The sequence below is a fragment of the Stappia indica genome (genome assembly GCF_020177335.1).
In the GTDB taxonomy this organism is placed as follows: Bacteria; Pseudomonadota; Alphaproteobacteria; order Rhizobiales; family Stappiaceae; genus Stappia; species Stappia indica_B.
In genome coordinates this window covers 57,672-288,357 of the sequence record NZ_JAIVMG010000001.1, presented here as the reverse complement: position 1 = coordinate 288,357, position 230,686 = coordinate 57,672, and the positions used below count along the sequence as shown (strand labels likewise).

Below are 230,686 nucleotides of genomic sequence, written 5' to 3'. Positions count from 1 at the left end.
TCCGACCAGGCAATCGCCCGTGCGATGGCCTTGCGTTCTTCCCGCGCCGATGCCTTGCCCCTGGCCAGGATGGCACGCAGGGTCCGCAGATCCTTTTCCGTGAACTGCACCGGCGTCTTCCGGGCGCAACCGAAGGCATGGCACACATAAATCCGGCTTTCACCGCGCGGCATCACCCCATCATGCGCCGCGTACCAACTGCCCGCGTGCCCGTTCACCTGGCCGCTGCACCCTGCGGCGACAAACAGGCTCAGCACCAGCGCCGGCATTGCCCTGATCAGTCCTTGATGTCTCATTCTTCCTCACGATCATTCCTCAGGTGTTATCTCCTGTTTCGTTGCCTCTGACCAGCCGACGCGCTACATCCCTCGCAGAACCGCCACGCGCAGGGCGGAGCGCAGACCACGACCGCGCTCCACCGCCGCGATGGCCCCTTCCCTCATCCGCGCAAAGCGAAGGATCTCATGACGATGCAGCCTGTTCATGTTATCGGCGGCGGGCTCGCCGGTTCGGAAGCCGCCTGGCAACTCGCCCGGCGCGGCATTCCGGTGGTGCTGCACGAAATGCGCCCCGTGAAGGGCACGGCCGCGCACAAGACCGAGGACCTGGCCGAGCTGGTCTGCTCCAACTCCTTCCGCTCCGACGATGCCGATCACAACGCGGTCGGGCTGCTGCATGACGAGCTGCGCCGGTCCGGATCGCTGATCATGTCCTGCGCCGACGACCATCAGGTGCCCGCCGGCGGGGCGCTCGCCGTCGACCGGGACGGGTTTGCCGCAGCCGTCAGCGCAACCCTTGCCGCCCACCCGCTGATCACCATCGAGCGCGAAGAGATCACCACCCTGCCGCCGGAGGACTGGGACAGCGTCATCATCGCCACCGGCCCGCTGACCTCGCCGGCGCTTTCGGAAGCGGTGCTGCAGGCGACGGGCGAGGACGCCCTGGCCTTCTTCGATGCCATCGCGCCGATCATCCATTTCGATTCCATCGACTTCGACACCGCCTGGTTCCAATCGCGCTACGACAAGGTCGGCCCAGGCGGCACCGGCAAGGACTACATCAACTGCCCGATGGACAAGGCTCAATACGATGCCTTCATCGATGCCCTGATTGAGGGCCCCAAGGCGGATTTCAAGGAGTGGGAGACCAACACCCCCTATTTCGATGGTTGCCTGCCGATCGAGGTGATGGCCGAACGCGGCCGGGAAACCCTACGGCATGGCCCGATGAAGCCGATGGGCCTGACCAACGCCCACAAGCCTGACGAAAAGCCCTATGCGGTGGTCCAGCTCCGGCAGGACAACGCCCTTGGCACGCTCTACAACATGGTCGGCTTCCAGACCAAGCTGAAGCACGGGGCGCAGCTTGAGATCTTCCGCATGATCCCGGGCCTTGAAGACGCGGTGTTCGCCCGCCTCGGCGGCCTGCACCGCAACACCTTCCTCAACTCGCCAAAGCTGCTCGACGGCACCTTGCGCCTGAAGGCACGTCCCGCCCTGCGCTTTGCCGGCCAGATCACCGGCTGCGAAGGCTATGTGGAATCGGCCAGCATCGGCTGCCTCACCGGCCTGTTCGCCGCCAGCGAGCGGCTCGGCCACACCCTGCCGCCGCCGCCGCCGACCAGCGCCATGGGGGCGCTGCTCGGTCACATCACCGGCGGGCATATCCTGCGCGACGAACCCGGTCCGGGCTCGTTCCAGCCGATGAACGTCAACTTCGGCCTGTTCCCGCCCATCGAGACACCGAAGGCCGACGCCGAGGGCCGGCGCTACAAGGGCAAGGAAAAATCCAAGGCCAAGAAAGCCGCGCTGACCCGGCGTGGTCGTGCCGATTTCGCCGAGTGGATGACAGCGCATGTGCCGCCAGCCACAGCAGACTAAGCACCGCGCGCATCCGCACACCGCATGAAAAAAGCCCGCCGCGAGTACAAATCGCGGCGGGCTTTGTCATTCAGGGGCCGGAGGTACCGGAGTTCAAGCCACCGGAGCGGCGGCCTCCTTCGGCTGCTGGGACAGGTCACCGCCCGCCGGCTGGACCTGGTCCTTGACCTCGATCTCCGGCAAGCCGCCATCACGCCCCAGATAGGTGACATTGGACGGGAAGGCAAAGTCCGAACCATTCGCCTGAACGATGCGGCCAACCTCGAACAGTAGCTCCTGCTGGATCGCCATGAACTGATTGCGGTCGGAGGTCCCGATCAGGGTGTAGATGCTCACATCCAGCGAATAGTCGCCATAAGCCACGAAGGTGACACGCAGCACCACCTGATCCAATACCTTCGGGTGCTCCACCATATAGTCCCGGATCTGCTCGATGATCCGCTCCATTGCCTCCGGGCTGGTCTCGTAGCGCAGGCCAATCGTGTGCATGAACAGCGACCTGTCGCGCCGGCTCATGTTGACGATCTTGAACTTCGCCAGATCCGAATTCGACACCGTGATCAGCGAGCGGTCGAGCGCGCGGATCCGGGTCGAGCGAATACCGATGGCCTCGACCGTGCCGGACATGCCCTCGAATTCGCAGTACTCGCCAACCCGGACCATGCGGTCGGCGTAGAGGATGATGCCGCCGATCAGGTTCTCCAGGGTCGGCTGGGCGGCAAGGGCCACCGCCAGACCACCGACACCGAGACCGGCGATAACACCATAGATCGGAATGCCGATCCGCGTTGCCCCATAGCCCATGACGACCACTGACAGCGTAAAGCCGAAGGCGCGGAACGCCGTGCGCAGCAGACTGGAATCCAGGCTTTCGGCTGACACCGCCGGGTTCTTCATCACCCAGCTCGCGATCAGCTCGATCGTCTGGTAAATCAGCCAGGCCATCGTGGTCCACATCAGCACCGTGGTCACGGTGCTGATCACAACCATCGGAGCCCCGGTGATGTTGACTTCCTGTTCGACCAGATAGCGGAACGAGGCCAAGGTCCCCATGAACAGAAGCGGGAACTGAAGCCGGCGCATCTGGCGACGGAAGTCGGAGGTCGGCACCGCGCGCCACCGGTTCCAGCGATGGACCAGCATCAGAAGCGTGACCGCCATCACGCTCAGAAGCGCAAGCGCGATCCACTGCCAGTAAGTCTGCGACATGAACTCCGTGCGCAACCAGGGCGGACCGGCCAGGATCAGATCGTACCAGCGCGGCGCAACGAGATTGCCCGGCGTGTAGATATAGTACTTGTAGAGGTCGAGGCCTGTATCCGAGCGGGCGGGAAACTGCTTGATCAACTCGTAATTGTCAGCAATACGGTCCACCGTTTCCCGCGTGACGAGATAGCTTCCCTTGCCCTCCGACGCCGCGAATTCGATGTCCGTACCGGGGATCGTCCAACGGTCCGGCAAACTATCGCGATTCTTGTGATAGTCGAACGACCCCGCGCTCTCTCCCGGAACCGTGCTCAGCTTGGGCAGATGAATTCGGTCGAGGATCTCCTGAAACTGCAGAACGATCTCGATGCTGGCGCTCTCGCGCGCGGTCTCGGCAATATCGCCAAGGTCGAAAATTTGGGACGCCTTGGCGATCAGCAGCCGGACAAGCGCGAGATCCCGTTCCTGTTCCTCGGAAAGCCGCGGCTCTTTGCTCTCCTGGAAGTCTTTGGCCACCCGCATCCAGATGCTCGAGGCCTCGCGCATGATCGCAAGATAGCTGCCAAGCGCGGCGCGCGGGCTAGACGTGTCCGGCGGAACGATCGGATAGTCGCGCAGATAGCTTTGGATGTCGATCTTGGTGACCGTGCCAGCCGGCTCGGCCGCTTCCAGCGACGAATCGTCAGCCGCGCCCACCACCTGTCCGATCGGCTGAACCGCCACCTCCGGTTCTTGCTGAGCGCTAGCCCCAGACACAAGCGGCCCGGGGAAGGCGACCAAACCAAGCGCCAACCAGCCAGCGGCCAGAATACCACCCAATGATGCAGCCAGCGATCGCCCCTGCTTCCTCATGTCCACCACCCGCAATATCTCCAATCGCATTCGGAAACTCAGCAATAGCGCGGAATGTTGAAGACCCGGTTACGCAGATGGCACCTTTTACGCGAAGGCGCGCGCAGGCTCAGACGCGCTTGCCCGCCCGTCGCCAGGACCGCCACAATATCCACTGTCGGCGCAGACGTGACAGCTCCGGAGGTTTGGCGAACAGATCGAAATCCTGATGTGCCATCCGCTCCAGCAACGGCTCGACCAGGCAGACCGGCAGAAACGCCGGGACCACCGCCGCGGGCAACCCGTCAATCCGTGCCCGGGTTCTGGCAAGATGCGAATGGGCAATGCCGGCCAACTCGCGCAACGCCGCCTTCAGCGCCGGGGTGCACTCCCCACGAAACACCGTTTCCCGATCGACCCCATGAGCATCGAGAAGATCGGCGGGCAGATAGAGTTGCCGCCGCGCCGAATGCCAGGGCAAGGCACGCATCAAGCCGGTCAGCGCATAGGCGACGCCCGCATGGCCGGAAATCTCAGCGGTATCAGGGTCCGTCCCCTTGGAAAGAACAATCGCGGCAAGCTGGATCAGCGCTGACGACGTCTCGCCGGCATACCCTTCCAGATCGCCGAGACAGGGCATCGGATCGTCGTAAAGATCGAAGATGCGTGCATCGATCAAGTTGAGGAACGCTTCAAGCGGCAGATGATAGGTCTCGATGGTGCGCCGGATGGCTCCAGCCACCGGATGCTGGTCGGCATCGCCGCCCGCGGGGGCCTGCAAGGCATCGCGCCACCATTGCAGCCGGATTTCCCCGGGCATCGGATCGGACACGATCTCCCGCGCCCGCGCAACCTCCATGTTGAAGGCATAAAGCGCCGCCAGACCGCCCCGCTCCGCTTCCGGAGCGAAGAGCAGTGACAGGTATCGGTCGAAGTCATGCTGGCGCACGAGCGCCAGACAGTGCTCGTCGCCAGGGGATTGCTCAGCGCTCATGGGACGACACCTAGGGCTCCACGCGCCTCAGTCCACGGCCAACAGGACCGTGGCAACGGCACGATCCTCCGACAGAAGAACATTGTAGGTGCGCACCGCCGCGCCGGTGGACATGGGATCGGAGCGAATACCAGCGTCCCGCAGCGCGGCCTTGAGATCCGCCGGGATCGGCACCAGCGTCTCACCCGTGCCCACCAACAGCACCTCGATGTCCCCTGCTTCCTGGAACACCCGCTCAAGCGCGGCGACATCGATATCGGCGACCGCCCGCGCATCCCAGCCGTAGATCCCACTTGGAACGCAGAGGATCGAACCGCGGTGCGACATTTCCGCGAAACGGAACCCGCCGTCACCATAGGCGTCGATCGGAACCCGTCCCGGAAAATGGGCATCACGGATCACGATGCCTTCGCCGCGCTTTGCCATCGTTGTCTCCCGGCGCCGCCTCTCCGGCGACGCGCCATCCTCAGGCCGAGGCAGCCTTGTTGTCTTCGCCCGGCGCATCGCCGGCGTCGCTGTCCGGTCCCGTCACGGCGGACGGGCGCAGCTTGAGCACGATCAGCATCGGCGCTGCCAGGAAGATCGAGGAATAGGTGCCGATCACCACGCCGAAGATCATCGCCAGCGTGAAGGAGCGAATCACCTCGCCGCCAAAGCTGTAGAGAGCCAGCAGCGCCAGCAAGGTGGTGACCGAAGTCATCACGGTCCGGGACAGCATTTCGTTGATCGAGCGGTCGAGCAGCTCCGGCAGCGGCATTTTCTTGTAACGCCGGAGATTCTCGCGGATTCGGTCATAGACCACCACCGTATCGTTCAGCGAATACCCGATGATGGTCAGCACCGCCGCGATACTCGACAGAGAGAACTCAAGCTGCAGCACCACGAACAGGCCGATGGTGATGATGATGTCGTTCACCGTGGTGATGATCGCGCCGATGGCGAAATGCCACTCGAAGCGGAACCAGATGTAGAACAGGATCACCAGCAGCGAGGCGACCACCGCGATGGTACCGGCCTGGGCCAGTTCGCCGGACACACGCGGGCCGACAACCTCGACCCGCCGGAATTCGACGCTCTCGCCAAAGGCCTCGCGCACCAGCGATACCACCGACTGCTGTGCCAGTTCGCCGCCATCGGGCTGCTGCACCCGCACCAGCACCTCATCCGGCGCACCGAACTGCTGCACCTGCACATCGCCCAGATCGAGCGTGCCGAGCTGGGTGCGGATGCCGGAGATATCGGCGGGCGATTCCATCGTCTTCATCTCGAAGACCGTGCCGCCCTTGAAGTCGATGCCGAAATTCAGCCCGACGGAAAAGAACAGACCGATCGATGCCAGAATGAGCACGATGGTGAGCGGATAGGAGATGGTCCTGAGCCGCATGAAGCGGATCTGGGTGTTGTCCGGGATGAGTCTGAGTAGCATGTCCTGGGTCCCCGGCGGTCAGATCGGCAAGCGGCTTGGGCGCTGCCAGCGCACCCAAAGGGCGACAAGAAGCCGCGAGAAGGTAAAGGCGGAAAACACGGTGGTGAAGATACCGATCGCCAGCGTCACCGCAAAGCCGCGGATCGGTCCCGACCCGAGCTGGAACAGGATCAGAGCCGCGATCAGCGTCGTGATATTGGCATCCAGGATCGTCCCCAATGCCCGCGAATACCCGGCGTCGATCGCGCTGATGGCCGAACGGCCGGCGCGCGCTTCCTCACGAATACGCTCGAAGATCAGCACATTGGCGTCCACCGCCATGCCGATGGTCAGGACGATACCGGCAATGCCCGGCAAGGTCAGCGTCGCCTGAAGCGTGGTCAGGGCTCCGAAGATCATCAGGATGTTGGCCAGAAGCGCCAGATCGGCAATCACGCCGAAGCGGCCATAGGCCAGAATCATGAAGACAATCACCAGCGCCGCGCCGATCAGCGAGGCGATACGGCCGGCATCGACCGAATCCTGTCCGAGCCCCGGACCGATGGAGCGTTCCTCGATCACCGTCAGCTTGGCCGGCAGCGCGCCCGCGCGCAGGAGCACCGCCAGGTCATTGGCGCTTTCAACCGTGAAGCTGCCGGAGATCTGCCCCGAACCGCCGGTGATCGGCTCGCGGATCACCGGAGCGGAAATCACCTCATTGTCGAGCACGATGGCGAACGGGCGTCCGACATTGCGCTGGGTCACCACGGAGAAGGTCCGCGCGCCGGAGGTATTGAAGCGGAAGTTCACCACCGGTTCGTTGGTGCGCTGATCGAAGGAGACCTGCGCATCCACCAGATCCTCACCGGACAGAAGCGGAGCTTCTTCCAGCAGGTAGGGAATCGGCGGATCGTCGGCGGAATACGTCACCACAGAGCCGACGGGCGGACGCGACTGCATCGCCTGTTCCGGGCTCATCGACTGATCGACCATATGGAAGGTCAACTGCGCGGTCTGGCCCACCAGTTCCTTCAGCCGCTGCGGATCGCCCTCACCCGGCGCTTCCACCAGGATGCGGTCCTCGCCCTGCCGCTGGATGCTCGGCTCCGTGGTGCCGAATTCGTCAAGACGCAGCCGGATCACCTCGATCGACTGCTGAACGATCGAGCTGATACGCTGCGACAGCCCCTGCTCGGAGTAGGCGAAACGGACCAACCCGTCTTCCGACACGGTCATGTCGAATTCATCGACCGCCTGCCCGCCAAAGAGATTGGCAACCAGCGGATTCTTCAACTCCGCCAGTCGCTTTTCCGCTTCGGCCAGCCGGTCCAGGTCGCGAATACGCACCTGCGCGCCATTTCCCTGCACGCCGAGACCGGTATAGCCAATGCGCGGATCCTCGCGCAGCGTCTGCCGGATATCGCCGACCAGCGTCTTCAGCCGCTTGGCGACGTAGTCCTTGCGGTCGATCTCATAAAGCAGATAGGCCCCGCCCTGCAGATCGAGGCCAAGCACGACCTGACGCTTGGGCAGCCAGTCCGGCCAGGCCTTCAGCGTGTCCGAGGAGAAGAAGTTCGGCAGGGTCGTCACCAACCCGGCGAGGACGACGAGGACGATCAGGCTGATCTTCCAGCGTGCAAAGTAGAGCATGGCGTGGCCGTTTCTGGTTTCCCCGCGTCGCCCGGAGTGGCGGCGTGCGGCGGGGAGCGTCTATCCGTGGCGGCGTGTCAGCCGTTGTCCTTGACCGGCTCCGTCTTGGAGCGGACTTCCTGGATCATGCTGCGCACCGTGCGCACCTTCATGCCCTCGGCGACCTCGATCTGCACTTCCGTCTCGTCGACCACCTTGGAGATCTTGCCGATCAGGCCACCGGCCGTCACCACCGTGTCGCCGCGGCGCAGATTGGCGACCATTTCCTGGTGCTGCTTCATGCGCTGACGCTGCGGGCGGATGATCAGGAAATACATGATCACGAAGATCAGGACGAACGGCAGGATCGACATCAGCATTTCCTGCGTGCCGGCACCACCGACACCTTGCGCATAGGCAGGCGAAATCAGCATCTTCAATTCTCCTCGGCCGGCGGGTCGGAATCGCACGACAACGCGTGTTCAGGACCCGGCACGGCAACTGAACCTCAAGTGGCGCGGACTATACAAGCCATACACGGGTTTGCAAGACGAACCGGACAGGATCCGCACTGGCGAACCGCGCCATCTTTCGAGCGTGCCGGCGAACGTGCTACAGGACACGGAAGCACGGGCATGACCCTTGCTCAGTCTTTCCCTTCCACATGGCAACATCGCGACGGCATCATGGACAGCGCACAGCAACAGGCATCCGAACTCAAGCACCTCGTCGCCCGCCTCGACATGCTGCTCGACCTCGTGGGGCGCGCAGTACCCCCCGCCCCCCGCACGCCGGACTTCACCAGGGCCGATGCCTTCGTCTGGCACCCCTCACCGGAAGAGCTGGAACCGGTGGAGCGGGTCAACCGGGTCGAGATCGACCTGCTTCAGGGCGTCGACCGGGCCCGCGATCTCCTCCTTGAAAACACCCGCCGCTTCGCCGAGGGATTCGCCGCCAACAACGTGCTTCTGTGGGGCGCGCGCGGCATGGGCAAATCCTCGCTGGTCAAGGCCGCCCATGCGGCCGTCAACGCGCAATTCGCTGCCCGGGACTCAGAGGAGCGGCTGAAGCTGATCGAGATCCACCGCGAGGACATCGAAAGCCTGCCGGCCCTGATGAAGCATCTGAAGGCCGCGCCGCACCGGGCGATCATCTTCTGCGACGATCTCAGCTTCGACGGCGACGATGCGTCCTACAAATCGCTGAAGGCGGCGCTGGAAGGCGGCATCGAAGGTCGGCCGGAAAGCGTCCTGTTCTACGCCACCTCCAACCGGCGCCACCTTTTGCCACGCGACATGATCGAGAACGAGCGCTCCACCGCGATCAATCCGGGCGAGGCCGTCGAGGAAAAGGTTTCGCTCTCCGACCGCTTCGGCCTGTGGCTCGGCTTCCACAAATGCAGCCAGGACGACTATCTGGCGATGGTGACGGCCTATGCCGCGCACTTCGATCTGGGCGTGGCTGAGGACACCTTGCGGGCAGAAGCGCTGGAATGGGCCACCACGCGCGGCAGCCGCTCCGGCCGGGTCGCCTTCCAGTTCATCCAGGACCTGGCCGGCCGGCTGGAGCGCCGGCTCGGCTAGGGTATGAACCGGTTGCGCAAACCATTCCTATGCGCCGCCCTCCTTCTCGGCGCCGTCCTGCTGGTGACAATCCTGGTCGCACTCCCGGGACTGTCCGATTTCGACCTCGCCGATCATGATCAACGGGAGTTGAACTTCACGACGCCGCAGGCGCGTCTTACCGGGACATTGGTCCGGCCCAAGGGCCGGCCTGCCACCACGGTCGCCATCCTCGTGCATGGCGATGGCGCGCAGGACCGTTTTTCAGATGGCGGCTATCTGCCGCTGATGAACGCCCTGCTGGAAGCTGACATCGCCGTCTACTCCTGGGACAAACCGGGCATCGGAGACAGTTCTGGCAACTGGCTCGATCAATCCATGGAGGATCGGGCCAACGAAGCACTGGCCGCCCTAGAAGCGGTCGCCGCCGAGACCGGATCGATCCCGATCGGCTTTCTCGGCTTTTCGCAAGCGGGCTGGGTGCTCCCGGATGCCGTCCGGCGCAGCGACAAGGCCGCGTTCGTCGTTCTGGTCGGCGCAGCGATCAACTGGCGTCGGCACGGCATGTATTACACCAGCCGTCGCCTGGAGGCGGAAGGCCTGGACGCTGCCGAAATCGCCGCGACAGTGGCCGCGCGGCAGACCCGGGACGACCTGTTGTTCTCGTCGCAGAGCGTGGAAGCGGGCACCTCCCCGCCCGATGGCATGTCTGCGGAGCGCTTCTCCTTCATTGTCCGCAACCGAGATGCCGACGCGACCGCTCATATCAGTGAGATCCGGCTGCCGCTGCTGGCTCTGTATGGCGCTGAAGACCTCAATGTGGATCCCCGCGCCAACGCAGCCCTCTATCGGCAGGCCATCGAGTCCGGGCACCAGAAAAGCCGCGTGACCGTCTTTCCAGGCGCAACGCACGGGCTGCTGCGCGCCTCGCTGTTCAATTATCAGCTACCATCGCAGATGCCTGCGCTCACGAAGGCCGCCTTCGTCGCGCTCGGGCGCCGCGCTTATGCGCCTGGAGCGCTGCAATACCTGTCGGACTGGATCAATGACGTCACCCGGGAAGGCGAGCGCCAGCGGCCTGAAGCAGCCGGGCTCCTGCCATCTTCAGAAGACGGTGGTTATTGCGGCGGCTTGCGCCGGGGCGTCACCGCGCCGTCGCCAAGCGGCTTGGCCGTTCCGGCCAGCGGATCGTTGGCATCCCCGCCCGCCTGAATCGGCGGACCGCTGTAACCTTCCGGCGGCGCCACATTGGAGGTCTGCTTGCAGTCGGTGAGCCAGACGTCATAAACGGCGTGCTCAACCGCATGGAGCCCCGGGCTGGCCGCGAACATCCAGCCGGTGAAGATCCGCCGCACCTCGCTGCTCAGAGTGATCTCGTCCACCTCGACGAAGGCCGTCGTCTGCGGCGTCTCGGTCTGGGGCCGGGTGTTGCACTGGCGCGGCGTGACCTGCAGCGCACCGAACTGCACGGTCTCCCCCACATAGACGTCGAACGTGATGATCCGACCGGTGATCTTGTCGAGGCCGGAGAACACCGCAACCGGGTTCTCGATCTTCTCCGCCCGCGCGCCCTGCACAGGAAGAGCAACAGCAGCCAGCGCCGAAAGTCCGGCAATCAGAAACCGGGGGGGGCGGGATCGCCTCGCAAGCGGTCGCGGCATTCGCATCATATCCTTGTCCCGTTCACCTTCCGGCCAGATGATTCTGGCCGGAAGGTCTTGATTGAATACCGGAAAAACGGCGCTTTCAGGAAATCAGGCCAGATCTTCCAGACGCCGGCGCGCATCCTCGACCCGCTCGCGCAGCACCAGGTACTCCGAGCGTTTTTCCTTCTCCGCCTCGACGATCTCTTCCGGCGCCTTGGCGAGGAACCCGGCATTGCCCAGCTTCTTGTCGATCCGGGCGATTTCCGTTTCGAGGCGCGAATGCTCCTTGGTCAGCCGCGCGGCCTCCGCTTCCAGGTCGATGATGTCGGCGAGCGGCAGGCACACAGTCGCCTCACCGCTGACGAGTTGCACCGCACCGCGCGGCGCCGCATCGGCAAAGGTCACGTTTTCCGCCCGCGCCAGCCGCAGGATCAGCGCTTCATGCGCCAGCACCTGGGCGCGCGTGTTTTCATTGGCCCCGGTGATCACCAGCGGCACCTTGGCGCCGGCCGGAACGTTCATCTCCGCCCGGATCGAGCGGATCGACGAAATCAGATCGACCAGCCAGTTGATCTCCGCCGCCGCCTTGGCATCGCCGCCAAACGACACCGGCCAGCGGGTGTGCACCAGCAGCGACGCCCGGGCCGCCTCCGGCTCCCCTTCGACCGTGCGTGCCCACAGCTCCTCGGTCATGAACGGCATGAACGGATGCAGCAGCTTGAGGATCTCATCCAGCACCCAGGCCGCGGTTGCCCGCGTCTCCGCCTGCGCCTCCGCATCGCCATCGGTGAAGATCGGCTTGGCGAACTCAAGGTACCAGTCGCAATAGGTGTTCCAGACGAAACGGTAGGCCGCGCCCGCCGCATCGTTGAAGCGGAAGCCTTCCAGCGCCTCGGTCACGGCGGTGATGCACCGGCCGGTCTCCGTCACGATCCAGCGGTTGACGGTCTCGCGCACCGTCGCCGGCTCGAAGCCCTTCGGCCGAGCCCCGCCGTTCATTTCCACGAAACGTGCGGCGTTCCACAGCTTGGTGACGAAGTTGCGGTAGCCCGCGACCCGGCCCGTCGCCAGCTTGATATCCCGCCCCTGGGCCGCCATCGCCGCCAGAGTGAAGCGCAATGCATCCGCGCCATACTCGTCGGCCAGGGCCAGCGGATCGATGACATTGCCCTTGGACTTGGACATCTTCTGCCCTTTCTCGTCCCGGACGAGGGCATGGATGTAGACCGTGTTGAAGGGCTCGGTCTTCATGTAGTGGTTGCCCATCATCATCATCCGGGCAACCCAGAAGAAGATGATGTCAAAGCCGGTGATCAACACGCTGGTCGGATAGTAGTTGGCCAGCTCCGGCGTCTTGTCCGGCCAGCCAAGCGTGGAGAACGGCCACAGGGCGGACGAGAACCAGGTGTCGAGAACATCCTCGTCGCGGTAAAGCGCGATGGTGGCTTCGCCGTCGGCGCCGGCGGCCTCCCAGCGGCCAAGCGCCGCTTCCATCTCGACCACCTCGACCGGCTTGCCATAATGGCCGGTTGCCGCCGCGACGGCCTCCTCTTCGGTCTTTTCAACAAAGATCTTGCCGTCCGGCCCGTACCAGGCGGGAATGCGATGGCCCCACCAGAGCTGGCGCGAGACGCACCAGGGCTGGATGTTCTCCATCCACTCGTAATAGGTCTTGTCCCAGCTTGGCGGCACGAAATTGGTGCGGCCTTCGCGCACACTGGCAATCGCCGGCTGCGCCAGCGTCTTGGCATCCACATACCACTGATCGGTCAACAGCGGCTCGATCGGCACGCCGCCGCGATCTCCATGCGGCACCATGTGCAGATGATCCTCGATGCGGTCGAGCCGGCCGGCCTCTTCCATCATCGCAACCAGACGCTTGCGCACATCGAACCGGTCGCAGCCATCGAAAGCAGCGATGGTGGCGCGCAGCTCCTCGCTCTGCGGAACATCGGCGAGGAACGCCTCGTTCTCCGCCAGAACCACCCGCGCTTCCCGATCGAGAACCGAGATCATGGCAAGGTCATGCCGGCGGCCGACCTCGAAGTCGTTGAAATCATGGGCCGGGGTGATCTTCACCGCCCCCGATCCGGCCTCCGGATCCGCATAGTCATCGGCCACGATGGGAATGCGCCGGCCGACCAGCGGCAGAATGACATGCTTGCCGATCAGCCCACGATAGCGCGGATCCTCCGGGTTCACCGCAACCGCGGTGTCACCGAGCATGGTCTCCGGACGGGTGGTCGCAACCGTGATGTAATCGCGGGTCTCGAACTCCGTCGCGTTGCCGTCTTCATCCCAGGCGACCGGCGCCTCGAAGGTCTCGCCGCCTTCCAGCGGATAGCGGAAGTGCCACAGATTGCCCTTGATCTCGACCTGCTCGACCTCCAGGTCGGAAATTGCCGTCAGGAGCTTCGGGTCCCAGTTCACAAGGCGCTTGTCCTTGTAGATGAGACCTTCGCGATACAGTGAGACGAACACCTCCAGGACCGCCCGCGACAGGCCTTCATCCATGGTGAAGCGCTCACGCGACCAATCGCAGGATGCCCCCAGCCGTTTCAGCTGGTTGAGGATCATCCCGCCGGATTCATCTTTCCACTCCCACACCCGCTTGACGAAAGCCTCGCGCCCCATGTCGCGCCGGCCCGGTTCCTTTCGTTCCGCAAGCTGCCGCTCGACCACCATCTGCGTGGCGATGCCGGCATGGTCCATGCCCGGCTGCCACAGCACATCGCGCCCGCGCATCCGCTCGAACCGCACCAGAATGTCCTGGAGCGTGTTGTTCAGGGCATGTCCCATATGCAGCGAGCCGGTCACATTGGGTGGCGGAATGACGATCGAATAGGACGCAGCCCCCGGCTCCGCGCCCGCCCCCGCCTTGAAGGCATCGGCCACGTCCCAGGCTTCGGAAATCCGCGGCTCAACCGCGGCAGCGTCATATGTCTTGTCGAGCATGGATTTTTCTCAGGATGTGTGTGTCTCAAGGGTGGTAATCGGAGGGGCGACGCCAAGTCAACCGGGACCAGCATTCTCGTCCGCGGCGCACGCCGACCCTGAAACGCAAAACGCCGCCCGGAAGGGCGGCGCACGGTAGGTCTGAAAGGGATGGCCGCCCGGTCAACGTCCCCTGGATACGCGCTCGATTTCCTGGCGTACGAGCCGCTCCACCAGCGGCGGCAGATTGTCGTCCAGCCAGGATTTCAGCATTGGGCGCAGCATGTCCTTCACCAGGTCCTCAAGCGTACGGGCGTTGTTGGTCAGGATGGTTCCAGCCAGATTATTGAATGCGTTGTGGACCGCCTCGTTGGTCGCCGGCGACAGCAACTCATCCGCCGCCCCGTTCATCTTCGGGGCTTCCGTCTTCGCAGGCCCGGCTTCGGGCGCAGGCGCTGTGGCCGCCTCGACCGGCTCGTCGACAAAAGCGACATCGCCAACCGCATCGCCCTCCACATCAAGGCCGTCGACCATATCGAAGTCGTCGATCTCCTCGCTCGCTTCGACGGCGAGATCTTCGGTCAGCTCAAGGACATCGTCCTCGGCCTCGTCCTCCGCCGCCACGGCGACCGGCTCATCGATATCCGCATCCCCATCGGAATCGAACAGCTTGTCGAGATCGTCCTGGGACATTTCCGTGCTGTCCCCGGCCATCGCTGCCGCCATGTCATCCTCGCCCCCGGCCGCCTCGCCTTCTGGCGTCGTTTCTTCATCGGAGATGATCCGGCGAATGGAGGCCAGAATCTCTTCCATTGAAGGCTCCTGCGCCTGATTGGCATTGGCCATGACGATCCCCAAATCCCTAACGTTACATCCATCGGCAGCGCGATCATCGGCAGCGCGATGCCGGCGCCTCGCCAGATCGTACGGCGACCGTTCGGATCCACCCCTACCGGTTTTGCATCAACCGGAAGGTCCCACGACCGACCGTCCGACTCACCTTTGAGCAATATAGCGCGTTCCTGCACGCAGCGGAAAGCCGGCACCCATATCGAATCTCGCCATTCGAAGCTGTCAAGGGCAGGAAATCTCACAAATCGACCGGCGACGCCCCTCAGGCACCGCCGGCCGATTGAATTTCCGTCCGTGCGCCCGTGAAACCGGGGTTACCGACCGTCCGGTGTCGTCAGCCCGTACCAGCTGTTGCGCACCTTCTTGTAATGCGCTGTCGAATCATACTGGGCAACTGCGAGACCGAGACGATCAGCCGTCAGCGCCCCGACGGTCGACAGCAATCCGAAGGCGGCCACCGCCCGGTTGCGCTGTGCCGTCACCAGGCTGACGCGGCTGTTGACCAGTTCGAACTGGGCATTCAGGACATCAAGCGTCGTCCGCTGACCGACCCGCTGCTCCTCGATCACCCCCTCCAGGGCGAGTTGGTTGGCCGCGACCGCGTCCCGTGCCGCCGCGATCGAGGCCACGGCCGCCTGATACTGCCCCCAGGCGGAGACAATGCTGGCGCGCACCTGATCCCGGGCCACATCCACCTGGATGCGCGTCTGGCCGAGGTCTTCCTTTGCCTGCCGGACCTGCGAGGATACCGCGCCGCCCTGATAGATCGGAATGGACACCCGACCGAAGATGCTGGCCGAATCGACCGTGTCGAGGGTCGAGGAGGTCGGCGGGCTCCACTGCCGCTGCAGGTTACCTTCAAGGGTGACTGTCGGCAGAAGCTCGCCCTCGGCGGTCTTCACGCCGAAGACCGCGGCATCCACCAGATGCTGCGCCGACAGGATCGACGGATGCTGTGCCGCGCCCGTGGCCATCGCCTTGTCCAGCGACTTGGGCAGCATGCCGTAGACATTGGTCCGGGCGGAAAGCTTCTTCGGATCGCTGCCGACGACCTGCCGGTAGACAGCCCGGCTGGTATTGACGTTGGCCAGGGCCAGGTTGAGGTCCGACTGCGCTTCCGAGTAGCGGGCCCGCGCCTGGGACACGTCGGTGCGCGTCCCTTCGCCGACCTCGAACCGGTCATTCGCAGCCCGCACCTGCTCGGCCAGGAAGCTGAGGTTGCTGCGTCGCAAGGAGACAATCGCAGTATTGCCGATCACATCCATATAAGCGGTTGCAGCGTCGAACAGCACCGCTTGCTCGGTCGCCCTCAGGCTTTCCCGCTCCGCCCGAACCACCGCTTCGGCCTGCCGAGTCGTGTTGACCGTGCGAAATCCGCGAAACAGCGCCTGAGTGACCGAAATACCCGCAATTGCCGTGTTCCGGTAAGAGTCCCGTCCGGGAGAATTCCGATTGTACTGAGCACCGACATCAAAGCGGCCAAAGATCTGCGGACGCCAGCCGGACAATGCTTGCGGCACCGATTCGTCAACGGATCGCAGGGCGGCACGCGCGGCATTGATCGTCGGATTATCGGAGTAAGCCTGCGCAAGCGCCTCCCCGACCGATTGCGCACCGGCCCCGGAAGGGGCAAGGGCGGCGGCCGTCAGCGCGACCCCGACGAGCAAGGAATGACACAGCTTCACGTTGCGCACCTCTGTTCAAATTTGTCCGACGCGAAGGCCTTCCGCGCCCGGCCAGCCTGGCGAGCGCCTCGACCAACCGTCTCCGCCTACCCGGCACCACGGAGACCAGTCTCCGGAAACAGGCATGACAACATATGGATCCACCTGCGAGCCTGACCGCCTGCCCACGCAAAGACACGCCGCAGACATGAGAATCCCACTTCGGACACAATTTCACCGGCGTTACTGTGACCTTGAAGTTGCAGCGAAACAACCTGCGAATGGCGCGTTTCGGTCACATTGGTGAGCAGCTGCGTCCTTCAGGCAACACTTGGAGTATCGTTTCTGCAAATTAAAACGTCCGGCGCCTAGCGATGGAGGCCATCGCCGGGCGCCGGACGCGAAAAGACCAGGTCACGCTTCGTCCCTGCAGCGGCACTATGAGCTTCGCCGAAGGTTTTATTAGAAAACGAAAGCCTTCGGCCGCGCGAAGCCGGGAAGCAGATGAGCGGAGGCATTGAACGCGAACCGCCCCGAGACCACATCGCCCGAGCGGGTGTAAAGCTTGACGACGGCCGCGCCGCCCTGCCCCTCGATCACGACGAGCCGCCCGCCGTCCTTCAACTGAGCGGTCAGCGTCTCGGGCAGGTCTTCCACGGCACCGTCGACAAGGATCACATCATAGGGCCCCTCGGCGGCCCCACCGGTGGCAAGCGCTCCGTCCAGGATCGCCGCGTTTTCGATCCCCAGTTCGACCAGCAGCGCCGAAGCGGCCTCCGCCGTCGGCGCATCCTCTTCCAGCCCGACCACGGAGCCGGCGAGACGGGACAGGACGGCCACGCTGTAGCCGGTGGCGCATCCCACGCTCAGCACAACATCGTTCTCGGAGATGTCAGCCAGCTGCACCATCTTGGCAAAGACATGCGGCTTCATCAGGTAGCGCGTCGCGCCCTCGCCCGAAACGGCGATATCCTGATCGCTATAGGCAATGCAGCGCTTCGACGCGGGCACGAACCGCTCCCGCGGAATCGCCTCCATTGCATCGAGCACCCGCAGGTCCGTGACATCATTGGTCCGCAGCTGATTGTCCACCATATGGGTGCGGGCCTGATCGAAGTCGCCCATTGCGTGCCTCTTCGTTTTGCTGGTGTGTCGCTTGGGGTTCCTTACCCATGTCCGCCACTGCTGACAAGCGCTGTCGCATGTCTGGCGACAATCTTCGACACTCCGCGGACGAGCCAACCTCCTTTATCGCCTGCGCGCGCAGCACCCCGAAGGCGCCGGGCCACCTGCACGCGCACCCAGGGGGAAACCCGGCTTGCTTGCCAAGCTCCCGCAACGCGAACCCCAGCGCTTCGGTCCTCCGACTGCCCGTCACCGTTTCTTCCACCCTGAGGCGGTATAACGCTCAAATCACGCGCACTGCGCTAATTTGAACAATTGATTTGTATTTCTTGATTTATCCGCTCATCCCCCACTCCAGCCATCTGGGGACAGCCACGGACAGGGGACTGGGCATTGCCAAATCGGCAGGAGGGTATTGCATGATTTTCGGTGATCCGCATGAAGGCCAGCAGTCCGACTTGGGCTGGTCCGTCGATTGGCGCTTCGACCAATTAATGCAAAAGCTCAGACGTTTCGATCTGATGATATTCGCTCAGATGGTGGCCCAGCAGCAGTTCGGCGATCCAAGCCTTGAGAACTTGACCGAGAATCAGAAACAGGTTCTGATTGACGGGTGCCGGAAGGCCATCGTCGAGGCCAGTCTGCAGGAGAATGACTCCGCTTGAATGGATTTGTGCAGCCCTACGCGCTGGCCCAGCTCGAACGCGGCCACAGCGACGACGTTACGGTCTCTCTTTACCGTATGTGGCTGAACAACAAAGGTAAATTCAATCGAGAGTTGCTAGGACTCTCGTCACACCTCCTCCTGCTATCCTGTCGAGCCGCTCCCGGCGACAGCCCGCAGATTCTGTTTTCCGGCACCCATACCCTTGCCACCAACATCTACGGCAACGAGTGGGCCACCGGCGAAGAGGATATGCGCGGCCGCATCAATACGGAGTTCCGGGCGCTGGTCTCCGGTGGATATCATGCGGTGATCGACGATCGCGAGCCGCAGTACGAACTGATTTCGGCCGACCTGCCCTTGCCCCAGGGGCAAACCATCCAGGTCCGCTACGAGCGTCTGCTTTTGCCCTGGCGAACCAGCGCCGGTGTCCGGCAACTGGTTTGCCGCACCTCGCCTATAGAAATCCTTCTGAAATTAAACGGATCATCCTGCTTCCGGCCCGTGCTGAATTACCGACTATGGCCAGATCATTATCAATCTCGACGGGCCCGCTTTCCCACAGGATCGCGTGGCGGTGCTCCTCACTGAAGCCCCAGCGGGAGTGCAACCCGGCCTCAATGTGGCGCGGACGCATCCAGCTATAAAGATAGTCTGGATCAAATAGATTGAACGCCAGAACCTGAGCCATTCGGCACAAGGTGGTCGACAGGTGCTTGCCGCGCCAACCGGTTGAAACGAACAACTCGCCCATATAGGCGATCCGACCGAAGATCTCATCGGAGAACAGATCTTCCTGCGGCTTGACTCGCACCGGCCCGCCATCCACGCCCCGATAGCATCGCCCCCAATATTCCTCCAGATGTTGGGTAAGGCTCTGACTTCCAAGGTCATTCAGCCGCACGGCGATGACGCCGACAATCTCGTGGGCCGCAGTGTCGACTGTCAGCCAGAACGCCTCCTTTGGGGAGTAGGTGTTCAGCGCTGGCGAAAAATGCTCCAGAAGGGGCCCCTTGGACTGTTGCGGCGCGCGTCGTTTCTGCTCGATCAGCCGCGCATTCAGCTCCCTGAAATCACGACCAAGTACCGGCTGCACCCCCGCACTGTTCAGGGAACTCTCAAGCCGAGCAAAGGCGCGAAAATCAGCAATCGGATTTCGTTCTTTTCGCATGATCTACCCCCAAAATTACGGCGCAGAAACAGACATGCTTAAAATTTTAAGAATGTACACCTTGAATGATGCAGGAAATACAAAATAGGAAAAAATGAAACTCGCAAATTGAAGTATATAAAAAATCAGAACGCAGAGGAGGACACCCAAGTGAAGCCAAAGCGACTCAATCGACCATCTTAGCATTGCGATAAATACAACCAAAACGACAAAAATTGACGACTTGCAATCAAGTTAAATCCGTACTCCCTTTGTCCGCGACCGGACGGAACGGCAAGTATTCCACTGGGTCCGCACCCCAGGTGGAAATTCGTCCTGAGGGAATCGTCACCACTGTCTTTGGGGCTTCGGATGACCTATTCACCAATCCTCGGTTCACGCGCGGATGTCGCACAAGGCCCGCTTGTCCTCAGCCGTACGGCCCTTTTCGAGATCTGGAGACGCAAGGGCGTGAGGCCTGAGCCAGATGCCGACCACTATGCCGGCGTCCGCTATACCTATCCTGCGCATCTCGCCGCGACGCTCGCTCCTTATGCCGACAGTGCCGCCCGGCGACAGATCCGCGCACACGCGCTCTACATCGCCGGCAGTCGCCTGTTTTCGTCGGTCGACCCGATCGTGCGCAAGGTACAAGCGGAACTGGGAGCGGCCGCCCTTGGCGTCAATGCCATCGCGGACGCGCCGGCCGCTGCCACATGGCCGGCAGCAACCGAATAGCGGTTGCCCCGACCGTCAGGGACCTGGCTCGGCCTGACCATTGGCCGCCCGAGTCGGCGACCTGCCCGCGCGGAATCAACCGCTGGGTGGGCGAAACGGAAAGTCGTCGAGTGTCAGGCCGGAATGAACCAACAACCAGTAAACGCCGGCGAACACGGCGCTGGCGAGAACCGTCGTCAGCAGCGCCTTCCTGATCAGGTTCGGCCGGCTGGGCGCACTCGGATCGGATCCAGGCACCACTGCCCCCTCCTCTTCCTGCGTCACCACCCCAATGGGCAGGACGATGAAAAGGATCACCCACCAGAGAATGAAAAAGATCGCAATCGACGAGATAATGGACACGGGCGGAACGCTCTTTCTGTCTGCTCAACTCAGGACAGCGGGCGCTGTCAGGCGACTCAGACCTGTTCGAGTTCAACGAGCGTGCCGTTGAAGTCCTTCGGATGCAGAAACAGGATCGGCTTGCCATGAGCGCCGATCTTCGGCTCGCCGGAGCCGAGCACACGCGCTCCTTTTGCCTTCAGCTGATCGCGCGCGGCGTAGATATCCTCCACCTCATAGCAGATATGATGAATGCCGCCGGCGGGATTGCGCTCCAGGAAGGTGGCGATCGGCGAGGTTTCGTCCAGCGGCTCCAACAACTCGATCTTGGTGTTGGGCAACTCGACGAACACCACGGTCACCCCGTGATCAGGCTCGCGTTGCGGCGGCGACACCTGGGCGCCCAGTGTATCGCGATACATCTCACTGGCCGCCGCCAGATCCGGCACCGCGATAGCAACGTGATTCAAGCGTCCGATCATCGTCAAAGTCTCCCGCTACCAGCAGCTCCTTCAGCGAAGGTCAGTCCGCAGGAAAGAGCCATACCTCTTTGATTCATAGACAGGTTCCCAAAAACGCACAGTTTTCGGGAACCCATCCCAGCCAAATAACACGTCCCACCGGTGCCATGCAGCCGGGCACCCGGCCGCCACACCCGGCATGTGCTAGACCCGCATCACCAGCGCCTGCGTCAACGGCTTCTTGCCCCAGCACTCGCGAACGGCTGCCCGGGCCGCGCGGCGCGCCGCCTCCGCGACCAGCCCGTCATCCTTGCGTCGGTTCTTCGGAATGCTTTCCAGCGCGTCGATCACCTCGTCGATGACGATATCTTCCATGTCATCGCCCTCTTCGTCCACCTCCGGCAGACCGAACAGCGCCACCTGGGGTTCGCCAACCAGCGCGCCCTTGGCGTCGACCACGACCGACACCACCACCGATCCGGCAAAGGACAGCTTCCGCCGTTCATTGACGCCGGTTTCCTCCGGATCGCCCAGCAACAGGCCATCCTTGACCAGAATTCCGCAGGCGATCTCGTCCAGCCGCTTCAGCTTACCCGGAGCCAACCGCACGATGTCACCATTGCGGGCAATCAGCGTATCGGCAATGCCATGAGCCCGCGCCAGATCGCGCTGCGCCCGCAGGTGCATCGCTTCGCCATGCGCCGGGATCAGCGCCTGCGGCTGGAGCAGATCGTAAAGCCGGGTCAATTCGCCCCGACGGGGGTGCCCGGACACATGCACCAGCGCCTCCCGGTCGGTGACGATCTCCACGCGGGCCTCGGCCAGCTTGTTGATGATCGCATTCACCGCCTTTTCGTTGCCAGGGATCGTGCGCGAGGAAAACACCACCATATCGCCGCGTGACAGCGCGACATTGCGATGATCGCCCGCCGCAATCCGCGCCAGCGCGGCCCGCTCCTCGCCCTGGCTGCCAGTGACCAGCAACACCACCTTCTCCGGTGGCAGGTAGCCATAAGCGTCTTCCGACAGGAAGGCCGGGAGATCATCCAGATAGCCGAGTTCTCCGGCCACATCGATCACCCGATGCATCGAGCGGCCCATCACCACCACATCGCGCTCGCAGGCCTTCGCCGCCAGGGCGATGGAGCGAATCCGCGCCACATTCGAAGCAAAAGTGGCAATCGCCACCCGGCGCTTGGCGCCGCGAATGACATTGGCCAGCTCGGCGGCGACATCCGCCTCGCTCGGGCTGACGCCATCGCGCACCGCATTGGTGGAATCGCAGATCAGCGCGGTGACCCCCTCCCGGCCGATCTCCGCCAGCCGGTCGATGTCGATCGGCTTGCCGACGCCCGGCGTCGGGTCGATCTTCCAGTCGCCGGAATGCACCACGGTACCCGCCGGCGTGCGGATTGCCAGGGCGCAAGGCTCGGGAATGGAATGGGACATGGCCACCAGTTCCACCTCGAAGGGACCGAGCGCGATACGCCCGCCCTGCTCCACCACATGCACCGGCATCTCCGGCGCGCCCGGCTCACTCTCGCGCTTGGCCGCCAGAAGCCCGGCGGTGAACGGCGTCATGTACAGCGGCGCCTGCAGCCTGGGCCACAGATGCACCAGAGCGCCATAGTGGTCTTCATGGGCATGGGTGATGACAATGCCTTCCAGCCGCCCGCGCTGCTCTTCAATGAAGCTGGTATCAGGCACAACCACATCGACACCGGGCAGGTCGGGTCCGGCGAAGGTCACGCCACAGTCGACCATCAGCCAGCGGCGATCATGTTCGGGACCATAGCCATAAAGGGCCATGTTCATACCGATCTCGCCAAGCCCGCCAAGTGCGACGAACACGAGCTCTTTCTCGCTCGTCATAAAGGAACTCCTGTCTGGCCGCCGCAGCGACCCGTCTCTGATTCAAGATGCGGGAAGAAAACGTCTCCCGCGGAAATAATTCGGTTTGCACCATCCTCGCCGCGCAGCAGCAGCCGGCCTTCGTCGTCAAGTCCGACGAACACGCCTTCAAGCTCCCGGTCGGAAAGCCGCACCCGGATCGGGCGGCCGATACCGGTTGCCCGCGCGCGCCAGTCATTCAGCACGGCGGAAAATGGCTCACGCCGCCAGCGTTCAAGCTGGGTCGCCATCGCCTGGTTCAACGCCCGGTAAGCTGTCTCCGGCAGGACCGGATAGCCAAGCCCCGCGAGATCCGCCGTTGGATAGCCGGGCAGGTCCGGATGATGGGCAAGATTGAGCCCGAAACCGCAAACCACCGCCCGGCGCCCGTCAGGCCCGGTCGACGCCTCGATCAGAATACCGGAAATCTTCCGCCCACCGATGAGCAAATCATTAGGCCATTTGAGCTGAGCGAGATGATAGGTGGAACACATATGGTCCACCGCATGAGCAAGCGCAAGCGCGGCGATGATCGGCAATTGCGCCAGCCGCTCCGGTGGCGCCGGATCGATCAACAACAGCGACGCGTAAAGGTTGCCCGGTTCGGACACCCAGGCACGCGCCCGGCGTCCCCGCCCGGCGGTCTGCCGCCGGGCAACAATCCAGAGATTGCCCTCGTCCCCATTTGCGGCGGCTTCAAGCGCCACCGCGTTGGTCGAGGAGACATCCGAAAAGGCGGCGACCCGAAAGCCGTCCGCCTCCGGATGCGCGCGCCCGTCGAAAATCAGGGCGCTCAGAACAGCGTCCCGGCGGCCGCGCCGGCCAGTTCAACCACCGGCCCGGCGAAGACGATGAACAGCAGCACGAAGGCTGTCGACAGCCCAAGGGTGAACTTCAGCTCCGCCGGCATCGGCAGGAACGCCGGTGCGGGCTCGTCGAAGAACATCACCTTGATGATCCGCAGGTAGTAGTAAGCGCCCACCACCGAGGTCAGCACACCGATGACAGCCAGCGGATAAAGCCCGGCCTCAACCGCCGCCAGGAACACGTAGAACTTGGCGAAGAAGCCGACGAACGGCGGGATACCGGCCAGCGAGAACATGATCACAGCCAGCAGCACAGCCATCGGCAGGTTGGTCCGCGACAGGCCGGCCAGATCGGAGATGTCCTCGACCATGCCTTCCTTGCGCCGCATCGACAGGATGCAGGCAAACGCGCCAAGGGTCATCGCCAGATAGGCGGTCATGTAAATCATGACGCCTTCGACACCCTGCTGCGACCCGGCAGCCAGGCCAACCAGCGCAAATCCCATGTGACCGATGGAGGAATAGGCCATCAGCCGCTTGATGTTGCGCTGACCGATCGCGGCGAAGGCACCGAGCGCCATCGACGCGATGGAGATGAAGACGATGATCTGCTGCCAGTCACGGGTCACCGGCTCGAAGGCGTCGAACACGATCCGCACCAGCATGCCCATGGCGGCGATCTTCGGCGCGGCCGCGAAGAATGCGGTCACCGGCGTCGGCGCACCCTCATAGACATCCGGCGCCCACATGTGGAACGGCACGGCGGAAATCTTGAAGGCAATACCGGCGAGGATGAACACCAGGCCGAACACGAGACCGATGGAAGCACCGCCTTCATGGGTCAGCGCCGTGGCAATCGGGCCGAACCCGGTCTGACCGGTGAAGCCATAGACCAGCGACATGCCATAGAGCAGCATGCCGGAGGAGACCGCACCGAGCACGAAGTACTTGAGGCCCGCCTCGGTCGAGCGCGTGCTGTCCCGGTTGAACGCGGCGATCACGTAAAGGGCGAGCGACTGCAGTTCGAGCCCGAGGTACAGCGTGATCATGTCGTTCGCCGACAGCATCATCAGCATGCCGAGCGTCGCCAGCAGGATCAGCACCGGATATTCGAAGCGCTCGAAATTGGCATTCCGGGCATAGGCCACCGACATGGCGATGGCAAAGCCCGAGCCGATCAGCGTCAGCACCTTCAGGTAGCGGGCGAACCCGTCCAGCACGAAGGCGCCGTCGAAGGTCGTCTCGTTGACGATGCCGAACTCCACCGGCAGCAGCAGCGGCAACGCCGCCACCGCAAGAACCGCCACCGCCAGCGCGGTGACATAGGGCGTGATCCGCCGCTCGCCGAACACGCCGAGCATCAGGAGAAACAGCGCACCTGCCGCCAGAAGCAGCTCCGGCAGTGCCGGCATCAGGTCCGGGAGTTGAGTATAAGCTTGCATGGCGTCTTTTCTCGTCCTCGGCAGCGTCAGTGCGCCAACATGGCGGTCTGTTGCGCCGCCTCGAGCGCGGCGTGGTAATTGGCGAGAAGGGCATCCACCGATGCAGCCGTGACGTCAAACACGGGCGCGGGGTAGAAGCCGAAGAAGATGGTGAGAATGATCAAGGGCACCAGGATCACCCGCTCACGGACGCTGAGATCCATGATCGACTTCAGGCTCTCCTTGTCCAGCGCGCCGAACACCACCCGCTTGTACAGGTACAGGGCATAGGCGGCCGAGAAGATCACCCCGAGCGTGGCCATCAGCGCCACCCAGGTGTTGACCTGGAACGCGCCCATCAGCGTCAGGAACTCGCCGACAAAGCCGCTGGTGCCCGGAAGGCCCACATTCGCCATGGTGAAGATCATGAACGCGACCGCGTAGAACGGCATCCGGTTCACCAGACCGCCATAGGCGGAGATGTCGCGGGTGTGCATCCGGTCGTAGATCACGCCGACGCAAAGGAACAGCGCGCCGGAGACGATGCCGTGCGACAGCATCTGAAACAGCGCACCCTGCACCCCCTGCTCGGTCATCGTGAAGATGCCCATGGTCACGTAGCCCATGTGAGCGACGGAGGAATAGGCGATCAGCTTCTTGATGTCTTCCTGCGCCAGCGCCACCAGCGAGGTGTAGACGATGGCCACGACCGAAAGGGTGAAGATGAACGGGGCGAACATGTCGCTGGCCAGCGGGAACATCGGCAGCGAGAACCGCAGGAAGCCATAGCCACCCATCTTCAGCAGGATCGCCGCCAGGATCACCGAACCGGCGGTCGGCGCCTCCACGTGGGCATCCGGCAGCCAGGTATGCACCGGCCACATCGGCATCTTCACCGCGAAGCTGGCGAAGAAGGCCAGCCACAGCCAGGTCTGCATGCCGGCCGGGAAGTTATGCGCCATCAGCGTCGGAATATCCGTCGTGCCGGCGTCCCAGTACATCGCCATCAGCGCGATCAGCATCAGCACCGATCCGAGCAGCGTGTAGAGGAAGAACTTGTAGCTGGCATACACCCGCCGCTTGCCACCCCACACACCGATGATCAGGAACATCGGAATGAGGCCCGCCTCGAAGAACACATAGAACATCACCAGATCGAGCGCGCAGAACACGCCGATCATCAGCGTTTCCAGCACGAGGAAGGCGATCATGTATTCCTTCACCCGGTTCTGGATGCTGTTCCAGCTCGCCAGGATGCAGAAGGGCATCAGGAAGGTGGTGAGGATGACGAACAGCATGGAGATGCCATCGACACCCATGCGGTAGCCGATGCTGCCGCCGAGCCAGGCTTCACTTTCCTCGAACTGGAAGCCCGGGTTCTGCGGGTCGAACCCGCCCCAGATGAACAGCGAGATCGCGAAGGTGAAGACGGTGGTGATCAGGGCCACCCGCCGCATGTTGTCCTTGGCGCCATCGTCATCGCCGCGAACCAGCAGGATGAAGAAGACACCGACCAGAGGCAGGAAGGTGGTGATGGAAAGAAGCGGCCAGTTGCTCATCAGTGAGCGCCCCCGACGGAGAACATGGACCAGGTGACCAGCGCGGCAACGCCGATCAGCATGGCAAAGGCATAGTGATAAAGGTAGCCGGTCTGAAGACGGACAACCCAGCTGGTGACATTCTGCACGCGGGCGGCAACGCCGTCCGGCCCCATCCCGTCGATGATCGCGCCATCGCCCTTCTTCCAGAGCTGGCGGCCGATCCACATGGCGGGCCGCACGAAGATCGCGTCATACAGCTCGTCGAAGTACCACTTGTTGAGCAGGAACTGGTAGAGCCCGTCATGCCGCTCGGCCAGCCGCCGCGGAATGTCCGGCGAGCGGATGTAGAAGATCCACGCCACGATGAAACCGCCAAGCATCATCACGAACGGCGAGGCCTTCACCCACAGCGGAACTTCATGGATGGCATGGAGGATGTGGTTCTCAGCGGAGGTGAACAGTGCCCCCTTCCAGAAGGCCTCATATCCCTCGCCCATGAACACTCCAGCGAAGATCAGACCGGCGAACAGAGCGCCCGCAGCCAGGATCATCAGCGGCACGGTCATCACCAGCGGGCTTTCATGCACGTGCTTCATCACGTCCACCGAGGCGCGCGGCTTGCCATGGAAGGTCATGAACGCCAGACGCCAGGAGTAGAAGGACGTCAGCGCGGCGGCCACGACCGTCAGCCAGAAGCCATAATGGGCAAAGGCGTTGTGGCCCACATAGGCGGCCTCGATGATGCCGTCCTTGGAGAAGAACCCGGCGGTCAGCGGGAAACCGGTCAGCGCCAGCGTGCCGATGATCATCATCCAGTAGGTGATCGGAATATGCTTCCTGAGGCCACCCATCTTGCGCATGTCCTGCTCGTCGGACACGGCGTGAATCACCGAGCCGGCACCGAGGAACAAGAGCGCCTTGAAGAAGGCGTGGGTGAACAGGTGGAAGACGGCGATCGAGTAGGCCCCGACGCCAAGCGCCACGAACATGTAGCCGAGCTGCGAACAGGTCGAATAAGCGATCACCCGCTTGATGTCGTTCTGCACCAGGCCGACCGTCGCGGCGAAGAACGCCGTGGTCGCGCCGAAGAAGGTGACGACGGTCAGCGCATCCGGCGACAGCTCGAACAGCGGCGACATGCGCGCCACCATGAACACGCCGGCGGTGACCATCGTCGCCGCGTGGATCAGCGCGGAGACCGGCGTCGGGCCTTCCATCGCGTCCGGCAGCCAGGTGTGCAGCAGGAACTGCGCCGACTTGCCCATGGCACCCATGAACAGCAGCAGACAGATGGCGGTGAGTGCGCCCTGCTGGGTCAGTTCGTAGCCGAGGAAGTTCAACACCACAGCCGGTTCTGCTTCCACGAACCCCTTCGCGTTGGCGAAGATCGTGTCGTAGTCGGTGGAGGTGAACAGGTAGAAAATGCCGAAGATGCCGAGCAGGAAGCCGAAGTCACCGACACGGTTGACGACGAAGGCCTTCATCGCCGCCGCATTGGCGGACGGCTTCTTGTACCAGAAGCCGATCAGCAGGTAGGAGGCAAGGCCGACGCCTTCCCAGCCGAAGAACATCTGCAGCAGGTTGTCCGACGTCACCAGCATCAGCATGGCGAAGGTGAACAGCGACAGATAAGCGAAAAACCGGGGCCGGTCCGGATCGTGATGCATGTAGCCAATGGAATAGACATGCACCAGCGCCGAGACGGTGTTGACCACCACCAGCATCACCGCCGTAAGCGTGTCGACCCGAATGGTCCAATCGACGCTCAGCGGTCCGGATTCCATCCAGCGGAACACGGTTTCGCGCACCACGGCGCCATCGCCGTAACCGATGGTGAGGAAGGCCACCCAGGACAGCACGGCGGCGATGATCAGGAACCCGGAGGTCACATATTCACTGGCCTTGGCCCCGATGGCCCGGCCAAACAGCCCCGCGATCAGAAAGCCGATCAGCGGAAGAAAGACGATAGCCTGGTACATCGCGCCCTCAGCCCTTCATCATGTTGATGTCTTCAACCGCGATGGAACCACGGTTGCGGTAGAACACGACCAGAATGGCAAGTCCGATCGCCGCTTCGGCAGCCGCCACGGTGAGGACCAGCAACGCGAACACCTGGCCGACCAGATCGCCGAGGAAGGAGGAGAAGGCCACCAGGTTGATGTTCACCGCCAGCATCAACAGCTCGACCGACATCAGGATGATGATCACGTTCTTCCGGTTCAGGAAGATCCCGAAGATTCCGATCGTGAACAAGATCGCGGCGACCGACAGGTAGTGTGACAGACCGATTTCCATGGGCGCCTCGCAATGCTCCCCAACATGACCAGCCCCGTTCGATCGACCCGGCTGGGCCCCGAACGGACGACTGCTTTCAAACTCGACGAAGGTCCCGGCCTGCCGGAAGCGGTGACCGATGACCCTTGATGACCCTCAACGTGCCGGCTCAGCCGCCGGCACGGTAACCTCAGGCGGGAACCGTCAGATCCCCTTGCCCGTCTCGACCTTGCGCACCTCGACCGCCGCCTCGCGGGTCCGGCCGACCTGCGTCGCGATATTCTGGCGTTTGACCCCAGGCTTGTGCCGCAGCGTCAGCACGATCGACCCGATCATCGCCACCAGAAGCACCAAGCCGGCCATCTGGAAGAACAGGATGTAGCGGGTGTAAATCAGCTCGCCGAGCGCGCGGATATTCGACACATCCGCCGCAGCCGGCGCGGGCGCGGGCAAGGTTCCGGCGAGATCGGGCGAAATCACCCAGGCGCCAAGACCGAGCAGCAGCTCCACCAGAAGCACGATGCCGACCAACGCGCCAACCGGCAGATACTGGAGGAAGCCCTGCCGCAGCTCGACGAAGTCCACATCCAGCATCATCACCACGAACAGGAACAGCACCATCACCGCGCCGACGTAGACGACGACGAGCAGCATGGCGAGGAACTCCGCGCCAATCAGGATGAACAGTCCCGCCGCGTTGAAGAACGCGAGGATCAGAAACAGCACCGAATGCACCGGATTGCGCGCAGCGATCACCATGAAGGCGGATGCCACGGCAATCGCCGCGAAGAGGTAGAAAAAGACGGCTTGCAGAACCATGTCTCGGATTGCCCCCGTCACCGTGTTGAGTGGCGCCGTGCCGCCAGCAGGACGGCTTGTGTCTTAGACCAGCGGCGATGCGACGTCCACTCCCAGCGCCTTAGCGATAAGGCGCGTCCATGGCGATATTGTTTGCGATTTCCCGCTCCCAACGGTCTCCGTTGGCGAGCAGCTTTTCCTTGTCGTAGTAGAGTTCTTCGCGCGTTTCCGTCGCGAATTCGAAGTTCGGCCCTTCGACGATGGCATCCACCGGGCAGGCTTCCTGACAGAAGCCGCAGTAGATGCACTTGACCATGTCAATGTCGTAACGGGTCGTACGCCGCGTTCCGTCATTGCGGCGCGGGCCGGCTTCGATGGTGATGGCCTGTGCCGGGCAGATCGCCTCGCACAGTTTACAGGCGATGCAGCGTTCCTCACCGTTCGGATATCGCCGCAGCGCGTGCTCACCCCGGAAGCGTGGCGACACCGGCCCCTTTTCGAAGGGGTAGTTGATCGTCGGCTTCGGCTTGAAGAAGTACCGCATCGCCAGGAAGAAGGCGGAGACGAACTCCTTCAGAAAGAGCGATTTGGCAGCCTGTTGCAGTGCCATATCATCAAGCCTCGTTCTTTCGTGTCCCCTCAGCCCACCAGCGAGTGGGCCGCAAGATAACCAATCACCGGAAACCCGATGAGCGTGAGTGCCAGCAAAAGCCACCGCAAGGGCGCTTCATATCGGGCGAGCCATCCCTTGCGGCCCGCCCCCTGGCTGTTTTTCTCGGCGGCGCCCCTGAGGACACCCACCATGATCTTGTAGTCGATCCACCCGATATAGAGCCCGAGGGCCGCGCCGATCAGTCCGGCGATCGAAATCGACATGTTCGCTCCTGCGTCTCCGCTTGCCTCAGGGCGCCCAGCCGGTCGCCATCAGCACCGCGGCAACGACGAACACCATCGCCAGCGACAGCGGCAGGAACACCTTCCAGCCCAGGCGCATCAGCTGGTCGTAGCGGTAGCGCGGGACCATCGCCTTGACCATCGCGAACATGAAGAACACCAGCAGCGACTTCAGCAGGAACCAGACAATGCCCGGCACCCAGGTGAACGGTGCCACATCCACCGGCGGCAGCCAGCCACCCATGAACAGGATGGTCGTCAGCGAGCACATCAGCGCGATCGACACATACTCGCCCAACATGAACATCATGTACGGGGTCGAGCCGTATTCGACCATGAAGCCGGCAACCAGCTCCGATTCCGCTTCCGCCAGATCGAACGGAGGACGGTTGGTTTCCGCCAGCGCCGAAATGAAGAAGATCACGAACATCGGGAACAGCGGCAGCCAGTACCAGTTCAGGAAGGTCAGGAACGGCAGGCCGATGGCCGATGCCAGTCCGGTTTCCTGAGCCCGCACGATCTCGCTGAGATTGAGCGACCCGGCACACAGCAGCACCGTAACGATCACGAAGCCGATGGACACCTCATAGGAGACCATCTGCGCCGCCGACCGCAGGGCCGAAAGGAACGGGTACTTGGAGTTGGATGCCCAACCGCCGATGATGATGCCGTAAACGCCAAGCGAGGAAATCGCCAGGATGAACAGGATGCCGACATTGATGTCGGCGATCACCCAGCCGTCCGCCACCGGGATCACCGCCCAGCCGGCGAGCGCCAACGTCACGGTCACCAGCGGCGCCAGCAGGAACAGCGCCTTGTTCGATCCGGCCGGGATCACCGGCTCCTTCAGCACGAACTTCAGAAGGTCGGCGAAGGACTGCAAGAGCCCCCAGGGGCCGACCACGTTCGGGCCGCGCCGGATCTGCACCGCCGCCCAGATCTTGCGATCCGCGTAAAGGATGTAAGCCACGATCACCAAGAGCACGACGAGCAGAAGAACGCTCTGTGCCAGCATGATGACGAAGGGGAAAAGATAATCCGCCCAGAGGTCCGCCATGATTGTCCCCGTTTACTCCGCGGCTTCTGCCGTGCGGGCCTTGGCGAGGGCCGAACATTCGGCCATCGTCGCGGAGGCTCGCGCGATCGGATTGGTCAGATAGAAATCGGCCACTGCATTGCAGAATGCGGCGCCATCGGCCGTCCCGCCAAGCGCCGCCGCATTGGCAACCCCCTCAAGGCCGGCCGCCGGAATGCTGTCGATCTCCGCCATGGCGGGATAGGCCGCATAGAGCGCCGCCCGCAACTCGCCCAGCGAATCGTAGCCAAGCTGTGCGCCCAGCTGCGCCGACAGCGCCCGCAGGATCGCCCAGTCCTCGCGCGCTTCGCCCGGCGGGAAGCCGGCTCGTTCGCCGAGCTGCACCCGCCCCTCGGTGTTCACCCAGGTGCCGGACTTTTCGGTGTAGGTCGCTCCGGGCAGGATCACGTCGGCGCGGTGCGCCCCACGATCGCCATGGGTGCCCTGGTAGACCACGAAGGCCCCGTCCGGCACATTGATCTCATCGACGCCGAGCAGGAACATGACGTCAAGCGCGCCCGGCTCCAGCATCGCACCGGTCGACAGACCGCCCTCGCCCGGCACGAAGCCGACATCGAGCGCGCCAACCTGCGCCGCTTCCGTGTGCAGGATATTGAAGCCGTTCCAGTCCTCGCGCACCGCGCCGACCGCCTGGGCGACCTTGGCCGCCAGCGCCAACACCGCAGCGCCATCGACGCGGTTCAACGCGCCCTGACCGACGATTACCATCGGCCGTTCGGCCTTGGCCGGCATGTGGTCGGCAAGCTTGGCCAAGCTGTCCGGACCGGCGCCGAGGTAGGCATAAGGATAGGTCAGATCGGCCTCTTCGCCGATCACGCCGATATGCACGCCACCCATCGCATAACGCTTGCGGATCCGGGCGTTCAGCACCGGCGCTTCCTTGCGCGGGTTGGTGCCGATCAGGAGGATCGCATCCGCCTCCTCGATCCCGGCGACCGTGGAGTTGAACACGTAGCTCGCCCGGCCGAGCGCGGGATCAAGCGGCGAATTCGGATAGCGGCAGTCGGTATTCTTGACCCCGAGACCCTCCATCAACTGCTTGAGCGCGAAGGTCTCCTCAACGCTGGTGAGCTGACCGACCAGCGCGCCGATGCGCTCCGGCTTGGTTGCCTTCACCTTCTCCGCGATCCGCGCGAACGCTTCGCCCCAGCTCACCGGGGTCAGCTTGCCGTCGACGCGGGCATACGGCCGGTCGAGCCGCTGGGTCTTGAGACCGTCCCAGATGTAGCGGGTCTTGTCGGAGATCCACTCTTCGTTCACCGCCTCGTTCAGCCGGGGTAGAACGCGCATCACCTCGCGGCCACGGGTGTCCACCCGGATCGCGGAACCGAGCGCATCCATCACGTCGATGGTCTCGGTCTTCTTCAGCTCCCAAGGCCGCGCCTTGAAGGCGTAGGGCTTGTGGGTCAGCGCGCCAACCGGGCACAGGTCCACCACATTGCCCTGCATTTCGGAGGACAGCGCGTTTTCCAGGTAGGAGGTGATCTCCGCATCCTCACCACGGCCGATCAGGCCGAGGTCGGCGACGCCGCACACCTCGGTCGTGAACCGCACGCAGCGGGTGCAGTGGATGCAGCGGGTCATGATCGTCTTGACCAGCGGCCCGATGTACTTGTCCTCGACCGCGCGCTTGTTCTCGCCGTAACGCGAGGCATCGACACCATAGGCCATCGCCTGGTCCTGAAGATCGCACTCGCCGCCCTGATCGCAGATCGGGCAATCCAGCGGATGGTTGATCAGCAGGAACTCCATGACGCCTTCGCGGGCCTTCTTGACCATCGGCGTCTTGGTGAAGATTTCCGGCGCCTCGCCATTGGGGCCCGGACGCAAGTCGCGCACGTTCATGGCGCAAGAGGCCGTCGGCTTCGGCGGCCCACCCTTGACCTCGACCAGGCACATGCGGCAGTTGCCGGCGATCGACAGCCGGTCATGAAAACAGAAACGCGGCACCTCGGCGCCAGCCGCCTCGCACGCCTGCAACAGCGTGTACTCCGGCGGGACCTCGACTTCCTTACCGTCGACGAAGATGACCCTGGTCATGCGTTGCTGCCCTCGCGGCTTGAATTCCGTTCCCGTCCGGCGCCGGGAAATTCCGTCATTGCGATCCGGTTGCCCGTCATGGCCCTACTCCGCCGCCATGGACGAAGCCGGAGCCCGGCGCTTGGCCGTGAACTCGTCGATACGTGCTTCGATCACCGGCCGGAAGTTCTTGATCAACCCCTGGATCGGCCATGCGGCCGCATCTCCAAGCGCACAGATCGTATGCCCTTCCACCTGCTTGGTGACATCGAACAGCATGTCGATTTCCTCGCGGGAGGCATTGCCCTCGACCATGCGTTCCATCACCCGCCACATCCAGCCCGTGCCCTCGCGGCATGGGGTGCACTGGCCGCAGCTCTCATGCTTGTAGAAGTAGGACAGCCGGGCAATCGCCTTGATGATGTCCGTGGAGCGATCCATCACGATCACCGCCGCGGTGCCAAGGCCAGAGCCTTGCGCCTTCAGACTGTCGAAGTCCATGCCGCAATCGATGATGTTCTCGGCGCTCACGCACGGCACGGAGGATCCGCCCGGGATCACTGCCAACAGGTTGTCCCAGCCACCGCGAATGCCGCCGCAATGCTTGTCGATCAGCTCGCGGAAGGAGATACCCATCTCCTCTTCCACCGTGCAGGGCGTGTTCACATGGCCGGACACGCAGAACAGCTTCGTACCGGTGTTGCCCGGCTTGCCGAGCCCGGCGAACCAGGCACCGCCGCGACGCAGGATCGTCGGCGCGACCGCGATGGATTCCACGTTGTTGACCGTGGTCGGGCAACCGTAGAGGCCGACATTCGCCGGGAACGGCGGCTTCAGCCGCGGCTGGCCCTTCTTGCCCTCAAGGCTTTCCAGCAGCGCGGTTTCCTCGCCGCAGATATAGGCGCCGGCGCCATGATGGACATAAATGTCGAAATCATAGCCGTTCTTGTTGTTCTTGCCGATCAGCCCGGCCTCATAGGCCTGGTCGATCGCCGCCTGCAGGCGCTCGCGCTCGCGGATGAACTCACCGCGCACATAGATGTAGGCGGCAATGGCTCCCATCGCGAAACCGGCGACAAGACAGCCTTCGACGAGCGTGTGCGGGTCGTGCCGCAGGATCTCGCGATCCTTGCAGGTGCCCGGCTCGGATTCGTCGGCGTTGACCACCAGATAGGCTGGCCGGCCATCGGATTCCTTGGGCATGAACGACCACTTCAGGCCGGTCGGGAAGCCCGCCCCGCCACGGCCGCGAAGGCCGGAGGTCTTCATTTCCTCGATGATCCAGTCGCGCCCCTTTTCGAGCAGCGCCTTGGTGCCATCCCACTGACCGCGCTTGCGCGCGCCTTCAAGGCCCCAATCGTGCAGCCCGTAGATGTTGGTAAAGATCCGGTCCTGGTCCGTCAGCATCCCTCGACCTCCCCTTAGCTCTTGCTCGAGGGCACGTCGCCCGTGTCGACGCGCCTGGAGAATTCGGTCTCGCCGCCGCTGGCAAGAAGCTTTGCCTGCTCGACCCACTCTTCGCGGTCGATCCGGCCCTTGAAGCTCAGCCGCGTGTCGACCCAGGCCTTGTTTTCCGCGTCCCAGCCGGCGATCTGATCGAAATGATAGACGCCCAGCTCGTTGAGGAGCTCCTCGATCTTCGGACCGACACCCTTGATCCGCTTCAGATCATCGGCGCCGTCACCGCGCGGTGCGGCCAGAAGCTCCGGCTCGCGCTCGGGCTGGTCACCGGCCGGCGACAGATCCAGACTTGCCTGCGCAGCCGGCTTCGCCGCTGCGGGGGCCGCAGCCTTCGCCGTGGAGACACCCGGAACGCCGTTGTAATCATGGCCGCCGTGATTGATCGACGGTCCGGCGAAGACATGGGACGCAGGCTCGGAGCCAGCCACCACATGCGGACAGGGATCCCCGCCCTTGGTGTCGTCCTTGATGTCCTCAAGCGACGTCACGCCACCTTCGGGGGCGGAAAACCGCCGCCCGTTCTGCGGACCCGGCGTTACCTCACGCCCGGCGGCGATGTCGTCGATCAGCGCTTCCAAGCTCTCCGGCGTCAGATCCTCATAGGTATCCTTGAAGATCTGGATCATCGGCGCGTTGACACAGGCACCGAGGCACTCGACCTCTTCCCAGGAGAAATCGCCATCTTCCGACAGCTCATGCGCATGGGCTGCGATCTTGCTCTTGCAGACCTTGATCAGGTCCTCCGCGCCGCGCAGCTGGCAGGGCGTGGTGCCGCAGACCTGGATATGCGCCTTCTTGCCCACCGGAGCGAGCTGGAACATGGTGTAGAAGGTCGCGACCTCCAGCACCCGGATATGCGGCATCGACAGCATATCCGCCACATAGCGGATCGCCGGCTCCGGCAACCATCCTGCGTGCTGCTCCTGCGCCCGCCACAGCAGCGGAATCACCGCGGAGGCGTGGCGGCCTTCCGGGTAGCGGGAGATCACTTTCTGTGCCCAGTCCAGATTGTCCGCCGTGAAGGCGAAGCTTTCGGGCTGCTCGGGGTGAAGGCGACGAACGGCCATTACCGGTCAACCTCTCCAAAGACGATATCGAGGGAACCGAGGACCGCCGACACGTCGGCCAGCATATGCCCGCGGCACAGGAAATCCATCGCTTGCAGATGCGCGTAACCCGGCGCCTTGATCTTGCAGCGATAGGGCTTGTTGCTTCCGTCGGAAACGAGATAGACGCCAAACTCGCCCTTGGGCGCCTCGACGGCGGCATACACCTCGCCTTCCGGAACCCGGTAGCCTTCGGTGTAAAGCTTGAAGTGATGGATCAACGCTTCCATAGACCGTTTCATCTCGCCGCGCTTCGGCGGGACGATCTTGCCGTCCATCGACGACACCGGCCCCTTCTCCACCGTCAGCTTCTCCAGGCACTGCTTCATCAGCCGCACCGACTGGCGCATCTCGTCCATGCGGATCAGGTATCGGTCGTAGCAATCGCCGTTCTTGCCGATGGGGATGTCGAAATCCAGCTCCGAATAGCACTCGTAGGGCTGCGACTTGCGCAGATCCCACGGCGCGCCGGACCCGCGCACCATCACGCCGGAGAACCCGCGTGCCCAGGCGTCTTCCAGCGAGACAACCCCGATATCGACGTTGCGCTGCTGGAAGATGCGGTTGCCGGTCAACAGCCCCTCGATGTCATCAAGGGTCTTGAGGAACGGATCGCAGAAATCCCAGATGTCGTCGAGCAGGTCATTCGGCAGGTCCTGATGCACGCCGCCCGGACGCACGAAGGCCGCATGCATGCGCGCACCGCAGGCCCGCTCATAGAACACCATCAACTCTTCGCGCGGCTCGAAACCCCAGAGCGGCGGCGTCAGCGCACCGACATCGAGCGCCTGGGTGGTCACGTTGAGCAGATGCGACAAGAGCCGGCCGATCTCGGAATAAAGCACCCGGATCAACTGCCCGCGCTTGGGCACCTCGACGCCGATCAGCTTCTCGACCGCCAGCGCGAAGGCATGTTCCTGGTTCATCGGCGCGACATAGTCGAGCCGGTCGAAATAGGGCACCGCCTGCAGGTAGGTCTTGTGCTCGATCAGCTTCTCGGTGCCGCGATGCAACAGACCGATATGCGGATCGACACGGGTCACAACCTCGCCGTCGAGCTCCAGCACCAGACGCAAAACGCCATGTGCCGCAGGGTGCTGCGGGCCAAAGTTGATATTGAAGTTACGGACCTGAGCCTCAGCCATGTTGAGGATCCTGGTTGGGCGCGAAGAGAGCAAACACCTCTGCGCCAGTCAGTTTTTGGGTCGAATTGGCAAACGAATAGGCGTCTGGCTTTTCGTCGATGAAGATCTCGGTCGTGAACGCGAAGGACGCGGGATCGTCGAACGCCGGGGCCGCGACGGAAATGTGCGATCCGTCGCGCATGCGCCACATCAGCGACGAGCCACAGTTCTTGCAGAACACGCGCTCGCCGTAGTCGGAGGAGCCATAGACACCGACCGCCGCCGGATCTTCGAACTCCACGTCCTTGCATTCCACCGCCATGAAGGCACCGCCACTCCAGCGCCGGCACATCGAACAGTGGCACACAGCCATCTCACGGGCTGTCGGCTCCGCGGAAAAGCGAACGGCACCGCACAGACAACCGCACTGAAGCCTCTCGTCAGCCATAGCCTCGCCCCCTCAGCTCGCCTTCTCGTCGCCCGGCAGCACGTAATCCGTACCCTCCCAAGGCGACATGAAATCGAAATCGCGGAACTCCTGAGTGAGGCGAACCGGCTGATAGACGACCCGCTTCTTCTCGTCGTCGTAGCGCACTTCGACATAACCGGTGAGCGGGAAGTCCTTGCGCAGCGGGAAACCGTCGAAGCCGTAATCGGTCAGGATCCGCCGAAGATCGGGGTGCCCGGAGAACAGCACGCCATACATGTCGTAGGTTTCGCGCTCGAACCACTCCGCCCCGGCAAAGACATCGACGATCGAGGGCACCGGCGTGTCCTCATCCGTGCGCACCTTCACCCGGATCCTGAGGTTCTGCTTCGGCGACAGGAAGTGGTAGACCACCTCGAAGCGCTTCTCGCGCGCCGGATAGTCCACACCGCACAGATCCGTCAGGTTGACGAACTGGCAGCTCCCGTCGTCGCGCAGGAACCGGACCACGGAGACGATCTCGGAGGCGCGCGCCTCAACGTTCAGTTCCCCGTGGGCCACCGTGTAGCCATCGATGGCGTCTCCGAGGGTTGCTTGAATGTGATCACCAAGTTCAGCGAGCGTTTCGTCCATAGCCGTGATCCGTATGCCGGGAGGGTGTCCAGCGATCGTTCCGTGAAAGCCGGCCGATCAGCGCTCGATCGTACCGGTTCTGCGTATCTTCTTCTGCAACAGCAGCACGCCGTAAAGCAGCGCCTCAGCCGTCGGCGGGCAACCCGGAACATAGATGTCCACGGGCACCACCCGATCGCAGCCCCGCACGACCGAGTAGGAATAGTGATAGTATCCGCCGCCATTGGCGCAGGAGCCCATCGAGATGACATAGCGCGGCTCTGGCATCTGGTCATAGACCTTGCGCAGCGCCGGAGCCATCTTGTTGGTCAGCGTACCGGCAACGATCATCACATCGGACTGGCGCGGTGAGGCGCGCGGGGCAAAGCCGAACCGCTCCGCGTCGTAACGCGGCATCGACATCTGCATCATTTCCACGGCGCAGCAGGCCAGACCGAAGGTCATCCACATCAGAGAGCCGGTACGGGCCCACTGGATCAGATTGTCGGTCGCGGTGACGACGAAGCCCTTGTCGGCCAACTCGTCGTTGATTTCCAGAAAGAACGGATCATTCGCCCCAACCGGCTTGCCGGTGTTCGGATCGATGATTCCCTTTGGAGCCTGGGCCACGAGCGGCTCGCCCGATGTCAGTCCCATTCCAGCGCCCCCTTCTTCCATTCGTAGATAAAGCCGATCGTCAACACACCGAGAAACGCCATCATCGACCAGAAGCCGTACCAGCCGAGATCACCGAACGCGACCGCCCAGGGAAACAGGAAGGCCACTTCGAGATCGAAGATGATGAACAGCAGCGACACCAGATAGAAGCGGATGTCGAACTTCATGCGCGCATCATCGAAGGCGTTGAACCCGCACTCATAGGCGGACAGCTTTTCCGAATCGGGATTCTTGTAGGCGAGAATGAACGGCGAGATCAGGAGTGCAAGGCCGATGACCAGCGACACCCCGAGGAAAACGAGGATCGGCACATACTCTCTCAGCAGCTCTTCCATGGTCCATCTTGTCCTTGCGCCAAGCCCCGAACCGCCGCGCGGCGACCGTTCGTCCCGCGTCTCGCGGCCCAGCCTGTTTCAGGCGATCATTCGGCGCGAGCGTCACTGCGGCGCGTCAGCCGAACTCATGGGGGCACGCTTAGCCCACGCTTCCCGGCAACGCAAGCCCAACAAGGTGCTAATCCCGCGCGCGATATCGCAACTGCGAAAACAAGTTGTCGCAGCGCCCCGCTTCGGCGCGGCCCGCTGCGGACACACCACGCCCCCTGTTCACGCACCGCAGCGGAACCGGAAAGGACTCACCGGGCAGCAACACCCGCACGCGAAACAGGAAAAGGCCCTTGCGGGCCATCCTGTTCGCATCGAACTGTAAGGATAGACGTCTTGGGACCGTTCGGCGAGTGGCGCGAGTGACGGGGCTCGAACCCGCGACCTCCGGCGTGACAGGCCGGCACTCTAACCAACTGAGCTACACCCGCTCGCCTCATCCGCATGTCGCGGACCGGTCTCCTTCTCCAGGTGAGTGGCGCGAGTGACGGGGCTCGAACCCGCGACCTCCGGCGTGACAGGCCGGCACTCTAACCAACTGAGCTACACCCGCTCACCTCGGGGCGACCAACTGGCCGCCGGGAGTGGCGGTGATGTACGGCGACCGGCCGAACAAGTCAAGCGCTTCAAACCGACCTTCATGACGTTTCCATGGCAATTGGCAGTTTCTCGCCGCAGGAACTCCCAATCCTGCCGCACGCGCTTGTGGAAAACAACCCGCGCGACGCCGCCGGCACTTTTAGGGGATTCGCCCCTCGCCGCACTCGCAGAACAAAAAACGGACCGTCAGTCGCCTGGCGGTCCGTTTGCGTACAAAGTTCCATTCCGCCACACGGCGACCCCTGACGCCCCGTTAAAGGCGCGCCAGATACTGCATCGGATCGACGGGCTTGTTCCCGCGCCGCAGCTCGAAATGCAGTTGCGGCTGGGTCACGGACCCGGTCGACCCGGCCTTGGCGACAACCGCCCCCCGACGGATGGAATCGCCCCGCTTCACCAGCAATTCGCTGTTATGCGCATAGGCCGACACCCAACCATCATCGTGACGGATCAGCACCAGGTTGCCATAGCCCTTCAGCTCATTGCCGGCATAGATCACGGTGCCATCGTCGACCGCCTTGATGTCCGCCCCCTCGGGAACGGCAAGATTGATTCCGTCATTGCGCGTACCGCCCGGCTTGGAGCCGAACTCGGAGATGATTCGACCGCGCACCGGCCAGCGGAACCGACGCACACTGTCATCCGTTTCCGGCCGCGACACCTCGATCGGCTTGGTCGGTGCGGCATCGACGGGCTTTGACGGCTTGACCGCGGCAGCCGTGGCCGGCGTCACCGCCGCCGTGCGGATACTATTCGTCGCGCGCTTGGCAGGCTTGCTCTTGGGAAACGCCTGGAGCGTTGCCGCTGGCACGGTCTGGGCGGTGGAGGCCACCTGCACCGTGGCCGACGGCTTGGCACTGGGACGCGGCACCGCCGCAAGCGCGCCGCCGGAGCGGGCACTTCCCGGAATGGACCCGGTCACGCTCGGGGCCGGACCAGCCGGAGGCAAGCGCACCGGCGCCGACGCCGTCGCAGCCGGCCGTGTCGCCCCGGTGGAGCGGGCGCCATAGACATAGGTCGGAATCACCACCTGCTGACCGGCCGCGAAGCGGCCATTGGGCGGCACATTGTTGATCTCCGCCAGAACGTACTGGGGAATTCCGTAGCGCCGGGCCATCGACGACACCGAGTCGCCCGAACGGGCGCTCACCTGAGTCGCCCCGGCCGTGGTCCAGCCACGCACGGTTCGAGGGGACACGGTCGCGGCGTCCACCGCCGGCGCCGGCGCGGTTGCGACCGGGCGGGACGTCGCCACCACCTGTCCGGTGTTCGTACGCGGAACCGGCTTTGGCGCCACGCGCGCCTGTTGATGGGAGCCGCTGGAGGAAGACACCGACGGGATCGAGCCCGTTGCCATGTCGCGATTGGATGACGTAGCTGGCGGCAGAGCCGCCCGTGTCACCGGCTGCGTCTTCGCAGGCCCGGCCACCACGTCATCGAAACTGGGTTGGCTCGCCGACCCGCTCATCAAAAGAGCGCGCTGGTTGTCGGTATTGCCGGTGAAGATCGGCTCCTCGAAGCGCTCGACACCGCCGCTGCACCCCGCCGCCAGGGCGGCAAACACCACCACCAGCGCCGTCCTGGACAGCAATCGCGAAGAAATTCTGGAAACCTGATTTGACATGGCGCTACTCGGACCCAAACACCTGAAGTCTCTTGTCCCGATTAAAGCTCGGTAAGGTTGACAAAGACTTAAGTCTGGGGAAAAGCGCCATCTGCCCCGAGGTTCGCGGCGCCGCTACGACCAGCATTCACTGTGCGAATGGCCTGTATCAACGCGGCCGTTTTCCGCTGGGTCAGGCGGCGCACAACACGGCCATCAGCACCACGCCGGCGTCACCATCATGGTAAACGCCGGGCGCAGAGCCGAAGCACGTCTTGATCGCGGGAAACTTTTCTGCTTACGACGAATCGGCAGCACGAACACTATTAGAGACGGGAGGCAACGCCCTCGACCAGGGGCACGAACCGTACCTCCTGCAAGGCCCGGGTGACCATGGTCGCCCCCTTCTTCTCCGCCAGCGTCAGAACCTGGACGCCCCCTTTCGGGCCAACCGGCATGATCAGTTTTCCACCATCGGCCAGCTGATCCAACAGCGCGGGCGGGATTTCCGGCCCCGCCGCCGTCACGATGATCCGGTCGAACGGCGCCTTCTCCGGCAGGCCTTCGAGACCATCCCCATGATGAACCGTCACCGACGCAATCTTGAGGGTCGAAAGCCGCTCGCGGGCAAGGTCGGCAAGGGTGCGGTAGCGCTCGATACTGTGCACCTCCCGGCTCAGATGCCCCAGCACCGCCGCCTGGTAACCCGACCCGGTTCCGACCTCCAGCACCTTGTGTTCAGGCGCAATGTCGAGCGCGGCGGTCATCCACGCCACCACGGTCGGCTGGGAAATGGTCTGGCCGCACTCGATCGGCAAGGCCGTATCGGTGTGAGCGTGCTTTTGCAGCGCGGCGGAGAGGAACAGGCGGCGAGGTACCCGCTCGATGGCCGACAGCACCCGGTTGTCGCGAATGCCGCCGGAGCGCAGCCGCAACGTCAGAGCGGCAATTGCCTCCCGATCCGCCTCCTCTTGCGGGGAAGGGGTCGCCGCCGGCCCCTCGCCGGCATTGTCCTTGTCGAAATCGCCCACGTCATGTCCTCCCTGATCGCGCGGCCATCCCTCAAGGGGCGCTCTGGCCGCGCGACCGGCTCGCTAATCAGCCAACCAGGGCCGACAGATCGGCGAGCACGTCATGTGCGGTCAGATCGAGCTTCAGCGGTGTCACGGAAATGTTGCCGCGCGCCAGCGCCGCCAGGTCGGTATCCTCCGGCGGCGTCTCTTCGCCGCTGCGGAAGCCAAGCCAGAAATAGGGAACGCCGCGCCCGTCCTTGCGCGCATCCAGCGCCAGCTCGCTGACCTTGCGCTTGCCCTGACGGGTCACCGCCACCTCACCCACCGCGTCGGGCTCGCAGGCGGGGAAGTTGAGGTTGAGCAAGGTATCGGGCGGGAAGGAGAAATTCAGCAGCCGGTCAATCAGCGCCGGCGCATGGGCCACCGCCGTATCATAGTTCGGCCGCTCGCCGGGCGCCCAGTTATAGGCCTGCGACAGGGCCATGGAGCGAATGCCCATCAAGGTGCCTTCCATCGCCCCGGCGATGGTGCCCGAATAGGTCACGTCATCGGCTGCGTTCTGGCCCCGGTTCACCCCGGACAGGATCAGGTCCGGCCGGTCCGGCATCACCTCACGCACGCCCATGATGACGCAATCGGTCGGCGTGCCGCGCACCGAAAAGCGCCGGTCGCCCAGCTTGCGGAAGCGCAACGGGTCATGCAGCGTCAGCGAATGGGCAACGCCGCTCTGGTCGGTTTCCGGCGCCACGATCCACACATCGTCGGACAGCTCGCGGGCAATCTTCTCCAGGGCGACCAGGCCATCCGCCTCGATCCCGTCGTCGTTGGTCAACAGAATGCGCATCATTCGCCCCCGATCTTTTCCAGTCCGCCCATGTAGGGGCGCAGCGCGTCCGGGACGATCACACCGCCATCCTCGCATTGATAGTTTTCAAGCACGGCGATCAGCGCCCGCCCGACGGCAATGCCCGAGCCGTTCAGCGTATGCACGAACTTCAGCCCCTTCTCGCCCTCGCTGCGATAGCGGGCGTTCATGCGCCGCGCCTGGAAATCGCCGCAGACCGAACAGCTCGAAATTTCCCGATACGCATTCTGACCCGGCAGCCAGACCTCGATGTCATAGGTCTTGCGCGCGGCAAAGCCCATATCGCCTGCCGACAGGGTCATCACCCGATACGGCAGCTCCAGCCGCTGAAGCACCGTCTCGGCGCAGCCCACCATCCGCTCAAGCTCATCGAGCGACGAATCCGGCGTGGTGACCGATACCAGCTCGCACTTCCAGAACTGGTGCTGACGCAGCATGCCGCGTACATCGCGCCCGGCCGAACCGGCCTCCGAGCGGAAACAGGGGGTCAGCGCCGTCACCCGGATCGGCAGCGCCGCTTCATCGAGGCTCGCGCCAGCAACCATGTTGGTCAGCGGCACCTCGGCGGTCGGGATCAACCAGCGGTCATCGGTGGTTCGGAACAGGTCCTCGGAAAACTTCGGAAGCTGGGAGGTGCCATAGAGCGCTTCGTCACGCACCAGCAGCGGCGGCGAGACTTCCGTATAGCCGTGCTCACCGGTCTGCAGATCCATCATGAACTGACCGAGGGCGCGTTCCAGCCGGGCGATCTGCCCCTTGAGAAGCACGAAGCGCGATCCGGACATCACCGCAGCGGTCTCGAAGGCCATGCCCTCGGCGCCGGCGGCGATATCGAAATGTTCCTTGGCCTCAAAGGCGAACTCTCTCGGCGTGCCGACCCGGCGCAGCTCCACATTGGCGCTTTCGTCGAGCCCCTCGGGCACGTCGTCATGCGGCATGTTCGGCAACTCGCTCAAGGCGCGCGTCAGCTCGGCGGTGAGCTCGCGCTCTGCTTCCTCGCCCTCATGCAGCGCCGACTTGAGCTTGGCAACTTCCTCGATCAGCGCGCGGGCACGCTCCTCATCGCCGGACGCCTTTGCCTTGCCGATATCCTTGGAGGCGGCGTTACGCCGTTCCTGCGCCTGCTGCAGCGAGGCGATGTGCTCCCGCCGCCGGTCGTCGAGCGCGATCAGCCGTGCGGCCTGCGGCTCCAGCCCCCGCCGCGCCATCGCGCGGTCAAACGCCGCGTCATTGTCGCGGATCCACTTGATATCAAACATGCAACAACCCCGGGATTGGCCATGACGGCCATTATACGCACCGGCCCGAAACCCGAACCGGTGCCGTACAGATCTTGCCAGCGGAGGTGGAAACGGCGGACCGGCCCGATTGCCGGGGCCGATCAGTCTTCCGCTTCGGCGGCTTCCCGTTCGGCGCGTTTCTTCTCCACCAGCCTGACGCAGATGATGGACACTTCGTAGAGAAGCAGGGTGGGGAGCGCAAGACCGATCTGGCTGATCGGATCGGGCGGCGTCAGGATCGCCGCCATGACAAAACCGATGACGATGGCGTATTTCCGCTTCGCCCGCAGCCCCTCGGCGGAGACGATCCCGACCCGGCCAAGCAGGGTCAGCAGCACCGGCAGCTGGAACACCAGGCCAAAGGCGAAGATCAGCGTCATGATCAGGCCGAGATACTCGCTGACCCGGGCGATCAACTGCACCTTGGTCTGACCATCGACGCCATCCTGTTCCATGGACAGGAAGAAGCCCATGGCCATCGGCATGACCAGGAAAAACACCAGGCAGGCACCGATGACGAACAGGATCGGCGTCGCCACCAGGAACGGCAGGAAAGCACCGCGCTCATGCTTGTAGAGCCCCGGCGCCACGAACATGTAGATCTGCGAGGCAATCACCGGAAAGGCAATGAACAGGGCGCCGAAAAACGCCAGTTTCAACTGGGTGAAGAACCATTCCTGCGGCGCGGTATAGATCATCTCCACCGGATGCCCGGCGGCTCGCTCATAAGGAATGACGAGGATGTTGTAGATGTCCTGCGCAAAGTAGAAACAGACGACGAAGGCAACCAGGATCGCGATCACCGTGCGCAACAACCGTTGGCGCAGCTCGATCAGGTGCTCGATCAACGGCGCCTTGGAGGATTCGATGTCTTCCTGTGTCATGCCTTGGAATCACCCGCCGCCTTCGGTTGCTCGCCTGCCGGCTCGCTCTGGACCGCCGCCTTGTCGCCTGGGGCGACCGGTGCCGGCGGCACCTCCGCCGCCGATGCGGAGGCGCTGGCGGCAGCCTCTGCCTTGGCCTTCCTGGCGGCTTTCCTCTTGGTGTCTTCCTCGATCGTGCGCTTCAGATCGCCGAGCGGATCGAGGTTGCCCACCTTCTCCACCTCCGCCTTCATATCCGCGATATCGGCCTGCTGCTCCGCCTCCCGAAGCGCATCGTTGAAGGTCGACTGAAACTCGTTCGCCATACGCCGTACCTTGCCCAGGGTCTGGCCAAAGGTGCGCAACATGCGAGGCAGGTCCTTGGGTCCGACGACCAGAACCATGACGACGGCGACAACAAGCAGTTCCGTCCAGCCGATATCGAACATGAGCGTCCGTTTTCCGCGGTAAGAAGGTCGTGAAGGCGAAGCGTGGTCACTCCGGATCGCAGCAAGGGGCGTCGCCCGCGCGCGCGAAACCGGTCACGCTGGATGAGTCAGCCCGCGCTGTTCAGCCGGCCTTCGTCTTGTCCTCGGACTTGGTCATCGTGACCGCGTCGTCGGCCTTGTGATCGATGGTCTTCGCCGTCTCGGCCGGCGCATCGTCATCTTCATTGAGCCCCTTCTTGAAGCTCTTGATTCCCTTGGCCACGTCTCCCATCAACTCGGAGATCTTGCCGCGCCCGAACAGCAGAACAACGATCACCGCAATGATCAGGATCTGCCAAACACTGATACCCATACGCCCAACTCCTCGGTCTGTCCGGTGCCCGCGCTCCGGCGCGGCACTATTGCAACAAAGCGCAAGCAATCGCAACAGAAGCCTTGCGCTTCTTCGGCGTCAAACTGCGATACTCATCGACTGTCAGCTATCGTCATCCTGTCGGGCAAAGGCGAGCACGTCCCGCTCGTCCAGTCGCACCCCGACATCCATGCCCACGGCAAAGCGGCCGCCATCGCGAATCCGCGCCTTGATCGGCAGGTCGAGCCCTTCGACCGCGACATCGACCAGATCCACCTCGCCAATGAAGCGCCGGCGCAGGACGCGCCCCGCGCGCCCCTCGCCCGGTTCCCCGAGAATAACACCTTGCGGCCGAACACACACGTCCAGCGCATCACCGGGAGAAATTCCGGGCGCGGCGAACCGGCCGAAGGCGGTCTCCACCTCGCCGGTGCCGGCGACCGCATCGATCTCGTTGAGCTCGGAAAAGAACCGAGCGACGAACATGTCCGCCGGATGATTGTAAAGATCGTCCGCGCCGCCGAGCTGTACCAGCCGCCCTTTTCGCATCAGGGCAATCCGGTCGCCCATGCGCATCGCCTCTTCCGGATCATGCGTGACCAGCACGCAGGTCGCCCGGGTTTCGCGCAGCACCGACAGGGTTTCGTCGCGCACGGCATCGCGCAGGCGCCGGTCGAGCCCGGAGAACGGCTCGTCCATCAGGAGAACGCCGGGGCGCGGGGCAATGGCCCGGGCCAGCGCCACCCGCTGCTGCTCGCCGCCCGACAGGGCATGAGGATAGTCGTCCGCGTAGTCGGCGAGTCCGACCCGGGTCAACGCCACCACGGCTTCGTGCCGGGCCTCGCTCTTCGCCAGATGGGTAAGACCGAAAGCAACATTGTCGGCGATGGTCAGATGCGGAAACAGCGCGTAGTCCTGGAACATCAACCCAACGCCGCGCTTTTCCGGCGGCAGGAAGCAGTTCGGGCCGGCCACCTCGCGTTCGTTGATGAGCACCCGCCCCGCGCTCTGCCGTTCCACGCCGGCGGCAATCCGCAGCAACGTCGTCTTGCCGCAGCCGGAATGACCGAGCAGGCACAGCACCTCGCCCGGCTCCACCGCCAGCGTGACATCGCGCACCGCCGCCAGCCCGGCATAGTCGTGACTGACATGCTCGAAGGTCAGACGCGCGGCGATCGTCGCGGCGGCGGTCCCCCGCACGCCCCAGCGCTTCGCCGGCACGAGAGTGCGATCATCCGGTTTGGTCATCACGGTCATCTAGCGGTCCATCGCCCTCAAGAGGAAGTTCGTACATATGCTCATCGTCGATCGGATCCTCTTCCTCGCGAAGATCCGGCGAATCATCCGGGGACGGCACCTGGAACCCGGCCGGAATGGCACTGTCGAGCAGCCCTGTCCCCTTCAGCTCTTCAAGCCCCGGCAGATCGCCCACCGAGGTGAGCATGAAATGCTCCAGAAACTCCGCGGTCGTGCCATAGGTCACGGGCCGTCCCGGCGTGCGCCGCCGGCCGCGCATGCGGATCCATCCGGTCTCCAGCAGCACGTCCAGCGTCCCCTTGGACGTGGACACGCCGCGAATTTCCTCGATCTCCGCCCGGGTCACCGGTTGGTGATAGGCGATGATGGCGAGGGTTTCCAGCGCCGCGCGCGACAGCTTGCGTTCTTCCACCTGCTCCCGATGCAGCAGATAGGCCAGGTCCTCGGCGGTGCGAAACCCCCAGCGGCCCTCGACCTCCACCACATTGACCCCGCGCGTGGCATAGATCCCCTGCAGTTCCTTCACCAGCGACCGCACATTGATGCCGCGCGGCAGGCGCGCGCGAATCTCGTCCAGACTCAAGAGTTCGCTGGAGGCGAACAGCAGCGCCTCGATCATTCGCAACGCCCCGCGCCGGTCGGCACCGAGATCGCGCGCGCTTGCCTCGTCATCTATCCGCTGGGACGCGCCTTCCACGTCAATCCTCGTCTTGTTCGGGCCCGGTGACGGGCTTCAGGTCCTGTGGACGGCGCCGCAGATAAAGCGGAGCGAACGGCCCGCTCTGGCGCAGTTCGATTTCGCCTTCACGCACCAGTTCCAGACTGGCGGAAAAGGTGCTGGCCAGCACCGTGCTGGCCTGCTCCCGATCCCGCTGAATGTAGCGCATCAGATAAGCATCGAGCGGCGCCCAGTCCACCGTTGATCCCAACAGGCGGGTCAAGAGGTCGCGGGCCTCCTGCAGCGACCAGACCGTGCGCCGGCGCACATGCACCGACGTGACCGAGCTGCGCTGACGCTGCGCCGCGTAGCCGGTGAGAAGGTCGTAGAGCGATGCGCTCCAGCGGCTGTGCCGCTCGATGGAAACGGTTTCCGGCCGCCCCCGGGCAAACACGTCGCGGCCAAGCCGGTTGCGGCTCATCAGCTTCGCGGCCGCGTCCCGCATTGCTTCCAGCCGGCGCAGGCGAAAGGCCAGCGCGGCGGCCATTTCCTCACCACTCAGCGCATCCTCATCCTTCTGCTCGGGAATCAGGAGCCGTGATTTCAGATAGGCAAGCCACGCCGCCATCACCAGATAGTCGGCGGCCAGCTCCAACCGCAGGCGCCGCGCCTCGGCCACGAACTCCAGATACTGTTCGACAAGGGCCAGGATCGAGATCCGCGCGAGGTCCACCTTCTGCTTGCGCGCCAGCGTCAACAGAAGGTCGAGCGGTCCCTCAAAGCCTTCCACGTCGACGACAAGCGCGGGATCGGTGCTGGCCCGGTCTTCCCGAGCCTCCGTTTGCGTCATGCCATCCAGAAAGGAGTCCTGCACTGGCACCTCCCCTGCCCGGCACGTTTCGAGTACCAGACCCATGCCAGCCCATCCTAGATCATCATGCGAAAAACCGGAATCGCATAAACCGCCCCGGCAGTCTGCGGCTCAGGCCCCTTGCGGCTGCGCGCCGACGCGGTCCAGCAGGGCGTCGAACTCGGCCCGCAGCGCCACAAGATCGACAGAGGCTTCCGGCACCCGGCGCGCGGCAAGCGCCGCGTCCGCCCGCTCCGCCGCCCGGCCGGCAAGTACCGGGCTGTTGGCGGCAACCGCCCGCATCTCGGCGAAATCGCCATTGCAGTGCAGGGCCATGTCGCAGCCGGCGGCAAACAGATCGCGAATGCGCCCGCCCATGTCCCCGCCGAGCGCCTTCATCGACACATCATCGCTCATCAACAACCCGTCAAAGCCGATGTCCCGGCGGATGACCCTGTCGATGATGATGGGCGACCGGGTGGCGCAGCGCTCCGGATCAAGCGCGGAGTAGACCACATGCGCGGTCATGGCCATCGGCAGATCCCGAAGCCGGCGGAAGGGCTCGAAGTCCAGGGCGGAGAGATCCTCGGCCGAGGCATCGACCACCGGAAGCTCCAGATGGCTGTCGACCCGGGCCCGCCCATGCCCGGGAATGTGTTTCACGACAGGCAAGACGCCCGCTGCCGCCAATCCGTCCGACAACGCCCGGCCAATCTCGGCGATCGCCTCCACCGTGTGCCCATAGGCGCGGTCGCCGATGGCATCGCTGGTCTCAGGCGTGGGCAGATCGACAATCGGCAGGCAATCGACGGTGATACCGAGCTCGGCAAGATCGGCGCCCATCAGCCGCCCACCGAGCCAGGCCGCCCGGCATCCGGCCGGCCGGTCCTGGTCGAAGAGCTTGCCATAAACGGCACCGGCCGGATAATCCGGCCAGTGTGGCGGCCGCAGCCGGCGCACCCGGCCGCCTTCCTGATCGATCAGGACAGGCGCATCCGCCGCACCGACACATTCCCGAAAGTCGGCGACCAGATCGCGGATCTGCTGTGGCGCCTCGCAATTGCGGCCAAACAGGATGAGCCCCCACGGGCGCTCATCCGCCAGGAACGAACGCTCGCAAGGGCTCAACTGCGAACCGGCGCAGCCGGTGATGAAGGCCTTGGACATTCCCGGCTCAGTTCCGGCGCACAAAGCAATCGCCGCCCGCCGCCTTCAGCCGCTCGCACAGCGAGATGGCATCGTCACGCGAGCCGGCCGGGATGCGCACCCGGTAGAAGGTTCCCCGGTCGCCGAGATCCGCCTTCTCGATGACAGGCGTCACGCCGCCAAGCACCGATCCATAGCGGCGTTGCAGGTCATCGAAAGCCGTCTGTGCCTGCGCCTGCGAGCGCTGCGAGGAGACCTGCACCACATAGGCTCCGGCGGGAATCGAGCCGCTGGCGGTGGCCGCCGGAGCGGCCGGGCGCGCGGCGCCCCCACTGGCGGTCAGATCCATCGGCGCGGTCCCGGACGTGCTGGGCGCTGAGGCGACCTGGCGCGTCGCCGGCGGTGGTGTCGCCGCTGCGGCGATCCGCTCGATATCGATCGGCTTGCCGCGCGGCACATTCCCGGGCGCGGGCTGTGCTGCCCCCCCGGCTTCGGCGGTCGCCGTCGGCGCTGTCGTGGTCTCGGCGGGCATCGGAGCCGGCGTCGCGGTCCCGGCAGCCCCCGAGGGTTCGCCGCTCACAGGAGCGGGCGCCCCGGCTCCGGGCAGGATGATCGGACGTGTCGCCACACGAGTCGGCTCATCCACGCCGCCACGTGAGGTGGCAGGCGTCGTCGTGGCCGGTCTTGCGGTCGGTTCATCGGCCGAGATGATGGTCCCATCCGGGCTCACCACCACGGTGCGCACCCGGCGCGGTCCCGAGGGCACCTCGACATCGCCCGACTGCGATCCGGTAGCGGTCGGAGCCGGCGGAAGCGAGGCGACCGGCGTTTCCTCAGTCTCAAGCAACTGCTCGCCACGCGGCGTTTCGATCCCGCCAACCCGATCGTAGATCAGCTTGCTCTGCCCGGCAGAAGCCGGGCTTTCCGGTTCCGGAAAGGTTTTCATCGGGCCGGTCTGCGCCGCAATCACCGGCGGGGGCCCAGAGAGCGCGTCATCGCCGCCAATGTTCAGCAAGGTAAAGGCACCGCCGCCGACCACGACCACCCCAAGCACGGCGGCAGCCGCATAAAGGCCGCGCCGGGAGGTTTTCTCCGGCACCGCCGCTTGTTCGGTTGCCGAATGGGGCGGCAGAACGCCATGGCCGCCAAGCTGCGGATCGCCCTCGCGCATGGCTTGAGCCACCGCGTCAAGGTCATAACCTTCCGGCGGAGGCGGCGCCTCGCTGTCCGGATCGAAATACGCCGCCTCGCGCGGTGCAGGCTCGGCCGCACGCAGATGATCGAAGGCACGCGGTGCGGGCGCACGCCCTTGCGTCGCGGCGGCAACACCGGCAACGCCAACGGCGGCCCCAGCACCCCAGTCGGACGACTCGGCCTCACTCTGGCCCGGGTGGTCACCGGGGAGCTCCGGCTCCTCGAGAAAGATATCGTCGAGCCGATCCCCATCAAACGGCTCCGGCTCCGGCTCGAACTCCGCCGCGCGCTGACCCGTGTTCACGTAAAGCGCGCTCATCAACCCATCTTCAAGGGACGCCGAAAGATCGTCGGAAAGACCGCTCGGTTGCCGAACGGGATCGGCAGCGACCTCAGGCTCGCTCTCAAGCGCCTGGAGCTGATCTCCAAGATGGGCTTCGGCCTCCCAGATCGCGTCCCCACTCCAATGGGCGTCCGGCTGCGCCCCCCCAACTTCGGGGGCGCGCTCGACCGGCACCACCGGATCGCCATAGGCGTCTTGCGCGTAGATATCCTCATCGCGCGGCGCGGCGGCAGCATAAGGGTCCACCGGCGCATAGGGGTCGACCTGGTATGGGTCGACATGCTGAGGCGCCTCCTCGGCATAAGGCTCTTCCGCATAGACTTGCGGCGCGGCGGCATAGCCCTGCGGCTCTGCGGCGTAGCTGTCCTCCGCATAGGCGCGCGGAGCGTAGGGATCAACGTCCGCGGCGGGAAGCTCCCCCTCCACCCAATCATCACCGACCGGCGCTTCATGATAGGCGCCGCCGGCCTCCACCGGCGCGTAGGGGTCCGGCTCGACGGCATAGGGATCGCGGGACGTCTCGTCTTGCAGCGGATACGGCTCTTCCCCGATCGGCTCGGCGCCATGCGACGGCGTCACCGACTGGAATTGCGCATTTCCCTCACTGACGATCCGCGCCAACTCGACGAGCGGATCTTCCTCGAAAGGTGCGAAATCGTCATCCGCTCGCTGTCGTCCGTCGCGATTGTCCCCGCCATTGACCGAAAAGTTCGAACGATTGGGCATGATGCTGATGGCTTTCCCGCTTGTCTGTACCGGCCTCCCGCACGCGCCTACGGCATCTGCGCGAAAACCGCCCGCCGTTACCGCATCTCCTCGGGCGCGTCGACGCCCAGGATGGACAAGCCTGACGCGAGAACCTCGGAGACCGCCTGTACCAATCCAAGACGGGCCAATGTTGTTTGTCGATCTTCAGTGTTAATAAAGCGTAATTGCGGCAAATCCTTGCCTCTATTCCAGTGGGAATGCAGGGCGCTCGCCAGTTCGTGCAGGTAGAAGGCGACCCGGTGCGGCTCATGTGCTTCCGCCGCGCTGTCCACCAGACGGGGCCATGCCGCCAGACGGGCAATGATCTCACGCTCGCCCGAATCGTCCAGAAGACCGAAATCGGCCTCACGCAGCGCGGCAACCGACTGATCCATATCGGTCAATTCCTGAGCTGCCTGACGAAGCACCGAACGACACCGGGCGTGACCGTACTGAACGTAGAAAACCGGGTTATCCTTGGACTGCTCGGTGACTTTCTTGAAGTCGAAGTCCAGCGGTGCGTCGTTCTTGCGATACACCATCATGAACCGCACCGGATCGCGCCCGACCTCCTCGACCACATCGCGCAGGGTGACGAAATCGCCGGAGCGCTTCGACATGCGCACCGGCTCGCCGCCACGGAACAGCTTCACAAGCTGGCACAGGCGGACGATCACCTTGGCATCGTCGTTGGAAATCGCCCGGCCGACCGCCTCCAGCCGCTTGACGTAGCCACCATGGTCGGCACCGAGGATGAAGATCATCTCCTTGAAGCCACGGCGGAACTTGGACCGGAAATAGGCAACATCCGCCGCGAAATAGGTGTAGGAGCCATCGGATTTCAAGAGCGGCCGATCGATGTCGTCGCCATAGGCGGTGGCACGGAACAGGGTCTGCTCCCGGTCTTCCCAATCCTCCGGCAACTGCCCCTTGGGCGGCGGCAAGGTGCCCTCATAGACCAGATCGCGCGCCCGCAGCTCCTCGATCATCTCTTCGATCTGGGACGGCTTGCCGTCAACGCCCTCATGCAGCGTGCGCTCGGAGAAGAACTCCTCGTGATGCACGTTGAGCAGGGCGAGATCGGCGCGGATCAGATCGAGCATTGCGGCGATCGTCGCGTCCTTGACCAGCGGCAGCCACGCCTCCTCGGCCATGCCCTTCAGCCGTTCGCCGTATTCGGCGGCGAGCGCCTTGCCCACCGGCACCAGATAATCGCCCGGATAGAGCCCCTCCGGGATCTCGCCGATGTCCTCGCCAAGCGCTTCGCGGTAGCGCAGGAAGGCCGAACGGGCCAGCACATCCACCTGGGCACCGGCATCGTTGATGTAGTATTCGCGGGTCACGTCATAGCCGGCGAAGTCCAGCAGCGAGGCCAGCGCATCGCCGACCACCGCGCCCCGGCAATGACCCACATGCATCGGCCCGGTCGGATTCGCCGAGACGTATTCCACATTCACCTTCAGCCCGCCGCCAAGGTCGGAGCGGCCAAAGTCCCGCCCCTGTTCCAGCACCGCGCGCATCACCTTCGTCCAGACTTCCGGCACCAGACGCATGTTGATGAAGCCGGGTCCGGCGACGGAGGCCTCGGCGACATCAGTGTCGCGCAACAACAGCTCCACCAGCCCCTCGGCCAAAGCGCGCGGGTTGGTCTTCAGCGGCTTGGCCAGAACCATCGCCGCATTGGTCGCCAGGTCCCCGTGCGCCGGGTCTCGCGGCGGTTCGACCACGATGCGCTCAAGCGCCTCCGGCGCCACTTCGCCATTCGGGTAGAGGTCAAGGACGGCGGCACGGACACGGCCGGTGAATTCGCTGAAGATATTCATCGCTGGCTTCTTTCGACATTCCCGGGCGGACACCTCGGCGTGGGGGCACGCGGGCAGTCCCTGGAAATCGGTGGAGAAATCGGAAAGGCGGACTAGCCCAAATCCGGAGTGTGGTCAAACAGGCGCCGATGCTCGTCCATCGCGAACCGGTCGGTCATGCCGGCGATGAAGTCGCAGACCCGGCGGGCGCGCCGGTCGGCGGCGGCGCCGTCCAGGCCCCGGCGCCATTCCTCGGGCATCAGCGCCGGATCGGCGAAATAGGCCTCGAACAGCTCGCGGGTGACCTGCGACACCTTCCGCCGCACCGCCAGAACATCCGGGTGCCGGTAGAGATTGGCGAACAGGAAGGCCTTCACCTCCCCTTCGGCCCGGGCCATTTCGGCGGAAAACGCCACCAACGGACCCGATCCGGCGCGCACATCCTCCACGGAGGCTGGTGCGGCCGCCGCGATCCGCGCCACCGCCTCGCGGATCACATCCTCCACCATGCGGGTGATCGACCGGCGCACGATCTCATGGATGCGGCGCGGCTCCTCCAGATCCGGATAGCGCGCGTCGACCTCATCCAGAATGCTGGCAAAGAAAGGCACCTCGCGGATCTGCTCGATACTGAGCAGCCCCGCCCGCAAGCCATCGTCAAGGTCGTGAGCATCATAGGCGATATCGTCGGCGATCGCCGCGGCCTGCGCTTCCGCGCTCGGCCAGGTGTCGAGCCTCAGGTCCTGACGCTCCGAATGGGCGCGAATGGCGAACGGCAACTCACTGCCGGCGAACTTGCCGAGCGGTGTACCATCCGGCCCGACCAGCGGACCATTGTGCTTGACCAGCCCCTCCAGGGTTTCCCAGCTAAGGTTGAGCCCGTCGAACTCGGCGTAGCGCCGCTCCAGGCTGGTGACCACCCGCAGCGACTGGGCATTGTGGTCGAACCCGCCATAGGGTTCCATGCAGGCATCCATCACATCCTCCCCCTCATGCCCGAACGGCGTGTGGCCAAGGTCGTGGGCGAGCGCCAGGCATTCGGCAAGGTCCTCATCGAGGCGCAGTGCCCGGGCGAGCGAGCGGGCGATCTGCGACACCTCGATGGTGTGGGTGAGCCGCGTGCGGAAGTGATCGCCCTCATGATAGACGAAGACCTGGGTCTTGTGCTTGAGCCGGCGAAAGGCGGTGGAATGAATGATCCGGTCCCGATCGCGCTGAAACGGCGTGCGCGTGGGGCTTTCCGGTTCGGGAAAAAGGCGTCCGTGGCTCTTGTCCGGATTTGTGGCAAAGGGCGCGCGCGGCTGTGCGCCATATCCAAGCGGTGCGGTCATCAAGCCTCTCCGATGCGGTGTCCCGTTGCACCGAACGGACGGTGCAAGTGTTGACGCTTGCTCGCTGTGTTCATACCTATCTGATAACGTCTTGCACAGACCAGCTTCGGGCCGGGTGCCGGTTTTCTTGCAGGCCGCACCGCCGCCAGCCGGCGATGCCGACGCACCGGACCGCCTGCCAACACGGACACGAGCGAAAGCCATGACCAGCCAAGTGACGGAAACCAGCCAGGAGGGCGTGTCGCTGAGCGACAGCGCCGCACGGCGCATCGCCAAGATTCTCTCCGCCGAACCGGACGGCACCTGCCTGCGCATCAGCGTGGAAGGCGGCGGGTGCTCCGGCTTCCAGTACAAGTACGATCTGGTGCGCGAGCGCGAGGCCGACGATCTGGTACTGGAAAAGGACGGCGCCACCGTTCTCATCGACCCGATTTCAGTGCAATACATGGCCGGATCGGTCGTCGATTATGTCGATGACATCATGGGCCAGTCGTTTCAGATCCAGAACCCGCTCGCGGCCGCCGGCTGCGGTTGCGGCACCAGCTTCTCGATCTGACGTTTTCCCCAACCACGCGAAAGAGGACCGCCGTGAAAATCGCGACCTGGAACATCAACGGCGTCAAGGCGCGACACGACACGGCTCTGGCCTGGCTGAAGGAGGCAGCGCCCGATATCGCCTGTCTTCAGGAGATCAAATCCGTCGACGAGGCGTTTCCCGCCGCCGCCTTCGAAGAGCTTGGCTACAACGTGGTGACCCACGGCCAGAAGGGGTTCAACGGCGTTGCGCTTCTCAGCAAGTCGCCGCTTGAGGACATCACCCGGGGCCTTCCGGGCGAAGATGAGGACGTTCAGGCCCGCTACATCGAGGCGGTCACCGGCACCGCGCAAGGAGTGGTTCGCGTCGGCTGCCTCTACCTGCCGAACGGCAATCCGGTCGACACCGAAAAATTCCCCTACAAGCTGCGCTGGATGGACCGGCTGCGCCAGCACGTGGCGGAGCGGCTGACGCTGGAAGAGCCGTTCGTGCTACTCGGCGACTACAACGTCATTCCCGAGCCGCGCGATGCCCGCAATCCCGACGCCTGGGTCGGCGATGCGCTGTTCCGCCCCGAAAGCCGCCAGTCGTTTCGCGCCCTGTGTGCCCTTGGCCTGACCGACGCGGTCCGCGCCGCCAATCAGGCCGATGATGTCTACACCTTCTGGGACTACCAGGCCGGCGCCTGGCAGAAGAACAACGGCATCCGCATCGACCACGTGCTGCTCTCGCCCGAGGCCTGCGACCGGCTGGAAGGCGTTGGCATCGACGCCCATGTGCGCGGCTGGGAAAAGCCCTCCGATCATGTGCCCGTCTGGGTGGAGCTGGCGGCATGAGCCCGGAGCAGCGGGCGCGTCTCGCGGCCCTCGACACCCCCGCCCTGCTGCTCGATGAAACCCGCCTTGTCGAGAATCTGACACGGATGGCGAAACGGGCCGCCGCCGATGGCATCCCCTTGCGGCCGCATCTGAAAACGGCCAAATCCATCGATGTCGCCCGGCTCGCCGCCGACCTCGGCGCCGACCGCTGGACGGTTTCCACCTTGCGCGAGGCGGAATATTTCGCCGCGCATGGTCTCAGCGACATGCTCTATACCCTGTCGATCGTGCCGGCCAAGCTGGAGCGGGTGATGGCGCTCAACCGGGCCGGCGCCGATGTCGCCGTCTGCCTCGACACCCCGGAAGGCGCCGCCGCCATCGCCGCCGTGGCGCTCGATGGGCCGCCGCTACGGGTGTTCCTCGAAATCGACGTGGACAGCCACCGCACCGGATTGCGGCCGGGCGAGACCCGGCTGATCGAAACCGCGGAGCGCATCGCCGCCGCCCCGCGCCTGTCACTGGCCGGTGTGATGGCCCATGGCGGCGAAAGCTACGGCTCGCGCTCGCGGGCGGAAATCGAGGCCATGGCGGAGCAGGAGCGCTCCATCGCCGTCGCCGCCGCCGAAGCCCTGCGCGCCGAGGCCATCGCCTGCCCGCTGGTGAGCATCGGCTCGACGCCGACCGCCTGCTTCAGCCGATCACGCGAGGGCGTCAGCGAGTTGCGCGCCGGCGTCTACATGTTTCAGGATGTCTTCCAGGCCAATCTGGGGGTCTGCACGCTCGACGACATCGCCGCCAGCGTGCTGACCACGGTGGTGAGCGCCGCGCCGCATCTCAACCGGCTGATCATCGATGCCGGCGGCCTCGCCCTGTCCAAGGATCGCTCCTGCGCCAGTCAGGACAACGATTGCGGCTACGGCTTCCTCAGCGACGAAGACGGCCGGTGGATCGAGAATCTCCATGTCGCGGGGGTCAGCCAGGAGCATGGCTATGTCACCACCCGGGATGGCGCGCCGCTCCCCTTCGCCGATTTTCCCATCGGCAGCCGGCTGCGGGTCCTGCCGAACCATGCCTGCATGACGGCCGCCGCCTATGACCGGTACATGGTGCTGACCGCCAATGGCGGCACCGACGACTGGCAGCGGATCAACGGCTGGGAACCCTATCCCTGATCCTTGTCACCGCACTCAACTGACGCAGCGGCCGGATTGTGCTATCGTGGCGCATGGCGAAACGATGGCGACCCTATTGCGTGCTGACCGCATGGACGCTGCTGCTGTTTCTGTTGGAAAGCGGCACGGCGATGGCGGCCGAGTGCAGTTGCCGGTATTTCGGCCAATCCTACAAGCTTGGCGACACGGTGTGCCTGCGCGGGCCAAATGGCCTGCGGCTTGCCCGATGCGCCATGAACCTGAACAACACCTCCTGGCAGCCGCTCGACCGCCAGTGCCCGCTGAGCGCGGTAACGCCGCCCTCTCCTGCATCGCATCCCGCGCCGCACCCGGCGGTGCCTGACGCTCTCCGGCTTGGCGAGCGGAAGGCCGGCTAGCGGATCAGCGGCCGTCGGCCACCGCCACATGATTGCTGGCGATCCAGTTCTCGGCAAGCATCGTCGCCCGGCGACGGACGGGCTCGGACGCCAAGCCAAAGCAGCGTTCCTGGGTTTCGGCAACCCAGGCCGCTTTCGGCCCGACCGCACGCTTGCGCGCAATCGTCAGCCACATCAGCCCGGAGGTCTGAGCGTCCGTTCCCCGAAAATCGGAATTGAACAGCAATTCACCAAGCCGGGCCTGTGCCGCCACATGGCCCTTGCGCGCCGCAAGCTTCAGCCAGCGGGCGGCCATGCGCGGATCGCGGTCGCTTTCATCGAGATACAGGATGCCCAGATGATACTGGGCGTCAGCATCGCCGAAATAGGACGCGGCATAGGTGAAGATTTCCCGCGCGCGGCCGACATTCGGGCGGATCGCGCTGTCATTGATGCCGGTGAGGTAATAGGAGCCCAATTCGACGAAGGCGCTGGCTATGAAGGGCGCGCGCGGCGAAGAAGGGCTGTCGTCGGCGTAATTGGAGGCAATCTGACGGAAGTACTCGAATGCCTTGATGTCGTCTTCCTGGACGCCGTCGCCCTTGGCATACATCCGCCCGAGCTTCCAGGCGGCAAGGGGATGCCCCTTCTCGGCGGCGAAGCGCAAGGAATCAAGCGCCCGCTCCTTCTCGCCCGCATAGTAGAATCGCGTGCCGGCACGCAGCGCCTCCAGAGGGGAGACATCCCCCTTCGGCACGGTCTCCAGCACCGCCGTCGCTCCATTCTCCGACGGACGCCCATCAAGCGCCGCCGCCGGACCGGCACACGCCAGTCCGAGCAGGAGAGAAGCCACCATACCTGAACCAGTGATCCGCATTCCCTGACCGCCTCGCGCGTTCACCCGATCCGTTTCGGCACCTGCCGGTTCGCTCGAATGAAACGCGATCCTTCTTCTTTTTCGCCAGCCTGTGCCCTGGAACTCTCCGCCCAGGACAGTCTGTCTGGCATTGCCGTTCGTCCACCCCCAATGAACCGGCCACCTCGTTTTATGTAGCCTCAGTTGTAACCCACCAACTTGGCAACAGTTTGGCCTCATCCGTCCTTCATCATGCAAGATCCAACCTCTTGCGATATCGTGGCTTTCGCCCGCCACAACGCTGCACGTCGCGGCACAGGCGCCACTCCGCCGGCCTTGCCGCCACACCGCCGCCACATCCCCCCGAGCGATGCGGATGACGGTGCGGGTCCGAGCTGCGCCACGCCTCAACGGAAACGATCCAAAGATGGCCGAAACGCGGCGCCAGCGCTTGCGGGCGATCATAGCCGATAGAGAAGCAACATGGTGTGACCCGTTCGACACAACACAGGGGCCGCGCCACTCAGGCGACGGCATTGCATTTATGGCGGTCGTCGCAGCGGATCTGGCGCGCCCCTGCCCGGCCTTCAGGCACCGCCGCCGCGCAATCGCACCTCCGCCCTATCCGGAGATCACCAGCACCAGGGCATTGACAAGCAGAACCCCGGCCATGAAAAGGTCAGCTTCACGCGGTAGCTGTCTTGGCGTAAATCGTCTCATGGGACCTCCTGTTGCCCACGCGAACCGACACGTTGGCCGGCTTCTCCGTTGCCCTCGACGATAGGCCCGAACCGGTTGAAAAACGGTTCCCGCGACCGGACGCACCGGCACGGCTTTGCCGAAACGCCACGCTCTTGGCAGAATCGGCCATGATTCGGCGCAACGCTCTGACGCGCACGCTTCTTGACGGGACAAATAATGACAGTGAACGACGACCTGTTTGATGCCAAAGGCGACAGCGCACCCGCACCCAGTGCGCCGAACCGGTCGGAGACGGAGACCGCCGTCTCTACCGCGCCCGCCCGGCGCCGCCGTCAGCCCGCGCAAGGCTTTTCCGCAGATACGGAATACACCGCCGAACACATCGAGGTTCTGGAAGGGCTGGAGCCCGTCCGGCGCCGTCCGGGCATGTATATCGGCGGCACCGACGAACGCGCCCTGCATCACCTCTTCGCCGAAGTCATCGACAACTCGATGGACGAGGCGGTCGCCGGCCATGCGAGCTGGATCGAAGTCAACCTGACCGCCGACGGTTTTCTGTCCGTGGCCGACAACGGGCGCGGCATTCCCGTCGACCCGCACCCCAAGCATCGCGACAAATCCGCGCTTGAGGTGATCATGACGACGCTGCACGCCGGCGGCAAATTCGACAGCAAGGTCTACGAGACCTCCGGCGGCCTGCATGGCGTCGGCGTCTCGGTGGTCAATGCCCTGTCGGAGGAACTCGTCGTCGAGGTCGCCCGGGCGCGCAAGCTCTATCGTCAGACCTTCCGCCGCGGCCAGCCCGATGGCCCGCTCGAATGCGTCGGCGATGTGCAGAACCGGCGCGGCACCCTCGTCCGCTTCCGTCCCGATCCGGAAATTTTCGGCAAGGGCGCGACCTTCAAGGCCGACTGGCTGTTCAAGATGGCCCGCTCCAAGGCCTATCTGTTCTCCGGCGTGGAAATCCGCTGGCGCTGCGCGCCGGAGCTGGTCACCGGCAAGGATGAGGTGACCGCCGAGGCGGTGTTCCATTTCCCCGGGGGCTTGCGCGACTACCTCGGCGACGCGCTGGGTAAGGAACGCAGGGTCATCGACGACACCTTCGCCGGCCGCACCGCCGAGACCGGCCGCCATGGCGCGGTCGAATGGGCCGTCACCTGGTTCGCCGGAGACGGTTTCGTCAACTCCTACTGTAACACCGTGCCAACCCCGGAGGGCGGCACCCACGAGACCGGCCTTCGCTACGCGCTTCTGCGCGGGCTGAAGGCCTATGGCGAGCTGTCGGGCAACAAGAAGGCGGCAATCATCACCGGTGACGACATCCTCACCTCCGCCGGAGCGATGCTGTCGGTGTTCATCCGCGAGCCGGAATTCGTTGGCCAGACTAAGGACAAGCTTTCCACCACCGAGGCCACCCGGATCGTCGAGAATGCGGTGCGCGATGCCTTCGACCACTGGCTGACCGCCTCGCCCAACCAGGCCAACAAGCTGCTGGAATGGGTGATCGAGCGCGCCGACGAGCGGCTGCGCCGCCGCCAGGAGAAGGACGTGGCCCGCAAGACGGCGGTCCGCAAGCTACGCCTGCCGGGCAAGCTGGCCGATTGCTCATCCAACCAGGCGACCGGATCGGAGCTGTTCATCGTCGAGGGCGATTCCGCCGGCGGCTCGGCCAAACAGGCGCGCAACCGCGCCAATCAGGCAATCCTGCCCTTGCGCGGCAAGATCCTCAACGTGGCCAGCGCCGGTCGGGACAAGCTCGTTGCCAACCAGCAGCTTGCCGACCTCATCCAGGCGCTGGGCTGCGGCACCCGCAGCGCTTACCGCGACGGCGACCTTCGCTACGAACGCATCATCATCATGACCGACGCCGACGTGGACGGCGCCCATATCGCCTCCCTGCTGATCACGTTCTTCTATCGGGAAATGCCGGAGCTGATCCGCAACGGGCACCTGTTCCTCGCCGCGCCGCCGCTCTACCGCCTGACCCAGGGGGGCAAGACCGTGTACGCTCGCGACGACGCCCACAAGGACGCCTTGCTGGCGAGCGAATTCAAGGCAAATGCCAAGGTCGATATCGGGCGCTTCAAGGGGCTTGGCGAAATGCTGCCGGCCCAGCTCAAGGAAACAACGATGGACCCGACCAAGCGCAGCCTGCTGCGGGTCGACATCGAGCTTGCGGAAGACAGCCTGACCCGCACCACTGTCGAGCGGCTGATGGGCAACAAACCTGAAGCCCGTTTCGCCTTCATTCAGGAAAACGCCGAATTCGCCGAAGGATTGGACATATGATACGGGCCCTGCGGGCCCCGCATTAGTTGAAGTCGAAGCCGAACGGGAGACGCACCTTTGCAGACAACCCGTGGGATCCCTCCGCAGTCGCGAGAGGCACAACCATGCTGAGGACGCTCTACCAGACAGTCGATCGCCGGCGACGGCCGCTCCGCGATCATCACTATCTTGTGCTACCCGCACTCGGCCTCGCCTATGGGCGCTGCCCGAACGCAGCAAGCGACGGCATTCGTCAGGCCATGGCGACCCTCGCCCGAACCTTCGGCGAGGCGACGTCCAATGCCCAGTCAGAGCATCCGGCCGCCCAGGCGCAGCATGCCGGCTACGCCACCGGCACGCTCTCCTCCTGGGTCGAAGGCATGACACTGCTCTCCGCCCGGGAGTTGACCCTCAGGCATCCCGATGCCCTGATCTTCAGCGCCGTACGCGACCCGCTGGCCCGCTTGGCCGCCTGCTACCTGCGCCAGTATGGCGCCGGCCGCACGCCGCCGGTCTCAAGCAGTTTCCTCGGCTTCCGCCCCCAAATGAGCTTTGCCCAGTTCGCCCTGCAGGTCTGCGCCATCAACGACCGGAAAAGCGCCAACGCCTACCGCAGCCAGACGGCCATCCTCAGACACAACCGCACCTTGTTGCCGCGCCATTTCATCCGTTTCGAAAGCCCGGAGCCGGATTGGCAGGCCTTGCGCGAGAAGGCCCGCCAGATCTGCGGCATCGACATCGGCACCCTGCCCGCATGTCAGGATGCCAACGAAGCGGAGGTTCGCAAACTCCTCACGGAGATCGGTCCGGACGTGCGCGACGCAGTGCGCAAACGCTACCGCCGAGACTATCAGGTCCTTTACGCGCAGAGCTGACCCAGCCGCCGGCGGGCGACTGCGCCCTTGCCTCCATGGGGTCCCGCCGGGCATCGTGCCCAGACACGGAAAGAGGAGACCGGCCCATGACACCCAGGCTCACCCACATCGCCGCAGCAGCCCTTTGCGCAGCGCTCTGGCTGGCCGGCGCCGCATTCTCCATCCCGGCGCTTGCCGACAGCGATCCGGTCGCGGCGCTGGTGCGCAGCCTGCCCGCCGAGGTGCGGTCCCTGCGACGCCTCGACGGCCCGGCGGACAGCGGCACCGGCTTCATCTTGATCCGCGGGGCGACGCGCGACCGCCTGTTCGTGCGAAATACCAAGGGGAGCTCCACGCCCGTTATCGTTGAAATCGCGGAGGTCTCAGCGCTGGATGGCCACATCGCCGACCTGCGCAGCGAAGCGGACGCCCACGGCGTTGTCGCTTTCGTCGACGTTGTGACCGCCAGCCATGAGGAAACCACATACGAGCTATTCCTCGAAAAGGAGGATCCGGCAGCGTACTTGTTTCAGCCGGCAAGTAACTGACCGGCTCGCGGCGCCGCCTTATCGAGCGCCAGCGCCACCTGATCGAGCGAATGTCTTGCGCATTTAGCATGCGGCCCCATCGATCATTGACATTTTCTATTTGAACTGTAGTGTGCGCGCTCAGTGGCCGGGATCTGAGAGACAGATCGGATCACGGCGAGGATTTCTGTCATAACATCAAGGTCATATGTCCTTTTCCTCACTTGGACTGAGCGAAAAAGTGCTCGCCGCCGTGGAAGCCGCCGGCTACACCGAACCCACTGCCATTCAGGCGGGAGCGATCCCTCACGTGCTCGAACGGCGGGATGTTCTCGGGTTGGCGCAAACGGGGACCGGCAAGACCGCGTCCTTCACGCTGCCAATGCTGACGCTTCTGGAAAAGGGGCGCGCCCGTGCCCGGATGCCGCGCACCCTCATCCTGGAACCGACACGCGAGCTCGCAGCCCAGGTTGAAGAGAATTTCAACAAGTATGGCGTCAATCACAAACTGAACGTCGCCCTTTTGATCGGCGGAACCTCCTTCGGCGACCAGGACCGCAAGCTCGATCGCGGCGTCGATGTGCTGATCGCCACGCCGGGCCGCCTGCTTGACCACACCGAGCGCGGCAAGTTGCTGCTGCAGGGCGTCGACATTCTCGTGATTGACGAAGCCGACCGCATGCTCGACATGGGCTTCATTCCGGACATCGAGCGGATCTGCAAACTGATCCCGATGACCCGCCAGACCCTGTTCTTCTCCGCGACCATGCCGCCGGAGATCCAGCGGCTTGTCGATACGTTCCTGCACAATCCTGCCCGCATCGAGGTGGCGCGGACCTCCTCGACTGCCGACACCGTGTCGCAGCACGTGATTGCCTCCGGCGGCAAGGATTTCGACAAGCGCGCCACGCTGCGCAAGCTGATCGACCAGGCGGAAGATCTGAAGAACGCGATCGTCTTCTGCAACCGCAAGCGCGATGTGCAGACCGTGTTCCGCTCCCTGCAGCGGCATGAGTATTCCGTCGGCGCCCTGCATGGCGACATGGATCAGCGCTCGCGCATGGCAACGCTCGATCAGTTCCGCAAGGGCGATCTGGCCCTGTTGATCGCCAGCGATGTGGCCGCACGCGGCCTCGACATCCCCGACGTCAGCCATGTGTTCAACTACGATGTGCCGACCCATGCGGAGGACTACGTTCATCGCATCGGCCGGACCGGCCGCGCCGGACGCAGCGGCTCGGCGGTGTCGATCGTCACCGGAAGCGACGCCAAGTACCTGACGGCCATCGAAAAGCTGATCGAACGCTCCCTCCCCTGGATTGACGAGCCGGTGGATTTCGAGGCGGCGGCAGCGGAAAGCAAGGGCCGCCGGCGGGGCGGGGCGGGGCGCAGCTCCACCGAAAAATCCGCAGATGCGGAGCAAGGCAGCGAAAGGCCAACAACGCGCGGACGTAGCGCCGCCAAGGACCGGGTCCCGGCGAAAGACGAAGCCGGCGCACGCCCGCCACGGCCGCGGCGCGAGACCAAATCCTCGGACCAGCCGCAGCAAGCCCAGAGCAAGGCTGCACCGGCGCCCAAACGCAAGCGCGGCGGTTCCCAGAAAGGTGAGGAGCGAGTGATCGGCCTCGGTGATCACGTTCCCGCATTCCTGTTGCGCGATCCGCGCCCGAAGAAAGCTGGCTGAATAGACCGCCAGGATGTGAAGGCGGGCCAGGTTCTTTTGCCCGCCTCAACAATCCGCCGAAGGCCCCCTCCTCCCCTTGGGTGATTCTTCCAGAAAACGCAGCTGAATAATTCAAAACAACTTTAACGCGGCCTTAAACCTTGCTAGTCATGATTAGCATAGGATGTTGATCAGATTCGGGTTTATTGTTTTTTCCCGATATGACGCGTAGGAACCTCTATGGCCCAGGAAGACGACCACAAGCGGACGATCGTCTATGGTGAATCTGCGCTAAAGTACATCCGCAAGAACACTCTGCCTGCATACCCGCGCTTCTACGAGCTTTGGTACACGTATGCTGCGGGCTTCAACCATTCACTTAATCGCGCCGTCAACGAACTAGCTGGATCGAGTGACGGGATTACGAGTGACAAGCTTCAGAACATCTACAACAGTTTTTTGTCACCAAACAAGCTCGGCGACCGGATCGATGAAGTCGGAGAGAAGATTTCCGACGAGATTCGCGACATGGTCGATCTTCTGGCCCAGAGCACGGCCAAGATCGACACTTATGGCCAGTCGCTCACAGGCGCTCAGGCGCAACTGGAAGCACTGCCTGGTCCGGAGCAGCTGAAGAAACTCATCGCGCATCTACTGCAAGCGACCCGGGATACGGCGCAGTCCAACAAGACGTTGCATTTGCAACTGGTGGAGTCACGCAAGCAGATCGAGGACCTTCAGGAAAGCCTTGAAGCCATCCGGTATGAGTCGCTGACGGATGAATTGACCACCCTCAGCAATCGCAAGCATTTCGACCACACCATCGAACGCATGGTGAAGGATGCGGAAGCATCGCAAGAGCCGCTCTCGCTGCTATTGACCGATATCGATCATTTCAAGAAATTCAACGATACCTATGGTCATCAGACCGGCGATCAGGTGTTGCGTCTTGTCGCCCTGGCGGTCAAGCAGAACGTCAAGGGACACGACATTGCTTGCCGCTATGGTGGAGAGGAATTCGCAATCCTGCTGCCGCACACCTCCCTGCGCCAGGCGGTAACAGTCGCCGAACACATTCGCCGCGCCGTGCTCTCCAAGGAACTTGTCAAGCGTTCCACCGGCGAGAATCTCGGGCGGATCACCATTTCCATCGGTGTCTCCACCTTCCGCGCCAAGGACACCTCGCAGACGATCATTTCCCGCGCCGATACCGCGCTTTACGCGGCAAAGGCCGCTGGTCGCAATCTGGTGCGCAGCGAAGCCGACCCCGACGTGGTCGGCGACATGCAGGTCGCCTGAAAGCCGCCCCCGGGAGAGGCGTCTCCCGGTTGCAGCCATCGACGAAAATTCATGCGTGGAGTTTCCGCGACGATTTCCCTGACGAGCGGAAGGCAATGTTCGAAGGCAATGCGCCGTGTCGCCACCTTGCGCGACCGGTTGCAGTCGGCCGCCGCTTGCTTACCTTTGCTGGGAACTCACATCGGCCAACTCTTCGGCGCTGGCGGGCTTCAGCGAAACGGATTCGCCACAGCCGCAGGCGGAGACCTCGTTGGGATTGCGGAATACGAAGCCTGAACGAAACTTCGTCACCTCATGATCCATCTCGGTGCCCAGCAGGAACAGAACGGCCGACGGGTCTACGAAAATCTTGACGCCCTTGTCGTCGATCACGTCATCGCCGGGGCGCGCTTCTTCCACCAGGCTCATGTCGTATTCCATGCCGGCGCAGCCGCCTTTTTTGATGCCGACACGCAGCCCGAGCACCGGCTTGTCGGCATTCTCGACAATTTCGCGCACCCGCTCCGCGGCTGCGTCGGTCAATGTCAGCACCTGAAACCTGGAAGCCATGGCTCTGAATTCCCGCACTTGATTGGTCGGAAACGCCGCACGGGCCCCACTGCACCTGGCAGATGGAAGAAACCCGCGCGGCTCCGCGTCACTTTAGAATATAGGATGAGGCGCCGATCAGTACCAGTTGAGCGCGACCTTGGCCTCTTCCGACATGCGCTCCGGGGTCCAGGGCGGATCGAACACCATCGTCACATTGACCGGTCCGACGCCAGCGACCGCGCCCACCGCGTCCGCCACCCAACCCGGCATTTCGCCGGCCACCGGACAGCCCGGCGCGGTCAGCGTCATGTCGATCTCCACCGAGCGGTCATCCTCGATGTCGACCTTGTAGATCAGGCCCAGCTCGTAGATGTCGCAAGGGATCTCCGGATCGTAGACCGTCTTCAACGCGCCGACGATGTCCTCGGTGATCTGCTGCAACTCGTCGGCGGAAAACGCGCTTCCCTTTGCCGCGATTTCCGCCTGCCGGTCGCTGTCCGCGCCGGCCGTCATGTTGTCGCTCATTCTGCCCTCACGCGAAGAAGTCATGTGCCTTTTGCAGAGCCTCGACCAGCCGGTCGATTTCCTCCACCGTGTTATAGAGGCCGAAGCTCGCCCGGCAGGTGGAGGTGACGCCATAGCGCGCGAGCAGCGGCTGGGCGCAATGGGTTCCGGCCCGCACCGCCACGCCTTCCCGGTCGATCACCATCGACACGTCATGGGCGTGCACGCCGCGCATCTCGAAGGAGACGATAGCTCCCTTGCCCGGCGCCTCGCCGAAGATGCGGATCGAGTTGATCTGCTTCAGCCGCTCATGAGCATAGGCGCTCAACCGCGCCTCATGCGCGGCGATGCGGTCACGGCCGATGCCATCCATATAGTCGAGCGCCGCCGCCAGTCCGATCGCCTGAACGATGGGCGGAGTGCCCGCCTCGAAGCGATGCGGCGGGTGATTGTAGGTCACCCGGTCCTCGCTCACGTCCTCGATCATCTCGCCGCCGCCGTTGAACGGGCGCATCGCCTCCAGCAATTCCTTGCGCCCCCAGAGCGCGCCGATGCCGGTCGGCCCATACACCTTGTGGCCGGTGAAGACGAAGAAATCGCAGCCGAGATCCTGCACATCGACGGGCATGTGCACCGCCGACTGGCTGCCATCCACCAGCACGGGAATGCCGCGCTCGTGCGCCAGCGCACAGACTTCCTTGATCGGCACCACCGTGCCCAGCACGTTCGACATCTGTGTGATGGCGACCAGCTTGGTGCGGTCGGTGAGCGCTTCGGCAAAGGCGTCCAGATCGAACGAGCCGTCCTCGCGCACATAGACCCAGCGCAGCTTCGCGCCCTTGCGTTCCCGCAGAAAATGCCAGGGCACGATATTGGAGTGATGCTCCATGATCGACAGGACGATCTCGTCGCCTTCGCCGATGTTGTCCGCGCCGAAACTGTCCGCGACCAGATTGATCGCTTCCGTGGTCGAGCGGGTGAAGATCACCTCATCGACCGACGGCGCGTTCAGGAAGCGGCGCACGGTCTCGCGCGCCGCCTCGAACTTCTCCGTCGCCAGATTGGACAGATAGTGCAACCCGCGATGAACGTTGGAGTATTCGTTCGAATAAGCATTCGACACCGCATCGATCACCGCCTGCGGTTTCTGGGCGGAGGCGCCATTGTCGAGATAGACGAGCGGCTTGCCGTAGACCTCGCGCGACAGGATCGGGAAATCCCGCCGCACCGCCATCACGTCATAGGCCGCGTCCGCCGCCTGGCCGGAATTCGCGATGATCGCCATGCTCTACTCCTTTGCGGACAGCCAGCTGCGAATCCGCTCCTCGAATGCCTCGACGACCACTTCGTCGCCGATCTCCTCCACCGCTTCCGACAGGAAGGCGAGCACCAGCAGGGTCCGGGCTTCCGCTTCCGGAATGCCGCGCGCCCGCAGGTAGAACAGAAGATCCTCGTCGATCTGGCCGCTGGTCGCGCCATGAGCGCACTGCACGTCGTCGGCGAAGATCTCCAGCTCCGGCTTCAGCGCCATATCCGCATGCTCCGACAGGAGCAGCGACTGGGTCATCATCTGGCCATCGGTCTTCTGCGCATGCGGGCGAACGATGATCTTGCCCTGGAACACACCCTTGGCGTCGTCATCGACCACGGTCTTGAACAGCTCACGGCTGTCGCAATGGGGCACCGCATGATCGACGACGAGGGTCTGGTCCACATGCTGGCCACCGCGCACCATGGTGATGCCCAGAAGATCCGCCCGCGCGTTTTCGCCGGCGAAGCGGACGAAGGACTGATGCCGGGCAAATCCGGCACCGATCCCGGCACCGATCAGCTTGACCGCGCTGTCTTCGGCCTGGGTCACCAATGCCGTGCCCACATGGGTCGTGCCGGCCGCTTCGGTCTGCAGCCGCGCCGCCACCAGTTTCGCGCCGGAGGCAACCCGGAAGTCACTCACAGAATTGGCAAAACTGCCCTCGGTTCCGCCGACGAAGGTCTCCAGAAGAGTGACCTCGCTACCGGCGCCGGCCTTGACCACGACCCGTTCCGCCGTGCTCACAGGCGCATCGCCCGACAGTGCGTGAACGATTTCCACCGGCTTCGACAGGCGAGCCTTGTCCGCGATCGTCAGCACCAGGCCATCGGCACAGAAGATTGCGTTGAGGCCAACCGCCGCATTGTCGGCGGCAATCTCCGGCACCTCGAAAAGCTCGGCGCCCTCGTCGGCCAGGGCCTCGGCCAGCGGACGAACGACCGCTCCCTCGGCGGCCAATGCCGTCAGGTCCGACAGACCGGCGTGAAACTGACCATCGACAATCACCAGCCGATACCGGTCAACGGCGCCGTAAACATCGCCGGCAGCAGCGAGGATGGCGGCAGCCGCCGTGTCATCGCGCCGTGCGGCAAACCCGGGGACGGACTTCAGCCGGTTGCGCAGATCGGAGTACTTCCAGTCCTCGACCCGGCGATGCGGCAACCCGTTCTGGCGGAAGGCGGCAAAGGCCGCCTCGCGGGAGCGGGACACGTCAGTGGCGCCGGGAAGATCCTGGTGCAGCTTGTCGAACAACTCGGCAATTTCGGTTTCGGCATGGGTCTCCATGCCGCGCGGTTCCATGTTCATCGCATCATTCCCCGCTGTCACGCCGCGGCGCCGACGAACTCGGCGTAGCCGTTCTTCTCCAGCTCAAGCGCCAGCTCCTTGCCACCGGTCTTGACGATGCGGCCCTTGGACAGGACATGCACCACGTCCGGCACGATATGATCGAGCAGCCGCTGGTAGTGGGTGATGACGATGGAGGAGCGCTCCGGGCTCCGCAGCTTGTTGACCCCGTCGGCAACCACCCGCAACGCATCGATATCGAGGCCGGAGTCGGTCTCGTCGAGCACGCAAAGGGACGGTTCCAGCAGCGCCATCTGCAGGATTTCCGCACGCTTCTTCTCGCCGCCGGAGAAGCCGACATTGAGCGGGCGCTTCAGCATGTCCATGGTGACCTGCAGCTCGCCGGCCTTGTCCTTCACGCGGCGCATGAATTCCGGCGTCGACAGCTCTTCCTCGCCCCGCGCCTTGCGCTGTGCATTCATCGCCGTCTTCAGGAACGTCATGGTGGCGACGCCCGGAATCTCGATCGGGTACTGGAACGCAAGGAACACGCCGGCGCTCGCCCGCTCTTCCGGCGCCATCTCAAGGATGCTCTCGCCGTTGAACAGGATGTCGCCCTCGGTGACCTCATAGTCTTCCTTGCCGGCAAGGATGTAGGAGAGGGTCGATTTGCCAGAGCCATTCGGGCCCATGATCGCATGGACCTCGCCCGGCTTCACGGTCAGGTCGATGCCGCGCAGGATCTCGGCGCCATCGTCGGCGATGCGGGCGTGCAGGTTCTTGATTTCAAGCATTGGGTCAGTTCCGTGATTTGGGTGTCGAACAGGCGGTGCGGCGGGCTTAGCCCACCGACCCCTCGAGCGAGATCGAGATCAGCTTCTGGGCCTCGACGGCAAACTCCATCGGAAGCTGCTGGATCACATCCTTGACGAAGCCGTTGACGATCAGGGCAACCGCCTCCTCGCCGGACAGACCGCGCTGCTGGCAATAGAACATCTGATCGTCGGAGATCTTCGAGGTGGTCGCCTCGTGCTCGAACACCGCTGTCGCGTTCTTCGATTCGATGTAGGGCACCGTATGCGCACCGCAGTCCTGCCCGATCAGCAGGCTGTCGCACTGGGTGAAGTTGCGCGCGTTCGATGCCTTGCGATGGGCGGATACCAGCCCACGATAGGTGTTCTGCGAGCGTCCGGCGGAAATGCCCTTGGAGATGATGCGGCTGGAGGTGTTCTTGCCCAGATGCATCATCTTGGTGCCGCTGTCGATCTGCTGGCAGCCGTTCGACACGGCAATCGAGTAGAACTCACCGCGCGAATTGTCGCCGCGCAGGATGCAGGACGGGTACTTCCAGGTGATCGCCGACCCGGTTTCCACCTGGGTCCAGGAGATCTTGGAGTTCTTGCCCCGGCAATCGCCGCGCTTGGTGACGAAGTTGTAGATGCCGCCCTTGCCCTCGGAATCACCGGGGTACCAGTTCTGCACCGTCGAGTACTTGATCTCCGCGTCATCCAGCGCGATCAGCTCGACCACCGCCGCATGAAGCTGGTTTTCGTCGCGCTGCGGCGCCGTGCAGCCTTCCAGATAGGAGACATAGGCGCCCTTGTCGGCGATGATCAGCGTGCGCTCGAACTGGCCGGTGTTCTGCTCGTTGATGCGGAAGTAGGTGGACAGCTCCATCGGGCAGCGCACGCCCTCCGGCACGTAGACGAAGGAGCCGTCGGTAAAGACCGCCGAGTTCAGCGTCGCGTAGAAATTGTCCGTGACCGGAACCACCGTGCCCAGGTACTTGCGCACCAGCTCCGGATGCTCGCGCATCGCCTCGGAAATCGAGCAGAAGATGACGCCGGCCTTCTTCAGCTCTTCCTTGAAGGTCGTGACCACCGACACGCTGTCGAACACCGCATCCACCGCGACCCGGTTCTTCGGCTCGACACCGGCGAGGATTTCCTGCTCGCGCAGCGGGATACCCAGCTTCTCGTAGGTCTCCAGCAGCTCCGGATCGACCTCGTCGAGGCTCTTCGGACCGGCGGCCGTCTTCGGCGCGGAATAGTAATAGATGTCATTGAAGTCGATGGGCGGATACTCGACCCGGGCCCAGGTCGGCTCGGTCATGGTCAACCAGCGACGATAGGCATCCAGCCGCCATTCCAGCATCCATTCCGGCTCGTCCTTCTTGGCCGAGATGAAGCGGATGATGTCCTCGTTCAGCCCTTTCGGCGCCTTGTCGGACTCAATGTCGGTGAAGAAACCGTACTTGTACTGGTCGACGTCGATCGACCGGACGCGGTCGATCGTCTCCTGAACTGCAGGCATTCGTGTCTCCATCCACTGCGGTGTCAAGGACCGCGGGTTGTCACACCTTGTCCGGGACGCCCATCGGTGCCCCGTCCATTGAAAGTGGCGGCTCCATCAGGCGGCGCGACCTGCGCCCGCCTCCCGGATCCGCCGGGAAATCCGCTGCCAGGCAGCGAGAAACGTTTCAATCTCCGCAGCCGTGGTCTCCGCCCCCAGGCTGATGCGGATCGCGCAGCGCGCCAGATCCCGGGGCACCCCCATCGCCAGCAGCACCGGCGATGCCGACACCTTGCCGCTGGAACAGGCAGACCCGGAAGAGACCGCAATCCCCTCCATGTCGAGGGCGATCAGTGCCGTTTCAGCGGCAACACCCGGCACGGCGAAGCAACAGGTGTTCGGCAGCCGCGCCACATCCGCGCCAAACCGGATCGTGTCGTTCCATATATGGCAAAGACCCCGCTCCAGACCATCCCGGAGACGCGTAATTTCGTCGCAAGCGTCAAGCTCGCCAAGCGCCGCATCCGCCGCAACGCCAAATCCGGCGATGGCAAGGGTGTTTTCCGTACCGGCCCGGCGCCAGCCTTCCTGCCCGCCGCCGCGCAGAAGCGGTCGCGGACCGGTCTGTTCATCGCGCAGCACCAGCGCCCCCGCCCCCTGCGGCCCGCCGATCTTGTGCGCCGACAGCGCCATCGACGCCGCGCCCCAGGCCGTCATATCGAGCGAAATCCGCCCGGCGGCCTGCACCGCATCCACGTGCAAGAGACAGTCGCTGCCCGCCAGCGCCTCACCAATCCGCTCCAGCGGCTGCAAGACGCCGGTCTCGTTATTGGCGGCCATGACGCTGACAAGCGGAAGTTCGCCATCTTCCTGGAGATAGGCGAGACGCCGCGCCAATGCGCCAACGTCCACACGCCCAGACGCATCCACCGGGATCGTCTCGATCGCCTCTGCCGGGAACCGGCCACCCGACGTAACGGATGGATGCTCGGTCGCCCCGACCAGAAGACGGGTGAACCTGCGCTCCACACCGTCCAGCTTCCAGTCAGGAGACAACGCGGTAACGTTTGCCTCGGTAGCGCCGGAGGTGAAGGTAACGTGTTGCGCAGGCATGCCGGCCAGCCGGCCAACCGCCGCACGGGCGCTCTCGATGCGCGCCCGGGCGACCCGCCCGGGACCATGCACGGAAGAGGCATTGCCCCGCTCGGCAAGCAACTCGCGAACGGCATCGACCACGCAAGCACGCATCGGCGCGCTTGCATTGTAGTCGAGATAGATCGCCGTCTTCGCCGCCATCACCTGTTCCGACCCCTGCCCGTCCTTTATCTACCATCAATTCCGATGATCGAGGCGGCCCGGCCTCACCTTTCCGCCATGCAATCCTTGCAATTCTTCGTGGAGATCGGGATAAGACATCCCTATATATCACGAAGACCCATTCTTATGGGGCGATCCACGGAACCTTACGGGACGAGCAAATGCATCGCGCCGCCGAGTTTCGAACGATTCTAAAGAAGGTTCTATGAACTGGGCGCGGACGAGTCAAGGCAAGCCTACGCGAAACTGCTTATGCGCAGAACGCGACGCATGGGCCCATCACGACACTCCCCGCTCAACCAAGCAATGAAGGCCTCGCCTTAACGCTCAGTTTCAAAACTGGTTTTCGTGGACAGATGTCGGCCTTCCGCATGGTGGGCCGGAGAATAAGAAGGAAGCTAACCCCCATGCACGAGGTGGTCCATGCCTGAAGTGATTTTCAATGGTCCGGCCGGCCGGATCGAAGGCCGATTTCAGCCGGCGAAATCGCGAACGGCGCCCATCGCCCTGATCCTGCATCTGCATCCGCAGTTTGGCGGGACGATGAACAACCAGATCGTCTATCAGCTCTACTACATGTTCGCGAAGCGCGGCTTCGCGGTGCTGCGCTTCAACTTCCGGGGCGTCGGCCGCAGTCAGGGCACATTCGATCACGGCCAGGGCGAATTGTCGGATGCCGCCGCCGCGCTCGACTGGGTGCAGAGCGTGCACCCGGATGCGCGCGCCTGCTGGATCGCCGGCTTCTCCTTCGGCGCCTGGATCGGCATGCAGCTCCTGATGCGCCGCCCGGAGGTGGAAGGCTTCATCTCCGCCGCGCCGCCGGCGAACCTGCACGACTTCTCCTTCCTCGCCCCTTGCCCGTCTTCCGGGCTGATCATCCATGGCGATGCGGACAAGGTCGTGCCCCCCAAGGATGTCCAGAATCTCGTCGACAAGCTGAAGACGCAGAAGGGAATCGTCATCGATCAGAAGACGATTCCCGGCGCCAACCACTTCTTCGAGAACCACATGGACACCTTGATGGAGGAATGCGGCTCCTATCTGGACCGCAGGCTCGGCGTGACGACGGAAGTCGCCTGATCCAAAGGCCCCTCATCACCGATCGCGTAAAAGGCCCGCTCAAGCGGGCCTTTTTCATGCCCGCCCCGCGCGCGCCGACCTTTTTCGCCAAACCGCACGGGCCAAAAAGAAAGGCCCGCTTGCGGCGGGCCTTACATCCAATTCTCACAGAGCGGGAAGCCCTCGCCTCCCGGACGGCGCAAGGCGCCTCAGTTGCCCGGCGTCCAGGCTTCGTAGTCGCCGGTCACCTCGGGGCGCTTGCTCGTCGCCAGGATCGAGCCCTTCGGGCGGTAGGCAGCGGCCGTGCCGGTCATGTTGGGACGATGCGGCGCCTGCCAGTCCCGCGCGGTGTAGCTCTCCTCGGTCGGCGGCGTGTCAACACGGTGGTGCATCCAGCCGTGCCAGCCCGGGGGAATCATCGAGGCCTCGGCCAGATCCTTGTAGATCACCCAGCGCTTCTTGCCGCCGCGCTCGCGATAGTAGCTATTGCCGAACTCGTCCTGACCGACGAATTCACCCTTGCGCCACGTGAAGAAACGGGTACCCCAGGTGGCGCTGTTCCACCAGGTGAAGAACTGAAGAAGCAGGGTTTTCATCTGATCGAGGGTTCCGGTTTGATGACGCGCCGGTTCGCCGCGCCGGGAATGCCATTTTTCGGGACCGGGCACCCGTCAGGCGCGCGCAGGCCGAAATTCGGCGCGACTATGCCCCGACGGCCGCCCGATGTCCAGCCATCCGATGGCGGCAGTCCCCGGCCGGGTTGCGACCGATGCGCCCGCCCCTACGCTCGACCAGGCCCGCTCTGCGCAGTGGCCTGGTCGCCCAGTGCCTTAGAAGGAGCGGGCCTTGCCACATCGAGGGCAACACCGCTGCGCGCATCCACCAGCGCCGCCAGCGGCTCCGGTGCCGGCAATCGCGGGGCGCGCGACAGCGCCCCATCGCGCGCGCCGGCGGCGGACGGTCGGTCCTTGCCCAGGTCCACCACCTTGCTCGCCCCCATCTGCCGCCATTTCCGCGCCTTGGCATCCAGGCTGGCCGCCACCCCGTCGATGACGTAGCGGCCGTCTTCGGCAAACACCAGCGGCCGTGGATCATGCAGGGTCCAGATCAGCCGCTCATATAGAGAGGCCGGCGACAGCGGCTTGACCAGGATGTTCTGCGCCCCCGCACGCAGCACCCTGTCGATCAGCGTGCGAGTCCCATGAGCTGTGACAAAAATAATTGGCAAGAAGCAGAGAGGCGCCAACCGGCGCTGGCGCATGAGGCGCAGCAGACCCAGGCCCGACATCGGCTTCATGCGCCAATCGGTGATGACCAGGTTCGGCGGATCGATCCGCATGACATCCAGCGCCGCTTGCGCCGAATCGAACGTGCGCACCCGGCGAACGCGAAAGCTCAGCAGAATCGACCGAAGAATGGTCTGCATCGGCTTGGAATCGTCAACGACGACCACATCGAGGTCGGTGATATCGAGCCCATAGGCATAGTGCCGTGTCATCCGCGCCACCGCATCATCCCGCGCACAACCTGCGCAAGCACCATGAAAACATACACGCCCTACAATTCATTTGCCCCGCAGCAGGCAATTCTTCGCGAGTTTTCTTAAAAATTGATGTGGCCCGATGGTACCATGCGCTGCCGGATATGATTCTGGCCCTCTCGGCGGACTGGAAATCCTCGCCATCAACGGCGCTGAGGGCGTGGCGGCCCTCTGCACGGCAAAGCGCGCCCCCCCTGCATCCCGCCGCAAACCTTCGCGGCGACAAGCCTGACGGGGTGGGACGCGGCGGATACGGGCCTGCGCCGGGCTGGGCAACGGCACCGTGAGCGCGACGCGAGGGCACTGTTTTTTTCGGCCAATCCTCGTTATCCACATGCGCAGCTCCACACACCCACTAGACATTGTGGATCATTCTTGCAGCCCCCCCAATAGCTAGCTCTCAGCGCTTGACGCTGGCGGACGATTCACCCTACCTTCGAAGCGTCAGGAACATCGTAACAAGGTTGGGGCAGACGCCCCGCGTCCTCTTCATCGGGAAGCCGGATCAGTGTGCCCGTCACGAACGCAAACCGTTCGCGGCGAAGGCGTTTCCGCGTCTTGATGCATCGATATATCGTGACAAGAATCACACGATGCACTATATTTAGTGTTCATCCACATAGACGGAAGTCGCGCGGCCTGCGCGAAAGACAAACAACAGGGTAGTGATCAGCGACCCTCCCGTGCCTGCGGCGCGGGCAGGATCGTGGCGGTCTGGCCGTCACTGCCGACATGCGGGTTCACCGCGATCGCTCACGACTGGCCGGGCGGGTCAGATGCACGTAAAGGGGCTCCAGGATGAAGATCGAACGGCGTTACACCAAGGATGGGCAGTCGCCCTACGCCGAGATCGCGTTTCGCAACGCGACGAGCGAAATCCGCAATCCGGATGGCTCCATCGTCTTCCGTCTGGAGAACATCGAGGTGCCGGCGCAGTTCTCGCAGGTCGCCTCCGACATTCTGGCGCAGAAATATTTCCGCAAGGCTGGCGTCCCGGCCAAGCTGAAGCCGGTTGAGGAGAACACGGTTCCCTCCTGGCTGTGGCGGCACCAGGCCGATCTCGACGCGCTGGAAGCTCTGCCCGAGGACGAGCGCTACGGCTCGGAGATGGATGCCCGCCAGGTGTTCGACCGTCTGGCCGGAACCTGGACCTATTGGGGCTGGAAGGGCGGCTATTTCGACAGCGAAGCCGATGCCCAGGCGTTTTACGACGAGCTGCGCTACATGCTGGCGACCCAGAAGGTGGCGCCGAACAGCCCGCAATGGTTCAACACCGGCCTGCACTGGGCCTATGGCATCGACGGTCCGAGCCAGGGGCATTTCTACGTCGACTTCCAGACCGGCGAGCTGACCCGCTCGGCCACCGCCTATGAGCACCCCCAGCCCCACGCCTGTTTCATCCAGTCGGTCGAGGACGATCTCGTCAACGACAACGGCATCATGGACCTGTGGGTACGCGAAGCGCGGCTGTTCAAATACGGCTCCGGCACCGGCTCCAACTTCTCCCGCGTGCGCGGCGAAGGTGAAAAGCTCTCCGGCGGCGGCAAGTCCTCCGGCCTGATGAGCTTCCTGAAGATCGGCGACCGCGCCGCCGGCGCCATCAAGTCCGGCGGCACCACCCGCCGCGCCGCCAAGATGGTGGTGGTCGACATCGACCATCCGGACGTCGAGGACTACGTGAACTGGAAGGTGCGCGAGGAACAGAAGGTCGCGGCCCTCGTCACGGGCTCGAAGATCTGCCAGAAGCACCTCACCGCGATCATGCGCGCCTGCGTCAATTGCGAAGGCACGGACGGCGATTGCTTCGACCCGGCTAAGAACCCGGCCTTGAAGCGGGAAATCCGCGCCGCCAAGAAGATGATGGTGCCGGAGAATTACATCCAGCGCGTCATCCAGTTCGCGCGCCAGGGCTTCACCAGGATCGAATTCCCGACCTACAACACCGACTGGGATTCCGAAGCCTACCTCACCGTTTCCGGCCAGAACTCCAACAACTCGGTGCGGGTCACCGACGGTTTCCTCACCGCCGTGCTGGAAGATGGCGAATGGGACCTGACCGCCCGCAAGGACGGCCGCGTTACCAAGACGCTGAAGGCGCGTGAGCTGTGGGAGCAGATCGGCTACGCCGCCTGGGCCTCCGCCGATCCGGGGATCCAGTACCACACCACCATCAACGACTGGCACACCTGCCCGGCCTCCGGCGAGATCCGCGCCTCCAACCCGTGCTCGGAATACATGTTCCTCGATGACACGGCCTGCAACCTGGCGTCGCTGAACCTGCTGCAGTTCCGCCAGGATGACCGGTCGGTCGACATCGACAGCTACGAGCACGCCGTGCGGCTGTGGACCATCGTGCTGGAAGTGTCCGTGCTGATGGCCCAGTTCCCGTCGAAGGAGATCGCCGAGCGGTCCTACCGCTACCGCACCCTCGGCCTTGGCTATGCCAACATCGGTGGCCTGCTGATGACCTCCGGTATTCCCTACGATTCCCCCGAGGGCCGCGCCATCTGCGGTGCGCTCTCGGCGATTATGACCGGCGTGTCCTATGCCACCAGCGCCGAAATGGCCGGCGAACTCGGTGCCTTCCCCGGCTATGCCGACAATGCCGAGCACATGCTGCGGGTGATGCGCAACCACCGCCGTGCCGCCTATGGCGAAACGGACGGCTACGAGGCGCTGAACACCACGCCGGTGCCGCTCGATCACGCCTCCTGCCCCGACGCCGCCCTGGTGGAGCGGGCACAGGCGGCCTGGGACCGGGCGCTGGAGCTTGGCGAACAGCACGGCTACCGCAACGCCCAGGCAACGGTGATCGCCCCCACCGGCACGATCGGCCTGGTGATGGACTGCGACACCACCGGCATCGAGCCCGATTTCGCACTGGTGAAGTTCAAGAAGCTGGCCGGCGGCGGCTACTTCAAGATCATCAACCGCGCGGTTCCGGAAGCCTTGTCCGCGCTTGGCTATTCGGAAAGCGAGATCGCCGAGATCGAGGCCTATGCGGTCGGTCACGGCACCCTCGACCAGGCACCGGCGATCAACCCGGGCACCCTGCGGGCCAAGGGCTTTGACGATGAGGCACTTGAAAAGGTCAAGGGCGCGCTGAAGTCGGCCTTCGACATCAAGTTCGTCTTCAACCGCTGGACCCTTGGCGAAGCGTTCCTGACCGGTGCGCTGAACGTGCCGGCGGACAAGCTCGACGACGTGGATTTCGACCTGCTGTCGTTCCTTGGCTATTCCAAGGCCGATATCGAGGCGGCAAACACCCATGTCTGCGGCGCGATGACGCTGGAGGGCGCTCCCTTCCTCAAGGAAGAGCATTATCCGGTGTTTGATTGCGCCAACCCGTGCGGACGCATCGGCAAGCGTTTCCTGTCGGTGGAAAGCCACATCCGCATGATGGCGGCGGCGCAGCCGTTCATTTCCGGCGCGATCTCCAAGACGATCAACATGCCGAACGACGCGACGGTGGCCGACTGCACCGAAGCCTACATGCTGTCCTGGCGCCTGGCGCTGAAGGCCAATGCGCTGTACCGCGATGGTTCCAAGCTGTCGCAGCCGCTGAATTCGCAGCTTCTGGCCGATGATGCGGACGATGAGGAGGATGCGGTCGAGACGCTGATGGCCCAGCCGCAGGCGGCCCGCGCGGAAAAGATCGCCGAGAAGATCGTCGAGCGGATCGTCGAACGGGTGGTGGAACGGCCGGTGCGCGAGCGCGAGAAGATGCCGGACCGGCGCAAGGGCTACACCCAGAAGGCGCGCGTTGGCGGTCACAAGGTGTATCTCACCACCGGCGAATACCGCGATGGCCGGCTGGGCGAGATTTTCATCGACATGCACAAGGAAGGCGCCGCCTTCCGCTCGCTTATGAACAACTTCGCCATCGCCATTTCTCTCGGCCTGCAATACGGCGTGCCGCTGGAGGAATATGTCGACGCCTTCACCTTCACACGCTTCGAACCGGCGGGCATGGTGCAGGGCAACGAGGCGATCAAGAACGCGACCTCGATCCTTGACTACATCTTCCGCGAGTTGGCGGTCTCCTATCTCGACCGTCACGATCTGGCGCATGTGCCGCCGGAGGCCATCGGCAGCACGGTGATCAGTTCCGGCCAGAACGAGACCCGCAGCAGCGATGGCGCCCATGACGGCGTCGTCTCCAAGGGTCTGGTGCGTGGCCAGACCGAGCGCTTCCGCCTGGTCAGCAATCCGGACGAGCCGGCCGGCGCGCTTGGCGGCGCACAGACCACCGGCACCAGCGGCGGAAGCGCCAAGGCCGGCACGCCGATTCAGGCGCGCGCGGGCGGTCTTGCCACCGCCTTCAAGCGGGACGTGGCGGCGGAAGAAGCACCCGAGGCCGAGGTCGGCACGGCGACCCCTGCCCCCGCCAATCAGGCGCAGCAGATCGCTCAGGCCCGGATGAAGGGCTACGAGGGGGAAAGCTGTGCCGAATGCGGCAATTTCACCATGGTGCGCAACGGCACCTGCCTGAAATGTGACACCTGCGGCTCCACCAGCGGCTGCAGCTAAGCCGCCCACCGGCTTGTTGTTGTCCCGAGTCGCATAGGATGGCCAATTTAGGCCAATAAGCGGCTCAAACGGCCCTGAAACGAAAGAACCCGCCCATCGGAGACGATCGGGCGGGTTTTCTCATTCCAAATTCAATGAGGTTCCCTCAACCTCCCCCTCACCTGCGCCTCGACGAACTGAAAGACCTGGACCATCGCGTTCGTATCGAGCGCGCAGTAGTCCAAGAGCGCCTTTTGAAGCTTGGCCCACTTGTCTAGGCTTCAGACCCATAAAATACCTATGCAAATCATTTGATTTCTGATTCAAACTCCTGAGCAGGGGCTTGGTGATGTCTGATCGGTATTTCTGGCTTAGCGAAGAGCAGTTTTTGAGGTTGCGACCGTTGTTGCCGACCAATACGCGGGACAAGGCCCGTGTCGATGACCGGCGGGTGATCAGCGGCATCATTCATGTCTTGAAGTCTGGTGGTCGCTGGGTCGATGCGCCGGACGTCTATGGCCCCAGGAAACCCCTTTACAACCGCTTCGTCCGCTGGTCCGAAAAGGGTGCCTGGACCAGGATATTCGACACGCTGTCCCAAACCGGTGATCCGGCGCTTGAAGTGATGATCGACAGAACGGCTGTTCGGGCGCATCGGGTTGCCCATGGTGACAAAGGGGGGCTCAAGCCCATGCCCTGGGCCGAGCTCGTGGTGGTCCGGAAACCAAAATCCACGCCCTGAGCGACAACAAAGGCCGGCCAATCGCCTTTCATCTCACCGGTGCCAATATCTCCGACTTCACCGGAGCAGAGGCTCTTTTGCCGCTGGCTCCGGAAAAAGGAGTACTGCATGGCGACAAGGGCTATGACAGTGACCGTATCCGCAGGACCATAGAGGCGCGAGGATCTCTGCCAAACATCCCATCGCGGAAAGCATGGAAATGGAAAAGCTGTTTCTCGCCATACCCTTACAAGGGGAAAAACGTCATCGAACGGATGTTCGGCAGGTTCAAGGAGTTTCGCAGGATCGCAACGCCAACAACTTTCTGTCGGCCATCTGCCTCGCGGCAACAGTCTGCTACTGGTTATGAGTCTGAAGCCTAGTAAGCAACGCTTGGCAGCCAGAGAGCGATCTGTGGAAATAGCCCTACTGCCAGCAGTCCGGTCAACTGCAGGATCACAAAAGGTACGACGCCGCGATAGATCTGGCGGGTTGTCACGTTGGCTGGCGCGACGCTTTTCACATAGAACAGCGCCATGCCCACCGGCGGTGTCAGGAACGAAGTCTGCAGACAGATCGCCAGCAGAATCGCGACCCAGACCGGGTCATAACCGAGCGAAACGATCACCGGCACGGTCAACGGAGCAACGATCAGGATGATTTCCATCCAGTCGAGCACGAAACCGAGCGCGAAGACCGTTGCCAGAACCAGCATCAGGATTGACAGGCGGGACCAGCCCAGCCCAGTGAGCAGTTCTTCGACAAGCGCATCACCGCCATATCCGCGCAACACCACCGAGAAACAGGTCGCGCCGAAGATGATTCCAAACAGAAAGGCAACGGTTTTTGCGGTCGCGATGCAGGCTTCGTAGAGAACTCCCGGCGTCAGTGTCCGGTTCGCCAGGCAGATCAGCGTTGCTCCCAGTGCACCCAGCCCCGAGGCTTCGGTCGGGGAGGCAATGCCGAAGAAAATCGACCCTAGCACCAGCACCATCAGAACCATCGGCGGAAACAGTGCGGCAATGACGTCCCTTAAGGCGGCAAGGTCAAACTTTCCGGCATCGGGTGACGGTGGTGCCTTGTGCGGCTGCAACAACGAGACGGTGACCAGATAGGCAACGTATAGCGTTGCCAGCAGGACGCCGGGAAATACTGCGGCCATGAACAGGTCGCCGACAGAAAGCCGTAACTGGTCGCCCATGACGATCAGCATGATCGAGGGAGGGATCAGGATGCCCAGGCAGCCTGAGGCTGCCACGGTGCCCAGTCCGAGAGGCATGTCGTAACCCGCCTTTCGCAGCGCCGGCAATGCGACCGTCGCCAGCAGAACCACGGATGCGCCGATAATCCCGGTGGATGCGGCCAGGATGACCCCGATCACCACGACAGAAATCCCAAGACTTCCGGGTGTCCGGCCAAGGCTGCGCGCCATTGCATCGAGCAGGCGCTCGGCCACGCCCGACCGGTCGAGCATGAATCCTAAGAATACGAACAGTGCCATCGGGATCAACGAGTAATTGGTCAGCGCGCTGAAGATCCGGTCATTGGCAAAGCCGATGAAATTGACCCCCGCAAAGACGTCTATGCCGAGATATGGGAGAACTTCGCCAAGCAGGGCAAACAGAACGCCCACTCCGCCGAGCACGAAGGCCACGGGAAAGCCGGCGAACAGGCCGATGGCAAAGGTGGCGAACATCGCCAGAACCAGCAGAGCATCTGTTGTCACTTCCGGTCTCCTGATGCATTGGCCCTGATGATCTGCACCGCCCGTATCAGCGAAGCGAGTGACTGTGCCGCCAGTAGCGCAAACCCTGAAAAAAGTAACAATCTGACCAGATAACGTGCAGGTAGCCCGCTGGGCATCGGCGATCCTTCCCCGATCTTCCAGGAATAGGCAAAGCTGTTCCAGCTGAACCACATGATGCCAATGGTGAAGGGCAGCAGCAAAAGCATGATGCCGATCACTTCGACCCATGCCTTGCGGGTAGCGCTCCACCCGTCTCGCAGCACATCGACGCGCACGTGGGCGTCATGTCGGTAGGCGTAGCCAAGGCAGAGCATGATGGTCACGGCATTGAGATGCCATTGCAGTTCTTCCAGCTCTACTAGGCCGAGACCAAACCCATAGCGCAGCACCACATTTCCGACCACCACAAGGATCAGAAGGGGTAGAAAAAGCGCTCCGATGATGCCCGCGGCCTCGGTGACCCGTTCAATGGAACGAGGCAGCCAATCCAGAATTTTATCCATCAGCCGCCCCTTTCGTCTTTACTTCTGAACAGCAGCCCAGCTTGTGGCACTGTCGCGGTAGGCTTGGAGCGAATTCCAGGCACGAGCGAAGTTTTCATCCTTTGCCGACTGTTCCTGCATCACTTCTTCGGTCGCAGTCTGGAAGCCAGCCAGAACCTCTGCGGGAAACTGACGGATTTCGACCCCATTGGCCTTAAACGCATCAATGGCTTCAGCATTTTCCACATACGTCGATGTCAGACCCCACAGCATCGTTTCGCGACAGGTCAGCTCGATTAGGTTCTGCTGACCCTCCGACATCGAATGCCACTTGGCCTTGTTGATGATCAGTTCGTTGATCGCGGCAGGTTGATGCCAGCCCGGCAGGTAGTAGTTCTTGACGATCTGGTCGAAGCCGATCTGCTTGTCGATGGTGGGCATCGAGAATTCGGTACCGTCGATGACACCGCGTTCAAGGTTGGGGAAAATGTCTCCACCCGACAACAGGACAACGGAGACGCCCATCTTTTTCATCACCTCCCCGGCCAGGCCGGCGAAACGCAGCTTGAGACCCTTGAGGTCTTCAACACTGCTGATCTCTGTCTTGTACCAACCGCCGGCTTCCTGGGCCATCAGGCCGCAAGGAACCGTAACGACACCCTGCTCGGCGTAGATTTCACGCCAGATATCAAGTCCACCGCCATTGTAGATCCAGCCGACATATCCCATCGCGTCGGGACCAAAGGGCACGCCGCCAAACAGTTGAACGGCCGGGAACTTACCCGCGACATAGAGCGGTGACGTGTAACCCGCATCGAGCGTGCCGTTGCGCACTGCATCGAAGATTTCCAGCGACGGCACCAGCGCACCGGCGTTCATCAAACGGACCTTGATCTGGCCGCCGGAGGCCTCGTTGATCGCGTCGGCGAAGTGCTTTGCATCTCGCCCGCTTGCCGGCAACGTCAGCGGCCAGGCGCTCTGTACAGTCAGGCTGGCAGTATCGGCTTGCGCTGTGCCGACAAACGTGGCGCCCAACGCTGCAGCGACCCCGAGCGCCAGGCTCCGCAAAAGTGATGACCTCATTGTTTCAACTCCTCCGACTTGAAAATGACCCCGCCTTCAATCACCAGAAAACAGAATGCTCCTCACTCCAGACCAGCAATATAACATAAATCGTGCTTTAAAAAGGCTATTTTTTAACAAAAAATACATCTAATGTGCCGGGGAATTGGGAGGTTCAAAACATGCGATCAGTCTTTATCTCGGGCGTGGCAGGCGGCTTTGGCGGCGCAATCGCTGCGGCACTGGCCGCTGATGGCATGGCCATATTCGGATCGGACACACATGCGAGCGAAGAGATCTGCCGCACGGACGTCACCGATGAGGCTCAGGTCAAGGCGGCGTTCGATCAGGCGGAAGCCCTGAACGGCCCGGTGTCTGTTCTTGTGACCTGTGCCGGTATCATGCCTTCGGGCACAGAGTCGGTGCGAATTCCAGACATGACGGTCGAGGAATGGGACAGTGTTTTTGCTGTTAACACCCGTGGCACCTTCTTGTGCCTGCGCGAATTCCTGCGCCGCCGCGAGCAAGCCCCCCTGCACGGGGCAACGGCTGTGCTGATGTCTTCGGCCGCGGCACAACTGGGCGGATACCGCGGCAGTGCATCCTACGTGGCATCAAAGGCAGCTTTGTTGGGTCTCACCAAGATAGCTGCCCGCGAAGGTGCGGCCTATGGCGTGACGGTCAACTGCGTGGCCGCTGGACCTGTGAGAACCCCGATGCTGGAGGCTGCCACAACACCGGAAAGTGTCGCGGCGCTGTCCGCACGGATCCCTCTGGGCAAGATAGGAACCACCGATGATATCGCCGCAGCCGTGCTCTATCTGGTCAGCCCCGGTGCGCGCTGGGTCACCGGGACCACCATGGATGTCAACGGGGGCTATCGCATGCAATGAAGGGCCATGTTGTCGATGCGAAAAGTGCAATCGGGATGCTTGGCAACCGGTCAGTCCTGATCGTGGCGCAACAGCAGGTCGCCGGACTGATCATATATTCCGGTCATCACGTGCATCAGCGCGACCATGTTTTCAAGATCGAACGCGTCTTGAGGCAATTGCTTGAAAAGCCGCAGAAGCGTTTCCCGGCGCTTCTTCTTGTAGGCGAGAACAACCGCCTTTCCGGATTCGGAAATTACGTAGTTCGTTGTCTTGCGCGAGGTGCCACGCTTTTCGATCAGCTCAATCTGCAACAGCTTCTTCAGTCCGTATTGAAGATTGGGAAGGTCATCCCGATGCAGAAGGCGGCTGATGTCCATCAGGCCCTTGGCGGTGTCATTCATTTCCACCGCATGCAGGATCGAGGTTTCCGACCCGCTGAGGCCGAGATCGCTGACCGCCGCAAAACAATCACGCCGCCAGCGCGAGAACGCAGAGCCGAGATGCCACAGAGCATATTCAAATCCGGCGAGGATTTCTTCGTCCGAGCGTTTCGGTGTCTGTGTCGACATGATCGGGCCCTCCATTCAAAAACCAACATGGCGATACCAGAATATGGATGAAGAACAAGTCACCCCGTCGTTTGAAGGCAGGTTCATGGACTGTCGGAGCGTTGCCGGGCTGCTGAAACAGCAGGCTGTGGCCTTTGCTGATCATGACATGCTCGTGCTTCCTCAATCGGTGCAGGCGCTGTGGCCCGCCGAACCTGCCTGCCTGCGCTACGCCGAGATGCAGGCCGCCGTCGGCAGCCTGTCGGAACAGTATGTAGCGGCCGGATACGGTGCCGGCGACCGCATTGCGCTGCTTCTGGAAAACCGGCCCGCGCATTTCCTGCACTGGTTGGCGCTGAATGCGATTGCGGCAAGTGTTGTCCCTGTAAACCCGCAGGCCAGCGCCGACGAACTGAGCTATCTTTTGTCTCACAGCGAGGCTCGCCTTTTGGTGCGCTTGCCCGATTATGCTGCCCGCACCGACACGGTTGCGGCAGAACTGAATCTTGCCTGCTGCGCCCCGGACGATAGCATCCCGCCGCGCGCAATGGCCAATCAGCCAGGTGTGCCAGCCCTGCATTCCGAATGCGCGCTGATCTACACCTCCGGCACCACCGGAAGACCCAAGGGTTGCATCCTTTCAAACCGGTATTTCCTGAACTGGGCCGATTGGTACAGCAGCCAGGATGGATTGATCGCATTGCGTCCGGGTCAGGAACGGTTGCTGACCCCGCTGCCCACCTTCCATGTCAACGCGATGGGGCACTCCTTCATGGGGATGCTGTCATGCGGCGGCGCGCAGATCATCGTCGACCGGTTCCATCCGCGTAGCTGGTGGCAGGATGCCGTCCAGACTGAAGCCACCTGTTTCCATTACCTCGGCGTGATGCCGGCAATACTGCACGAGCTGCCCGAAACCGAGTTCGAACATAGCCATCAAATGCGCTTTGGGCTCGGCGGCGGCGTACATCCCGATCATCATGCCAGATTCGAAAAACGCTTCGGCGTTCCCTTGCTGGAAGGCTGGGCCATGACTGAAACCGGTGGCGCTGGAACCTTGTGCGATACAACCGAGCCACGCCATGTCGGACAACGCTGCATCGGCCGGCCAGACCGGCCTGGCCCGCCTTTGGAAGTACGACTGGTCGGCGACGATGGTGTAGAGGTTGCAGAAAGAGAGGCTGGCGAGTTGCTGTTGCGGGCCCCCGGACCGGATCCGCGGCTTGGCTTTTTCAGTGGCTATCTGAAGGACGAGGCCGCGACCGAGGCGGCCTGGAGCGGCGGATGGCTGCATACCGGCGACGTGGTGCGGCAGGACGAAAGCGGCGCGCTGTTTTTTGTCGAGCGCAAGAAGAACATCATTCGGCGATCTGGCGAGAACATCGCCGCAGCCGAGGTCGAGGCGGCCATCGCGTCGCTGCCGGAAGTGTCGGCAATTGCCGTAGTGGCGACAGATGATCCTCTGCGGGAGCAGGAAGTGCTGGCGGTGGTGGTGCCAACCGACAGCCAACAGGCCGCGGAGCAACTGGCGGATCGCATATTTGCCTATTGCGCAGTACATCTCGCCTATTTCAAGGTGCCCGGTTACATCGCTTTCGTTAGTGCCCTACCCACCACATCCACACAGAAAGTCCAGAAGGCGTCACTGAAGCCACTGGCAGACGATCCGTTCAGTGCTGACGCATGCTTCGACCTGCGCGACCGCAAAAAAGCCTTGCGGCAGGCGCCAGCATGAGCGCACGCGGCTATGACGATATCGTTCTGACGGTTCCGGTATCGGTCCCCTATCAGCGGTATTCCAACGACAGCGCTGCGGCCTTCTTTGCTCGGGCACTGCGCGGGCTGCTCGGTGGAGCCGGCATCGCCAAGGACCGGGTTGACGGCGTGTGCATCTCCAGTTTCACCCTGACGCCCGACAGCGGCATTGGACTGGCCCATGCCCTCGGCCTGGAGCTGGGTTGGCTAGACTCGATATTCCTAGGCGGTGCCAGCGCGATTGCCGCAATTAGACGGGCGGCTGCGGCGGTGCAAGGTGGAGACGCCACGATCGTGGCCTGCATGGGGGCCGACACCAATACGCCAACCGGTTTCCGCGAGAACACGGCCCGGTTTTCACAAGCTTCACAGGACGCGGTCTACCCCTACGGGGCCGGTGGCCCGAACCAGAGCTTTGCCTTCCTGACCGATCACTATATGCGCCGCTACGGCGCTCGCGCCGAGGATTTCGGCCGCCTTTGCATTGCCCAACGTCGCAACGGTCTCAACAATCCCCGCGCCATGATCCGCAAGGAACTGACGATGGATGCCTATCTGACAGCGCGCCCGATTGCCGGGCCACTACGCCTGTTCGATTGCGTCATGCCCTGCGCCGGCGCCGAGGCGTTTCTGGTGATGCGCCGGCAAGAGGCAGAGCGGCTGGACCTAGCCCATTGCGTCCTTCTTGCCTCCTCCGAGCGCCACAACAGCTTTCCGGATGATCCGGTGCAGGACAGGGCCGGATGGGCGCTGGATGCCGATCGCCTGTTTGCAACAGCTAGGATTGAAAGAACCGGGATCGACTGCTTTCAGACCTATGACGACTATCCGGTGATCAGCTTCCTGCAACTCGAGGATTTTGGCTTCTGCGAAAAGGGAGCTGCTGCCGGATTTGTCGCGTCGCACGACTTGGGCTTCGGCGGAGACTTTCCGGTCAACACCGGAGGCGGGCAATTGTCTTCAGGACAGGCAGGCTTTGCCGGCGGCTTCCTCGGCGTCACCGAAACACTGCGCCAGTTGACCGGGACTGCCGAGGGTCATCAGGTTCCAGACGCGAGCATCGGACTGGTGTCCGGCTTCGGCATGATCGTCTACGATCGCGGTTTGAGCTGTGGCGCCGCAATTCTGGCGGCGGCACGATGAAGCGCATCTTCGCCATTCCGCCCCGCCTGAGAAGCCGCGCCGCACTTGGCATGACCGGTCCTGCCGCCATTGGTCGCTTTGCGCTTCAGGTCTGCGATGATTGCTCCACCGTGCAATACCCACCACAGGAGTTCTGCCGGCAATGCCTCTCCTCCGCTCTGGTCTGGCGTGAGCAGACCCGTCAAGCCGCAGTGCTGGCCGAAGCCTCGGTCTATCACAGTCTCGAACCGGCTTTTTCTGGCCCGACTGCTCCGCACACGGGGCTGGTCAGGCACAATTCTGGCGTGGTCCTCGTGGCGTTTCTTAAGGACAACTGCTGCGTCGGCAATACAGTCCATCTGTCTTACGTTTTTGCGCCCGGCGGCAGCGTCGTGGTGCAGGCGGCCCCTCCCGCCGCTGACAAGGAAAAGGTCTCCGCCATGACCATAACGCCCCGTCCGCTTGCCGGGCTGAATTGTTACCTGACAGACAGTGAAAACCCGCTCGGGCAGGCCTGCAAGTCCGCTTTGCTGGATGCAGGTGCAGCAAATGTCTGGGGCCCCAGTTCACGAGAGGCGGATGACAGTAAGGTAGAGCTGGTTGTTGAAACCAACTGGTATGCCGACACCTATGGGGGCACCTCTTTGGGGCAACGCATGGAGGCACATCTGGAATTGGCAGAGCGCTTTACGCCTATTCTGCCAGACCGAAAGTGCACTTGGGTTTTTGCTCTCTCCTTCGCTGCGCTGTCGGCTTACCCCGACCAGCCGCGACATTCGGCTCAGATGGCAGCAGCACAAGCTCTGGCGATTTCCCTGCGCGCAAAGCTATTGAATCAAGGAGCGAGGCTGGTTGTGGCCTATCCGGCGAAGCTTGATATTGAAGAGCACCAATCCATTGAGGGAAGCACGCTTTCCTGGCCCAGCCTTGCTTCCGCTCTGGTCACTGCGCTTCAAAATGGTCACGAAGACGTTTACCCCGATCCGCAATCCCGCCTCTGGCTGGAGCGCCTGACAAAGGATCGGAAAGCGCTGGAACGGGAAATGGCGATGTCTCCCGCGCCCTAGGCCGCGTTGACAAAAGAGGAGAACCAGAGCCTCACGGCAGCAAGGCATAGGAAGCCGAGGAAGGATCTGGCGGTTTTATCGTAGCGGGTGGCGATGCGGCGGAACTGTTTGATCCGGTTGAACATGCGCTCGATGCGGTTGCGGTCCTTGTAGGCGCGCTAGTCGCATTTCGCAGGTGTCCTGCGGTTCGACCTGGGCGGTATGACCTGGGCGGTATGACCGGCAGGATACCCTGAAGAAACAGCGCTTCGCGGATAGTGTCGCCGTCATATCCCTTGTCGGCCAGCATCAGGCGCGGTCTGCCAACCGGCATTTCCAGCAGGGGCTTGAAGGCGTTATCGTCGGAAGCCACTCCGCCAGTCAGGGCGAAGCCAAGAGGGCACCCCTGACCGTCTGAACGGGCGTGGATCTTGCTCGTAAAGCGGCCGCGGCTGCGACCAAAGCCCTCCTTGTGAGTCCCCCTTTTGCGCCGGCTGCCTGGCAATGCCCCCTGACGGATGTGCTATCGACCATGTGCTGCCAATCCTCGGTCAGCCCCATCTCGACAAGCGTTTCCAGAAGAGCAAGGGGCCTGTCTGTTCACGAAGAAGCTGGAACCCGGTCGGTTCATCTGGCCGTCGGCCGCGGACGGGACGGTATCCGACAAACCGGCAGCAAGCCAACCTGAGTCCTGATCGGCAAACGGCGCCCCAACGCTCACCGACGCTCAAGTTCTGGCCTTCTCGAACGCGCTCCAGGCTTCCTCGAAGCGGGCAAAGTCGAACCCGGGCGCGCGCGCTGCATCGAGCACGATCCGCTCGGTGGCGAGCAGCTTGTCTATTGCCGCTTCCAGCACCGGGATCACCGCCTCGGGAATTGCGACCGCGCCATGGCGGTCGGCGTGGATCAGGGCGCCCGGCCGAATCGTCAACCCGTGAACGGTCACCGGAATGTCGATCTCCGTGACATGCACGAAGCCGTGGCTGACGCCCACCGATCCGGCAACGACGGGAAACCCCTCCGGCAGGTCCCCCAGATCGCGCATCACGCCATTGGTCAACGCGCCGGCAAGACCGAAACCCTTGTGAACGGTGGTATTGATCTCGCCCCAATAGGCACCGATGCAGTTCGGATAATCGACGTCCTCGATCACCGCGACGGCTGGCATCGCCCCTTCGGCCATATAGCGATAATAGGCCATGCGGCGCTCACGCACGACCTCGGGCGCCTCCTGCGAAGGCGCCAGCGCCGCGATGCGGGCCGTGCGCGCAAAGCCCACCATGGGAGGCGCATCCGGCGCAGAAGACAGCATCGTGCCGCGCGTGAAGTCATTGAACCCGCGTTTGCCCTGCGCCACTTCGATGGCGTTGCAAACCGTGGGCGTATCGACACGCCGCAGCACATCCAGAAGCGAAGAAGACAAATTGCTCATGCTGCATCCTCCAGCCAGCGAACAAGGGCCGCTGTCGTCGTTTCGGGCTGTTCGAGAGTGGGCAGATGCCCCGCCCCCTCGATGATTTCAAACGTGCTCTGTGGCATCAGATCGTGCAGCAAATGATGCCGGGACAGCGGACACAACCGGTCGTGCCGTCCGCACAGAACCAGCGCCGGACCGGAATAGGCCCGCAAGGTCTCGGTCTGGTCACGCCGGTCGCGTAACGCCTTCGACTGCGCGGCGAAGACCCCGGGGCCGAGATCGCGCGCCATCTCCAGACACAGTGCGGCAATGCCCTTCGGATCAGTGGCGTCATGCAGATAGTTCGGGATCATCACATCGCGCATGACGGCGTCGAGACCACCCGCCCGAACCGCCTCGATCTGCGGCCCGCGCCGCGCCTTGACCTCTTCCACTTCCGCCAACGGATTGGTGTCGAGCAGCGCCAGCCGCGCCACCCTCTCCGGCGCCTGGCGAACGAGTTCCATGGCGAGAATGCCGCCCATGGACAGGCCCGCCAGCGCGAAACGCGGCGGCGCACAGGCGAGAATGTCGCCGGCCAGTCCGGCCATCGTGTCACACCCGGCAACGGGCATGGTCATCACTGGAATACGTCCGGACAATGTGGTGATCTGCGGCGCGAAAAGACGCGCGTCGCACATCATGCCGGGCAACAGAACAAGGGGCGTCATGAGACCTCCATTGGGCTGGCAGCGGCCACGCGGCGAAACCGCCGCCGCGTTGCGCACATGGCCGTCAGCCGACCCAGGTCGATCCAGCCGGGTCATCCGTGGCAGTGACACGGTAAAGGCTCGCCTCCCCCGTCATCGAGGGCGCGATGGCATGGATCTCACCTGGATTGAGCAGACAGGTGTCGCCGGGATTGAGCACGGTCTCGCCGCCCTCATGACGCAGCTTCCAGTGCCCCCGCACGGGCATAAGGACGGTGTGTTTGTCACGCGCCGCCATCTCGTCGGCGACCGATCCGCGCGTCAGGAACTCGACCTCGAACCCGGGCCGGTCCTTCAGGAGCGCATCGGGGCCGATCACCCGGGCCGGCTTGTCGGCGGCAAGAGCCATCAGGTCCCAGTAGCGCGCCACGTAGTCGCGCACGACCCTTTCCACCGGCACTTCCGGAAAGGCCTTCAGCTCTTCTTCGCTCAGGAGCGGCATCGGCGCCACACCTTCCGGCAGGGTCTCGCCCTTCTTGCTGTCGTAGAGCATGCCATTGTTGCCCAGAACGAGGCCATGCGCGCGCGCTTCCTCGATCACCTGCGGTGCCCAGGTCACGCCACCGCCGGCATCGTCGCCCCCCAGGATCGCCATGATCATTCCATAGTCTGTTCCGACATTCTCGAACCCGCGGAAAATCCCGGTGGGGATGTTGAAGATATCGCCTTCCTCGGCAATGAACTCACCGGCAGTACCGTGACGCCCCCAGAAGAAACGCCACCGCCCCTTGAGAACGAAGAACACTTCCGCCGTGGTGTGACTGTGGAGCGAGTTCCTGCACTTCGGTGGCTGTCCTGCCGCCCCGATGTTGAAGCCAGGCGTCTCGCGGATATGAACGTGCTGGTCCGGACTTTCCGAGACGCCGCCACCGATGATGGTGAAATTCTCCTTCTGATCACTGCCCGGCGTATGGGCGTCGATGAAGGCAGTCTTGCAGGGGCTCAACTCGCCATAGCGGACGATGCGCGAAGTTATATCGGACATGATGTCTCTCACTGTCTGGAAGGGAAAAGCGTCAGTCGGCGGTCCAGCCACCGTCGATCATCAGCGCCGTCCCGGTGACGAGCGCGGACGCATCGGAGGCCAGAAACTGCACCGCCCCCATGATGTCCTCGACCTCGCCGACACGGCCGAGCTTGATCTTGTCCTCGATCCACGCCCTGCGCTCCGGCTGATCGAAGGTCGATTGGGTCAGGGCGGTCCTGATGAAGGTCGGACAAATCGTGTTGACGCGAATGCCGGCCTTACCCCACTCGATCGCCATCGACTTGGTGAAACCTTCAACCGCGTGTTTCGTTGCCGCGTAGACCGCGCGGTCGATGCCCCCCACCCGTGCCATCTGGCTGGACACGTTGATGAGCGATCCCGGCCGGCCCGCCGCCATAAGGCCGCGCGCCACGGCGCGGGTCAGAAAATAGGCCCCCTTGAAATTGAGCGCCGCCACCGCGTCGAAGTCGGCCTCGGACGTCTCCAGGGCGGGGCCATGCCGGGCCAGGCCTGCCGAGTTGACCAGAATGTCAAAAGGGCCGGCCTCGGCCACAGCCGTCCCGGTGGCCGCGACATCGGCAACGTCGAGTGTCATCGCCTCGGCGGAGTGACCGGCCTCCCGGAGCGCGGCCACGAGTGCCGCCAGTTTGTCCGTCGACCGTGCGGCGACCACCGTCTGCGCTCCGGCCTGGGCAAGCGCCGCCGCGCAGGCCAGCCCGATGCCGGACGATGCACCGGCCACCAGCGCCCGTTTGCCATCAAGACGAAAGCTCGGGGCCACGGGAAGAAGAATCGCACCGCTCTCGCTCATGTTCCGTTCACTCCTGGGGGCTTGCACGTGTCGTTCCGCGTTCGATCAGGGCGCTGTCGATCTGGACGCGGGTGCGCTCCAACGGCTTGCCGTCGATCAGCCGCATCAGCATGTCGACCACCGCCGCAACCATCTCGTTCGCCGGCTGCCGCAGGGTCGTCAGGTCGAACACCCGCCACGCCGCCATTTTCACGTCATCGAAGCCGACAACTGAGACATCCTCCGGCACCCGCAGGCCGAGATCGTACTGAAGCGCCTCCAGCACAGAGAAAGCCATGTGATCATTGCCGACAAAAACCGCTTCGGGCCGATCCGGTCCGGCGAAGATCTCGCGCGTTGCCGCCATCGCCGTGGCGCGGTCGTAACGTCCGTCGACGCAGGCCACGGGCTCCAGGCCGTGATCGGCCAGGCCGTCGAGAAAACCGCGCATCCGGTCAACGCCCGTCAGCGATTTCTGCCAGCCTGAGATATGCGCGATCCGCCGATGCCCGAGCCCGACGAGGAAATCCGCAGCTTTGCGTCCACCTGCGTAGTTCGTCGCGGTCACCGCCGGAATCGTCGGATCGTTCTGCCCCCGGTTGAACAGCACCAGCGGAATCCCGGCGTTCCTGATTTCGTGAGTCAGCTTCAGTGTCGTACTGACGGAGGCGAGAATGATGCCATCCACCTGATGAGCCAGCAGATCCTCCACCGCCAGATCGACGCTGCCCTCGTCGTTCGATGCGGTGAAAACGATGATGTGGTAGCCGAACCCCTTGAGCGCCCCCGACAGAAGCTCAATGGCCTCAGCATAGAAGGGGTTGTCGAGATAGGCGACGACCAGGCCGATCACGTTGGACTGCCCCTTGATCATCGCCCGCGCCAGCGTGTTCGGCCGGTAGCCGAGCTTGCGCGCGGCCTCTTCCACGCGGGCGCGCAATTCCGGCGAGACCCGGGCGCCCGGCGTGAAGACGCGGCTGACGGTCGGCTGGCTGACGCCCGCCGCACGCGCCACATCCACGGAGGTAACCCGGTTCTCCACCATCCTGTCCTCACTCTCCCCGTTAGCCGCGCACCGCCGCCGGCGCACCGTAAGGCACGTTCTCGCCGCCGTAGCGCCGAACACGCAGGTTGCACTGCTCCGCATGGCCGACGAACCCCTCCAAGAGGCACAACCGCGAGCCATAGGCGCCAATCTCTGCCGCCGCCGCATCGTTCGTGATCTTCTGATAGGAATGCGTCTTCAAGAACTTGCCGACCCACAGCCCGCCGGTGTAGCGCCCCGCTTTCTTGGTTGGCAGCGTGTGGTTGGTGCCGATCACCTTGTCACCATTGGCGACATTGGTGCGCGGGCCCAGAAACAGCGCGCCGTAGCAGGTCATGTTTTCCAGGAACCAGTCATCGCGGTCGGTCATCACCTGGACGTGCTCGGAGGCGATATCGTCGGCCACCTGCAACATCTCCTCATAGGTGTCGCAAAGGATGACCTCTCCGTAATCCTCCCAGCTCACCCGCGCGGTGTCGGCCGTCGGCAGAATGGCCAGGATACGTTCGATCTCGGCCAGCGTACCCTCCGCTAGCTTGCGCGAGTTGGTGACCAGGACCGCAGGCGAATTGTAACCGTGCTCGGCCTGTCCCAGGAGGTCGGTCGCGCACATCTCCGCATCCACGGTTTCGTCGGCGATCACCATGGTCTCGGTCGGGCCGGCGAAGAGGTCGATGCCCACCCGGCCGAAGAGCTGACGCTTGGCTTCCGCCACGAAGGCATTGCCCGGGCCGACCAGCAAGTGCACCGGCGCGATGCTTTCCGTTCCGATGGCCATGGCGCCGACCGCCTGAATGCCGCCAAGCACGTAGATCTCGTGCGCGCCGCCCAGATGCATGGCGGCGATCACCGCCGGATTCGGCTCACCGTTGAACGGCGGGGTACAGGCAACAATGCGCGGCACGCCCGCCACAGCGGCGGTCGCCACCGACATATGCGCGCTGGCCACCATCGGGAACTTGCCGCCCGGCACGTAGCAACCAACCGATTGCACCGGGATGTTCTTGTGACCGAGAATAACCCCCGGCAGCGTCTCCACCTCGATATCGGTCATGGAGTCGCGCTGCGCCTTTGCGAATTTCTTCACCTGCTCCTGCGCGAAACGGATGTCTTCCATGTCCTGCGGGCTGACCTTGGCGATCAACGCGTCGATCTCGTCCTGACTGAGGCGATAGCTCTCCCGGTCGTATTTGTCGAACCTGTTGGCCAGTTCGCGCACCGCCGCATCGCCGCGCGCCTCGATGTCCTTCAGCGTCGCCGCGACGACCTCGGCGGTTTTCGCATCATCGGCCGCCCGGTCGGCCTCGGGCTTGCCGCGCTTGAGATACTCGATCGTCATGAGGGGTGTCCTTTCGTCTCCGGCCGATGCCGCATCGGCGCCGGCCTCATGCCTGCAATCAGGGTGTTAGCGCCCGTAGCCAAGCAGGTTCTCGGGCAGAACCAGCGACAGCCACGGCACATAGGTGATGATGAGAAGGGCCACGAACATTGCCGCCACCCATGGGAAGATCCGCCGGGCGATCTTGTCGAAGGGAATGCCCCCGACCTGCGCGGCCATGAAGAGATTGGCGCCGAGCGGCGGCGTCACGAAGCCGATGGCCAGGGCAACGATCATGACGATGCCGAAATGCACCGGATCGACACCCAGTTGCAGCATGATCGGCAGGAGCACCGGCGTCAGGATGACGATGGCCGCAAGCGTCTCCAGAAAGGTACCGACGATGAGCAGCAACACCAGAGCCGCCAGCAGCACCAGATATTTGCTATCGGTCAGCGACAGAACGAATTGTGCCAGTTCCGAGGGGATCTTCTCCAGCGCGATGATGCGGCCGAAGGCGACCGAAGCGCCGATGATGACCAGCACGGCCGAGACCAAGAGGGCGGATTCCAGCATGATTTTCGGCACTGCCTTGAGCGGCAGTTCCCGATAGACGAAACAGCTCACCGCGAGCGCATAGACAACGGCCACGGCGGAGCTTTCCGTCGGCGTGACGATGCCCGAATAGATGCCCCCCAGCACGACGAGCGGCATGGCCAGCGCCAGCTTCGCCTCGTTGAGCGCGGCCAGCAGGCTCCCCCCTCGCGCCGCCACGGCCTCCGCCTGGCGAGGAGCACGACGGCGCTGCAGGATGTTGTAGACGATCAGGGTAAGCGCGATGACAATGCCCGGAATGACACCTGCCATGAACAGCGCGGTGACCGACACGCCGGCGGCGACCGCATAGACGATCATCACCACGGAAGGAGGGATCATCACCCCCAGCCCGCCGGCGCTCGCCACCATCGCCCCCGCATAAGCCCGATCGTAGCCGCGCTCCACCAGCGCCGGGATCAGCGCCAGACCGATGGCCGCCACCGTCGCGCTGCCCGTGCCGGAAATCGCGGCGAAGAACAGGCACGACATGATCGTCACCGTACCAAGATCGCCCGGCGCGCGGCCGAAGGCCCGGTCTGCGACGGCGATCAGCCGCCGCGAGATTCCCCCTTGTGCCATCAGACTGCCGGCGAGCGTAAACAGCACCACCGCGATCAGCGTGAAGCTGTCGATCCCCGACACCAGCCCAAGGGCATACATGTCGAAATTCAGGAACGGGATATAAGCGATGGCAAGCAGGCTGGCCGCTCCCAGCGCAATCCCGATGGGCACGCCGATCAGCAAGAGCAGAAAGAAGCTACCGAAAAGGATCGCGGTGGTCATGATCAGATATCCGTCTGCGGCCCAAGCCGGGTGTCGCCAGCAACCAATGTCCGCCATAGGGACTGCAGCAGACGCAGACTGCTGAGCGCGCCGGAGAACACGATCGCCATATAGAGAAAACCGAGCGGCCATTCCGTCGATGACAGGATCTTGCCCCAGCCGAATGCTTTGTGCGTGATAACCACGCCGAGCCAGCACACCGCCACGGAATAGATCAGGAAAATCAATTCGGAGAGCGCGAAGACCCAACGCCGCGCCGCCGCCGGCATCATGTCGAGCAACACCGTAACGCGCATGTGCCGGCGCTCGCGAATGGCGTAGCTGACACCGAAATAAATCATGTAGACGAAACAGAAGCGGGCCAGTTCATTCGCCACTGCGATCGACGTGGAGAAGGCGAAACGGGCGACCACATCCGCAAACACGAGCAGGATGATCGCACTCAGCATCCCAACGATCACCGTCGGCTCGAACCATTTTTCAAGCGCGCGCATCGCCCCCTCCTTCAAGCTCACGTTTTTGCGGCGGTCGCCTGTTTCCGGCAGCCGCCGTTCGCTTGGGCGACTACTTCGCCACCGCCGCCATGAACGTGTCGTAGAACTCATCGCCAACCTTGGCGCGGATATCCGCCTCGATGGCGCCGTTCATGACCTCACCGAGGCGCTTCTTGTCGGCGGCGGGCAACTCGTTGACCTTGAGGCCGGCCTCCTTCAGCTTTTCCAGAGTCGCGGCATTGGCTGCGGCCGTCAGTTCGCGCTGCCGGGCAACCGTCTCGCGCGCAACCTCCTCAATGAGCCCCTTGTCGGCCGCATCGAGGCTTTCGAACCAGCCGAGATTGGCCATCCAGAGTTCGGGCCAATAGATATGCCCGGTCAGTGACACATAGTCCTGCACCTCGAAGAAACGCTCGATGATCATCGAGCTGAGCGCACTCTCCTGACCGTCGATCAACCCCTGCTGCAGCGAGGAATAGATTTCACCCCAAGCGAGCGGCACCGGCACCGCCCCGACCGACCGCCACGCCTTGATGGCGATGGGGTTGTCCGCCGAACGCATCCGCAAGCCCTTGAAGGCATCGAAACTGTCGAGCGGCGCACGGCTGTTGGTGAAGCTGCGGAACCCCAGCTCCATGAAGCCCATATTCTTCAGACCGCGCGCTTCCATTGCGGTGGAAATCGCCGCCCCGGCATCGCCGTCGAGCAGCGAGCGCGCCTCTTCTTCATCCTGAAACAGAAGAAACTGATCGAGCACCGCCAGCTCATCGACCGCCGCGCTCAGATGCACCGATGCGCCGGTCGTCATGGTGATGTTCCCGGACTGCACCAGCTCGGTCATTTCCTTGACGCTGCCAAGTTGGCCACCGGGATAGATCTCGACCTCGATGCCGCCCTTCGAACGGGCTTCCAGCTCACTTTCAAAATAGGCGAGCGCCTGATGGATCGGCGAGTTTTCCGGGGTCGCATGGCCGATGCGGATGGTGGTGTCGGCCAGCGCCGGTACGGCCATGACAAGGCTCACGCCGAGCGTGACAAGCGGTGCGAATTTCACGGGCTTTCCTCCTCAAGATCCCACGGCTTCGCGCCGTGAATTCGTATTCATGGAGTCAAAACACGAAATACTCTGTTTGGCAAACATTTTTTGCATACGTATTCAGGAACGATCCCAGCTACCTGACCCTCGCGTTACCCCGCCTACAGGTCCCGATCTGTTTGACGTGCCCCCTATCTGGGCGTTCTTGGTCCCCGAGCAGGCGTTCCTAGATCCATTATCGAACGGGCTGAGGAGACCGTAAAAGAGCGACTTGAGGAAATAGAAGAAGAAATCACTCCCCCTGAAGCACCTGAAATCGGTCGAAGAACGCGGGAAAACGAAACCTTCGACGATGCCGCAATTCAGAACCTTTTCGCGCCCCTTTTGTCTCAATGCGCCAGAGGAACTGTTCCGCAAAGGCCATCACTACCCTGAAATTTGGCGTTGTTCATTCTTTCCCCGAGACCCAATTCTCTTCCGCTGCTGAGCGGAGTCCGATGGTTCGTGCTCTGAGACCGAACTTTAGACCGCCGGTGGCTGGAGTTTTCCGGCTTTTTTCACGGTGACGGGCTGGCTGCGACCTTTTGCGCCGGCCATTTGAGGCCGGGAATTGGGTATCAGCGCTTGGAAAGATGTTCGTCCCGATTGAAGCGCGCCGGTGTTTGTGACACCCCTTCACCGGCCGGCATCCGGAACGGCGGTGGCAACGGCCCTGCCCCCCCGAGCGCCCCGCTCCCACCGACGCCGTGGAACCGGCGCATCCCCGCGCCCCCATGCGGCTGGTGGCCGGCGAGTTCCTGCCCCAACGACCAAGGATTTCGGCGGGGCGGCGGACATGACGTTTCGATTGAACGACGCGCTTCAGAGGTATGAGATGATTCGACATATTGTGTTCTTTACCGCCCGGGAAGAGAACCACGAGGCTGTCCGGGCCGGCCTGTCGCGCCTGACCGGTATCTCTCACGCGACCAAGCTGGAAATCGGCGAAAACCTGAAGCGCGACCAGTGGGGCAATGAGGTCGACTTCATCGTCTACGGTGAGTTCGAGACCGAGGCCGATCTCGCCGCCTTCCAGCAACATCCGGACTACCAGCTTTCGACCGAGACGGTGAAGCCGCTGCGCGAGACGCGCTTCGCCGCCGATTTCGACAGTGACCAAGCCGTCACCCGGCCACTGAATACGGTCACCGAACCGGCCTGATCGCACTGGCCTGAAAGGCTGAAACGCGCTCGCTCAGGCGCTCGTCGCAAAGGCATCGCCCCGCCCGCCAGAGACGGCTTGGCGGGGCTTGTCTTCCCCCGACGGGCCGGGTCGCCTGACGCGCCCCGCTCCCCATATTTCGACAGTCATGGAATGATCACTTGACGACCCGCGCGCATGCGCGCATGCCTATTTCCATGAACATCGAAATAGCCTCCCGCCAGCTTGAAGCTCTTGGCAACCCGACCCGGCTGACCCTTTACCGGACGCTTGTCCGCGCTGGGCGCGGTGGCTTGCCGGTGGGCCATGTGCAGGAGCGGCTCGACATGCCCGCCTCGACCCTGTCCCATCACCTCAAGCGACTGGTCGCCGCCGGTCTGGTCCGCCAGGAACGAGCGGGCACCAGCTTGATCTGTCATGCGGAATACCCAGCGATGAACGCGCTGCTGGGCTTTCTGAGCGACGAATGCTGTGCCGAGGAAGGCCGCAACCGGGGCGACGACTGATGCTGACTGAAGCGGAAAGACACAAGATCGAAGACGGCGGCGCCGCAGCCGGCGCGAAGGCGGTCCGATCATGATCTCGGAACGAACACGGGTGATCTCGGCTCTCGGCCTGGTGATGATCCTCACCTGGGGAAGCAGCTTCTACCTGCTGGCGATCCTGTCCGGCCCGATCCAGGCCGAGACCGGCTGGAGCGCGGGAGAAGTGACACTTGGCGTCTCGCTTGGGCTGCTGGTGTCCGGCCTCGCGGCCAGCCGGATCGGCAGTTTCATCCAGCGTGAGGGCGGCCGGCGGGTGCTCGCGGCCGGGGCCCTTTTGATCGCCGCAGGGCTTGGGCTTCTCGGTCTGGCCCAGTCCCTGGCGGTCTATCTGATCGCCTGGGGCATTCTCGGGCTTGGCATGGCGGCGGCACTCTATGATGCCGCGTTTTCAACCCTTGGCCGGCTCTACGGGCGGGAGGCACGTTCGGCCATCACCGCCCTGACCCTGTGGGGCGGCTTTGCCAGCACTGTCTGCTGGCCGATCTCGGCATTTCTGGTCGAAAGCGTCGGGTGGCGCGGCACTTGTTTCGCCTATGCCGCGCTCCATCTGACCGTCACCCTGCCGCTGTGCTGGTACGCACTGCCGGCAAGCGCGCCGCCCGTCCCTGCGCCCTCCCTTTCGGCGACTGTCGCCCCTGACCGGTCGCCTGGCCGCTTCGACCTTCGCTTCTGGTGCATTGCCTGCGCCGGGTCCGCACTGGCGATGCTCGCCTCGCTCTGGTCGGTACACCTGATCACCATCCTGACCGCCAAGGGGTATGCGCTTGCCGCCGCAGTCGGGTTGGGCACGCTGATCGGCCCGGCGCAGGTCGGTGCCCGGGTTCTGGAGATGCTGGGGCGCGGCCGCCATCATCCGATCTGGACCATGCTCGTGTCGACCTCACTGGTGCTGATCGGTTTCCTCGGGCTTCAGTGGGAGTTTCCGGCGGGCGCGGCTCTTGTGGCCTATGGGGCGGGCAATGGGCTGTGGTCGATTGCACGCGGCGCCTTGCCGCTCGCCATCTTCGCCCCGGAGGACTACGCACCGATCATGGGCCGGCTGGCTCGCCCGGCGCTGATCGCCTCCGCATTGGCCCCGCTCCTCGGGGCGATGCTGATCGATGCCTATGGGCCGCATGGCCTGCTCACCCTGCTGGCGGTGGGCGCGCTGGTCCCGCTGGGCGCGGCCCTCGTGCTTGCCGTTGAGCTCAGTCGGCGCGCGCGCCGTCCCGCACTTCATTGATGGAATGCGTTGCTGCTTCATTTGCCGGTGAGCAGGGCGGAGCGACTGCCCGCCCCGCCCCGCCCAAGTGTCATTCCGCCAGGTGCATGTGGATGTTTTCAAACGGCAAGCCGTTGTCATCGCGGGGACGCCGGCTGACCTCCCTGAAGCCGAGATGCCGATAGAACGCGACCGCCTCGGTGTTCTGCGCATAGACCTCAAGCGTCAGTTCCTGCTTGAGCCCCAGGCCATGGGCCACCAGAGCGCGGCCAATGCCGCCCCTCTGCTCTGCCGGATCAACGAACAGCCCGCCGATGAAGCTGTCGAGCAAGCCGATGAAGCCGACGGGTCGCTGCGAGATCGTGGCCACCCAGATCTCCGCCTGCGGCAGATAGATCTCTTCGATCTGCTTGCGTTGGTCCTGAAGCAGCTCCTTCCCAAGGAAGGGATGCGCTTTGAGGGATGCCCGATACCAGATCTCGGAAAGGCAGTCGGTATCGTCCGCGCGAAAGGCGCGGATCGTCAGATTGTCATCTGTCATGATTTTTCCAGAAAGTGGAATACGCACAGGAAATCAACGACTACCGAGTCGTTGATGATTCAAGCCCTCAAGGGGCGCGTCGGGTCATCTGCGCATAAATCTCCTTCTTTCCGGTGGCTGGAGACCTACAGCTCCGCTCGCGTCATTGTCAATACCTGCCCCTGAGACGGGCGGAACATGAAACAACCCGGCGCGGGAAGGGCCCGGCCGGGTTGCTCATCGGTTATTCCCGCGCCCGCCTTCCCCAGAGATGAAGGCGCGCAGCGGACAGTGGCATCAGGTGTCGGGCCGGTTATTTCTTCCAGCGCACGAAGTAGCGTTCGAGCAGCGTCACGAAGCCGAAGACCGACAGACCCATCAGGCTGAGCAGCAGGATCTGCGCGAACACGCGGCCGACGCGCAACTGGCTGGCGGCCACGCGGACGAGTTCGCCAAGACCCTCGCCGCCGCCCATGTACTCGCCGACGACAACGCCGATGACGCTCCACACCGCCGCCAGCTTCAGCCCGGCGAAGATATAGGGCGTGGCAAACGGCATCTGCAGCTTGATCAACGTCTGCCAGCGGTTGGCCTCAAGCGACCTGAACAGCATGGCCATGCTGCTGTCGGTCGCCGCCAGCCCGGCCGCCGTGTTGATGGTGACGGGGAAGAAGGAGATGAACGCCGCCATCATGATCTTGGATTCGATGCCGAAGCCGAACCAGGCCACGAACAGCGGCGCGAAGGCGACCTTCGGCATGGTGTTGATCGCCACCACGTAAGGCATGATCGCCTTGCGGCCGAAGGCGGTCGCGCCGATGATCATCCCGAGCGTCAGGCCGATGGCCGAGGCAAGGGCGAAGCCGAACACCACCTCGACCAGGGTGATCCAGGTGGCATGGGCCACATAGCCGCCGCTGAACAGGTTCTTCAGCGTGAAGATCAGGTCCTGAAGCACCTGATAGGGGCCCGGCAGCACCAGTTCGGAGATGCCGCTGTAGCTGACCGCGCCCTGCCAGACGCCAACAATCGCCGCGCCAAAAAGGAGCACGAGCAGCCATTGCGGCATGCGCTCGACCAGAGTCTTGCGCTCGTTCTCGGCCAGGGCAATGAGGGTTTCGGGATCGACAGACTGGGTCTCAGACATGTGCCGCTTCCTTTTCGCCGCCGAACAACAGGTCGTGAATCTCGCGCACGTAGTCATTGAACCGGGTGCTGGTGATCATGTCCGAGGTGCGCGGGCGCGGCAGGTCGATCTCGATGCGCTTGATGATCCGCCCCGGACGCGGTGACATCACGAACACCGCATCGGCGAGGAACACCGCTTCCTGGATCGAGTGGGTGACGATGATCGCGGTCGCCTCGCGCGACCGGCAGATGCGCTCGAACTCCACGTTCATCTGCTCGCGGGTGAACTCGTCCAGCGCGCCGAACGGCTCATCCAGAAGCAGAAGCTCCGGCTGGGTGACCAGCATCCGGCAGATCGCCGCCCGCTGGGCCATGCCGCCGGACAATTCGCCCGGCACAGCGTGGGCAAACTCCGCAAGGCCGGCCATCTGCAGAAGCTGCATGGCCCGGTCCCGGGCGGCCTTGGCCGCACCGCGCCCCTCGCGGATCTCGATCGGCAACAGCACGTTTTCCAGCACGCTGCGCCAGGGCAACAGCGTCGGCTGCTGGAACATGATGCCGATCTGCTCGTTCGGGCCGGTCAGCTTGTCGCCCTTGAGCTGGATCTCGCCGCCGGTCGCCGGGATCAACCCGGCAATCATTTTCAGGACCGTGGACTTGCCGCAACCGCTTGCGCCGACGAGAGAGGCCAATTGGCCCCTCTCCAGATCGAACGACACATCCTTCGCAGCATGAATGATGTCGCTTTGACCCTGTCTCGCGCGGCGGTAATGCTTGTTCACATTGGTAAGACGGAGGATGGGTGCTCCGTCAGGCCGCGGTGCATGCATCATTCGTCTCCAAGGTTCTCGACGAACTCGTTGGTGTAGACCACCGACAGATCCTCGATCGGCGCGTCCAGTTCGCCGGTGGTCAGGAGGCTCTTGTGCCAGGCGTCCCAACCGCTTGCCGGCAGATAGCCGAGTTTGTTGGAACCGATCGGCATGTACTGCTGGTTGACGGTCTCAAGCAGTGCCCGGGCGTAGGCGGCACGCTCCACTTCCTGCGGATTGTAGGTCTCGCCATCCTTCAGCACGCCATCCGGGTTCTTCATGCCCCAGAGCGTCGCCTTGTGCACCGCCTTGGCGAATCCCGCGACCATTTCCGGGGAGTCGCGGTAGATATCGCCGCGCACCGCCAGGCCGTTGCCGAACAGGTCGAGCCCCTCCGGCGTCAGATCGAACACATCGACGCCGCGATCCTTGAGCACGGCGATGCCGGTGAAGGAAGCGGCGAAGGCGTGGATCGTGTCGCGCTGGAACGCGGTCACGGCCATGCCTTCCTGGCCGATGGTGACGAACTTGTACTCATCCGGCTGCACGCCAACGGAGGCAAGCGCGCTGCGGGCGAAGGAGACTTCGGCGCCATCCGCGGTGGAGACGCCGATCTGCTTGCCGCGCAGTCCCTCGGCGGAGGTGATGCCGTCGTTGCGGTCGCCGGCGAGCATGAACAGCCCGCGCGAGAAAAGGTTGTAGAAGAACTTCACGTCGGCGCCGCGCGCCACCGCGTTCAGCACAGGGCCCGGTCCGGGCGCGCCGAATTCGGCCCGACCCGCGGCCATCGCCTGCAACACGGCGCCCGACCCGTCGAGGCTCTTGATGGTGACATCAAGCCCTTCCTCGGCGAAGAAACCCTGCTGCTGGGCAACGATCATCGGATACCAGGCCATCGCCGAGGAGCCCGGCAGCACGATGGTCACCGGCTTCAACTCCTCCGCAGCGGCCAGGCTGCTTCCCATCACGAGCGCAGCGGCGGCAATCCCCGTGCGTCGCAGGTTGCCGCCGACCCAGCCGGCCACCCTCTCCATCACCGTCATGCGATCTTTCGTCATGTAGTCCTCCCTAACAGCATGATTATTCATGCGTTCTCATGTGCAAGATCACTCCTGCACCGCCGGCAGCACCATGCCCCGGCATTCCCCGAAACCGATCGAGCGGAACCCGTCGCGCTCGCATTGGCCGGCGAAAACAACCTCGTCGTAGTCGTGCAGGAAGCCCCGCGTTTCCCCCTCGCCAAGGGAAAGCGGCTCGGCGCCGCGGCGGGTCAGCTCCATCATCGAGCCTTGCGAGCCCTCCGCCTCGCCGGAAATCGTGCCGCTGGCGATCATGTCGCCGGCGACCAGCGGGCAGCCGTTCGACATGTGGTGCGTCACCATCTGGGCGAAGGTCCAGTAAAGCCCGGCGGAGTTGGTCTCGGCGACCACATGCGCCGTACCGCCCCCCGCCTCGATTGCCTTGCCGCGCAGTCCGACCCGCAAGCGGATATCCAGCGCGCCGGCCGCCGCGTCGTCGCTGTCGGCAAGGTAGTCGAGCAGCGGCGGATCGCCGGCATCGCGTAGCCGCGCCGGGACCTGAAACGGCGCCAGCGCCGCGCGGGTCACCACCCAGGGCGAAATGCTGGTGGCGAAGCTCTTGGCCAGGAACGGTCCGAGCGGCTGGTACTCCCAGGCCTGGATGTCCCGCGCACTCCAGTCGTTGACGAGGCAGAAGCCGAACAGACGCTCACGCGCGGCAGCGAGCGGCATCGGACCAGCCTTGTTGGTGGGGCCACCGATGAAGGCGCCAAGCTCCAATTCGAAATCGAGCATGCGGCACGGCGCGAACACCACGCCGTCCGCCTGGCGCAGCTGCCCGCTCGGCCGGTGCACATCGGCTCCCGAAACGACAATCGAGGACGCCCGTCCGTGGTAGCCGATCGGCAGGCTCTTGAAGTTCGGAAACAGCGGATTGTCGGGCCGGAAGATCTTGCCGATGTTGGTGGCGTGCTCGACCGAGCAGTAGAAATCCGTGTAGTCGCCGATTTTCGCCGGCACCGCCATGCGCAGGCCGTCCTGCGGCAGAAGACAAGCCTCCAGCTGCCCCTGAAGGGCGGAGCCTGTCCGCAGCGCCCGGCTGAGCCAGAGGCGAAGGGCCTGCCAGTCGGCCGGCGGCCGCGCCATCAGCGCATTCAGCGTCCCGGCGGTGAGCACGACGCGCCCCGCCCCCCCCATCAGATCGTCGAACAGCCCCAGATCGACACAGGCGGCCAGATCCAGCGCCTGATCGCCAATGGCGACGACGATATGTCGTGCCGCGCCCTCGCCCGTTTCCGCCACGCCGAACGGCAGATTCTGAATCGGGAACGGGCAACCGGGCGCATTCGCCGACGTCACCCAGCTTTCCAGCTTCTGGTCGTGTGTTTCGTCTAGTCCCGGAACCCGCATCGTTTCGCCACGCTCGCAAATTGGTTACAAACTTTGCATGCAAACAAGCATGCTGATATGGATGCGTCAAGACATCCCTTTTGGCGATTGGATTGGCGGCACATATGAGAGATTGTGAAGATGCGTGCTGCACCACGGCCGCAGAGACACCTGACAGACACCGAAAGACCCGGAAAGCCGCATGAAAAATTCCACAGGCCTGCGCCCCGGAGACGAAAACTGGGTAATTGCCGGCCCTCCGCGCCTGCCCCGCATCCCCCCGGCAGGAAGCGGCGCACCCGAGTGGCTGGGCGATCTGGAAAACCGGGTGATCGCCGGAGCCGACTTCTGGCAGGTGGCGCATGACTTCCGCCAGCTTGCCGCCGACGACGCCCCCGCAGGCGGGCGTCTCGAAACGCCCGTTGCCTTTGTCGAGCTGGTCTACGAGGTGCTGCGCCTGGCGATTCGCACCGGCGCATTGCCGACCGGCACACCGTTGATCGAGGCGGAAATCGGCGAAGCGCTCAGCGTCAGCCGGACACCGGTGCGCGAGGCGATGCAGCGCCTTTCCGCTGATGGGCTGCTGTCGCGTCGCAAGCGGGGCTGGGAGGTCAAGAAGCTCGACATGACCCAGATTCGCGAATCCTACGAGGTGCGCATGTCGCTGGAGAGCTTTGCCACGGCGCAGGCGGCGATTCGTGCCACCGAGGCGGAGCTGGCGGCGATTCTGGAGGCGACCAACGCCCGCTCCCGCCTCACCCATGCGGATCTGTCGGAACGGCTCACCTCAAACCGCGACCTGCACAACCGCATCTATGCCGCTTCCGGCAACGAGCGACTTGTCGATCTCATCAAGAAGAACACGCAATATTATTTCGCCCACCGCTTCGCCCAGCTTGTCACACCGGAGGAATCGGCGCTGTTCCAGGATCAGCATGAGGACATCGGCCGGGCACTCAAGGCGCGCGATCCGGACGCGGCCGAAACCGCCGCCCGCCAGCACATTCAGTCCACCTATCTGGTGTTCGAGAAGTTCTACAAGCTGCTGTAGCAGCCACCTGCGGTGCCCTCCGCAGGTCTACAGATAGCGCTCCAGCAGATTGGTGACCTCGCGGTCGCGCTTGGCCTCGGTCTGGCCGCCAATCACCACGGCAATGATGCTCTTGCCGCCGCGCCGCGCCGAGGCCGCCAGATTGTACCCGGCCTTGCTGATGTAGCCGGTCTTGATGCCATCGACCCCGGCGACCCGGCCAAGCAGGTTGTTGGTGGTCTTGTAGGTGCGCCCGTTGTAGGTGAAGCTGCGCGCGGTGAAGTTGCGCGCCCGCCTCGCATGGTTCCGCTTCAGCGCCCGGGCAAGGGTCGCCATGTCCCGCGCCGTCGTCACCTGACCGGGGTTTTCCAGGCCGGAAGCATTGACGAAATTGGTGCGCCGCATCCCCAGGCTGCGCGCCTTGCGGGTCATCCGATGGGCGAAGGCGGTCTCCGTGCCGCCAATGTTCTCCGCAACCACCACGGCAACGTCATTCGCCGACTTGACCGCCAACGCCCGGATGGCCTGATCCACGGTGATGGTCGTGCCGGCCTTGACGCCAATGCGCGCCGGAGGCTGGGAGGCGGCCTTCCGCGACACCGTCAGCGGACTGTCCAGCGTGACGATGCCAGCATCGAGCGCATCAAACAGCAGATAGAGCGTCATCATCTTGGAGAGCGATGCAGGATTGCGCAGCCCATCCGCATCTTCCTCGTGCAGCACCTTGCCGCTGCGCGCATCGATGACGATCGCCGAATGCGCCCGCGCCACGGCGCCGCCGGACGGGGCCAGAGCCAGCGAGGCGGGCCCGGGCGCCCGCGGCGCGGTGCCCACCGCCGAGGCGGCCAGCATGGCGTTCTCGGGAGCCGCAGCAACGTCCGGCAGAGCATCCGAAGTTTGGCCGGTCTGAACCGCTCCGGCCGCAACAGGCGACGCCATCCGGCCGGCGCTTCCTGAAGGCGCGGTCTGACACCCTGCGAGCGCGGCAATGGCCAGCGCCGCGATCCCGCACCGCAGCCACCTCAGGCCCAGCCCAGTCATGCCCTCATGCGTCACACCCAGATCTCCATCATCCGTCACGCCCCCGCGCCGCGCCGGACCATATAGAAACGCCGTTCACGGCGAAACCATGCCGCAGCGTTACGATGAATTTTCCAGTGCAATCCGGGCATGAGGCCGCATCCCGTCAGGCAACCTCGGCCTCGGCCTCACTTTCGCCCATGTCCGCCTCGCCGGAGGACAGCGCCTGCGCCAGCTCGATGAACAGCGGCGCGGGCAGCGGCGGCGAGAAGATATACCCCTGAGCGGCGGAAACGCCCAACTCGCGCAACCGCTCGATCTGCTCCATCGTCTCGACGCCCTCGGCGATGATGCCCATGCCCAGGTTGTCGGCCAGCTCCACCATCGTATCGACGATGGTGGTGGAATTGTCGTCGGTCCCCAGGCTGTCGATGAACATCTTGTCGATCTTGATGATGTCGATCCCCAGCTTCTGCAGATAGGCAAAGCCGCCATGGCCCGTGCCCACGTCATCCAGCGCGACACGCACCCCGAAGGCCTGCAGTTCGGCGATGATCTTGCGCGCCGTCTCCATGTCCGACAGGGGTTGGCGCTCGGTGACCTCCAGCACGATCTGCTGGTAGGCGATCTTCGAGCCCCCATAGATCTGCTTGATGTCCTCGATCACCTGCCGGTCCTCGAAATGGCCGGCGAACAGGTTGACGGACAGCTTGAATTCCGGGTTCTCGTGGTAGAGATCCGCCACCTCGTCCCGGGTCTTGCGCATGATCTGCCGGGTCATCTCGAAGATGTGCCCGTGAGTCTCGGCGAAGGTCATGAACGCGCCGGGCGAGATCACCGATCCGTCCGGCCGAGCCCACCGCATCAACACCTCGCAGCCGCGCAGGCGACCGGTCTCGATATCCATCACCGGCTGGTAGTAGGGCACGAATTCGCCGTTGCGGATCGCCTGGACGAAATCGTCCTCCGCCTCGCTTTCCGGTCGCCAGGAAATCCAGACGCCCACCGCGACAAACAGGATCGCGAAGCCGACGCAGGCAATCGCCGCCACCACCTTCAGGTCCCGCACCAGATTGTCGGCGGCCGATGCCGGTGCCGTGACCTGCGCCACCATCGGATACTTCTCCGACCTGACCTCAACGATCAGCTCCGGATCCTCCCCGAAGCGACCGCTCGGTGTCGGCTCTCCGGATTTCAGCCAGACAACACCATCCCCCAGCCGCAGCTCCGCCTGACGATAGGCCCGCAAGTACTCCGGACCGGGGTCGATCGAGATCGCCACCGGCGAGATTTCCGCCAGCAGCCGGTTGCCATTGCCGATCCGCCAACTGACCAGCGCAATGCGCGTTCCCTCGTAGGACCTGTCGCGCATGCCGATACCCACAAGCGGAGAATCCACCTTCAACGCCGGCAGCACCGGCTCGCCGCTGGTGATCTGGTCAGGCACGTTGCACATCAGGACGCCGTTGGTGTCGACGACGCCGATCATCTGCACATAGGGCGCGGCGATCAGACCGGCGTGAAACGCCGCCCGGTCGATGGCCGCACAGGTGACATTGCCGTCCTTGTGCAAGGCCTGCAGCACGGTGACAGCATCATTGATCGCCTTTTCCGCGCGCATCACATAGCGTTCGGCGACGGCCGTCATCTCGGCCCGCGCCTGGGTCACAGCGTAGTTATTGAGGATATAATTGGCCGCAATCAGGGGCGCGACCGCGAGAACAAGCGCGATCAGCAGTGTCCTGAAGAAAAGGGCATATCGATGCGACACGCGAGGTTCCGGAATTTCAGCCTGCACTTATCATGCACCAGCTTGGTAAATGACCCCTGAAGACATGACAAGTCTTTGAAAAAGACGCAAAGACCGGCTACCTGTTGAAAGTGGTTTTTCACGGTCCCGCCGCGAGGAGTTTCAAACTCATGCAGGCTTTATTTATCGGCCAGGCATATATCGACATTACCTTTCTCACCGACACCCTGCCGACGGGCGACGAAAAGGCCATTGCCCGCGACTACGCCGTCAGTTTCGGCGGCAATGCGGTGAACGCCGCCTTCACCTGTGCCCGTCTCGGCGTCCAGCCGGACCTGATGTGTTCCCAGGCCGATGACTGGCTGGCCCGCATGTTCCTCGACATGGCGGCGCAATACGGGGTCACGGTCCATGGCCGCAAGGTGCATGAATCGTCCCTGTCCTTCATCATGCCCAAGGGCGGGAAGCGTGCCATCGTCCGCTGTCGGGACAACGACTTCCTGCACCCCTTTCAGAAGCTGAACCTTTCCGGCTGCCGTGCCCTGCATCTGGACGGTCATATGCCCGACGCCGCGCTTTATTATGCGCGCGCCTGCCGGGAAGCGGGCATCCTCACCTCGCTGGACGGCGGCGCGGTGCGCGAGGACACCGAGGAACTGCTGAGGTTCATCGACGTGGCGATCGTCTCCGCCCGGTTCTGCGAGCAACTGAACCTGAGCGTGCCGGACACCCTCGCCTACCTGCGCGAAAGGGGCTGCCGGGTTGGCGGCGTCACCCTCGGAGAGGAGGGAATGTACTGGTATGAGGGCACCTCACCGATGCGGCATCTGCCCGCGCTCGATGTCCCCTCCGACAAGGTGATCGACACCAATGGCGCCGGCGACGTTTTTCACGGCGCCTATATCAACGCATTCCTGACCTCCCCGGACGCCCCCTGGTCAAAGCACTTCACCTTTGCCCGGGCCGCCTCCGCCCATGCCATCCAGCACCTGGGCAACGAAGCCAGCTTGCCCGCCCTCAGCGATGTCTGCGCGGCGATGGCAAGCCTGCCCGAACGGCCCCCGACCCCGGCGCAAGGCTGAACGCACCGCCGGGGCACCTTGCTCCCGCTCGCGCGGGCGACGGATTTATGTCGTCCCCATCACATTTTTCACGATTTCCCCGTGCATGCACTCCCCCTGCCTGCCGCTACGGGTTGTCCTGCCTTTCATCTTGGCGCATCGTAACGGTCCGCTGGCAGGGAGCGGAAACCAACCCAACCGAGTTTGGAGACATCTTACATGTTGCACTACCCTTCACGATCGGCCATGGCCCTCGTGCTCGCCTGTCCGCTGCTCCTGCCCTCCGCAGGCTTCGCCTTCGAGGCGACAGACAATGCCATCGCCCAGCGTTTCCTGGAGACGGTCGAGGCCGGCGATGCTGTCGTGACCGGGTACAAGAGCGTCGAAAGCGCCAACGACACGGTTACCATCTCCGGCCTTGAGGCGACCCTGGCCGATGACGACGAAGCGCGGCTGACAATCGACGAAACGCTGCTGTCGGGCGCCAAGATCCTTGAAAACGGCCGGCTGTCGGTCGTCACCATGACCCTGAAGGGCGTGACCATCGAGGATGACGACGACGACGATGTGCGCATCACCGTCAAGACCATCAATGTCGCCGATGCGGTTCTTCCCTCCCCCGAGGAAGTGGAAGCGAAAGGCGGCGCCGACGCCGTCGCCCCGTCCTATTCGCGCGCCGAACTGGTCGACATGCTGATCGACGCTGGCGAGGAAGGTCAGGTCCCGGTCGCCCGTGTGCTGGCGCAGATCGACTCCATGGACGGCGACCTGCCGACCGCCGGCTCCGTCCAGGCCGAAGGCATCACCATCGCCGCCGCGTCGCTGGATGCCGACGGCAAGAAGGCGATGACCGACCTCGGTTACGAGTCGATCACCCTCAGCCTGGAAATGCAGGCCAACTGGGATCCGGATGGCGGCGTCCTGTCGCTCAACACCCTCAAGGTTTCCGGCGAGGAAGCGGCAACGCTGATAGCATCCCTGCGGATGAGCGGTGTGACCCGCGAAGTGATGGCGGAGCTGGAGAAGGCGCAGGACAACCCGGAGCAAGCAATGGGCCTGATGCAGAACCTGCTCGTCGACCAGATCTCCATCCGGATCGACAACGATTCGCTGGTTGACCGCGTTCTCGACAAGCAGGCGAAGGAAGCAGGCTCCTCGCGCGAGGAATTCGTCGGCCAGCTGGCCGGCGCCCTCCCCCTGATGCTCTCGGTCATCAACAACGCCGATTTCCAGAAGAAAGTGGCGAGCGCCGCGACGGCATTCTTGAAGGATCCGAAGTCGCTCACCGCCAAGGCGGCACCGCCGGCACCGGTGCCCTTCGCGCAGATTCTCGGAACCGCCATGATGGCGCCGCAGTCCCTGCCCGATATCCTCGGTGTCAGCATCTCCGCCAACGAGGACTGACGAAAACGCAAGAGGGCCCCATGGGCCCTCTTCTCTTTGCAAGACCATATCCATTGACCCGACTGTCGGCCTCGCGCGGCTCGTTCCTCCCCCGCTGGCGAGGCCATATTGAACGCATAGCAGGATCATGACGCACAAGATCAGAACCTACCTCATGAGCGGCGCGCTGACCGTGTCGCTGGGCTTTGTCGGCCTGACGCCGGCGCTGGCCAATCCGGCCACCGACTCCGTCGAGCGCTTCTTCGCCTGGGCCAAGGAAACCGGTGCGGTGACTGCCGAATACGGCAGCCTTGTCGAGACCGGCCCGGAAGACGCGATCCTGCGGGACGCCAAGCTCGCCTGGTCCTTCTCCTTCAAGTTCGGCGGCGACGAGCTGACCGTCGATCTGGCCATGGACGCCCCCGAAACCCGCTTCTTCGGCGCGAAGGAAGGCGATGGCGGGATGTTCTTCCAGAAAGTCGAGCAGCCGGGCGTGTTCGAGTTCCGGGTGAATGCCACGGAAAAGGCTGCGGACGAGGGCGACGACAAAACCCTTTTCGCACTCACCGGACGCCAGCACGACGCGGTCACCACCGGATATTTCCAGCCGACCTTGCCGACGATTGCGGAGGCGCCGGAACAGCCGGTATCCCGCTTCTTCCCGCTGCTGCGCACCGCCCTCAAGATGCAGGCCGAAACCTCGTCCGCGCGACTGGTTGAGGCGGAAACGCACCTTGCCGACGGCTCCATCCAGACCGACCGCTACGAAGGCTTCTCGATCAAGGGCATCCACGACGGACGGATCGCCGAGCAGCGCATCGAGCGCATGGTGTCCGAAAGCACGCTCGACCTGACACCGGACGACGACACCGACAAACCCGTGGCCATGCGTCAGGAGAACGGTGTCTACCTGGTGCTCGGCCAGGACATAAAGCCGGTTCTGCGGCTCATCGGCGTCCTACCGGCGGATACCAAGGTGCGCGACACCGTCCTTGAGCGGGTTGAGGTCAATGATGTGACCGTCTCCACGCCGTTTGGCTCCGGTAGCCTGAAGAAGGCCTTCGCCGACAACGCCCATATCGCACCGGAAACGCCGGTGTTCCCGATTGGCGAGCTGGCCGACCAGGCGGTGCTCGGCACCCTGCCGGAGGATAGGGCGGCAGTTCTAGAGCTCGGCCGCAAGGCGCTGACCACCCTTGAGGGCCTGTCGGTCGCCGATCTGGAGCTGGACGCTCTGGCGATCAAATCCGAAGAGATCAACGGCGGAATCGACAAGATTGCCGTGAAGAATGCGTCCTATCGCAACCTCGGCGATCTCACCATCGAAGGAACCGCCTTCAAGATCCGCGAGAACGACACCGATTTCGCGCTTGCGCGCTTCCAGATGTCGGATCTTGCCCTCAGCCCGCTCGCCTCCTATCTCGGCTTTATGGTGTTTGCGGACGAGAAGGAACCGTCCCTGACGGACTATCTCTCGATGGTGCCGACCCTCGGCCTGATCGACGTCCAGGGCCTGAAGGTTGCGTCCAACAAACTGCCGACGCCGATCTCGCTCACCCACTACCGCTTTGCCATGAGCGACTTCATTGCCCCGTTCCCGACCCGGATCGATGGCAAAACCAAGGGTCTGGAAATCCCGGTCAGGGCGCTCGACAACAGGGACGCCCGCCGCATCTTCGGCCGGCTCGGGCTGGAAAGCGTGCGCTACTCCGACGAGATCAAGCTGGCCTGGAACGCGGACGACCAGACCCTGCGCCTCGACCCGATGAAGATCGCGATCGACGGCGGCGGCACGGTCGAACTGGCGTTCGAACTCGGTGGGATTCCCCGCATCGTCTTCGAGGATCCCGAGCAGGCACAGGCGGCGATGGCGACGGCCACCGTCAACCGGCTGCGCCTCGCGATCACCGACGCACGTCTGGTCACGTCGATCCTCGACAGCATCAACGGCAACAAGGGCGACACGCCCGAGGATCTGACCGCGACCTCTGAAGAGTTCGCGCAGATGCTCGCCGACGAGGCCATGACCAATCTCGGCCCGGTCAAGGATACCCCCTTCGGCCAGAACCTGCATGCGGCGATCAAGACCTTCCTGGTCTCGCCGGGCCGGTTCGAGCTGCATGTGGAGCCGAACGCCCCGGTGCCGGCAACGCAGATCCTCGGGATGCTCGCCACCTCGCCGCAAATGCTGCCCGAGCTGCTCAACGCCTCGGTCTCCGCAGCTCCCTGACGCAGAAACAGGATTTCCGGACGCGCCCTGCGTCCGGAAACACCGCCTATGCAAACGCCACCGCCAGCGCCCCCCCGGGCAAGCTCTAGCGCGACCCGGGCTCGGAGAGCCAGAAGACACGCGTTTTCATGGGGCTGAACCGACAGGCCGTGCCTCGCCGATCCCGGATCTCCGCGTGCGCGTCGTCCGGGAAGACGCCTCTTTCGGGGCTTTGGCATCACACTCGCGCCGCCGGCTCCCACCGGCGGCGTTTTTTTGTGCATGGGGCGAGACAAGACCCGGGTGCCCGCGCCCTTGCCGACACTTCGGCGCGCGCAAGATAAAAAGAACCAAAGCGGAAACGTATCAGTCGTGTCTGGAGGATCGGGCGCACCGCTCAGGAGGCGCCGTTGCCGTTCCCGTTGAACTGCAGATCGCACAGGCGCCGGTAGAGGCCATCGCGTGCATTGAGCTCCGCATGAGAGCCGCGCTCCACCACACGTCCCCGGTCCATGACAACGATCTGCGCCGCCTCGCGTACCGTCGCCAGCCGGTGGGCGATGACAAGGGTGGTGCGGCCGCGCATCAGATTGGCGAGCGCCGCCTGAACCTTGGCTTCCGATTCTGAATCGAGCGCCGAGGTTGCCTCGTCCAGCAACAGGATCGGCGCATCGCGCAGCAAGGCCCGGGCAATGGCGATCCGCTGGCGCTGACCGCCGGACAGGCGCCCGCCGCCCTCGCCCACTTCGCTGTCGTAGCCCTGATCCAGCGCCATGATGAACTCATGGGCATTGGCCTCAATGGCCGCCTGACGAATGGCCGCCTCATCCGCGCCGGGCCGTCCCATGGCGATATTCTCGCGCACGGTGGTGTTGAACAGGAAGGTATCCTGCGACACGAAGGCCAGTGCCGCCCGCACCGAGGCGGTGTCGGCGGCGCGGATATCCTGCCCGTCGATGCGGATCGCCCCCGCGTTGGGCGTATAGAACCGCTCCAGCAGGCCGAAGACCGTCGACTTGCCCGCCCCTGACGGACCGACCAGCGCGGTGATCTCGCCCGGCCGCGCGTCGAAGGACAGACCATCGAGCGCCGGCGCCTCGCCGTAGTGAAAGCGGACATCCTCAAAAGTGACGCGCCCTTGCGGCACGGCGAGCGGCGCGGAGCCTGCCGTCTCGGTTTCCCCCACCGCCCGATCCAGCACCTCGTACATCAACCGCACGCCAACCAGATTGTTGGACAGGTTGACGTTGAGCCGGGCCAGCCGGCGGGCCGGATCATAGGCCAGAAGCAGCGCGGTGATGAAGGCGAAGAACGCCCCCGGATCGCTTCCCAGCTCGATCACCGCATAGCCGCCATAGAGAATGACCAGCGCGATCGCCACACCGCCGAGGGTTTCCATCACCGGCGAGGTGCGCGCCGTCAGGCGGACGATCTTGTTCGACTGCCGTTCCACCTCCGCGACAGCCGCATTCATGTCGGCCCGCATCCGGTCTTCGGCGCCGAACGCCTTGACGGTCCGGATGCCAGTCACGGTCTCCTGCGACACCGACAGGATCCGCGACAGCGAGACGAACTGCGACTTGGCGACCCGGCGCACCCGGCGAACCAGCCCGCCGACAAGCAGGATCGCCGGCGGTGCGATCACCAGCGCAATGAGGCTCATCACCGGATCCTGCGCCACCATCACCGCGACAAGGGCAATGACGGTCAGCAGATCGCGGCCGACCGCGGTCACCACCATGTCGAGCGCGGCCCGCGCCGCAGCGGCATTGTGCGACAGGCGGGTGGCCAGATCGCCAAGACCGGAGCTTTCGAAGAAGGCCACGTCCTGCCGGGTGATCGTCTCGAACAACCGGCGCTGGGTGGCGGCGACGATCGCATTGCCGATCCGCCCAAGCACCACCATCTGGCCATAAGTGGCCGCGCCTTTAAGGGAAAAGATCACCAGCACGACACCGGCGATCACCAGCACCATCGTGGCGTTCCGTTCCAGGAACACCTGATTGATGATGTCCCGCATGATCCAGGCGCTGGCGGCGGTGGTCGCCGCGATCACCCCCATGAAGACAAAGGCAAGCGCATACTGCCAGGCAAAAGCCCTGGCGTTTTCCATCACCAGGCGGCGGATCAGGAAGAGCGCCCCTTCCGTATCGCCAAACAGCAGGCGTTCGATCCGCTTCAACACGTGACCATGCCTCGTTGCGCAATGGATCCGGTCGCGACCGGCCACCGGCATACCGGCCCCAATCGGCCGGCGTGCCGTGAACCGGTCATCCGGGTCAGCCGTTTTCCGGCAGGTTGAGCCGGATATGCAGATCGCGCAACTGGCTCGGGAACACGTCGGACGGCGCGCCCATCAAGAGGTCCTGCGCCTGCTGGTTCATCGGGAACAGCGTGACCTCGCGCAGGTTCTTCGCGCCGACCAGCAGCATGACGATCCGGTCGATGCCGGCGGCCATGCCACCATGCGGCGGCGCGCCATACTGGAAAGCCCGGTACATGCCGCCGAAGCGCTCTTCCAGCACCGCCTCGTCATAGCCGGCGATCTCGAAGGCACGCTTCATGATCTCCGGCTTGTGGTTCCGGATCGCGCCGGAGGCGATCTCGTAGCCGTTGCAGACGATGTCGTACTGCCAGGCGTTCAGTTCCAGCGGATCGGTGGTTTCAAGCCCTTCCAGGCCGCCCTGGGGCATGGAGAACGGATTGTGCGAGAAATCGACCTTCTTCTCGTCCTCGTCCCATTCGTACATCGGGAAATCGACGATCCAGGCCAGCTCGAACCGGTCGCGGTCGACCAGATCGAGCTCCTCGCCGGCGCGGGTCCGGGCCTTGCCGGCAAAATCGGCGAACTTCTTCGGATCGCCGGCGACGAAGAACGCCGCATCGCCTGCTTCCAGGCCGAGCTGCTGGCGGATCGCCTCGGTGCGCTCCGGGCCGATGTTCTTGGCCAGCGGACCGGCGCCTTCCACCGTCTCGCCTTCCTGACGCCAGAAGATATAGCCAAGGCCCGGCTGGCCTTCGCCCTGCGCCCAGGAGTTCATCCGGTCGCAGAAGGCCCGGCTACCGCCGGTCTTTGCCGGGATCGCCCAGACCGCATTCTTCGGGTCTTCCAGCATCCGCGCGAAGATCTTGAAGCCGGAGCCGGCGAAATGCTCGCCCACGTCCTGCATCTCGATCGGGTTGCGCAGGTCCGGCTTGTCGCTGCCATATTTGCGGATCGCCTCAGCATAGGGAATGCGGGCGAAGGTCTCGCTGACCGGCTTGCCCTCGGCAAACTCCTCGAAGACGCCGCGAATGACCGGCTCCATCGACGTGAACACGTCCTCCTGCTCGACGAAGCTCATCTCGACGTCAAGCTGATAGAACTCGCCCGGCAGGCGGTCGGCGCGCGGATCCTCGTCGCGGAAACACGGCGCGATCTGGAAATAGCGGTCGAAGCCCGACACCATCAGCAGCTGCTTGAACTGCTGCGGTGCCTGCGGCAGCGCGTAGAACTTGCCCGGATGCAGGCGCGAGGGCACGAGGAAGTCGCGGGCACCCTCCGGCGAGGAGGCCGTCAGGATCGGCGTCTGGAACTCGGCAAAGCCCACCCCTTCCATGCGGCGGCGCAGGGAGGCGATGATCTTCGACCGGGTCATGATGTTCTGGTGCAGCGTCTCACGGCGCAGGTCCAGGAACCGGTAGGTCAGGCGAATGTCTTCCGGATACTCCGGCTCGGCGAACACCGGCAGCGGCAACTCGCGCGCATCGCCCAGCACTTCCAGATCGCGAATGAAGAGCTCGATGTGCCCCGTCGGCAGATTCTCGTTGATGACCTCGGCATCGCGCCGCTTGATCTCGCCATCGATGCGCACGCACCATTCGGCACGGACCGCCTCGGCCTTGGCAAAGGCCGGCGAATCGGGATCGACCACGCATTGGGTAATGCCATAGTGATCGCGCAGATCGATGAACAGCAAGCCGCCATGATCGCGCACACGATGAACCCAGCCGGACAGGCGCGCGGTTTCACCGACATGGTCTTCGCGCAGTTCCCCGCACGTGTGGCTGCGATAGCGATGCATTATTTCCTCGATGGCCTGACTTGGAAAAACGGGTGACCGGCGCATTCCTGCGCCGGGTGCACAAGCCACGGGAGCGCCGCAAAGTCAAGGATACGGCACGGTCGATCCACTTGGACGCCGCTCGCCCGGTCTGGCAGCCGGGACACAGTTTCGAAGAAAAATCTGCCTGACCGCAACTCATGGCGGTTTCGTGGCGACAAGATGAAAAAGCTGGGATATACGTCGCGATCAACATGCAGATCGTAACCAGCACCTCCGACCTCGCCGACGTTTGCCAACGTCTTGCCCGCCATGACTTCGTCACGGTCGATACCGAATTCCTGCGCGAAACCACCTTCTGGCCGAAGCTCTGCGTCGTCCAGATGGCCAGCCCGGAAGAAGCGGTGATCGTCGATGCTCTGGCGGAAGGTCTTGACCTTGCCCCGTTCTTCGACCTGATGCGCGATGAAAGCGTCATCAAGGTGTTCCACGCGGCCCGGCAGGACATCGAAATCGTCTATCACCTCGGCGGTTTCATCCCCCACCCCGTGTTCGATACCCAGGTCGCGGCAATGGTCTGCGGCTTCGGCGATTCGATCTCCTACGACCAGCTCGTACAGCGCATCACCGACAAGCGGATCGACAAGTCGTCCCGCTTCACCGACTGGGCGCGCCGGCCGCTGACCACCAAGCAGCTCGACTACGCGCTCGCCGATGTGACCCATCTGCGCGACGTCTACAGCTTCCTGAAGGCGAATCTCGCCGAGCAGGGCCGCTCCCATTGGGTCGGTGACGAAATGGAGGTGCTGACCTCCGAAGACACCTACCGCAGCGAGCCGGAAAACGCTTGGCGCCGGCTCAAGCTCCGGGTGCGCAAGCCGATCGAATTCGCCGTGCTGCAGGAAGTCGCCGCCTGGCGGGAGCGCGAGGCCCATTCGCGCAACGTGCCGCGCAACCGCATCATCAAGGACGACGCGATCTACGAGATCGCCGCCCAGCAGCCGACGACGGTCAGCGCCCTTGGCGCCCTGCGCACCATTCCGCGCGGCTTTGAGCGCTCACGCACGGCGGAGGATATCCTTGCCGCCGTCAAGCGGGCGCTCGATCTGCCCAAGGACCAGCTTCCGGAAGTGCCCAAGGGCCGGTCCGCGCCCGATGGCTCGGCCGCCGCGGTCGATCTTCTGAAGGTGCTCTTGAAGCTGGTCAGCGAAGCCCATGGGGTAGCCGCCAAGGTGATCGCCACGGTGGAGGATCTGGAAAAGATCGCCGCCGACGACGACGCCGATGTGGGGGCCCTGAAAGGCTGGCGCCGGGAGCTGTTCGGCGAGGTCGCGCTCAAGCTGAAGCGCGGCGAGATGGCGCTTGCCTTCAACGGCCGGCGGATCGTCGCCGTCGAGCAGGGCGAACCGGTCGTCAGCGAGCAGCCGTCCAAGGGACGGGGCAAGCGGCGCAGCCGCCAGAAATCCTCTGCCGAATAACGGCTCTTCGGTGAAGCTCTGAAGAGCAATCGACGCATCCCGGGCGCCGCCGACGCAAAATGCCGGCGGCGCCCGATTTGCCATACGGTCAGATTTGCCGGCCGCTCAGATGACCGCGTCGAATGTGACGACACAGCCCCACTCTCCGCGTCCTCCCGGACGGAGCAAAGCGGAGATCCGGGATCGGGGCGGCACGGTCTCCCGGTTCCAGCCCCATCTTTCGGCGCCCCAATCCCGCCTCGGGGGCCAGGAGGACGCAGAGGCACGGGGCATCGACTTCGATCATACGCAAGGAACATCGTCCCCCGCAAAGCGCGCATGAGAGACGAATTCGCCGCACAATGAGTTGATGACGCCGGGACGCGCCGTTGCCCTTTGCCAGCCGTCTGAAGACGGTCAGATGACCGCCTCGATGCGGCTGCGCAGGCCGAGCAGACGGCTGAACTGGTTGGCCCGCTTGCTCAGGCGCTCGCCGTCCAGCGCCGCCAGCTCGCCGGGCAGACGCAGGACGAGTTCGCCCTTCTCCACCGCCATGCCGATCTGCGGCAGAATGCCATCGACCGAGGCGCTCAGCACCGAGGCGAGCCGCAAGGCGCCGCCCAGAAGCCGCGCGCGCTCCTTCAGCCGGGTGTGCGCCAGTTCGCGAATGCGCGGGCTGAGACTGTCGTCGATCAGCCCCTGATGGCGATAGAAGACGGACAGGGCCAGATAAGCCCGTCCCGCGTGGTCGATGCCAACAAAACCCGCATTGGAAATGATGTTCAGGCTCTGCTCGCCGCGATAGTCGGGATGGGCGCGCCAGCCGATGTCCGACAGGAGGCACCCCGCCGTACGCAGCCGCCGTTCGTATTCGGTCTCGTCGATCCCCACGGTGGGAAACAGACGGTCGGTCCACACCACCAGCTCTTCGGCGTAATCGGGCGAGCGCGAGCGCAACAGCGAGAGTTCCCGCGCCGCTTCCACCAGCGGATCCTGCGCCCGGATCTCCTCGCTGAGAAGGTCGTAGAGCAGCCCTTCGCGCAGACCGAGCGCCGACATCACCACCCGGTCGGCCCCGCTCCGCCGCAACACGTGTTCCATCACCGTCGCGCCATAGGCGAGGAGCGGCCGGCGGGCGCGGGAGACCACGTCGATCATGTCGAGGCTGTCCGGATTGCGCCGGGCGACGATCTGGCAGAACTCGATCGCCTCCTCCGCCTCGATCGCATAGTCATGCATGACATTGAGCGGATAGCCGTTCTGGAACAGGTGCAGACGGGCCAGCGAACGCCAGGTGCCGCCAACGGCATAAAACGGCTTGCCGGACCCGACCGGCAACCATTCCACCCCTGAGAGCGCCTGTTCGGTGAGCTTTTGCGCCCGCGCCAGCTTGCCGCCCGCCTCTTCCTGCAGACGGATGCCACCGAGCGGCAGCGTCTGCCCCCGGCCGATGGTGCTGCCGGTCAACTCGACCAGTTCGAGGCTGCCGCCGCCAAGGTCGCCGACGATGCCATCCGGTCGCCACATGCCGCAAACGATACCAAGCGCGGCGAGCCGCGCCTCGTCCTTGCCCGACAGCAGGCGCACCGGCGTCCGGCAGATTTTCTGCACGCCGTCGATGAACTCCGCGCCGTTTTCCGCGTCGCGAGTGGCCGCCGTCGCCAGGATGTTGAGATTGTCGACCCCGAGCTGGTCGCACAGCCGGCGAAACCGCACCAGCGCCTTGTGCGCCATCTCCACGGCGGTCTCGGACAGGCGCCCGCTGGCGGCAAGACCGCGACCGAGCCCGGCGAGCACCTTCTCATTGAAAAGAACCGTCGGCGTGCGGGCCTGCCGCTCATAGACGACCAGCCGGATCGAGTTCGATCCGATGTCGATGACGGCGATGGGACCGCTGCCGTTCAACCGGCCACGAATGACACGTCCAGGCGTGTTGTCAGCCACGCTTCCTGGGCTCCACAAAAGATTTCGGTGAATGGTTGCGCAAGGATTTGCCCCGGCCGGAGAGTGAGGGATTGGTCATGAAGTACTGATGAGCGTTAAAGCGCTTCTCGCCCCGAGACAGCTTCACGCGCTCATGTCCTCCATCCGCGAGCAGACGCCAGCTCTGCTGGTTGTCCTTCAGGTTCGCCACCATGATCTGATCGAGCACCTGTTCATGCACCGTTGCGGTCAGCAACGGTGCCAGGGCCTCGACCCGACGATCAATGTTGCGCGGCATCAGATCCGCCGAGCCGATATAAACGACCGCCTTCGGCGAGGGAAGCCCGTGACCGTTGCCGAAGCAGAAAATCCGGCTGTGCTCCAGGAAACGGCCGACGATCGACTTGGCGCGGATGTTCTCCGACAGGCCCGGAATGCCCGGACGCAGGCAGCAGATGCCGCGAATGACCAGATCCACCTGCACCCCGGCCTGGCTGGCGGCATAGAGCGCGTCGATGATCTGCGGATCGACCAGCGAGTTCATCTTCATCCAGATCTGCGCCGGCCGTCCGGCCCGCGCATGCTCCGCTTCCGCCGCGATCATCGCGGTGATGTCGTGGCGCAGGGCGACCGGCGACACCATCATCTTCTCCAGCTTCACCGGCTCGGCGTAGCCGGTGATGTAGTTGAAGATCTTCGCCGCCTCCCGGCCGATCTGCGGATCGGCGGTGAAATAGGACAGGTCCGTATAGATGCGGGCGGTGATGGGGTGATAATTACCGGTGCCGATATGGCAGTAGGTGCGCAATTCGCCATGCTCGCGCCGCACCACCATGGAGAGCTTGGCGTGGGTCTTCAGCTCCAGAAAGCCGAACACCACCTGCACGCCGGCCCGCTCCAGATCCCGCGCCCAGCGGATGTTGGCCTCCTCGTCGAACCGGGCCTTCAGCTCCACCAGCGCGGTCACCGACTTGCCGCTTTCCGCCGCTTCCGCCAGCGCCTTGACGATCGGCGAGTTGTTGGAGGTGCGGTACAGGGTCTGCTTGATCGCCACCACATCCGGGTCCTGCGCCGCCTGACGCAGATATTGCACCACCACGTCGAAGGATTCGTACGGGTGATGGACGATCAGATCCTTCTGCTGGATCGCGGCGAAACAATCGCCGCCATGCTCGCGGATCCGTTCCGGGAAACGCGGGGTGTAGGGCTCGAACTTCAGATCGTCCCGATCGATGGAGACGAGCTGCGACAGGTTGTTGAGCGCCAGCAGCCCGTTCACCAGGAAGGTCTCGTCGCCGGTGACGTCCAGCGCCTCGGCCACGAACTCGCGCAAGGAGGCCGGCGTGGTCGCCTCGATCTCCAGCCGGATCACCGAGCCGCGGCGCCGCCGCTTGAGCGCGCTTTCGAACAGCCGGACCAGATCTTCCGCCTCTTCCTCGATTTCCAGATCGGAATCGCGAATGACCCGGAAGGCGCCCTTGCCGCGAATCTCATAGCCGGGGAACAGCCGGGTGATGAACAGGCCGACGGCGGTCTCGATGGGAATGAAGCGGCTGACCTCGCCCGTCTCGTTCGCCGGCAGACGAACGAAGCGCTCCACCTGGCTGGGAATGCGCAACAGCGCCGTCATGCCGCGCCCGCCCTTCTCCGCGACCAGCTCCAGCACCAGCGAAAAGCCGAGATTGGCGATGAACGGAAACGGATGCGCCGGGTCGATCGCCAAAGGCGTCAGCACCGGGAAAATGTGCGACAGGAAATATTCCTGCAGCCATTGCCGGTCGCTGTCCGACAGGTCCGGCCCATCGACGATGACCACCCCTTCGCCGGCAAGAACCTTGCGCATTTCCAGCCACACCGCCTGCTGTTCGCTTTGCAGCGCCAGCACGGCGGCGGAGATCTTCTCAAGCTGCTCGGTCGGCGTCAGCCCATCGTCGGAGCGGGTAGTCACCCCCTCGCGCTGCTGGGCGCGCAGGCCAGCGACGCGGACCATGAAGAACTCATCGAGATTGTTGGCCGAAATCGACAGGAAGCGCAGGCGCTCCAACGCCGGATGCGAAATGTTTTCCGCCTCCTCCAGCACCCGGCGATTGAACTGCAGCCAGGACAGCTCGCGATTGATGAACCGGCTGGGGTGACCGGACAGCGCCTCGGCGGCATCCGAGACGGCTTCATGCGCATCCGTCTCGCCGTTCTCCGCCGGGGTCGGTGCGTGCGCGTCAATCTCGTTCATGCCTGTCTCCTGTCAGCCGTCGTGCCGGGCGCCTCAAAACGCCGCTCGGCCATCACCTTATAGGACGGGTTTGACGGATTTGCATCGCTCCGGTCGTTTCCAGGAAAAAGGCGCTCATGTGAACGCGGATTTGCGCATTCGCGCCTCTCTCGACGTTCATTCGAAAAGGCCAAAGGGCGGATCTGCGTGCGATGAGCGGTCTGCGCCACCTAGCCTTGCCGCGACTCGCCCTCCATCGCTTCCAGCACCTCGGCGGCCAGCGGCCGGGTGATCCGGCGCCCCACCGACAGGGCTGCCCGGTCGAGCGCATCCACCAGCACCTGCGCGGCGGCGATGGAACGCTCCATGCGCACGGCGAGGAACTCGATCACCGCCGGATCGACGAACACCTGGCGGTCGGCGAACAGCTTGACCAGCACCCGCCGGAGCAGATCGTCATCCGGCTCGGCCATTTCGATCGGCGTTGCCGCGCGCAGACGCGAGGCGAGATCGGGCAGCTTCAGCCCCCAGCTGCGCGGCCAGGTACGCGCGGTCACGAGCACCAGCGCCCCGCGCTCACGCGCCGCGTTGAGCAGATGGAACAGGGCGTTCTCATCAAGCCCCTCATGGGCATCCTCGACCGCGACGGCCCCCGCTTCGACCAGTTCCGACACCTTGTCGCCGGTCAGATCGGACGCGGCGATCACCGCGCAGCCGCTGGCCTCGTGCCAGACATTAACCAGATGGGTTTTGCCCACCCCCACCGGACCGGCGAGAATGGCGACCGGCGCCGCCCAGTTCGGCCAGGAATCGATGAAGCGGAAGGCCGCCTCGTTGGAGGCGCCATGGAGAAAGTCTTCCCGCCCCCGGGCCGCTTCATGCGGCAACACCAGCGGCAACTGCCGGGGTCCATTGGCCCGCTCAGACATCGGAGCCCTCCTCATCGCCCTCAACGAGCGGCCGGCCACCCGGGCCATAGTAGAGGGAACTTGCCATGTATTGCGCCAGGGCGAACCGGGTCAGCACCCCGATCACCGCTGCGGCGGGAACCGCGATCAACATGCCGACGAAGCCGAACAGATAGCCGAAGGCGAATAGCGCGAACATCAGCCACACCGGATGGAGGCCCACATTGCCGCCGACCAGCTTGGGCTGCAGCACATTGCCTTCCAGAAACTGTCCGGCGCCGAACACCAGCATCACCAACCCGATCGACATCCAGTCCGGCCAGAACTGCACCAGCGCCACCCCGAGCGAGACCACCAGCCCAAGGGTCGCGCCCACATAGGGAATGAAGCTGACGAGGCCGGCGCCGATGCCGATCAAGAGGCCGAAGTTGAGCCCGACGACGGCAAGGCCAATGGCATAGAACAGACCGAGCAGAACGCAGACGCTCACCTGCCCGCGCACGAACCCGGCAACGGCCCTGTCCATGTCCCGGGCCAGCGCGCGGATCACCTCGCGGTGATGCAGCGGCAACCAGCCGTCGATCCGCGCGACCATCCGGTCCCAATCGAGCAGCAGATAGAACGCTACCACCGGCGTCACCACAAACAGCGCGGCGAGCGACAGCAGCGCCTGCCCCCCGCTCCAGACCGATTTCACCAGCCCGCCGATCCAGCCTGCCCCTTCACCGAGCAGAGCACCGACGCTCGATTTCAGCTCCTCGCCGCCAATGCCGGAGATGGCCCGCAACTGATCGCCGAAGTTTTCCATCACCAGCGTCTGCAATGCGCCGACAAGGCCGGGAATGGCCTCAAGGAACCCGGCGAGCTGACCGCCCAGCACCGGCAGAAGCAGGAGCAACACCAGCGCGAAGGCGACAACGAACAGCAGGAGGATGGTCACGGTGGCCAGCAGCCGCCCCATGCCCAGGCGCTCCAGCCGGTCGGCGATCGGATCGAGCAGATAGGCCAGCGCCATGCCGGCGATGAACGGCAACAGGATCGGGCTGAACAGGTAAATGAAGCCGGCGAACAGCGCCAGCGACCCCAGCCAGAAATAGATTTGCCGTTTCAACGACACGATGCTCTGTCCCCGCAAGTTTTCCGATGGCCGGTGCCGGCGTCAGCGCGCGCCCGGCGGTTCCCGAAGTTAGCCGGTCTTTCGCTCCGCCATCCGCAGATGCCGGATCCAACTCAGCAGATAGGCAGCCCCGGACAGGAGCGTCAAGCCGCCGGTCCCCAGCATCAGGCAGTTTTCAAATACGGGAAGGTCGATGGTAAACGCCGTCTTTGCGAGCAAGGTTGCCGCCAACCCGATCTGCATCACGGTGGTTGCCTTGCCGATCAGAAGCGGCTTGATCGTCACCCGCCGGCCGATCAGCTCCGAAAGGCCGATGGCGCCCATGATCAGAAGATCGCGCAGCACCACCGCCACCAGCAACCACAGCGGCAGCAGGCCGGACAGATAAAGGGCTGCGAACACCGACAGCAACAGCGCCTTGTCAGCCAGCGGATCAAGGAAGGCGCCCAAGGCACTTTGCATCGCGAAGCGGCGCGCGATATAGCCATCGACACCGTCCGAAATTCCGGACAGAACGAACAGCCAGAACGCGGGTCCGAACCGGTCCTCAGCGATCAACCAGACGATCACCGGCACCAGGGCCAGCCGAACCAAGGTAATCAGGTTTGGCAAGGTCACGGCATCACACGGTCGAAGGTTGTGAACAGGACGCCCGGTTTTTCTTGCATTCCGGTCTTTCTGTGTTTGTATGCCCGCCCAAATCGGGACTTGGAGACGACATCATGAGCCAGGCGCCAACAACCGGCGGCAACGGGATGACCTATGCCGACGCCGGAGTGGATATTGATGCGGGCAATACGCTCGTCAAGCGCATCAAGCCGCATGTCAAGGCGACGGCCCGGCCCGGCGCGGACAGCGACATCGGCGGCTTCGGCGGCCTGTTCGACCTGAAGGCGGCGGGGTTCTCCGATCCGGTGCTGGTCGCCGCCAATGACGGCGTCGGCACCAAGCTGAAGATCGCCATCGACAGCGGCCAGCATGCCACCGTCGGCATCGACCTTGTCGCCATGTGCGTCAACGATCTCGTCGTTCAAGGCGCGGAACCCCTTTTCTTCCTCGACTATTACGCCTGCGGCGCCCTCGATCTGGAGACGGCGACGGCGGTGGTCAAGGGCATCGCCGATGGTTGCCGCCTCGCCGGCTGCGCGCTGATCGGCGGTGAGACGGCGGAAATGCCGGGCATGTACGCCAGCGGCGACTACGATCTGGCCGGCTTTGCCGTCGGCGCCGCCGAGCGTGGCCGCCTGCTGCCGCGCGGCGATCTTGCCGAAGGCGACGTTCTGCTCGGCCTCGCCTCCACCGGCGTTCACTCCAACGGCTTCTCCTTGGTGCGCCGTATCGTTGAGCGCAGCGGTCTCGGCTGGGCCGACCCCGCCCCCTTCGCCGCTGACACCTCGCTCGGCGCCGCGCTGATGACCCCGACCCGGATCTACGTCAAATCGCTGCTTGCGACGCTCGCCGCCGGTGACGGCATCAAGGCGCTGGCGCATATCACCGGCGGCGGTCTGCCGGAAAACCTGCCCCGGGTGCTGCCCGAGGGGCTTGCCGCGCGCATCGACCTTGCGGCGATTTCCGTGCCGCCGGTCTTCCAGTGGCTCGCCCGCACCGGCGGCGTGGCCGAAGCGGAGATGCTGCGCACCTTCAACTGCGGCATCGGCATGGTTGTCGCGGTTGCCGCCGACGCCGTCGACGCGGTCACCGCCACCCTGGAGGGAGCCGGCGAGACCGTCGTTCGCCTCGGTGCGCTGGAAGCGCGCGTGGCCGGAGCCCCCGAAGAGGACGCGGTCGTGTTCGACGGCGCGCTGACCCTGTGACCTCTTCCGCTCGCAAACGCACGGCCGTGCTTGTCTCCGGGCGCGGCAGCAACATGGTGTCGCTGCTGGCCGCCGCCGCCGACCCTGCCTATCCGGCGGAGATCGTGCTTGTGGTCGCCAACGTACCCGGCGCCCCGGCGCTGGAGCGGGCTGAGGCTGTGGGGATCGCCACCGAGACCGTCGCCCATCGCGCCTTTTCCGGACGCCAGGCCTTCGAGGAGCGGCTCGATGCGGTGCTGCGCGAGGCGCGGATCGAGCTCGTGTGCCTTGCCGGCTTCATGCGCCTGCTCACGCCCTGGTTCGTCGACCGCTGGCGTGATCGGCTGCTCAACATCCATCCGGCCCTCCTGCCCGCGTTCAAGGGGCTCGACACCCACGCCAGGGCGCTGGCCGATGGCTGCAAGCTGCATGGCGCCACCGTTCATTTTGTCCGCAGCGAAATGGATGCAGGGCCTATCGTCGTACAAGGGGCCGTTGCCGTTCTCGATGACGACACGGAAGCGACCCTCGCCGCCCGTGTGCTGACGGTGGAGCATGAGATCTACCCGCAGGCGTTGGCGCTCGTCGCCTCCGGCCGCACCCGGATCGAGGGCAACCGGGTGTTGACCGCCGACACGGCCACCGATGCCGCAAGCCGGCGGTTCGTCAGCCCATCCGGCAGCGACAGCTAACGTCCTCCCGCAGCTTGCCCGGTCACGCCTGCCGTGGCCGGTCCGGGCTGTGGCACGCAAGAGTTCCCCTCTTCCCCGCCCGCGCGGATCTGGCGCCACCATTCGGCGTAAAGCCGCTTGCGCGGCCGGGGCGAGCGGCTGTCGAGCACCTTCAGCTCCAGCATCCGGTCGGTGCGGAAGTTGCGGAAATCCTGGCGCAGCTCGCAATAGGCGGCCATCACCCGCGCCCGCTCGAAAAACGCCAGCACGATGGGCCAGACCACCCGTCGTTCCGGCACCCGGTCCGGCACCTGATAGAGGATCTCGACCTTGCGTTCGCTACGCAGCGCCTCGCGCAACAGCGCGGGGTCGATGATATCGGCGGGCACCAACGCTGGCGACGGCGCATAAAGCGGCGCGTCGATGAACGGGCCGCGCAGCCCCTCCGGCAGCACGGCGGCGATCTTCGCCACCGCATCGCGCGCGGCCCGGCCAAGCGCCGCATCGCCCTTGGCCTCGGCCATGCGCAGGCCCAGCATCACCGTTTCCAGCTCCTCGGCGGTGAACATCAACGGCGGAAGGTCGTAGCCCTCTTCCAGCACATAGCCGAGGCCCGCTTCCCCCCGCACCGGCACGCCGGACGCTTCCAGCGCCACCATGTCGCGATAGAGCGTGCGCAAGGATACTTCAAGCTCGCGCGCCATCGCCCCGCCGCTGACCGGTCCGCGAGCCCGACGCAGGATCTGGATGATCTGCAACAACCTGTCTGCGCGGCGCATTCCCGTTCCTCCCTGCCGTTTCGTCATGGCGCTGTGTTTGATGCTGACACCATGCTGTCAGCGGCCTTGCTCTATCACAAGCCCATCGCAACGTCACACCGGGAGTAACCCCATGCTTGTCCTGATCGATTTTCCCTCCACCTTCGGCCTGCGCAGCCTGTCTCCCTTTGGCTACAAGGCCGAGGTCCTGCTCGCGCTTGCCGGGCTCGACTACAGCAAGCAGGCCCCGGAAGAGGCCCTGTTGCCCCATGGCAAGGTGCCGGTGCTGAAGGATGGCGACCGGCTCATTCCCGACAGCTCGCTGATCCAGCAGCATCTGGAACAGCACCATGGCCTCGATGCAGACAGAAGTTTGACAGCCTATGAGATGGCCACCGCCGAGGCGTTCCGACGCATGGCCGAGGAACACCTGCGCTGGTGCCTCGTCTACAGTCGCTGGATCGAACCGGCGAACGAAGCTGTGATGCGCGACAAGGTGCTCGGCTTCCTGCCCGCGCCGGCCCGGGCGGGTATTCTCGCAGAGGTGCGAGAAACCGTGGGCCAGGCGCTCTATCATCAGGGGCTGGGCCGGCACGCCCCTGAGGCGATCTATGAGTTCGGCCGCCGCGATCTCGATGCCATTGCCGCCGTCCTCGACGACAAGCCGTTCTTTCTCGCCGACCGGCCGACGACCATCGACGCAACCCTCGCCGGGCTTCTGATCAACATCCTCTGCCCGGAACTCCAATCGCCGCTGCAGCGCCACGCCGCCGCCATCCCCGCCTTCAGCGCCTATGTCCGCCGGGTCGAGGAAACGGTATTCGGCGCCGCCGCGATGCTGCCGGAAGCCGCCTGAGTTACTGCCGCCGACAAAATGAGGCCGGACGAACGCGCCTCGGCGTCATCCCCGCCCCCGAGCCGGGATCGGGGAGCCGAAAGGCGGGCGTTTTCATAGGGCTGGAACCGAAAGGCCGTGGCTCGCCGTTCCCGGATCTTCGCTAGCGCTTCGTCCGGGAGGACGCCCCTCACGGGGCTTGGTGCATCACTGGCCGGGCGCGGCGATGCGCGCCCGGCCTCGCTGTCGTCAAAGCCCCATGAAGTCGGCGATCTGGTCGATGATCTCGGCATGAATGCGGGCGCGGTCCGTGCCCTCCGGGTCGTCACACACCGGATCGTCCTGCTCCTCGGCCAGCACCGCCGCCCCTTCCGGCTTGCACTCGGCCAGGAAGGTGAAGTGATGCGCCGGCTTGACCACCGCGTGCCGGGCATTGGCGAGACGCCCGGCGAGGTTGCTTCCCGCCGGTCCGACATCCGCCGCCTTCCAGAGATTCTTCTCCCCCAGGCTGATCAGCAGCACTGGCATGGAGAGCTCCGCAGCGCTCGCCTCGGTGATCGCATAGCTCATGCCCGGATCAACGGCAATGGCCGCGCTGATGCGCGGATCACGCATCTCCGCCGCAAACCCGTCCGGCAGGGCCGCCACATCCACGCCCCCCTTGGCAAAGAAGACGCAGTCCTCGGCCAGATCGCCCATGCGCGCGCAATAGGTGCGATAAGCCTCCCGGTCCCACCGGGCGCCGGCCAGGTTGAGCGCCGTCGCCCCGCCGAGCGAAAACCCCAGCGAGGCGATGCGGGCGGCGTCGACATGGCGTGCGAATTCCGGCTCGGCCAGTAGGTGATCCAGCGCGGTGGTCAGATCCGCCGCACGCTCATCCAGCCGCAGGGAGCGGCGCGGCGAGGAATCGCCGGAGGTGCTGCCCGGGTGATTGACCGCAAGCACCATGGCGCCGCGCAGCGCCAGCCCCGAGGAAATCCACGAGATTGCGTCCATATTGCCGCCGGAGCCATGCGACAGCACCACCAGCGGAAACCGCCCCTCGGCAATGGCCGCGCCGACAAGCCCGGAGGAGCCCTTGAACACCGCATTGTCGCCGATCAACCCGCGATAGGTCCGCCGCCCCGCCGGATACCAGAGCGAAGCATCGAGCGGCCGGGCGCGGTGCGGCGCGTCAACCTCCAGCCGGTCGTATCCGGCGATCGGTTCCATCTTCGGTTCGGCGGCAGCCGACGGCAGCGCGAGGCTCGAAACAAGAGAGACGGCAAGCAGCAGACGTTTCATCGGAAGCTCCTTTCGACTGAAAACACTCCAGCGAAAGAACCTCCATCCCATCCATTTGGCGTCCTCAAACCGGTATCAGGTCGCCCGAAACCGGATTTCGGACTATTCAGACGGAAACAACCGAAGGCCGCCCATGCTTGCCCTGCCGATCCCGATGATCGTTGCCCTCGTTCTGGGTTTTCTGTTTCTGCGCGCTCTGCTGACCGGAGATCGCCCTCATCTCTTTTGCGCGCTGCTCGCCGTCTGCGCCTTGCAAGGTGTGGTGGTCTCGCTGCATCAGCACTATGGAATCGCCGCCTTGCTGGCGGTTCAGCCGATCACGGCGACGCTGATCCCGCCGCTTGCCTGGGTCGCCTTTCAGGCAACCGCCATTCGTGCTTTCGATCCCGCGCGCGATGCCGTCCATCTCGCCGTGCCGGTGTTCACCGCCTTCTGCATGGCCTTCGCGCCGGACACGCTGGATGTCGTCGTCCCGGCGGTCTTCCTCGCCTATGGCGGGGCGATCCTGCTGCGGCTCCGGCAGGGGCCGGATGGGTTGCCGCTGATGCGCCTTGAAACCGGCCCTCTGCCCAGCCTCGTCTGGAGCGCCATTGCCCTCGCGCTGATCCTGTCGGCCGTCAGCGATGGACTCATCGCCATTGCCCTCGCCACCGGCCGGGGCTGGCTTCAGCCCTGGATCGTCAGCCTGCTGTCGTCCGCCGCCCTCTTCAGCATCGGCCTGCTCAGCCTGTCACAAAGCGTCGTCGGCGCTCCGGAGGAGCGCACGGCCCCGCAAGCCCCGCGTCCGGATGCGGGCGACCCGGCCGCCGACAAGGACCTGATGGCCCGGCTCGACGCCCTGCTGCGCGACAGCACGCTTTATCTCGACCCTGGCTTGACCCTCGCACGCCTTGCCCGGCGGCTGCAGGTGCCGGCCAAACAGCTTTCCGCCGCCATCAACCGCGCCACCGGCGACAACGTCTCGCGCTACGTGAATGGCTTTCGCATCGCCCACGCCTGCGAGCGGCTACGTGCCGGCGACAACATCACCGGCGCCATGCTGGCCAGCGGCTTCAACACGAAATCCAACTTCAACCGCGAGTTCGCGCGCGTCACCGGCATGAGCCCCAGCGCCTGGCAGGCCCGCGACACCGCCTGACCGTCATACCGCGAACGCAAAAAGCACGGCGCTCAGGCCAGCCGCACCCACACGGCGGTGTCATGGAAGGCGGCCCCGCCATAGGGCGCGACGGCATCGCCGCCGGTCAGCGTGTTGATGCCGCGCCCATCCGGATAGGCGTCGTTCGGCCAGATGCCTTCGGCGATCACCACCCCCGGCTTCACTCCCTCGAACAGCCGGGCCTGCAACCGGACGGCGCCGCGCCGATTGCCGACCAGGATCGCCGCACCGTCCGAGATGCCAAGGCGTTCGGCCTCATCGGGCCGGATCATCAGAGTCGGTTTCCCTTCCTTGGCAAGGGATTCCGGCGTCTTGTTGAAGGTGGTGTTGAGGAAGGAGCGCGCCGGCGCCGTGACCAGCCGGAACGGATGGGCCTCGTCGGCCTCCTCGATCACCGGCCAGAAATCGGGTAAGGCCGGAAGGTCGGCCCAAGGCCCCATCGGCCCGTCATTGGGCGCCGGAATGCTCGGCCAGTCGGGCTTGAACCGGAACCGCCGATCCGGCCAGGCAAAGCCCTTGAGGTAATGCGCGGTCTCGAAGTCCGGCTGGCAATCGATCCAGCGGTTCGCCTCGATCCGCTCCAGCGTACCCAGACCGGAGGCCTGCAGCATCCAGTCGATATGGGCGCGGGCATCCATCTCGAACCCGGGATGCTCGGTGGCACCAAGCCGTCGGGCGAGTTCGTTGAGAACGACGAGATTCTCCCGGGTCTCGCCGGGACCGTCGGTCACCTTCGGCCCGAGGATCAGATACTGGTGTCCGCCGCCCTTGTAGATATCGTCGTGTTCCAGGAACTGGGTCGCCGGCAACACGATATCGGCCATCTTCGCCGTTTCGGTCATGAACTGCTCATGGACGCAGACGAACAGATCGTCCCGGGCAAAGCCCTGCTTCACCAACTCCTGCTCCGGGGCGACCGAGACCGGATTGGTGTTCTGGATCAGCATCGCCGTCACCGGCGGTCCGCCCTGCAGGGCCGCCGCATCGCCGGTCAAAATCCGGCCGATCTGGCTCTGGTCGAGCTGGCGGGTGCGCCCGTCGCAAAGGTCAAGCGCCTCCACCCGGCTCTTGTCCAGCTGATAGATCGCGCCGTTGTTGTGGAACGCACCGCCTCCTTCGACGGTCCAGGCGCCGGTCACCGCGGCAATGGATGAGGCCGCATGCATGGACACCACCCCGTTGCGCGAGCGGGTGAAGCCGTAACCAAGCCGGAAGTAGGTCCTCTTGGTCCGGCCGACCATCGCCGCGAACTGCTCGATCTCGTCGGTGGACAGCCCGGTGATCGCCGCCGCCCATTCCGGGGTCCGGGTCGCCAGATGCGCCTCCAGCTCCTGCGGACAATCCGTATGCGCGGCGAGATACTCCCGGTCCGCCAGATCGTCGCGGAACAGGACATGCATCACCGCGCAGGCAAGCGCCGCATCGGTTCCCGGCTTGAGCACAAGCCCTAGATCGGCCTGTTTCACCGTCTGCGTGCGATAGACATCCACCGCGATGATCTTCGCACCGCGTTTCTTGCGCGCGGTCATCGCGTGGGTCATCACATTGACCTGGGTGGAGACAGGGTTGGTGCCCCAGATGACGATCTGGTCGGACACCGCCATTTCGCGCGGATCGGGACCGGCAAGACGCCCCGTGCCGGCGATGAACCCGGTCCAGGCCGGATTGGTACAGATGGTGTCGAACTGCCGCGAATACCCCTTGGCGTGCCGCAACCGGTGAATGGAATCGCGCTGCACCAGCCCCATGGTCCCGGCATAGTGGTAGGGCCAGACCGTCTCCGCGCCATGCCGGGCTTCAGCCGCGAGAAAGCGCTCGGCGACCGTATCGAGCGCCTCGTCCCAGGAGATCGGCTCGAACCGCCCTTCCCCCTTGGCGCCGACCCGCCGCAGCGGCGTCAGCAGCCGGTCCGGATGATAGAGCCGGTCCGCATAGCGCGCGACCTTGGCGCAGATCACACCGGCGGTATAGGCATTGCCGCGCGCGCCCCGCAGCCGCCCGACCCGCCCATCGGCCAGAAGCTCCACATCGAGCGCGCAAGTGGAAGGGCAATCATGCGGGCAAGCGGAGGATTTCAGGACGGGCGCGGTCATCAAGCCACCTTGCGTAAACGGAATGCGGGGACCGGCAAGGTCATCAGCGCACCCTGTCCTGTCAAGCCCCGGCTTGTCGCAGGCGCACCCCTTCCAAAACACAACAAGGCCGGCTTGCGGGCCGGCCTTGTGCATATCGGATGTGTTCGGCGGCGCGCCGCCGGAGAGACGAGAGGCCTTAGCCGACGATCTCGGTCTCGGAGAACCAGTAGGCGATCTCCTCGGCAGCGGTCTCCGGAGCGTCGGAACCATGCACCGAGTTCTCGCCGATCGACAGGGCGAAGGTCTTGCGGATGGTGCCCTCGGCAGCATCGGCCGGGTTGGTCGCGCCCATCACTTCGCGATTCTTGGCAACGGCGTTCTCGCCTTCCAGCACCTGCACGACGGTCGGCGCGGAGGACATGAACTCGACCAGCTCGCCGAAGAACGGACGATCCTTGTGCACCGCATAGAAGCCCTCGGCCTCGCGGCGGGACATCCACACGCGCTTGGAAGCGACGACGCGCAGGCCGGCCTCTTCCAGCTTCGCCGTGATGGCGCCCGTCAGGTTGCGCTTGGTGGCGTCCGGCTTGATCATCGAAAAGGTGCGTTCAATCGCCATGGTCTGCTGTCCTGTGGTCTGTTGCGCCGAAACCGGTGGGCCGGCTCGGATAATCGTGAATTCCAGATCCGGCGGGCCGTGCCGCCGGGCACGAAGCCGCGGCGAACGGCCAGCGGCCGGTTGCCGCATGCGTATAGCGGCGCAGCCGTCTCGCCGCAAGGCCATCCGGGACGTGATCGCCAGGAAACACGCGCCAGTTTCTGGCATCGGATGGTCTACCGCACGCGCCGCGGACGAAGGTGCTTCGCGGCCGTCGGCGCGCGCCCCGTCGACCATCGGTCCGCGCACGGCGTCCCGAACACCGCCTATTTCAAGGAAATGACGAACCACACCTTCCGCATGGGAACCTCCGGAGAAGCCGAAGTAGTTACAAAATTGAGTCTTCAGAATTTTTACCAAAGATTTAGAGGAAATACGTCTTCTGGCGACATAGCTCGTTTCAAGAGGTCGCTTCCCCGATGTCCATCAAACAGAAAATGCTGGTGCTGGTTGCCGGCTCGCTTGCCGCGCTCCTTCTGGTGCTCGGCGTCCAGACATACACGTTCTACGGCTCCATGATGGAAGGCCGCCGCGACATGGTGCGCTCGCAGGTCGAGACCGCCCACTCCCTGATCACGAAGCTGGCGGAGGATGCAAAGGCCGGCAAGCTGACCCTGGAACAGGCGCAGGAAGCTGCCCGCGATATGCTGCGCGTGCTGCGCTACAATGGGACGGACTACTTCCTGGTCATCGATTCCAGTGCCGAGCGGGAAGGCTTCGTCGTGATGCATCCCAGCCCCGAAGTCGAGGGCAAGAGCCTTCTCAGCATGAAGGACGCCAATGGGGTGGAACTCGTCGTCGGCCAGCTTGAGGCGGCCCGAAGGGGCGGTGGCTATACGGAGTTCGTGTTCCCCCGTCTCGGCGAGACCGAACCCGCGCCGAAGGTGAGCTATTCGCTGAGTTTCGCGCCCTGGCAGTGGACCATCACCTCGGCGCTTTACGTCGATGATGTGAACGAGGCGTTTTCAGCAGAGATGACCCGTACCGCCATGTGGGTGGTGCCGATGCTGGCGTTGATCATCGCCGCCGGGCTCTTTCTGTCAAACAGCGTGACCCGCCCGCTGGCGGCGATCACCGATGCCATGCGTCAGCTTGCCGATGGACAGATGAACATCGAGATCCCGGGTGAAGGCCGCAACGACGAAATCGGCCACATGGCCTCCGCGACCGGTGTTTTCCGCGACAACATGATCCGCGCGCAGGAGCTGTCCGCCGCCCAGTCCGACGAGCAGAAGTCCCGCGATGCCCGCGCCCTGCGCATCCAGGCGCTGACCCAGAGCTTCGATGAGAGCGCCGCCGCCCTGCTGCGGACGGTGACCGCCTCCGCCGACGATATGGAGCGCAACGCCCGCAACATGTCGGAGACCGCCGACGACACCAACGCCCGGGCGACCACCGTCGCCTCAGCCGCCCAGCAGGCGGCCGCCAATGTGCAGACCGTGGCTTCCGCGACCGAGGAACTCAGCTCCTCCATCCTGGAGATCGGATCCCAGGTCTCCAAGTCGTCCGAGATCGCCTCGCAGGCCGTCTCCGAGGCCGAGCGCACCAACCATCAGATCCACGGCCTCGCCGAGGCGGCGGAGAAGATCGGCCAGGTCGTGAACATGATCGCCGCCATTGCCGAGCAGACCAACCTTCTGGCGCTCAACGCCACCATTGAGGCCGCCCGCGCCGGTGACGCGGGGCGTGGCTTTGCCGTCGTCGCCGCCGAGGTGAAGGAGCTGGCCAGCCAGACCTCGAACGCCACGGAGGAAATCACCGCGCAGATCAGCTCGATCCAGCGCGAGACGGAAACCGCCGTCGGTGCGGTACAGTCGATCGGCAAGATCGTCGAGGAAATGAACGCGATCGCCTCGGCAATTGCGGCAGCGGTTGAGGAACAGGGCGCGGCGACCGGCGAGATCGCCCGCAACGTGGAAGAGGCCGCGCGCGGCACCCAGGACGTGACAGGCAACATCCTCGGCGTCTCCGATGCCGCCAACGAGACCCGAGCCGCGGCAAATGATGTCACCAACGCGGCGACCGCCGTCAGCCGGGATGCTTCGGCCCTCAAGACCGAGGTGGAGCGCTTCCTGCACGACGTGCGCGCTGCCTGATCGGATCAGCGCGACCTTTTCGGCAAACCTGAACCGCCGGCGCCCAAAAGCACCGGCGGTTTTCTTTTCAAGCGCTCCCAATTGCTGGCCGGGGGCGAGCCCTGTCCATCAGGCATTCACCCCCTTCATCCCCTCTTCCGTGTAGCGGGCGCCGGCAACCGGCAGCCGTGCGCTCAGGGTATCCAGTTCGGCCAGGTCTTCCGCGCCAAGCACCAAGGAGGCCGCCGCCGCGTTGTCCTCCAGATAGGCGCGCCGCTTCGTTCCGGGGATCGGCACGATGTCCGGTCCTTGTGCCAGAAGCCAGGCAATCGCCACCTGCGCCGTCGTCGCGTCCTTGCGCGCGGCGACCGCGCCAAGCGCGTCGACCAATTGCCGGTTGGTCGCCATATTGGCGTCGGTAAAGCGCGGCAGCGCCGCGCGGAAATCGCCCGACTCGAAAGCATCGCCACTGTGGAACCGTCCGGTGAGAAAGCCGCGCCCGAGCGGCGAATAGGGCACGAAGCCGATGCCCAGGTCCCGGCATGTCGGCAGCACCTCGCGTTCCACATCCCGGGTCCAGAGCGAATACTCCGTCTGCACCGCGCTGACCGGATGGACCGCATGCGCCCGCCGCAACGTCTGCGCACTGACCTCGCACAGGCCGATCCGCGCGATCTTGCCCGCGCGCACCAGGTCGGCAAGCCCCTCCATGGTCTCCTCGATCGGCCGCTGGCGATCGACCCGGTGCACGTAATAAAGGTCGATGCACTCCACCCCGAGCCGGCGCAGGGAGGCCTCGCAGCTGGCCCTCGCATAGTCGGGGCTGTTGTCGATGCTGCGCGCATATTCGCCGGGCTTGCGAACAATGCCGAATTTCGTCGCGAGCCGCACATCGGGGCGGCGGTCGGCGAGAAAACGGCCGAGCAGCTCCTCATTGTGAAAAGGGCCGTACATGTCGGCCGTGTCGAAGAAATCGATCCCGAGCTCCAGCGCCCGGTCGAGCACCCGCAGCGCCTCTTCATCATCGCGCGGCCCATAGAATTCGCTCATACCCATGCAGCCGAGACCAAGAGCCGAAACCTCCAGATCCATTCCCAGTTTTCGCCGTTGCATCCATCTTCTCCTTGTCCGACAGGGCGCAATCATGCTTTCCTCGATAGATGAAAGAAACAGCGATACATGGCGGTTCGATTTCCGATTTCGGAAAACAAGCGACGCATCAGCCGAGCTGGGACGACGCCCGGATCTTTCTCGCCATCGCCCGAGCGGGCACGCTCAGCGGCGCCGCTGCCGCACTCGGTCTCGGACTTGCCACCGTGTCCCGGCGGCTCGACCGGTTGGAAACCGCGCTCGCCGTCCCGCTGTTCAGCCGGCATCAGAGCGGCTACCGGCTGACCGATGACGGCACCGCCCTGGTGCCCCGCGCCGAGGCACTGGAACAGGCCGGCCATGCCTTTGGCGAGGCCGCGCGCGGACAGGGACAGGTTTGCGGCCATGTTCGCCTCGCCACGGCGGAAAATCTGGCAACCTCACTGATCGTCCCGTCCCTGCCTGCGCTGTTCGCCCGCCATCCCGGCCTTCAGGTCGATGTCGTCACCGATGTGCGCACGATCAATCTTCACCGCCGCGACGCAGATCTGGCGGTGCGCATGATCAAGCCGGAGCGGGGGCATCTCACCACCCGCCGGCTCGGCACCCTCGGTTTCGGTCTTTATGGCGCACCCGCCTATCTCGATACGCGCGCCCGCTCAGAAGAACGCGCCGGTTTCGAGGAGGATGATTTCATCGGCTGGACCGAGGACTACAGCCACCTGCCGGCGGCGCAGTGGATCGAGCGTTGCCTGCGCGGTCGTCCCTGCCGGCTCAGGACCACCACCCTCACCGCCCAGATCAGCGCCGTCAGCGCCGGGCTCGGGCTCGCCATCCTGCCGCACAGCCTCGCCCGGCCAGCCGGCTTCACCTGTCTGTTTGACGATCTTGGCGTCGACCAGCCGATCTGGCTGGCGGTACATTCGGACCTGATCCAGTCCGCCCGGGTGCGCGCCGTCGCCGATCACCTGACCGGGGTGCTGCTTGATCGCCGCATGGATCTGCGCGGCCGGCCATGATGTTGCGCCTCGTGCTGTTCGCACTCGCGCCCGCACCCGCATCGCGCTAGGGTACGCCCCTCACCTGACACCCTTTTTCAAAACACAGAACGAGCGAAGAGGACTGGCATGGACCCGTCGACCGATGACTTGCTGACTGGATTGCTGAGATGGGTTCGTATCGAGACGCACACACCGGATGTGACCGGCATCAACAGCCTGATGGATCTGGTGACCCAGGAGGCGGAGGCCTTCGGCGCCACCTGTGAGCGGTTTCCCGGCGCCACGGGCTATGGCGACCATCTGCTGGTGCGCTCGCCCTGGGGCGACCACAGCCAGCCCGGCATCCTGTTCCTGAGCCATCTGGACACGGTGCACCCGAAGGGGACCATCGACAAGGACCTGCCGATCCGCATTGAGGGCGATGCCTGCTATGGACCGGGCATCTGCGACATGAAGGGCGGCGCCTACAACGGGCTTGCGGCCATGCGCACCATCACGGCGGCGATTGCCGGCGGCGCTCCCGCCCCGGCCCTGCCGATGCGCATTCTCTTCACCTCCGACGAGGAAGTCGGCAGCCCGACCTCCCGGGGGCTGATCGAGGAGCAGGCGAAAACCGCGAAATACGCCCTCGTCACCGAGCCGGCACGCAATGGCGGACATATCGTCACCGCCCGCAAGGGCGTCGGCCGCTTCACCCTGCGCGTCGAAGGCCGCCCGGCCCATGCCGGCGCCCGCCATTGGCAGGGACGCAGCGCGGTCACCGAACTGGCCCATCAGGTCATCGCGCTGGAAGCGATGACCGACTATGACCGGGACATCACCATCAACGTCGGCCAGATCACCGGCGGCAGCGGAACCAACGTGGTGCCGCAACATGCCAGCGCGGAAATCGACCTGCGGGTGCCGAGCGTCGCGGCGGCGGAGGAAATGGTCGCCCGCATCACCGGCCTGACGCCGAAGACCCCGGATGTCACCGTGACGGTGACCGGTGGCATGAACCGTCCGCCGTTCGAGAAGACGCCGGCCATCACCGCCCTGTTCGATCATGCGGCAGAGCTTGCCGCCGAGATCGGTTTCGAGCTGATCGACGAGACCACCGGCGGCGGCTCGGACGCCAACTTCATCGCCGCCAAGGTCCCGACCCTCGACGGGCTTGGGCCCGACGGCGACCATGTCCATACGCTCAACGAGCACATCTACATCTCGTCGCTGCTGCCCCGGATGCAGCTCATGCGCCGGCTGGTCGAAACCCTCGACTGACAGCCTTCCGGCGGCCGCCAGCACGGGCGGCCGCCGTTTTTTTTTCATTGCTTCAGTCGATCCGCTTTTCGTCGGCGCCGAAGAAGTGCAGCTTGTCGGCCTCGCAGGTCACATGTACCCGGCTCTCGCCCACCGGCGCGGTCCGGCCACCATCCAGCCGGACGATGATCACCTCGCCATCATCCAGACGCACATGGGCCAGCGTTTCCGCTCCCAGCGCTTCGACGATCACCAGCTCGCCGCTCCAGGCCGCCTGCCCCTCGCCGCAGAAGCTCAGATGCTCCGGCCGCACGCCGACCGTCTTTGCCAAGGCGGGCGCCGCCTCGCCGAAGGAAGCGGCAAGACCGCTGCCCTGCAAGCGCTCGACCGACAGGAAGTTCATCGGCGGCGAGCCAATGAAGCCGCCGACGAAGGTGGTCGCCGGCTTTTCGTAAACGGCGAGCGGCGTGCCGATCTGTTCCGCCACGCCGCCGTTCATGACGATGATCCGGTCGGCCAGGGTCATGGCCTCGACCTGATCGTGGGTCACGTAGAGCGAGGTCACGCCGAGGCGCCGTTGCAGCGTCTTGATCTCCACCCGCATCTGCACCCGCAGCTTGGCATCGAGGTTCGACAACGGCTCGTCGAACAGGAACACCGCCGGCTTGCGCACGATCGCCCGGCCCATGGCAACGCGCTGACGCTGACCGCCGGAAAGCTGGCGCGGCTTGCGCTCCAGGAACGGCTCCAGCTCCAGCATCTTCGCCGCCACCGCCACCCGCTCGCGGATCTCCGCCTGCGGCACCTTGGCGATCTTCAGCCCGTAGGCCATGTTGTCGAAGACACTCATATGCGGATAGAGCGCGTAGTTCTGGAACACCATGGCGATGTCCCGCTCACGCGGCTCCAGCTTGTTGACCACCCGATCATCGATACGGATCTCGCCGGAGGTGACGGTCTCCAGACCGGCGACCATGCGCAGGAGGGTCGACTTGCCGCAGCCGGACGGGCCGACGATGACGATCAACTCGCCATCCTCAATATGGGTATCAACCCCGTGGATGACCTCGGTCTTGCCGTAGGACTTGCGCAGGTTGGAAAATGCGATTTGCGCCATCGGAACCCTATTTCTCAGTATCCACGAGGCCCTTGACGAAAAGCCCCTGCATGAAGACGACAACGGCGACCGGCGGCAGCATCGCCATCAGTGCGGTTGCCATGATGACCGGCCATTCGGCCACATCGTCGCCGGATGGGAACATCTGCTTGATGCCCATGACGATGGTGTTCATTTCCGGCTTGGTGGTGATCAGCAGCGGCCACAGGTACTGGTTCCAGCCATAGATGAACAGAATGACGAACAGCGCCGCGATATTCGTGCGCGACATCGGCAACAGGATATCGACGAAGAACCGGATCGGCCCCGCCCCATCGACCCGCGCCGCCTCGATCAACTCATCCGGCACCGTCAGGAAGAACTGGCGGAACAGGAAGGTCGCCGTCGCCGAGGCGATCAGCGGCAGGATCAGACCGGAGTAGGAGTTGAGCATCCCGAAGCCGGCAGCGACCTCGTAGGTCGGCACGATCCGCACCTCCACCGGCAGCATCAGGGTGAGGAAGATCAGCCAGAAGAACACCATCCGGAAGGGAAAGCGGAAATAGACGATCGCATAGGCGGACAGGATCGAGATGGCGATCTTGCCGATGGCGATGCCGAGCGCCATGACGCTGGAATTCATCAGCATCAGCCAAACCGGCGAGTTGATGCCCTGGGACAGCGCCGTGCCGTAGTTCTCCAGGAAGTGCGGCCCCGGCAGCAGGGGCATCGGCGGGCGGGCGATTTCCTGCTGGGTCACCGTCGAGGCGACGAAGGCCAGATAGATCGGGAAACAGATCGCCGCGATGCCGGCGATCAGGCTCATATGGGTCAGCCAGGTGCCGATCCCGCGTTTTTCGACCATGCCGCTCATCAGTAATGCACCTTGCGTTCGACATAGCGGAACTGCACCACCGTCAAAAGGCCGACGACGACGAGCAGAACCACCGACTGGGCGGCGGAGGAGCCGAGATCCTGGCCGATGAACCCGTCCGCGTAGACCTTGTAGACAAGGATCGTCGTCGCCTGCTGCGGCCCGCCGCCGGTGATGGTGTGGATCACGCCGAAGGTCTCGAAGAAGGCGTAGACGATGTTCACCACCAGCAGGAAGAAAGTGGTCGGCGACAGCAGCGGGAAGACGATGGTCCAGAACCGCTTCCAGAAGCTCGCCCCGTCGATCGCCGCCGCCTCGATGACGCTACGCGGAATCGCCTGCAGGCCGGCGAGGAAGAACAGGAAGTTGTAGCTGATCTGCCGCCAGGCCGAGGCGACCACGACCAGCCCCATCGCCTCGCCATCGTTCAGCACGTGGTTCCAGTCATAGCCGATGGCGTTGAGATACCACGCGACGAGACCGACGTTGGGGTTGAACATGAACAGCCACAAGACGCCGGCAATCGCCGGGGCGACCGCGTAGGGCCAGATCAGGAGCGTGCGATAGGCACCCGATCCCTTGATGATCCGGTCGGCCATCACCGCCAGCCACAGAGCCGCCCCCATCGACAGGAGGGTGACGGCGGCGGAGAACACCGCCGTGGTCTGGAAGGAGGCCAGGTAATAGGGGTCGGAAAACAGGAATTCGAAGTTGCCGAAGCCGACGAACTGCGACTTCAGCCCGAACGGATCGGGAATGAAGGCCGACTGGTAGATCGCCTGCCCGGCCGGCCAGAAGAAGAACACCGCCGTGACCAGGATCTGGGGCGCCAGCAGGGCGTAGGGCAACAGGCGATTGTTGAATACGACGCGTTTTTGCATGTCCCGATCACCGGAAGAGGACGCGGCGCGCCTGAGCGGACCGCGCCGGAAAATGGGAAGACGCGCGCCCCGGGAAGCTCCCGGGCCGCGCGCGCTGTTCTCGGGGCCGCTGGCGTCAGGCCGGCCGGAGACCGGCCACCGTCAACGGTGATCCCGCGTCCCGCCTCAGCGGTTGGCCTGCTCGAAGCGGCGCAGCAGCTGGTTGCCACGGGCGACCGCGTTGTCGAGGGCGGCCTGAGCCGTCTTGTCGCCGGACCACACAGCTTCCAGTTCCTCGTCGATGATGCCGCGGATCTGGTCGAAGCTGCCGAGACGCAGGCCCTTGGAGTTGGCCGTCGGCGCCTTGCCGGTCATCTGCAGGATGGCGATGTCGGTGCCCGGGTTCTCCTTGTAGAAGCCGGCGTCCTTGGTCTGCTCGTAGGCGGCCATGGTGATCGGCAGGTAGCCGGTGTTCTGGTGCCAGGAGGCCTGGATGTCGGCGCTCGACAGGAAGTTGAGGAACTCGGCGACGCCGGCGTATTCCTCATCCTTGTGGCCGGCCATCACCCACAGCGACGCACCGCCGATGATGGTGTTCTGCGGCGCACCCTCGGTGCCCGCCCAATACGGCAGCGGACGAATGTCGAAGGCAAAGTCGGCTTCCGCCTTCACGCCCGCGTAGCCGGCGGAGGATTCGGTGAAGAAGGCGCATTCGCCAGCGCGGAAGCGGGCGCCACCCTCATTGCGGCGGCCGGCATAGATGAACTTGCCGTCCTTCGCCCACTGGCCCATGGCTTCGATGTGCTTCACCTGGACCGGACCGTTGAACGACAGCTCGGTGTCGAGGCCGGCAAAGCCGTTCTCCTTCGTCGCGAAGGGAACGTTGTGATAGGCGGAGAGGTTCTCAAGATGCACCCAGCTCTGCCACGCGGTGGTCAGCGGGCAGCTCGACCCGGAGGCCTTCACCGCATCCATCGCCTCGTTGACCTTGTCCCAGGTCGACAGGTCCATGTCCGGATCGAGGCCGGCCTTGGTCAGCGCGTCGCGGTTGACGTAGAGAACCGGGGTGGAGGAGTTGTACGGCAGCGACAGCATCTTGCCGTCGGTGGTGGTGTAGTAGCCCTTGACGGCGGCCAGATACGCATCCGCGTCGAACGGCTTGCCAGTCTCTTCCATCACCTCGAAGACGGGCTTGATCGCGCCCTTGGCCGACATCATCGTCGCGGTGCCGACCTCGAACACCTGCAGGATATGCGGTTGCTCGCCGGCGCGGAAGGCGGCGATGCCCGCGTTCAGGGTCTCGGAATAATTGCCCTTGTGCGAGGCCACGACCACATAGTCGCTCTGCGAGGAGTTGAACTTCTCGACCTGCTCGGTGAGCAATTCGGCCAGACGGCCGGAGAATGCATGCCACCACTGGATTTCGGTCGCGGCGTAGGAAACGCCGGTGCTGCCAGCCAGAATCGTCGCTGCGACGAGACCGGCGAGTGTCTTGCGATGTGCCATGTTTGTTTAGCTCCCAAACTCGGGGGACGACCCGACATGCGGTTGAACTGAGGCCCATGATCGGAGAACCCGGATCATGCCGAACGAAAACGCCCGCATTTCGTATTGTTTTCATATGAACGCGAAATGTCGCTCACATGAACATTAAGCGACAGTTCCATGACGTTCGCAACCCCGGAACGGCGACACCCACACCTCTCCTGCCCGCCCGGCGGCATCACAACCGGTAAATGCTGGGCGCGATCGGGCTATTTTGAGGGCGCACCGTCCAGGAAATGCGACTAAAGTGATGGAATATTTCATGAAAATGTCACGGATCGGCCGCATCAATTTCCCGAGCGGAATGTGACCCCGCCAGTTATCCACGCAACCTGAAGCGTGTCCTTGAGGGAGAATGGCAATGACCAGACTGCGCCAGACGGATGATTTCGGAAACAAGGCCGAGGCTTTCGAAGAGGCCGACAACACGGTACTGAGCCCGGCCGAAGCGAAAACCTTCGGCGACATCGTCAACGCCCGTTATGGCCGCCGCGACGTCCTGCGCGGCGTTCTTGGCGTGAGCGCCGTCACCGCCCTCTTCGGCACCACCGCGCTGACCGCCGCGCCCGGCACCGCCCGCGCGGCCAGCGGCAGCTTTGCCTTTGCCGAGCTGGAAAGCGGCAATGACGAGCGCCACCATGTCGCCGAGGGCTACGATGCCGATGTACTGATCCGCTGGGGCGATCCGCTGTTCGACGATGTCGGCCCGTTCGATCCGCAGAATCAGAGCGCCGCGGATCAGCTCCGCCGCTTTGGCTACAACAACGACTATGTCGGCTTCCTGCCCCTGTCGGAAGACGGCAAGCGCGGCCTGCTTTGCGTCAATCACGAATACACCAACGAGGAAGTCATGTTCCCCGGCATTGGCCGGCAGGACAACAAGGACTTCGCCGACATGACCCGCGCGCTGGTCGATATCGAGATGGCGGCCCATGGCGGTTCCGTCTTCGAGATCGCCCGCGATGACGCCGGCAAATGGTCGGTGGTCACCGGCTCCAAATACAATCGCCGCATCAGCATGCTCGACACGGAAATGACCGTCGATGGCCCCGCCGCAGGACATGCGCGCCTGAAGACCGCCGCCGATCCGGAAGGCACCCGGGTGATCGGCACCTTGAACAACTGCGCCGGCGGCATGACCCCCTGGGGCACCTACCTGATGGCCGAGGAAAACTTCCACGGCTACTTCTGGACCGACAAGCTGAATGCCGACGGCAAGCCGGTGATCGAAGGCCCGCAGGCCGCCAGCCTCAAGCGCTATGGCGCGCCGGGGCGCTGGTACAACTGGGGCCAGCACCACGACCGGTTCAATCTCGACAAGGAGCCGAACGAGGTGAACCGCTTCGGCTGGATCGTCGAGGTGGACCCGCTCGATCCCGCCTCCACCCCGGTCAAGCACACCGCCCTTGGCCGTTTCCGCCATGAAGGCGCCGAGGCGATCGTCAACGGCGATGGCCGGGTCGTGATCTACAGCGGCGACGATGCCCGCTTCGACTACGTCTACAAGTTCGTCTCCAGCGGCACCGTGTCGGACGACCGCGAGGCAAACAAGAAGCTGTTGTCCGAAGGCACGCTCTATGTCGGCCGGTTCCAGGCCGATGGCCGGCTCGAATGGCTGCCGCTGGTCCATGGCGAAGGCCCGCTGACGGCAGAAAACGGCTTTGAAAGCCAGGCCGACGTCTTGATCGACACCCGCCTTGCCGCCGATGCCCTTGGCGCCACCCCGATGGATCGGCCGGAAGACGTCCAGCCGGGCGAAAAGGGGCGAGTCTACATGATGCTGACCAACAACACCCGCCGCAAGGAAGGCCAGGAGGATGCGGCCAACCCGCGCGCCGACAACGCCTTCGGTCATATCGTCGAGATGGTCGCGCCGCAGGAAGATCATGCGGCCCGGGAATTCACCTGGAGCATCCTGGTCAAATGCGGCGATCCGCGCGTCGCCGAGGTCGGCGCCCAGTGGGGACCGGAAACCTCCGAGCACGGCTGGTTCGCCTCCCCCGACAACTGCGCGATCGACGCCGCCGGCCGGCTCTGGGTCTCCACCGACCAGGGCTCCAACTGGGGCAAGACCGGCAAGTCGGACGGGCTTTATGCGGTCGAAACCGAGGGGGCACTGCGCGGCTCCTCGAAGCTGTTCTTCCGCTGCCCCGTCGGCGGCGAGCTGTGCGGCCCCTACTTTACGCCGGACCAGAGCGCCCTGTTCCTCGCCGTCCAGCATCCGGGGACGGACGGCACGAAGAACTTCAAGGGGTTCGAGCGCAACTCGACCTTCGAGGATCCGGCAACCCGCTGGCCGGACTTCGTCGAGGGCATGCCGCCGCGCCCCTCGGTGGTCGTGGTCACCCGCAAGGATGGCGGCAAGATCGGCGGCTGACCTCCCCGGCCGCGCCAACCGGATGCCCCGCCGTCTCGGCGGCGGGGCACTCCTGAGCCGGCGAAAGTCTTCACATTCTCAACGTCAACCGTGATTCACAGGTTATCCCGGTGATTCACGGGCGCGTCACGCTTGCCGGGAATCCCGCGCCACACCCTTCCCTCGCCTGCCTGCCTCCGCTACGAGAGAGGCAGCAGCGAGGAAACGAGATGAACGGTCCGGCACCAGCGCCCGACAAGAACGACGCAACCGTGATGCGCGTGGCGCCGCATAACGCGGAAGCCGAACGGCAGCTCCTGGGCGCGATCATCGTCAACAACGAAACCTACTACCGGGTCTCGGATTTCCTCGAACCCGGCCATTTCTATATTCAGCCGCATCGCGAGATCTACGAGAAGGCCGGCCAGCTCATCCGCGCCGGCAAGATCGCCTCGCCGATCACGCTGAAGACCTTCTTCGCGCATGACGCGCGGATCGCCGACCTGCCGGCGGCGCAATACATCCTGCGCCTGACCGCCGATGCTGCCTCGATCATCAATGCCGAGGATTACGGCCAGGCGATCTATGACCTTGCCATTCGCCGCAATCTGATCCGCATCGGCGAGGACATGGTCAACATCGCCTATGACGCGCCGATCGAAATGCCGCCGGAAGCGCAGATCGACGATGCGGAACGGCGCCTGTTCGAACTGGCGGAAAAGGGCCGCAGCGACGCCGGCTTCGTCTCCTTCGGTGACGCCCTTTCGGCCACCATCGAAATGGCCGCCGCCGCCTACCAGCGCGAGGGCGCCCTGTCGGGCATTTCCAGCGGGCTGAAGGATCTCGATGCGCTGATGGGCGGCTTGCAGCCCTCCGACCTTATCGTCCTGGCCGGACGTCCGGCCATGGGCAAGACCTCGCTCGCCACCAACATCGCCTATAATGTCGCCGAGGCCTACCGGGCCGAGGAACAGCCCGACGGCGCGCTCAAGACCACCAATGGCGGTGTGGTCGGCTTCTTCTCGCTGGAAATGTCGGCCGAACAGCTGGCCACCCGTATCATTTCCGAGCAAACCGAAATCTCCTCCTCGAAGATCCGCCGTGGCGACATCAGCGAGCATGACTTCGAGAAGCTGGCGGCCGCATCCCAGACCATGCAGGCCGTGCCGCTGCATGTGGACCAGACCGGTGGTATCTCCATCGCGCAGCTCGTCGCCCGCGCCCGCCGCCTGAAGCGTCAGCGCGGCCTTGACCTTTTGATCGTCGACTACATCCAGCTTCTGTCCGGCTCGCAGAAGAACCAGGGTAACCGCGTCCAGGAAATCACCGAGATCACCACCGGGCTCAAGGCGCTGGCGAAGGAGTTGAACGTCCCGATCATCGCCCTGTCCCAGCTCTCCCGCCAGGTCGAATCGCGCGACGACAAGCGGCCGATCCTGTCGGACCTTCGCGAATCGGGCTCGATCGAGCAGGACGCGGACGTGGTGATGTTCGTGTTCCGTGAGGAATATTATCTGGCCAAGGCTATCGGCAACGAGGCAACGCCCGAGGACATGGAAAAGCTGGAACGGGTTCGGAACCGGGCGGAAGTCATCGTCGCCAAGCAGCGTCACGGCCCGACCGGCACCGCCAACCTGCACTTCCAGGGCGAGTTCACCCGCTTCTCCGACCTTGCCGAAAGTGACCGTTTCCCCGAACCTCACGAGTAGGTTACCAACGCGCCATCCGATTCTGGCGCGCGAAGCCGGGACGTTAGAGGGCGCAGCCGTGCCCACGGCGACAAACGAACTGATGGATCAGGATGTGAAGGTCTCGCAAGGAACGGGTGACCGGGACGGGGCGGAGTTCCCGGAAAACGGTCGGATTACGGTCGACCTCGGCGCGCTGGCCGACAACTGGCGCACGCTGGCCGCACAGCTTTCGGGCGGTGCCCGCTGCGGTGCCGCCGTCAAGGCCGACGGCTACGGCCTTGGTGCGGGTGAAGCGACCCGTACCCTGTGGCGCGCCGGCTGCCGCAGCTTCTTCGTCGCCACCCCGCAGGAAGGGGCAAATCTGCGCCGCGACCTTGCCGCCATGGGTCCGGAAGCGGCTGAGGCGGAAATCTATGTGCTGAACGGCCTCTACTCGGGCGCCGCCCCCGCCTACAGCCGCCACGGCCTGCGGCCGGTTCTCGCCACCCCCGCCGATGTGGCGGAATGGGCCGATCACGCCCGCCGCACCGACGCCCCCTGCCCCGCCGCCCTGCATGTGGACACCGGCATCAGCCGGCTTGGCCTCTCCCCGGACGAGGCGCGGGCGGTTGCCGCCTCCGGCTTTCGCCCCGCGCTGGTGATCTCGCATCTGGCCTGCGCGGACATGCCGGGAAACCCGATGAACGACCGCCAGCTCGGCCGCTTTCGCGAACTTGCCAGGCTGTTTCCGGATGCGCGCAAGTCGCTGGCCAATTCCGCCGGCATCTTCCTTGGGCCGGAATATCATTTCGATCTCGCCCGCCCCGGCATCGCCCTTTATGGCTCGCAGGCCACGGCGAACGAGGAAAGCCTCCTCAAGACCGTCGTCACGCTGGAAGCGCGCATCCTTCAGGTGCACCCGCTGAAAAAGGGCGACACCATCGGCTATGGCGCGGCCTTCGCCGCCGAGCGGGACATGCAGGTGGCCATGGTGGCCGCCGGCTACGCGGATGGCTACATGCGGCGCGCCGGCTCCGCCAGCGGACAGCCTGGCGCCCGCGCCTGGCTCGCCGGCCATTATCTGCCGGTGCTTGGCCGGGTCTCCATGGACATGACCGCCTTCGACGTCACCAACGTCCCGATGGACAAGGCCGTCCCCGGCGCTCTGGTCGAGCTGTTCGGCCCGCATGTCTCCGTCGATGAAGCCGCTTCCTGCGCCGGCACCATCGGCTATGAGTTCCTCACCTCGCTGGGCGCACGTTTCACCCGGCGCTACCTGCCGGACACCGCCGCCGACAACGGCACCGCCGCGGACGCGGCCAACTGATGGCCAAGCGCGGCACCTCCTTCGTCTGCCAGTCCTGCGGTGCCACCACTGGCAAATGGGCCGGCCGCTGCGATGCCTGCGGCGAATGGAACACCCTGGTCGAGGAACGCACCGGCGGCGGCGTCGGCGGCACCCCCAACCCGGTGGCCGGACGCAAGGGCCGGGTCGTCCCGCTCGTTGGGCTGACCGGCGACACGGAAGAAGCTCCGCGCATCGCCACCAAGGTCGGCGAACTCGACCGGGTGACCGGCGGCGGCTTCGTGCGCGGCTCGGCGCTGCTGGTCGGCGGCGATCCGGGGATTGGCAAATCGACCCTCCTGATCCAGGCGGCGGCCCGGGTCGCCCGGCTGGGGCACAAGGCGGTCTACATTTCCGGCGAGGAGGCCATCGGCCAGGTGCGTCTGCGCGCCGCCCGCCTTGGCCTTGCCGATGCGCCGGTGGGGCTGGCGGCGGAAACCAGCGTGGAGGATATCCTCGCCACCCTGACCGCCGGACCGCCGCCGGCGCTGGTGATCATCGATTCCATCCAGACCCTGTGGACCGAGACCATCGATTCCACACCCGGAACGGTCTCCCAGGTCCGCGCCTCGGCCCAGGCGCTGGTGCGCTATGCCAAGTCGAGCGGCGCCACCGTGATTCTCGTCGGCCACGTCACCAAGGACGGGCAAATCGCCGGCCCCCGGGTCGTCGAGCACATGGTCGATGCGGTGCTCTATTTCGAGGGCGATGGCGCGCATCAGTACCGTATCCTGCGCTCGGTGAAGAACCGCTTCGGCGCCACCGACGAAATCGGCGTCTTCGAGATGTCCGACGCTGGCCTGCGCGAGGTCGCCAACCCGTCGGCGATGTTCCTCGGCGAACGCAGCGGCCGGTCCCCTGGCGCGGCGGTGTTCGCCGGCCTTGAAGGCACCCGGCCGCTGCTGATCGAGATCCAGGCGCTGGTCGCTCCCTCGCCGCTCGGCACCCCGCGCCGTTCGGTGCTGGGCTGGGACAGCGCCCGCCTGTCGATGATTCTCGCCGTGCTGGAAGCGCGCTGCGGCGTCCGCTTTTCCCAGAACGACGTCTACCTCAACGTCGCCGGCGGCTTGCGGATTACCGAGACCGGCGCCGATCTTGCGGTGGCCGCGGCGCTGATCTCCTCGCTCAGCGGGGTTGCCCTTCCAGCCGATTGCGTCTATTTCGGCGAGGTCAGCCTTTCCGGGGCGGTACGGCCGGTCTCGCAAGGGCAAAGCCGGTTGAAGGAAGCACGCAAGCTCGGGTTCTCGACTGCGGTCGTGCCGGAGGCAAACATCAGTGACGGCAAGGTCGAAGAAGCGGCGGTTACCGGACTTTCGGAATTGGCCGAACTGGTAAGCCGTATCGCAGCCGGCTCTGCCGGAGATCCCGCGTCATAGGATCGAACCGCGCCCGGCCCACGCGGATCAATGGGCCGACCACGCCGTAATGGCAGCGATCAGGGACTGTGCGGAGCAATGCCGATCACGCTTCTCGACGGAATCCTCCTCGTCATCATGCTCATGTCGGCGGTCCTCGCCATGATCCGCGGCTTCGTCCGCGAGGTCCTGTCGATCGCTTCATGGGTCGCGGCGGCTGTGGCCGCCTATTTCCTTTATGGCCAGGTTCTGCCCTTCGCCAAGCAGTATATCGGCCATGAGCAGGTGGCACTCGGTGTCTCCGTGGCCGGTGTTTTCCTCGTCACGCTGATCATCGTCAGCTATATTACCATGCGGATTTCGGATTTCGTGCTCGACAGCCGGATTGGCGCGCTTGATCGGACCCTTGGCTTTGTCTTCGGCGCGCTGCGCGGGCTGCTGCTGGTGGTGGTCGCGATGCTGTTCTTCAACTGGTTCGTCCCGGCGACGGAACAGCCCGCCTGGGTCGCCGGCGCCAAGTCGAAGCCGATGCTGGACACGATCGGCGACAAGCTGGTCGCCACGCTGCCGGAGAACCCGGAAAAGGAAATCCTTGACCGGATCCGCAACCGCACCGGCCAGGCCCCGTCTCCCGCGCAAGGTGGCGCGGTTCCGGCGGAAGAGCCGGCCTATTCGGATTCTGAACGTCGCGGTCTCGAACAATTGACCGCGCCCGGTTCGACCAACAACTGAACGGCGCGCCGGACCGGCTTCCGGCATCCTTGATGCGACATCTGCCCAGGAGCAAAGCGATGATCAGCGACACCACGCTGGAGCTTTCACAGGATGATTTGGACGGCGATACCCTGCACGAAGAATGTGGGGTGTTCGGCGTTCTCGGCCATGATGACGCGGCCGCCATCACGGCGCTCGGCCTTCATGCTCTGCAGCACCGCGGGCAGGAAGCGGCCGGCATCGTCACCTTCGACGGCAGCCAGTTCCGCTCCGAGCGCCATCTCGGCCTCGTCGGCGATCACTTCTCCAATGCGGAGACGATCAGCCGCCTGAACGGCCCCTACGCCATCGGCCATGTGCGCTATTCCACCTCCGGCGAAACGATCCTGCGCAATGTGCAGCCCTTGTTCGCCGAGCTGGATGGCGGCGGCATCGCCGTTTGCCACAACGGCCATTTCACCAATGCCATGACCTTGCGGCGCAAGCTGATCAAGGAAGGCGCCATCTGCCAGTCGACCTCCGATTCTGAGGTCGTGCTCCAGCTTGTGGCCCGCAGCCGCAAGGACAAGATCGTCGACCGGTTCATCGATGCCATCTCGCAGATGGAAGGCGCCTATTCGCTGGTGGCGCTGACCCGCAAGAAGCTGATCGGCGCCCGCGATCCCTATGGCATCCGCCCGCTGGTGCTCGGCGACCTCAATGGCGCGCCGATCTTCGCCTCGGAGACCTGCGCCCTCGACATCATCGGCGCCACCTTCATCCGTGAGGTGGAAAACGGCGAAGTGGTGGTCTGCAGCCCCAGCGGCATCGAAAGCTACTTCCCCTTCGGCCGCCGGCCGGCCCGCCCTTGCATCTTCGAATACATCTACTTCTCGCGGCCCGATTCCATCCTGGGCGGGCGCAGCGTCTACAATGTGCGCAAGGAGTTCGGTCGCCAGCTCGCGCAGGAAACCCCGGTCGAGGCCGATGTGGTGGTGCCGGTGCCCGATTCCGGTGTTCCCGCCGCGCTCGGCTACGCCGATGCCTCCGGCATTCCCTTCGAGCTCGGCATCATCCGCAACCACTACGTCGGCCGGACTTTCATCGAGCCGACCCAGCAGATCCGCACCCTCGGCGTGCGGCTGAAGCACTCCGCCAACCGGGCCCAGATCGAGGGCAAGCGGGTGGTTCTGGTTGATGACAGCCTGGTGCGCGGCACCACCTCGGTGAAGATCGTGCAGATGATCCGCGATGCGGGCGCGCGCGAGGTACATTTCCGGCTGGCCTCGCCGCCGATCCGCTTCTCCGACTATTACGGCATCGACACGCCGGTGCGCGAGAAGCTGCTGGCCGCCAAGTACAGCCTTGAGGAAATGCGCAATTACATTGGCGCCGATTCCCTGGCCTTCCTGTCGGTCGACGGCATCTACAAGGCCATCGGCTACGAAGGGCGCGACAACGACGCCCCGCAGTTTACCGATCACTGCTTCACCGGCGACTATCCGACGCCGCTCACGGACATGGCCGAGGAAGGCGATGTCACCCACCTCCCGCGTCTGGTCGAAGTAGGATAAATCACGCATGACGAAACGGTTTGAAGGACGGGTCGCCGTGGTCACCGGCGCCTCGCGCGGTATCGGCTATTTCACGGCCCGCGCGCTGGCGGCGGAAGGTGCCCATGTGGTGGCGGTCGCACGCACGGTCGGCGGGTTGGAGGAGCTCGACGACGAGATCCGCGCCGACGGTGGCCAGGCGACGCTGGTGCCGGTCGACCTGACCGACTACGACGCTCTCGACCGGCTCGGCGCCGCACTTTACGAACGCTGGAAGAAGCTGGATATCCTCATCGGCAACGCCGGCATCCTCGGCGGCCTGTCGCCGCTCGGCCATGTCGATCCCAAGACCTGGGACAAGGTGATGGCGATCAACGTCACCGCCAATTGGCGTCTGATCCGCTCGCTCGACCCGTTGCTGCGCCAGTCGGATGCCGGGCGTGCCCTGTTCCTGTCCTCAGGCGCGGCTCACAAGTGCAAGGCCTACTGGGGCCCCTACTCGGTATCGAAGGCAGCCCTGGAAGCGCTGGTGCGCACCTATGTCGCCGAGACCCTGACCACGCCGATCACCGGCATGCTGGTCAACCCCGGCCCGATGCGCACCGCCATGCGGGCGCAGGCCATGCCCGGCGAGGATCCGGAGACCCTGCCGCACCCGTCCGAGCTGGTACCGCATCTGCTCGACCTCGTGTCCCCGGAGAACACGGCGAATGGCCAGCTTTTCGACTTCCCGTCGAAGGAGTTGCGGGACTTCGTGCAAGTCTCCTCGTAAGGAAGCCAGAACGTGAAAAAGGCCCGCCTGTTATCCAACAGGCGGGCCTTTTTCATGTAATCGGGCGTCATCCCTGACGCAGCAAAGCGGAGCCGTGGTAGGGGCTGCTCTGCTCTTGAGACGGCCCCGCTCTCCGCGCGTCCTCCCGGACGAAGCGTCAGCGCGACCCGGGACCGGAGAGCCACGGCCCCGCGCCTCCACCCCGATGAAAACGCACGTCTTCTGGCCCCCCGATCCCGGCTCGGGGGCCGGGAGGACGCCGAGGTGCGGGGCACCGAATACCGCCATGCGCGCGGTCATCGTCTTCGTCAGCGCATGAATGAGAGACGAATTCACCGCAATGAGTTGATGACGCCGAGCGGCACCGTTGCCCTCGGTCAGAAATGAAAAAAGCCCGCCCTGCCAGATGGCAGCGGCGGGCTTCTTGATGGGTCCTGTGGGACAGCACGTCCGGCTACTGGATCTTGCGCTTTTGCGCCTTGGCCGCGTAAGGGTTCTCGCCCTTGCGGTAGCTCAGCCGGATCGGTGTTCCCGGCATGTCGAAGGTCTCGCGCAGGCCGTTCACCAGATAGCGGGTGTAGCTTTCCGGCAGGGTTTCGGGCCGCGAACAGAACACCACGAAATGTGGCGGCCGGGTCTTCGGCTGGGTCAGATAGCGCAGCTTGACCCGCCGCCCGGCGACCGCCGGGGGCGGATGATGGATCAACACGCCATCCAGCCAACGGTTCAGGCGTCCGGTCGACACGCGGCGGTTCCAGACCTCATAGGCGCTGAAGGCCGCTTCCATCAGCTTGTCGATGCCCCGCCCGTGCAGGCCGGACAGGGTGACGATGCGCACACCGCGAATCTGGTTGAGATAGCGTTCGGAGGCGTCACTGATCACCTGCATCGCCGCCGTGCGATCCTCGATCAGATCCCATTTGTTGATGGCGATCACAAGCGCCCGCCCCTCGCGGGCGACCAGATCGATGATCTGCAGGTCCTGCTTCTCGAACGGGATGGTGGCATCGAGCGTGACGATCACCACCTCGGCGAACTTGATCGCCCGCAGCGCATCGGCGACGGACAGCTTCTCCAGCTTTTCCTGCACCCGCGCCTTGCGGCGAATGCCGGCGGTGTCGAACAGCTTCACATGCCGGTCGTTCCAGACCCAGTCGACGGAGATGGAATCCCGGGTGATGCCCGCTTCCGGGCCCGTCAGCAGCCGGTCCTCGCCAAGAATCCGGTTGATCAGGGTGGACTTGCCCGCATTCGGCCGGCCGACGATGGTCACCCGCAGGGGCCGTTCGCGGCTGCCGGCCGGCGCCTCGTCCTCGGCATCCTCCACATCCACGTCGGTCTGTGCCTCGGCACCCGTCCCCTGGGCTGCCTCGACCCCATCGATGATCGGCAGCAGCGCGTCGTAAAGATCCGCCAGCCCCTCGCCGTGTTCCGCCGACATGGCAATCGGATCGCCAAAGCCGAGCCCGAAGGCCTCGTAGAGCCCGCTCTCGCCGGCCCGCCCCTCGGCCTTGTTGGCCAGAAGAATGATCGGCGTCTCGGTGCGACGCAGCAGATTGGCGAAATGGGCGTCGCTCGGGGTCACCCCGGCGCGCGCATCAATGACGAACAGCACCGCATCCGCATCGGCAATCGCTTCCTCGGTCTGCGCCCGCATCCGCCCTTCCAGCGAGCGCTGATCGGCTTCTTCCAGACCGGCGGTGTCGATGATGGTGAATTTCAGGTCGCCGAGGCGCGCATCGCCTGCGCGCCGATCCCGGGTGACGCCGGGCGTATCGTCGACAAGCGCCAGGCGTTTGCCGACGAGACGGTTGAACAGCGTGGACTTGCCGACATTCGGTCGGCCGATAATCGCGATGGTCGCAGGCACGGTATTACCACTTCATGGTCGCCCGCCGACAAGCGGCGCGGCGGGCGCGAGCAGGACGAACGGTCCTGGGTCAATTGAAGGCGACGACGTCGCCCTTGCTGGTGATCGTGATCATGCGCCCACCAGCGATGATCGGAGTAACGTAGATGTCCTCCGAGGTCTGTGTGGTCGCCAGGATCCGGCCGGAGGCCGCGTCGATGCGCACGAGGCGCCCGTCGCTCGATACCGCCACGAGAACCCCGTTGGCAAGCACCGGTCCGGCCCAGTTGATGCGCTTCTTCTTCTCAAGGCTCGGCAGCGCGGTCCGCCACAGCGGTTCGCCGCTCTTGCGGTCGATCGCAACCATCCGGTCCTCGATGTCGACCAGGAACACCGCCCCGCCAGAGACGACCGGCGTGTGCACCGAACCGACATTCTGCTCCCACAGGCGCTCGCCGGTCCTGAGCTTCGACGCGACCAGTCGCCCGGACACGCCGGAGGCATAGACCACCCCGTCGGCGATCACCGGGCTGGCGGAGACGTCGGAAAAACCGGAAACGGCGCGGGTGCGGAAGGAGCGCGTCACCCCCTCGATCCACTTCGGTTCGCCGCTCTTGATATCGACCGCCATCACCTCGCCCGAGGTGAAGGGAACGATCACGAGGCCGCCGGAGATCGCCGGATTGGCGAAGGCGAGCAGACCACTGTTTTCGGCAATACCGGAATAGGTCCAGCGCTCGGCGCCGTCGTCCTGGGCAAGGGCGTGCACCTCGCCGGTCTGGGTGACGGCGAACACCGTGCCATTGGCCGCTGCCGGCGCCTGACGCGCCGGAGCGCCGATGTCCTTGGTCCACAGCACCCGGCCCGAGCCGGCATCCAGTGCGGCAAGCTGGCCGTAGCCGGTGGCGGCGAAGACACGGCCGCCATCGACGACGACACCGCCGCCGGAGGCCACGTCATTCTCGCCTTCCGGGCGCAGCGAGCGGCGCCACGCGCGCCCGCCATTGGTGGACAGGGCCACCACGTCGCCATTCTGGGCATAAACGAAGATCCGACCGCCAGCGGCGACAGGGCGCGCGGCGATCCGCACCGCGCCGGAGAACAATCCGCCGCCGCTGCCGCCAACCGAGGCCCGCCAGGCACGGCCGCCGGAGATGTTGGTGGCGACATTGCCCGGATTGTTCGCGGCGTTGCCGCCGCCATGGGTCCAGGAGCCAGCCGAGGTGGCCGGACCGACCCGCGCGGTCTTGCCGGTGGTCTCGGCGAGCGGGTCCGCCCCTTCGAACAGCGCCTCGCGCTCACCCGGCAGGATCTTGTCATCCTTGGAGAACGGGTTGAGATCGGAAACGGTCTCGCATCCCGCGAGCGCCAGGGCACCGCACAGCAGCGCGGCGCGGATCATGAAACCACGCGTCATTGCGATTCGGCCTTCTTGTCGGGGGTCCCTTCCGCCGCGTTCAGGAGATCGAGAACGGTACCGACCCGCGCCACCACATCGCTGGGGGCCTCCGCGCTCTCGGTGATTTCCTCGATCCGGCGGCGAGCCTCGTCGTTGTCGCCGCTCTTCCAGGCGGCAAGCGCCAGCGCTTCGCCGGCCAGGAACCGCCAGGCGCTGTCCGGACCGGTGAGCGGCTCCAGACGATCCGCCGCGCCGGCGAAATCGCCCAGCTCCAGCGCCAAGTATCCGGCCCGCAGCCGCGCCACATTGCGCAGCAACGCATCCTCACCCGACTTGGCCGCGAAAGCGTCAAAGGCGGCCATGGCCTCGGCCTTGTCGCCGGCCTCGGCCTGAACGCCGGCGGCGCGCAAGGCTGCAAGCGCAGGATATCCGCCCTCGGCATCGGTCAGGCTGGCGAGCAGCTCCTGGGCCTCGGCCAGCTTGCCGTCCTCGGCCAGTTCGGAGGCCTTGATGAACACATCGCCCGATTTCTGCGCCTCGGTCTCGCGCCAGTACAGCCAGCCCCGATAGGCAGCCGTGCCGACGACCACGACAAGTGCGAGGGCGATCAACCAGGGCCCGAAGCGATCCCACAAGCGCTTGTAGCGCTCGTGCCTGATTTCCTCGTCGACCTCACGAAAAATGTCCGACATACGCAGCGATTTCCTGACGAAAAGAAGAGAAAGTGATGCGAGCGGCGCCCGCGCGGCGCCACCTTATCCATTTGCCATCCCACTGGCAAACGCCGTTCGCGCCCTCCTCGCGCCTCTTCATGGCGCAAGTGAGGCAAGGGCGCCCGCCAACCAGCGGTTATCAGACCACCGGCACGCCGATCAGCCACTCATGCAGCACGACGATGAAGGCGGCATAGAGGGCAAGACCGGCGAGAATGGCAATCACGTCGCCGCTCCTGGATGGCACGGCAATCGCCGCCCCGCCAATGTCGCCGCGCCGTTTCAGGGAGATCCGGTCGATGACGCCCCAGGCGAGAAACGCGCCGAACAGCAGCACCGAGGCCTGATCGCCATTGGCCAGCAGATGGGCCACGGCCCAGATTTTCACCGCCAGCACCATCGGGTGCTTGACGCCAGCCTTGATCCGGCCGCCCGGCGCATAGGCCGCGACCAGCAGCACGAAGACCGGCACCATCACCAGCATGGTCACATGCCGCAGCCACAGGGGCGGGTCGTAGAGCAGCGGCGAGCCGGCCATGCGCGCCTCGCCATAGCCATAGACGATCAGCGCGAAACCGATCAGCGAAACCACCGAAAAGGCCGCCTTGTAGCCGATCTCGCCCAGCTTGCCGCGCAGGGCGGTGCGCAAGGCCGGACGCATCGGCACGGCATGCGCCGCGAAAAACAGGATCAGCCCTGAAATCAAGATGCTCATGTCCTTGGTCCATCCCTCTCAACCGGAAGAGCAATTGCTGGCTGTGGATCGCATGACGCAGCGTGCAGGGTCAAGCATGACGGTCCGCGTCCGGACTTCCGCGTCTACGCATTTCCCACAGTCCACGGGTCCCTTGCGGCAGGTCTCCCAGCCGCTTATTCACAAGCGACGCAGTCCCCCTGCCCACCAGCGACAGGGAATCTGTGCTATATACACGTTGACGTGGAAACTTGAGGTCGACACACGCCATGACCGGTCCGGAACGCCGCAGCTCTCCCCGACACCGCACGCTCAAGAGCGGCAAGATCGTCATCAATGGCCAGAGCTCGGTGTTCGATTGCCGCGTTCGGAACCTGTCGGAAAACGGAGCTCTCTTGAAGCTTCCCTCAACGGTGTCGATCCCGGACAAGTTCGAGCTGCGCGTCGTCAATGACGACATTCGCGTCATCGCCGTGGTGCGCTGGCGCACGGGCACCGACCTCGGCGTCCAGTTCGAAGGCCCCGCGCCCGACTAGAGACGCGGGACCGAATACCTGCAAAGGTCAGAGCGCGGCGACCGCGCGGTCGACCGCATCGCCGAGGCGGTCGACGATCTCCCCGACCATCTGCGCGTCGATGTTATAGGGCGGCGCCAAGAGGATGTGATCGCCGCAGGTGCCATCCACGGTTCCCGCCCCCGGATAGACCAGCAGGCCCAGATCCATTGCCTCGCGCTTGATGCGCGCACCGATCCGCAGCGCAGGATCGAACGGGGTCTTGCGCGCCCGGTCTTCCACCAGTTCGATGGCCTGCAACAGGCCGCGCCCGCGAATGTCGCCCACATGGGCATGATTGCCGAACCGGGCGCCGAGCCGCGCCGAAAGATCGGCGCCACGGGCGGCGACATTGTCCATCAGCCGGTCGTCGCGGATCACCTTTTGCACTGCCAGCGCCGCCGCGCAGGCCACCGGATGGGCCGAATAGGTGTGCCCGTGCACGAAGCTGCCGCTGCCCTTGGCGAAGGTCTCATGAATGGCGCTGGTGCACATCACAGCAGCCACCGGCTGGAAGCCTCCGCCCAGCCCCTTGGCCAGCGTGACGAGATCCGGCGCAACGCCCTCTTCCTCGCAGGCGAGGAACCGGCCCGTCCGGCCGGCGCCGCACATCACCTCATCAAGAATCAGCAGGACGCCGTATTTGTCGCAGATCTCGCGGATGCGCCGGAAGTAGCCCGGCGCGGCCGCCACCGCCCCGGAGGTCGCCCCGACCACGGTTTCGGCCAGGAATGCCATCACCGTGTCCGGCCCGGCGGCGAGGATTTCCGCCTCCAGCAGATTGGCGGCACGCAGGCCGTATTCCTCGGGCGTTTCCTCCGCCTGCCGGTAACGATAGTCGAAGCAGGGCGCGATCTTGCGCTGTTCCAGAAGCAGCGGCGCATAGGGCTTCTGCCGGCCCGGATTGCCGCCGAAGGACAGGGCACCGAGCGTGTTGCCGTGGTAGCTCTGGTGCCGGGAGATCAGCACCCGGCGCTGCGGCTCGCCCCGCTCCACGTGATACTGGCGGGCCATCTTCACGGCGGTCTCCACCGCTTCCGAGCCGCTGCACACGTAATAGACCTTCTCCAGCGGCAGCGGCGTCGCCGTGCACAGGTGCTCGGCCAGTTCCTCCGCCCCTTCGGTGGTAAAGAAGCTCGAATGGGCGTAGTCGAGGGTGGAAAGCTGGCGCTGGATCGCTTCCAGAACGCGCGGCTCGCCATGGCCCAGACAGGAGACGGCGGCACCACCGCAGGCGTCGATGTAGCGGCGCCCCTCGGTGTCGATGATTTCGGCGCCCTGGCCCGAGGCGGCGACCGGCAAGCCGCCAAGTGCGGTGCGATGGAAAACGTAGCTCATGGCAGATCTTCTTTATGACTTGCTGCGGCGCGAATGCTGATAGGATCCGGAGGCGTAAAGTTGCTCCTCGATCCGGTTGATACGATCCGTCGCCGTGTCGCGCAGTTCGGCGAGAATTGCTCCGGCCAGGCTCTCCACCAGCGCAACGGCGGAGACGATGGACGGGAAGAAAGACGGGCTTTCGGCGGAGTAGAGCAACACGGTCCGTGCCTGGGCCTGCAGCGGCGTGGCCCGGCTGTCGCTGAGGCTGATCAGATCCGCGCCCGAACGCTGCACCGCCTCGCCGACCTGCGCGATCTCCCGCCCATAGGGCTGGAAGTTGATCGACAACACCGCATCGCCCGGCTCCAGCATGGACAGATCGGCAACGAGGGATGAGCCCTCGCCGCCGAGCAGTTCCACATTCGGCCGCAGCATCTTGCACAGATAGGTGAAGGTCAGCCCCGGCCCCCGGCAGCTCATGAAGGCGGCCACATAGACCCGCTTGGCATGGGCCAGGGTGCGGGCGGCCTCGGTGAAGGCTTCCGGCGGGTTGACCTGCGCGGCGAAGGCAAGGCTTGCCTCCTGCGCCCGGAAGGTCTCCGCCATCAGCCCGCCGGCCTTGTCGCTTTCCACCGCCGCCCGCGCCTTGTCCGCATAGCGCGCCGGAACGGTGCGCAGATGCTCGGTGTAAAGCGCGCGCATCTGCGACCAGTCGGCGAAGCCGAAGCTGCGGGCGAGCCGCACCAGCGTCGCCGGAGCAACGCCGGCCCGTGCCGCGATCTCGCGCATGGAGCTGATCACCACATCATCGGGATGGTCGATCAGATAGCGTGCCCCGTCGGCCAGCCGGCGCGGCAGCGCGTCCATGTCGGCGATCATGCGCGCGTTCAGCGCATCGAGGGTCGTTGGCGTGGACGCCGGTTCGCTCATGGCCCTACCCCCGTATCAGTTCCGGCAGCCACAGCACCGTCGCCGGAAATGCGATCAGTATGGCGACCGTCACCACGTCGGCAAGCAGGAACCACCCGACCCCGCGGAACACGTCACTGGTCGACACCTTGCCCGACACCACGTTCTTGATGACGAACACGTTGAGCCCGACCGGCGGCGTGATCAGGCCGATCTCCAGATACTTGGTGATGATCACACCGGCGTAGATCAGGCTGATGCCCGCATTGTCGAAGATCGGCAGCAGCACCGGCAGGGTCAGGAGCATGACGCCAATCGGATCGAGGAACATGCCGAGCAGAAGGTAGATCAGCGACACCGCCAGGATGATGGTCAGCGGTGACAGGTCGTCGCCGATCAGACCTTGCACGTAGTCAGGAAAGCCGGCGAAGGCGAACAGCCGGGTCAACAGTGCTGCGGCCACCGCGATCAGGAAGATCGCCGAGGTCGAGCGGATGGTCTCCAGCGCCGCCTGCACCAACGCCTTCCAGCTCAGGGTCTTCTTGGCAAAGCCGATCAGGATCGAGACCAGCGCGCCGATCGCCCCGGCCTCGGTGGCCGAGAACAGCCCGCCGAAGATGCCGCCGAACACGGTGACGATCAGCAGGAACAGCGGCCAGGTCTGCCCCAGCGAAACGAACCGCTCGCGCCAGTCAACGGCGGTCTCGCGCGGCGCCAGCGCCGGGTTGTACCGCACCCGCAACAGGATCATGGCGCTGTACATCACCGCCGTCAGCAGCCCCGGGATCACCGCGCCGATGAAGAGCTCGCTGACCGGCACCTCGGCGAAGACAGCGTAGAGCAGCAGGATGGTGCTCGGGGGGATCAGCGAGCCCATGGTACCAGCCGCGGCAATGGTGCCGACCGCCAGCTTGGGATCGTATCCGCGCTCCAGCATGGCCGGCACGGCGATCTTGCCCATGGCCGCCGCGCAGGCGACCGAAGATCCGGTGACGGAGGAAAACAGCGCCGCGCCACCGACGGAGGAGATCGCCAGCCCGCCGGGCAGGAAGGTCAGCCAGGCACGCGCCACCCGAAACAACCCGTCGGTCAGTCCGGCGGAGAAGCAGATGTAGCCCATGAACAGGAACATGGGGATGGCGCTGAGGCTCCAGTGCGCGGCGAAGGCATGCGGCACCGAGCGCAACACGCCCCAGGTCGCCCGTTCGCCCATCAGGATATAGATGCCGACGATGGCCACCAGGCCGAGGGCCGCGGCCACCGGCACGCGCAGGGCCAGCAGAACCAGCAGCGCACCGAGAGCCCAGTAAACGAGAGTGATGCTATCCAAGGTGCGCCCCCTTCGAATCGAGCGTGTTCGGCAGATATCCGCCCCGGCCGGTCACCGCGACCCGGATCGCGCCAACGGCGCGCACGAGGCACAGGAGGCCGGTCAGACATCCGGCAACGGGCAGGAAGAAGCGCGGTGGCCAGGTGATCACCGGGATCATGCCGACGATGAACTCGCCCTGCCGGGCGGCCCGCATCGCCTGTTCGAACCCGGCATAGGCGATCAGCCAGAGAAAGAGACCGAAGCACAGCAGCGCGAAGGCATCGCAAGCCGCGCGCCAGCGCGGGTTGAGCCGCTGGTGCAGAATGTCGACGGCGATGTTCTCGTCGCGCCATTCCACATTGAGCAGCGGCAGGAAGATGAGCGCCGGCATCCACCACTCGGAGACGATCTCAAGGGTCGAGGGCATCGGCATGGACAAAAGGAACCGTCCGGCGACATCCAGACAGACTTCCACCATCATCAGCACCAGGCAGGCCACGGCCGCCCAGGCCAGCCAGCGGCCGAGCCGGCCAAGGAAATTATCGAGTGTTTGCATGGGGTCCCCAGCTTGACAGGGCAAGGCGGCGGCAGCGGCGGCCGGTCCTCTTCAGACCGGCAAACGCCCCGCCGGATCGGCGGAAACCGGGGCCGGAGCGACGCGGTGCCGCTCCGGCGGGCAAGAAAGGTGGCGGCCCGGGTGCATCTCGCCCAGAGTCTCATTGACCCGATTCATCTTGCGAAGAATGCGCCGCAACCTCTTGGCATCATTGCAAATCCGCACAGAAACCCGAAAGGCCGGGTTCCCGGGGATCGCCTTAAAGGCCGTAGTCGGTCTCCGACAGCTTGTCGAAGATATCGGCCTTCATGCGGGCAACCAGTTCCTCGCGCGAGGCGACCTCGGAGGTGATGCCCTGCCACTTGGCCAGAAGCTGGGTGTAGCTCTCGATCAGCGACTTGGCGTCCTTCACCCCATAGACGTTTTCCGCCTTTTCGATCACCGCCGAAATGTCCTGTCCGTTGAAGGCGGCGATCTCTTCTTCCAGCTTGGCGGGCTTTTCCACCAGCGTCACGCCGTGCTCCGGTGCCTCGGTCTTGGCGGCGGCGTTTTGCGTCAGGTAGGCCTCGGTGGTGGCGACGATTGCCAGCGCCATCTTGTCGAGCATCACCCGGCGGTTTTCCGGGGTGAGCTCGCCCCAGGCGTCCTTGTTGAACGACAGCAGCGGGCCGGAGTTGTAGACGCCGAAGCTGCCGAGGGTGATGGAGTTGGCCACATCCCACAGCGAATGGGACTTCAGCGCGGCGGCCGGCTGCATGGCCACGTCGATCATGCCCTTGTCCAGCGCCTCGTACATTTCCGAGCTGGAGGTGTGCACCACGGTCGCACCGCTTTCCGTGATCCAGCGATCCCAGGCACCGCCCGGCGAGCGAATCCGCTTGCCGGCGATGTCGGCCAGCGAGGTGATGTCGCCCTTGGAGATCAGCGCGTAAGGAGCGGTGGCGTAGCTGCCGGTATAAACGACGTTCTGCGCCGAGAACTCGGTGATGCAGGGCTGGCAGTTGAGCAGGGTGAACTCGGTCACCGCCGCCGCCACGGCCAGGGAATTGCCGCTGAGCATGGCCAGCTCGGCCACGAGCTGGCTGGTCGGAAGCTGCGCCGGATTGTAGGTCAGCGCCAGCACCGATCCGTCGGCGACGCCGTCGCCAAGACCGGTGAGGGTTTCCTTGCCGCCGAGCAGCGCGCCACCGGAGACGAGCTTGAAGGTCACTTCGCCCTTGGTCGCCTCTTCGACGGCGGGGAAGTAGGTCTCGTAACCGGCGAAGATCGTCGGATGGGACGGGGCGACCCAGGAGCTGATCGTCAGTTCCGTAGCCATTGCACCGGTCGTCAACGTGGCCAGCCCGACAAGGGCGATGGGGAGCGTTTTTTTCATGTTTCCCTCTGGTCTTCTTTCAGGGTGAGCCGATCCCGCGGAACGTGCCGGAACGGCAGTTGAGAGACGTCGGCCATAGCCGGACCGGGCGTCTCGCAATGGTGGATTTCGTCGAAGGCATCGGCGAAGGCGGCCATGAAGTGGTTCTTCGCCTTGGCCAGCAGCAGCGGCACTCCGGCAAGGTCGATGCCGTGCAGGTGGAAATAGCCATGGTCGTTCGGCGACTGGCAGCCGGTGGTGACGATCACCCGCATCGGCCCAACCTCAAGCAGCGCCGTCGGACCCAGATTGACGGTCATGCCGCGTTCCATCGGCCCGACATTCCGGAACCGACCGTCGGTCACCGCCCGCACCACGGCCTTGCACGGCACGGCTGCGCCGAAACGCTCATCAAGCCGCCCGCCAAGGGTCACGTCGAGCACAGCATCGACACCGGCGGCATGAGCCCGCGTCACCAGATCCGGATCGCAGAAGAAGGCGAACACCGTACCCTCGGGCACCGCCCCGTCCAGCCCGGCGGCAAAAAGCCCCGGCGTATCGCCGATCCCGCCGGACAGGGGATTGTCGGAAGGCTCAAGCAAGGCGATCCGCCGGCCATTTGCCCACGGGCGCCCGGCGATCAGCGCGCTCGCTGGCGGCAGGTCGGGCCGGAACGCCGTTTGCCGGGCCAGCATTTCCGCCGCCACCTGATCGGCAAGGCGCGCACCCGCCTCATCATCCTCGCAGGTGACCAGAACGCCGGCATTGGTCGCCGGCACATCCGCATAGCCGAAGCTGGCGAAAGGATAAGCGGCCAGCAGCGGCGCGCCCGGCTTTTCCCGCGAGGCTGCCTGGGCCAGATCCTCGATCTCCCGCATCGGGCCGGGAAAATCCGTGCGCATGTTGAAGCTCGGCAGCACCCGGTCGATGGTGCGCAGAAGAACGCGCGGGCGGCAGCCGGTCTCCATCATCCGCGCCAGCATCTCCAGCGCGCTTGCCGCTGCCTTGTCCATGTCCACATGCGGATAGGTCCGGTAGACGGTGGCGCCGTTCAGGCAGGCGACGAGGTCATCGCAGATGCAGGCATGCATGTCGAAGGAGGCAACGATCGGCAGATCCGGGAACCGCCGCCGCAGCGCCTTGAGCAAGGTCGCTTCCGGATCAAGGTCATCGGTGCCGATACAGGCGCCATGCAGCGACAGATACAGACCGTCCAACTTCTCGAATGCCGGCTCGCCGGCGATCTCGGCAACAACCCGGTCGAGCACCGCCTGCACCACCGGGCCGGCCGGTGCCGCCGAGGCGCAGCGGGAGAACACCAGCTCCACGTCGCCGCGCGCCTTCGCCCAGGAGAGCGCGCCGCCCGGCTCGGTCGCCGTGCCTGCGTAAAGGCCAGGCGCCGCCTCGCCGCGCACCCACTCGCGCGCCTCGAATTCAGCCAGATCCGTGACTGAAACCGAAAAGGAATTGGCCTCGTGCCAGAGCCGCCCCACACCAATTCGCATATCCACCCCATGAAACATTCGTTTCGTTTTTTGAACGGTAGCTTATATGTTTTTTCTGTCAACCGGTCACATACGGGTTTTCCCGGGCAAGATCGGCATGGATCCGCGCGGCCGAAGACAGCCACGCCTGCGCTCACGCAGCGCTTCAGGAGGGATTTTCCTGTTCAAAATGAATTACTTGGAAAAAGTCTCTGACTCAAAATCTGCAACAGTTTTGGGGCGCGGGACACCACAACCGCCCGCGCCTCAAGCTGTTTCGCGTCGCATCAGAGCACGTCAGCGCGCGGTGTCTTCGCCGCGATTCGCGAAGGTCAGGCTGGCGTCCAGCCCGTGCGGGGTTCGGTTGACGAGCCGCAGCGCCCCGCCCATGCGCTCCATTGCCAGCTCGACGATTGCCAGCCCAAGGCCGCTTCCCAGGGCGCTGCGATTGCTGCCGCGAAAGAACCGCTCGGTGGCAAGGGGCAGTTCCGCCTCGGCGATCCCCGGCCCGTCATCCCGCACATGAAGGGACACCCGGCCATCCGGGGCGCGCCGCAGCTCGCAGGAGGCTTCCCCGCCCGTTGGCGCATGCAGCACGGCATTTTCGACCAGATTGCGCAGGGCCAGTTCCAGGAAATGCGGCTCCATCGTCACGCGCAGCGGCGCATCCGGCACCGTGACGGAGAGCGACACCTCACGGCTCCGCGCCAGCGGCTCCAGTGCGGAGGCCACCGAGCGGACCAGCGCCGCCGGATCGCCCGAAGCGAGCTTCGGACCGGCGTCATTTGCTTCCAGCGCGGCAAGATCGAGCAACTGCTTCACCAGCCGCGCGGTCCGGTCGACACCGGAAGAGATCTGCCGCAGCGCATTGGCGTGCACATCCCGGTCGTCGCTCGCCAGGGCGATCTGCGCCTGGGTCTTCAGCCCCGCCAGCGGCGTTTTCAGCTCATGCGCGGCAAAGGCGGTGAAGCTGCGCTCGCGCTCGCGGGCATCCTCCACCCGTTTGAACAGCCCGTTGAGCGCCCCGACCAGCGGCGCCACCTCGCGCGGCAGTTTCCCGTCCGGCACCGGCCGCAGATCACGCGCCCGCCGGCTCGCCAGATGGGCGGCGACCGTGTTCAAAGGCGACAGGCCCTGCCGCACGCTGAGCCAGATCAGGCCGATCATCACCGGCAGCACCAGCACCGTCGGCAGCAGCATCCCCTTGATGACATCGCCGACGAGCCCATCGCGAATGCGCAGGTTGTCGCCGACCATCACCCGAACGTTGAGCTCCGGGTTCTCCACGGTGAAGACGCGCCAGGTCTCGCCATCGATGTCCGACAGGGAGAAGCCGGCCTCCGCCGTGCTGAGGCGTATCTGCGGCGCGCTTTCCGAGCGGCCGACCAGCGCCCCGTCCAGCGACCAGATCTGGCAGGAAAGCTGGCGCTCATAGGCCCGGGGTTGCCGCTCGAACTCACCGAACAGGGTGTCCTTGGAAGAAAGGCCGCCGCCCGGCTCCTGCCGCCGTTCGCTGATCAGGGAATTGACCATGCGCGCCGCCTCCATCAGCCGCGCATCCAGCACCTCCTCCACCTCCGCCCGGGTGCTGAGGAAAATCCAGGCCATGGCGGACAGCCAGACGGCGGCGGTGCCGGTAATCAGGATGAGCAACAGCCGGGCGCGCAGCGAGGTCATGCCCCCTCCTCCGCCAGCCGGTAGCCGACACCGCGCACGGTCTCGATCACGCCGGGGCCGAGCTTGGCGCGCAGGTGGTGGATGTGCACCTCCACCGCGTTGCTCTCCACCTCCTCCTGCCAGCCGTAGAGCGCATCTTCCAGCATCGCCCGGGTGACGATCACCCCCGGCCGTTCCATCAGCAGGCTGAGGATGGAGAACTCGCGCCGGGTGAGTTTCAGCGGCGCACCGTCCTTCGTCGCCGACAGGCTGCCCGGCTCCAGCGACAGGCTGCGCCACTCCAGCCGCGCCGAGGCCCGCCCCTTGCCGCGCCGGGCAATCGCCCGCACCCGGGCGGCCAGCTCATCGAGATCGAACGGCTTGCCGACATAGTCATCCGCCCCGGCATCGAGCCCGCGAATCCGGTCCGGGATCTGATCGCGCGCGGTCAGGAGCAGCACCGGCGTGTCCGATTTGCGCGCCCTGAGCTCCGCCAGCACATCGAGGCCGGAGCCATCCGGCAGCATCAGATCGAGCACCACCGCATCATAACCCTGCGCCCGCAAGGCGCTGCCGGCATCGGCGCAGCTCGACACCGCATCGCAGGTAAAACCGGCAAGCCCGAGCCCAACCGTAAGACCGTCGAGCATCATCGGGTCGTCCTCGACAATCAGTATCCGCATTTTCGCTTCATTCCTTCGGTCTACCGGCCCTCGGCCATACCGGACCCCGGTCTACTGGAACGCCTGTCACGTCAATCGCACAAGTCCAGCTTAAGGCTGCCTTAAGACTGGCTGGCGATCAGGCGGACATGATCCGCGATTCACACACCAAAAACACCGCCTTGAGGACCATCGTGAGACGTCTGGCATCGCTTTTACTCTGTCTTTTCGTCTGGACCCTGCCGGCCGGCGCCGCGCCGCTGCCCGTGGACGAGGCCTTCACGCTGCAGGTGCACGAGGCCCCGGACGGCGGCCTTGCCTTCCAGTGGAAGATCGCGCCGGGCTATTATCTCTACCGGGAGCATATCGAGGCCAAGACCGCCGATGGCGGCGCGCCGCTGCCCCTTGAGACCGGCAGCGGCATTGCCAAGGACGATCCCAATTTCGGCACCACCGAGATCTACTATGCCAGCGCCGAGGCCACCCTTTCCGCGCCCGGCGATGCGCCCATTGCCCTCACCTATCAGGGCTGTCAGGAAGACGGCATCTGCTACCGGCCGGAAACGCGCGTCATCGATCCGCTGACCCTTGCCGTCACCGCGCAAGGCGGCCTCGTCGCGCCCAAGCTCTCGCTCTGGACACCGGCGCCGACGGACACGACCGCCGACCCAGCGACCGACCGCGCCACGGAGACCACTGGCGCCGCGCCCGCCTTCGAGCTTGCCGAGGACCCGGGGCTGATCCCCTCGCTGATGGCGCGCGGCGGGGTCATTCTCGTGCTCGCGGCCTTCCCCCTGTTCGGCCTGCTGCTGGCCTTCACCCCTTGCGTCTTTCCCATGTATCCGATCATGGCCGGCGCCCTTGCCCGTGAAGGCGAACGGCTGACACCCCGGCGCGGCTTCGTCTTGTCGAGCCTTTACGTGCTCGGCCTTGCCAGCGCCTTCGCCTTGCTTGGCGCCGCCGCCGGCTGGTCGGGCCAGAACCTGCAGATGGTGCTGCAATCGCCGTGGATGGCCGGGGTGCTCGCGCTGCTGTTCGCGGTGCTGGCCCTGTCGATGTTCGGCCTTTACGAACTCCAGCTTCCGGCACGTTGGACCAATGCTCTCTCCCGTGGCACCGGCCAGGGCGCCGGCTCCAAGCGCGCCGCCGTGGTCCTGGGCTTTTCCTCCGCGCTGATTGTCGGCCCCTGCGTCACCGCCCCGCTTGCCGGCGCGCTGCTCTACATTGCCCAGACCGCCGATGTCACCCTTGGCGCCGCCGCTCTTTTCGGCCTCGGCATCGGCAAGGGCATTCCGCTCATCGTCTTCAGCACGCTGGGCGGCGGCGTCCTGCCCCGGGCCGGAGCCTGGATGGACACGGTCAAGCAGGTGTTCGGCTTCGGCTTCCTCGCCACGGCGATCTGGATGGCCGCTCCGCTCCTGCCGGCGGGGCTCGAGCTCTTCTTGTGGGCCGCGCTGCTGATTGGCTTCGGCACCTATGCCTTCGTGCATTGGCCGGTGGAGCGGTCCGGCGGCGTCGTGGTGCGCACCGCAAGCCTGCTGGCGCTGCTCTACGGCGCGGTGTTGACCGTGGGCGCGGCGGCCGGCTCCAACGATCCGCTGAAGCCGCTTGCCGTCTTCGCCGGCGGGAGCGCCGCCGGCACCTCGGCCCCGCCGCTGGTCTTCGCCCCGACCGGCTCCACCGAAGCGTTCCAGGCACAGCTTGCCAGCGCGCGCGGACAGGACCGGCCGACGATGATCTACTTCACCGCCGACTGGTGCGTGACCTGCTACACCATCGAGCGCTCGGTGCTGCCCGCGCCCGACGTCAAGCAGGCGCTGTCCGGCTTCCAGCTCGTCAAGGCGGATGTCTCCGACATCGACGCGGCCAACACCGAGCTGATGGCCCAGCTCAAGGTCGCCGGACCACCGACCATGATCTTCTTCGACGAAGGCGGGAAGGAGATCGCCGGCGCGCGGCTCGTCGGCGACATAAACCGGCAGACCCTTACCGCCGCCGCCGACCTGGCGAAGGAGCGCTGACATGGGTGCCGTTTCTCTCGGACCGCTGGTGTTCTCCGCCGACCGTTTCGCGGCGATCCTCGGCCTTGCCGTGTTTTTCATCGCCGCCTCGATCGTCGCCCGCAAGGTCGATCCGCGCTTCAACACCTGGTCCTGGCGCACCTTTCTCGCCGCGCTCATCGCCGGGCGCCTCGGCCATGTGGTGCTCTACTGGCAGAACTTTTCCGCCGAGCCCTTAAGGGTGTTCGCCCTGTGGGAAGGCGGCTTCTTCTGGCCGCCGGCGGCAGCCGCGGTCATCCTGATGATGCTGTTCGGCCTCAAGACCACATCCTTGCGCCTGTGGGCCGCCGCCCCGCTCGCCGCAGCGCTGATGACGGCGAACATCGCCTGGCAACTGACCGGCACAACGCCCGCCACCCCGCTGCCGGAGCGCGCCTTCAAGACCCTCGCCGGTCCCGTTCACGACTTCGCCCGGCCCACCGGCCGGCCGATGGTCATCAACCTGTGGGCAAGCTGGTGCCCGCCCTGCCGGCGGGAGATGCCGATGATGGCCGAGGTCGCCGGAGAGGTGGAGGGCGTCGATTTCATCTTCGCCAACCAGGGCGAGGATGGCGGCACGGTCAACGGCTATCTCGCCGGCGAGGGGCTCACCTTGCGCACCGTGCTGATCGACGGGTTCTCCGACCTGTCGCGCCACTATGGCGCCCCCGGACTGCCGGCCACCTTGTTCATCGGCGCCGATGGCAAGGTTCGCGACACCCATCTCGGCGAAATCTCGCGCGAGATCTTTCAATCCAACATCCAGCGGCTGACCGCAGCCCAATGAGGAGAGTTTCCTTGACCCAGGTTCCCAGCCACCGGACCCATGCGCCGTATCGCGCTTTCCGGCTGCTGCTTGCGCTCTGCGCCCCCCTCGCCCTGGCCGCCTGCCAGACGACCGGCCAGGATCCGCAAACCTCAAGCCTTTCATCCTACGCGCAGATGTATGGCGAGATCGACGACAATGGCACGGTCATCAAGGCCATCGACGTGCGCAAGGTCGACAAGCGCAACCTGCGCCAGATCGTCGACTACAAGACCGATGAGCGGGTCGGCACCATCGTCGTCGATCCCCATGCGCGGTTTCTCTATCTGGTGATGGAGAACGGCAAGGCCATGCGCTATGGCGTCGGCGTGGCCAAGTCCGGCCTGGAATACCAGGGCGATGCGGATATCGCCCGCAAGGCCTCCTGGCCGGGCTGGACCCCGACGCCGAACATGATCAGCCGGGAGCCGGAGCGTTACAAGAAATGGGCCGGCGGCATGAAGGGCGGCATCGACAACCCGCTCGGCGCCCGCGCCCTCTACCTCTACAAGGGCGGCCGCGACACGCTCTACCGCATCCACGGCACCAACAATCCGTGGTCGATCGGCAAGTCCGTGTCCTCCGGCTGCATCCGCCTGTTCAACCAGGACATCATTGACCTGCACAAACGTGTTCCCAACGGCGCGCGCGTGGTCGTGCTCGACAAGCCGGACGAGATCAACACGCCGAAGGAAGAGGAAATCTGACCATGATCACCAGACGCAACCTGCTCGCCGGCTCGGCCGCCGGCATCGCCGCCAGTGCCGCCGCCTTCACCCTGCTGCCGGCGGCGCTTCAGGCGCAAGGCATGCCCACGGTCAAGGAAGTGCTGTTCGATCCGGAAATCCCGGTGCTCGGCAACCCGAAGGGCGATGTCACCATCGCCGAGTTCTTCGATTATCAGTGCCCCTATTGCAAGAAGGCCCATCCCGACCTGATGGAGGTGGTGAAGGCCGATGGCAACATTCGCCTGGTCATGAAGGACTGGCCGATCTTCGGTGCCCCCTCGTTCCACGCCGCGACCATGGCGCTGGCCGCCCAGAAGAGCGGCGCCTATCCGACCGCCGTCGCAGCGCTGATGGCCACCGACGGGCGGCTCAGCCTGGAGGAAATCAACACGGCGCTGCGTGGCGCCGGTCTCGATCCCACTGCCCTGCAGGCCGCGCATGACAAGAAGCCGGACTGGATCAACGGCATTCTGCGGCGCAACGACGCCCAGGCCGAAGCCTTCCGCTTCGGCGGCACGCCGTCCTATATCGTCGGCACCCGGATCTACAACGGGGTGATGGACAAGAAGGCGCTGCTTTCCGCCATCGCCGACGCGCGCAAGGGCTGACCCCGGCTCTCTTAACGTGTTCAACTGCGCGGCCGCCGCCAGGTTCCTCCCCGGGTCCCTCGCGCGGCGGCCGCACGGCATCCGGTCCGCGCGCCAATGCCCCCGCGAACCATCCGACGTCCGCGTCCTTTCCCCTTCCAGCGCCACCACCAGCACCGCCTCCCCTTTGCCCTCTCGCGACAAAGGCGCTTGCCATCCCTCCCTTCGCCTCGTAATGTTATTTTATAACATATCCGTTTCAGCGAAAGGGACCCATGTCTTCCTCCTTCAGTCGCCTGCCCGTGACCGTCCTCTCCGGCTTCCTCGGTGCTGGCAAGACCACCCTCCTCAATGAGATCCTCGGCAACCGCCAGGGCCGCAAGGTCGCGGTGATCGTCAACGACATGTCCGAGGTGAACATCGACGCCGACCTCATTCGCCATGGCGCCGCCGATCTCAGCCAGACCGACGAAAAGCTGGTGGAGATGACCAATGGCTGCATCTGCTGCACCCTGCGCGACGATCTTCTGAAGGAAGTGGCCCGCCTCGCCGCCGATGGGCGCTTCGATTACCTGTTGATCGAATCGACCGGCGTGTCCGAGCCCCTGCCCATCGCCACCACCTTCGAGTTCCGCGACGAAGACGGCGTGAGCCTCGCCGATGTGGCCCGGCTCGACACGATGGTGACGGTGGTCGATGCGGTCAATCTGCTGAAGGACTACGCCAGCCGCGATTTCCTGCGTGATCGCGGGGAAACCGCCGGCGACGGCGATGACCGCAACCTCGTCGATCTGCTGGTCGATCAGATCGAATTCGCCGATGTGGTGGTGCTGAACAAGGTCAGCGACGCCAGCCCCGACCGGCTGGACGCGGCCCGCAAGATCATCCGCAGCCTCAACCCGGATGCCCGGCTGATCGAAACCGATTTCGGCCGGGTGCCGGTGGACAGCATCTTCGACACCGGCCTGTTCGACTTCGAGACCGCCCACCAGCACCCGCTCTGGGCCAAGGAGCTTTACGGCTTCGCCGATCATGTGCCCGAGACCGAGGAATACGGCGTCTCCTCCTTCGTCTACCGTGCCCGCCGCCCCTTCGATCCGGAGCGGGTCCACGCGATTCTCGGCGGCGCGCTGCCGGGGGTGATCCGCGCCAAGGGGCATTTCTGGATCGCCACCCGCCCCGATTGGGTCGCCGAATACTCCCTCGCCGGCGCGCTGTCCTCGGTTCAGCCGCTGGGCCGCTGGTGGGCATCCGTCCCGCGCGAGCGCTGGCCCGGCGGCCCGGAGGCCCGGGATCACCTGAAGCGTATGTGGCATCCGGTGTTCGGCGACCGGCGGCAGGAACTGGTGTTCATCGGCGCCGGCATGGACAAGGAAGCCATCACCGCCGCGCTCGACGGCGCTCTTGCCGGCGAGGAGACCCGCTTTGATCCGGCGGAATTTCAAGGGCTTACCGACCCGTTTCCGCTCTGGCGCAGGACCGAAGCCGCCGCCTGATCGCCATATGACGAATTTATGTCATTTGGTTATAAGTACATCTGCTATTGCGATAGGACATCATCGGGACGCCGGGATACGCTGAGGCGAAATGTTCCCGATTGAGGTCTCACAGTGTCAGATGAAACACGAGAGACGCGGATAGAGGCGCAGAATCCTCTTTCCGCTTCTCAGAATAATCCAGAGAAAACGAGCCACATCAAAAGCTTGATTTGGGGAGGAGTGGTCACGCTGATCATTCTCGCCTTCCTGCCGGTTCCCCTGTTCACCACAAACCTGTCCTTCATGTTCTACATGATGCTGTGGCTGACCATGGCGACGTCCTTCAACTTCGTCGCCGGCATGGCCGGGTATATGCCTTTTGGTTATGTGGCATTTTACGGCATCGGCGCCTATGCCACCGGCGTTCTTTACAAGACCTTCGGTCTGCCGATCCCCATCGCCCTCGCCGGCGCCGCCGCCGCCGGCGTCGCCATCGGCCTGCTGCTGGCGCCGACCCTGCGCCTCAAGGGCGTTTATTTCGGCATCGTCAGCCTCGCGCTGGCCATGGCCATGAAGCTGATCATCTCCCTGATGCCTGCCAAGATCACCGGCGGCAGCCTTGGCCTGATCCTGTCCAGCGCCAACGATCCGACCATGGCCTATTACGCCATGTTCGCCGTCCTGCTCGGCGCGCTCGCCGCCGGCACCTGGCTTTCCATGTCGCGCCTCGGCATCGCCCTCAGGGCCATCCGTGACGACCGGGAAGCCGCCGAAGTGGTCGGCGTCAACGTGGTGCGCACCCGTCTCAAGGCCTGGGTGATGGCGACCATGTTCCCCTCGCTCGTCGGCGGTGTCGAGGCCTGGTACACCAACGCCATCGACCTGGAATCCTCGTTCAACCTGCTGGTGACCGCCAAGAGCATCGTCTACGCGATGGCCGGCGGGCTCGGCTTCCTGGTCGGCCCGATCGTCGGCGCCTCCGCGCTCTATGGCATCGACCAGTTGATCTGGAGGCATTTCCCGACCCTGAACCTGCTGATCCTCGGCGTGGTCATCATCGCGCTGATGCTGCTGCTGCCGCGCGGCATCGTCGGGGCCTTCGCGCAGCGGTTCTCGCGCTTCCGCCGCTTCATTCCGTAGTCGCACAGGGTTGAAACAAAGATGAACGAACTTCTGCTTCAAGGCCTGGTCAACGGCATCGTCGTCGGTCTGATCTACGCGCTGATCGGCGTCAGCCTGAATGTGATCTTCGGCGTGCTCCGGGTCGTCAACTTCGCTCATGGCGAATTCATCGTGCTCGGTGCCTATGGCGCCTACTTCGCCCAGCAGCTTCTCGGCCTGTCGCCGCTCTTGGCCATGCCGCTGGTCTTCCTCGTCTTCGGCCTGCTCGGCTACGGGCTCTACTTCCTGCTGGTGCAGCGGCTCAGCCGTTCCAACGATCCCGAACACGCCTCGCTCCTGGTCATGTTCGGCCTGTCGCTGGTGCTTGGCGCGTTGATGTTGCTGGCGTTCGAGGCCGACAGCCGCTCGCTGAACTTCTCGCTGGAACCGCCGTTCCTGATGTTCGGCAACGTCATCCTGCCGACCACCAAGCTGCTCGGTCTCGCCGTCAGCGTCGTCATCACCGGTTGCCTTGCCTACTTCCTCTACCGGACCATGCCGGGCAAGGCGCTGCGGGCGATCATCATGAACCGCGATGCCATCCAGATCGTCGGCGTGGATCTCAACCACCTGTCGGCGCTGACCTTCGGCCTTGGCCTCGGGCTGGCGGGCATCACCGGCATCATCGTGTCGATGATCTTCCCCTCCTTCTCGCCCTTCATCGGCCAGGATTACACGCTGATCGGCTTCATCGTCATCGTTCTGGGCGGTCTCGGCCATCCCATCGGCGCGGTCGCCGGCGGCATCCTGTTCGGTCTCGCCGAACAGACCGCGATGGTCTTCTTCAGCGGAACCGTGGCGATGCTGCTGGGCTTCGTCCTGCTGATCGCCGTCATTCTCATCCGTCCTGCCGGCCTGTTCGGCGTCCAGAACCTTCGGTGACGCCATGTTGAAAGTCGATCAACTCGTCAAGACCTTCGGTGGCATGACGGCGCTTGCCGGCATCAGCCTCACCGTCCCGGACCGCTCCATCCTCGGCGTTCTCGGCATGAACGGCTCCGGCAAGACCACGATGCTGAACTGCATCAACGGCATCTACGAAGCGACGTCGGGGGAAATCAGCCTTGATGGCGTCAGCCTCATCGGCAAGGCCCCGCATGCGGTGTTCACCGAGGGCGTCGGCCGCACCTTCCAGGTGCCGCGGATCTTCCCACAGATGTCGCTTCTGGAAAACCTTGCCGTCGCGCTGCTCAACAAGGGGCTGAGCAACGCGCAAGTGGCGGAGATCAGCGCCCACTGGCTCAACAAGGTGGAGCTCTACCGGCTGCGCCACAACTACGCGGAGGAGCTGTCCGGCGGACAGCAGAAGCTCCTGGAGCTGGCGCGCATCATGGTCGCCAACCCGAAGCTGGTGCTGCTCGATGAGCCCTTTGCCGGCGTCAACCCGAGCCTTGCCCTGCTCCTGATCGGCATCATTCGCGAGATGCCGCAAGAGGTCGGCTGCTCGGTCATGCTGGTGAGCCACGACCTGACCTCCGTCTACGAACTGTCTGACAACATTCTGGTCATGCATGAAGGCCACGTGCTTGCCGAAGGCAACGCCGAGGCCATCCAGAAGAACCCCGACGTCATCGAAGCTTACCTGGGAGCCTGATCATGGATGGCGTTGAACTCAGCATGGAAAACATCAGTGTCGCCTACAATGGGGACATCACGGTGTTGCAGGGCGTGGCACTGCGCGCCCAGCCGGGCGAGGTAACCGGCATCATCGGCCCGAACGGGGCCGGCAAGTCGACGGTGCTGAAGACCATCTTCGGTCTTTTGACCACCCGCACCGGCGCGATCCACATGGGCGGGCGCGACATCACCGGCCTGAAGGCGTTCCAGCGGGCGCTGGAAGGCATCGCCTTCGTGCCGCAGAACCGCAGCGTGTTTCCGGGCCTTTCGGTCTACGACAACCTGCTGCTCGGCTGCTGGCCGTTCCGCAAGGACAAGGCCCGGATTACCCGCGCCATCGCCGCGACCTTCGACAAGTTCCCGGTGCTCAAGGAACGCTCCGCCAGCCCGGCCAGCGCGCTCAGCGGTGGCCAGCAGCGGTTCCTCGAGATCGCCCGGGCACTGGTCACCGACCCGAAGGTCATTCTGCTCGACGAGCCGACGGCGATGATCGCGCCGAAGATTTCCAAGGACATCTACGCCCTGACCCGCTCGCTGGCGGACCAGGGGGCGACCATCATTCTGGTCGACCAGAACGTGCGCCAATGCGCCGCCATTTCCGACCGGCTCCACATCCTGGAGCTGGGCCGCAACAAGGCAGAGGGCACCAAAGAGGATTTCGCCACCGACGGCCAGCTCAAGGAGATGGTCGCCGAATGGATGAACTACAGGATCGACGTCTGACGACGTCGGGACGCAACCAACCGGACCCAAGAGGGAGGATACCTATGTGGACCATTACCAAGCGTAGTTTTCTGGCCGGCACGCTGCTGGCGTGCATGAGCCTGCCGCTGACCGTGGCAGAGGCGGCGGAGAAGATCCGCATCGGCATGACCGTGTCGTCATCGGGCAACTTCGCCCTGGCATCCCAGTCGGGCGTGCGCGGCGTGGAGATCTGGGTCGACGAGATCAACAAGCAGGGCGGCCTTGAGTTCGGCGGCGAGAAGCGCCTCGTCGAGCTGGTCAAGCGTGATGACCGCAGCGACAAGCAGATGGTCGCCCGGGTCTACGAAGACCTCATCGTCAACGAGAACGTGGACGTCCTGCTCGCGCCCTTCGGCTCGACCCTGACGGCGGCGGCAGCCACCGTGACCGAACGGCTCGGCAAGTTCATGGTGATCTGGTCGGCGGCCTCCGATGCCCTCTACGACCAGGGCTTCAAGAACATCGTTTCCGCCACCCAGATGCCGGTCTCGCGCATGCCCTCCGCCGGCCTTGAGGCGGCTCATGCCCTCGGCGGCACGAAGGTCGCCATCGTCAATGTCGACGAGCCCTTCCCCGCCGGCCTTGCCGACGGTGCCGAGGCCATTGCCGAGAAGCTCGGCATGGAAGTGGTGCTGAAGGAAGATTACCCGAAGGGCACCAAGGACTTCAGCCTGCTGCTGCAGAAGGCGCGTGCCGCCGGTGCGGATGTGTTCTTCCCCACCAGCTACGAGGGCGACCTCATCTCCATGGTGCGGCAGATGCGCCAGATGAACGTCAACTTCCCGTTCTCGTTCATGGTCTACGCCTCGACGCCGCAGTTCATCGAGATCGGCGACGATGCCCAGTACATCTACAGCCACACCAACTTCCATCCCACCATCAACTGGGACGTGAACGCCGGCCTCGACCGCGCGGGCTTCATCAGCGCCTACGAGACGATGTTCCCGGACGTCTCCTATGCACCGGACTTCCAGACGGTCCTCGCCTATGGCGCCGCCGTCATCGCCGGCGAGATCATCGAGAAGGCCGACAGCTTCGAAGCCGACAAGCTGAAGCAGGCCGCCCTCGACCTCAGCGACAACCTCACGGTTCTCGCCGGCCCCTATGCGGTCGACGAGACCGGCAAGCAGCTGAAGATGCCGTTCCCGGTCGTGCAGCTGCAACCGGAAAAGGGCCTGGTCACCGTCTGGCCGGAAGAGGTCGCCGTCGCCAAGCCGGTGTACCCGATCCCCGCCTGGGACCAGCGGAACTGATCAATCGCGCTCGGCCCGGGGGCGCTCCCCGGGCCGGACGTATCTCCTGTGAAAAGAAAGAAGACATGGACCTGTCATTTGCCTCCCTTGCGGATCTGTCGAAAGCCCTCGATGAGGGGGCTCTAACCGCAACCGATATCACCCGGCATTTCCTCGACCGGATCGCCGCGCATGACGCGAAGCTGGGTGCGTTCGTCCATGTCGATGCCGACAAGGCGATGGCCATGGCCGAGGGCCATGACAGGCTGCGCGCCTCCGGTGTCGTTTACGGCCCGCTGCACGGCCTGCCGATCGCCATCAAGGATCTGGTGGACTGGCAGGACGAGACCTGCACCGTGGGCAGTGCCGCATGGTCGGATCGCCGCTCGGCGAGCGATGCCACCGTGATGCGGCGCCTGCTCGCCGCAGGCATGATCCCCATCGGCCGCACCGCCATGGTCGAGTTTGCCTTCGGCGGCTGGGGCACCAACCCGATCTGCGGCACCCCGCACAACCCGTGGGACCTTGACACCCATCGCATTCCCGGCGGCTCCTCCAGCGGGTCCGGTGTTGCTGTCGCCGCCGGCCTTGCGCCCGCGGCCCTTGGCAGCGACACCGGCGGCTCCGTCCGCATCCCGGCGGCGCTCAACGGCCTTGCCGGTCTCAAGCCGACCTATGGCCGCATCAGCCTGAGCGGCTGCTTCCCTCTCTCCGGGACCCTCGATTCCGTCGGGCCGATGACCCGTACCGTCGAGGATGCCGCGTTGCTGTTTGACGCCCTTGCCGGCGCCGATCCCGCCGACCCGGCGACCCTTGCCGCCCCCGCGCGCACGGCCAGCGCCTGGCGCCAGCTTTCGGCGGAAGGCATGCATGTGGCGGTGATGCGGGAGGAGGATTTTCCCACCCCGCTCGATCCGGTCATGCAGGCCGCCTTCGAACGGACGAAAGAGGCCCTGCGCTCCCTTGGCGTAAAGCTGGTGCCGGTCAGCCTGCCCTTCAGCTTCGACGATCTGACGGCCCGCAATGGCCGCATCATTGCCGCCGAAGCCTATGCGGTGCACCGCGACTACATCGCCGATGACGCCCGCGCCTTCGGCCCCTATGTGCGCCAGCGCATTCTCGCCGGCGCCGGGGTCAGCGCCGACGACTACATCGACACCCTGGCGCATCACCGCCACATGAAGGAGGTCTATGCCGACTTCATGCGGCCGTTCGATGCCTTCCTGACGCCGGCCGTCCCCTTCCCGGCGGTGCCCGTGGCCGAGGTGGATGAAACCACCGTCCCGCTGGCGCTCTATGGCCGCCCGGCCAACTACGTCGGCGCCTGTGCGCTGGCCCTGCCAGCTGGCTTCAGCGACGCCGGCTTGCCGCTCGCCGTGCAGCTGATGGGCCGCGCCTTCGGCGAGGACAGCCTTCTCGCCCTCGGCGCCGCCCTTGAGCCCCGCCTGTCGCCGGATCGGCGCACCCCGGCAGGCCTTTCCGCATAACCACCACCGCCCAGCGCCACGCCCACCGACCGAAGGACCCACCGATGACACGGAAACAGTGCGACACGCTGCTGATCAACGCCGAGCTGTTCGACGGTCTCGGCAGCCCTCCGGTAACCGGCGGCGTGGCGATCGGTGGCGGGCAACTGCTTGCCATCGGCGATGTCTCCGACTGGTCGGCGCCGGATACCCGCGATCTGGACGGGCTCTGCCTCGCCCCCGGTTTCATCGACGTGCACACCCATGACGACCTCGCCGTTCTCAACGACAGCGCCATGGAGCCGAAGATCACCCAAGGGGTGACCACCGTGATCGTCGGCAACTGCGGCATCAGCCTCGCGCCCTACAAGCATCCGCCGAAGCTGGTGCCGCCGCTGGGCCTCTTGGGCGATACCGACGATTATCGCTTCGGCTCCTTCGCCGCCTATCGGCGAGCGGTCGACGATGCCGGCGTTGCGGTCAATGTGGCCGCGCTCGCCGGTCACGGCACGTTGCGGGCGATGGTGCTCGCCGACACGGACCGTCCGGCGAGCCCGGCGGAAGTCGACGCCATGCGCGGGCATCTCAACGAGGCATTGACCGCCGGCGTGCTCGGTCTCAGCACCGGCCTTGCCTATCCGGTGGCCAAGGCCGCCCCGACCGAGGAAATCGTCGCCCTGTCGCAGGAACTGGCCGCCTTCCCCGGCGCTCTCTACGTCACCCATATGCGCGACGAGCGCGACGGGGTGGAAGAGGCGGTCGGCGAGACCATCGGCATCGGTCGGCAGGCAGGCGTTCCGGTGGTGATTTCCCACCACAAATGCATCGGCAAGCAGAACTACGGCCGCTCGGTTCGGACCCTGTCGATGATCGACAAGGCCCTGCGGCATCAGGACATCGCCATGGATGTCTACCCCTATGAGGCCAGCTCCACCGTGCTGCTGCCGGAGCTGACCCGGCACGCGGAACGCATTCTGGTGATCAACTCCCGGCCCCATCCGGAATTCAACGGCATGGAGCTCTCCCGCGTTGCCGAGCAGATGGGCTGCGACGACGAGGAAGCCGCCCGCCGGCTCAGCCCCGCCATGGGGGTCTATTTCCAGATGTCGCCGGAGGATATCCGCCGCATCATGAGCCACCCGCGCACCATGATCGGCTCCGATGGCATTCCCGGCCCGCAATCCCATCCGCGCCTCTGGGGCACCTTCCCCCGCGTGCTCGGACGCTACGTCCGCGAGGATGGCGTGCTACCGCTGGAAGAAGCCATTCGCAAGATGACCTCCCTGCCCGCGCAGGTGTTCGGCATGGCCCGCCGCGGCCGGCTGCAGACCGGCTTCAGCGCCGACCTTGTCGCCTTCAATGCCGAGACCGTGCTGGACCTTGCCGACTACGACACGCCAGACCGCCCTTCGACCGGCATCGAGCATGTGTTCGTCAATGGCCGGCCGGTTCTCACCGATGGCCGGGTGACGGGAACGCGCGGCGGCAGATTCCTTGCACGCGGCGCCATCTGAGCGCAAGGAAGCGACGGTTTGCGGACCGGCGCGCCTTCCTCCAATCAGCTTTCCTGGTGCAGCTCCGTGCAGGCGGATTTCAGGATCTTGATGAACATGTCTTCCGCGTTCGAGATCGGCCGGTTTTCCGCCGTGAGCGCGGTGATGGTGAACTGAAGCGGCGGCGTCAGCGGACGCAGCCGCACCCCGCGTGTGAACCGGGCGGAAAACTCATCGACGATGGCGCAGCCCACCCCCTGGCTGACACAGGCGGCGGCCACTGAATAGGTGTGCACCGAGATGCGCGGCTCATAGGCAACGCCCACCCGTTCGAACGCATCCTTGAGGAACACCCCGACGGGCGATTCCCCTTCCAGCCCGACAAAGCTGTTCATGTCGATCTCGCGCAGATCCATCGGCGAAGGATCGACCGGCACGTCCGGACCGTCAGTCTCCAGATAGGTCAGGCTCATGGTGCCGACGGTGGTGCTGTTGACGCCCGGCGTCTCGACGATGGAGAACCCCACCGCCAGATCCAGATCGAGCGCCAGCAGCCGTTTCACCAGCACATCGTAGTGATGGGTGAAAAGCTCCAGCTTGAAGCCCTCCCAGTGCTGCGGCAGCTTGGACACCACCTTCGGCGCCAACCCTACCCCGAGGCTGGGCAGGAAACCGACCCGCAGCACGTTGTCCGGATTGCGCCCCAGGTTGCGCGCCAGCGTGCGGAAGCGCTCCAGCGCGACCTGCACGTCCTTGGCTTCGGCGAACAGCAGTTCGGCTTCCTTGGTCGGCACCAGCCGCTGCTTCACCCGGTCGAACAGCTTGAACCCGAGCAGGGATTCGGCGTGTTTCAGGGTCCGGCTGAGGGCCGGTTGGGACACGTTCAGCCGGTCGGCGGCGGCATTGATCGAACCGGCCAGCCGGATTGCGTGGAAAACCTCGATATGGCGAAGATTCATCTGGTCAGGTCAGGGTCCGCGTTTGATCCCGGGGGAACAAGGGCGCTGTGCTGCAGGTGTCACGAAAAGAATACACGGACGGTCCGGCCCGATGCGAGATTTTCTTGGCGCTCGCGCCCTTTTGCGCAGTCACCCGCCCCATCACCCGACTGGAGACGCGGCCGGCAAACCTGCTATGTTCGGTGACAAAGGGTCGAAAGAGCCCACACACGTGCTGATCATCGGGGGAACAGTCGGATGATGCCAGGCATTCGGTCGGCGCCACATCGCGTGCGCCGGTGGCGGCGCGGCGCTGAGGCCATGGGCGGCTGATGGACCTGCCGCATCTGCCCGCGCTGCGGTCCTATCACTCCTGGATCGCCAACGAGACGCTGGAGGACTACTCGCTGCGCTACGCGGCGCGGTCGTTCCGGCGCTGGTCGCCCTTCGTCATCGCCAACACCGCGCTGGGCGGCATCTCCTTTCTCGCGCTGGAGGCGATCGGCGGCGCCATTACCCTCAGCTATGGCTTTGCCAACGCCTTTCCCGCCGTGCTGGTGACCTGCCTGTTCGTCTTCATCACCAGCCTGCCGATTGCCTATTATTCCAGCCGCCACAACATCGACATGGATCTGCTGACCCGGGGCGCGGGCTTCGGCTACATCGGCTCCACCATCACCTCGCTGATCTACGCCACCTTCACCTTCATCTTCTTCGCGCTGGAAGGCGCGATCATGGCCCAGGCGCTGAAGCTGTTCGCCGATGTGCCCCTGGTGCTCGGCTACATCATCTCCTCGCTGATCATCATCCCGATCACCTTCATGGGCGTCACCATGATCAGCCGGCTGCAACTGATCACCCAGCCGCTGTGGATCATGATGCTGTTGCTGCCCTTCATTGCCATCGCCATCGGTCATCCGGAGACCGCGCGCGACTGGGTCGCCTTCGCCGGCAGCGAGAAAGGCGGTGGCGGTTTCAACATGCTCTCCTTCGGCGCGGCGCTGGGCATCCTGTTCGCCCTGTCGATCCAGATCGGCGAACAGGTCGACTATCTGCGCTTCCTGCCCGACAAGACGCCGGAGAACCGCCTGCGCTGGTGGGCCGCCGTCATTTCCGCCGGGCCGGGCTGGATCGTCATCGGCGGCTTCAAGATCCTGTGCGGCAGCTTCCTCGCCGCCATCGCCATCACCTCGGGTCTTTCCAGCGAAACCGCGCTGGAGCCGATCCACATGTACATCCAGGCCTATGGCTACGTCAGTTCCGATCAGGTGGTGGTGCTGGCGGCGGCGGCGATCTTCGTGCTGGTCTCGCAGGTGAAGATCAACGTGACCAACGCCTATGCCGGCTCGCTCGCCTGGTCGAACTTCTTCGCCCGCGTCACCCACTATCATCCGGGCCGGGTGGTCTGGCTGGTGTTCAACATCCTGATTTCGCTCTTGCTGATGCTGCTCGGCATCTTCCAGACGCTGGAACTGGTGCTTGCGGTCTATTCGGTCATCGCCGCTGCCTGGATCGGGTCGATCTTCGCCGATCTCGCCATCCTCAAGCCCCTTGGCGTCAGCCCCGCCTACCCGGAGTTCCGGCGCGCCTACCTGCCCGATTTCAACCCGGTCGGCTGCGGCTCGATGGCGCTCGGCGCATTGGTGGCGGTGGTCTGCTTCACCGGGACGCTGGGCACCATGGCCCAGGCCTATGCCGCGCCCATCGCCTTCCTCACCGCCCTTGCCAGCGCGGTCGCCATCGGCGTTCTCACCAAGGGCAGATACTACCGCGCCCGCCCGGTCACCCCCTTCGCCGATCCGAAACGCCGGATCCTGCGCTGCGAGCTTTGCGGCCTCGATTACGAACGGCCGGACATGGTGCATTGCACCTTCTACGAACGGCCGATCTGCTCGCTCTGTTGCAGCCTCGATTCCCATTGCCACGATGTCTGCAAATCGCCCGGCGGGGTGCTTGAGGAATCCCGCGCCAGCTATCTGGGGCGGGGCCTGCGCAACAAGATCGCCCCGCACATGCAACAGCGGCTGTTCAAGGTCGGCGGCATCCTCTTTGCCCTTGCCATCGTCACGGCGGCAGCGATCCTTCTGACCTACCGGCTGCTCGAACCCGCCGCCGGGCAGCCACGTCTTGAAAGCAGTTCGCTGCTGCTCGGGGTGTTTCTCGCGCTCCTGCCGCTTCTGTGCATCGGCGCCTGGTGGATCGTCCTGTCGCACGAGAGCCGGGAACTGGCCGAACGCGACCTGATGGCCTCCATGGAGAAGCTGCGTCAGGCGCAACAGGACCTGGCCAGCAACGAGCGGCTGGCCGCCATCGGCAAGGTCACCGCCACCGTCAGCCATGAATTGCGCAACCCGCTCGGCACGCTGGTGACCTCCTCGGACATCCTGCGCCGCTCGCTCAAGAACGCCGGCGAACCGGTATCCGGCGAGCTGGAACGGATGCAGCGCAATGCCTGGCGCTGCGTGCGCATCATCGAGGATCTTCTCGACTTCTCGCGCAAGCATCGCTTCGCGCCCGCCCCGCTGGCCATCGACCGCTGGGCGAAAACCCAGGTCGATGAACTCGATGACCGAACCCGCGCCCTGATCCAGCTCGACCTTGCCGCCGATTGCGAGCTGATGGTCGATGGCGAGCGCCTGCACCAGGCCTTTTCCAACGTGCTGACCAACGCGCTTCAGGCCTGCGAGGCAGTGCAGGATCGCGAGACCGCGATCCGTGTCGCCACCCGGCGCGAGGGCGACCGGGTGAGCCTGTCCATCGCCGACAACGGCGGCGGCATGTCGATGGAGGCCCGCCGGCGCGCCTTCGAGCCGCTCTACAGCACCAAGGCGTTCGGCGTCGGCCTCGGCATGCCGCTGGTCAAGCGCATCATTGAAGCCCATGGCGGCGAAATCCGCATCGACAGTATCGAGGGCGAAGGCAGCACCGTGACCCTTGTGTTACCGGGGATGGGAGCATGAGCCAACCGGAGGATGGCAACATGACAGGACAGGAGGACAACCGACCCGGTGAGGAGGGCCACGGCACCAGCGGGCGAGCGCTGCTGATCGTCGATGACGACACGGATTTCGCCGCAAGCCTCGCCGGCCTGCTGCAACTCGAAGACTACCGGGTGTTTCAGGCCCATGACGGCGAGACCGCCCTTGGCCTGATCGACCGGCAATCGGTCTCCGTTGCACTTGTCGACGTGCGGCTTGGCACCGGCGATGGCATCGAGGTGGTGCGGGCCCTGCGCAAGAAGGACCCGGACCTCGTCTGCGTGATGATCACCGCCTACGCCTCGGTCGAAACGGCGGTCGAGGCGCTGCAGGCCGGCGCCTACGACTACCTGATGAAGCCGTTCCACTGCGAGGATCTGCTCGCCACCTTGAACCGCTGCTTTGAACGCATCCAGCTCCTCAAGGACAAGGCGCTGGCCGCCGCAAGGCTGAGCCAGAAGCAGCGCATGGAGGCGATGGGGCAACTGACCAGCGGCATTGCCCATGACTTCAACAACATCCTCGCCGTTCAGCTCAGCAATCTGCGCCTGCTGGAAGAGCGGGTGCGGCACCAGCCGGAGCTGGCGGAGCTGGTCGCCGACGCGCTCGCCGCCACCCGGTCCGGATCCGACCTGACCACCCGGCTTCTCGGCTTCGGCGCCGCGCCATCGGAAAACATCGGCCTGGTCCGGCTGGACGAAGAGCTTCCCGCTCTCATCCGCATGCTCGAACGCACCTTGGGGGATACGCTCGTCATCCGCCTGCGCATGGAGGACGGGCTTTCCCCGGTCGAACTCCTGCCCGGACGGCTGGAAACGAGCCTGCTCAACCTGGCGCTCAACGCGCGCGATGCCATGCCCACCGGCGGCACCCTCGATTTCGAGGCCCGCAACGTCCGGCTCGGCATCGACGGACATCATGGCCCGACCGACCTGGTCCCCGGGGACTATGTGGTGATCTCGGTCGCCGACAGCGGCGAGGGCATGAGCCCGGCGGTGCGGGCCCGCGCGCTCGATCCGCTCTTCACCACCAAACCGCCGGGCGAAGGCTGCGGCCTTGGGCTGCCGATGGTGGAGAATTTCGTGCGCGGCTCGGGCGGGCGCCTTGCCATCGACAGCGGCCCGGGGCGCGGCACCCGCATCAGCCTCTATCTGCCGCGCGCGGTTCAGTGCCCTTCGGGCGGCGCGAACATGTAGCCGATGCCGCGAATGGTCTTGATGAACTGCATCTCGCGGGCATTGTCGTTGAGCTTGCGACGGATCTTGCCGATCAGCACGTCGATGCTGCGGTCATAGGGGGTCCAGTTGCGGTTGGCGACGATCTCCAGGATCTGCTCGCGCGACAGGATGCGGCCGCGCCGCTGCACCAGTGCTGTCAGAACCTGAAACTCCTGGCTGGTCAGCCGGACCGCCTCACCCTCCGGCGACTTCAACTGATAGCAGGTCGGGTCGAGCCGCCAGCCGGCGAAACACATCGGCGCGACCACCGCCTCCCCGTTTGCCGCCGGCTCGATCCGCCGCACCGCCCGGCGCAGCACCGAGCGCACCCGCGCCAGCAACTCGCGCGGCTCGAACGGCTTGGTGATGTAGTCATCCGCGCCCAGTTCCAGGCAGACCACCTTGTCGATGGTGGTGCTCTTGCCCGACAGAACGATCACCGGGAAATCGTATTGCGCCCGCAAGGCACGCGCCAGCGTGATGCCATCGTCGCCGGAGGAAAAGGTCAGGTCGAGAATCACCAGATCGAACGGCTGGTCGGCCAGCGCCCGCCGCATCTCCCGCCCTTCATTGGCACAGGCAACACCGTAGCCCTCGCCCGACAGGAACTTCTGCAGGAAATTGCACAACAGCCGGTCATCATCGACGACGAGTATGCGGGATCGTGTTTCTTCGCTCTGCATGGCGATACGATAAGCGCATTTCCCGCCGCCGGTCGAGCGCTTCAGCATCGGTATTTGTCGCAGGCTCCCCCGCAACTATTGGGAGGGAGAGCCGATTGCCGCACCACGGCGAAGGCGCGGCCTTAGAAAAATAATACAAATCATTGATCGGAAAGACGAAACAGGGGCTCAACCCACTGCACGAACACACCCTTAACCCCTTGGCTTGATTACAAAAAATTACAATACGGCCGATCATCGCCCACAGTGGAATTACACAAGCTGCCTAACCTTGCCCCGCACGGTTCGCAATCCCGCACAAAGACGGAATGCGGATGGCGATCCTGGGGGGGATGACGGCTGCGGCAGGCTCCTCCCGTCTTTGAGACTAACCGGAGGAGGAGCTTCCATGCCCAAGACAGTATTTTCGGTCGACCTGAACAAGGCGCCGGAAGATCAGGATATCAAGACGCACAACCGATGGCATCCGGACATCCCCCTCGTCGAAACCTTCAAGCGGAACGAGGTGATCCGCGTTGAATGTCACGACTGGACCGGTGGCCAGATCGGTAACAACGACAGCGCCAACGACATTCGCGACGTCGATCTGACGCGGGTGCACTACCTCAGCGGACCGTTCGGGTTCGAAGGCGCGGAGCCGGGCGATCTGCTCGTGGTCGACATTCTCGACCTTGGCGCCAAGCCGGATTCCGAATGGGGCTTCAACGGCCTGTTCGCCAAGGAAAACGGCGGCGGCTTCCTGACCGAGCACTATCCGAACGCCAGCAAGTCCTGCTGGGATTTCCAGGGCATCTACACCACCTCCCGGCACATTCCCGGCGTCCGCTATCCGGGCATCATCCACCCCGGCCTGATCGGCTGCCTGCCCGATCACAAGCTCCTGGCCGAGGCCAACCGGCGCGAGGCGGAACTGGTCGCCACCGATCCCAACCGGGTGCCGCCGCTCGCCGCCCTGCCCTATGCCGACACCGCGCTGATGGGCCAGCTCACCGGCGATGCGGCCCGAAAGGCGGCAGAGGAAGCCTGGCGCACCGTGCCGCCGCGCGAACATGGCGGCAACTGCGACATCAAGAACCTGTCGCGCGGCTCCAAGGTCTATTTCCCGGTCTATGTGAAGGGCGGCGGCCTTTCCATGGGCGACATCCACTTCTCCCAGGGCGATGGCGAAATCACCTTCTGCGGCGCCATCGAGATGGCTGGCTGGATCGACATCAGCGTCGATGTCATCAAGGGCGGCATGGCCAAATACGGCGTGGTCAACCCGATCTTCAAGCCGAGCCCGATCGACCCGCATTTCGACGACTATCTGATCTTCGAAGGCATCTCGGTCGATGAGCATACGGGCGAACAGTACTATCTCGACGCCCATGTCGCCTACCGGCGCGCCTGTCTCAACGCCATCGAATACCTGATGAAATTCGGATACTCGGGCGAGCAGGCCTACATGATCCTCGGCACCGCGCCAGTGGAGGGGCGCATCGCCGGCATTGTCGATATCCCGAATGTCTGCGCCACCCTGGCGATCCCGACAGGCATCTTCGACTTCGACATCAACCCGAACTCGACCGGCCCGACACGGCAGGTCTTCGGCGCGGATGTCGCCAAGGCGAGCTGACGCTTCGTCCAAACACCCAGAACAACAAGCGAGCCGGCCGGGGGGCGAACCCCGGTCGAGCCCGCCACTTGGGGGGAACCGCCCATGCTGCTCGGGTTTGCACTTTTGTACGTCGGCGCCGTTCTGTTTCTCAACGGGCTCTGGCTCCTCGGCAAGATCGAGGATCGCGAGATCGTCGTCATCAATGTCGTCTCGGGGGTCGCCACCCTCGCCGTCGCCTTCAGTTCGCTGTTCGGTAGCGCAGCGGACGCCGCGTCGGTCAAGGCCGGCGCCCTCACCTTGCTGTTCACCACCACCTACCTTTGGGTTGCTTACAACCGGGTCGTTGCCGTCGACGGCCGCGGTCTCGGCTGGTTCAGCCTGTTCGTGGCCATCACCGTCGTGCCGGTCGCCATCCAGGGGCTGAGCTCCGCCCAGTCCTTCACCGATGTCTGGCTGGGCCTCAACTGGGCGATCTGGGCCGTGCTCTGGTTCATGTATTTCCTGCTGCTGGGCCTGCAAAAACCGGTGCTGCGGCCAACGGCGCTTCTGACACTGGTCGCCGGCATCGTCACCGGCTGGATGCCCGGATACCTGCTTCTGGATGGATTGCTGTGAGCTGACCGGACCGGGCGGCGGCCGCGCTCCCCCGCCCTGATCCCTGAATGAAAGGACAGGAGACAAATATGCCTCTTTACAACTACATCTGCGAAGAATGCGGCCCCTTCGACAGTTGGGAAACGATGAGCAACGCCGCAAATGCCTGCGCTTGCCCCGCCTGCAGCGAACCCAGCGCCCGGGACGTGGCGGCGCCGCGTCTCAACCTGATGAACACCACCTTGCGCCGGGCCATGTCGCGTTCGGAAAAGAGCGGTAGCGAACCCAAGGTGGTCAAGAGAAGCCACCTTGCCGGCTGCGGCTGCGCGCTGTGCAAGGTCGGGCCGCAGAAGCCGACCCCGACCCGGCACAAATGGATGATCGGCCACTGATGGGCCATTGACCCCGGTCGGACGCGGCGCCATCGCCTCCGCATGCGCGCCGCGCCCGGCCGCCTCCATTTCGCTGCCCGCTTCTCTGCTCTGCATCCGTGCAAGGCAATTGCCCCCGCAATGCACGTTGCCCCTGTGCGGCCCCGCCGGTCTGTGGCACAAGGTGTCAGCTGAAAAAACGCAGGCATCCAGAGACCCAGGCATGAAACCCGAACACGCAGAAACCGCCCGTCAATCCCTCCTGCTGGCAAGCGCGCCCGCTCAGGCCCAGGAAGCGTTGCTGGCCGGCGCCCATACCCGCGTGTTCGAACGGGGCGCCACCATCTTCCTGCAAGGCGAACGCGCCAAAGCGATCTACATCGTCGTCGAGGGGTGGGTGAAGCTGTTCCGCATCGCCCCGAACGGCACCGAGGCGGTGGTCGGCGTGTTCACCAAGGGCCGCAGCTTCGGCGAGGCCGTCGCCTTCCGCCACGACGTCTATCCGGTCGGCGCGGAAGCGGTCACCGATTGCACCTTGCTGCGGATCGAGGCGGATGCCTTCCTGCGGATGATCACCGAGTCTCCCGAAGTGGCCGTCTCGATCCTGTCGGCAACCTTCGTCCACCTGCACAGCCTGGTCGGCCAGGTGGAGCAGCTCAAGGCCCAGACCGGCGCCCAGCGGGTCGCCGAGTTCCTGCTGGAACTGTGCGACCGCGATGACGGCTCCTGCACCGTGCTCCTGCCCTACGACAAGGCGCTGATCGCCGGGCGTCTGGGGCTGAAGCCGGAGAGCCTGTCGCGCGCCTTCGCCAAGCTGCGCGACCATGGCGTCACCATTCGCCAGTATTACGCCGAGATCGCCGATGTCGCGGCCTTGCGCGACTATGCCGAAGAAGACACCGCTCTGGCCTGGAACCGTGGACAATGACGCAAGATCCCACCCGCCTTGACGCCGCCCTTGCCGCCATCGACGCGGCCAATGCCGCCGACCCGACCCAGGAAGACGGCCGCCCGGCCGCCCTCGTCTATGGCGAGCGCATGAGCGCGGAGCTGGAGCGGCTGTTTCCGCACGCCTCGGAAGTGCTGCGCATCGCCGCCCGGGGCCAGCATGTGGAGCGCTGGACCCTCTCCCGTGACAGCTATCCGCAAGGCCGGCCCGGCTATCTCGCCTGGCGTAAGGAACAGGGACGACGCCATGCCGAACGGGTGGCCGGCATCATGGCCGACGCCGGCTACGATGACGAGGAAATCGCCCGCAGCGGCCGCATGTTGCGCAAGGAAGGCATCAAGCGCGACCCGGAGGTCCAGCAGCTTGAGGACGTGATCTGTTTCGTCTTCCTGCGCTGGTACTTCTCGCCCTTCGCCGACGGGCGCGACCCGGAGGAACTCCTGCGGATCGTCACCCGCACCGCGCGCAAGATGTCCGACGAGGGCCGGGCGCGGGTGCTGGCGGAGTTCGATCTGCCCGCCCCCTTCGCCGCGGCCTTCCGCCCGGAGGCGGAAACGCTCTAACGGCAGACGTGGCCGCCGTCTCCGGCGACGCCACGTCCGCTTCTGACTGGGATCACTCCCCGGTCACACCGCCTGTTCCAAGGAACTTGAAAGGCTTTGCTTCCTTGAACTGATCATTGGCGACGCCCGAATAGGTCAGGGACTGATTGGGGCCAAGGTCGAGCTTCAGCACCTTGCCGGCCTCTTTCGAGAAATCCAGCTTCTTCAGATCGACCCAGAAGGTATTGGGGGTGAGCGCGGATTCGAAGAAATACAGCTTGCGCTTCTGGTCCGACACGGTGCGCCAGCGCGTCGACGAGATATTCGGCTGGTCGGGGGTGGAGATGCCATAGGGCACCGAGACATTGCGGATCACGCTGAAGGCGCTGGCAATGGCCTCGACCGGGTCTTCGCTCTTCGGGATCGCATTCACGTAGAAGGTGGCGCGGGCGAAGCGGTCAGACGCGCGATTTGTCCCCGGCAGCATCACCGTACCGCCGATCTGCGTCCAGTATTCGCTCAAGACAAGCTGCTTCTCGAAAGCCGGGGAATTGGTCATCACATCATAGTCGCGGCTGTGATGGATCACCTGCTTGCCGTCGATATATTCGATGATGGCGCTGTCGCCAGTGGCATCGGACAGTGACAGATGCAAGGTGGCCAGCCGCTCTTCGCCCGGAACCTTGTCCGTCACGATGGTGAAGGGTTCCGAGGCCAGCGCATCGACCGCCTCCTGAACCGTCGCGAAATTGTCGAGCACGTATTGCGCCCATGCCGCGATGGTCAGGCCCGGCTTTTCACCACGCTCCTGCGGATAGGAGGATTCCACCAGCCACAGCACATTGGCGACAAGTCCCGCCTCGTTCATGCCATCGGTGGTCGAGATGTCATAGCCGGACGCGATCACGCTTCCGTATTTCGATGTCCACTGGAGCGAGTTCGCCCCCGCCTCTCCGGTGCGGGCCATGCCCCGTGGGAACACCCAGAGATTGGTGCCGACATCCACCTTCCAGTCCATTGAGCGCGCGGTGATCACCTCATCGCCGGCACCATGATAGACGAAGCGGGTACAGGCATCCGCCACAGAAGAAACAAGCGTGCTGGTCGCCAGAAGCATGGCGGTAAAAACCGAGGCATAGGAGCGTTTTTTGAAAATCACGGGTTCGTTCCAGTCAATTTGATCAGGCAGATAGCCGGGGAAACCATGCGCGCAGGGCGTGTCCTTGCACAACGGCACATGCACTTCAGCACAGAAGACACGCAGAAGCCACCGTGCAGGGCCGGCTCCCTCACAGGCGCACCAATCTCCTGGAAGTGTGCCGCCTAAAGCACCGGGATGGTGTAGAGCCCGAGCAGCAAGAGCGCGTAGAGCGCCAGCACAATGCCGAAGCCGCGCCGCCAGAAGGGCGCGGCGGCCAGCCCCAGATACTCCGACAGAATGATGCGCGCCTTCAGCCAGGCAAGCAGCAGGATCGCCGCGCCCGCCCCGGTCGCGGCAAGGCCGGCGAAGCTGGTCCGCTCGATGGCGAGCGCAAGGACCGTGGAGGCAAGGCACAGGCCGATCAGGAGGGCCCAGGCACGCAGAAGCGGATCGCGGAGCATGGCCTACCTCAACAGATAGATGACCGGGAACAGCAGCACCCAGACCAGATCGACCATGTGCCAGAAGGCCGCCCCCACCTCGACGCTGCGCGGACTATCCTTCCAGCCGACGAGGCCGAGAATGATCACGCCGGCGAGCACATGCGCGGCGTGGAACCCGGTGAGCAGGTAGTAGAAGGTGAAGAACGGATGGGTTTCAACGCCGATCCCGGCGGCTGCCTTGTCCGCGTATTCCATCCCCTTGATGATGAGAAACACCAGTCCCAGCACCGACGCGCCCGCCAGCAGGCAGCGGGTACGCAGGCGCTGTTCCGCCTCGCGTGCCCGCACCGCCAGCGCGGCCAGAAGGCCGGAGGTGACCAGCACCACCGTGTTAAGGCCCGCCGCTGCCCGGTGCAGATGATCCTGCGCCGCCGCGAACCCCGCCGGATCGCCGATCCGCACGGCGAGGAACGCCGCAAGCCCCGCGCCGAACACCAGAAGCTCGGACACGATCAGCACCCACATCATCAGATCGCCCGGCAATTGCTCAAGCGGATGCGGCGTCTCGACGGTTTCGCTCATGCCCCCACCAGATGCCGATAGATGTCGGGCAGCGCGCTCGGCAACCGATCCGGATGCGGCACCAATGCGTAGCCGCCGCGTCCGAACATGCGCGGGAACCAGGATTTGCCGTCCCGGTCGACCGTGATGCCGAACACCGCATGGCCAGCCCGGCGCGCCTCGCGCACCGCCATGGCGCTGTCCTCGATGCCGTGCCGCCCCTCGTAGTGATCGAGATCGTTCGGCTTGCCATCGGTGATGACCAGCAGGAGCCGGCGCTTCTTCGCCTGACCGGACAGCTCCGCCGAGGCATGGCGGATCGCCGCCCCGAGCCGGGTGTAGAACCCCGGTTTCAGCCCCGCGATCCGGTCCTCGACCACCGTGCTCATCGGCTCGCCGAACTCCTTGCAGCCGAACAGATAAACCCGATCCCGCCGCAGCGAGGAAAAGCCGTGGATCGCGAAATCGTCGCCGCAGGCATCCAGCCCCCAGGCCATCGCGGTCAGCGCCTCGCGCTCGATGTCGATCACCGCGCGGCCGGTTACCGCGCTTTCGGTCGAGCGCGACACGTCGAGCAGGATCGACACCGCCAGATTGCGCGCCTGCGGCCGGGTCTGCCGCCAGATCCGGTCCCGGGTCTCGCCCGTCGCCAGAAAATCAGCCCGCGCCCGCACGGCGGCCTCCATGTCGAGATCGTCGCCATCGAGATGACCCGGGGTGGTCACCCGCCCCGGACGCAGGGCCTCGAACTGGCGCTTCACCGCCTTGATGCGCCGCAGCGCCTGCGGATCCTCGCGAAACGCCGGGGTCTCGTCGCCCGGCTCCACCATGCTGGCGAAAACCCGCGCATGATCCGGCAGATAGGCCTTCGTGCGCACGTCCCATTCGGGATAGACATGAACGCCGGACAGGCTCTCCCGGTCGACATCCTCCGGCGCCAGATCGAGATGCAGCTTCAGCCGGGTCGCCGGCGCCTTGGAGATTTGGCCGAGACCGATCTCGTCCTGGTCGTCCGCCGCCTTTTTCGCGGAATCGACGTCATCATCCTCCACCCGCCGGTTGAGATTGATGAACTCCGCCCAGCTCAGGATCGCCTCGAACTTGTGCAGGATGAAGCTGTCGCTGCGCTCCGCCTGTTCGGACTTGCGCCGCCGCGCCCGGCGGGTGCCGCCCTCGCCCTCCTCCGGCGGCCCGTCGGTCTCGCGGGTTTCCACCTCTGACCGTGCGGAGCTGCCGGGCTCGCGCAGGTCCGGCCAGATCGGCACCGGCCGCAAGGGGCGATAGCCGCGCGGCGCGCGAAAGCCTTGCCGATCGCCTGAATGCACCGCCGCCAGCATCGCCTGCGCCCGATCGGACAAGGCGGCCGGATCGCCGAGCAGATGGCGCACCACCGCCTCCACCGCCGCCTCCACCGGCGGCAGGGAAAGCTCCGGCCGCAGGCTCAGGTAGGCCGCGCACAGGTCGTCGTAAAGCTGGGCGAAGCCCGGCGCCTCGGCCAGGGTTGCCGTGGTCATGCGCAGCGCGCCCGCCAGGTGGCGCAGATCCGCGCGCAGCGGATCGCTCTCCTGCTGCTCGGCGCCTGCCTGCGACAGGATGGCAGCCAGCCAGAGATAAAGGGCCGCATTCGCCTCCCGCGCGGGAAAAACGGCAAGGCTTTCCGGCAAGCGGACCGCCGCGCCGTCGAAGCTGGCGCGCGGCGCCCGCTCGGCCGCCGTTCCCAGCCGGCGCAGGAAGGACAGCCGATGCCGGCTTTCCTCCTCGGCCACCGGTTTCATCTCCACGGATGGATTGCCGCCAAGACCGCGGAAAAGTACCGCCAGCCGTCCGCCGACCTCGGAAAGGTCGACACGGGCTCCCTCATGCGCTTCCGGCGCATCAAGACGGCTGGCGAGGGCGTGCCACAGTTTCCCGACGGTTTCCTCGGGTTCCCATGGCTCGATTTCGATCCCGGACACGGCCTGCCTCACCCGTAAATGGCCGTGACGAGATCGAGGAGCCCGCGTTTCACATCCTCATCGTCGCTGAGCGGCTCGATCATCGCCGCCAGTATCGCGCGCTCCACCGGCATCCCCTGGGCAATCAGGGTCGCGGCGTAAACAACCAGACGGGTCGAGACCCCCTCTTCCAGGTCCTGCCCCTTCAGCGCCCGCAGCTTGCCGGCAAGCCGGACCAGCGGCTTGACCTGCTCCTCGGACAACCCGCTTTCGCGCGCCACCACCGGGATCTCGTTGGCCGGGGTCGGGAAGTCGAACTCAAGACCGACGAACCGCTGCCGGGTCGACGGCTTCAGGGTCTTCAGGATGTTCTGGTAGCCCGGGTTGTAGGAGGCGACCAGCATGAAGCCCGGGGCCGCGGCCAGTTCCTCGCCGGTCCGGTCGATCGGCAGGATGCGGCGGTCGTCGGTCAGCGGATGCAGGACGACGGTCACGTCCTTGCGCGCTTCCACCACCTCATCGAGATAGCAGATTGCCCCTTCGCGCACCGCCCGCGTCAAGGGTCCGTCGACCCACACGGTCTCCCCGCCCTTGAGCAGATACCGCCCGATCAGATCGGCGGCCGACAGATCGTCGTGACAGGCGACCGTGTAGAGCGGCCGGCCGAGACGGGCCGCCATATGGGTGACGAACCGGGTCTTGCCGCAGCCGGTGGGCCCCTTCAGAAGCGCCGGCAGCCGGTTGGCATGAGCGGCGGCGAACACCTCGCATTCGTCGCCCTGCGGCAGATAGAAGGGGGCCTCCGCCCCCTCCTGCAAGTTGACATGAGCGTTCATGCTCTTCACTCCGCCGCGGCACGGACCGTCGGGCCCGGCTCGATGACTTCACGACCTGGCACCAGGATCGCATAGAGGAACAGGAACACGCCGAGCACCACGGCCACACCGGAGCCAAACCGCATCCAGAAGAAGATGGCGATCTGGTCCTGCACATCCATGAAGTTCTCGCCCACGACCCGCTGCATGTGCGTCTGCACGGTGCCGGCAAAGGTCAGCGTGAAGGTCATGAACACCATGCCACCCGACATCAGCCAGAAGGAGGCCATGTTGAGCACCTGGTTATAAGGATCGCGCCCTTTCAGGATCGGCATGGCATAGGTGAAGATCGCCAGGTTGAGGCACACATAGGCGCCGAAGAAGGCCAGGTGACCGTGGGCTGCGGTGATCTGCGTGCCGTGGGTGTAGTAGTTCACCCCGTGCAGCGTGTGCAGGAAGCCCCACACGCCCGCGCCGAAGAAGGCCAGCGTCGCACAGCCCAGGCTCCACAGCAGCGCCGCCTTGTTCGGGTGGTCACGCCGCCCTTTCCAGACCATGACGAAGGCGAAGGCCATCATCGCGAAGAAGGGAATGACCTCCAGCGAGGAGAAGATCGACCCGATCCACTGCCAGTAGCCCGGGGTGCCGATCCAGTAGTAGTGGTGGCCGGTACCCAGAATGCCGGAGAACAGGGCGGTGGCGACGATCACATAGAGCCACTTTTCCACCACCTCGCGGTCGACGCCCGTCAGCTTGAGCATCAGGAAGGCGAGGATCGAGGCCATGATCAGTTCCCAGACGCCTTCGACCCACAGATGGATGACATACCACCAGTACTGCTTGTCGAGCGCCAGGTTGGACGGATTGTAAAAGGCGAACAGGAACAGCAGCGCCAGCCCCCACAGGCCGATAAGCAGGATGTTGGAGATCGCCGTCTTCTTGCCCTTCAGCACCGTCAGGGTGACGTTGTAGAGGAAGATCAGCGCGGCAACGACGATGCCGACCTTGACCCATCTGGGCTGTTCCAGGAACTCGCGCCCTTCCTTGCCGAGGAGGAAATTGCCCTCGAACAGGTTGAACAGGTAGGTCACCACCACGCCGGCGGTGCCGATCACCAGGATCGCAAGCTGGAGATAGGCCAGCTTCGGCGAATGGATTTCCCGCTCCGCTTCCTCGGGAATGAGGAAATAGGCGGCGCCGAAGAAGCCGGTCAGCAGCCACACCACCAGGCTGTTGGTGTGCAGCATGCGGCCAATGTTGAAGGGCAGGATTTCGGCGAGGAAGTTCGGCTGGACGTAGATGTAGCCGAGCACGAGCCCCATGGTCACCTGAACGGCGAACAACGCCATCGCGACCGCGAAATACGCATACGCGATCTTTTGTGTTTGGTACTTCATGGGTCTCTCCTCAGCCCGCGTCGTTCGGCGGCCAGTCCTGCGCGCGGATCCTGTTGGTCCACAGCAGGAAGTCGGCAAGTTGGCGATATTCTTCGTCGGTGAGCTTGAAGCTGGGCATCTGGCGACGGCCCTCGATGCCGGTCGGCATCGCCTGCATCCAGGATTTGAGCGCCTCATAGGCGCCTTCCGGATCGTCGTTCACCCCCCAGCGGGTCATGACATTGGCGAGCTCGGGCGCGAAATACGCCCCTTCGCCCAGAATGGTATGGCAGTTGATGCAGCCGTGCTTTTCCCAAAGGTGCTTTCCGGCCGCGACATTGTCCGTCAAACCGGCACGGTCCGTCGAAGTCGTGACGATATAGTAGTGGCTGTGTATCGATAATCCGATGAAAATGACGATGAAGAACAGTGACCCGCCGTAAAATATATTACGGGCCATGCTCTTGGTCATGACTTCGCGCATTGCGCCCTCCTTCGCGGAGCGGTTGATGGTGCTGGCACATTCGTCGGAGTGCCGGCGCAACTCCTTAACGAAAGTCAACTGCCAGGATTTATCCGCATCTGATCATGCCGCAACGGAACAGTGCCTTCTACCCGAAACTGCCGTCGCGCGGACCGCGGCCTTCCCCGGCGGAGCAAGGCCGCAGACAGCGCCATGAACATCGTCAGCAGAAGGATCAGGGCCTGGTGCTGGCCGGTGGTGCTGGCGGCGATGGCGGCGCGCTCACCCCCGCGGCCGGACGCACCCGGCGCTTCAGCACCGTACAGGTGGCCGGGTCGTGATAGATCACCTGACAGCGCAGGCACAAAACGCATTCATTGGGGTTGATACGCCCCAGCGGGTCGATCGCCCCGACGGTGCATTTGGTCTCGCACAGCCGGCACTCGCGTCCGCATTGCGGCCGGCGCCGCAGCCAGTCGAAGATCTTCAGCTTGGCGGGAATCGCCAGCGCCGCCCCGAGCGGACAAAGATAGCGGCAGTAGAATCGCTCGATGAACAGCCCCGCCAGCAGCAGGACGCCGACAAAGGCAAGGAACGGCCAGGCGCGCATCATGCGCATGGAAATCGCCGTCTTGAACGGCTCCGCCTCGGCCAGCACCAGGGCATCGTGCATGGAATAGAAGGACAGCGCCAGAATCGCGACGAACAGGGTGTATTTGATCACCCAGAGCCGCTCGTGCAACGCCTGCGGCACCGCGATTTGCTGAATGCCCAGCCGCTGCGCCGCCGTGTTGAGCAGCTCCTGCAAGGCACCGAACGGACACAGCCAGCCGCAATAGACCCCGCGTCCCCAGAACAGAAGCCCCAGGGCGACGAAGGACCAGAGCAGGAAGATCACCGGCTCGATCAGGAAGGTTTCCCAGCGAAAACCGGTCAGCAGCGAGTGGATGAAGGCGACGACCTGCACCACGGAAAGCTGACCGTTCAGCCCCCAGCCAAGCACGAACAGGGTCACTGACAGGAAACCGATCCGTCCCCAGCGCCAGAGCTTTGGCCGGCGCACGATGCTTTCCTGGAAGAACAGGATCAGCGTCAGCACGCCGAGCATGGCGCCCGTCGCCATCGTCGCCGGGCGCTTGGTCATCCAGATTTCCCGCCAGAGCGGTTCGGCCGCGGGCGGCGGCGCCGCGCGCAGCGCCTCGGGCAGGGCGTAGTCGGCGGTCACGGTCATGACCGCCGTTCCGCCGGACCCTGTCGGACGCCGTGCCGTGACCTCGACCTGGAAGGGCCGGGCCGGGTCGATCCCCTCGCCCAGCCGGAACACACTGAGTTCCTTGAGGGCCGGTGCGCCCTCGATCGCCAACCGCTTCACGAACACGTAGTCGCCGGCGGTGGGCCGGAGCAGCCGGTCGCCCTGGCGGATTTGGATCCGGTCGAACAACCCCGTGCGTTTCCAGGCGGTGCCCCGATGGGAGTGCAAGCCGCCGGACAGGACGGCCAGCGCCGCCTCCCCCGGCCCGAGCGCGGCCACCGCCCGGGTATAGACCTGCTGGCCCAGAAGATTGCGGCCCACGGTCGGCGGATCGATCAGCCCGACATAAAGATCGAGGAACGCCGCATCCCCGGGCGGCAGCGGCACCTTGGCCTCCGCCAGCGCCTTGCCCGCCTCATCCATCGTCACCCGCCGGTGCGACAGCGCCCCCATGCTCGCAAGCTGATCCCAGGTGGCCGGCGCGTAGGACAGCCGGTCAATCCCGTCGCCACCGGGCAGCACCCCGCGCGCCATCGCCAGCGTACGCGCGGTTCGGAGGATCCCGTCGCGAATGACGCCGGTGGAGACGGTGGCGCGAGAGATCACATCGGGAAGATCCGCCTGCGGGGTGAGGATTTCCGTGCGCGGCGCATCGAGCGCAACGCCGGCGAAACCGTTCACATAGGCGGCGATATCCTCATCGGAGATCCCAAGCGTCAGCACCGGTTCGTTGTGCTGGACAAGGCGTGCCCCGGCGATCCTTGCATCGAGGCTGACGCCGACCAGCACATCCAGCGGTCGCCCCGAATAGCCGACGGAATTGGCGATCTCCCAGGTGGAGCCGATATGGCCGACCACCTTGCCGCCGGCACTGACGGTCCAGCCCGGCACACCGGTCTCCTGCCGGATCACGCTGAGCGGCCCGTCGGTCTTGAACAGCGCCGCCGCCAACTCCGCATCCGGCGCAGTACTCTCCACCGATGCAACGTGAGGTTCTACGGCATGGACTGAAGAAGAAATAAGTGCAAGGCTGATCGTCGCCAGTAGGCCGAAGATGAAGAGGAGTGAATGCATGTCGGATTCCGGACCTCCATTGCACAACTCTGCGGCGCGTATGGCGCCCCTGCCTTAACGAAAGTCAAGGAGAGCGATCCCCCTCGGGCGCATGGTCGCACACGCCTCACTACCCGAACGGAGACCCCGTTATGAAAAGCAAGTCAACTACCGTCAGACGCTCGCTGTTCTCCAGCGCTGCGCTGGCGCTTGTGCTCGCTGCGGGTCCTGCTTTCGCGCAGGACAAGCCCGCGGACCATGGTGACACGCCTGCGGCCGCCTATGAACCGAGCATGACGACGCTGGGCCAGATCCAGGTTGAGATTCCCGGCCGCAAGGCGGACGACCCCGTCATCACGGACGAGGAATTCCAGCGCGGTGCCAAGATCTACTTCGAGCGCTGCGCCGGCTGCCACGGTGTTCTTCGCAAGGGGGCGACCGGCAAACCGTTGACCCCGGATATCACCCGGGCGCTCGGCTATGATTACCTCCAGAGCTTCATCACCTATGGTTCGCCCGCCGGCATGCCCAACTGGGGCACCTCCGGTGAGCTGACCGAGGCCGATGTGGACCTGATGGCACGGTACATCCTTATGGAGCCGCCGGCACCTCCTGAATTCGGCATGCCGGAAATGAAGGAGACCTGGAAGCTGATCGTTGCGCCGGAAGACCGGCCGAAAGAGAAGCTGAACGATATCGACATCGACAACCTGTTCTCCGTCACCTTGCGCGATGCCGGTCAGATCGCCCTGATCGACGGCAAGACCTACGACATCCACGCGATCATCGACACTGGCTATGCGGTGCATATTTCCCGTATTTCCGCGTCCGGCCGCTACCTCTTCGTCATCGGCCGCGATGCCAAGATCGTGATGATCGACCTCTGGATGGAAACCCCGGCCGCCGTGGCCGAGATCAAGATCGGCACCGAGGCGCGCTCCGTCGAGACCTCGAAGTTCGAGGGCTACGAGGACAAATACGCCATCGCCGGCGCCTACTGGCCGCCGCAATACGTCATCATGGATGGCGACACGCTGGAGCCGAAGAAGATCGTCTCCACCCGTGGCAACATCTATGACGAGCAGACCTACCATCCCGAGCCCCGCGTCGCGGCGATCCTGGCCTCCCACTACAAGCCGGAATTCATCGTCAACGTGAAGGAGACCGGCAAGATCGTCATGGTCGACTACACCGACCTGAAGAACCTGAAGACCACGGAAATCGAGGCCGAACGGTTCCTGCATGACGGCGGTCTGGACAGCACGCACCGCTACTTCATCACGGCGGCCAACGCGCGCAACAAGCTGGTGGTGATCGACACCAAGGAAAGCAAGCTGGTGGCCATCACCGACACCGGCGGCGCGACCCCGCATCCGGGTCGCGGTGCGAACTTCACCCATCCGGAGTTCGGTCCGGTCTGGGCGACCTCGCACCTGGGCGATGAAAGCGTGGCGCTGATCGGCACCGATCCGGAAGGACATGCGGACAATGCCTGGAAGATCCTCGACAGTTTCGAGGCCCTGGGCGGCGGTTCGCTGTTCATCAAGACCCATCCGAATTCGAACCACCTTTATGTCGACGCGACGCTGAACCCGGATGCGGAAACCTCCGCCTCGGTCGCGGTGTTCAAGATCGACGAGATGAAGGCGGATACGGATCCGGAATACACCACCCTGCCGATCGGCGAGTGGGCCGGCATCGCCGAGGGTCAACCGCGCGTCGTCCAGCCGGAGTTCAACCGCGAAGGTACCGAAATCTGGTTCTCGGTGTGGAACGCCAAGGACAAGGAATCGGCCATCGTTGTCGTCGACGACAAGACGCTTGAACTGAAGAAGGTGATCAAGGACCCGCGCCTGATCACCCCGACGGGCAAGTTCAACGTCTTCAACACGCGCGGCGACGTCTACTGACGGTTCGCCTTCGGGGAGGGCCGCGCCGGCCCTCCCCCTCTTTTTCCCTTATCGGACAAGAGAGGCTTCCCATGACCGGAAAAGTCTTCCTCATCGGCGCGGGACCCGGCGATCCGGAGCTGCTGACGCTCCGCGCGCTCAAGATCATCGAACGGGCCGACGTGGTGGTCTTCGACCGGCTGGTGTCGCCCGAGATCCTGCGCCTCGTTCCCGCCGCCACCCGCCGCATCAGCGTCGGCAAGTCTCCAAACTGCCATTCGGTTCCGCAGGACCGCATCAACGCCCTTCTGGTCGCGCTCGCCCGGGAAGGACTGGTCGTTGCCCGGCTGAAGGGCGGCGATCCGCTGATCTTCGGACGCGGCAGCGAGGAAGCCGCCGTTCTCGGCGATGCCGGCATTCCCGTCGACTACGTGCCCGGCATCACCGCCGCGCAAGGGGCGGCCAGTTCCACCGGCATTCCGCTGACCCATCGCGGTCTTGCCACCGGCGTGCGCTACGTCACCGGTCACAAGGCCGCCGACGCGCCGCTCGATCTCGACTGGGCCAGCCTTGCCAGCGAGGAAACGACGCTGGTGGTCTACATGGGCGTTGCCAATATCGCCGAGATTTCCGCCTGTCTCATCGGCCATGGCATGCCTGAAAGCCTGCCGGTGATGGCCGTGGCCAACGCCACCACCCCGCGCGAGCGCCGGCTGATCTCCCAGCTCGACCAGATCGCCGATGAACTGCAAACGACGGGCTTCGAAGCCCCCGTTCTGTTCATCATCGGTCATGTGGTCACGCTTTACCGCGAGCTGCCCGCCTGTCTCCCGGCCGGCCAGTTGCTCGACGAGGTGCGGATGGCGGCTCATGCGTAGCCTGTCGCTCCTCCTGCTGCTTGCCGCCGCAGCCCCTGCCCTCGCCCTTGCCTCCGCGCTCGCGGAGAACGCCGCGCCGGCCTTGCCCGGCGCGCCGGCTCTTGCGCCAGAACAGGCGCAGAAACTCGCCCATCTGGTGGAGCAGGACTGCGGCTCCTGCCACGGACTGACCCGCAAGGGCGGGCTCGGCAGCCCGCTGACCGCCGAGGCGCTCGGCCATATCGAGCCGGAAGGCATTGCCGGCATCATTCTCGACGGCGTGCCCGGCACCGCCATGCCGCCCTGGCGCCCGCTGATGAGCGAGGATGAAGCCCTCTGGATTGCGTATTACCTGTTGAAGGACGAAGGCAAATGATCCGCTTTGCTGCCCTGGCGCTCTGCGCCGCCCTGCTCGCCCCCACAGCACATGCGGCCTCGGAAGAGGCGCCCTGCTGCGCCACCGGCGACCTGGGCCTGATCGTCGAGCGGGCCAGCGGCTCCCTGCTGGTGGTCGACCAGTCCGAGCGGGCGGCCATCGGCCGGATCGAAGGGCTCGGCGATCTGTCCCACGCAAGCCTGGTTTATTCCCCGGACGAGCGCTTCGCCTACGTCTTCGGACGCGATGGCGGCCTCACCAAGGTCGACATTCTGACCCAGCAGATCACCGGCCGGGTGATGCAGGCCGGCAATTCCATCGGCGGCGCGATTTCCGATGACGGCACGCTCATTGCGGTCGCCAATTACGACCCCGGCGGCGTCCGGGTTTTCGACGCCGGCACCCTGGAGATGGTTGCCGACATTCCCACCGGCTCCAAGACCATCGGCCTTGTCGATGCGCCAGACCGGCGCTTCGTCTTTACCCTGTGGGACACGGGCGAGACCTGGATCGCCGATTTCAGCGGCGATGCCCCGAAGATCACCAAGGTGCCGGGGATCGGCAAGAACCCCTATGACGCGCTGATCGCCGCCGACGGGCGGACCTATATCGCTGGCCTGTTCGGCGAGGACGGGCTCACCGCTCTCGACCTTTGGGACGAGACGCCCGAGCCGCGCCGGATCCTGCCCGGCTATGGCCAGGGCCGCGAGGGGCTTCCCGTCTACAAGATGCCGCATCTGGAAGGCTGGGCGTTGGCCGGGGAAGAGTTCGTCCTGCCCGCCGTGGGCCAGCATGAGGTGCTGTGGGTCGATGCCCGTGATCTGACCGAGACCGCCCGCACCAAGACCCACGGGCAACCGGTGTTCGCCATGTCCCGGCCCGGCGGGCGTCAGGTCTGGGTCAATTTCGCCCACCCGCTCAACGACACCATTCAGGTGATCGACACCCGCAGCCATGAGGTGATCCGCGAGCTGACCCCGGGGCCGGCGGTGCTGCACATGGAGTTCACCGCGCGCGGCACCGAGGTCTGGGTGTCGGTCCGCGATGCCGACCGGGTGGATATCTATGACGCCGCGACCTTCGAGAAACTCGGCGAAATCGCCGCGAAAAGCCCCTCGGGCATCTTCTTCACCGCCCGCGCGCACCGGATGGGACTCTAAGACCATGGAAAACCGCCGCGATCCGCTCGACCAGCGCTTGCTCGACGACTTCCAGCGGGACCTGCCGCTGGTCTCCCGCCCCTTCGCCGCCATCGCCGACCGGCTCGGCGTTGCGGAAGCCGAGGTCATCGAACGCCTTGCCGCCCTGAAGGCGCTCGGCGTCATCGCCCGGGTCGGCGCCACCTGCCGCCCCAACACCGCCGGCGCTTCGACGCTGGCGGCGCTGTCCATCCCCACGGATGCGGATATCGACGCGGTGGCCGCCGTGGTTGGGGCCGAACCGGGGGTCAATCACTCTTACTTGCGCGAACATGACTGGAACCTCTGGTTCGTTGCCACCGCGCCGGATGCCGCCGAACTGGCGGCGAGCCTCGCCCGCATTGAAAAGAACACCGGCTACCGGGTTCTCGACCTGCCCCTGGTGCGCCCGTTCAACATCGACCTGGGCTTCCGCCTTTCCGGCCCGCGCCACGCCCTGCCGGATGCCGGAGCGGTCGATCTCGATGCCCTGCGGCCTGACGACCGGCCGATCATGCAGGCGCTGGCCGCCGGGCTTCCCCTCGTCCCCCGGCCCTTCGCCGAACTGGCAGAAAAGCTTGGCCGCAGCGAAGCGGACATTCTGGAGCGGATCGACCGGCTGTTGCAGGCCCGGCTTCTGACCCGGGCCGGCGTCATCGTCCGCCACCGGGCGCTCGGCTGGCTCTCCAACGCCATGGTGGTCTGGCAGGTGCCGGAAGAGCGGATCGAGGCGGCCGGCACCGCGCTCGCCGCTCTGCCGGGCATCACCTTGTGCTACCAGCGCCGCACCGTGCCCGGTGTCTGGTCCTTCCCGCTGTTTTCGATGATCCACGCCCGCAGCCGCGCCGAGGCGGGCAAGGTGCTGCGCGCCGCTTCCGACCTGCCGGAACTGGCCGGCGTTCACCATGAGGCGCTGTTCTCGGTACGCTGTTTCAAGCAGACCGGCGCGCTGCTTCAGACAGGAGCTTCCACATGAGACGCGCCCCGCTCCCGGAAGGCAGCCTCGATCAGGCAGACCGCGCCATTCTCACCGCGCTGCAGGACGGCTTTCCCCTGTCCTCCCGCCCCTTTGCCGAGGCCGGCAAGGACCTCGGTCTCGGCGAACAGGACCTGATCGACCGGATCGTCCGCCTGCGCGAGATCGGCGCCATCACCCGGTTCGGACCGTTTTTCGACGCCGCCGCCATGGGGGGAGAATTGTGCCTGTGCGCCATGGAGGTGCCGAAGGAGCGGTTCGACGACGTCTTGGCTTTGGTCAATGCGCATCCGGAGGTGGCGCATAATTATGAGCGCAGTCACCGCCTGAACATGTGGTTCGTGCTCGCGGCTGAAGCCATCGGCGACATCGAACGCACCGCGACGGCAATCGAGCGGGAAACCGGCCTTACCGTGCTAAGGTTTCCCAAGCTCGAAGAGTATTACATCGGATTTCGGGTGCCTCTATGAGCGTTGACGCCACCGACCGCCGCCTGATCGCCGCCACCCAGGCCGGCCTGCCGCTGACCCAGGCGCCCTATGCGGAGGTGGCCGGCTGGCTCGGGCTCGGCGAGGAGGAGGTGATTGCCCGCCTCAAGGCCCTGCAGGAGCGCGGCATCGTCCGGCGGATCGCGCTCGCTCCCAATCACTATGCCCTCGGCATGACCGCCAATGGCATGAGCGTCTGGGATGTGCCGGACGAGCGCATCGGCACCCTCGGCCCGAAGGTCGGCGCCCTCGATTTCGTCAGCCATTGCTACCAGCGGCCGCGCGCCCTGCCCGACTGGCCCTACAATCTCTTCGCCATGGTGCACGGCACCAGCCGTGAGGAGGTGGAGGAAAAGCGCAAGCGCATCGCCGCGCTGCTCGGCCCGGACTGCCGGGCGCATGACATTCTCTATTCAACGCGCATCCTGAAGAAGACTGGCCTGCGCCTCAAGGACAGGAAGGGATAAGCCATGTTTCGCCTGAGCCAGTACATGCATCAGCTGATCGACCCGACGCCGGTGCGCGGGCGGCGCGGCAGCGGCCCGGTCAAGCCGGTGGTGATCTGGAACCTGACCCGGCGCTGCAACCTGCGCTGTCGCCATTGCTACACCACCTCCGCCGACGTGGCCTTTCCCGGCGAACTGACCCATGAGGAAGCGCTCGAGGTGCTGGACGATCTGGCCAGCTTCAACGTTCCGGCGCTGATCCTGTCCGGCGGCGAACCGCTGTCGCGCTTCGACTTCTTCGAGCTGGCCGAACGGGCACGGGCGCTTCAGTTCCGCTATCTGGCCCTCTCGACCAACGGCACCCGCCTGACCGGCGAGACCGCCGACAAGGTGGCCGATCTCGGCTTTGATTATGTCGGCATTTCCCTCGATGGCATCGGCGCGACCAACGACTGGTTCCGCGGTGTCGAAGGCGCCTTCGCCGAGGCCCTCGCCGGTGTGCGGGCCTGCAAGGCGCGCGGCGTCAAGGTGGGCCTGCGTTTCACCGTCACCGATGCCAATTCCGACCAGTTGCCGGCCATGCTCGATCTGTGCGAGGCCGAGGGTGTCGACAAGTTCTACCTCTCCCATCTCGTCTATGCCGGGCGCGGCGACAAGCACCGGGGCGAGGACACCGGCCACGACCACACCCGCCGGGCGATGGACATCCTGATCGAGCGCGCCTGGTCGGCGCTCTCCGCCGGCCGGCCGCTGGAGATCGTCACCGGCAACAACGACGCGGACGCGGTCTATTTCCTGCAATGGGTCGCGGCCAATTTCAGCGCCGAACAGACCGCCCATGTGCGCGACCATCTGGAAGCCTGGGGCGGCAACTCCTCCGGGCTCGGCGTCGCCAACATCGACACGCAAGGCAAGGTTCATCCGGACACCTACTGGTCTGACTACACGGTCGGCTCCGTGCGCGAACAGCCGTTTTCGCAGATCTGGACCGGCGACGATCCGATGCTGGCGACCCTGCGCCAGCGTCCCCGGCCGCTGAAGGGACGCTGCGGCGCCTGCGCCTACAAGAGCGTGTGCGGCGGCAACACCCGCATTCGCGCCCTGCAACTGACCGGCGACCCGTGGGCGGAAGATCCCGCCTGCTACCTCTCCGCCGACGAAATCGGCCTCAACGCGGACACCGACACCGGCCGCCTGACGGTCACGCCATTCCGGGGAAAGAGCCATGATCCGGCCCATCGCTTCGTTTAGCCGCCTTGCCCTTGCCGCTCTCACCGCCGGCCTGCTGGCGCCCGTGTCCATCGCTTCGGCGGAACCGGATGCGGTCGCGCTGTTTGCCGAGCATTGCGCCACCTGCCATGCCGCCAGCCGGCTTGGCGGCACCGGTCCGGCCCTGATCCCCCAGACCCTTGGACGGATGCGCGGCCCGGTGCTGGAAACGGTGATTGCCAATGGCCGCCCCGCTACCCAGATGCCCGCCTTCGCCGACACGCTCGACACGGGCGAGATCGCCGCGCTGGCCGCCTATCTGCGCACGCCGCTCGCCGAGGTTCCGAGCTGGAGCGCGGAGGATATCGCCGCCAGCCGCGAGATGGCGGCGGACTACACGCCCGCCCCGGCCCCGGTCTTCACCGCCGAGCCGATGAACGTGACGCTGGTGGTGGAAACCGGCGACCACCACGTCAGCGTGCTCGACGGCGACACCTTCGAAGTGCTGGACCGCTTCGCCACGCCGTTCGCCGTGCATGGCGGCCCGAAGTTCACCCCCGACGGGCGCTACGTGTTCATCATGTCGCGCGACGGCTTCGTGCAGAAATACGACGTCTGGTCGCTGCAGGAGGTGGGCCGGGTGCGCGCCGGTCTCAACAGCCGCAACATCGCCATGAGCCATGACGGCAAATGGCTGGCGGTGGCCAATTACCTGCCGATGACCGTGACGATCCTCGCCACCGAGGACCTGTCGGTCGCCAAGGTGATCGACGTGGTGGCCCGCAACGGCACCGCCTCCCGGGTGTCGGCGGTGTATCAGGCACCGCAGCGCAAGAGCTTCATCCTCGCCCTGAAGGATGCGCCGGAGATCTGGGAAATCGCCACCGACCCGAACGCCGGCCCCTATTACGACGGCTTCGTGCACAGCCACGAGGCCGGCATGAAGGAGGCGCTCGGCGCCGAGGAAGGGTTGTTCGCCCGCCGCCGCATCGCCATCGCCGAACCGCTCGACGATTTCTTCTTCACCCCCGATTACACCAACCTGATCGGCGCCAGCCGCGAGGGCGATCGCGGCGTGGTGGTCAACCTGATCGTCGGTCGGGAGATCGCCGAACTGGCACTGCCGGGCATGCCGCATCTGGGCTCGGGCATCACCTGGATGTCGGGCGGACGCCGGGTGATGGCCACTCCGCATCTGAAGGAGGGCAAGCTCTCCGTCATCGACATCGACACCTGGGAAACGGTCAAGACCATCAAGACCGAAGGGCCGGGCTTCTTCCTGCGCAGCCACGAGAACTCGCCCTACGTCTGGGCGGATGTGTTCTTCGGTCCCAACAAGGACGCGATGCACATCATCGACAAGGAGACCCTGGAAATCGTCAAGACCCTGCGTCCGCAGAAGGGCGCCACCGTCGCCCATACCGAGTTCACCCGCGACGGCCGCTACGCGCTGGTCTCGATCTGGGAGGATGACGGCGCCGTGATCGTCTTCGACGCCAGGACGCTGGAGGAAGTTCGCCGCCTGCCCATGCGCAAACCCTCGGGCAAGTACAATGTCTGGAACAAGATCAGCTTTTCCGATGGCACAAGCCACTGACCCGCGCCGGGCGGCGGTGATCGTCGCTCATGGATCGCCGAAGGATCCAGAGCCGCAGGAACGCGCCCTGACGGCGCTGGCCGCGCGGGTCGCAACCCGCGTCCCCGGCCTGACCGTGCGCGGGGCGACCCTGGCCGCCGACGGCGCGCTGGAGGCCGCGCTCGACGGGCTGGACGCTCCGCTGGTCTACCCGTTCTTCATGGCGGACGGCTGGTTCACCCGCAAGCAGTTGCCGCGCCGACTGGCCGCCGCCGGGCAAAATGGCGCCCGCTGCCTTGCCCCGTTCGGCGCCGATCCCGCCCTCATCGACCTTTTGGTGCGGACCGCGCTCGACACCGCGCGCGCCGCCGGCCTTTCGCCCGCCAACACCACGCTGGTCCTGGCCGCTCATGGTTCAGGTCGCCACAGCAGCTCCGATGTCACGGCACACGACTCCGCCCGCGCCCTCAGTGCCCGAGGTCATTTCCGCCAGGTGGTCACCGGCTTCATCGAACAGCCCCCGTTTCTCGCCGATGTCACCCGGCGTGCGGGCCCGGCCCTGTGCCTGCCGTTCTTCAGCCTGCGCGCCGGTCATGTGCTCGATGACATTCCCGGCGCTCTGGCCGATGCCGGCTTCGACGGGCCGGTTCTGCCGCCCATCGGGCTTCACGGCGACGTGCCGGGCCTGATCGCCGCTACCCTGACCAAAACCCTGCAAGAGGTTCCCCAATGACTGCCATCGACCCCTCCTCCACGCCAACAGACGGCCGCTGGCCACTGTGGAAGCTGGCCCTCCTCCTCTACCCGTTCACGGCGGCGGCGGTGGCCATCAACCTGTTCATGCTGGCCCTGATGGGACAGGCCATCGGTCTCAGTGCCTTGTCGCCGGAAGCCGCCCTGGCCCTGTCCGTCGTCCTGGGCATCCCGGCCACCTGGGCCGCCGCCCGCTGGGTACGTCATCTGATCGACGAGGCGGAAAAGAATCCCTGAACCCCGATTCCCCCATTCCGAGACACGGACAAGGGATGGAATTCGGAATTCTTCGCCTCTTGTGAAATTTTTTTGTGCATCAGGAGGTACAACCTGACGATGATCTGGAAGCCGATCGCAATGGCGTGACCGGCTTCTCCTGTCACGAAATGCAAGTCCGCGAACCATCACGCCAGACTGGCCAACGCCCGAACCGAGACGCCTTACGCTACGTTCTCAGGGCCTTCGCTGCGGCACACGAAAAAGCCGCGCCAGAAAATCCGGAACGCCAGCTAAAAAGAAGTTTGAAATTTTAATTATTCAAGAGATTCAATCATAAGTACTTTATTTCATGTATTCATGAATTCGAATTTATATTGTCTCGGAATATTGACTTTCATCAATGTGGGAATCTGGCATCCCTTGGTAATCCCTCCTGACATCGAGGGATCGACCCTGGAGTTCGAAACAGTGTCCTCAAGAATTCTATATCGCATACTGGGGGTCGTCGCGGCGGTCCTCTTCGCGCTTGCCCCAGCGACCACGATGGCCGCGACGGGCGAACTTCCCACCTTTCTCGCCAAGGTCCCGGCTGGCGAGATCGTTCCTGGCGCGACGTCCTATGGCGCGCCGCGCGAAGATGTGCCGGTGGTTCCGGCCATGGCCGATGGCAAGACCCTCGGCTGGGTGTTCCTGACTTCCGATTTCGTGTCCACCACCGGCTACTCGGGAAAACCGATCCACACGCTGGTCGGGCTGAATGACGACGCGGTCATTACCGGCGTGAACCTGGTCAAGCACTCCGAGCCCATCGTGTTGATCGGTATTCCCGATTCCGAGATCAAGGCGGTGACCGAAAACTACACCGGTCTTGACCTCAAGGTCGAAGAAGCCGCCGGCGGCTCCGCCCATGAGCTCGACATCATCTCCGGTGCCACCGTCACGATCATGGTCATCGACGATTCGATCATTCGCTCGGGCCTGAAGGTGGCGCGCGCCATCGGTCTTGGCGGCCTCGCGCCGGATGCCGTGGCCACGGGTCCGAAGAAGATCATCGATCCGGACAAAAAAGAGATCCTCGACTGGAACGAGTTGACCGGCGACGGATCGGTCCGCCGTATGTCGCTCGATGTCGCTCAGGTGAACGCCGCCTTTGTCGCCCAGGGCGACGCCAAGGCGATTGCCCGCCCCGAACCCGGCCCGGAAACCGACACCTACATCGATATGTATGCCGCGCTTGCCGACGCCCCCGGCATCGGTCTGTCGCTGCTCGGGTCGGCCGAGTACAACAACCTGAAGGCTCGTTTGAAGGAAGGTGAACACGCTGTCCTGATGCTCGGGCGCGGGCGCTATTCCTTCAAGGGCTCGGGCTATGTGCGTGGCGGCATCTTCGACCGCATCCAGTTGATCCAGGATGACGTCTCGGTCCGCTTCCGTGACAAGCAGCATGTCCGGATCGGCGAAATCACCGCCGAGGGCGCCCCCGCCTTCACCGAGATGGACATCTTCATCATTCCCGCCGATGTCGGTTTCGATCCGGCCAAGGAATTCCGGATGCAGCTGCTGGCCCAGCGGGCGATCGGCGCCATCGACAAGGTGTTCCTGACCTTCGATCTGGGGTATCGGCTGCCCGACAGCTACCTGAAGAGCGAAACTCCGGCTCCTGCCGCGGCAAACGGCACCGCTCCGCAGGCAACGGCCTCCTCCGTGACCACGGCGGCCATCACCGACGATGCCGGCGAGCCGAAGCTGTGGGTGCGGATCTGGCAGACGCGCAAGGTCGATGTCATCATCCTCGGCACCGCGCTTGCGATCCTGACCGGCGTCTTCTTCTTCCAGATGCAGATCACGCGCAGCGAACGCTTCACCTTCTGGTTCCGCATCGCGTTCCTCACCTTCACCCTGTTCTGGCTGGGCTGGACCCAGAATGCGCAGCTGTCGGTGGTCAACGTGCTGGCGTTCTTCTCCTCGGTGACGACCCATTTCAGCTGGGATGCGTTCCTGATGGACCCGCTGGTGTTCCTGCTGTGGTTCTCCGTTGCCGCCGCCCTTCTGTTCTGGGGACGCGGCGCCTACTGCGGCTGGCTCTGCCCCTTCGGCGCGCTGCAGGAGCTGACCAACCGGATCGCCAAGGTCTGCCGCATTCCGCAGTTCGAGGTGCCCTGGGGCCTGCATGAGCGGCTCTGGCCGATCAAGTACATGATCTTCCTCGCCCTGTTCGGCCTGTCGCTCTACTCCCTCGATGTTGCCGAGCACTATGCCGAGGTCGAGCCGTTCAAGACGGCGATCATCCTGAAGTTCCAGCGCGCCTGGCCCTTCGTCGCCTTCGCCATCGTGCTCTTGATCATCGGCCTGTTCGTGGAACGCTTCTACTGCCGCTACCTGTGCCCGCTGGGCGCGGCGCTCGCCATCCCGGCGCGCATGCGGATGTTCGACTGGCTGAAGCGGTACCGTGAGTGCGGCAACCCCTGCAAGCGCTGCGCCAACGAGTGCATGGTTCAGGCCATCCACCCGGAAGGCAACATCAACCCCAACGAGTGCCTGAACTGCCTGCATTGCCAGGTGCTGTATCAGCACGACCAGAAATGCCCCGTCTGCATCAAGAAGGCTGCCAAGCGCAAGCGCTTCGAGACGCAGATCGGCATAGCGAAACCGGATACCGCAAAGCCAGCGGCCGTGCTGGATCCGGCTGAATGACTCCGACCCCTCAACAAAGGAAGAGTGCCATGACGGAGAAAACTGAACAGGCCGGTGTGTCGCGTCGCGACCTGCTGGGTGGAACCGCCAAGACAGCTCTCGTGGCTGGCGTCGGCGCGGCAACCGGCGCCGGAGCGGTGGCGACCCTCTCCCCGGAGCAGGCCCAGGCTGCTGACCATGCGAAATACGCCCTCGCCCCCGGTGAGCTCGACGAGTACTACGGCTTCTGGTCGTCGGGTCAGACGGGCGAGCTGCGCATCCTCGGCGTGCCGTCCATGCGCGAGTTCATGCGCATCCCGGTCTTCAACCGCTGCTCGGCGACGGGCTGGGGCCAGACCAACGAGTCCCGCAAGATCATCATGGAAAACATGCTGCCGGAGACCCGTGCGTTCCTCGCCGCCCAGGGCAAGGAGATGTACGACAACGGCGACCTGCACCACCCGCACATGTCGTTCACCGACGGCACCTACGACGGGCGCTACCTGTTCATGCAGGACAAGGCGAATACGCGCGTTGCCCGTATCCGTTGCGACGTGATGAAGTGCGACAAGATCCTCGAGATCCCGAATGCCCATGACATTCATGGCATGCGGCCGCAGAAGTACCCGCGCACCGGCTACATCTTCGCCAATGGCGAGCATGAGGCTCCGCTGGTCAACGACGGCAAGATCCTCGACGATCCCTCCCAGTACGTGAACATCTTCACCGCCGTCGACGGCGACGAGATGCAGGTCGCCTGGCAGGTGATGGTCACCGGCAACCTCGACAACCTCGACTGCGACTACCAGGGCAAGTACGCCTTCTCGACCAGCTACAACTCGGAAATGGGTATGAACCTTGCCGAGATGACCGCGAACGAGATGGATCACGTCGTGGTCTTCAACATCAAGGAGATCGAGAAGGGCATTGCCGAGGGCGACTATCAGGAACTGAATGGCGTCAAGGTGATCGACGGCCGGAAAGGCAAGAACAAGAAGTACACCCGCTACATTCCGATCCCGAACAGCCCGCATGGCTGCAACACCGCGCCGGACAAGCGCCACGTCGTCATCAACGGCAAGCTGTCGCCGACCTGCTCGGTGATCGACGTGACCAAGCTCGACGCCCTGTTCGACAGCGATGCCGACCCGCGTTCGGCCATCGTCGCCGAGCCGCAGCTGGGCCTTGGGCCGTTGCACACTGCCTTCGACGGCAAGGGCAACGCCTTCACCACCCTGTTCATCGACAGCCAGGTGGTGAAGTGGAACATCGACAAGGCCGTCCGTGCCTATGCCGGTGAGGACGTCGATCCGATCATCTCCAAGATCGACGTGCACTACCAGCCGGGCCACAACTCGACCTCCATGGGCGAGACCGCGGAAGCCGATGGCAAGTGGCTGCTGTCGATGAACAAGTTCTCCAAGGACCGGTTCCTCAACGTCGGCCCGCTGAAGCCGGAGAACGAGCAGCTCATCGACATCTCCGATGACAACATGACGCTGGTGCATGACGGCCCGACCTTCGCCGAGCCGCATGACGCCATCATCGTCCATCGGTCCAAGGTGAACCCGCTGACGGTCTGGAAGCGTGACGATCCGATGTTCGCCGATGCGGTCGCACAGGCCAAGGCCGACGGCATTGACCTGGAAGACTGCGCGGATGTCATCCGTGATGGCAACAAGGTCCGGGTCTACATGTACTCGGCGGCGCCGACGTTCAGCCTGGAGAAGTTCACCGTCAAGCAGGGCGACGAGGTGACCATCTATGTCACCAACATCGACGACATCGACGACCTGACGCATGGCTTCTCCATCTCCAACTATGGCATTGCCATGGAGCTGGCGCCGCAGGCGACCGCTTCGGTGACCTTCATCGCAGAACGGCCGGGCGTGCACTGGTACTACTGCAACTGGTTCTGCCACGCGCTGCACATGGAAATGCGCGGCCGCATGCTCGTCGAGCCCCGGGAAGCCTGATCATGACCTGCGTCCGACCTCTTCGCATCCTTGTCCTTGCGGCGGGCCTGTTTGCAGGCTTCCCCGGCGCGATGGCGGCTGAAATCGCCGTGCCAAGCGGGTCGGACGCACTCATAAAGGCTATCGACAACGCTCAAGCCGGAGACATTCTCCGGCTTGAGCCCGGCATTCACAACGGACCGGTCGTCCTCGACCGTCCCCTCACCCTCAAGGGCGATGGCAAGGCGGAGATCCGGGGCAACGGCACCGGCAGCGTCATCACCGTCGATGCGCCCGACAGCGCCGTGATCGCCGTCACCGTGACCGGTTCGGGCCTGTCGCAGGAAACCATCGATTCCGGCATCAAGCTCACCAAGAAGGCCGCACGCGCCCGGGTGCTGAACAACCGCGTTCTCAACAATCTCATCGGCGTCGACGTGCATGGGCCGAAGCAGGCCCTTGTCGCCCGCAATGTGATCGAGGGCCGCCGCGACATGCGCAAGAACGAGCGCGGCAACGGCATCTATGTCTGGAACGCCCCGGAGCTCGTCGCCGAGTTCAACACCATTCGCTATGGCCGCGACGGCATCTTCGTCAACACCAGCCACAAGGACACCTTCCGCAACAACCTCTTCGAGGAAGTGCGCTTCGCCATCCACTACATGCATGGCAACGACGGCGTGATCAGCGGCAATGTCTCCATCGGCAACGACATCGGCTATGCGCTGATGTTCTCCGACCGGTTGACCATCGAGAACAATCTCTCCGAGGGCGACCGCGACCACGGCTTGATGCTGAATTACGCAAATTGGGCGCGGATTTCCGGCAATCTCGTGCGCGATGGCGGCGAGAAGTGCCTGTTCATGTACAATTCCAACAAGGGCACGGTCCGGGGCAACCGCTTCGAGGGCTGTCCGATCGGCATTCACTTCACCGCCGGGTCGGAGAACAACGCCTTCAGCGAAAACGCCTTCATCGGCAACAAGACCCAGGTCAAATACGTCGGCAGCAAGCACCATGACTGGAGCAAGGACGGGCGCGGCAACTTCTGGAGCGACCACGCCGCCTTCGATGCCGATGGCGATGGCATTGCCGACACCGTCTACCGGCCCAACGACATGGTGGACCAGATCCTCTGGACCCAACCGGCCGCGAAGCTTCTCATCGGCAGTCCGGCCGTTCAGTTGCTGCGCTGGACGCAATCGCAGTTCCCGGCGCTGTTGCCCGGCGGCGTGGTCGACACCGCACCGCTGATGCACGCGCCCACCTTCACCACCCCGAACGCGGGAGCAAAGGGATGACCCCTGCCGCCCTCACCCTCGACGGCATCACCAAGACCTTCGACAAACGCCCGGCGGTCAATGGCGTCGGCTTCACCCTTGAAGCTGGCGAGCGCATCGCCCTGCTCGGCCACAATGGCGCGGGCAAGACCACCTTGTTCAAGATGATCCTCGGCTTCCTGCAGCCGGATACCGGGCAGATCCGCATCTTTGGCGCCGAGCCCGGCTCCGCCGCGGCCCGCAATGCCATCGCCTACCTGCCCGAGGCCGTCGCCTTTCACAAATCGCTGACCGGCGAAGAGGTCCTGCGTTTCTACGCCCGGCTGAAGAGCGAGGATCCGGCGGCGGCGGTCAAGCTGCTGGAACGGGTCGGCCTCGGCGAGGCCGGCCGGCGCCGGGTCGGCGGTTATTCCAAGGGCATGCGCCAGCGCCTCGGCCTCGCTCAGGCGCTGATCGGCAACCCGCGGCTCGTCTTGCTCGACGAGCCGACCAGCGGCCTCGATCCGATCTCGCGGCAGAACTTCTACGAGATCATCGATGAAGTCGCCGCACGGGGCGCGACCGTGCTTCTGTCCTCCCACGCCTTGACCGAGGTGGAAGCCAAGACCGACCGCATCATGATCCTGTCCAAGGGCAAGCTCGTCGCCAACGACACCCTCTTGAGCCTGCGGGAGGCGGCCGGCCTGCCGATCCGCCTCAAGGTGCAGGGCGCGGCAGACAATGCCGACGAGATCGCCTCCCGCCTCGGCGGCAAGCGCATCAACTGCCGTTCGGTCGAGCTTCTGTGCACCCCGTCCGACAAGGTGTCGCAACTGGCCGCGATCACCGCACTCGGGCCCCTGATCGCCGATGTGGATGTCAGCCTGCCCAGTCTCGACGACGTCTACCGCCATTTCTCCGGCGTAACCGCCAAGGAAGGTTGAGCCATGCCAACCCGTATCCTCACCGTCGCCTTTCAGGAATTCCGGATCGGCCTGCGCAATCGTTGGATCATGCTGGCCGCGCTGATCCTGGCGGCGTTTTCCCTCGCCCTCGCCCTGCTTGGCTCGGCCCCGGCCGGCACCCTTGGCGTCGACCGGATGACGATCACCATCGCCTCGCTGGCGACCCTGTCGGTCTATCTGGTGCCGCTGATCGCCCTGTTGCTGGCCTTCGATGCCGTTGCCGGCGAGATCGACCGGGGCACCCTTCTCCTGGTGTTCTCCTGCCCGATCTCCCGCGCCGAATTCCTGCTCGGCAAGGCGCTGGGGCATGTTTGCGTGCTCGCGCTGGCGCTTCTGTTCGGCTACGGCGTCACCGCCGGCCTGTTGATCGCGTCCGGCGCGGGCACCTTCGCCGGTCTGGCGGATTTCGCCCGATTGATCGCCTCCTCGGTGCTGCTTGGCTTTGCCTTTCTGGCGGTTGGCTACACCTTGAGCTCGCTCACCCGGCAATCGAGCACCGCCGCCGCCCTGTCGATCGGGGTCTGGCTGGTCCTGGTTGTTCTTTATGACCTTGCCCTGCTCGGTGCCCTTGTTGCCGACAGCAGCGGCACCTTCGCCGCCAAGGTCTTCCCCTTCGCCATTCTCGCCAATCCGGCCGATGCCTTCCGCCTGTTCAACCTCGCCGCGCTCAACGCCAGCGATCTGGTCGGCGGAATGGCCGGGGTCGGCGAGACCCTGCCCTTCCCGCCGGTGGCGGCGCTCGCCTCGATTTTCGCCTTCGCCGCCCTGGCCATGTCCCTTGCCATCGTCCTTGTCCGGAGGATCGCACCATGACCCGCACAGCGCCCATTCTCACCGCCCTCTTCGCCGTCCTTGGTCTCGCCCTTGCCGGCTGTCAGGAGGAGACGGTGGCCGAGAAGCCGCAGCCCGTCGCCCTCACCCTGGAGGCCGCCGGTCACTATTGCCAGATGACCGTTCTGGAGCATGGCGGCCCGAAGGCGCAAATCCATCTGGCCGGGAACCCGTTCCCGCTCTGGTTCACCCAGGTGCGCGACGCGGTGGCCTTTACCCGCCTGCCTGAAGAGCCGAAAGACTACGTGGCAATCTACGTCAACGACATGGCCAAGGCCGAGAGCTGGGAAAATCCCGGCGCGGCCAACTGGATCGATGCCGGTGACGCCTGGTTCGTGATCGGCAGCCGCACCCGTGGCGGCATGGGCGCCCCCGAAGCCATCCCGTTTGGAACCGAAGAGGCCGCCGATGCCTTTGCCGCGCAGAACGGCGGCGCGATCATGCGGTTCGATGCCATCCCGACAGATTACGTGCTTGCCCCGGTTGCCTCCGAAGGATCCGCCGCAGGCATGACCCCTCCCCAACTTCCAATCCGGGTCTCGGAGAACGAGCGATGACCACTTCCCCTCTTTCACGGCGCCGCTTCCTGATGATTTCCGCCGCTGCGGTCGGCGTGGCCGGCGCGGCCGGCGCGGCTCTTGCCCTGCCGGCACAGGCCGGCGTGCAGCAGGTGCGCTGGCGCGGCATTGCCCTGGGCGCCGCCGCTGAAATCCGGTTGATGACCACCGACACCGCGCAGGCGGACGCCCTGCTGGCGGCGACGGAACGGGAGATCCGCCGGCTGGAGGCGATCTTCAGCCTCCACGACAAAAACAGCGCCCTTGCCCGGCTGAACCGGGACGGCCGGCTTGACGGCCCGCCGCTGGAGCTGGTGGAACTGCTTGGCCTGTCCGCTCGCCTGCACGGCGCCACCGACGGTGCCTTCGACCCCAGCATCCAGCCGCTCTGGGCGCTGCACGCCGAAAGCCACGCCGCCACCGGCAAGGCCCCGGGCGCCGCAGCCATTGCCGAGGCGCATCGCCTGGTCGGCTTCGACAAGGTCGGCATCGACAGTGAGGCGATCCGCTTCGGCCAGACCGGCATGGCCCTGACCCTCAACGGCATCGCCCAAGGCTTCATCACCGACCGGGTGAGCGCCCTGCTGCGTGCCGGCGGCATGACCGACCTTGTGGTCGACATGGGCGAGATCCGCGCCAATGGCACCAACGGCGGCACCGGCGGTTGGCCGGTGCGGCTTGACCCCGATCACAGCGCCGGCGCGGCGGCCGAACGGCTGCAGCTTGTCGACCGGGCGGTCGCCAGCTCCCACGCACGCGGCACCACCTTCGACAAGGACGGCCTCGCCGGGCACATCCTTGATCCGCGCACCGGTGCGCCGACCACGAGCAGCATCACCGGCGCCAGCGTCGTCGCCGGCAATGCCGCGCTCGCCGATGGCCTGTCCACCGCCGCGCTGGTCGCGGATGAGACCACCTTCGCCGAGGCGCTGCGGGCGTTCCCCGGCACCCGTGCCCGCCTCGTTGCCGCCGACGGCACAGCGCGCTGGCTCAAGGCCGAGGGCTGAGGGGCGGAGGGCTGACGCCCTGCCCCCTTTGGCAGACCCACGAACAGAAGGCGGAGGAGCGATCCTCCGCCTTTTCGCGTCATGACAAGGCTTTCTGGAAACGGCGGCGAGACAGGCCCAGCTCCCTGCCCGCCAGTCTTTCAGCTCCCCGATCCCGGCTCGGGGGCCGGGATTGTTCGTTTGAAGAGGTGTTAGGATGGGGGTGGTCTCCCCAACCTTGCCCCACACTCCGCGTCCTCCCGGACGAAGCGACGCGAAGATCCGGGACCGGAGAGCCACGGCGTTGCGGGTCCGCCCCTAGGTAGACCTAGCTCTCCCGGCTCTTCTTCCCCACCCCGGACCGGCCGGAAACCGCACGCCGTCATTTGCCGCCGAACAGCTCCTCCCAGCGTCCATCGACCCGCGCCACCAGATCGGCGGGCATGGTCAGCCGGTCGGCGAAGGGACGTGTGGTTTCCGCTCCGATCTTGATGGTGGCGTCGATCCCCAGCTTGCCGCCCAGTCCGACCTCCGGGCTGGCGAAGTCGAGCTGATCCACCGGCGTGCGCTCCAGAACCATCAGGTCGCGCTGCGGATCGGCCCGGGTCGCCACCGCCCACATCACATCGGACCAGTTGCGAATGTCGATGTCCCGGTCCACCGCGATCACGTATTTGGTCATGGTGAATTGCGGCAGGAGCGACCAGAAGGCCATCATCGCCCGCCGCGCCTGTCCCGGGTAGCGTTTGTCGACGGAAAGCACCGCCATCCGGTAGGAACAGGTCTCCGGCGGCAAATGCACATCGAGGATATCCGGCACGGCCTGGGTCAAGAGCGGCGCAAACACATCGGTCATCGCCGCGCCGATCACCGCCGGCTCATCCGGCGCCCGGCCGGTGAAGGTCGACAGATACGGCGCCTCCGCGCGGGCATGAAGTGCGGAAAGGCGCAGCACCGGATAGCGCTCCGCATCGTTGTAATAGCCGGTGTGGTCGCCGAACGGCCCTTCCAGCGCGCTGTCGCCCGGCTGTACCGTGCCTTCCAGCACGATCTCCGCGCTGGCCGGCACATGCATCTCGATGCTGCGGCACGGGGCAAGACAGGTGCGCCGGCCATTGATCGCCCCGGCCAGCGCCAGTTCGCCCACCCCTTCGGGCGCCGGCAGCACGGCGGAAAGCAGCGTCGCCGGATCGCAGCCGATCACCACCGCCACGGGCATCGGCTCACCCAGATCCTCCCACATGCGGTGATGCTTCGCCCCGCCGCGCATCGGCAGCCAGCGCAGGATCGCCCGATCCGGGCCCAGAACCTGCATCCGGTAGATGCCGAGATTGTAGCCGCGCGGATCGTCCGCCCCCGGCGGTCGGGTGATCACCATGCCCCAGGTGATCAGCGGGCCGGCATCTTCCGGCCAGCAGGTCTGCACCGGCAGTGCCGTCAGATCCACCTGCTGCGGTTCCAGCGTCTTCGGCCAGGACACCAGCTTCGGCCGGGCGGCGAGCCCGGCCCGGACCACCGGCAACAGCTCGCGCCAGGCGCCCAGCCCCTTGGGCGGAGACGGCGCGCGCAAGGCCGCAAGGAACTGGCCGAATCTCCGCAAGTCAGCCGCATCCAGCCCGAGGCCGGCCGCGACCCGCTCCCGGGTGCCGAAGAGGTTGGTCACCAGCGGGCGGGTGAAGGGTTTTCCCGCACCATCGCAAGGTGTGTCGAAACGTAGCACCGGCCCGCCGGCGGCGATCACCCGGCGGTGGATTTCTGTTGCCTCCAGCTCCACCGCCACCGGCGCGGCGATCCGGGTCAGCTCCCCCCCCGCCTCGAAATGGCTCAGAAACGCGGAAAGATCGGCAAAGGGCGGCAGGGAACGCAGGTGCATGGGCGGAAACTTCATCGAGGACAGCCGGCCCGGCGGATCGCACAGCGCGCGCCCGGGCCCGGGCGTGGCACGCGAGGATGCGACAAAATCGACGCCCCGCCTTGACCTTGATCAAGGGGCGCGCCTCGGCGCGAGCGGTACAGTCCGGCACGCGAGCAAAGAGGCCCCCATGACACGCCATCGAGACTGCGGAGAACTCCCGCCCGTCGTCGCCCTTCTGACCAAACCGCTTCCCCGCCGTCCGCTGGAACTGATCCTCACCCGTCTGGTGCGCCAGTTCGTGGAGCGGCGCCCGGAGCTGATCGAGCGGCTCGGCCCCACCGCCCAGGTGCCCATCGCCGTCGTTCCCACCGACCTGCCCCATGCCTTCATCGTCAACCTGGACGGGCCGCGCTCGCGCATCGACGTGGTCGCCAGCGATCAGGCGACCAGCGCGGCGGCGCGGATCGAAGGTCCCTTGCTGATCCTGCTTGGCCTGTTCGACGGCAGCTATGACGGCGACGCGGCCTTTTTTTCTCGCGACATCGCCATCGAGGGCGCGACCCAGCACGTGCTGGCCCTGCGCAACACGCTGGAAGAAGCCGACCTTACCCCGGCCGAATTCGCCGGCCTCAGCGGCAATCTCGCCGAGATCGTCAACCGCCGCACGGCCGAGGCGCTTGGCCTGGCCCGCCGTCTGCTCGGCGCACCCGCCGCCGACATCCGCGCAACCCCGGAGCATGGCCGATGAGCCTTCAAGCTGAAACCGCCGCGCCGTTCGAACTGGTCTGCCCGGCCGGCACGCCTGCGGCCCTGCGCGCCGCCGTCGACGCCGGCGCCCATGCGATCTACTGCGGCTTCAACAACGAAACCAACGCCCGCAACTTTCCCGGCCTGAACTTCTCCGAGGCCGAGATGGCCAAGGGCGTCGACTACGCCCATCGCCATGGCGCCAAGGTGCTGGTCGCCATCAACACCTTCGCCCGGGCCGGCAGCGTCGAGATCTGGCAGCGCGCGGTGGACGCCGCCGCCGAGGCCGGCGCCGATGCGCTGATCGCCGCCGATCTTGCCGTGCTCGAACACGCCGCCCGGCACCAGCCCGGCACGAGGCTGCACCTCTCCGTCCAGGCCGCCGCCAACACCCCCGAGGCGATCCGCTTCTATACCGAGACCTTCGGCGTCAAGCGGGTGGTGCTGCCCCGGGTCCTGTCGGTGGAGGAGATCGCTCGGCTCAACCGCGAAATCGCGGTGGAGACCGAGGTGTTCGTCTTCGGCGGCCTGTGCGTGATGACCGAGGGGCGCTGCGCCCTCTCCTCCCACGCCACCGGAAAGTCGCCCAATCTCACCGGCGTCTGCTCGCCGCCGGATCATGTGGCCTATGAGGAAAACGCCGACGGCACCCTGCTGGCACGGCTCGGCGGCTTCACCATCGACCGTTTCGCCGCCGGGGAGCCGGCCGGCTATCCGACCCTGTGCAAGGGTCAGTTCAGTGCCATGGGCAAGACCGGTTACCTGTTCGAGGACCCGGTGAGCCTCAATGCCGCCGCCCTGCTGCCGGCCCTGCGCGATGCCGGCGTCACCGCGCTGAAGATCGAGGGACGCCAGCGCGGCAAGGCCTATGTGAGCAGCGTTGTGCGCGCCTTCCGCCGGGCAGTGGATGCGCTGGCGCGCGGCGAGCCGGAAACCGATCTGGCCGGCGAACTGGCCGCCCTTGCCGAAGGGGGCCGGCAGACCACCGGCGCCTACCGCAAAACCTGGCGCTGAGGACCTATCGCCATGACCGCAATCGAACTGGCCATCGGCCCATGCCTCTTCAACTGGTCGCCGGAGCACCTCACCGATTTCTACGCCCGCATCGCCGACGAGGCGCCGGTGGAGCGGGTCTATCTGGGCGAGGTGGTGTGCGGCAAGCGCATGCCGTTTTCCGATCCGGTCTGGCCCCGGGTGATCGAGCGCCTCGACCGGGCCGGCAAGACCGTGGTGCTGTCGTCGCTGGCACTGCCGGCCACCGTGCGCGAGCGCAAGGCGATGGCCGGGCTCGCGGAGGCCGGGCTGCCGCTGGAATTCAACGACATGTCCATGCTGGCAACCACCGAGCCCGGCCCCTTCGTCGCCGGGCCGTTCCTCAATGTCTACAACGAGGCGGCGCTCGGCGCCCTTGTCCGGCACGGGGCCAGCGACTGGTGCCCGCCGGTGGAGGTGCCGCTTGCCTCGATCGCCGCCGTTGCCCGGGCCCACCCGCAAGTGACGGTGGAGCTGTTTGCCTTCGGCCGGCTGCCGCTGGCCCTCTCGGGCCGCTGCTATCATGCCCGCGCCCACGGGCTGTCCAAGGATTCCTGCCAGTTCGTCTGCGAGAAGGACCCGGACGGCATGAATGTGGCGACGCTGGACAAGGCCCGCTTCCTCGCGGTCAACGGCATCCAGACCCTGTCCGACAGTTGCCAGGTGGTGACCCTTGGCCCCGAGCGGCTGGCGGAAAACGGCATCTCCCGCCTGCGCCTGTCGCCGCATACGGTGGATATGGTCGCCGTCGCCCGTGCCTATCGCGATCTCTTGGACGGCGCGGCGTCGGAGGCGGAAACGGAAGCGCGGCTGACGGCGATGAACCTGCCCGGCCCGCCCTGCAACGCCGCCCTTGCCGGCGAGGCCGGCTGGCGGCAGGTCGCGCTTTGACCATCGGCTTCGCGGTTTTCCGCAAGGCAATCCAATCAGCGCAAGTGTTGTTCGATTCTCATCTTGTGCTGGCCGGAGAACGTGCCTATATAGGGACCATCGATCTTGGCTGACGAATTTTGTTCCGCGCCGATGGCGCTCTGACGATCTTCCCTATCAATGTCGACGCCATCCGTCCGTCGTGCGCCATGTGCGATGGGCATAACTCACTGAGCGATTGAAAGGAAATCGTCATGAGCATTGGAACCGTGAAGTTCTTCAACACCACCAAGGGCTTCGGCTTCATTCAGCCGGATGAGGGCGGTGCGGACGTGTTCGTTCACATCTCCGCCGTCGAGCGCTCCGGCATGCATACGCTGGTCGAGGGCCAGAAGGTTTCGTTCGACGTTGTCAAGGACAACCGTTCGGGCAAGAACGCTGCTGAAAACATTCAGTCTGCGTAAGTACGTCTTATTCAATCCATGACCGCCCTTGTGCTGGCACGGATTGTCGAGATGAAGAAGAGGTCGGGCTCACGCCCGGCCTTTTTTTGTTTTAGGGTCGCCCGCCTTGTGACCGGCTCCCCGCGCCCACGCCGCATGCCGGCGAAAAACCCGTTTTGACTGGGCGCATGTCCCAGCCTGGAGGTCCTGTGAAAAATGATGCCGCCGAGCACGCCGCCGTTGCGCGCGATGCCCGCTCCTGGAGTGCCGTTCTCGCGAATTACCGCCATCCGAGCACGGCCCGCAGCATCTTCGAGGTCGTCGTCACCGTGCTTCCTTTCGCCAGCCTGTGGGCGCTGGCCGGCTATTCCGCCGTTCATGGCATCTGGTGGGGCCTGCTGCTGACGATCCCCGCCGCCGGCTTTCTCATCCGCATGTTCATTCTCCAGCACGACTGCGGCCATGGCGCGCTGTTCACCCGGCGCAATGCCAATGACTGGACCGGGCGCATGATCGGCGTTCTCACCCTCACCCCTTACGATTACTGGCGCCGCACCCACGCCATTCATCACGCCACCGCGGGCAACCTGGACAAGCGCGGCATCGGTGACGTCGATACCCTGACCGTTGCCGAATATCGGGCGCTGTCGCGCTGGGGCCGCTTGCGCTACCGGCTGTACCGGAACCCGGTGGTGATGTTCGGTCTCGGCCCGGCCTGGCTGTTCATCTGCCAGTACCGGCTGCCGGTCGGCCTGATGCGCGCCGGCGTGCAGCCCTGGGCCTCGACGCTCGCCACCAATCTGGGCATCGCCCTGCCGGTCGCCGGGCTGATCTGGCTGATGGGCCTCGGCCCGTTCCTGATGGTGCAACTGCCGATCACGCTGATGGCCGCCACCGGCGGGGTTTGGCTGTTCTACATTCAGCACCAGTTCGAGGACACTCACTGGTCGGAGGGCGACGACTGGACCTTCCAGCACGCCGCCCTGCACGGCAGCTCCCACTACGACCTGCCGGCGGTGCTGCAGTGGATCACCGGCAACATCGGCATCCACCATGTGCATCACCTGTCGAGCAAGGTGCCGTTCTACCGCCTGCCGCAGGTCTTGCGCGACCACCCGCAACTGCGGGACATCGGCCGTATCACCTTCCGCCAGAGCCTTGGCTGCATCAAACTCGTCCTGTGGGACGAACAGGCCCGGCGGCTGGTCTCCTTCCGCGAGGCCCGCGCCCTGCCCGCCCCGGCCTGACCTCGCCCCCGCGAGGGGGGCGACTTCGGCGAGCTGCCTTTGCAACGGCCTCATTGTTTCAATCCACGCCCCCGTGAGGGGGCGACACTGCGTGCCATGACCACGGCCAACGGCTGCACCGTTTCAATCCACGCCCCCGTGAGGGGGCGACCTGCCCGAAGAGGCCGATTCAGACCTCGCTTGGGTGTTTCAATCCACGCCCCCGTGAGGGGGCGACGTACTCTTGCGCCTGCTGCTGCATGCGCGAGTCGTTTCAATCCACGCCCCCGTGAGGGGGCGACATCACCGCCTGATCGAAGTCCGGCACCACCATAGCGTTTCAATCCACGCCCCCGTGAGGGGGCGACCCTCGATGCGATCCGGATGCAGCGGGTTGAGCGCCAGTTTCAATCCACGCCCCCGTGAGGGGGCGACTTGCAGCAGGCCGGTTTCTTTGAACGGTTGATGTGGTTTCAATCCACGCCCCCGTGAGGGGGCGACTTGTCGGCGATGGACGCGCCAGTGCCCCACAGCGGTTTCAATCCACGCCCCCGTGAGGGGGCGACACGGCGGACCAAAGGCCCCGCCAAATTCTGAATCAGTTTCAATCCACGCCCCCGTGAGGGGGCGACTATTGGCGGACGAAAACCTGCCGACAAACCTGCAGGTTTCAATCCACGCCCCCGTGAGGGGGCGACGCCTTGGCGGCAAACCAGGTGTTGACCTCGGCGGAGTTTCAATCCACGCCCCCGTGAGGGGGCGACTTGCAGGCACAGTGACAAATTGCGCCCGGCGGGGGTTTCAATCCACGCCCCCGTGAGGGGGCGACGAGGCGGCGGGTTTTAACCCGCTGACGGCGTTGCGTTTCAATCCACGCCCCCGTGAGGGGGCGACTTGTGCCAAAAAACGGAGCGGCAAAAATGGACGTAGTTTCAATCCACGCCCCCGTGAGGGGGCGACTCGCCTCGCAGGCCCTCAGCTCGGCGCCGCTGCCGTTTCAATCCACGCCCCCGTGAGGGGGCGACATCCGGACGCGCGCACGCCATCAGGGCCGCCAGCGGTTTCAATCCACGCCCCCGTGAGGGGGCGACGCGGGCGTGACGCGCGGCCTTTGCGCCCTCGTGGATGTTTCAATCCACGCCCCCGTGAGGGGGCGACAAGATGGTCCAGCGTTCGAGTGGTCCTCAGGGACGTTTCAATCCACGCCCCCGTGAGGGGGCGACCTTTTCCGTGTCCCCGATCATGTGGGGCGGCACGCCGTTTCAATCCACGCCCCCGTGAGGGGGCGACTTGATGATCTCCAGCGCCGCGCCGCCTTCCGCGTCGTTTCAATCCACGCCCCCGTGAGGGGGCGACGAGGCTGACGCTCCGCGAGATCGACGCGGTGCTGTTTCAATCCACGCCCCCGTGAGGGGGCGACCGTCCCCTTGCTATCATATTGAGGGACCAAACAAAATCCGGCGCGTTGCGCGAACCTGCCTCGCTTGACGCGCGGCGCAGGGTCGGGCGGCCCCGCCCGGAGAAAAAAGATCAGCGATGTCAATGATCTGGCGGAAGCGCGAACCTCCCGGGGTTTTCCGGCACGCTTGCGGTTCGCGCGGGGCGAGCAACGCTGCCCCGATCCCCCAACGGCACGGCGGCGCCCTCCGCTCCTGAAGGGCGCCGCCACGCAACTTTACGCCAAAGACAAGTGCTACAGCACCTCGATCAGCTCCACCCCCTCCGGCAGCGCCTCGCGGTCGAGCAGCACCTCGTAATCGCCAAAGCGCCGCGCCGGTGGCTGGTTGTCGAGACGCGGATCGCCGAGCGGATAGCTGTCGCCATTGGAGCGGCGCCGCACCTCGACCCGGTCGAACAGGGTATGAGCGGGCGCGTTGCCGAGCGGGGACGCGTGCTTGAAGGCGATCACCCGCCGGGCCGCCATCTCACCGCGCGCGGCGGAGCGGTCATGCTCGAACATCATCTTCAGCGCCTCGAACAGATGATCGAGATCCGCCTCGGT

General features: G+C 64.7%; 203 protein-coding genes, 2 tRNA genes, 2 pseudogenes and 1 CRISPR repeat array (2 of these 208 only partly in view). Of the genes and pseudogenes, 86 read left to right on the top strand and 121 right to left on the bottom strand.

The annotated features are described in order from the left end of the window. On the bottom strand, positions 1-296 hold the start of the coding sequence (locus LC062_RS01265; protein ID WP_224909213.1) for a hypothetical protein. 334 nt of this gene lie to the left of the window's left edge; the window shows 296 of its 630 coding nt (coding positions 1-296); it begins with the start codon at positions 294-296; its stop codon lies off the left edge, out of view. A 174-nt stretch (positions 297-470) separates the two neighbouring features. Here LC062_RS01265 and trmFO point away from each other — a divergent pair, with 174 nt between their 5' ends. Beyond that, positions 471-1,880 carry a methylenetetrahydrofolate--tRNA-(uracil(54)-C(5))-methyltransferase (FADH(2)-oxidizing) TrmFO gene (gene trmFO, locus LC062_RS01260; protein WP_224909212.1) on the top strand — a complete coding sequence of 470 codons (1,410 nt, stop codon included), beginning with the start codon at positions 471-473 and terminating at the stop codon, positions 1,878-1,880. Positions 1,881-1,973: 93 nt separating this feature from the next. On the opposite strand, the gene LC062_RS21445 is transcribed toward trmFO, so the two are convergent. From LC062_RS21445 to yajC, 6 genes are all read right to left on the bottom strand, one after another. Next, positions 1,974-3,809 carry a mechanosensitive ion channel family protein gene (locus LC062_RS21445; protein WP_224909211.1) on the bottom strand — a complete coding sequence of 612 codons (1,836 nt, stop codon included), beginning with the start codon at positions 3,807-3,809 and terminating at the stop codon, positions 1,974-1,976. Positions 3,810-4,047: 238 nt separating this feature from the next. After that, the gene (locus LC062_RS01250; RefSeq protein WP_224909210.1) at positions 4,048-4,911 is read right to left on the bottom strand and encodes a phytoene/squalene synthase family protein; all 864 of its coding nucleotides are present in this window, start codon (positions 4,909-4,911) and stop codon (positions 4,048-4,050) included. Between the two features lie 27 nt (positions 4,912-4,938). Further along, positions 4,939-5,337, bottom strand: coding sequence for an Mth938-like domain-containing protein (locus LC062_RS01245; protein ID WP_224909209.1), 399 nt, complete (start codon positions 5,335-5,337; stop codon positions 4,939-4,941). Between the two features lie 40 nt (positions 5,338-5,377). Continuing rightward, positions 5,378-6,337, bottom strand: coding sequence for a protein translocase subunit SecF (gene secF / locus LC062_RS01240; protein ID WP_224909208.1), 960 nt, complete (start codon positions 6,335-6,337; stop codon positions 5,378-5,380). A gap of 18 nt (positions 6,338-6,355) precedes the next feature. Beyond that, on the bottom strand, positions 6,356-7,966 hold the full coding sequence (gene secD, locus LC062_RS01235; protein WP_224909207.1) for a protein translocase subunit SecD: 1,611 nt from the start codon (positions 7,964-7,966) through the stop codon (positions 6,356-6,358). Between the two features lie 77 nt (positions 7,967-8,043). Further along, entirely contained in the window at positions 8,044-8,379 is a 336-nt protein-coding gene (yajC, locus tag LC062_RS01230) for a preprotein translocase subunit YajC (RefSeq protein WP_181761431.1), read from the bottom strand. A 252-nt stretch (positions 8,380-8,631) separates the two neighbouring features. On the opposite strand from yajC, the gene LC062_RS01225 reads away from it, so the two are divergent. Continuing rightward, complete coding sequence (locus LC062_RS01225) at positions 8,632-9,528, top strand: ATP-binding protein (protein WP_224909206.1); 897 nt, start codon at positions 8,632-8,634, stop codon at positions 9,526-9,528. A gap of 3 nt (positions 9,529-9,531) precedes the next feature. Next, positions 9,532-10,719: an alpha/beta hydrolase family protein gene (locus tag LC062_RS01220; RefSeq protein WP_224909205.1), complete on the top strand. Its 1,188-nt coding sequence runs from the start codon at positions 9,532-9,534 to the stop codon at positions 10,717-10,719. On the opposite strand, the gene LC062_RS01215 is transcribed toward LC062_RS01220, so the two are convergent. The 5 genes from LC062_RS01215 to LC062_RS01195 form a co-directional block, all read right to left on the bottom strand. Beyond that, positions 10,626-11,177, bottom strand: coding sequence for a DUF2155 domain-containing protein (locus LC062_RS01215; protein ID WP_318246086.1), 552 nt, complete (start codon positions 11,175-11,177; stop codon positions 10,626-10,628). The two genes, LC062_RS01220 and LC062_RS01215, sit on opposite strands and share 94 nt — an antisense overlap. 84 nt (positions 11,178-11,261) lie before the next feature. Further along, positions 11,262-14,108, bottom strand: coding sequence for a valine--tRNA ligase (locus LC062_RS01210; protein ID WP_224909203.1), 2,847 nt, complete (start codon positions 14,106-14,108; stop codon positions 11,262-11,264). A gap of 162 nt (positions 14,109-14,270) precedes the next feature. Next, the gene (locus LC062_RS01205; RefSeq protein WP_224909769.1) at positions 14,271-14,498 is read right to left on the bottom strand and encodes a PopZ family protein; all 228 of its coding nucleotides are present in this window, start codon (positions 14,496-14,498) and stop codon (positions 14,271-14,273) included. Positions 14,499-15,253: 755 nt separating this feature from the next. Beyond that, positions 15,254-16,624, bottom strand: a complete 1,371-nt coding sequence (locus tag LC062_RS01200) for a TolC family outer membrane protein (RefSeq protein WP_318246085.1) — start codon at positions 16,622-16,624, stop codon at positions 15,254-15,256. Positions 16,625-17,065: 441 nt separating this feature from the next. Next, a complete protein-coding gene (locus tag LC062_RS01195; protein WP_224909202.1) occupies positions 17,066-17,728 on the bottom strand; it encodes a protein-L-isoaspartate O-methyltransferase family protein in 663 nt (220 codons plus the stop codon). Between the two features lie 419 nt (positions 17,729-18,147). Between LC062_RS01195 and LC062_RS01190 the strand changes: the two genes are divergently transcribed. Beyond that, a complete protein-coding gene (locus LC062_RS01190; RefSeq protein ID WP_224909201.1) occupies positions 18,148-18,393 on the top strand; it encodes a hypothetical protein in 246 nt (81 codons plus the stop codon). Between the two features lie 456 nt (positions 18,394-18,849). On the opposite strand, the gene LC062_RS01185 is transcribed toward LC062_RS01190, so the two are convergent. Continuing rightward, positions 18,850-19,563 carry a hypothetical protein gene (locus LC062_RS01185; RefSeq protein WP_224909200.1) on the bottom strand — a complete coding sequence of 238 codons (714 nt, stop codon included), beginning with the start codon at positions 19,561-19,563 and terminating at the stop codon, positions 18,850-18,852. A 450-nt stretch (positions 19,564-20,013) separates the two neighbouring features. On the opposite strand from LC062_RS01185, the gene LC062_RS01180 reads away from it, so the two are divergent. Next, on the top strand, positions 20,014-20,280 hold the full coding sequence (locus LC062_RS01180; RefSeq protein WP_224909199.1) for a hypothetical protein: 267 nt from the start codon (positions 20,014-20,016) through the stop codon (positions 20,278-20,280). A gap of 75 nt (positions 20,281-20,355) precedes the next feature. Here the strand turns inward: LC062_RS01180 and LC062_RS01175 are convergent, their stop codons facing one another. From LC062_RS01175 to LC062_RS01000, 36 genes are all read right to left on the bottom strand, one after another. Beyond that, complete coding sequence (locus LC062_RS01175) at positions 20,356-20,622, bottom strand: DUF1467 family protein (protein ID WP_224909198.1); 267 nt, start codon at positions 20,620-20,622, stop codon at positions 20,356-20,358. Between the two features lie 56 nt (positions 20,623-20,678). After that, entirely contained in the window at positions 20,679-21,083 is a 405-nt protein-coding gene (mce, locus tag LC062_RS01170; protein WP_224909197.1) for a methylmalonyl-CoA epimerase, read from the bottom strand. Positions 21,084-21,266: 183 nt separating this feature from the next. Continuing rightward, positions 21,267-22,934 (bottom strand): ribonuclease J, encoded by a 1,668-nt coding sequence (locus LC062_RS01165; protein ID WP_224909196.1) that lies wholly within the window; start codon positions 22,932-22,934, stop codon positions 21,267-21,269. Continuing rightward, positions 22,931-23,737: a biotin--[acetyl-CoA-carboxylase] ligase gene (locus LC062_RS01160; RefSeq protein WP_224909767.1), complete on the bottom strand. Its 807-nt coding sequence runs from the start codon at positions 23,735-23,737 to the stop codon at positions 22,931-22,933. Before LC062_RS01160 ends, LC062_RS01165 begins: the two co-directional genes overlap by 4 nt. Positions 23,738-23,745: 8 nt before the next feature. Continuing rightward, entirely contained in the window at positions 23,746-25,200 is a 1,455-nt protein-coding gene (gene nuoN / locus LC062_RS01155) for an NADH-quinone oxidoreductase subunit NuoN (protein ID WP_224909195.1), read from the bottom strand. A 26-nt stretch (positions 25,201-25,226) separates the two neighbouring features. Further along, complete coding sequence (locus LC062_RS01150; RefSeq protein ID WP_224909194.1) at positions 25,227-26,738, bottom strand: NADH-quinone oxidoreductase subunit M; 1,512 nt, start codon at positions 26,736-26,738, stop codon at positions 25,227-25,229. Continuing rightward, the gene (nuoL, locus tag LC062_RS01145) at positions 26,738-28,699 is read right to left on the bottom strand and encodes an NADH-quinone oxidoreductase subunit L (RefSeq protein WP_224909193.1); all 1,962 of its coding nucleotides are present in this window, start codon (positions 28,697-28,699) and stop codon (positions 26,738-26,740) included. Before nuoL ends, LC062_RS01150 begins: the two co-directional genes overlap by 1 nt. Positions 28,700-28,706: 7 nt before the next feature. Continuing rightward, positions 28,707-29,015, bottom strand: coding sequence for an NADH-quinone oxidoreductase subunit NuoK (gene nuoK, locus LC062_RS01140; protein WP_224909192.1), 309 nt, complete (start codon positions 29,013-29,015; stop codon positions 28,707-28,709). A 183-nt stretch (positions 29,016-29,198) separates the two neighbouring features. Beyond that, positions 29,199-29,813, bottom strand: coding sequence for an NADH-quinone oxidoreductase subunit J (locus LC062_RS01135; RefSeq protein WP_181761447.1), 615 nt, complete (start codon positions 29,811-29,813; stop codon positions 29,199-29,201). A gap of 100 nt (positions 29,814-29,913) precedes the next feature. Next, complete coding sequence (gene nuoI / locus LC062_RS01130; protein WP_181761448.1) at positions 29,914-30,402, bottom strand: NADH-quinone oxidoreductase subunit NuoI; 489 nt, start codon at positions 30,400-30,402, stop codon at positions 29,914-29,916. A 29-nt stretch (positions 30,403-30,431) separates the two neighbouring features. After that, positions 30,432-30,668, bottom strand: coding sequence for a hypothetical protein (locus tag LC062_RS01125; RefSeq protein WP_181761449.1), 237 nt, complete (start codon positions 30,666-30,668; stop codon positions 30,432-30,434). 25 nt (positions 30,669-30,693) lie between these two features. Then, complete coding sequence (gene nuoH, locus LC062_RS01120) at positions 30,694-31,743, bottom strand: NADH-quinone oxidoreductase subunit NuoH (RefSeq protein ID WP_224909191.1); 1,050 nt, start codon at positions 31,741-31,743, stop codon at positions 30,694-30,696. Between the two features lie 12 nt (positions 31,744-31,755). Continuing rightward, positions 31,756-33,822: an NADH-quinone oxidoreductase subunit NuoG gene (gene nuoG, locus LC062_RS01115; protein WP_224909190.1), complete on the bottom strand. Its 2,067-nt coding sequence runs from the start codon at positions 33,820-33,822 to the stop codon at positions 31,756-31,758. An 84-nt stretch (positions 33,823-33,906) separates the two neighbouring features. Next, complete coding sequence (nuoF, locus tag LC062_RS01110) at positions 33,907-35,208, bottom strand: NADH-quinone oxidoreductase subunit NuoF (protein ID WP_224909189.1); 1,302 nt, start codon at positions 35,206-35,208, stop codon at positions 33,907-33,909. Between the two features lie 14 nt (positions 35,209-35,222). Next, positions 35,223-36,329 (bottom strand): NADH-quinone oxidoreductase subunit NuoE, encoded by a 1,107-nt coding sequence (gene nuoE / locus LC062_RS01105; RefSeq protein ID WP_224909188.1) that lies wholly within the window; start codon positions 36,327-36,329, stop codon positions 35,223-35,225. Continuing rightward, positions 36,329-37,513, bottom strand: a complete 1,185-nt coding sequence (locus tag LC062_RS01100; protein WP_224909187.1) for an NADH-quinone oxidoreductase subunit D — start codon at positions 37,511-37,513, stop codon at positions 36,329-36,331. Before LC062_RS01100 ends, nuoE begins: the two co-directional genes overlap by 1 nt. Further along, positions 37,506-37,940 carry a GFA family protein gene (locus LC062_RS01095; protein ID WP_455678351.1) on the bottom strand — a complete coding sequence of 145 codons (435 nt, stop codon included), beginning with the start codon at positions 37,938-37,940 and terminating at the stop codon, positions 37,506-37,508. Before LC062_RS01095 ends, LC062_RS01100 begins: the two co-directional genes overlap by 8 nt. 12 nt (positions 37,941-37,952) lie before the next feature. Beyond that, complete coding sequence (locus LC062_RS01090) at positions 37,953-38,552, bottom strand: NADH-quinone oxidoreductase subunit C (RefSeq protein ID WP_224909186.1); 600 nt, start codon at positions 38,550-38,552, stop codon at positions 37,953-37,955. Between the two features lie 57 nt (positions 38,553-38,609). Further along, positions 38,610-39,188, bottom strand: coding sequence for a NuoB/complex I 20 kDa subunit family protein (locus LC062_RS01085; protein ID WP_181761457.1), 579 nt, complete (start codon positions 39,186-39,188; stop codon positions 38,610-38,612). Next, complete coding sequence (locus tag LC062_RS01080; RefSeq protein ID WP_181761458.1) at positions 39,179-39,544, bottom strand: NADH-quinone oxidoreductase subunit A; 366 nt, start codon at positions 39,542-39,544, stop codon at positions 39,179-39,181. Before LC062_RS01080 ends, LC062_RS01085 begins: the two co-directional genes overlap by 10 nt. A 402-nt stretch (positions 39,545-39,946) precedes the next feature. Next, positions 39,947-40,023: transfer RNA gene (locus LC062_RS01075), tRNA-Asp, on the bottom strand. Positions 40,024-40,068: 45 nt separating this feature from the next. Further along, positions 40,069-40,145: transfer RNA gene (locus LC062_RS01070), tRNA-Asp, on the bottom strand. 300 nt (positions 40,146-40,445) lie between these two features. Beyond that, a complete protein-coding gene (locus LC062_RS01065) occupies positions 40,446-41,783 on the bottom strand; it encodes a M23 family metallopeptidase (protein ID WP_224909185.1) in 1,338 nt (445 codons plus the stop codon). A gap of 338 nt (positions 41,784-42,121) precedes the next feature. Further along, positions 42,122-42,826, bottom strand: coding sequence for a protein-L-isoaspartate(D-aspartate) O-methyltransferase (locus LC062_RS01060; protein ID WP_224909184.1), 705 nt, complete (start codon positions 42,824-42,826; stop codon positions 42,122-42,124). Between the two features lie 67 nt (positions 42,827-42,893). Continuing rightward, positions 42,894-43,652, bottom strand: a complete 759-nt coding sequence (gene surE / locus LC062_RS01055) for a 5'/3'-nucleotidase SurE (protein ID WP_224909765.1) — start codon at positions 43,650-43,652, stop codon at positions 42,894-42,896. Further along, positions 43,652-44,932 carry a serine--tRNA ligase gene (gene serS / locus LC062_RS01050; RefSeq protein ID WP_224909183.1) on the bottom strand — a complete coding sequence of 427 codons (1,281 nt, stop codon included), beginning with the start codon at positions 44,930-44,932 and terminating at the stop codon, positions 43,652-43,654. Before serS ends, surE begins: the two co-directional genes overlap by 1 nt. A 122-nt stretch (positions 44,933-45,054) precedes the next feature. Continuing rightward, positions 45,055-45,837, bottom strand: coding sequence for a twin-arginine translocase subunit TatC (gene tatC, locus LC062_RS01045; protein ID WP_224909182.1), 783 nt, complete (start codon positions 45,835-45,837; stop codon positions 45,055-45,057). Further along, positions 45,834-46,265, bottom strand: coding sequence for a Sec-independent protein translocase protein TatB (gene tatB, locus LC062_RS01040; RefSeq protein WP_224909181.1), 432 nt, complete (start codon positions 46,263-46,265; stop codon positions 45,834-45,836). Before tatB ends, tatC begins: the two co-directional genes overlap by 4 nt. Before the next feature lie 121 nt (positions 46,266-46,386). Beyond that, on the bottom strand, positions 46,387-46,617 hold the full coding sequence (locus LC062_RS01035; protein WP_224909180.1) for a twin-arginine translocase TatA/TatE family subunit: 231 nt from the start codon (positions 46,615-46,617) through the stop codon (positions 46,387-46,389). Between the two features lie 123 nt (positions 46,618-46,740). After that, a complete protein-coding gene (locus tag LC062_RS01030) occupies positions 46,741-47,874 on the bottom strand; it encodes an ABC transporter ATP-binding protein (RefSeq protein ID WP_224909179.1) in 1,134 nt (377 codons plus the stop codon). Next, the gene (gene scpB, locus LC062_RS01025; protein ID WP_404829672.1) at positions 47,849-48,577 is read right to left on the bottom strand and encodes an SMC-Scp complex subunit ScpB; all 729 of its coding nucleotides are present in this window, start codon (positions 48,575-48,577) and stop codon (positions 47,849-47,851) included. The genes LC062_RS01030 and scpB overlap by 26 nt, the downstream gene beginning before the upstream one ends. Continuing rightward, positions 48,573-49,382: a segregation and condensation protein A gene (locus tag LC062_RS01020; RefSeq protein ID WP_224909763.1), complete on the bottom strand. Its 810-nt coding sequence runs from the start codon at positions 49,380-49,382 to the stop codon at positions 48,573-48,575. The genes scpB and LC062_RS01020 overlap by 5 nt, the downstream gene beginning before the upstream one ends. 132 nt (positions 49,383-49,514) lie before the next feature. Then, complete coding sequence (gene nagZ, locus LC062_RS01015) at positions 49,515-50,549, bottom strand: beta-N-acetylhexosaminidase (protein WP_224909178.1); 1,035 nt, start codon at positions 50,547-50,549, stop codon at positions 49,515-49,517. Between the two features lie 7 nt (positions 50,550-50,556). Next, positions 50,557-52,791, bottom strand: coding sequence for an SPOR domain-containing protein (locus tag LC062_RS01010; RefSeq protein ID WP_224909177.1), 2,235 nt, complete (start codon positions 52,789-52,791; stop codon positions 50,557-50,559). A gap of 77 nt (positions 52,792-52,868) precedes the next feature. Continuing rightward, positions 52,869-54,635 (bottom strand): arginine--tRNA ligase, encoded by a 1,767-nt coding sequence (gene argS, locus LC062_RS01005; RefSeq protein WP_224909176.1) that lies wholly within the window; start codon positions 54,633-54,635, stop codon positions 52,869-52,871. Positions 54,636-54,727: 92 nt separating this feature from the next. Then, entirely contained in the window at positions 54,728-55,945 is a 1,218-nt protein-coding gene (locus tag LC062_RS01000; RefSeq protein ID WP_224909175.1) for a deoxyguanosinetriphosphate triphosphohydrolase, read from the bottom strand. A 202-nt stretch (positions 55,946-56,147) separates the two neighbouring features. Here LC062_RS01000 and erpA point away from each other — a divergent pair, with 202 nt between their 5' ends. The 4 genes from erpA (at position 56,148) to LC062_RS00980 (ending at position 58,847) form a co-directional block, all read left to right on the top strand. Continuing rightward, entirely contained in the window at positions 56,148-56,501 is a 354-nt protein-coding gene (erpA, locus tag LC062_RS00995) for an iron-sulfur cluster insertion protein ErpA (RefSeq protein WP_181761470.1), read from the top strand. Between the two features lie 32 nt (positions 56,502-56,533). Then, positions 56,534-57,316: an exodeoxyribonuclease III gene (gene xth, locus LC062_RS00990; protein ID WP_224909174.1), complete on the top strand. Its 783-nt coding sequence runs from the start codon at positions 56,534-56,536 to the stop codon at positions 57,314-57,316. Then, a complete protein-coding gene (locus tag LC062_RS00985) occupies positions 57,313-58,470 on the top strand; it encodes an alanine racemase (protein WP_224909173.1) in 1,158 nt (385 codons plus the stop codon). Before xth ends, LC062_RS00985 begins: the two co-directional genes overlap by 4 nt. A gap of 80 nt (positions 58,471-58,550) precedes the next feature. Beyond that, complete coding sequence (locus LC062_RS00980; protein WP_224909172.1) at positions 58,551-58,847, top strand: hypothetical protein; 297 nt, start codon at positions 58,551-58,553, stop codon at positions 58,845-58,847. 4 nt (positions 58,848-58,851) lie between these two features. Here the strand turns inward: LC062_RS00980 and LC062_RS00975 are convergent, their stop codons facing one another. Beyond that, entirely contained in the window at positions 58,852-59,682 is an 831-nt protein-coding gene (locus LC062_RS00975) for a tetratricopeptide repeat protein (RefSeq protein ID WP_224909171.1), read from the bottom strand. A gap of 918 nt (positions 59,683-60,600) precedes the next feature. On the opposite strand from LC062_RS00975, the gene parE reads away from it, so the two are divergent. The 5 genes from parE to LC062_RS00950 all read left to right on the top strand — a co-directional run bounded on the left by parE (position 60,601) and on the right by LC062_RS00950 (position 66,995). Then, positions 60,601-62,673: a DNA topoisomerase IV subunit B gene (parE, locus tag LC062_RS00970; protein ID WP_224909170.1), complete on the top strand. Its 2,073-nt coding sequence runs from the start codon at positions 60,601-60,603 to the stop codon at positions 62,671-62,673. Positions 62,674-62,777: 104 nt separating this feature from the next. Further along, positions 62,778-63,527, top strand: a complete 750-nt coding sequence (locus LC062_RS00965) for a sulfotransferase family 2 domain-containing protein (RefSeq protein ID WP_224909169.1) — start codon at positions 62,778-62,780, stop codon at positions 63,525-63,527. A gap of 86 nt (positions 63,528-63,613) precedes the next feature. Beyond that, positions 63,614-64,054, top strand: a complete 441-nt coding sequence (locus LC062_RS00960) for a hypothetical protein (protein WP_224909168.1) — start codon at positions 63,614-63,616, stop codon at positions 64,052-64,054. A 187-nt stretch (positions 64,055-64,241) separates the two neighbouring features. Further along, positions 64,242-65,717, top strand: coding sequence for a DEAD/DEAH box helicase (locus LC062_RS00955; RefSeq protein ID WP_224909167.1), 1,476 nt, complete (start codon positions 64,242-64,244; stop codon positions 65,715-65,717). A gap of 219 nt (positions 65,718-65,936) precedes the next feature. After that, positions 65,937-66,995, top strand: a complete 1,059-nt coding sequence (locus LC062_RS00950) for a GGDEF domain-containing protein (protein ID WP_224909166.1) — start codon at positions 65,937-65,939, stop codon at positions 66,993-66,995. 159 nt (positions 66,996-67,154) lie between these two features. Here the strand turns inward: LC062_RS00950 and sufA are convergent, their stop codons facing one another. From sufA to LC062_RS00915, 7 genes are all read right to left on the bottom strand, one after another. Then, on the bottom strand, positions 67,155-67,544 hold the full coding sequence (gene sufA, locus LC062_RS00945; RefSeq protein ID WP_224909165.1) for a Fe-S cluster assembly scaffold SufA: 390 nt from the start codon (positions 67,542-67,544) through the stop codon (positions 67,155-67,157). A gap of 117 nt (positions 67,545-67,661) precedes the next feature. Further along, on the bottom strand, positions 67,662-68,039 hold the full coding sequence (locus tag LC062_RS00940; protein WP_404829671.1) for an SUF system Fe-S cluster assembly protein: 378 nt from the start codon (positions 68,037-68,039) through the stop codon (positions 67,662-67,664). A 19-nt stretch (positions 68,040-68,058) separates the two neighbouring features. Next, positions 68,059-69,315 (bottom strand): cysteine desulfurase, encoded by a 1,257-nt coding sequence (locus tag LC062_RS00935; protein WP_224909163.1) that lies wholly within the window; start codon positions 69,313-69,315, stop codon positions 68,059-68,061. A gap of 3 nt (positions 69,316-69,318) precedes the next feature. Beyond that, the gene (gene sufD / locus LC062_RS00930) at positions 69,319-70,647 is read right to left on the bottom strand and encodes a Fe-S cluster assembly protein SufD (protein ID WP_224909162.1); all 1,329 of its coding nucleotides are present in this window, start codon (positions 70,645-70,647) and stop codon (positions 69,319-69,321) included. Positions 70,648-70,664: 17 nt separating this feature from the next. Next, positions 70,665-71,420 carry a Fe-S cluster assembly ATPase SufC gene (gene sufC / locus LC062_RS00925; protein ID WP_224909161.1) on the bottom strand — a complete coding sequence of 252 codons (756 nt, stop codon included), beginning with the start codon at positions 71,418-71,420 and terminating at the stop codon, positions 70,665-70,667. A 46-nt stretch (positions 71,421-71,466) separates the two neighbouring features. Then, complete coding sequence (gene sufB / locus LC062_RS00920; RefSeq protein ID WP_224909160.1) at positions 71,467-72,939, bottom strand: Fe-S cluster assembly protein SufB; 1,473 nt, start codon at positions 72,937-72,939, stop codon at positions 71,467-71,469. 96 nt (positions 72,940-73,035) lie between these two features. After that, positions 73,036-74,214 carry a cysteine desulfurase family protein gene (locus LC062_RS00915; protein ID WP_224909159.1) on the bottom strand — a complete coding sequence of 393 codons (1,179 nt, stop codon included), beginning with the start codon at positions 74,212-74,214 and terminating at the stop codon, positions 73,036-73,038. A gap of 444 nt (positions 74,215-74,658) precedes the next feature. On the opposite strand from LC062_RS00915, the gene LC062_RS00910 reads away from it, so the two are divergent. Beyond that, the gene (locus LC062_RS00910) at positions 74,659-75,315 is read left to right on the top strand and encodes an alpha/beta hydrolase (protein ID WP_181761485.1); all 657 of its coding nucleotides are present in this window, start codon (positions 74,659-74,661) and stop codon (positions 75,313-75,315) included. Between the two features lie 188 nt (positions 75,316-75,503). Here the strand turns inward: LC062_RS00910 and LC062_RS00905 are convergent, their stop codons facing one another. Together LC062_RS00905 and LC062_RS00900 are read right to left on the bottom strand one after the other, a co-directional pair. Further along, a complete protein-coding gene (locus LC062_RS00905) occupies positions 75,504-75,890 on the bottom strand; it encodes an NADH:ubiquinone oxidoreductase subunit NDUFA12 (RefSeq protein ID WP_224909158.1) in 387 nt (128 codons plus the stop codon). 185 nt (positions 75,891-76,075) lie between these two features. Beyond that, complete coding sequence (locus LC062_RS00900) at positions 76,076-76,792, bottom strand: response regulator (RefSeq protein WP_224909762.1); 717 nt, start codon at positions 76,790-76,792, stop codon at positions 76,076-76,078. 840 nt (positions 76,793-77,632) lie between these two features. Here LC062_RS00900 and LC062_RS00895 point away from each other — a divergent pair. Beyond that, positions 77,633-81,364, top strand: coding sequence for a vitamin B12-dependent ribonucleotide reductase (locus tag LC062_RS00895; protein ID WP_224909157.1), 3,732 nt, complete (start codon positions 77,633-77,635; stop codon positions 81,362-81,364). 328 nt (positions 81,365-81,692) lie between these two features. Next, a pseudogene (locus LC062_RS00890) lies at positions 81,693-82,434 on the top strand (IS5 family transposase). 9 nt (positions 82,435-82,443) lie between these two features. On the opposite strand, the gene LC062_RS00885 reads toward LC062_RS00890, so the two are convergent. From LC062_RS00885 to LC062_RS00875, 3 genes are read right to left on the bottom strand one after another with little or no spacing between them, the layout of a single operon-like run. After that, positions 82,444-83,790 (bottom strand): TRAP transporter large permease, encoded by a 1,347-nt coding sequence (locus LC062_RS00885; protein ID WP_224909156.1) that lies wholly within the window; start codon positions 83,788-83,790, stop codon positions 82,444-82,446. Next, positions 83,787-84,314 (bottom strand): TRAP transporter small permease subunit, encoded by a 528-nt coding sequence (locus LC062_RS00880; protein ID WP_224909155.1) that lies wholly within the window; start codon positions 84,312-84,314, stop codon positions 83,787-83,789. Before LC062_RS00880 ends, LC062_RS00885 begins: the two co-directional genes overlap by 4 nt. A gap of 18 nt (positions 84,315-84,332) precedes the next feature. Next, positions 84,333-85,376, bottom strand: coding sequence for a TRAP transporter substrate-binding protein (locus LC062_RS00875; RefSeq protein ID WP_224909154.1), 1,044 nt, complete (start codon positions 85,374-85,376; stop codon positions 84,333-84,335). A 161-nt stretch (positions 85,377-85,537) separates the two neighbouring features. Here LC062_RS00875 and LC062_RS00870 point away from each other — a divergent pair, with 161 nt between their 5' ends. After that, positions 85,538-86,248: an SDR family NAD(P)-dependent oxidoreductase gene (locus LC062_RS00870; RefSeq protein WP_224909153.1), complete on the top strand. Its 711-nt coding sequence runs from the start codon at positions 85,538-85,540 to the stop codon at positions 86,246-86,248. 50 nt (positions 86,249-86,298) lie between these two features. On the opposite strand, the gene LC062_RS00865 is transcribed toward LC062_RS00870, so the two are convergent. Continuing rightward, positions 86,299-86,799, bottom strand: a complete 501-nt coding sequence (locus LC062_RS00865) for a winged helix DNA-binding protein (protein ID WP_224909152.1) — start codon at positions 86,797-86,799, stop codon at positions 86,299-86,301. Between the two features lie 43 nt (positions 86,800-86,842). Here LC062_RS00865 and LC062_RS00860 point away from each other — a divergent pair, with 43 nt between their 5' ends. Genes LC062_RS00860 through LC062_RS00850 form a run of 3 tightly spaced genes read left to right on the top strand, consistent with a single transcriptional unit; the run spans position 86,843 to position 90,722 of the window. After that, on the top strand, positions 86,843-88,513 hold the full coding sequence (locus LC062_RS00860) for an AMP-binding protein (protein WP_224909151.1): 1,671 nt from the start codon (positions 86,843-86,845) through the stop codon (positions 88,511-88,513). Then, positions 88,510-89,676, top strand: a complete 1,167-nt coding sequence (locus LC062_RS00855; protein WP_224909150.1) for a thiolase family protein — start codon at positions 88,510-88,512, stop codon at positions 89,674-89,676. The genes LC062_RS00860 and LC062_RS00855 overlap by 4 nt, the downstream gene beginning before the upstream one ends. After that, the gene (locus LC062_RS00850; RefSeq protein ID WP_224909149.1) at positions 89,673-90,722 is read left to right on the top strand and encodes a zinc ribbon domain-containing protein; all 1,050 of its coding nucleotides are present in this window, start codon (positions 89,673-89,675) and stop codon (positions 90,720-90,722) included. Before LC062_RS00855 ends, LC062_RS00850 begins: the two co-directional genes overlap by 4 nt. Here the strand turns inward: LC062_RS00850 and LC062_RS00845 are convergent. From LC062_RS00845 to LC062_RS00795, 11 genes and pseudogenes are all read right to left on the bottom strand, one after another. Then, on the bottom strand, positions 90,719-90,847 hold the full coding sequence (locus LC062_RS00845; RefSeq protein WP_263625384.1) for a hypothetical protein: 129 nt from the start codon (positions 90,845-90,847) through the stop codon (positions 90,719-90,721). The genes LC062_RS00850 and LC062_RS00845 overlap by 4 nt on opposite strands. 134 nt (positions 90,848-90,981) lie before the next feature. Next, positions 90,982-91,206 (bottom strand): annotated as a pseudogene (locus LC062_RS00840) (transposase); the annotation flags it as partial. Positions 91,207-91,428: 222 nt separating this feature from the next. Beyond that, positions 91,429-92,133: an RraA family protein gene (locus LC062_RS00835; RefSeq protein ID WP_224909148.1), complete on the bottom strand. Its 705-nt coding sequence runs from the start codon at positions 92,131-92,133 to the stop codon at positions 91,429-91,431. Further along, the gene (locus LC062_RS00830; protein ID WP_224909147.1) at positions 92,130-92,828 is read right to left on the bottom strand and encodes an alpha/beta fold hydrolase; all 699 of its coding nucleotides are present in this window, start codon (positions 92,826-92,828) and stop codon (positions 92,130-92,132) included. Before LC062_RS00830 ends, LC062_RS00835 begins: the two co-directional genes overlap by 4 nt. Positions 92,829-92,892: 64 nt before the next feature. After that, positions 92,893-93,852 carry a cupin domain-containing protein gene (locus LC062_RS00825; RefSeq protein ID WP_224909146.1) on the bottom strand — a complete coding sequence of 320 codons (960 nt, stop codon included), beginning with the start codon at positions 93,850-93,852 and terminating at the stop codon, positions 92,893-92,895. A gap of 31 nt (positions 93,853-93,883) precedes the next feature. Next, positions 93,884-94,666, bottom strand: coding sequence for an SDR family NAD(P)-dependent oxidoreductase (locus tag LC062_RS00820; protein WP_224909145.1), 783 nt, complete (start codon positions 94,664-94,666; stop codon positions 93,884-93,886). A gap of 7 nt (positions 94,667-94,673) precedes the next feature. Continuing rightward, positions 94,674-95,690: a LacI family DNA-binding transcriptional regulator gene (locus tag LC062_RS00815; protein WP_224909144.1), complete on the bottom strand. Its 1,017-nt coding sequence runs from the start codon at positions 95,688-95,690 to the stop codon at positions 94,674-94,676. 19 nt (positions 95,691-95,709) lie between these two features. Further along, a complete protein-coding gene (hisD, locus tag LC062_RS00810; protein ID WP_224909143.1) occupies positions 95,710-97,029 on the bottom strand; it encodes a histidinol dehydrogenase in 1,320 nt (439 codons plus the stop codon). Between the two features lie 66 nt (positions 97,030-97,095). Beyond that, positions 97,096-98,388: a TRAP transporter large permease gene (locus tag LC062_RS00805; RefSeq protein ID WP_224909142.1), complete on the bottom strand. Its 1,293-nt coding sequence runs from the start codon at positions 98,386-98,388 to the stop codon at positions 97,096-97,098. A 2-nt stretch (positions 98,389-98,390) separates the two neighbouring features. After that, positions 98,391-98,882 carry a TRAP transporter small permease gene (locus LC062_RS00800; protein ID WP_224909141.1) on the bottom strand — a complete coding sequence of 164 codons (492 nt, stop codon included), beginning with the start codon at positions 98,880-98,882 and terminating at the stop codon, positions 98,391-98,393. A gap of 70 nt (positions 98,883-98,952) precedes the next feature. Next, a complete protein-coding gene (locus LC062_RS00795; RefSeq protein ID WP_224909140.1) occupies positions 98,953-99,936 on the bottom strand; it encodes a TRAP transporter substrate-binding protein in 984 nt (327 codons plus the stop codon). Between the two features lie 856 nt (positions 99,937-100,792). On the opposite strand from LC062_RS00795, the gene LC062_RS00790 reads away from it, so the two are divergent. From LC062_RS00790 to LC062_RS00780, 3 genes are all read left to right on the top strand, one after another. Next, positions 100,793-101,119 (top strand): Dabb family protein, encoded by a 327-nt coding sequence (locus LC062_RS00790; protein WP_224909139.1) that lies wholly within the window; start codon positions 100,793-100,795, stop codon positions 101,117-101,119. A gap of 197 nt (positions 101,120-101,316) precedes the next feature. Continuing rightward, positions 101,317-101,625 carry an ArsR/SmtB family transcription factor gene (locus LC062_RS00785; protein ID WP_224909138.1) on the top strand — a complete coding sequence of 103 codons (309 nt, stop codon included), beginning with the start codon at positions 101,317-101,319 and terminating at the stop codon, positions 101,623-101,625. 70 nt (positions 101,626-101,695) lie between these two features. Further along, positions 101,696-102,886, top strand: a complete 1,191-nt coding sequence (locus LC062_RS00780) for an MFS transporter (protein WP_224909137.1) — start codon at positions 101,696-101,698, stop codon at positions 102,884-102,886. Positions 102,887-102,956: 70 nt separating this feature from the next. On the opposite strand, the gene LC062_RS00775 is transcribed toward LC062_RS00780, so the two are convergent. The 5 genes from LC062_RS00775 to fahA form a co-directional block, all read right to left on the bottom strand. After that, positions 102,957-103,406: a GNAT family N-acetyltransferase gene (locus LC062_RS00775; protein ID WP_224909136.1), complete on the bottom strand. Its 450-nt coding sequence runs from the start codon at positions 103,404-103,406 to the stop codon at positions 102,957-102,959. 292 nt (positions 103,407-103,698) lie between these two features. After that, entirely contained in the window at positions 103,699-104,532 is an 834-nt protein-coding gene (locus LC062_RS00770; protein ID WP_224909135.1) for an ABC transporter permease, read from the bottom strand. Next, positions 104,525-105,343: an ABC transporter ATP-binding protein gene (locus tag LC062_RS00765; RefSeq protein ID WP_224909760.1), complete on the bottom strand. Its 819-nt coding sequence runs from the start codon at positions 105,341-105,343 to the stop codon at positions 104,525-104,527. Before LC062_RS00765 ends, LC062_RS00770 begins: the two co-directional genes overlap by 8 nt. Further along, a complete protein-coding gene (locus LC062_RS00760; protein WP_224909134.1) occupies positions 105,343-106,383 on the bottom strand; it encodes an ABC transporter substrate-binding protein in 1,041 nt (346 codons plus the stop codon). Before LC062_RS00760 ends, LC062_RS00765 begins: the two co-directional genes overlap by 1 nt. 48 nt (positions 106,384-106,431) lie before the next feature. Beyond that, positions 106,432-107,703: a fumarylacetoacetase gene (fahA, locus tag LC062_RS00755; protein ID WP_318246084.1), complete on the bottom strand. Its 1,272-nt coding sequence runs from the start codon at positions 107,701-107,703 to the stop codon at positions 106,432-106,434. 232 nt (positions 107,704-107,935) lie between these two features. On the opposite strand from fahA, the gene LC062_RS00750 reads away from it, so the two are divergent. Beyond that, positions 107,936-108,784, top strand: a complete 849-nt coding sequence (locus tag LC062_RS00750; RefSeq protein ID WP_224909132.1) for a GntR family transcriptional regulator — start codon at positions 107,936-107,938, stop codon at positions 108,782-108,784. Positions 108,785-108,811: 27 nt separating this feature from the next. Here the strand turns inward: LC062_RS00750 and LC062_RS00745 are convergent, their stop codons facing one another. After that, the gene (locus LC062_RS00745) at positions 108,812-109,702 is read right to left on the bottom strand and encodes a D-alanyl-D-alanine carboxypeptidase family protein (RefSeq protein WP_224909131.1); all 891 of its coding nucleotides are present in this window, start codon (positions 109,700-109,702) and stop codon (positions 108,812-108,814) included. 247 nt (positions 109,703-109,949) lie between these two features. After that, entirely contained in the window at positions 109,950-111,554 is a 1,605-nt protein-coding gene (locus LC062_RS00740) for an EAL domain-containing protein (RefSeq protein ID WP_224909130.1), read from the bottom strand. A gap of 149 nt (positions 111,555-111,703) precedes the next feature. Here LC062_RS00740 and LC062_RS00735 point away from each other — a divergent pair, with 149 nt between their 5' ends. From LC062_RS00735 to LC062_RS00725, 3 genes are all read left to right on the top strand, one after another. Beyond that, positions 111,704-112,615 carry a sugar kinase gene (locus LC062_RS00735; RefSeq protein WP_224909129.1) on the top strand — a complete coding sequence of 304 codons (912 nt, stop codon included), beginning with the start codon at positions 111,704-111,706 and terminating at the stop codon, positions 112,613-112,615. A 198-nt stretch (positions 112,616-112,813) separates the two neighbouring features. Next, a complete protein-coding gene (locus LC062_RS00730) occupies positions 112,814-113,998 on the top strand; it encodes a hypothetical protein (protein WP_224909128.1) in 1,185 nt (394 codons plus the stop codon). A gap of 127 nt (positions 113,999-114,125) precedes the next feature. Continuing rightward, positions 114,126-116,207, top strand: a complete 2,082-nt coding sequence (locus LC062_RS00725) for a hypothetical protein (RefSeq protein ID WP_224909127.1) — start codon at positions 114,126-114,128, stop codon at positions 116,205-116,207. 376 nt (positions 116,208-116,583) lie between these two features. Here LC062_RS00725 and LC062_RS00720 read toward each other — a convergent pair whose 3' ends face one another. Together LC062_RS00720 and aspS are read right to left on the bottom strand one after the other, a co-directional pair. Then, on the bottom strand, positions 116,584-118,371 hold the full coding sequence (locus LC062_RS00720) for an ABC transporter ATP-binding protein (RefSeq protein ID WP_318246083.1): 1,788 nt from the start codon (positions 118,369-118,371) through the stop codon (positions 116,584-116,586). Between the two features lie 94 nt (positions 118,372-118,465). Continuing rightward, on the bottom strand, positions 118,466-120,250 hold the full coding sequence (aspS, locus tag LC062_RS00715) for an aspartate--tRNA ligase (RefSeq protein ID WP_224909126.1): 1,785 nt from the start codon (positions 120,248-120,250) through the stop codon (positions 118,466-118,468). A gap of 233 nt (positions 120,251-120,483) precedes the next feature. On the opposite strand from aspS, the gene rnd reads away from it, so the two are divergent. Next, positions 120,484-121,707: a ribonuclease D gene (rnd, locus tag LC062_RS00710; RefSeq protein WP_224909125.1), complete on the top strand. Its 1,224-nt coding sequence runs from the start codon at positions 120,484-120,486 to the stop codon at positions 121,705-121,707. A 396-nt stretch (positions 121,708-122,103) separates the two neighbouring features. Here rnd and LC062_RS00705 read toward each other — a convergent pair whose 3' ends face one another. From LC062_RS00705 to LC062_RS00685, 5 genes are all read right to left on the bottom strand, one after another. Then, complete coding sequence (locus LC062_RS00705) at positions 122,104-123,630, bottom strand: Ppx/GppA phosphatase family protein (protein ID WP_224909124.1); 1,527 nt, start codon at positions 123,628-123,630, stop codon at positions 122,104-122,106. Next, entirely contained in the window at positions 123,623-125,839 is a 2,217-nt protein-coding gene (locus LC062_RS00700; protein ID WP_224909123.1) for an RNA degradosome polyphosphate kinase, read from the bottom strand. The genes LC062_RS00705 and LC062_RS00700 overlap by 8 nt, the downstream gene beginning before the upstream one ends. 209 nt (positions 125,840-126,048) lie before the next feature. Beyond that, a complete protein-coding gene (locus tag LC062_RS00695; protein ID WP_181761508.1) occupies positions 126,049-126,747 on the bottom strand; it encodes an HdaA/DnaA family protein in 699 nt (232 codons plus the stop codon). After that, positions 126,740-127,843, bottom strand: a complete 1,104-nt coding sequence (locus LC062_RS00690; protein WP_224909122.1) for an AI-2E family transporter — start codon at positions 127,841-127,843, stop codon at positions 126,740-126,742. Before LC062_RS00690 ends, LC062_RS00695 begins: the two co-directional genes overlap by 8 nt. Positions 127,844-127,912: 69 nt before the next feature. Next, positions 127,913-128,461: a CDP-alcohol phosphatidyltransferase family protein gene (locus LC062_RS00685; RefSeq protein ID WP_224909121.1), complete on the bottom strand. Its 549-nt coding sequence runs from the start codon at positions 128,459-128,461 to the stop codon at positions 127,913-127,915. Positions 128,462-128,565: 104 nt separating this feature from the next. Between LC062_RS00685 and purM the strand changes: the two genes are divergently transcribed. After that, positions 128,566-129,657 (top strand): phosphoribosylformylglycinamidine cyclo-ligase, encoded by a 1,092-nt coding sequence (gene purM, locus LC062_RS00680; protein ID WP_224909120.1) that lies wholly within the window; start codon positions 128,566-128,568, stop codon positions 129,655-129,657. Next, positions 129,654-130,328, top strand: coding sequence for a phosphoribosylglycinamide formyltransferase (gene purN, locus LC062_RS00675; RefSeq protein ID WP_224909119.1), 675 nt, complete (start codon positions 129,654-129,656; stop codon positions 130,326-130,328). The genes purM and purN overlap by 4 nt, the downstream gene beginning before the upstream one ends. Here purN and LC062_RS00670 read toward each other — a convergent pair. Beyond that, positions 130,325-131,086, bottom strand: a complete 762-nt coding sequence (locus LC062_RS00670; RefSeq protein ID WP_224909118.1) for a helix-turn-helix transcriptional regulator — start codon at positions 131,084-131,086, stop codon at positions 130,325-130,327. The two genes, purN and LC062_RS00670, sit on opposite strands and share 4 nt — an antisense overlap. Positions 131,087-131,198: 112 nt before the next feature. On the opposite strand from LC062_RS00670, the gene LC062_RS00665 reads away from it, so the two are divergent. Then, positions 131,199-131,921, top strand: a complete 723-nt coding sequence (locus LC062_RS00665; protein WP_224909117.1) for a glutathione S-transferase family protein — start codon at positions 131,199-131,201, stop codon at positions 131,919-131,921. 228 nt (positions 131,922-132,149) lie between these two features. Here the strand turns inward: LC062_RS00665 and LC062_RS00660 are convergent, their stop codons facing one another. Next, positions 132,150-133,184, bottom strand: a complete 1,035-nt coding sequence (locus LC062_RS00660) for an alpha/beta hydrolase family protein (protein ID WP_224909116.1) — start codon at positions 133,182-133,184, stop codon at positions 132,150-132,152. A 133-nt stretch (positions 133,185-133,317) separates the two neighbouring features. On the opposite strand from LC062_RS00660, the gene LC062_RS00655 reads away from it, so the two are divergent. Then, on the top strand, positions 133,318-134,322 hold the full coding sequence (locus tag LC062_RS00655; RefSeq protein ID WP_224909115.1) for a helix-turn-helix domain-containing protein: 1,005 nt from the start codon (positions 133,318-133,320) through the stop codon (positions 134,320-134,322). 32 nt (positions 134,323-134,354) lie between these two features. On the opposite strand, the gene LC062_RS00650 is transcribed toward LC062_RS00655, so the two are convergent. Next, positions 134,355-136,436: a molybdopterin-containing oxidoreductase family protein gene (locus LC062_RS00650; RefSeq protein WP_224909114.1), complete on the bottom strand. Its 2,082-nt coding sequence runs from the start codon at positions 136,434-136,436 to the stop codon at positions 134,355-134,357. A 178-nt stretch (positions 136,437-136,614) separates the two neighbouring features. Continuing rightward, a complete protein-coding gene (gene ndk / locus LC062_RS00645; RefSeq protein ID WP_224909113.1) occupies positions 136,615-137,037 on the bottom strand; it encodes a nucleoside-diphosphate kinase in 423 nt (140 codons plus the stop codon). Positions 137,038-137,495: 458 nt separating this feature from the next. Between ndk and LC062_RS00640 the strand changes: the two genes are divergently transcribed. After that, positions 137,496-139,172, top strand: a complete 1,677-nt coding sequence (locus tag LC062_RS00640; RefSeq protein ID WP_224909112.1) for a methyl-accepting chemotaxis protein — start codon at positions 137,496-137,498, stop codon at positions 139,170-139,172. Between the two features lie 108 nt (positions 139,173-139,280). On the opposite strand, the gene LC062_RS00635 is transcribed toward LC062_RS00640, so the two are convergent. Beyond that, a complete protein-coding gene (locus LC062_RS00635) occupies positions 139,281-140,264 on the bottom strand; it encodes an aldo/keto reductase (RefSeq protein WP_224909111.1) in 984 nt (327 codons plus the stop codon). Between the two features lie 47 nt (positions 140,265-140,311). Here LC062_RS00635 and LC062_RS00630 point away from each other — a divergent pair, with 47 nt between their 5' ends. After that, entirely contained in the window at positions 140,312-141,259 is a 948-nt protein-coding gene (locus LC062_RS00630) for a LysR family transcriptional regulator (RefSeq protein WP_224909110.1), read from the top strand. Between the two features lie 108 nt (positions 141,260-141,367). Then, positions 141,368-142,501: a M20 family metallopeptidase gene (locus tag LC062_RS00625; RefSeq protein ID WP_224909109.1), complete on the top strand. Its 1,134-nt coding sequence runs from the start codon at positions 141,368-141,370 to the stop codon at positions 142,499-142,501. A 52-nt stretch (positions 142,502-142,553) separates the two neighbouring features. Here LC062_RS00625 and LC062_RS00620 read toward each other — a convergent pair whose 3' ends face one another. From LC062_RS00620 to ugpB, 4 genes are all read right to left on the bottom strand, one after another. Beyond that, on the bottom strand, positions 142,554-143,597 hold the full coding sequence (locus tag LC062_RS00620) for a sn-glycerol-3-phosphate import ATP-binding protein UgpC (RefSeq protein WP_224909108.1): 1,044 nt from the start codon (positions 143,595-143,597) through the stop codon (positions 142,554-142,556). 7 nt (positions 143,598-143,604) lie between these two features. Beyond that, positions 143,605-144,441 (bottom strand): sn-glycerol-3-phosphate ABC transporter permease UgpE, encoded by an 837-nt coding sequence (ugpE, locus tag LC062_RS00615; RefSeq protein ID WP_224909758.1) that lies wholly within the window; start codon positions 144,439-144,441, stop codon positions 143,605-143,607. A gap of 8 nt (positions 144,442-144,449) precedes the next feature. Further along, entirely contained in the window at positions 144,450-145,331 is an 882-nt protein-coding gene (gene ugpA / locus LC062_RS00610; RefSeq protein ID WP_224909107.1) for a sn-glycerol-3-phosphate ABC transporter permease UgpA, read from the bottom strand. A gap of 165 nt (positions 145,332-145,496) precedes the next feature. Beyond that, entirely contained in the window at positions 145,497-146,816 is a 1,320-nt protein-coding gene (gene ugpB, locus LC062_RS00605) for a sn-glycerol-3-phosphate ABC transporter substrate-binding protein UgpB (protein ID WP_224909106.1), read from the bottom strand. Between the two features lie 400 nt (positions 146,817-147,216). Here ugpB and LC062_RS00600 point away from each other — a divergent pair, with 400 nt between their 5' ends. The 7 genes from LC062_RS00600 to LC062_RS00570 all read left to right on the top strand — a co-directional run bounded on the left by LC062_RS00600 (position 147,217) and on the right by LC062_RS00570 (position 156,599). Next, positions 147,217-149,232, top strand: a complete 2,016-nt coding sequence (locus LC062_RS00600; protein WP_224909105.1) for a PhoX family protein — start codon at positions 147,217-147,219, stop codon at positions 149,230-149,232. Between the two features lie 209 nt (positions 149,233-149,441). Continuing rightward, on the top strand, positions 149,442-150,920 hold the full coding sequence (locus LC062_RS00595) for a replicative DNA helicase (RefSeq protein WP_224909104.1): 1,479 nt from the start codon (positions 149,442-149,444) through the stop codon (positions 150,918-150,920). 58 nt (positions 150,921-150,978) lie between these two features. Continuing rightward, positions 150,979-152,208 carry an alanine racemase gene (alr, locus tag LC062_RS00590; protein ID WP_224909103.1) on the top strand — a complete coding sequence of 410 codons (1,230 nt, stop codon included), beginning with the start codon at positions 150,979-150,981 and terminating at the stop codon, positions 152,206-152,208. Beyond that, complete coding sequence (gene radA, locus LC062_RS00585) at positions 152,208-153,602, top strand: DNA repair protein RadA (protein ID WP_224909102.1); 1,395 nt, start codon at positions 152,208-152,210, stop codon at positions 153,600-153,602. Before alr ends, radA begins: the two co-directional genes overlap by 1 nt. 78 nt (positions 153,603-153,680) lie before the next feature. Then, the gene (locus LC062_RS00580; protein WP_224909101.1) at positions 153,681-154,313 is read left to right on the top strand and encodes a CvpA family protein; all 633 of its coding nucleotides are present in this window, start codon (positions 153,681-153,683) and stop codon (positions 154,311-154,313) included. 59 nt (positions 154,314-154,372) lie between these two features. Next, the gene (gene purF, locus LC062_RS00575) at positions 154,373-155,848 is read left to right on the top strand and encodes an amidophosphoribosyltransferase (RefSeq protein WP_224909100.1); all 1,476 of its coding nucleotides are present in this window, start codon (positions 154,373-154,375) and stop codon (positions 155,846-155,848) included. A 7-nt stretch (positions 155,849-155,855) separates the two neighbouring features. Then, positions 155,856-156,599 (top strand): SDR family NAD(P)-dependent oxidoreductase, encoded by a 744-nt coding sequence (locus tag LC062_RS00570; RefSeq protein ID WP_224909099.1) that lies wholly within the window; start codon positions 155,856-155,858, stop codon positions 156,597-156,599. Between the two features lie 454 nt (positions 156,600-157,053). Here the strand turns inward: LC062_RS00570 and der are convergent, their stop codons facing one another. The 4 genes from der to LC062_RS00550 all read right to left on the bottom strand — a co-directional run bounded on the left by der (position 157,054) and on the right by LC062_RS00550 (position 161,275). Beyond that, on the bottom strand, positions 157,054-158,469 hold the full coding sequence (gene der, locus LC062_RS00565; protein WP_224909098.1) for a ribosome biogenesis GTPase Der: 1,416 nt from the start codon (positions 158,467-158,469) through the stop codon (positions 157,054-157,056). A gap of 70 nt (positions 158,470-158,539) precedes the next feature. After that, positions 158,540-159,865 carry an outer membrane protein assembly factor BamB family protein gene (locus LC062_RS00560; protein WP_224909097.1) on the bottom strand — a complete coding sequence of 442 codons (1,326 nt, stop codon included), beginning with the start codon at positions 159,863-159,865 and terminating at the stop codon, positions 158,540-158,542. After that, positions 159,862-160,539: a tetratricopeptide repeat protein gene (locus LC062_RS00555; protein ID WP_224909096.1), complete on the bottom strand. Its 678-nt coding sequence runs from the start codon at positions 160,537-160,539 to the stop codon at positions 159,862-159,864. The genes LC062_RS00560 and LC062_RS00555 overlap by 4 nt, the downstream gene beginning before the upstream one ends. 160 nt (positions 160,540-160,699) lie before the next feature. Continuing rightward, the gene (locus LC062_RS00550) at positions 160,700-161,275 is read right to left on the bottom strand and encodes an NnrU family protein (RefSeq protein ID WP_224909095.1); all 576 of its coding nucleotides are present in this window, start codon (positions 161,273-161,275) and stop codon (positions 160,700-160,702) included. 248 nt (positions 161,276-161,523) lie between these two features. Here LC062_RS00550 and LC062_RS00545 point away from each other — a divergent pair, with 248 nt between their 5' ends. After that, the gene (locus LC062_RS00545) at positions 161,524-161,790 is read left to right on the top strand and encodes a PilZ domain-containing protein (RefSeq protein WP_224909094.1); all 267 of its coding nucleotides are present in this window, start codon (positions 161,524-161,526) and stop codon (positions 161,788-161,790) included. A 27-nt stretch (positions 161,791-161,817) separates the two neighbouring features. On the opposite strand, the gene LC062_RS00540 is transcribed toward LC062_RS00545, so the two are convergent. From LC062_RS00540 to LC062_RS00505, 8 genes are all read right to left on the bottom strand, one after another. Continuing rightward, positions 161,818-163,146 (bottom strand): aspartate aminotransferase family protein, encoded by a 1,329-nt coding sequence (locus tag LC062_RS00540; protein WP_224909093.1) that lies wholly within the window; start codon positions 163,144-163,146, stop codon positions 161,818-161,820. A gap of 12 nt (positions 163,147-163,158) precedes the next feature. Further along, complete coding sequence (locus LC062_RS00535; RefSeq protein WP_224909092.1) at positions 163,159-164,058, bottom strand: MurR/RpiR family transcriptional regulator; 900 nt, start codon at positions 164,056-164,058, stop codon at positions 163,159-163,161. A 4-nt stretch (positions 164,059-164,062) separates the two neighbouring features. Continuing rightward, positions 164,063-165,367 (bottom strand): TRAP transporter large permease, encoded by a 1,305-nt coding sequence (locus LC062_RS00530; protein ID WP_181761879.1) that lies wholly within the window; start codon positions 165,365-165,367, stop codon positions 164,063-164,065. Next, positions 165,360-165,905 (bottom strand): TRAP transporter small permease subunit, encoded by a 546-nt coding sequence (locus tag LC062_RS00525; RefSeq protein WP_224909091.1) that lies wholly within the window; start codon positions 165,903-165,905, stop codon positions 165,360-165,362. The genes LC062_RS00530 and LC062_RS00525 overlap by 8 nt, the downstream gene beginning before the upstream one ends. A gap of 259 nt (positions 165,906-166,164) precedes the next feature. Then, entirely contained in the window at positions 166,165-167,280 is a 1,116-nt protein-coding gene (locus LC062_RS00520; protein WP_224909090.1) for a C4-dicarboxylate TRAP transporter substrate-binding protein, read from the bottom strand. After that, positions 167,277-168,764 carry a M81 family metallopeptidase gene (locus tag LC062_RS00515; protein ID WP_224909089.1) on the bottom strand — a complete coding sequence of 496 codons (1,488 nt, stop codon included), beginning with the start codon at positions 168,762-168,764 and terminating at the stop codon, positions 167,277-167,279. The genes LC062_RS00520 and LC062_RS00515 overlap by 4 nt, the downstream gene beginning before the upstream one ends. A gap of 276 nt (positions 168,765-169,040) precedes the next feature. Beyond that, positions 169,041-170,420: an ATP-binding protein gene (locus LC062_RS00510; RefSeq protein ID WP_224909088.1), complete on the bottom strand. Its 1,380-nt coding sequence runs from the start codon at positions 170,418-170,420 to the stop codon at positions 169,041-169,043. Further along, positions 170,417-171,082 (bottom strand): response regulator, encoded by a 666-nt coding sequence (locus LC062_RS00505; protein WP_224909087.1) that lies wholly within the window; start codon positions 171,080-171,082, stop codon positions 170,417-170,419. Before LC062_RS00505 ends, LC062_RS00510 begins: the two co-directional genes overlap by 4 nt. Positions 171,083-171,255: 173 nt before the next feature. Here LC062_RS00505 and dsbD point away from each other — a divergent pair, with 173 nt between their 5' ends. The 12 genes from dsbD to LC062_RS00445 all read left to right on the top strand — a co-directional run bounded on the left by dsbD (position 171,256) and on the right by LC062_RS00445 (position 184,432). Next, the gene (gene dsbD / locus LC062_RS00500; protein WP_224909086.1) at positions 171,256-173,082 is read left to right on the top strand and encodes a protein-disulfide reductase DsbD; all 1,827 of its coding nucleotides are present in this window, start codon (positions 171,256-171,258) and stop codon (positions 173,080-173,082) included. 1 nt (position 173,083) lies between these two features. Then, positions 173,084-173,887 (top strand): TlpA disulfide reductase family protein, encoded by an 804-nt coding sequence (locus LC062_RS00495; RefSeq protein ID WP_224909085.1) that lies wholly within the window; start codon positions 173,084-173,086, stop codon positions 173,885-173,887. An 11-nt stretch (positions 173,888-173,898) separates the two neighbouring features. Continuing rightward, a complete protein-coding gene (locus tag LC062_RS00490; RefSeq protein ID WP_224909084.1) occupies positions 173,899-174,612 on the top strand; it encodes a L,D-transpeptidase in 714 nt (237 codons plus the stop codon). 2 nt (positions 174,613-174,614) lie between these two features. After that, on the top strand, positions 174,615-175,241 hold the full coding sequence (locus tag LC062_RS00485; protein WP_224909083.1) for a DsbA family protein: 627 nt from the start codon (positions 174,615-174,617) through the stop codon (positions 175,239-175,241). A 254-nt stretch (positions 175,242-175,495) separates the two neighbouring features. Further along, on the top strand, positions 175,496-176,716 hold the full coding sequence (locus LC062_RS00480) for a GTP-binding protein (protein ID WP_224909082.1): 1,221 nt from the start codon (positions 175,496-175,498) through the stop codon (positions 176,714-176,716). 222 nt (positions 176,717-176,938) lie between these two features. After that, positions 176,939-177,838: a branched-chain amino acid ABC transporter permease gene (locus LC062_RS00475; RefSeq protein WP_224909081.1), complete on the top strand. Its 900-nt coding sequence runs from the start codon at positions 176,939-176,941 to the stop codon at positions 177,836-177,838. Positions 177,839-177,859: 21 nt separating this feature from the next. Next, positions 177,860-178,741 (top strand): branched-chain amino acid ABC transporter permease, encoded by an 882-nt coding sequence (locus tag LC062_RS00470; protein WP_224909080.1) that lies wholly within the window; start codon positions 177,860-177,862, stop codon positions 178,739-178,741. Positions 178,742-178,745: 4 nt separating this feature from the next. Next, on the top strand, positions 178,746-179,453 hold the full coding sequence (locus LC062_RS00465; RefSeq protein WP_224909079.1) for an ABC transporter ATP-binding protein: 708 nt from the start codon (positions 178,746-178,748) through the stop codon (positions 179,451-179,453). Positions 179,454-179,455: 2 nt separating this feature from the next. Further along, entirely contained in the window at positions 179,456-180,199 is a 744-nt protein-coding gene (locus tag LC062_RS00460) for an ABC transporter ATP-binding protein (protein WP_181761865.1), read from the top strand. A gap of 44 nt (positions 180,200-180,243) precedes the next feature. Continuing rightward, positions 180,244-181,473: an amino acid ABC transporter substrate-binding protein gene (locus tag LC062_RS00455; RefSeq protein WP_224909078.1), complete on the top strand. Its 1,230-nt coding sequence runs from the start codon at positions 180,244-180,246 to the stop codon at positions 181,471-181,473. Between the two features lie 65 nt (positions 181,474-181,538). Next, positions 181,539-182,939, top strand: coding sequence for an amidase (locus LC062_RS00450; protein WP_224909077.1), 1,401 nt, complete (start codon positions 181,539-181,541; stop codon positions 182,937-182,939). 44 nt (positions 182,940-182,983) lie between these two features. Continuing rightward, entirely contained in the window at positions 182,984-184,432 is a 1,449-nt protein-coding gene (locus LC062_RS00445; protein WP_224909076.1) for an N-acyl-D-amino-acid deacylase family protein, read from the top strand. Between the two features lie 44 nt (positions 184,433-184,476). Here the strand turns inward: LC062_RS00445 and LC062_RS00440 are convergent, their stop codons facing one another. Beyond that, entirely contained in the window at positions 184,477-185,370 is an 894-nt protein-coding gene (locus LC062_RS00440; RefSeq protein WP_224909075.1) for a LysR family transcriptional regulator, read from the bottom strand. Between the two features lie 311 nt (positions 185,371-185,681). On the opposite strand from LC062_RS00440, the gene LC062_RS00435 reads away from it, so the two are divergent. Continuing rightward, complete coding sequence (locus LC062_RS00435) at positions 185,682-188,309, top strand: ATP-binding protein (RefSeq protein WP_224909074.1); 2,628 nt, start codon at positions 185,682-185,684, stop codon at positions 188,307-188,309. A gap of 20 nt (positions 188,310-188,329) precedes the next feature. Continuing rightward, positions 188,330-189,523, top strand: a complete 1,194-nt coding sequence (locus tag LC062_RS00430; protein ID WP_224909073.1) for a sensor histidine kinase — start codon at positions 188,330-188,332, stop codon at positions 189,521-189,523. Here LC062_RS00430 and LC062_RS00425 read toward each other — a convergent pair. Continuing rightward, positions 189,493-190,275 carry a response regulator transcription factor gene (locus LC062_RS00425; protein WP_224909072.1) on the bottom strand — a complete coding sequence of 261 codons (783 nt, stop codon included), beginning with the start codon at positions 190,273-190,275 and terminating at the stop codon, positions 189,493-189,495. The genes LC062_RS00430 and LC062_RS00425 overlap by 31 nt on opposite strands. Positions 190,276-190,615: 340 nt before the next feature. On the opposite strand from LC062_RS00425, the gene fmdA reads away from it, so the two are divergent. From fmdA to LC062_RS00400, 5 genes are all read left to right on the top strand, one after another. Continuing rightward, positions 190,616-191,842, top strand: coding sequence for a formamidase (gene fmdA, locus LC062_RS00420; protein ID WP_224909071.1), 1,227 nt, complete (start codon positions 190,616-190,618; stop codon positions 191,840-191,842). Between the two features lie 84 nt (positions 191,843-191,926). Beyond that, positions 191,927-192,439 (top strand): AmiS/UreI family transporter, encoded by a 513-nt coding sequence (locus LC062_RS00415; protein WP_224909070.1) that lies wholly within the window; start codon positions 191,927-191,929, stop codon positions 192,437-192,439. A gap of 68 nt (positions 192,440-192,507) precedes the next feature. Continuing rightward, positions 192,508-192,810 (top strand): FmdB family zinc ribbon protein, encoded by a 303-nt coding sequence (locus LC062_RS00410; protein ID WP_224909069.1) that lies wholly within the window; start codon positions 192,508-192,510, stop codon positions 192,808-192,810. A 202-nt stretch (positions 192,811-193,012) separates the two neighbouring features. Next, positions 193,013-193,717: a Crp/Fnr family transcriptional regulator gene (locus tag LC062_RS00405; RefSeq protein WP_224909068.1), complete on the top strand. Its 705-nt coding sequence runs from the start codon at positions 193,013-193,015 to the stop codon at positions 193,715-193,717. Next, entirely contained in the window at positions 193,714-194,301 is a 588-nt protein-coding gene (locus LC062_RS00400) for a DUF4202 domain-containing protein (protein ID WP_224909067.1), read from the top strand. Before LC062_RS00405 ends, LC062_RS00400 begins: the two co-directional genes overlap by 4 nt. Positions 194,302-194,353: 52 nt before the next feature. Here LC062_RS00400 and LC062_RS00395 read toward each other — a convergent pair whose 3' ends face one another. From LC062_RS00395 to LC062_RS00360, 8 genes are all read right to left on the bottom strand, one after another. Next, positions 194,354-195,397, bottom strand: coding sequence for a linear amide C-N hydrolase (locus LC062_RS00395; RefSeq protein WP_224909757.1), 1,044 nt, complete (start codon positions 195,395-195,397; stop codon positions 194,354-194,356). 206 nt (positions 195,398-195,603) lie between these two features. Then, on the bottom strand, positions 195,604-195,882 hold the full coding sequence (locus LC062_RS00390; RefSeq protein ID WP_224909066.1) for a hypothetical protein: 279 nt from the start codon (positions 195,880-195,882) through the stop codon (positions 195,604-195,606). 3 nt (positions 195,883-195,885) lie between these two features. Further along, positions 195,886-196,446: a cytochrome c oxidase subunit 3 family protein gene (locus LC062_RS00385; RefSeq protein ID WP_224909065.1), complete on the bottom strand. Its 561-nt coding sequence runs from the start codon at positions 196,444-196,446 to the stop codon at positions 195,886-195,888. Then, positions 196,443-198,380, bottom strand: a complete 1,938-nt coding sequence (locus LC062_RS00380) for a nitric oxide reductase D protein (protein ID WP_224909064.1) — start codon at positions 198,378-198,380, stop codon at positions 196,443-196,445. Before LC062_RS00380 ends, LC062_RS00385 begins: the two co-directional genes overlap by 4 nt. Before the next feature lie 8 nt (positions 198,381-198,388). Next, positions 198,389-199,195, bottom strand: a complete 807-nt coding sequence (locus LC062_RS00375; protein ID WP_181761536.1) for a CbbQ/NirQ/NorQ/GpvN family protein — start codon at positions 199,193-199,195, stop codon at positions 198,389-198,391. A 5-nt stretch (positions 199,196-199,200) separates the two neighbouring features. Beyond that, positions 199,201-200,571 carry a cbb3-type cytochrome c oxidase subunit I gene (locus LC062_RS00370; RefSeq protein ID WP_224909063.1) on the bottom strand — a complete coding sequence of 457 codons (1,371 nt, stop codon included), beginning with the start codon at positions 200,569-200,571 and terminating at the stop codon, positions 199,201-199,203. 10 nt (positions 200,572-200,581) lie between these two features. Next, complete coding sequence (locus LC062_RS00365) at positions 200,582-201,034, bottom strand: c-type cytochrome (protein WP_224909062.1); 453 nt, start codon at positions 201,032-201,034, stop codon at positions 200,582-200,584. A gap of 214 nt (positions 201,035-201,248) precedes the next feature. Next, positions 201,249-203,339: a NosR/NirI family protein gene (locus LC062_RS00360; RefSeq protein ID WP_224909061.1), complete on the bottom strand. Its 2,091-nt coding sequence runs from the start codon at positions 203,337-203,339 to the stop codon at positions 201,249-201,251. A gap of 131 nt (positions 203,340-203,470) precedes the next feature. Between LC062_RS00360 and LC062_RS00355 the strand changes: the two genes are divergently transcribed. The 18 genes from LC062_RS00355 (at position 203,471) to LC062_RS00270 (ending at position 222,532) form a co-directional block, all read left to right on the top strand. Next, positions 203,471-205,228 carry a cytochrome D1 domain-containing protein gene (locus tag LC062_RS00355; RefSeq protein WP_318246082.1) on the top strand — a complete coding sequence of 586 codons (1,758 nt, stop codon included), beginning with the start codon at positions 203,471-203,473 and terminating at the stop codon, positions 205,226-205,228. A gap of 71 nt (positions 205,229-205,299) precedes the next feature. Then, positions 205,300-206,085: a uroporphyrinogen-III C-methyltransferase gene (gene cobA / locus LC062_RS00350; protein ID WP_224909060.1), complete on the top strand. Its 786-nt coding sequence runs from the start codon at positions 205,300-205,302 to the stop codon at positions 206,083-206,085. Continuing rightward, the gene (locus LC062_RS00345) at positions 206,078-206,440 is read left to right on the top strand and encodes a c-type cytochrome (RefSeq protein ID WP_224909059.1); all 363 of its coding nucleotides are present in this window, start codon (positions 206,078-206,080) and stop codon (positions 206,438-206,440) included. Before cobA ends, LC062_RS00345 begins: the two co-directional genes overlap by 8 nt. After that, the gene (locus tag LC062_RS00340; protein WP_224909058.1) at positions 206,437-207,600 is read left to right on the top strand and encodes a cytochrome D1 domain-containing protein; all 1,164 of its coding nucleotides are present in this window, start codon (positions 206,437-206,439) and stop codon (positions 207,598-207,600) included. The genes LC062_RS00345 and LC062_RS00340 overlap by 4 nt, the downstream gene beginning before the upstream one ends. A gap of 4 nt (positions 207,601-207,604) precedes the next feature. Beyond that, complete coding sequence (gene ahbB / locus LC062_RS00335) at positions 207,605-208,594, top strand: siroheme decarboxylase subunit beta (protein ID WP_224909057.1); 990 nt, start codon at positions 207,605-207,607, stop codon at positions 208,592-208,594. Next, complete coding sequence (locus LC062_RS00330; RefSeq protein WP_224909056.1) at positions 208,591-209,064, top strand: Lrp/AsnC family transcriptional regulator; 474 nt, start codon at positions 208,591-208,593, stop codon at positions 209,062-209,064. The genes ahbB (LC062_RS00335) and LC062_RS00330 overlap by 4 nt, the downstream gene beginning before the upstream one ends. Then, on the top strand, positions 209,061-209,549 hold the full coding sequence (gene ahbB / locus LC062_RS00325; RefSeq protein WP_224909055.1) for a siroheme decarboxylase subunit beta: 489 nt from the start codon (positions 209,061-209,063) through the stop codon (positions 209,547-209,549). Before LC062_RS00330 ends, ahbB (LC062_RS00325) begins: the two co-directional genes overlap by 4 nt. A gap of 3 nt (positions 209,550-209,552) precedes the next feature. Then, the gene (gene nirJ / locus LC062_RS00320) at positions 209,553-210,779 is read left to right on the top strand and encodes a heme d1 biosynthesis radical SAM protein NirJ (protein ID WP_224909054.1); all 1,227 of its coding nucleotides are present in this window, start codon (positions 209,553-209,555) and stop codon (positions 210,777-210,779) included. Next, positions 210,754-212,334: a cytochrome D1 domain-containing protein gene (locus LC062_RS00315; RefSeq protein ID WP_224909053.1), complete on the top strand. Its 1,581-nt coding sequence runs from the start codon at positions 210,754-210,756 to the stop codon at positions 212,332-212,334. Before nirJ ends, LC062_RS00315 begins: the two co-directional genes overlap by 26 nt. Further along, positions 212,318-213,046 (top strand): CbiX/SirB N-terminal domain-containing protein, encoded by a 729-nt coding sequence (locus tag LC062_RS00310; RefSeq protein WP_224909052.1) that lies wholly within the window; start codon positions 212,318-212,320, stop codon positions 213,044-213,046. The genes LC062_RS00315 and LC062_RS00310 overlap by 17 nt, the downstream gene beginning before the upstream one ends. After that, positions 213,043-213,303, top strand: a complete 261-nt coding sequence (locus LC062_RS00305) for a hypothetical protein (RefSeq protein WP_224909051.1) — start codon at positions 213,043-213,045, stop codon at positions 213,301-213,303. The genes LC062_RS00310 and LC062_RS00305 overlap by 4 nt, the downstream gene beginning before the upstream one ends. 525 nt (positions 213,304-213,828) lie before the next feature. Next, on the top strand, positions 213,829-215,979 hold the full coding sequence (locus LC062_RS00300; RefSeq protein ID WP_224909050.1) for a NosR/NirI family protein: 2,151 nt from the start codon (positions 213,829-213,831) through the stop codon (positions 215,977-215,979). A gap of 29 nt (positions 215,980-216,008) precedes the next feature. Beyond that, positions 216,009-217,934, top strand: coding sequence for a TAT-dependent nitrous-oxide reductase (nosZ, locus tag LC062_RS00295; protein ID WP_224909049.1), 1,926 nt, complete (start codon positions 216,009-216,011; stop codon positions 217,932-217,934). A gap of 2 nt (positions 217,935-217,936) precedes the next feature. Then, positions 217,937-219,214, top strand: a complete 1,278-nt coding sequence (locus LC062_RS00290; RefSeq protein ID WP_224909048.1) for a nitrous oxide reductase family maturation protein NosD — start codon at positions 217,937-217,939, stop codon at positions 219,212-219,214. After that, positions 219,211-220,116, top strand: coding sequence for an ABC transporter ATP-binding protein (locus LC062_RS00285; protein ID WP_224909047.1), 906 nt, complete (start codon positions 219,211-219,213; stop codon positions 220,114-220,116). The genes LC062_RS00290 and LC062_RS00285 overlap by 4 nt, the downstream gene beginning before the upstream one ends. Before the next feature lie 3 nt (positions 220,117-220,119). Continuing rightward, positions 220,120-220,950: an ABC transporter permease gene (locus tag LC062_RS00280; protein ID WP_224909046.1), complete on the top strand. Its 831-nt coding sequence runs from the start codon at positions 220,120-220,122 to the stop codon at positions 220,948-220,950. After that, positions 220,947-221,525 carry a nitrous oxide reductase accessory protein NosL gene (locus tag LC062_RS00275; RefSeq protein ID WP_224909045.1) on the top strand — a complete coding sequence of 193 codons (579 nt, stop codon included), beginning with the start codon at positions 220,947-220,949 and terminating at the stop codon, positions 221,523-221,525. The genes LC062_RS00280 and LC062_RS00275 overlap by 4 nt, the downstream gene beginning before the upstream one ends. Continuing rightward, positions 221,522-222,532, top strand: coding sequence for an FAD:protein FMN transferase (locus tag LC062_RS00270; protein ID WP_224909044.1), 1,011 nt, complete (start codon positions 221,522-221,524; stop codon positions 222,530-222,532). Before LC062_RS00275 ends, LC062_RS00270 begins: the two co-directional genes overlap by 4 nt. 361 nt (positions 222,533-222,893) lie before the next feature. Here the strand turns inward: LC062_RS00270 and LC062_RS00265 are convergent, their stop codons facing one another. Further along, positions 222,894-224,384: a UbiD family decarboxylase gene (locus LC062_RS00265; protein WP_224909043.1), complete on the bottom strand. Its 1,491-nt coding sequence runs from the start codon at positions 224,382-224,384 to the stop codon at positions 222,894-222,896. 169 nt (positions 224,385-224,553) lie between these two features. Here LC062_RS00265 and ubiT point away from each other — a divergent pair, with 169 nt between their 5' ends. From ubiT to LC062_RS00240, 5 genes are all read left to right on the top strand, one after another. Beyond that, positions 224,554-225,114: a ubiquinone anaerobic biosynthesis accessory factor UbiT gene (gene ubiT, locus LC062_RS00260; protein ID WP_224909042.1), complete on the top strand. Its 561-nt coding sequence runs from the start codon at positions 224,554-224,556 to the stop codon at positions 225,112-225,114. Next, complete coding sequence (gene ubiU / locus LC062_RS00255; RefSeq protein ID WP_224909041.1) at positions 225,111-226,127, top strand: ubiquinone anaerobic biosynthesis protein UbiU; 1,017 nt, start codon at positions 225,111-225,113, stop codon at positions 226,125-226,127. Before ubiT ends, ubiU begins: the two co-directional genes overlap by 4 nt. Before the next feature lie 12 nt (positions 226,128-226,139). Next, positions 226,140-227,036, top strand: coding sequence for a ubiquinone anaerobic biosynthesis protein UbiV (gene ubiV, locus LC062_RS00250; protein ID WP_224909040.1), 897 nt, complete (start codon positions 226,140-226,142; stop codon positions 227,034-227,036). 233 nt (positions 227,037-227,269) lie between these two features. Then, a complete protein-coding gene (locus tag LC062_RS00245; RefSeq protein WP_224909039.1) occupies positions 227,270-227,479 on the top strand; it encodes a cold-shock protein in 210 nt (69 codons plus the stop codon). A gap of 167 nt (positions 227,480-227,646) precedes the next feature. Continuing rightward, positions 227,647-228,705, top strand: a complete 1,059-nt coding sequence (locus LC062_RS00240; protein ID WP_224909038.1) for a fatty acid desaturase — start codon at positions 227,647-227,649, stop codon at positions 228,703-228,705. A 55-nt stretch (positions 228,706-228,760) separates the two neighbouring features. After that, a CRISPR array of direct repeats spans positions 228,761-230,104; the repeat unit is 31 nt; unit sequence GTTTCAATCCACGCCCCCGTGAGGGGGCGAC. 273 nt (positions 230,105-230,377) lie between these two features. On the opposite strand, the gene cas7c is transcribed toward LC062_RS00240, so the two are convergent. After that, a protein-coding gene (gene cas7c, locus LC062_RS00235; RefSeq protein WP_224909037.1) for a type I-C CRISPR-associated protein Cas7/Csd2 crosses the window boundary here: on the bottom strand, positions 230,378-230,686 show its final stretch. The gene runs 642 nt beyond the window's last position; 309 of the gene's 951 nt are visible here — the last part of the coding sequence; its start codon lies off the right edge, out of view; it ends in the stop codon at positions 230,378-230,380.

Excerpts from the sequence above, each read along its gene's own strand:
- trmFO (WP_224909212.1), top strand. The coding sequence starts at position 471 with ATGCAGCCTGTTCATGTTATCGGCGGCGGGCTCGCCGGTTCGGAAGCC.
- LC062_RS01250 (WP_224909210.1), bottom strand. The coding sequence starts at position 4,911 with ATGAGCGCTGAGCAATCCCCTGGCGACGAGCACTGTCTGGCGCTCGTG.
- LC062_RS01245 (WP_224909209.1), bottom strand. The coding sequence starts at position 5,337 with ATGGCAAAGCGCGGCGAAGGCATCGTGATCCGTGATGCCCATTTTCCG.
- secF (WP_224909208.1), bottom strand. The coding sequence starts at position 6,337 with ATGCTACTCAGACTCATCCCGGACAACACCCAGATCCGCTTCATGCGG.
- secD (WP_224909207.1), bottom strand. The coding sequence starts at position 7,966 with ATGCTCTACTTTGCACGCTGGAAGATCAGCCTGATCGTCCTCGTCGTC.
- yajC (WP_181761431.1), bottom strand. The coding sequence starts at position 8,379 with ATGCTGATTTCGCCTGCCTATGCGCAAGGTGTCGGTGGTGCCGGCACG.
- LC062_RS01225 (WP_224909206.1), top strand. The coding sequence starts at position 8,632 with ATGGACAGCGCACAGCAACAGGCATCCGAACTCAAGCACCTCGTCGCC.
- LC062_RS01220 (WP_224909205.1), top strand. The coding sequence starts at position 9,532 with ATGAACCGGTTGCGCAAACCATTCCTATGCGCCGCCCTCCTTCTCGGC.
- LC062_RS01215 (WP_318246086.1), bottom strand. The coding sequence starts at position 11,177 with ATGATGCGAATGCCGCGACCGCTTGCGAGGCGATCCCGCCCCCCCCGG.
- LC062_RS01210 (WP_224909203.1), bottom strand. The coding sequence starts at position 14,108 with ATGCTCGACAAGACATATGACGCTGCCGCGGTTGAGCCGCGGATTTCC.
- LC062_RS01205 (WP_224909769.1), bottom strand. The coding sequence starts at position 14,498 with ATGAACGGGGCGGCGGATGAGTTGCTGTCGCCGGCGACCAACGAGGCG.
- LC062_RS01195 (WP_224909202.1), bottom strand. The coding sequence starts at position 17,728 with ATGGGCGACTTCGATCAGGCCCGCACCCATATGGTGGACAATCAGCTG.
- LC062_RS01190 (WP_224909201.1), top strand. The coding sequence starts at position 18,148 with ATGATTTTCGGTGATCCGCATGAAGGCCAGCAGTCCGACTTGGGCTGG.
- LC062_RS01185 (WP_224909200.1), bottom strand. The coding sequence starts at position 19,563 with ATGCGAAAAGAACGAAATCCGATTGCTGATTTTCGCGCCTTTGCTCGG.
- mce (WP_224909197.1), bottom strand. The coding sequence starts at position 21,083 with ATGATCGGACGCTTGAATCACGTTGCTATCGCGGTGCCGGATCTGGCG.
- LC062_RS01165 (WP_224909196.1), bottom strand. The coding sequence starts at position 22,934 with ATGACGAGCGAGAAAGAGCTCGTGTTCGTCGCACTTGGCGGGCTTGGC.
- nuoN (WP_224909195.1), bottom strand. The coding sequence starts at position 25,200 with ATGCAAGCTTATACTCAACTCCCGGACCTGATGCCGGCACTGCCGGAG.
- LC062_RS01150 (WP_224909194.1), bottom strand. The coding sequence starts at position 26,738 with ATGAGCAACTGGCCGCTTCTTTCCATCACCACCTTCCTGCCTCTGGTC.
- nuoL (WP_224909193.1), bottom strand. The coding sequence starts at position 28,699 with ATGTACCAGGCTATCGTCTTTCTTCCGCTGATCGGCTTTCTGATCGCG.
- nuoK (WP_224909192.1), bottom strand. The coding sequence starts at position 29,015 with ATGGAAATCGGTCTGTCACACTACCTGTCGGTCGCCGCGATCTTGTTC.
- LC062_RS01135 (WP_181761447.1), bottom strand. The coding sequence starts at position 29,813 with ATGGTTCTGCAAGCCGTCTTTTTCTACCTCTTCGCGGCGATTGCCGTG.
- nuoI (WP_181761448.1), bottom strand. The coding sequence starts at position 30,402 with ATGGCACTGCAACAGGCTGCCAAATCGCTCTTTCTGAAGGAGTTCGTC.
- LC062_RS01125 (WP_181761449.1), bottom strand. The coding sequence starts at position 30,668 with ATGTCGATTTCGATCGCCGGACTGATCGGCGCGGCCCTCGGGCTCTAT.
- nuoH (WP_224909191.1), bottom strand. The coding sequence starts at position 31,743 with ATGGCGGACCTCTGGGCGGATTATCTTTTCCCCTTCGTCATCATGCTG.
- nuoG (WP_224909190.1), bottom strand. The coding sequence starts at position 33,822 with ATGACCAGGGTCATCTTCGTCGACGGTAAGGAAGTCGAGGTCCCGCCG.
- nuoF (WP_224909189.1), bottom strand. The coding sequence starts at position 35,208 with ATGCTGACGGACCAGGACCGGATCTTTACCAACATCTACGGGCTGCAC.
- nuoE (WP_224909188.1), bottom strand. The coding sequence starts at position 36,329 with ATGGCCGTTCGTCGCCTTCACCCCGAGCAGCCCGAAAGCTTCGCCTTC.
- LC062_RS01100 (WP_224909187.1), bottom strand. The coding sequence starts at position 37,513 with ATGGCTGAGGCTCAGGTCCGTAACTTCAATATCAACTTTGGCCCGCAG.
- LC062_RS01095 (WP_455678351.1), bottom strand. The coding sequence starts at position 37,940 with ATGGCTGACGAGAGGCTTCAGTGCGGTTGTCTGTGCGGTGCCGTTCGC.
- LC062_RS01090 (WP_224909186.1), bottom strand. The coding sequence starts at position 38,552 with ATGGACGAAACGCTCGCTGAACTTGGTGATCACATTCAAGCAACCCTC.
- LC062_RS01085 (WP_181761457.1), bottom strand. The coding sequence starts at position 39,188 with ATGGGACTGACATCGGGCGAGCCGCTCGTGGCCCAGGCTCCAAAGGGA.
- LC062_RS01080 (WP_181761458.1), bottom strand. The coding sequence starts at position 39,544 with ATGGAAGAGCTGCTGAGAGAGTATGTGCCGATCCTCGTTTTCCTCGGG.
- surE (WP_224909765.1), bottom strand. The coding sequence starts at position 43,652 with ATGCGCATTCTGTTGACCAACGACGACGGGATCGAGGCGGATGGCCTG.
- serS (WP_224909183.1), bottom strand. The coding sequence starts at position 44,932 with ATGTTTGATATCAAGTGGATCCGCGACAATGACGCGGCGTTTGACCGC.
- tatC (WP_224909182.1), bottom strand. The coding sequence starts at position 45,837 with ATGACACAGGAAGACATCGAATCCTCCAAGGCGCCGTTGATCGAGCAC.
- tatB (WP_224909181.1), bottom strand. The coding sequence starts at position 46,265 with ATGTTCGATATCGGCTGGACGGAACTGCTTGTTGTCGCCGTCGTCATG.
- LC062_RS01035 (WP_224909180.1), bottom strand. The coding sequence starts at position 46,617 with ATGGGTATCAGTGTTTGGCAGATCCTGATCATTGCGGTGATCGTTGTT.
- LC062_RS01030 (WP_224909179.1), bottom strand. The coding sequence starts at position 47,874 with ATGACCGTGATGACCAAACCGGATGATCGCACTCTCGTGCCGGCGAAG.
- LC062_RS01020 (WP_224909763.1), bottom strand. The coding sequence starts at position 49,382 with ATGACGCAAACGGAGGCTCGGGAAGACCGGGCCAGCACCGATCCCGCG.
- nagZ (WP_224909178.1), bottom strand. The coding sequence starts at position 50,549 with ATGTCCAAGGCCTTCATCACCGGCTGCGCCGGTTCGCAGTTGAGCCCT.
- LC062_RS01010 (WP_224909177.1), bottom strand. The coding sequence starts at position 52,791 with ATGCCCAATCGTTCGAACTTTTCGGTCAATGGCGGGGACAATCGCGAC.
- argS (WP_224909176.1), bottom strand. The coding sequence starts at position 54,635 with ATGAATATCTTCAGCGAATTCACCGGCCGTGTCCGTGCCGCCGTCCTT.
- LC062_RS01000 (WP_224909175.1), bottom strand. The coding sequence starts at position 55,945 with ATGACCGCACCGCTTGGATATGGCGCACAGCCGCGCGCGCCCTTTGCC.
- erpA (WP_181761470.1), top strand. The coding sequence starts at position 56,148 with ATGACCAGCCAAGTGACGGAAACCAGCCAGGAGGGCGTGTCGCTGAGC.
- LC062_RS00985 (WP_224909173.1), top strand. The coding sequence starts at position 57,313 with ATGAGCCCGGAGCAGCGGGCGCGTCTCGCGGCCCTCGACACCCCCGCC.
- LC062_RS00975 (WP_224909171.1), bottom strand. The coding sequence starts at position 59,682 with ATGGTGGCTTCTCTCCTGCTCGGACTGGCGTGTGCCGGTCCGGCGGCG.
- parE (WP_224909170.1), top strand. The coding sequence starts at position 60,601 with ATGACAGTGAACGACGACCTGTTTGATGCCAAAGGCGACAGCGCACCC.
- LC062_RS00965 (WP_224909169.1), top strand. The coding sequence starts at position 62,778 with ATGCTGAGGACGCTCTACCAGACAGTCGATCGCCGGCGACGGCCGCTC.
- LC062_RS00960 (WP_224909168.1), top strand. The coding sequence starts at position 63,614 with ATGACACCCAGGCTCACCCACATCGCCGCAGCAGCCCTTTGCGCAGCG.
- LC062_RS00955 (WP_224909167.1), top strand. The coding sequence starts at position 64,242 with ATGTCCTTTTCCTCACTTGGACTGAGCGAAAAAGTGCTCGCCGCCGTG.
- LC062_RS00950 (WP_224909166.1), top strand. The coding sequence starts at position 65,937 with ATGGCCCAGGAAGACGACCACAAGCGGACGATCGTCTATGGTGAATCT.
- sufA (WP_224909165.1), bottom strand. The coding sequence starts at position 67,544 with ATGGCTTCCAGGTTTCAGGTGCTGACATTGACCGACGCAGCCGCGGAG.
- LC062_RS00940 (WP_404829671.1), bottom strand. The coding sequence starts at position 68,039 with ATGACGGCCGGCGCGGACAGCGACCGGCAGGCGGAAATCGCGGCAAAG.
- LC062_RS00935 (WP_224909163.1), bottom strand. The coding sequence starts at position 69,315 with ATGGCGATCATCGCGAATTCCGGCCAGGCGGCGGACGCGGCCTATGAC.
- sufD (WP_224909162.1), bottom strand. The coding sequence starts at position 70,647 with ATGAACATGGAACCGCGCGGCATGGAGACCCATGCCGAAACCGAAATT.
- sufC (WP_224909161.1), bottom strand. The coding sequence starts at position 71,420 with ATGCTTGAAATCAAGAACCTGCACGCCCGCATCGCCGACGATGGCGCC.
- sufB (WP_224909160.1), bottom strand. The coding sequence starts at position 72,939 with ATGCCTGCAGTTCAGGAGACGATCGACCGCGTCCGGTCGATCGACGTC.
- LC062_RS00915 (WP_224909159.1), bottom strand. The coding sequence starts at position 74,214 with ATGGCGGCGAAGACGGCGATCTATCTCGACTACAATGCAAGCGCGCCG.
- LC062_RS00910 (WP_181761485.1), top strand. The coding sequence starts at position 74,659 with ATGCCTGAAGTGATTTTCAATGGTCCGGCCGGCCGGATCGAAGGCCGA.
- LC062_RS00905 (WP_224909158.1), bottom strand. The coding sequence starts at position 75,890 with ATGAAAACCCTGCTTCTTCAGTTCTTCACCTGGTGGAACAGCGCCACC.
- LC062_RS00900 (WP_224909762.1), bottom strand. The coding sequence starts at position 76,792 with ATGACACGGCACTATGCCTATGGGCTCGATATCACCGACCTCGATGTG.
- LC062_RS00895 (WP_224909157.1), top strand. The coding sequence starts at position 77,633 with ATGAAGATCGAACGGCGTTACACCAAGGATGGGCAGTCGCCCTACGCC.
- LC062_RS00880 (WP_224909155.1), bottom strand. The coding sequence starts at position 84,314 with ATGGATAAAATTCTGGATTGGCTGCCTCGTTCCATTGAACGGGTCACC.
- LC062_RS00875 (WP_224909154.1), bottom strand. The coding sequence starts at position 85,376 with ATGAGGTCATCACTTTTGCGGAGCCTGGCGCTCGGGGTCGCTGCAGCG.
- LC062_RS00870 (WP_224909153.1), top strand. The coding sequence starts at position 85,538 with ATGCGATCAGTCTTTATCTCGGGCGTGGCAGGCGGCTTTGGCGGCGCA.
- LC062_RS00865 (WP_224909152.1), bottom strand. The coding sequence starts at position 86,799 with ATGTCGACACAGACACCGAAACGCTCGGACGAAGAAATCCTCGCCGGA.
- LC062_RS00860 (WP_224909151.1), top strand. The coding sequence starts at position 86,843 with ATGGATGAAGAACAAGTCACCCCGTCGTTTGAAGGCAGGTTCATGGAC.
- LC062_RS00855 (WP_224909150.1), top strand. The coding sequence starts at position 88,510 with ATGAGCGCACGCGGCTATGACGATATCGTTCTGACGGTTCCGGTATCG.
- LC062_RS00850 (WP_224909149.1), top strand. The coding sequence starts at position 89,673 with ATGAAGCGCATCTTCGCCATTCCGCCCCGCCTGAGAAGCCGCGCCGCA.
- LC062_RS00845 (WP_263625384.1), bottom strand. The coding sequence starts at position 90,847 with ATGTTCAACCGGATCAAACAGTTCCGCCGCATCGCCACCCGCTACGAT.
- LC062_RS00835 (WP_224909148.1), bottom strand. The coding sequence starts at position 92,133 with ATGAGCAATTTGTCTTCTTCGCTTCTGGATGTGCTGCGGCGTGTCGAT.
- LC062_RS00830 (WP_224909147.1), bottom strand. The coding sequence starts at position 92,828 with ATGACGCCCCTTGTTCTGTTGCCCGGCATGATGTGCGACGCGCGTCTT.
- LC062_RS00825 (WP_224909146.1), bottom strand. The coding sequence starts at position 93,852 with ATGTCCGATATAACTTCGCGCATCGTCCGCTATGGCGAGTTGAGCCCC.
- LC062_RS00820 (WP_224909145.1), bottom strand. The coding sequence starts at position 94,666 with ATGAGCGAGAGCGGTGCGATTCTTCTTCCCGTGGCCCCGAGCTTTCGT.
- LC062_RS00815 (WP_224909144.1), bottom strand. The coding sequence starts at position 95,690 with ATGGTGGAGAACCGGGTTACCTCCGTGGATGTGGCGCGTGCGGCGGGC.
- hisD (WP_224909143.1), bottom strand. The coding sequence starts at position 97,029 with ATGACGATCGAGTATCTCAAGCGCGGCAAGCCCGAGGCCGACCGGGCG.
- LC062_RS00805 (WP_224909142.1), bottom strand. The coding sequence starts at position 98,388 with ATGACCACCGCGATCCTTTTCGGTAGCTTCTTTCTGCTCTTGCTGATC.
- LC062_RS00800 (WP_224909141.1), bottom strand. The coding sequence starts at position 98,882 with ATGCGCGCGCTTGAAAAATGGTTCGAGCCGACGGTGATCGTTGGGATG.
- LC062_RS00790 (WP_224909139.1), top strand. The coding sequence starts at position 100,793 with ATGATTCGACATATTGTGTTCTTTACCGCCCGGGAAGAGAACCACGAG.
- LC062_RS00785 (WP_224909138.1), top strand. The coding sequence starts at position 101,317 with ATGAACATCGAAATAGCCTCCCGCCAGCTTGAAGCTCTTGGCAACCCG.
- LC062_RS00780 (WP_224909137.1), top strand. The coding sequence starts at position 101,696 with ATGATCTCGGAACGAACACGGGTGATCTCGGCTCTCGGCCTGGTGATG.
- LC062_RS00775 (WP_224909136.1), bottom strand. The coding sequence starts at position 103,406 with ATGACAGATGACAATCTGACGATCCGCGCCTTTCGCGCGGACGATACC.
- LC062_RS00770 (WP_224909135.1), bottom strand. The coding sequence starts at position 104,532 with ATGTCTGAGACCCAGTCTGTCGATCCCGAAACCCTCATTGCCCTGGCC.
- LC062_RS00765 (WP_224909760.1), bottom strand. The coding sequence starts at position 105,343 with ATGCATGCACCGCGGCCTGACGGAGCACCCATCCTCCGTCTTACCAAT.
- LC062_RS00760 (WP_224909134.1), bottom strand. The coding sequence starts at position 106,383 with ATGACGAAAGATCGCATGACGGTGATGGAGAGGGTGGCCGGCTGGGTC.
- LC062_RS00750 (WP_224909132.1), top strand. The coding sequence starts at position 107,936 with ATGAAAAATTCCACAGGCCTGCGCCCCGGAGACGAAAACTGGGTAATT.
- LC062_RS00745 (WP_224909131.1), bottom strand. The coding sequence starts at position 109,702 with ATGGCGTCGCCTGTTGCGGCCGGAGCGGTTCAGACCGGCCAAACTTCG.
- LC062_RS00735 (WP_224909129.1), top strand. The coding sequence starts at position 111,704 with ATGCAGGCTTTATTTATCGGCCAGGCATATATCGACATTACCTTTCTC.
- LC062_RS00730 (WP_224909128.1), top strand. The coding sequence starts at position 112,814 with ATGTTGCACTACCCTTCACGATCGGCCATGGCCCTCGTGCTCGCCTGT.
- LC062_RS00725 (WP_224909127.1), top strand. The coding sequence starts at position 114,126 with ATGACGCACAAGATCAGAACCTACCTCATGAGCGGCGCGCTGACCGTG.
- aspS (WP_224909126.1), bottom strand. The coding sequence starts at position 120,250 with ATGCATCGCTATCGCAGCCACACGTGCGGGGAACTGCGCGAAGACCAT.
- rnd (WP_224909125.1), top strand. The coding sequence starts at position 120,484 with ATGCAGATCGTAACCAGCACCTCCGACCTCGCCGACGTTTGCCAACGT.
- LC062_RS00700 (WP_224909123.1), bottom strand. The coding sequence starts at position 125,839 with ATGAACGAGATTGACGCGCACGCACCGACCCCGGCGGAGAACGGCGAG.
- LC062_RS00695 (WP_181761508.1), bottom strand. The coding sequence starts at position 126,747 with ATGTCTGAGCGGGCCAATGGACCCCGGCAGTTGCCGCTGGTGTTGCCG.
- purM (WP_224909120.1), top strand. The coding sequence starts at position 128,566 with ATGAGCCAGGCGCCAACAACCGGCGGCAACGGGATGACCTATGCCGAC.
- LC062_RS00670 (WP_224909118.1), bottom strand. The coding sequence starts at position 131,086 with ATGCGCCGCGCAGACAGGTTGTTGCAGATCATCCAGATCCTGCGTCGG.
- LC062_RS00665 (WP_224909117.1), top strand. The coding sequence starts at position 131,199 with ATGCTTGTCCTGATCGATTTTCCCTCCACCTTCGGCCTGCGCAGCCTG.
- LC062_RS00660 (WP_224909116.1), bottom strand. The coding sequence starts at position 133,184 with ATGAAACGTCTGCTGCTTGCCGTCTCTCTTGTTTCGAGCCTCGCGCTG.
- LC062_RS00655 (WP_224909115.1), top strand. The coding sequence starts at position 133,318 with ATGCTTGCCCTGCCGATCCCGATGATCGTTGCCCTCGTTCTGGGTTTT.
- LC062_RS00650 (WP_224909114.1), bottom strand. The coding sequence starts at position 136,436 with ATGACCGCGCCCGTCCTGAAATCCTCCGCTTGCCCGCATGATTGCCCT.
- ndk (WP_224909113.1), bottom strand. The coding sequence starts at position 137,037 with ATGGCGATTGAACGCACCTTTTCGATGATCAAGCCGGACGCCACCAAG.
- LC062_RS00640 (WP_224909112.1), top strand. The coding sequence starts at position 137,496 with ATGTCCATCAAACAGAAAATGCTGGTGCTGGTTGCCGGCTCGCTTGCC.
- LC062_RS00635 (WP_224909111.1), bottom strand. The coding sequence starts at position 140,264 with ATGCAACGGCGAAAACTGGGAATGGATCTGGAGGTTTCGGCTCTTGGT.
- LC062_RS00630 (WP_224909110.1), top strand. The coding sequence starts at position 140,312 with ATGAAAGAAACAGCGATACATGGCGGTTCGATTTCCGATTTCGGAAAA.
- LC062_RS00625 (WP_224909109.1), top strand. The coding sequence starts at position 141,368 with ATGGACCCGTCGACCGATGACTTGCTGACTGGATTGCTGAGATGGGTT.
- LC062_RS00620 (WP_224909108.1), bottom strand. The coding sequence starts at position 143,597 with ATGGCGCAAATCGCATTTTCCAACCTGCGCAAGTCCTACGGCAAGACC.
- ugpE (WP_224909758.1), bottom strand. The coding sequence starts at position 144,441 with ATGGTCGAAAAACGCGGGATCGGCACCTGGCTGACCCATATGAGCCTG.
- ugpA (WP_224909107.1), bottom strand. The coding sequence starts at position 145,331 with ATGCAAAAACGCGTCGTATTCAACAATCGCCTGTTGCCCTACGCCCTG.
- ugpB (WP_224909106.1), bottom strand. The coding sequence starts at position 146,816 with ATGGCACATCGCAAGACACTCGCCGGTCTCGTCGCAGCGACGATTCTG.
- LC062_RS00600 (WP_224909105.1), top strand. The coding sequence starts at position 147,217 with ATGACCAGACTGCGCCAGACGGATGATTTCGGAAACAAGGCCGAGGCT.
- LC062_RS00595 (WP_224909104.1), top strand. The coding sequence starts at position 149,442 with ATGAACGGTCCGGCACCAGCGCCCGACAAGAACGACGCAACCGTGATG.
- radA (WP_224909102.1), top strand. The coding sequence starts at position 152,208 with ATGGCCAAGCGCGGCACCTCCTTCGTCTGCCAGTCCTGCGGTGCCACC.
- LC062_RS00580 (WP_224909101.1), top strand. The coding sequence starts at position 153,681 with ATGCCGATCACGCTTCTCGACGGAATCCTCCTCGTCATCATGCTCATG.
- purF (WP_224909100.1), top strand. The coding sequence starts at position 154,373 with ATGATCAGCGACACCACGCTGGAGCTTTCACAGGATGATTTGGACGGC.
- LC062_RS00570 (WP_224909099.1), top strand. The coding sequence starts at position 155,856 with ATGACGAAACGGTTTGAAGGACGGGTCGCCGTGGTCACCGGCGCCTCG.
- LC062_RS00560 (WP_224909097.1), bottom strand. The coding sequence starts at position 159,865 with ATGACGCGTGGTTTCATGATCCGCGCCGCGCTGCTGTGCGGTGCCCTG.
- LC062_RS00555 (WP_224909096.1), bottom strand. The coding sequence starts at position 160,539 with ATGTCGGACATTTTTCGTGAGGTCGACGAGGAAATCAGGCACGAGCGC.
- LC062_RS00550 (WP_224909095.1), bottom strand. The coding sequence starts at position 161,275 with ATGAGCATCTTGATTTCAGGGCTGATCCTGTTTTTCGCGGCGCATGCC.
- LC062_RS00545 (WP_224909094.1), top strand. The coding sequence starts at position 161,524 with ATGACCGGTCCGGAACGCCGCAGCTCTCCCCGACACCGCACGCTCAAG.
- LC062_RS00540 (WP_224909093.1), bottom strand. The coding sequence starts at position 163,146 with ATGAGCTACGTTTTCCATCGCACCGCACTTGGCGGCTTGCCGGTCGCC.
- LC062_RS00535 (WP_224909092.1), bottom strand. The coding sequence starts at position 164,058 with ATGAGCGAACCGGCGTCCACGCCAACGACCCTCGATGCGCTGAACGCG.
- LC062_RS00525 (WP_224909091.1), bottom strand. The coding sequence starts at position 165,905 with ATGCAAACACTCGATAATTTCCTTGGCCGGCTCGGCCGCTGGCTGGCC.
- LC062_RS00520 (WP_224909090.1), bottom strand. The coding sequence starts at position 167,280 with ATGAAAAAAACGCTCCCCATCGCCCTTGTCGGGCTGGCCACGTTGACG.
- LC062_RS00515 (WP_224909089.1), bottom strand. The coding sequence starts at position 168,764 with ATGCGAATTGGTGTGGGGCGGCTCTGGCACGAGGCCAATTCCTTTTCG.
- LC062_RS00510 (WP_224909088.1), bottom strand. The coding sequence starts at position 170,420 with ATGACCTCGCTGCGCGCCCGGCTGTTGCTCATCCTGATTACCGGCACC.
- LC062_RS00505 (WP_224909087.1), bottom strand. The coding sequence starts at position 171,082 with ATGCGGATACTGATTGTCGAGGACGACCCGATGATGCTCGACGGTCTT.
- LC062_RS00495 (WP_224909085.1), top strand. The coding sequence starts at position 173,084 with ATGGGTGCCGTTTCTCTCGGACCGCTGGTGTTCTCCGCCGACCGTTTC.
- LC062_RS00485 (WP_224909083.1), top strand. The coding sequence starts at position 174,615 with ATGATCACCAGACGCAACCTGCTCGCCGGCTCGGCCGCCGGCATCGCC.
- LC062_RS00480 (WP_224909082.1), top strand. The coding sequence starts at position 175,496 with ATGTCTTCCTCCTTCAGTCGCCTGCCCGTGACCGTCCTCTCCGGCTTC.
- LC062_RS00470 (WP_224909080.1), top strand. The coding sequence starts at position 177,860 with ATGAACGAACTTCTGCTTCAAGGCCTGGTCAACGGCATCGTCGTCGGT.
- LC062_RS00465 (WP_224909079.1), top strand. The coding sequence starts at position 178,746 with ATGTTGAAAGTCGATCAACTCGTCAAGACCTTCGGTGGCATGACGGCG.
- LC062_RS00460 (WP_181761865.1), top strand. The coding sequence starts at position 179,456 with ATGGATGGCGTTGAACTCAGCATGGAAAACATCAGTGTCGCCTACAAT.
- LC062_RS00455 (WP_224909078.1), top strand. The coding sequence starts at position 180,244 with ATGTGGACCATTACCAAGCGTAGTTTTCTGGCCGGCACGCTGCTGGCG.
- LC062_RS00450 (WP_224909077.1), top strand. The coding sequence starts at position 181,539 with ATGGACCTGTCATTTGCCTCCCTTGCGGATCTGTCGAAAGCCCTCGAT.
- LC062_RS00445 (WP_224909076.1), top strand. The coding sequence starts at position 182,984 with ATGACACGGAAACAGTGCGACACGCTGCTGATCAACGCCGAGCTGTTC.
- LC062_RS00440 (WP_224909075.1), bottom strand. The coding sequence starts at position 185,370 with ATGAATCTTCGCCATATCGAGGTTTTCCACGCAATCCGGCTGGCCGGT.
- LC062_RS00435 (WP_224909074.1), top strand. The coding sequence starts at position 185,682 with ATGGACCTGCCGCATCTGCCCGCGCTGCGGTCCTATCACTCCTGGATC.
- LC062_RS00430 (WP_224909073.1), top strand. The coding sequence starts at position 188,330 with ATGACAGGACAGGAGGACAACCGACCCGGTGAGGAGGGCCACGGCACC.
- LC062_RS00425 (WP_224909072.1), bottom strand. The coding sequence starts at position 190,275 with ATGCTGAAGCGCTCGACCGGCGGCGGGAAATGCGCTTATCGTATCGCC.
- fmdA (WP_224909071.1), top strand. The coding sequence starts at position 190,616 with ATGCCCAAGACAGTATTTTCGGTCGACCTGAACAAGGCGCCGGAAGAT.
- LC062_RS00415 (WP_224909070.1), top strand. The coding sequence starts at position 191,927 with ATGCTGCTCGGGTTTGCACTTTTGTACGTCGGCGCCGTTCTGTTTCTC.
- LC062_RS00410 (WP_224909069.1), top strand. The coding sequence starts at position 192,508 with ATGCCTCTTTACAACTACATCTGCGAAGAATGCGGCCCCTTCGACAGT.
- LC062_RS00405 (WP_224909068.1), top strand. The coding sequence starts at position 193,013 with ATGAAACCCGAACACGCAGAAACCGCCCGTCAATCCCTCCTGCTGGCA.
- LC062_RS00400 (WP_224909067.1), top strand. The coding sequence starts at position 193,714 with ATGACGCAAGATCCCACCCGCCTTGACGCCGCCCTTGCCGCCATCGAC.
- LC062_RS00395 (WP_224909757.1), bottom strand. The coding sequence starts at position 195,397 with ATGCTTCTGGCGACCAGCACGCTTGTTTCTTCTGTGGCGGATGCCTGT.
- LC062_RS00390 (WP_224909066.1), bottom strand. The coding sequence starts at position 195,882 with ATGCTCCGCGATCCGCTTCTGCGTGCCTGGGCCCTCCTGATCGGCCTG.
- LC062_RS00385 (WP_224909065.1), bottom strand. The coding sequence starts at position 196,446 with ATGAGCGAAACCGTCGAGACGCCGCATCCGCTTGAGCAATTGCCGGGC.
- LC062_RS00375 (WP_181761536.1), bottom strand. The coding sequence starts at position 199,195 with ATGAACGCTCATGTCAACTTGCAGGAGGGGGCGGAGGCCCCCTTCTAT.
- LC062_RS00370 (WP_224909063.1), bottom strand. The coding sequence starts at position 200,571 with ATGAAGTACCAAACACAAAAGATCGCGTATGCGTATTTCGCGGTCGCG.
- LC062_RS00365 (WP_224909062.1), bottom strand. The coding sequence starts at position 201,034 with ATGCGCGAAGTCATGACCAAGAGCATGGCCCGTAATATATTTTACGGC.
- LC062_RS00360 (WP_224909061.1), bottom strand. The coding sequence starts at position 203,339 with ATGCATTCACTCCTCTTCATCTTCGGCCTACTGGCGACGATCAGCCTT.
- LC062_RS00355 (WP_318246082.1), top strand. The coding sequence starts at position 203,471 with ATGAAAAGCAAGTCAACTACCGTCAGACGCTCGCTGTTCTCCAGCGCT.
- cobA (WP_224909060.1), top strand. The coding sequence starts at position 205,300 with ATGACCGGAAAAGTCTTCCTCATCGGCGCGGGACCCGGCGATCCGGAG.
- LC062_RS00345 (WP_224909059.1), top strand. The coding sequence starts at position 206,078 with ATGCGTAGCCTGTCGCTCCTCCTGCTGCTTGCCGCCGCAGCCCCTGCC.
- LC062_RS00340 (WP_224909058.1), top strand. The coding sequence starts at position 206,437 with ATGATCCGCTTTGCTGCCCTGGCGCTCTGCGCCGCCCTGCTCGCCCCC.
- ahbB (WP_224909057.1), top strand. The coding sequence starts at position 207,605 with ATGGAAAACCGCCGCGATCCGCTCGACCAGCGCTTGCTCGACGACTTC.
- LC062_RS00330 (WP_224909056.1), top strand. The coding sequence starts at position 208,591 with ATGAGACGCGCCCCGCTCCCGGAAGGCAGCCTCGATCAGGCAGACCGC.
- ahbB (WP_224909055.1), top strand. The coding sequence starts at position 209,061 with ATGAGCGTTGACGCCACCGACCGCCGCCTGATCGCCGCCACCCAGGCC.
- nirJ (WP_224909054.1), top strand. The coding sequence starts at position 209,553 with ATGTTTCGCCTGAGCCAGTACATGCATCAGCTGATCGACCCGACGCCG.
- LC062_RS00315 (WP_224909053.1), top strand. The coding sequence starts at position 210,754 with ATGATCCGGCCCATCGCTTCGTTTAGCCGCCTTGCCCTTGCCGCTCTC.
- LC062_RS00310 (WP_224909052.1), top strand. The coding sequence starts at position 212,318 with ATGGCACAAGCCACTGACCCGCGCCGGGCGGCGGTGATCGTCGCTCAT.
- LC062_RS00305 (WP_224909051.1), top strand. The coding sequence starts at position 213,043 with ATGACTGCCATCGACCCCTCCTCCACGCCAACAGACGGCCGCTGGCCA.
- LC062_RS00300 (WP_224909050.1), top strand. The coding sequence starts at position 213,829 with ATGGCCGCGACGGGCGAACTTCCCACCTTTCTCGCCAAGGTCCCGGCT.
- nosZ (WP_224909049.1), top strand. The coding sequence starts at position 216,009 with ATGACGGAGAAAACTGAACAGGCCGGTGTGTCGCGTCGCGACCTGCTG.
- LC062_RS00290 (WP_224909048.1), top strand. The coding sequence starts at position 217,937 with ATGACCTGCGTCCGACCTCTTCGCATCCTTGTCCTTGCGGCGGGCCTG.
- LC062_RS00285 (WP_224909047.1), top strand. The coding sequence starts at position 219,211 with ATGACCCCTGCCGCCCTCACCCTCGACGGCATCACCAAGACCTTCGAC.
- LC062_RS00280 (WP_224909046.1), top strand. The coding sequence starts at position 220,120 with ATGCCAACCCGTATCCTCACCGTCGCCTTTCAGGAATTCCGGATCGGC.
- LC062_RS00275 (WP_224909045.1), top strand. The coding sequence starts at position 220,947 with ATGACCCGCACAGCGCCCATTCTCACCGCCCTCTTCGCCGTCCTTGGT.
- LC062_RS00270 (WP_224909044.1), top strand. The coding sequence starts at position 221,522 with ATGACCACTTCCCCTCTTTCACGGCGCCGCTTCCTGATGATTTCCGCC.
- LC062_RS00265 (WP_224909043.1), bottom strand. The coding sequence starts at position 224,384 with ATGCACCTGCGTTCCCTGCCGCCCTTTGCCGATCTTTCCGCGTTTCTG.
- ubiT (WP_224909042.1), top strand. The coding sequence starts at position 224,554 with ATGACACGCCATCGAGACTGCGGAGAACTCCCGCCCGTCGTCGCCCTT.
- ubiU (WP_224909041.1), top strand. The coding sequence starts at position 225,111 with ATGAGCCTTCAAGCTGAAACCGCCGCGCCGTTCGAACTGGTCTGCCCG.
- ubiV (WP_224909040.1), top strand. The coding sequence starts at position 226,140 with ATGACCGCAATCGAACTGGCCATCGGCCCATGCCTCTTCAACTGGTCG.
- LC062_RS00245 (WP_224909039.1), top strand. The coding sequence starts at position 227,270 with ATGAGCATTGGAACCGTGAAGTTCTTCAACACCACCAAGGGCTTCGGC.
- LC062_RS00240 (WP_224909038.1), top strand. The coding sequence starts at position 227,647 with ATGTCCCAGCCTGGAGGTCCTGTGAAAAATGATGCCGCCGAGCACGCC.